This window comes from Delftia sp. WSY_12 (assembly GCF_043104645.1).
GTDB classification, from domain to species: domain Bacteria; phylum Pseudomonadota; class Gammaproteobacteria; order Burkholderiales; family Burkholderiaceae_C; genus Comamonas; species Comamonas tsuruhatensis.
The window spans coordinates 1-225,981 of record NZ_JBICKW010000022.1 but is presented as its reverse complement, the minus strand read 5'-3'; the positions used below and the strand labels follow the sequence as shown (position 1 = coordinate 225,981).

190 protein-coding genes, 2 tRNA genes, 2 pseudogenes and 1 riboswitch (1 of these 195 only partly in view) are annotated in these 225,981 nt (G+C 66.9%); of the genes and pseudogenes, 101 read left to right on the top strand and 93 right to left on the bottom strand.

Annotation, left to right across the window (positions count from 1 at the left end):
* Window positions 1-574: the final stretch of a helix-turn-helix domain-containing protein gene (locus ACF8LI_RS13400; RefSeq protein ID WP_241150364.1), read on the top strand. It extends 593 nt beyond the left edge of the window; only the last 574 of its 1,167 coding nucleotides appear in the window; its start codon lies beyond the left edge, outside the window; it ends in the stop codon at window positions 572-574.
* 10 nt (window positions 575-584) lie between these two features.
* Here the strand turns inward: ACF8LI_RS13400 and ACF8LI_RS13395 are convergent, their stop codons facing one another.
* Window positions 585-1,502: a LysR substrate-binding domain-containing protein gene (locus ACF8LI_RS13395; RefSeq protein WP_392413023.1), complete on the bottom strand. Its 918-nt coding sequence runs from the start codon at window positions 1,500-1,502 to the stop codon at window positions 585-587.
* A gap of 105 nt (window positions 1,503-1,607) precedes the next feature.
* Between ACF8LI_RS13395 and eno the strand changes: the two genes are divergently transcribed.
* Complete coding sequence (gene eno / locus ACF8LI_RS13390) at window positions 1,608-2,933, top strand: phosphopyruvate hydratase (RefSeq protein WP_392413021.1); 1,326 nt, start codon at window positions 1,608-1,610, stop codon at window positions 2,931-2,933.
* Here eno and ACF8LI_RS13385 read toward each other — a convergent pair.
* Window positions 2,888-3,847 (bottom strand): class I SAM-dependent methyltransferase, encoded by a 960-nt coding sequence (locus ACF8LI_RS13385; protein ID WP_047327656.1) that lies wholly within the window; start codon window positions 3,845-3,847, stop codon window positions 2,888-2,890. The two genes, eno and ACF8LI_RS13385, sit on opposite strands and share 46 nt — an antisense overlap.
* 166 nt (window positions 3,848-4,013) lie before the next feature.
* Entirely contained in the window at window positions 4,014-4,328 is a 315-nt protein-coding gene (locus ACF8LI_RS13380; protein ID WP_013802728.1) for a hypothetical protein, read from the bottom strand.
* Window positions 4,329-4,491: 163 nt separating this feature from the next.
* Between ACF8LI_RS13380 and ACF8LI_RS13375 the strand changes: the two genes are divergently transcribed.
* The 5 genes from ACF8LI_RS13375 (at window position 4,492) to ACF8LI_RS13355 (ending at window position 8,910) form a co-directional block, all read left to right on the top strand.
* The gene (locus ACF8LI_RS13375) at window positions 4,492-5,211 is read left to right on the top strand and encodes a methylated-DNA--[protein]-cysteine S-methyltransferase (protein WP_392413018.1); all 720 of its coding nucleotides are present in this window, start codon (window positions 4,492-4,494) and stop codon (window positions 5,209-5,211) included.
* Window positions 5,212-5,348: 137 nt separating this feature from the next.
* On the top strand, window positions 5,349-6,140 hold the full coding sequence (locus tag ACF8LI_RS13370; protein ID WP_160853373.1) for an SDR family oxidoreductase: 792 nt from the start codon (window positions 5,349-5,351) through the stop codon (window positions 6,138-6,140).
* Window positions 6,141-6,258: 118 nt separating this feature from the next.
* Window positions 6,259-6,681, top strand: coding sequence for a PaaI family thioesterase (locus ACF8LI_RS13365; protein WP_016446794.1), 423 nt, complete (start codon window positions 6,259-6,261; stop codon window positions 6,679-6,681).
* Between the two features lie 98 nt (window positions 6,682-6,779).
* The gene (locus ACF8LI_RS13360; protein WP_016452875.1) at window positions 6,780-7,799 is read left to right on the top strand and encodes an NADP-dependent oxidoreductase; all 1,020 of its coding nucleotides are present in this window, start codon (window positions 6,780-6,782) and stop codon (window positions 7,797-7,799) included.
* Window positions 7,800-8,004: 205 nt separating this feature from the next.
* Window positions 8,005-8,910, top strand: coding sequence for an SDR family oxidoreductase (locus ACF8LI_RS13355; protein WP_017407325.1), 906 nt, complete (start codon window positions 8,005-8,007; stop codon window positions 8,908-8,910).
* A gap of 3 nt (window positions 8,911-8,913) precedes the next feature.
* On the opposite strand, the gene ACF8LI_RS13350 is transcribed toward ACF8LI_RS13355, so the two are convergent.
* Window positions 8,914-9,612 (bottom strand): DUF1566 domain-containing protein, encoded by a 699-nt coding sequence (locus ACF8LI_RS13350; RefSeq protein ID WP_160853375.1) that lies wholly within the window; start codon window positions 9,610-9,612, stop codon window positions 8,914-8,916.
* Between the two features lie 183 nt (window positions 9,613-9,795).
* On the opposite strand from ACF8LI_RS13350, the gene ACF8LI_RS13345 reads away from it, so the two are divergent.
* The 6 genes from ACF8LI_RS13345 to ACF8LI_RS13320 all read left to right on the top strand — a co-directional run bounded on the left by ACF8LI_RS13345 (window position 9,796) and on the right by ACF8LI_RS13320 (window position 19,056).
* On the top strand, window positions 9,796-11,037 hold the full coding sequence (locus tag ACF8LI_RS13345) for a multidrug effflux MFS transporter (RefSeq protein ID WP_016446797.1): 1,242 nt from the start codon (window positions 9,796-9,798) through the stop codon (window positions 11,035-11,037).
* Window positions 11,034-12,458, top strand: coding sequence for an MFS transporter (locus ACF8LI_RS13340; RefSeq protein ID WP_074922840.1), 1,425 nt, complete (start codon window positions 11,034-11,036; stop codon window positions 12,456-12,458). Before ACF8LI_RS13345 ends, ACF8LI_RS13340 begins: the two co-directional genes overlap by 4 nt.
* 166 nt (window positions 12,459-12,624) lie before the next feature.
* Window positions 12,625-14,004 (top strand): efflux RND transporter periplasmic adaptor subunit, encoded by a 1,380-nt coding sequence (locus ACF8LI_RS13335; protein ID WP_392413014.1) that lies wholly within the window; start codon window positions 12,625-12,627, stop codon window positions 14,002-14,004.
* An 18-nt stretch (window positions 14,005-14,022) separates the two neighbouring features.
* Window positions 14,023-17,211 (top strand): efflux RND transporter permease subunit, encoded by a 3,189-nt coding sequence (locus ACF8LI_RS13330; RefSeq protein ID WP_017407320.1) that lies wholly within the window; start codon window positions 14,023-14,025, stop codon window positions 17,209-17,211.
* An 8-nt stretch (window positions 17,212-17,219) separates the two neighbouring features.
* Window positions 17,220-18,677 carry an efflux transporter outer membrane subunit gene (locus ACF8LI_RS13325; RefSeq protein WP_392413012.1) on the top strand — a complete coding sequence of 486 codons (1,458 nt, stop codon included), beginning with the start codon at window positions 17,220-17,222 and terminating at the stop codon, window positions 18,675-18,677.
* A gap of 49 nt (window positions 18,678-18,726) precedes the next feature.
* Window positions 18,727-19,056 carry an antibiotic biosynthesis monooxygenase gene (locus ACF8LI_RS13320; protein ID WP_016446802.1) on the top strand — a complete coding sequence of 110 codons (330 nt, stop codon included), beginning with the start codon at window positions 18,727-18,729 and terminating at the stop codon, window positions 19,054-19,056.
* Here the strand turns inward: ACF8LI_RS13320 and ACF8LI_RS13315 are convergent.
* Window positions 19,041-20,123 (bottom strand): DUF72 domain-containing protein, encoded by a 1,083-nt coding sequence (locus ACF8LI_RS13315; RefSeq protein WP_203399479.1) that lies wholly within the window; start codon window positions 20,121-20,123, stop codon window positions 19,041-19,043. The two genes, ACF8LI_RS13320 and ACF8LI_RS13315, sit on opposite strands and share 16 nt — an antisense overlap.
* A 205-nt stretch (window positions 20,124-20,328) precedes the next feature.
* On the opposite strand from ACF8LI_RS13315, the gene ACF8LI_RS13310 reads away from it, so the two are divergent.
* Entirely contained in the window at window positions 20,329-22,680 is a 2,352-nt protein-coding gene (locus tag ACF8LI_RS13310; RefSeq protein WP_016446804.1) for a Tex family protein, read from the top strand.
* A 28-nt stretch (window positions 22,681-22,708) separates the two neighbouring features.
* Window positions 22,709-23,548 (top strand): HDOD domain-containing protein, encoded by an 840-nt coding sequence (locus ACF8LI_RS13305; RefSeq protein ID WP_016446805.1) that lies wholly within the window; start codon window positions 22,709-22,711, stop codon window positions 23,546-23,548.
* A 15-nt stretch (window positions 23,549-23,563) separates the two neighbouring features.
* Here the strand turns inward: ACF8LI_RS13305 and ACF8LI_RS13300 are convergent, their stop codons facing one another.
* The 4 genes from ACF8LI_RS13300 to ACF8LI_RS13285 all read right to left on the bottom strand — a co-directional run bounded on the left by ACF8LI_RS13300 (window position 23,564) and on the right by ACF8LI_RS13285 (window position 27,727).
* A complete protein-coding gene (locus ACF8LI_RS13300) occupies window positions 23,564-24,793 on the bottom strand; it encodes an SEL1-like repeat protein (RefSeq protein WP_043790349.1) in 1,230 nt (409 codons plus the stop codon).
* Window positions 24,794-24,832: 39 nt separating this feature from the next.
* A complete protein-coding gene (locus ACF8LI_RS13295; protein WP_043790348.1) occupies window positions 24,833-26,470 on the bottom strand; it encodes a DUF4384 domain-containing protein in 1,638 nt (545 codons plus the stop codon).
* A gap of 235 nt (window positions 26,471-26,705) precedes the next feature.
* The gene (locus ACF8LI_RS13290; protein WP_227472563.1) at window positions 26,706-27,029 is read right to left on the bottom strand and encodes a hypothetical protein; all 324 of its coding nucleotides are present in this window, start codon (window positions 27,027-27,029) and stop codon (window positions 26,706-26,708) included.
* 197 nt (window positions 27,030-27,226) lie between these two features.
* Window positions 27,227-27,727: a hypothetical protein gene (locus tag ACF8LI_RS13285; protein ID WP_074931915.1), complete on the bottom strand. Its 501-nt coding sequence runs from the start codon at window positions 27,725-27,727 to the stop codon at window positions 27,227-27,229.
* Window positions 27,728-28,401: 674 nt separating this feature from the next.
* On the opposite strand from ACF8LI_RS13285, the gene ACF8LI_RS13280 reads away from it, so the two are divergent.
* The 3 genes from ACF8LI_RS13280 to ACF8LI_RS13270 all read left to right on the top strand — a co-directional run bounded on the left by ACF8LI_RS13280 (window position 28,402) and on the right by ACF8LI_RS13270 (window position 32,843).
* Complete coding sequence (locus tag ACF8LI_RS13280; protein WP_016446810.1) at window positions 28,402-29,181, top strand: response regulator transcription factor; 780 nt, start codon at window positions 28,402-28,404, stop codon at window positions 29,179-29,181.
* 60 nt (window positions 29,182-29,241) lie between these two features.
* Window positions 29,242-30,111, top strand: a complete 870-nt coding sequence (locus ACF8LI_RS13275; protein WP_392413009.1) for a sensor histidine kinase — start codon at window positions 29,242-29,244, stop codon at window positions 30,109-30,111.
* A 158-nt stretch (window positions 30,112-30,269) separates the two neighbouring features.
* Window positions 30,270-32,843 carry an AI-2E family transporter gene (locus tag ACF8LI_RS13270; RefSeq protein ID WP_392413007.1) on the top strand — a complete coding sequence of 858 codons (2,574 nt, stop codon included), beginning with the start codon at window positions 30,270-30,272 and terminating at the stop codon, window positions 32,841-32,843.
* 25 nt (window positions 32,844-32,868) lie between these two features.
* Here the strand turns inward: ACF8LI_RS13270 and ACF8LI_RS13265 are convergent, their stop codons facing one another.
* A complete protein-coding gene (locus tag ACF8LI_RS13265; protein WP_016446813.1) occupies window positions 32,869-34,005 on the bottom strand; it encodes an iron-containing alcohol dehydrogenase in 1,137 nt (378 codons plus the stop codon).
* Window positions 34,006-34,282: 277 nt separating this feature from the next.
* Here ACF8LI_RS13265 and ACF8LI_RS13260 point away from each other — a divergent pair, with 277 nt between their 5' ends.
* Both ACF8LI_RS13260 and ACF8LI_RS13255 read left to right on the top strand, forming a co-directional pair.
* Window positions 34,283-35,287, top strand: a complete 1,005-nt coding sequence (locus ACF8LI_RS13260; protein ID WP_392413005.1) for an alpha/beta hydrolase — start codon at window positions 34,283-34,285, stop codon at window positions 35,285-35,287.
* 46 nt (window positions 35,288-35,333) lie between these two features.
* Window positions 35,334-36,197, top strand: coding sequence for a YbgC/FadM family acyl-CoA thioesterase (locus tag ACF8LI_RS13255; protein WP_013802704.1), 864 nt, complete (start codon window positions 35,334-35,336; stop codon window positions 36,195-36,197).
* Between the two features lie 35 nt (window positions 36,198-36,232).
* Here ACF8LI_RS13255 and ACF8LI_RS13250 read toward each other — a convergent pair whose 3' ends face one another.
* Window positions 36,233-37,180: a folate-binding protein YgfZ gene (locus ACF8LI_RS13250; protein ID WP_047474069.1), complete on the bottom strand. Its 948-nt coding sequence runs from the start codon at window positions 37,178-37,180 to the stop codon at window positions 36,233-36,235.
* A 46-nt stretch (window positions 37,181-37,226) separates the two neighbouring features.
* On the opposite strand from ACF8LI_RS13250, the gene mltG reads away from it, so the two are divergent.
* The 6 genes from mltG (at window position 37,227) to ACF8LI_RS13220 (ending at window position 42,143) form a co-directional block, all read left to right on the top strand.
* Window positions 37,227-38,228, top strand: coding sequence for an endolytic transglycosylase MltG (mltG, locus tag ACF8LI_RS13245; protein ID WP_016446816.1), 1,002 nt, complete (start codon window positions 37,227-37,229; stop codon window positions 38,226-38,228).
* A 69-nt stretch (window positions 38,229-38,297) separates the two neighbouring features.
* Window positions 38,298-38,984: a dTMP kinase gene (gene tmk, locus ACF8LI_RS13240; protein ID WP_016446817.1), complete on the top strand. Its 687-nt coding sequence runs from the start codon at window positions 38,298-38,300 to the stop codon at window positions 38,982-38,984.
* Window positions 38,981-40,030, top strand: a complete 1,050-nt coding sequence (locus ACF8LI_RS13235; protein WP_392413003.1) for a DNA polymerase III subunit delta' — start codon at window positions 38,981-38,983, stop codon at window positions 40,028-40,030. The genes tmk and ACF8LI_RS13235 overlap by 4 nt, the downstream gene beginning before the upstream one ends.
* 128 nt (window positions 40,031-40,158) lie before the next feature.
* Window positions 40,159-40,518: a PilZ domain-containing protein gene (locus ACF8LI_RS13230; RefSeq protein WP_016446819.1), complete on the top strand. Its 360-nt coding sequence runs from the start codon at window positions 40,159-40,161 to the stop codon at window positions 40,516-40,518.
* A 96-nt stretch (window positions 40,519-40,614) separates the two neighbouring features.
* Complete coding sequence (locus tag ACF8LI_RS13225) at window positions 40,615-41,421, top strand: TatD family hydrolase (protein ID WP_016446820.1); 807 nt, start codon at window positions 40,615-40,617, stop codon at window positions 41,419-41,421.
* On the top strand, window positions 41,418-42,143 hold the full coding sequence (locus ACF8LI_RS13220; RefSeq protein ID WP_016446821.1) for an ankyrin repeat domain-containing protein: 726 nt from the start codon (window positions 41,418-41,420) through the stop codon (window positions 42,141-42,143). Before ACF8LI_RS13225 ends, ACF8LI_RS13220 begins: the two co-directional genes overlap by 4 nt.
* Before the next feature lie 55 nt (window positions 42,144-42,198).
* Here the strand turns inward: ACF8LI_RS13220 and msbA are convergent, their stop codons facing one another.
* Window positions 42,199-44,016 carry a lipid A export permease/ATP-binding protein MsbA gene (msbA, locus tag ACF8LI_RS13215; RefSeq protein ID WP_016452860.1) on the bottom strand — a complete coding sequence of 606 codons (1,818 nt, stop codon included), beginning with the start codon at window positions 44,014-44,016 and terminating at the stop codon, window positions 42,199-42,201.
* A 189-nt stretch (window positions 44,017-44,205) separates the two neighbouring features.
* Here msbA and tolB point away from each other — a divergent pair, with 189 nt between their 5' ends.
* The 5 genes from tolB (at window position 44,206) to ACF8LI_RS13190 (ending at window position 47,899) form a co-directional block, all read left to right on the top strand.
* A complete protein-coding gene (tolB, locus tag ACF8LI_RS13210) occupies window positions 44,206-45,525 on the top strand; it encodes a Tol-Pal system beta propeller repeat protein TolB (protein ID WP_016446823.1) in 1,320 nt (439 codons plus the stop codon).
* Between the two features lie 78 nt (window positions 45,526-45,603).
* Complete coding sequence (gene pal, locus ACF8LI_RS13205) at window positions 45,604-46,146, top strand: peptidoglycan-associated lipoprotein Pal (RefSeq protein ID WP_016446824.1); 543 nt, start codon at window positions 45,604-45,606, stop codon at window positions 46,144-46,146.
* Window positions 46,146-46,928 carry a tol-pal system protein YbgF gene (gene ybgF, locus ACF8LI_RS13200; RefSeq protein WP_034363943.1) on the top strand — a complete coding sequence of 261 codons (783 nt, stop codon included), beginning with the start codon at window positions 46,146-46,148 and terminating at the stop codon, window positions 46,926-46,928. The genes pal and ybgF overlap by 1 nt, the downstream gene beginning before the upstream one ends.
* Complete coding sequence (locus ACF8LI_RS13195) at window positions 46,928-47,755, top strand: ThiF family adenylyltransferase (protein ID WP_046987597.1); 828 nt, start codon at window positions 46,928-46,930, stop codon at window positions 47,753-47,755. Before ybgF ends, ACF8LI_RS13195 begins: the two co-directional genes overlap by 1 nt.
* 68 nt (window positions 47,756-47,823) lie before the next feature.
* Window positions 47,824-47,899 (top strand) — tRNA-Lys (locus tag ACF8LI_RS13190).
* Between the two features lie 43 nt (window positions 47,900-47,942).
* Here the strand turns inward: ACF8LI_RS13190 and ACF8LI_RS13185 are convergent.
* The 4 genes from ACF8LI_RS13185 to ACF8LI_RS13170 all read right to left on the bottom strand — a co-directional run bounded on the left by ACF8LI_RS13185 (window position 47,943) and on the right by ACF8LI_RS13170 (window position 50,573).
* Complete coding sequence (locus ACF8LI_RS13185) at window positions 47,943-48,212, bottom strand: hypothetical protein (RefSeq protein WP_227740759.1); 270 nt, start codon at window positions 48,210-48,212, stop codon at window positions 47,943-47,945.
* A 122-nt stretch (window positions 48,213-48,334) separates the two neighbouring features.
* Window positions 48,335-48,754: a hypothetical protein gene (locus ACF8LI_RS13180; RefSeq protein ID WP_026062346.1), complete on the bottom strand. Its 420-nt coding sequence runs from the start codon at window positions 48,752-48,754 to the stop codon at window positions 48,335-48,337.
* 263 nt (window positions 48,755-49,017) lie between these two features.
* Window positions 49,018-50,091 (bottom strand): linear amide C-N hydrolase, encoded by a 1,074-nt coding sequence (locus tag ACF8LI_RS13175; RefSeq protein WP_392413000.1) that lies wholly within the window; start codon window positions 50,089-50,091, stop codon window positions 49,018-49,020.
* A gap of 296 nt (window positions 50,092-50,387) precedes the next feature.
* A complete protein-coding gene (locus ACF8LI_RS13170; RefSeq protein WP_017405224.1) occupies window positions 50,388-50,573 on the bottom strand; it encodes a hypothetical protein in 186 nt (61 codons plus the stop codon).
* A gap of 266 nt (window positions 50,574-50,839) precedes the next feature.
* Here ACF8LI_RS13170 and ACF8LI_RS13165 point away from each other — a divergent pair, with 266 nt between their 5' ends.
* Window positions 50,840-51,319, top strand: a complete 480-nt coding sequence (locus ACF8LI_RS13165) for a GNAT family N-acetyltransferase (protein WP_074923362.1) — start codon at window positions 50,840-50,842, stop codon at window positions 51,317-51,319.
* 137 nt (window positions 51,320-51,456) lie between these two features.
* Window positions 51,457-52,758, top strand: a complete 1,302-nt coding sequence (locus ACF8LI_RS13160; protein ID WP_016454857.1) for a UDP-N-acetylglucosamine 1-carboxyvinyltransferase — start codon at window positions 51,457-51,459, stop codon at window positions 52,756-52,758.
* Window positions 52,759-52,782: 24 nt separating this feature from the next.
* On the opposite strand, the gene ACF8LI_RS13155 is transcribed toward ACF8LI_RS13160, so the two are convergent.
* Window positions 52,783-53,175, bottom strand: a complete 393-nt coding sequence (locus tag ACF8LI_RS13155) for a hypothetical protein (protein WP_061287565.1) — start codon at window positions 53,173-53,175, stop codon at window positions 52,783-52,785.
* A 165-nt stretch (window positions 53,176-53,340) separates the two neighbouring features.
* Between ACF8LI_RS13155 and ACF8LI_RS13150 the strand changes: the two genes are divergently transcribed.
* The gene (locus ACF8LI_RS13150) at window positions 53,341-53,706 is read left to right on the top strand and encodes an Arc family DNA-binding protein (RefSeq protein WP_047218175.1); all 366 of its coding nucleotides are present in this window, start codon (window positions 53,341-53,343) and stop codon (window positions 53,704-53,706) included.
* A gap of 132 nt (window positions 53,707-53,838) precedes the next feature.
* Window positions 53,839-54,018 carry a CsbD family protein gene (locus tag ACF8LI_RS13145; RefSeq protein WP_016446836.1) on the top strand — a complete coding sequence of 60 codons (180 nt, stop codon included), beginning with the start codon at window positions 53,839-53,841 and terminating at the stop codon, window positions 54,016-54,018.
* A 111-nt stretch (window positions 54,019-54,129) separates the two neighbouring features.
* Here ACF8LI_RS13145 and ACF8LI_RS13140 read toward each other — a convergent pair whose 3' ends face one another.
* On the bottom strand, window positions 54,130-55,305 hold the full coding sequence (locus ACF8LI_RS13140; RefSeq protein WP_239009385.1) for a diguanylate cyclase: 1,176 nt from the start codon (window positions 55,303-55,305) through the stop codon (window positions 54,130-54,132).
* Between the two features lie 352 nt (window positions 55,306-55,657).
* Between ACF8LI_RS13140 and ACF8LI_RS13135 the strand changes: the two genes are divergently transcribed.
* Window positions 55,658-57,220 (top strand): methyl-accepting chemotaxis protein, encoded by a 1,563-nt coding sequence (locus ACF8LI_RS13135; RefSeq protein WP_016446838.1) that lies wholly within the window; start codon window positions 55,658-55,660, stop codon window positions 57,218-57,220.
* A gap of 468 nt (window positions 57,221-57,688) precedes the next feature.
* Here the strand turns inward: ACF8LI_RS13135 and ACF8LI_RS13130 are convergent, their stop codons facing one another.
* A complete protein-coding gene (locus ACF8LI_RS13130; RefSeq protein ID WP_016446839.1) occupies window positions 57,689-57,982 on the bottom strand; it encodes an H-NS family nucleoid-associated regulatory protein in 294 nt (97 codons plus the stop codon).
* A 147-nt stretch (window positions 57,983-58,129) separates the two neighbouring features.
* A complete protein-coding gene (locus ACF8LI_RS13125) occupies window positions 58,130-58,258 on the bottom strand; it encodes a hypothetical protein (RefSeq protein ID WP_016446840.1) in 129 nt (42 codons plus the stop codon).
* 518 nt (window positions 58,259-58,776) lie between these two features.
* Here ACF8LI_RS13125 and ACF8LI_RS13120 point away from each other — a divergent pair.
* Complete coding sequence (locus ACF8LI_RS13120) at window positions 58,777-60,597, top strand: methyl-accepting chemotaxis protein (RefSeq protein WP_392412997.1); 1,821 nt, start codon at window positions 58,777-58,779, stop codon at window positions 60,595-60,597.
* A 32-nt stretch (window positions 60,598-60,629) separates the two neighbouring features.
* Here the strand turns inward: ACF8LI_RS13120 and ACF8LI_RS13115 are convergent, their stop codons facing one another.
* Window positions 60,630-62,117, bottom strand: a complete 1,488-nt coding sequence (locus tag ACF8LI_RS13115) for a diguanylate cyclase (protein ID WP_047218173.1) — start codon at window positions 62,115-62,117, stop codon at window positions 60,630-60,632.
* A 703-nt stretch (window positions 62,118-62,820) separates the two neighbouring features.
* Here ACF8LI_RS13115 and ACF8LI_RS13110 point away from each other — a divergent pair.
* Window positions 62,821-63,300, top strand: coding sequence for an Lrp/AsnC family transcriptional regulator (locus ACF8LI_RS13110; protein ID WP_016446843.1), 480 nt, complete (start codon window positions 62,821-62,823; stop codon window positions 63,298-63,300).
* Window positions 63,301-63,476: 176 nt separating this feature from the next.
* Window positions 63,477-65,924 carry a penicillin acylase family protein gene (locus tag ACF8LI_RS13105; RefSeq protein WP_392412995.1) on the top strand — a complete coding sequence of 816 codons (2,448 nt, stop codon included), beginning with the start codon at window positions 63,477-63,479 and terminating at the stop codon, window positions 65,922-65,924.
* A 104-nt stretch (window positions 65,925-66,028) separates the two neighbouring features.
* Here ACF8LI_RS13105 and selD read toward each other — a convergent pair whose 3' ends face one another.
* A complete protein-coding gene (selD, locus tag ACF8LI_RS13100; RefSeq protein ID WP_392412994.1) occupies window positions 66,029-67,087 on the bottom strand; it encodes a selenide, water dikinase SelD in 1,059 nt (352 codons plus the stop codon).
* A gap of 99 nt (window positions 67,088-67,186) precedes the next feature.
* Here selD and ACF8LI_RS13095 point away from each other — a divergent pair, with 99 nt between their 5' ends.
* From ACF8LI_RS13095 to ACF8LI_RS13080, 4 genes are all read left to right on the top strand, one after another.
* Entirely contained in the window at window positions 67,187-67,999 is an 813-nt protein-coding gene (locus ACF8LI_RS13095) for a GNAT family N-acetyltransferase (RefSeq protein WP_392412992.1), read from the top strand.
* Window positions 68,000-68,199: 200 nt separating this feature from the next.
* A complete protein-coding gene (locus tag ACF8LI_RS13090) occupies window positions 68,200-68,769 on the top strand; it encodes a YfiR family protein (RefSeq protein WP_016446847.1) in 570 nt (189 codons plus the stop codon).
* Window positions 68,766-69,995 carry a diguanylate cyclase domain-containing protein gene (locus ACF8LI_RS13085; protein ID WP_392412990.1) on the top strand — a complete coding sequence of 410 codons (1,230 nt, stop codon included), beginning with the start codon at window positions 68,766-68,768 and terminating at the stop codon, window positions 69,993-69,995. Before ACF8LI_RS13090 ends, ACF8LI_RS13085 begins: the two co-directional genes overlap by 4 nt.
* A 1-nt stretch (window position 69,996) precedes the next feature.
* Window positions 69,997-70,503, top strand: coding sequence for an OmpA family protein (locus tag ACF8LI_RS13080; RefSeq protein ID WP_016446849.1), 507 nt, complete (start codon window positions 69,997-69,999; stop codon window positions 70,501-70,503).
* A 32-nt stretch (window positions 70,504-70,535) separates the two neighbouring features.
* Here the strand turns inward: ACF8LI_RS13080 and ACF8LI_RS13075 are convergent.
* The 8 genes from ACF8LI_RS13075 to ACF8LI_RS13040 form a co-directional block, all read right to left on the bottom strand.
* A tRNA-Sec gene (locus ACF8LI_RS13075) sits at window positions 70,536-70,631 on the bottom strand.
* A 194-nt stretch (window positions 70,632-70,825) separates the two neighbouring features.
* Window positions 70,826-72,766, bottom strand: coding sequence for a selenocysteine-specific translation elongation factor (selB, locus tag ACF8LI_RS13070; RefSeq protein WP_392412988.1), 1,941 nt, complete (start codon window positions 72,764-72,766; stop codon window positions 70,826-70,828).
* Window positions 72,767-72,776: 10 nt separating this feature from the next.
* On the bottom strand, window positions 72,777-74,231 hold the full coding sequence (gene selA / locus ACF8LI_RS13065; protein WP_392412987.1) for an L-seryl-tRNA(Sec) selenium transferase: 1,455 nt from the start codon (window positions 74,229-74,231) through the stop codon (window positions 72,777-72,779).
* Window positions 74,232-74,245: 14 nt separating this feature from the next.
* Complete coding sequence (gene fdhE / locus ACF8LI_RS13060) at window positions 74,246-75,220, bottom strand: formate dehydrogenase accessory protein FdhE (RefSeq protein WP_016446852.1); 975 nt, start codon at window positions 75,218-75,220, stop codon at window positions 74,246-74,248.
* A gap of 206 nt (window positions 75,221-75,426) precedes the next feature.
* Window positions 75,427-76,053 (bottom strand): formate dehydrogenase subunit gamma, encoded by a 627-nt coding sequence (locus ACF8LI_RS13055; RefSeq protein WP_012205324.1) that lies wholly within the window; start codon window positions 76,051-76,053, stop codon window positions 75,427-75,429.
* Window positions 76,050-76,979, bottom strand: coding sequence for a formate dehydrogenase subunit beta (gene fdxH, locus ACF8LI_RS13050; protein ID WP_012205325.1), 930 nt, complete (start codon window positions 76,977-76,979; stop codon window positions 76,050-76,052). Before fdxH ends, ACF8LI_RS13055 begins: the two co-directional genes overlap by 4 nt.
* Window positions 76,980-76,989: 10 nt before the next feature.
* Window positions 76,990-80,055 (bottom strand): formate dehydrogenase-N subunit alpha, encoded by a 3,066-nt coding sequence (gene fdnG / locus ACF8LI_RS13045; RefSeq protein WP_392407963.1) that lies wholly within the window; start codon window positions 80,053-80,055, stop codon window positions 76,990-76,992.
* Window positions 80,056-80,410: 355 nt separating this feature from the next.
* Complete coding sequence (locus ACF8LI_RS13040) at window positions 80,411-81,598, bottom strand: AI-2E family transporter (RefSeq protein ID WP_016446855.1); 1,188 nt, start codon at window positions 81,596-81,598, stop codon at window positions 80,411-80,413.
* Between the two features lie 231 nt (window positions 81,599-81,829).
* Here ACF8LI_RS13040 and ACF8LI_RS13035 point away from each other — a divergent pair, with 231 nt between their 5' ends.
* The 5 genes from ACF8LI_RS13035 to ACF8LI_RS13015 all read left to right on the top strand — a co-directional run bounded on the left by ACF8LI_RS13035 (window position 81,830) and on the right by ACF8LI_RS13015 (window position 89,491).
* The gene (locus tag ACF8LI_RS13035) at window positions 81,830-84,709 is read left to right on the top strand and encodes a 2-oxoglutarate dehydrogenase E1 component (protein WP_016446856.1); all 2,880 of its coding nucleotides are present in this window, start codon (window positions 81,830-81,832) and stop codon (window positions 84,707-84,709) included.
* 54 nt (window positions 84,710-84,763) lie between these two features.
* On the top strand, window positions 84,764-86,038 hold the full coding sequence (gene odhB / locus ACF8LI_RS13030) for a 2-oxoglutarate dehydrogenase complex dihydrolipoyllysine-residue succinyltransferase (RefSeq protein WP_392412985.1): 1,275 nt from the start codon (window positions 84,764-84,766) through the stop codon (window positions 86,036-86,038).
* A 90-nt stretch (window positions 86,039-86,128) separates the two neighbouring features.
* A complete protein-coding gene (lpdA, locus tag ACF8LI_RS13025) occupies window positions 86,129-87,556 on the top strand; it encodes a dihydrolipoyl dehydrogenase (protein ID WP_017404783.1) in 1,428 nt (475 codons plus the stop codon).
* 95 nt (window positions 87,557-87,651) lie between these two features.
* The gene (gene zapE / locus ACF8LI_RS13020) at window positions 87,652-88,755 is read left to right on the top strand and encodes a cell division protein ZapE (RefSeq protein ID WP_016446859.1); all 1,104 of its coding nucleotides are present in this window, start codon (window positions 87,652-87,654) and stop codon (window positions 88,753-88,755) included.
* 40 nt (window positions 88,756-88,795) lie between these two features.
* Window positions 88,796-89,491: a hypothetical protein gene (locus tag ACF8LI_RS13015; RefSeq protein WP_392412983.1), complete on the top strand. Its 696-nt coding sequence runs from the start codon at window positions 88,796-88,798 to the stop codon at window positions 89,489-89,491.
* Between the two features lie 78 nt (window positions 89,492-89,569).
* On the opposite strand, the gene ACF8LI_RS13010 is transcribed toward ACF8LI_RS13015, so the two are convergent.
* Window positions 89,570-90,343 (bottom strand): PP2C family serine/threonine-protein phosphatase, encoded by a 774-nt coding sequence (locus ACF8LI_RS13010; protein WP_026062214.1) that lies wholly within the window; start codon window positions 90,341-90,343, stop codon window positions 89,570-89,572.
* Window positions 90,344-90,479: 136 nt separating this feature from the next.
* Here ACF8LI_RS13010 and ACF8LI_RS13005 point away from each other — a divergent pair, with 136 nt between their 5' ends.
* Window positions 90,480-92,609 (top strand): ATP-dependent DNA helicase, encoded by a 2,130-nt coding sequence (locus ACF8LI_RS13005; RefSeq protein ID WP_392412981.1) that lies wholly within the window; start codon window positions 90,480-90,482, stop codon window positions 92,607-92,609.
* On the opposite strand, the gene ACF8LI_RS13000 is transcribed toward ACF8LI_RS13005, so the two are convergent.
* Window positions 92,572-93,363, bottom strand: coding sequence for an outer membrane protein assembly factor BamD (locus ACF8LI_RS13000; RefSeq protein WP_016454842.1), 792 nt, complete (start codon window positions 93,361-93,363; stop codon window positions 92,572-92,574). The two genes, ACF8LI_RS13005 and ACF8LI_RS13000, sit on opposite strands and share 38 nt — an antisense overlap.
* A 212-nt stretch (window positions 93,364-93,575) precedes the next feature.
* On the opposite strand from ACF8LI_RS13000, the gene dnaE reads away from it, so the two are divergent.
* The 5 genes from dnaE to sbcB all read left to right on the top strand — a co-directional run bounded on the left by dnaE (window position 93,576) and on the right by sbcB (window position 103,035).
* The gene (gene dnaE / locus ACF8LI_RS12995; RefSeq protein WP_017404787.1) at window positions 93,576-97,109 is read left to right on the top strand and encodes a DNA polymerase III subunit alpha; all 3,534 of its coding nucleotides are present in this window, start codon (window positions 93,576-93,578) and stop codon (window positions 97,107-97,109) included.
* 133 nt (window positions 97,110-97,242) lie between these two features.
* Window positions 97,243-97,620, top strand: a complete 378-nt coding sequence (gene clpS / locus ACF8LI_RS12990) for an ATP-dependent Clp protease adapter ClpS (protein ID WP_016454840.1) — start codon at window positions 97,243-97,245, stop codon at window positions 97,618-97,620.
* Window positions 97,621-97,683: 63 nt separating this feature from the next.
* Window positions 97,684-100,020, top strand: a complete 2,337-nt coding sequence (clpA, locus tag ACF8LI_RS12985; protein WP_016446866.1) for an ATP-dependent Clp protease ATP-binding subunit ClpA — start codon at window positions 97,684-97,686, stop codon at window positions 100,018-100,020.
* Between the two features lie 83 nt (window positions 100,021-100,103).
* Complete coding sequence (gene cls, locus ACF8LI_RS12980; protein ID WP_312839826.1) at window positions 100,104-101,558, top strand: cardiolipin synthase; 1,455 nt, start codon at window positions 100,104-100,106, stop codon at window positions 101,556-101,558.
* A gap of 37 nt (window positions 101,559-101,595) precedes the next feature.
* Complete coding sequence (gene sbcB, locus ACF8LI_RS12975) at window positions 101,596-103,035, top strand: exodeoxyribonuclease I (protein WP_312839825.1); 1,440 nt, start codon at window positions 101,596-101,598, stop codon at window positions 103,033-103,035.
* A gap of 133 nt (window positions 103,036-103,168) precedes the next feature.
* Here the strand turns inward: sbcB and ACF8LI_RS12970 are convergent, their stop codons facing one another.
* A complete protein-coding gene (locus tag ACF8LI_RS12970; protein WP_017404792.1) occupies window positions 103,169-104,398 on the bottom strand; it encodes a nucleoside recognition domain-containing protein in 1,230 nt (409 codons plus the stop codon).
* A gap of 148 nt (window positions 104,399-104,546) precedes the next feature.
* On the opposite strand from ACF8LI_RS12970, the gene ACF8LI_RS12965 reads away from it, so the two are divergent.
* Window positions 104,547-104,942 carry a VOC family protein gene (locus tag ACF8LI_RS12965; protein ID WP_312839824.1) on the top strand — a complete coding sequence of 132 codons (396 nt, stop codon included), beginning with the start codon at window positions 104,547-104,549 and terminating at the stop codon, window positions 104,940-104,942.
* 19 nt (window positions 104,943-104,961) lie between these two features.
* Here ACF8LI_RS12965 and tam read toward each other — a convergent pair whose 3' ends face one another.
* Window positions 104,962-105,735, bottom strand: a complete 774-nt coding sequence (gene tam, locus ACF8LI_RS12960) for a trans-aconitate 2-methyltransferase (RefSeq protein ID WP_312839823.1) — start codon at window positions 105,733-105,735, stop codon at window positions 104,962-104,964.
* Between the two features lie 107 nt (window positions 105,736-105,842).
* Between tam and ACF8LI_RS12955 the strand changes: the two genes are divergently transcribed.
* Window positions 105,843-106,751 (top strand): LysR family transcriptional regulator, encoded by a 909-nt coding sequence (locus ACF8LI_RS12955; protein ID WP_193616004.1) that lies wholly within the window; start codon window positions 105,843-105,845, stop codon window positions 106,749-106,751.
* 9 nt (window positions 106,752-106,760) lie between these two features.
* On the opposite strand, the gene ACF8LI_RS12950 is transcribed toward ACF8LI_RS12955, so the two are convergent.
* Complete coding sequence (locus ACF8LI_RS12950; RefSeq protein WP_312839822.1) at window positions 106,761-107,678, bottom strand: LysR family transcriptional regulator; 918 nt, start codon at window positions 107,676-107,678, stop codon at window positions 106,761-106,763.
* A 75-nt stretch (window positions 107,679-107,753) separates the two neighbouring features.
* Here ACF8LI_RS12950 and ACF8LI_RS12945 point away from each other — a divergent pair, with 75 nt between their 5' ends.
* From ACF8LI_RS12945 to ACF8LI_RS12925, 5 genes are all read left to right on the top strand, one after another.
* Window positions 107,754-108,623 (top strand): CoA ester lyase, encoded by an 870-nt coding sequence (locus tag ACF8LI_RS12945; RefSeq protein ID WP_016446875.1) that lies wholly within the window; start codon window positions 107,754-107,756, stop codon window positions 108,621-108,623.
* A gap of 81 nt (window positions 108,624-108,704) precedes the next feature.
* Window positions 108,705-109,709, top strand: a complete 1,005-nt coding sequence (locus ACF8LI_RS12940) for a tripartite tricarboxylate transporter substrate binding protein (RefSeq protein ID WP_392412977.1) — start codon at window positions 108,705-108,707, stop codon at window positions 109,707-109,709.
* Between the two features lie 58 nt (window positions 109,710-109,767).
* Window positions 109,768-110,931, top strand: coding sequence for a CoA transferase (locus ACF8LI_RS12935; protein WP_016454833.1), 1,164 nt, complete (start codon window positions 109,768-109,770; stop codon window positions 110,929-110,931).
* Window positions 110,931-111,776 carry an amidohydrolase family protein gene (locus ACF8LI_RS12930; protein WP_392412975.1) on the top strand — a complete coding sequence of 282 codons (846 nt, stop codon included), beginning with the start codon at window positions 110,931-110,933 and terminating at the stop codon, window positions 111,774-111,776. Before ACF8LI_RS12935 ends, ACF8LI_RS12930 begins: the two co-directional genes overlap by 1 nt.
* Before the next feature lie 63 nt (window positions 111,777-111,839).
* Window positions 111,840-112,832 (top strand): tripartite tricarboxylate transporter substrate binding protein, encoded by a 993-nt coding sequence (locus ACF8LI_RS12925; RefSeq protein WP_016453538.1) that lies wholly within the window; start codon window positions 111,840-111,842, stop codon window positions 112,830-112,832.
* Between the two features lie 20 nt (window positions 112,833-112,852).
* Here ACF8LI_RS12925 and ACF8LI_RS12920 read toward each other — a convergent pair whose 3' ends face one another.
* Window positions 112,853-113,995, bottom strand: a complete 1,143-nt coding sequence (locus ACF8LI_RS12920; protein ID WP_046239341.1) for a PQQ-dependent sugar dehydrogenase — start codon at window positions 113,993-113,995, stop codon at window positions 112,853-112,855.
* A 275-nt stretch (window positions 113,996-114,270) separates the two neighbouring features.
* On the opposite strand from ACF8LI_RS12920, the gene ACF8LI_RS12915 reads away from it, so the two are divergent.
* Window positions 114,271-114,972, top strand: coding sequence for a YebC/PmpR family DNA-binding transcriptional regulator (locus tag ACF8LI_RS12915; protein WP_016446881.1), 702 nt, complete (start codon window positions 114,271-114,273; stop codon window positions 114,970-114,972).
* An 81-nt stretch (window positions 114,973-115,053) separates the two neighbouring features.
* On the opposite strand, the gene upp is transcribed toward ACF8LI_RS12915, so the two are convergent.
* From upp to ACF8LI_RS12900, 3 genes are all read right to left on the bottom strand, one after another.
* Window positions 115,054-115,683 carry a uracil phosphoribosyltransferase gene (gene upp, locus ACF8LI_RS12910; protein ID WP_012205354.1) on the bottom strand — a complete coding sequence of 210 codons (630 nt, stop codon included), beginning with the start codon at window positions 115,681-115,683 and terminating at the stop codon, window positions 115,054-115,056.
* A 56-nt stretch (window positions 115,684-115,739) separates the two neighbouring features.
* A complete protein-coding gene (locus ACF8LI_RS12905) occupies window positions 115,740-116,717 on the bottom strand; it encodes a threo-3-hydroxy-L-aspartate ammonia-lyase (protein WP_026062217.1) in 978 nt (325 codons plus the stop codon).
* Between the two features lie 147 nt (window positions 116,718-116,864).
* Complete coding sequence (locus tag ACF8LI_RS12900) at window positions 116,865-118,388, bottom strand: helicase HerA-like domain-containing protein (protein WP_016446883.1); 1,524 nt, start codon at window positions 118,386-118,388, stop codon at window positions 116,865-116,867.
* A 78-nt stretch (window positions 118,389-118,466) separates the two neighbouring features.
* Here ACF8LI_RS12900 and ACF8LI_RS12895 point away from each other — a divergent pair, with 78 nt between their 5' ends.
* The 9 genes from ACF8LI_RS12895 to ACF8LI_RS12855 all read left to right on the top strand — a co-directional run bounded on the left by ACF8LI_RS12895 (window position 118,467) and on the right by ACF8LI_RS12855 (window position 128,668).
* Window positions 118,467-119,186, top strand: coding sequence for a YebC/PmpR family DNA-binding transcriptional regulator (locus ACF8LI_RS12895; protein WP_012205357.1), 720 nt, complete (start codon window positions 118,467-118,469; stop codon window positions 119,184-119,186).
* A complete protein-coding gene (purD, locus tag ACF8LI_RS12890; RefSeq protein WP_012205358.1) occupies window positions 119,183-120,466 on the top strand; it encodes a phosphoribosylamine--glycine ligase in 1,284 nt (427 codons plus the stop codon). Before ACF8LI_RS12895 ends, purD begins: the two co-directional genes overlap by 4 nt.
* 4 nt (window positions 120,467-120,470) lie before the next feature.
* The gene (gene hemF / locus ACF8LI_RS12885) at window positions 120,471-121,445 is read left to right on the top strand and encodes an oxygen-dependent coproporphyrinogen oxidase (RefSeq protein ID WP_052013937.1); all 975 of its coding nucleotides are present in this window, start codon (window positions 120,471-120,473) and stop codon (window positions 121,443-121,445) included.
* Between the two features lie 249 nt (window positions 121,446-121,694).
* A complete protein-coding gene (rsfS, locus tag ACF8LI_RS12880) occupies window positions 121,695-122,462 on the top strand; it encodes a ribosome silencing factor (protein ID WP_016446885.1) in 768 nt (255 codons plus the stop codon).
* A 21-nt stretch (window positions 122,463-122,483) separates the two neighbouring features.
* Window positions 122,484-122,951, top strand: coding sequence for a 23S rRNA (pseudouridine(1915)-N(3))-methyltransferase RlmH (rlmH, locus tag ACF8LI_RS12875; RefSeq protein ID WP_012205361.1), 468 nt, complete (start codon window positions 122,484-122,486; stop codon window positions 122,949-122,951).
* A gap of 127 nt (window positions 122,952-123,078) precedes the next feature.
* Window positions 123,079-123,693 carry a nucleoside triphosphate pyrophosphatase gene (locus ACF8LI_RS12870; protein WP_043820971.1) on the top strand — a complete coding sequence of 205 codons (615 nt, stop codon included), beginning with the start codon at window positions 123,079-123,081 and terminating at the stop codon, window positions 123,691-123,693.
* A gap of 161 nt (window positions 123,694-123,854) precedes the next feature.
* Window positions 123,855-125,342, top strand: a complete 1,488-nt coding sequence (gene rng, locus ACF8LI_RS12865; RefSeq protein WP_013802635.1) for a ribonuclease G — start codon at window positions 123,855-123,857, stop codon at window positions 125,340-125,342.
* Between the two features lie 179 nt (window positions 125,343-125,521).
* Entirely contained in the window at window positions 125,522-127,423 is a 1,902-nt protein-coding gene (locus ACF8LI_RS12860) for a LodA/GoxA family CTQ-dependent oxidase (protein WP_392412971.1), read from the top strand.
* Window positions 127,424-127,438: 15 nt separating this feature from the next.
* On the top strand, window positions 127,439-128,668 hold the full coding sequence (locus ACF8LI_RS12855; protein ID WP_392412969.1) for an NAD(P)/FAD-dependent oxidoreductase: 1,230 nt from the start codon (window positions 127,439-127,441) through the stop codon (window positions 128,666-128,668).
* On the opposite strand, the gene ACF8LI_RS12850 is transcribed toward ACF8LI_RS12855, so the two are convergent.
* From ACF8LI_RS12850 to lptF, 8 genes are all read right to left on the bottom strand, one after another.
* Window positions 128,604-129,596 (bottom strand): Bug family tripartite tricarboxylate transporter substrate binding protein, encoded by a 993-nt coding sequence (locus ACF8LI_RS12850; RefSeq protein ID WP_392412968.1) that lies wholly within the window; start codon window positions 129,594-129,596, stop codon window positions 128,604-128,606. The two genes, ACF8LI_RS12855 and ACF8LI_RS12850, sit on opposite strands and share 65 nt — an antisense overlap.
* Window positions 129,597-130,016: 420 nt before the next feature.
* On the bottom strand, window positions 130,017-132,236 hold the full coding sequence (locus tag ACF8LI_RS12845; protein WP_312839819.1) for a TonB-dependent siderophore receptor: 2,220 nt from the start codon (window positions 132,234-132,236) through the stop codon (window positions 130,017-130,019).
* A 77-nt stretch (window positions 132,237-132,313) separates the two neighbouring features.
* Window positions 132,314-133,276, bottom strand: a complete 963-nt coding sequence (locus ACF8LI_RS12840) for a helix-turn-helix transcriptional regulator (RefSeq protein ID WP_312839818.1) — start codon at window positions 133,274-133,276, stop codon at window positions 132,314-132,316.
* Between the two features lie 83 nt (window positions 133,277-133,359).
* Window positions 133,360-134,526, bottom strand: a complete 1,167-nt coding sequence (locus tag ACF8LI_RS12835; RefSeq protein ID WP_016445879.1) for a pyridoxal phosphate-dependent aminotransferase — start codon at window positions 134,524-134,526, stop codon at window positions 133,360-133,362.
* Between the two features lie 58 nt (window positions 134,527-134,584).
* The gene (locus ACF8LI_RS12830) at window positions 134,585-135,526 is read right to left on the bottom strand and encodes a CysB family HTH-type transcriptional regulator (RefSeq protein ID WP_016445880.1); all 942 of its coding nucleotides are present in this window, start codon (window positions 135,524-135,526) and stop codon (window positions 134,585-134,587) included.
* Window positions 135,527-135,590: 64 nt separating this feature from the next.
* A complete protein-coding gene (locus tag ACF8LI_RS12825; RefSeq protein WP_046237932.1) occupies window positions 135,591-136,004 on the bottom strand; it encodes a sirohydrochlorin chelatase in 414 nt (137 codons plus the stop codon).
* A gap of 10 nt (window positions 136,005-136,014) precedes the next feature.
* Entirely contained in the window at window positions 136,015-137,124 is a 1,110-nt protein-coding gene (lptG, locus tag ACF8LI_RS12820) for an LPS export ABC transporter permease LptG (protein ID WP_277848505.1), read from the bottom strand.
* Window positions 137,124-138,251, bottom strand: a complete 1,128-nt coding sequence (gene lptF / locus ACF8LI_RS12815; protein ID WP_016445883.1) for an LPS export ABC transporter permease LptF — start codon at window positions 138,249-138,251, stop codon at window positions 137,124-137,126. Before lptF ends, lptG begins: the two co-directional genes overlap by 1 nt.
* Window positions 138,252-138,274: 23 nt before the next feature.
* Between lptF and ACF8LI_RS12810 the strand changes: the two genes are divergently transcribed.
* The 3 genes from ACF8LI_RS12810 to ACF8LI_RS12800 are packed head-to-tail and all read left to right on the top strand — an operon-like array spanning window position 138,275 to window position 141,160.
* Complete coding sequence (locus tag ACF8LI_RS12810; RefSeq protein WP_046986618.1) at window positions 138,275-139,864, top strand: leucyl aminopeptidase; 1,590 nt, start codon at window positions 138,275-138,277, stop codon at window positions 139,862-139,864.
* Between the two features lie 45 nt (window positions 139,865-139,909).
* Window positions 139,910-140,341: a DNA polymerase III subunit chi gene (locus ACF8LI_RS12805; RefSeq protein WP_016445885.1), complete on the top strand. Its 432-nt coding sequence runs from the start codon at window positions 139,910-139,912 to the stop codon at window positions 140,339-140,341.
* A gap of 3 nt (window positions 140,342-140,344) precedes the next feature.
* A complete protein-coding gene (locus ACF8LI_RS12800; RefSeq protein ID WP_312839816.1) occupies window positions 140,345-141,160 on the top strand; it encodes a hypothetical protein in 816 nt (271 codons plus the stop codon).
* 53 nt (window positions 141,161-141,213) lie between these two features.
* On the opposite strand, the gene ACF8LI_RS12795 is transcribed toward ACF8LI_RS12800, so the two are convergent.
* Together ACF8LI_RS12795 and ACF8LI_RS12790 are read right to left on the bottom strand one after the other, a co-directional pair.
* Window positions 141,214-142,230, bottom strand: a complete 1,017-nt coding sequence (locus ACF8LI_RS12795) for a D-2-hydroxyacid dehydrogenase family protein (protein ID WP_016445887.1) — start codon at window positions 142,228-142,230, stop codon at window positions 141,214-141,216.
* A gap of 436 nt (window positions 142,231-142,666) precedes the next feature.
* Window positions 142,667-143,311, bottom strand: a complete 645-nt coding sequence (locus ACF8LI_RS12790) for a DUF4124 domain-containing protein (protein ID WP_016453526.1) — start codon at window positions 143,309-143,311, stop codon at window positions 142,667-142,669.
* A gap of 167 nt (window positions 143,312-143,478) precedes the next feature.
* Window positions 143,479-143,542: riboswitch (Fluoride riboswitch) on the top strand.
* A gap of 81 nt (window positions 143,543-143,623) precedes the next feature.
* Here ACF8LI_RS12790 and crcB point away from each other — a divergent pair.
* Window positions 143,624-144,010: a fluoride efflux transporter CrcB gene (gene crcB, locus ACF8LI_RS12785; RefSeq protein ID WP_016445889.1), complete on the top strand. Its 387-nt coding sequence runs from the start codon at window positions 143,624-143,626 to the stop codon at window positions 144,008-144,010.
* 178 nt (window positions 144,011-144,188) lie between these two features.
* Window positions 144,189-144,736, top strand: a pseudogene (locus ACF8LI_RS12780) (AAA family ATPase).
* 57 nt (window positions 144,737-144,793) lie between these two features.
* Here the strand turns inward: ACF8LI_RS12780 and ACF8LI_RS12775 are convergent.
* From ACF8LI_RS12775 to ACF8LI_RS12765, 3 genes are all read right to left on the bottom strand, one after another.
* Window positions 144,794-145,756: a FecR domain-containing protein gene (locus ACF8LI_RS12775; RefSeq protein ID WP_250439032.1), complete on the bottom strand. Its 963-nt coding sequence runs from the start codon at window positions 145,754-145,756 to the stop codon at window positions 144,794-144,796.
* A 19-nt stretch (window positions 145,757-145,775) separates the two neighbouring features.
* Window positions 145,776-146,252, bottom strand: coding sequence for a sigma-70 family RNA polymerase sigma factor (locus tag ACF8LI_RS12770; RefSeq protein WP_017405010.1), 477 nt, complete (start codon window positions 146,250-146,252; stop codon window positions 145,776-145,778).
* A 157-nt stretch (window positions 146,253-146,409) separates the two neighbouring features.
* Window positions 146,410-147,291 carry a helix-turn-helix transcriptional regulator gene (locus ACF8LI_RS12765; RefSeq protein ID WP_047472432.1) on the bottom strand — a complete coding sequence of 294 codons (882 nt, stop codon included), beginning with the start codon at window positions 147,289-147,291 and terminating at the stop codon, window positions 146,410-146,412.
* A gap of 141 nt (window positions 147,292-147,432) precedes the next feature.
* Between ACF8LI_RS12765 and ACF8LI_RS12760 the strand changes: the two genes are divergently transcribed.
* On the top strand, window positions 147,433-148,614 hold the full coding sequence (locus tag ACF8LI_RS12760; RefSeq protein ID WP_392412964.1) for an MFS transporter: 1,182 nt from the start codon (window positions 147,433-147,435) through the stop codon (window positions 148,612-148,614).
* 83 nt (window positions 148,615-148,697) lie between these two features.
* Here ACF8LI_RS12760 and ACF8LI_RS12755 read toward each other — a convergent pair whose 3' ends face one another.
* Together ACF8LI_RS12755 and lexA are read right to left on the bottom strand one after the other, a co-directional pair.
* Complete coding sequence (locus ACF8LI_RS12755; protein ID WP_016445895.1) at window positions 148,698-149,105, bottom strand: hypothetical protein; 408 nt, start codon at window positions 149,103-149,105, stop codon at window positions 148,698-148,700.
* Window positions 149,106-149,267: 162 nt separating this feature from the next.
* On the bottom strand, window positions 149,268-149,942 hold the full coding sequence (gene lexA, locus ACF8LI_RS12750; RefSeq protein ID WP_016445896.1) for a transcriptional repressor LexA: 675 nt from the start codon (window positions 149,940-149,942) through the stop codon (window positions 149,268-149,270).
* Between the two features lie 98 nt (window positions 149,943-150,040).
* Here lexA and ACF8LI_RS12745 point away from each other — a divergent pair, with 98 nt between their 5' ends.
* Entirely contained in the window at window positions 150,041-151,030 is a 990-nt protein-coding gene (locus ACF8LI_RS12745) for an asparaginase (RefSeq protein WP_376753349.1), read from the top strand.
* Between the two features lie 90 nt (window positions 151,031-151,120).
* Here ACF8LI_RS12745 and adk read toward each other — a convergent pair whose 3' ends face one another.
* The 6 genes from adk to ACF8LI_RS12715 form a co-directional block, all read right to left on the bottom strand.
* Complete coding sequence (gene adk / locus ACF8LI_RS12740; RefSeq protein WP_016445898.1) at window positions 151,121-151,777, bottom strand: adenylate kinase; 657 nt, start codon at window positions 151,775-151,777, stop codon at window positions 151,121-151,123.
* Between the two features lie 256 nt (window positions 151,778-152,033).
* Window positions 152,034-152,828: a 3-deoxy-manno-octulosonate cytidylyltransferase gene (kdsB, locus tag ACF8LI_RS12735; protein WP_017405014.1), complete on the bottom strand. Its 795-nt coding sequence runs from the start codon at window positions 152,826-152,828 to the stop codon at window positions 152,034-152,036.
* Between the two features lie 53 nt (window positions 152,829-152,881).
* The gene (locus ACF8LI_RS12730) at window positions 152,882-153,064 is read right to left on the bottom strand and encodes a Trm112 family protein (RefSeq protein ID WP_016445900.1); all 183 of its coding nucleotides are present in this window, start codon (window positions 153,062-153,064) and stop codon (window positions 152,882-152,884) included.
* Between the two features lie 64 nt (window positions 153,065-153,128).
* Window positions 153,129-154,145: a tetraacyldisaccharide 4'-kinase gene (lpxK, locus tag ACF8LI_RS12725; RefSeq protein WP_392412961.1), complete on the bottom strand. Its 1,017-nt coding sequence runs from the start codon at window positions 154,143-154,145 to the stop codon at window positions 153,129-153,131.
* A 13-nt stretch (window positions 154,146-154,158) separates the two neighbouring features.
* Window positions 154,159-154,584: a biopolymer transporter ExbD gene (locus tag ACF8LI_RS12720; RefSeq protein WP_012205405.1), complete on the bottom strand. Its 426-nt coding sequence runs from the start codon at window positions 154,582-154,584 to the stop codon at window positions 154,159-154,161.
* Window positions 154,585-154,606: 22 nt separating this feature from the next.
* The gene (locus ACF8LI_RS12715) at window positions 154,607-155,239 is read right to left on the bottom strand and encodes a MotA/TolQ/ExbB proton channel family protein (RefSeq protein WP_016445902.1); all 633 of its coding nucleotides are present in this window, start codon (window positions 155,237-155,239) and stop codon (window positions 154,607-154,609) included.
* A gap of 395 nt (window positions 155,240-155,634) precedes the next feature.
* On the opposite strand from ACF8LI_RS12715, the gene xseA reads away from it, so the two are divergent.
* On the top strand, window positions 155,635-156,960 hold the full coding sequence (gene xseA / locus ACF8LI_RS12710) for an exodeoxyribonuclease VII large subunit (RefSeq protein ID WP_310039467.1): 1,326 nt from the start codon (window positions 155,635-155,637) through the stop codon (window positions 156,958-156,960).
* Between the two features lie 318 nt (window positions 156,961-157,278).
* Window positions 157,279-157,860, top strand: a complete 582-nt coding sequence (locus ACF8LI_RS12705) for a superoxide dismutase (RefSeq protein WP_016445904.1) — start codon at window positions 157,279-157,281, stop codon at window positions 157,858-157,860.
* A gap of 103 nt (window positions 157,861-157,963) precedes the next feature.
* On the opposite strand, the gene ACF8LI_RS12700 is transcribed toward ACF8LI_RS12705, so the two are convergent.
* Complete coding sequence (locus tag ACF8LI_RS12700; protein ID WP_154834401.1) at window positions 157,964-159,508, bottom strand: MFS transporter; 1,545 nt, start codon at window positions 159,506-159,508, stop codon at window positions 157,964-157,966.
* A gap of 113 nt (window positions 159,509-159,621) precedes the next feature.
* Between ACF8LI_RS12700 and ACF8LI_RS12695 the strand changes: the two genes are divergently transcribed.
* Complete coding sequence (locus tag ACF8LI_RS12695; protein ID WP_016445906.1) at window positions 159,622-160,503, top strand: LysR family transcriptional regulator; 882 nt, start codon at window positions 159,622-159,624, stop codon at window positions 160,501-160,503.
* 34 nt (window positions 160,504-160,537) lie between these two features.
* Here ACF8LI_RS12695 and ACF8LI_RS12690 read toward each other — a convergent pair whose 3' ends face one another.
* A complete protein-coding gene (locus ACF8LI_RS12690; RefSeq protein WP_017405018.1) occupies window positions 160,538-161,758 on the bottom strand; it encodes an MFS transporter in 1,221 nt (406 codons plus the stop codon).
* Between the two features lie 123 nt (window positions 161,759-161,881).
* Between ACF8LI_RS12690 and ACF8LI_RS12685 the strand changes: the two genes are divergently transcribed.
* On the top strand, window positions 161,882-162,478 hold the full coding sequence (locus tag ACF8LI_RS12685) for a TetR/AcrR family transcriptional regulator (protein ID WP_026062285.1): 597 nt from the start codon (window positions 161,882-161,884) through the stop codon (window positions 162,476-162,478).
* A 44-nt stretch (window positions 162,479-162,522) separates the two neighbouring features.
* On the opposite strand, the gene ACF8LI_RS12680 is transcribed toward ACF8LI_RS12685, so the two are convergent.
* The 3 genes from ACF8LI_RS12680 to ACF8LI_RS12670 are packed head-to-tail and all read right to left on the bottom strand — an operon-like array spanning window position 162,523 to window position 165,493.
* On the bottom strand, window positions 162,523-163,383 hold the full coding sequence (locus ACF8LI_RS12680) for an oxaloacetate decarboxylase (protein ID WP_016445909.1): 861 nt from the start codon (window positions 163,381-163,383) through the stop codon (window positions 162,523-162,525).
* Between the two features lie 44 nt (window positions 163,384-163,427).
* Entirely contained in the window at window positions 163,428-164,438 is a 1,011-nt protein-coding gene (locus ACF8LI_RS12675; RefSeq protein ID WP_074922328.1) for a tripartite tricarboxylate transporter substrate binding protein, read from the bottom strand.
* A 44-nt stretch (window positions 164,439-164,482) separates the two neighbouring features.
* Window positions 164,483-165,493, bottom strand: a complete 1,011-nt coding sequence (locus ACF8LI_RS12670; RefSeq protein ID WP_017405022.1) for a tripartite tricarboxylate transporter substrate binding protein — start codon at window positions 165,491-165,493, stop codon at window positions 164,483-164,485.
* A 219-nt stretch (window positions 165,494-165,712) separates the two neighbouring features.
* Here ACF8LI_RS12670 and prpR point away from each other — a divergent pair, with 219 nt between their 5' ends.
* Complete coding sequence (gene prpR, locus ACF8LI_RS12665; protein ID WP_312839809.1) at window positions 165,713-167,713, top strand: propionate catabolism operon regulatory protein PrpR; 2,001 nt, start codon at window positions 165,713-165,715, stop codon at window positions 167,711-167,713.
* Window positions 167,714-167,723: 10 nt separating this feature from the next.
* Here prpR and ACF8LI_RS12660 read toward each other — a convergent pair whose 3' ends face one another.
* Together ACF8LI_RS12660 and ACF8LI_RS12655 are read right to left on the bottom strand one after the other, a co-directional pair.
* Window positions 167,724-168,581 (bottom strand): hypothetical protein, encoded by an 858-nt coding sequence (locus tag ACF8LI_RS12660; protein ID WP_209803249.1) that lies wholly within the window; start codon window positions 168,579-168,581, stop codon window positions 167,724-167,726.
* 166 nt (window positions 168,582-168,747) lie between these two features.
* The gene (locus ACF8LI_RS12655) at window positions 168,748-169,680 is read right to left on the bottom strand and encodes a LysR family transcriptional regulator (RefSeq protein WP_312839808.1); all 933 of its coding nucleotides are present in this window, start codon (window positions 169,678-169,680) and stop codon (window positions 168,748-168,750) included.
* A 67-nt stretch (window positions 169,681-169,747) separates the two neighbouring features.
* Here ACF8LI_RS12655 and ACF8LI_RS12650 point away from each other — a divergent pair, with 67 nt between their 5' ends.
* On the top strand, window positions 169,748-170,680 hold the full coding sequence (locus tag ACF8LI_RS12650; RefSeq protein WP_074922319.1) for a pyridoxal-phosphate dependent enzyme: 933 nt from the start codon (window positions 169,748-169,750) through the stop codon (window positions 170,678-170,680).
* A gap of 34 nt (window positions 170,681-170,714) precedes the next feature.
* On the opposite strand, the gene prpF is transcribed toward ACF8LI_RS12650, so the two are convergent.
* The gene (gene prpF, locus ACF8LI_RS12645; RefSeq protein ID WP_392412958.1) at window positions 170,715-171,926 is read right to left on the bottom strand and encodes a 2-methylaconitate cis-trans isomerase PrpF; all 1,212 of its coding nucleotides are present in this window, start codon (window positions 171,924-171,926) and stop codon (window positions 170,715-170,717) included.
* A 581-nt stretch (window positions 171,927-172,507) separates the two neighbouring features.
* On the opposite strand from prpF, the gene ACF8LI_RS12640 reads away from it, so the two are divergent.
* From ACF8LI_RS12640 to ACF8LI_RS12620, 5 genes are all read left to right on the top strand, one after another.
* The gene (locus ACF8LI_RS12640; RefSeq protein ID WP_312839806.1) at window positions 172,508-175,789 is read left to right on the top strand and encodes an EAL domain-containing protein; all 3,282 of its coding nucleotides are present in this window, start codon (window positions 172,508-172,510) and stop codon (window positions 175,787-175,789) included.
* Window positions 175,790-175,922: 133 nt separating this feature from the next.
* Window positions 175,923-179,450 carry a chromosome segregation protein SMC gene (gene smc / locus ACF8LI_RS12635; RefSeq protein WP_392412956.1) on the top strand — a complete coding sequence of 1,176 codons (3,528 nt, stop codon included), beginning with the start codon at window positions 175,923-175,925 and terminating at the stop codon, window positions 179,448-179,450.
* 57 nt (window positions 179,451-179,507) lie between these two features.
* On the top strand, window positions 179,508-180,848 hold the full coding sequence (locus ACF8LI_RS12630; RefSeq protein WP_016445918.1) for a cell division protein ZipA C-terminal FtsZ-binding domain-containing protein: 1,341 nt from the start codon (window positions 179,508-179,510) through the stop codon (window positions 180,846-180,848).
* 47 nt (window positions 180,849-180,895) lie between these two features.
* Complete coding sequence (gene ligA, locus ACF8LI_RS12625; protein ID WP_046238714.1) at window positions 180,896-183,031, top strand: NAD-dependent DNA ligase LigA; 2,136 nt, start codon at window positions 180,896-180,898, stop codon at window positions 183,029-183,031.
* Entirely contained in the window at window positions 183,031-184,038 is a 1,008-nt protein-coding gene (locus tag ACF8LI_RS12620; RefSeq protein ID WP_016445920.1) for a patatin-like phospholipase family protein, read from the top strand. Before ligA ends, ACF8LI_RS12620 begins: the two co-directional genes overlap by 1 nt.
* Before the next feature lie 19 nt (window positions 184,039-184,057).
* On the opposite strand, the gene ACF8LI_RS12615 is transcribed toward ACF8LI_RS12620, so the two are convergent.
* From ACF8LI_RS12615 to ACF8LI_RS12605, 3 genes are all read right to left on the bottom strand, one after another.
* Window positions 184,058-186,868, bottom strand: a complete 2,811-nt coding sequence (locus tag ACF8LI_RS12615) for a chemotaxis protein CheW (protein ID WP_392412953.1) — start codon at window positions 186,866-186,868, stop codon at window positions 184,058-184,060.
* A gap of 247 nt (window positions 186,869-187,115) precedes the next feature.
* The gene (locus ACF8LI_RS12610; RefSeq protein ID WP_017405029.1) at window positions 187,116-187,679 is read right to left on the bottom strand and encodes an NUDIX hydrolase; all 564 of its coding nucleotides are present in this window, start codon (window positions 187,677-187,679) and stop codon (window positions 187,116-187,118) included.
* A 147-nt stretch (window positions 187,680-187,826) separates the two neighbouring features.
* Entirely contained in the window at window positions 187,827-188,522 is a 696-nt protein-coding gene (locus tag ACF8LI_RS12605; RefSeq protein ID WP_016445923.1) for a fumarylacetoacetate hydrolase family protein, read from the bottom strand.
* 87 nt (window positions 188,523-188,609) lie between these two features.
* On the opposite strand from ACF8LI_RS12605, the gene maiA reads away from it, so the two are divergent.
* Together maiA and ACF8LI_RS12595 are read left to right on the top strand one after the other, a co-directional pair.
* Window positions 188,610-189,275, top strand: coding sequence for a maleylacetoacetate isomerase (gene maiA, locus ACF8LI_RS12600; protein ID WP_016445924.1), 666 nt, complete (start codon window positions 188,610-188,612; stop codon window positions 189,273-189,275).
* Window positions 189,272-190,165, top strand: coding sequence for a polyphenol oxidase family protein (locus ACF8LI_RS12595; protein ID WP_312839802.1), 894 nt, complete (start codon window positions 189,272-189,274; stop codon window positions 190,163-190,165). The genes maiA and ACF8LI_RS12595 overlap by 4 nt, the downstream gene beginning before the upstream one ends.
* Here the strand turns inward: ACF8LI_RS12595 and ACF8LI_RS12590 are convergent.
* Entirely contained in the window at window positions 190,085-190,429 is a 345-nt protein-coding gene (locus ACF8LI_RS12590; protein WP_016445926.1) for a hypothetical protein, read from the bottom strand. The genes ACF8LI_RS12595 and ACF8LI_RS12590 overlap by 81 nt on opposite strands.
* Window positions 190,430-190,573: 144 nt before the next feature.
* On the opposite strand from ACF8LI_RS12590, the gene ACF8LI_RS12585 reads away from it, so the two are divergent.
* From ACF8LI_RS12585 to phbB, 3 genes are all read left to right on the top strand, one after another.
* Complete coding sequence (locus ACF8LI_RS12585; protein WP_312839801.1) at window positions 190,574-192,463, top strand: alpha/beta fold hydrolase; 1,890 nt, start codon at window positions 190,574-190,576, stop codon at window positions 192,461-192,463.
* A 123-nt stretch (window positions 192,464-192,586) separates the two neighbouring features.
* Entirely contained in the window at window positions 192,587-193,768 is a 1,182-nt protein-coding gene (locus ACF8LI_RS12580) for an acetyl-CoA C-acetyltransferase (RefSeq protein WP_016445928.1), read from the top strand.
* Window positions 193,769-193,980: 212 nt separating this feature from the next.
* On the top strand, window positions 193,981-194,718 hold the full coding sequence (phbB, locus tag ACF8LI_RS12575; protein WP_154834388.1) for an acetoacetyl-CoA reductase: 738 nt from the start codon (window positions 193,981-193,983) through the stop codon (window positions 194,716-194,718).
* A 715-nt stretch (window positions 194,719-195,433) separates the two neighbouring features.
* Here phbB and ACF8LI_RS12570 read toward each other — a convergent pair.
* The 15 genes from ACF8LI_RS12570 to dapC form a co-directional block, all read right to left on the bottom strand.
* Window positions 195,434-196,408, bottom strand: a complete 975-nt coding sequence (locus ACF8LI_RS12570) for an isoaspartyl peptidase/L-asparaginase family protein (RefSeq protein ID WP_047327759.1) — start codon at window positions 196,406-196,408, stop codon at window positions 195,434-195,436.
* On the bottom strand, window positions 196,405-197,487 hold the full coding sequence (locus ACF8LI_RS12565; RefSeq protein ID WP_046238316.1) for an amino acid ABC transporter permease: 1,083 nt from the start codon (window positions 197,485-197,487) through the stop codon (window positions 196,405-196,407). Before ACF8LI_RS12565 ends, ACF8LI_RS12570 begins: the two co-directional genes overlap by 4 nt.
* Window positions 197,488-197,504: 17 nt before the next feature.
* A complete protein-coding gene (locus ACF8LI_RS12560) occupies window positions 197,505-198,518 on the bottom strand; it encodes an amino acid ABC transporter permease (protein WP_374005254.1) in 1,014 nt (337 codons plus the stop codon).
* Between the two features lie 56 nt (window positions 198,519-198,574).
* Entirely contained in the window at window positions 198,575-199,612 is a 1,038-nt protein-coding gene (locus ACF8LI_RS12555; protein ID WP_392412948.1) for an amino acid ABC transporter substrate-binding protein, read from the bottom strand.
* Window positions 199,609-200,538 carry a MurR/RpiR family transcriptional regulator gene (locus ACF8LI_RS12550; RefSeq protein WP_392412946.1) on the bottom strand — a complete coding sequence of 310 codons (930 nt, stop codon included), beginning with the start codon at window positions 200,536-200,538 and terminating at the stop codon, window positions 199,609-199,611. The genes ACF8LI_RS12555 and ACF8LI_RS12550 overlap by 4 nt, the downstream gene beginning before the upstream one ends.
* Window positions 200,539-200,820: 282 nt before the next feature.
* The gene (locus tag ACF8LI_RS12545) at window positions 200,821-202,893 is read right to left on the bottom strand and encodes an ABC-F family ATP-binding cassette domain-containing protein (RefSeq protein ID WP_017405039.1); all 2,073 of its coding nucleotides are present in this window, start codon (window positions 202,891-202,893) and stop codon (window positions 200,821-200,823) included.
* Between the two features lie 94 nt (window positions 202,894-202,987).
* A complete protein-coding gene (locus ACF8LI_RS12540) occupies window positions 202,988-203,998 on the bottom strand; it encodes a tripartite tricarboxylate transporter substrate binding protein (RefSeq protein WP_209803235.1) in 1,011 nt (336 codons plus the stop codon).
* A gap of 65 nt (window positions 203,999-204,063) precedes the next feature.
* Window positions 204,064-205,287 (bottom strand): acyl-CoA dehydrogenase family protein, encoded by a 1,224-nt coding sequence (locus ACF8LI_RS12535; protein ID WP_392412944.1) that lies wholly within the window; start codon window positions 205,285-205,287, stop codon window positions 204,064-204,066.
* Between the two features lies 1 nt (window position 205,288).
* A complete protein-coding gene (locus ACF8LI_RS12530) occupies window positions 205,289-206,881 on the bottom strand; it encodes a class I adenylate-forming enzyme family protein (RefSeq protein WP_392412942.1) in 1,593 nt (530 codons plus the stop codon).
* A gap of 162 nt (window positions 206,882-207,043) precedes the next feature.
* Window positions 207,044-208,051 (bottom strand): LysR family transcriptional regulator, encoded by a 1,008-nt coding sequence (locus ACF8LI_RS12525; protein ID WP_244451682.1) that lies wholly within the window; start codon window positions 208,049-208,051, stop codon window positions 207,044-207,046.
* A 1-nt stretch (window position 208,052) separates the two neighbouring features.
* Entirely contained in the window at window positions 208,053-209,030 is a 978-nt protein-coding gene (gene prmB, locus ACF8LI_RS12520; protein WP_034363908.1) for a 50S ribosomal protein L3 N(5)-glutamine methyltransferase, read from the bottom strand.
* Between the two features lie 22 nt (window positions 209,031-209,052).
* Window positions 209,053-210,213 (bottom strand): succinyl-diaminopimelate desuccinylase, encoded by a 1,161-nt coding sequence (dapE, locus tag ACF8LI_RS12515; protein ID WP_016445942.1) that lies wholly within the window; start codon window positions 210,211-210,213, stop codon window positions 209,053-209,055.
* An 85-nt stretch (window positions 210,214-210,298) separates the two neighbouring features.
* Window positions 210,299-211,468, bottom strand: a complete 1,170-nt coding sequence (locus ACF8LI_RS12510) for a PilT/PilU family type 4a pilus ATPase (protein WP_016445943.1) — start codon at window positions 211,466-211,468, stop codon at window positions 210,299-210,301.
* A 180-nt stretch (window positions 211,469-211,648) separates the two neighbouring features.
* The gene (gene dapD / locus ACF8LI_RS12505; RefSeq protein ID WP_012205450.1) at window positions 211,649-212,473 is read right to left on the bottom strand and encodes a 2,3,4,5-tetrahydropyridine-2,6-dicarboxylate N-succinyltransferase; all 825 of its coding nucleotides are present in this window, start codon (window positions 212,471-212,473) and stop codon (window positions 211,649-211,651) included.
* Between the two features lie 51 nt (window positions 212,474-212,524).
* Window positions 212,525-213,730, bottom strand: coding sequence for a succinyldiaminopimelate transaminase (dapC, locus tag ACF8LI_RS12500; protein ID WP_392412941.1), 1,206 nt, complete (start codon window positions 213,728-213,730; stop codon window positions 212,525-212,527).
* 188 nt (window positions 213,731-213,918) lie between these two features.
* Here dapC and ACF8LI_RS12495 point away from each other — a divergent pair, with 188 nt between their 5' ends.
* A complete protein-coding gene (locus ACF8LI_RS12495) occupies window positions 213,919-215,457 on the top strand; it encodes a methyl-accepting chemotaxis protein (RefSeq protein WP_047218111.1) in 1,539 nt (512 codons plus the stop codon).
* A gap of 36 nt (window positions 215,458-215,493) precedes the next feature.
* On the opposite strand, the gene rsxB is transcribed toward ACF8LI_RS12495, so the two are convergent.
* The 3 genes from rsxB to dusA all read right to left on the bottom strand — a co-directional run bounded on the left by rsxB (window position 215,494) and on the right by dusA (window position 218,753).
* Window positions 215,494-216,210, bottom strand: a complete 717-nt coding sequence (gene rsxB / locus ACF8LI_RS12490; protein WP_392412939.1) for an electron transport complex subunit RsxB — start codon at window positions 216,208-216,210, stop codon at window positions 215,494-215,496.
* 23 nt (window positions 216,211-216,233) lie between these two features.
* On the bottom strand, window positions 216,234-217,607 hold the full coding sequence (locus ACF8LI_RS12485; RefSeq protein ID WP_016445947.1) for a polyhydroxyalkanoate depolymerase: 1,374 nt from the start codon (window positions 217,605-217,607) through the stop codon (window positions 216,234-216,236).
* 168 nt (window positions 217,608-217,775) lie between these two features.
* The gene (gene dusA / locus ACF8LI_RS12480) at window positions 217,776-218,753 is read right to left on the bottom strand and encodes a tRNA dihydrouridine(20/20a) synthase DusA (RefSeq protein WP_016445948.1); all 978 of its coding nucleotides are present in this window, start codon (window positions 218,751-218,753) and stop codon (window positions 217,776-217,778) included.
* Between dusA and ACF8LI_RS12475 the strand changes: the two genes are divergently transcribed.
* The 3 genes from ACF8LI_RS12475 (at window position 218,743) to ACF8LI_RS12465 (ending at window position 220,978) form a co-directional block, all read left to right on the top strand.
* Entirely contained in the window at window positions 218,743-218,961 is a 219-nt protein-coding gene (locus ACF8LI_RS12475) for a hypothetical protein (protein ID WP_202396551.1), read from the top strand. The genes dusA and ACF8LI_RS12475 overlap by 11 nt on opposite strands.
* A 126-nt stretch (window positions 218,962-219,087) precedes the next feature.
* Window positions 219,088-219,465 carry a hypothetical protein gene (locus tag ACF8LI_RS12470; protein ID WP_155524721.1) on the top strand — a complete coding sequence of 126 codons (378 nt, stop codon included), beginning with the start codon at window positions 219,088-219,090 and terminating at the stop codon, window positions 219,463-219,465.
* A 97-nt stretch (window positions 219,466-219,562) separates the two neighbouring features.
* Window positions 219,563-220,978, top strand: a complete 1,416-nt coding sequence (locus tag ACF8LI_RS12465; protein WP_392412938.1) for an HD domain-containing phosphohydrolase — start codon at window positions 219,563-219,565, stop codon at window positions 220,976-220,978.
* A gap of 42 nt (window positions 220,979-221,020) precedes the next feature.
* On the opposite strand, the gene ACF8LI_RS12460 is transcribed toward ACF8LI_RS12465, so the two are convergent.
* Entirely contained in the window at window positions 221,021-221,461 is a 441-nt protein-coding gene (locus ACF8LI_RS12460; protein ID WP_151019924.1) for a hypothetical protein, read from the bottom strand.
* Between the two features lie 217 nt (window positions 221,462-221,678).
* Between ACF8LI_RS12460 and ACF8LI_RS12455 the strand changes: the two genes are divergently transcribed.
* Window positions 221,679-221,957, top strand: a complete 279-nt coding sequence (locus ACF8LI_RS12455) for a hypothetical protein (RefSeq protein ID WP_392412936.1) — start codon at window positions 221,679-221,681, stop codon at window positions 221,955-221,957.
* 60 nt (window positions 221,958-222,017) lie between these two features.
* Here ACF8LI_RS12455 and ACF8LI_RS12450 read toward each other — a convergent pair whose 3' ends face one another.
* Window positions 222,018-223,334, bottom strand: a complete 1,317-nt coding sequence (locus ACF8LI_RS12450; protein ID WP_288899200.1) for an IPTL-CTERM sorting domain-containing protein — start codon at window positions 223,332-223,334, stop codon at window positions 222,018-222,020.
* A gap of 207 nt (window positions 223,335-223,541) precedes the next feature.
* Window positions 223,542-223,952, bottom strand: a pseudogene (locus ACF8LI_RS12445) (hypothetical protein); the annotation flags it as partial.
* Window positions 223,953-224,140: 188 nt separating this feature from the next.
* Between ACF8LI_RS12445 and ACF8LI_RS12440 the strand changes: the two are divergent.
* Together ACF8LI_RS12440 and ACF8LI_RS12435 are read left to right on the top strand one after the other, a co-directional pair.
* On the top strand, window positions 224,141-224,485 hold the full coding sequence (locus ACF8LI_RS12440) for a hypothetical protein (protein WP_154834379.1): 345 nt from the start codon (window positions 224,141-224,143) through the stop codon (window positions 224,483-224,485).
* A 199-nt stretch (window positions 224,486-224,684) separates the two neighbouring features.
* A complete protein-coding gene (locus ACF8LI_RS12435; protein WP_392412934.1) occupies window positions 224,685-225,824 on the top strand; it encodes a hypothetical protein in 1,140 nt (379 codons plus the stop codon).
* Window positions 225,825-225,981 lie beyond the last annotated feature (157 nt).

Here is a 225,981-nt window from a genome sequence, read left to right as displayed (position 1 = left end):
CTTTCGCTTCGACGCAGGCGCCATGGCCCACATGTACGCCACCTGCATCGAGAACCGGCTGCTGGTGGGCGCCGCCCGCATGCACCTGTTGCTGCGCTTCCAGTCCAGCCGCAGCATGTTCGGCACGCCGCTGGAAGGGCTGGCCGCCGTGGATGGCGAAGGCATGGTGCGGTGGTTCAACGGCGTGGGCGCCCAGTTGTTCGACTGCCCGCGCCGGCCCGCCGAGGGGCTGGCGGCAGAGGAAGTCTTCGGCCTGGGCCTGAACCAGTTGCTGGAGCTGGCCCACCACGGCCAGGCGCGCCCGCAGATGCTGCCCACGGGGCTGACGCTGTGGATGGAGGCGAGGCTGGATGAGGCATCTTCCCAGGTCGAAGAGGGGCTGCCGGCCATCGAGGCCCTGCCGCCGCCCGCCGAGGCGCCGTCCGAGGCACCGTCCTCCCTGGGCGAGGCCAGCCGCGAGCTGATCGAGCAGGCCCTGGCCCGCTGCCAGGGCAATATCTCGCAGGCCGCCCGCATGCTGGGCGTCTCGCGCGGGCTGCTGTACCGGCGCCTGCGCGAATGGGGCAGGGCTTAGGCCGTCCGGCCTATGCCGGCACGGCGGCCAGCGCGCCGCGCATCCATTCGATGAAGACCCCCGCCTGGGCCGGCAGCGCACGCCCTGCAGCGGGCACGGCGCGCAGGCCACCCTCGAAGGGCACGAAGCCATGGGGCGCCACCAGCAGCCCCTCCTGGAGCTCGCGTGCGATCAGCCGCTGCTCCACGAGGGCAACGCCCAGGCCCGACAGTGCTGCCTCTATGCACAGGTGGGTGTGCGGGAACGCCAGCGTCTCGCCCAGGGCCACGGGCTGGCCCGTGAGGGCTTCCCATTGGTTCCAGGCACTGGCCGTGTACTCATGTGCAATGCGCGCGCGGTTGGCGGGCCGGCGCCGGGCATAGGCCGGCGTGCACACGGCGCCGAAGTGCACGGGCGCCAGTTCGATGGCGCGGTGGCGGTCGGCCTCGCCGTAGGTGGACAGGTCCCAGGCAATGATCAGGTCGGCGCCCTCGTGGCGCATCTCGCGCGCCGAGGTCATGGACAGGCGGATGCGGATATGCGGGTGGCTGCGGTAGAACACCGCCAGCTGCGGCACCAGCCAGCGCATGGCAAAGGTGGCGCTGCAGGCTACATGCAGCCCCGGTGCCTGGGCGTCGCGCGCCAGCTGGGCATAGGCGGCCTCCAGATGGTCGAAGGCCGTGCGCACCGAGGCATGGAAGGCGGCGCCGGCCTCGGTCAGGCGCAGGCCCGTGCCTTCTTTCTCGAACAGCGCCGCGCCCGCGTGCTCCTGCAGCAGGCGCAGGTGGCGGCTGATGGCGCCGTGGCTGCGGCACAGTTCCTCGGCCGCGCGGGTCACCGAGCCGGTGCGGGCAATGGCCTCGAAGGCGCGCAGGGCGGCCAGCGGTGGCAGTTGTCTCATGGCAATCAATTCGTCAGAAAAGCTGACGCATAGGCAGAAAAACTGCATTGTCCCGCATCGCCGTGATTTCTAGCATGGAAGCCTGTGCATTGGAGTTGTGCGGGCTTGCCAGCTCCTTTGCACAGTTCAATTTCTTGACGAAAAGGAGTTTCCATGCAGATCACCGATATCGCGGCCCATGAGGCGCTGGACAGCCGGGGCCACCCCACCGTGGAGGTCGAGGTCGAACTGGAGGACGGCGCGCGCGGCCTGGCCCTGGTGCCGTCGGGCGCCTCCACGGGGCGGCATGAGGCGCTGGAGCGGCGCGACGGCGATGCCTCGCGCCACCTGGGCAAGGGCGTGCTGGGGGCGGTGCAGGCCGTCAACACCGAGCTGCGCGATCTGCTGCGCGGCATGCGGGCCGACGCCCAGGGCCGCATCGACACGGCCATGATGGCGCTGGACGGCACGCCCGGCAAAAGCCGGCTGGGCGCCAACGCGCTGCTGGGCGTGTCGCTGGCCGTGGCGCGCGCGGCGGCGGCCAGCCAGCGCATGCCGCTGTGGCGGCACATGGGCGGCGCCCAGGCGCGCGTGCTGCCCGTGCCCATGATCAATGTCATCAACGGCGGCGCCCATGCCGACAATCCGCTGGACTTCCAGGAGTTCATGCTGCTGCCGGTGGGGGCGGACAGCTTCGGTGAGGCGCTGCGCATGGGCGCCGAGGTCTTTCACACGCTGCGCCATGCGCTCAAGGCCGCAGGCCACAGCGTCAACGTGGGCGACGAGGGCGGCTTTGCGCCCGCCCTGCGCAGCGCGCCCGAGGCGCTGGACCACCTGATGGCCGCCATCGAGCGCGCCGGCCTGCGCCCCGGCAGGGACATCGCTCTGGCCCTGGACCCTGCGGCCAGCGAGTTCCATGGCGAGGACGGCTACCGCTACGCGGGCGAGGGCCTGGTGCGCAGCCGCCAGCAGCAGGTGGACTACCTGGCGCAACTGGTGGAGCACTACCCCATCGTCTCCATCGAGGACGGCATGGCCGAGGACGATATCGAGGGCTGGCAGGCCCTGGGCCGGCGCCTGGGCGGACGCTGCCAGCTGGTGGGCGACGATGTGTTCTGCACGAACCCCGGCCTGTTCGAGAGCGGCATTGCCCGGGGCGTGGGCAACGCCATCCTGGTCAAGATCAACCAGATCGGCACGCTGACCGAAACCTGGGACGTGCTGCGCCTGGCGCATGGCGCGGGCTATGGCGTGGTGATGTCGCACCGCTCGGGCGAGACCGAGGACACCAGCATTGCCGACCTGGCCGTGGCGGCCCAGTGCGCCATGATCAAGACCGGCTCGCTGTCGCGCGCCGACCGCACGGCCAAGTACAACCGGCTGCTGCGCATCGAGCGCGAACTGGGCCCGGCCGCCGTCTATGCGGGGCGCCGTGCGCTCAAGGGCCGGGCGGGTCAGGAAGCCGTGTCGGCCGCTGCGGGTGTTGCGGGCGCCCTGTAGACCAGCACCTTGAGGCTGCGCTCGGCATCGATGTCGGCGAAGGTGGCCGGGTTGGCCAGGCGCTCGACGAACTCCAGCTCGGGCGCCACTTCCTGCATCTGCGATGTCAGGAACTGCGTACCCATCTCCGGCGCGTTCAGGCACAGCAGCACATGGCCGCCTGGGCGCAGCAGGTCGGGCAGGCGGCGCATCAGGCGGGCATAGTCCTTGGTGGCGACGAAGCTGCCCTTCTGGTAGCTGGGCGGGTCCACCACGATCAGGTGGTACGGCCCGCCGCGCGTGATCTTGCCCCAGCTGCTGAAGATGTCGTGGGCCAGGAAGCTGGCGCCCGACAGATCGTTGAGCCGGTGGTTCTGCTGGCCCGTGGCCAGCGCGCCCTGGGCCATGTCCATGTTCATCACATGGCGCGCGCCGGCCTGCAGGGCCACCACCGAAAAGGCGCAGGTGTAGGCGAACAGGTTGAGCACCTTGATGCCATGGCGGTGCTCGGGATGGTTGGCCACATGCGCGTGCACCCAGCGCCGGCCTTCGGCCATGTCCAGGAACAGGCCGTGGTTCTGGCCGCGCAGCACCTGCACGCGGTAGCGCGTGCCGGCCTCGGTGACGATGTGCGGGTCTGGCACTTCGCCGGCCATGAGCCGGGTTTCGGCGGGCGCGGCGGGCTGGCGCAGCTGGTAGACCCAGTTCAGGGGCTGGCCCGGTGCCAGTTCGCTCCAGCGCAGTGACAGCGCCGTGCCGATGGCGGCCAGGGCGTCTTCGTCCAGCGGCTGGAAGCTGGTGAGCACCAGCACGGGCGGAAAGGCATCGAGCACCAGATGCTCGCAGCCCGGGTACAGGCCGCCACGGCCGTGGAAGATGCGTTGGGCGTCGGAGGGCAGGGCCATCCGGGCGATGGCGTCGAGCAGGGCTTGCATGGGAAGGGCTGTGTCTGGCAGGGGTGCCGGGCATGCCCGGTGGAACCGCTTGGAACCAGGCAGGGGCCGACGAAAAGGTCTGCCAGTGTATGCAGTTTGGGGCCCAGCCCAGGCAAACCCGGGCAAACCTGGTTTCAGGCCCCATTCAGCCGTGCTGCGGGCAGGCTCAATGCCGCCAGCCGCGCCGCACCTCGAAGAAACTGCATTCGCCGTCGCCCAGGCCCTGCATGCCGGCCTCGGTGGCGGCGCGCGCAGCCTTCATCCAGCGGGCGAAGGCGAGCTTGGCGTCGTCGCTGATTTCTTCAGGGGGCGTGTCTTCCAGGCCCTCTACCAGGTACAGGGTTTCACTGACCTGCTCGGCGCTGCCGAGCTGGCGTTCGAGCACGCGGGCATAGCGTGCCTCGGCCTTGTTGCGTTCCTGCTCGGGCAGGTTGGGGTAGTCACACAAGGTGACGGTGAAGGCGGCTTCTTGCATGTCCATGGTTCATGAGATGAGGATGATGACTGGCGAAATATACAGTAATAACTGGCTGCACATCCAGTATTTATCCAGTGTTTTTTTACAGTGTCGTGCCGGTGGGGTCGCTGCGGGCAGCGGCGGCAGCCATGCGGCCACAATCGCCTGCAAGGAGAAAACCACCGCCATGACGAACGAATCGACCACGGGCAGCCCGGCCTGGGACCCCGAAGCCACGGGCCATGCGCTGTTTGCCACGCGCTTGGGGCCCTGCGGCGTGGCCTGGGGCGACTGCGGCCTTGCGGCCTTTCAGTTGCCCGAGGTGGACGGCCCGGCTGCCACGCGCACGCGCATGCTGCGCGGCGTGCAATTGCGCAGGCCCGGCAGCTATGCGGCAGCGGTGCGCGCCGAGGACCTGCCGGCCGCCGTGGCGCAGGCCATCGCCGGCGTGCAGGTGCTCATGGCGGGCCATGGCGAATGGACCGTGGAGCCTTCCGCGCCCAGCGCGCAGCAGTTGCGTGACGGCCCGGTGCTGCCCGACCTGCGGGCACGGCGCATGCTGCCCGCAGGCCAGGCATTGCCGGATCTGGCCGAGCTGGCGCTGGACTGGCACGGCGTGTCGGAATTTCACCGCCGCGTCTACGAGCTGACGCGTGCCATCGCTCCCGGCCATACGCGCACCTATGGCGAGATCGCGCGCGAGTTGGGCGAGGTGGGCCTGTCGCGCGCCGTGGGACAGGCGCTGGGCCTCAACCCCTTCGCGCCCGTGATTCCCTGCCACCGCGTGCTGGCCGCCGGCGCCCAGCCGGGCGGCTTTTCGGGCGGCGCAGGTGCGCTGACCAAGCTGCGCATGCTGGAGATCGAGGGTGCGGCCTGGGGCGGCACGCGCTCGCTGTTCGGGGATTGACGGGCCGGACACGCATGTGACATGCGGCACGGCGGGGCGGCTTGCACAATCGCCGCTGCAGGCCGTCCCGGCAAGGGAGGGCCGCCCTCCATTCCACCCATGACCGGCACACAAGACCCGGCGCAGGAGACAGACGAATGACTCGCAATGTGCAGCAACTTTTCGACCTCACCGGCAAGACGGCCCTGGTGACCGGCGGCTCGCGCGGCCTGGGCCTGCAGATGGCCCATGCGTTGGGCGAGGCGGGCGCCAGGATCATGCTGAGTTCGCGCAAGGCCGCCGACCTGGAGGAAGCCGCCGCCGAGCTGCAGGCCGCAGGCATCGACGCCCGCTGGATTGCCGCCGACTGCGCCAACGAGGCCGACATCGAGCGCCTGGCCGCCGAGACCCTGGAGCGCCTGGGCCAGGTGGACATCCTCATCAACAACGCAGGCGCCAGCTGGGGCGCGCCGGCCGAGGAGCACCCAGTGGCCGCCTGGGACAAGGTGATGAACCTCAACGTGCGCGGCTACTTCCTGCTGAGCCAGCAGATCGCGCGGCGCAGCATGATCCCGCGCAAGACCGGGCGCATCATCAACCTGGCCTCCATCGCAGGCCTGGGCGGCAACCCGTTGGGCATGAAGACCATTGCCTACAACACCTCCAAGGGAGCCGTCATCAACTTCACGCGCGCGCTGGCCGGCGAGTGGGGCGTGCATGGCATCACCGTCAACGCCATCTGCCCGGGCTTTTTCAAGACCAAGATGGCCAGCGTGCTGATCGAGACCCTGGGCGAGGATGAAATGAAATCCCACGCCCCGCTGCGCCGCCTGGGCGACGACGAGGACCTCAAGGGCCTGACCCTGCTGTACGCCAGCGACGCGGGCAAGCACATCACGGGCCAGTGGGTGGCCGTGGACGGCGGCGTCAGCGCCCTGGTGGGCGGTTGAGCCGCAGCGGCGCTGCTGCCGAGGTGACAGTTTTTCCCGCAGATCGGGCCGCCGCGCGCCATGGTGCCTTCGGGCGCCCTTATGCTCGCCTGCATTGCGATCTGAACTGGAGAATTTCGTGCTGGATTTTGGCCACCCCATCCCCTTCGTCGACCACCTGGGTTTCACCCTGCACCGCATGGAGGACGGGGAGTCCGAACTGCGCTTCGAGGCGCGTCCCGAGCACCTGAACACCTTTGACGTGACCCACGGCGGCGCCACCATGACCCTGCTGGACGTGACCATGGCCGTGGCCGCACGCAGCCTGCAGCGCGACATGGGCTGCGTGACCATAGAGATGAAGACCAGCTTCATGCAGCCGGCGCGCGGCCCCCTGGTGGCCAAGGGCGTGGTGCTGCACCGCACGCGTTCCATGGCCTATACCGAGGCGCGCGTGTTCGATGCCTCGGGCCGGCTGTGCAGCCATGCGACCGGAACGTTCAAGTACATGCCGCGCGTGGCCAAGCCGGCCGCCGCCGAGACAACCCTCGCCACGGACTGATCCGCACGGCGAATTTGCCAGATACCCAATGCCACACGCCAGCCCCGGCAGCACCGGGAACTGGTTTCATTGTTTGTGATGCCACCGGAGGTTTTCCCATGCCCGTGAACCAGCAGATCCTGCTCGACAACCGCCCCGAGGGCGAAGCCGTGGAAAGCAATTTCCGCCTTGTCAGTACCGAGACCCCGGCGCTGGCCGAAGGCCAGGTGCTGGTGCGCCACCATTACCTGAGCCTGGACCCCTACATGCGCGGCCGCATGAATGACAGCAAGAGCTATGCCCAGCCCCAGCCGCTGGGCGAGGTCATGATCGGCGGCACCGTGGGCGAGGTGGTGGAAAGCCGCCATCCCAAGTTTGCCGTTGGCGACAAGGTCGTGGGCATGGGCGGCTGGCAGGAATACAGCGTGGTCGATGGCGATGCGCCCGGCATGCTGCGCAAGGTGGACACCACCCATGTGCCGCTGTCGCACTACCTGGGCGCCGTGGGCATGCCCGGCGTGACGGCCTGGTACGGCCTGGTCAAGATCATCGCCCCCAAGGCCGGCGAGACCGTGGTGGTCAGCGCCGCCACGGGCGCCGTGGGCAGCGCGTTCGCGGCCCTGGCCAAGGCACGCGGCTGCCGCGTGGTGGGCATTGCGGGCGGCCCCGAGAAGTGCCGCTACGCCACCGAGGAGCTGGGCTTCGATGCCTGCATCGACTACCGCGAGCACCCCGACACCAAGACCATGGCCAAGGCGCTCAAGGACGCCTGCCCGCAGGGCATCGACGGCTACTTCGAGAACGTGGGCGGCTACATCCTCGACGCCGTGCTGCTGCGCACCAACGCCTTTGCGCGGATCGCGCTGTGCGGAATGATCGCGGGCTACGACGGCAAGCCGCTGCCCATGACCAATCCCGCGCTCATCCTCGTCAACCGCATCCGCATCGAAGGCTTCATCGTCAGCGAGCACATGGAAGTCTGGCCCGAGGCGCTGCAGGAACTGGGCCGCCTGGTGGGCACCGGCAAGCTGCGCCCGCGCGAGAGCATTGCCGAAGGCATTGCTTCCGCACCCTCGGCCTTCCTGGGCTTGCTCAAGGGCAAGAACTTCGGAAAGCAGCTTGTGAAGCTCACCCCCTGAGTCGCTTCGCGCCTTCCCCCCGTGGCACGTCGCCTCTCTACTCGCTTCGCGAGGGAGGGGGACGACACCCTCGGTGCGGGGCGGCCCTTCCTCGGTGTCCCTGAGGCGGGCTCCGCCAGTGCCAGGAGGGAGGGCTGTGTACGGGCCAGGGTTAATTGCCAAATCCTTCCACAAGAACATCAGGACAAGACAAGGAGACAAGGGAATGATCAAGAACTTCAAGGGCAAGACGGCCGTGCTGACGGGCGCGGGCTCGGGCTTCGGCCTGGAGTGCGCGCGCATTGGCGCGAAGCTGGGCATGAACCTGGTGCTGGTCGATGTGCAGCAGGAGGCGCTGGACAAGGCTGCCGCCGAGTTCGAAGGGCAGGGCGTGCGTGTGCTGGCACGCCGCGTGGATGTGTCCGACGCAGCCCAGATGCAGGCCCTGGCCGACGAGGTGCGCCAGCAGTTCGGCGCGCCGCACTTCGTGTTCAACAACGCAGGCGTGGGCGCGGGCGGGCTGGTCTGGGAGAACACGCTGGAAGATTGGCAGTGGGTGCTGGGCGTCAACCTCTGGGGCGTGATCCACGGCGTGCGGCTGTTCACGCCCATGATGCTGGAGGCGGCCAAGGCCGATCCGTCCTTCGAGGGCCACATCGTCAACACGGCCAGCATGGCCGGGCTGCTGGCGCCTCCCAACATGGGCATCTACAACGTCAGCAAGCATGCCGTGGTCAGCCTGACCGAGACGCTGTACCAGGACCTGGCCCTGGTCTCCGACCAGATCAGCGCCAGCGTGCTGTGCCCCTTCTTCGTGCCTACGGGCATCAGCCACAGCGAGCGCAACCGGCCCAGCCATCTGGCCGCCCAGCCGCTGACGGCCAGCCAGAAGATCGGCCAGGCCATGAGCGAGAAGGCCGTGGGCTCGGGCAAGGTCACGGCCCCCGATGTGGCGCAGAAGGTTTTCGATGCTATTGCGGCCAACCAGTTCTACATCTACAGCCATCCGCAGGCCCTGGGCTCGGTCCAGACCCGCATGGAGGATGTGGTGCAGGGCCGCAACCCCACCGACCCGTTCGCGCACAAGCCCGAACTGGGCGCCAGCTTGAAGGCCTCGCTGCGCGCGGCCTGAGCGTCAGTCCTCTTCGTCCGGGTCCGGCCTGTGGGGGGCTGGCCTGGCGGGAGCCTCGGCCTTTTCATCGGGCGGCGCGGAGGGCAGGGGCCGCACCAGCCGCACCATGAGCTGGTTGCCGCGCCCCATGTCGGGCCGCGTCTCCAGGCTGTCGAGGTCAATCGCCCAGGCCTGCTGGGCCGACAGCTGCGTACCGGCGCTGCCCGAGATGTTGCTGTAGTTGTAGGGATTGACGGGCCGTGCGTTCACCGCTGCCGTGCCCGTCCAGTGCCAGCCGCGCGGCGCGCCCGGGAACAGCTCGGGCGACAGGCCTTGCGGCCGTATATCGCGCGAGATCAGCCGGCGCATCTCGTTGACGCGCGGCAGGCGCCAGCGCACGCCGTCCTGCTTGGCCCGCTCGGCGGCCAGGGCCTGCGCCTGCTTGTGCGTGAACAGCTCCGGCAGGCCCGCGCAGGTCTTGCCATTCCAGTGCATGCCTTCCACGCAGCGCGGCCACAGCAGGCGGGCGCGGCGGTCGATCACGTCGCGGCCGTCTTCGGACACTTCCAGCATGGCAGTGGCGCCGGCCTTGGCGTCACCGCGGGCCTGCGGCGGCGCCGCATGGGCCGGGCCCTGCATGCACGCGCCCAGCAGCAGGGCGGCAAGCAGGGGCCTTGGCAATGCGTTGAGGGTCGGCAGGAAGAGGGGCGTGGATGAGTGCATGGGGTGTCTATGCTGCTGTGTTGGCAATCTCGTATCCGAGCGTAACAGGGTTGCGGCCCCGCAAACTTGTGCCACGGCAAGCCGGCAGCGCCGCACGCGCCGGCCTGCCTGCCCAGGAAATGTGAGCACCGCCCTGCAGCCCGCAGCGCTTGCCGCCACAATGGCGCGTCTATGTCTGCGTCTATGCCTTCTCCCTCTTCGTCTCCCGCTTCCCCTGATTCCCACACGCTGCGCCTGGTGCTGATCCTGGGCCTGCTCTCGGCCATCGGTCCGTTTGCCATCGACATGTACCTGCCCGCGCTGCCCCAGATCGGCAGCAGCCTGGGTGCCCAGGTGGGCGCGGTGCAGGCCAGCCTGACGGCCTTCTTTCTTTCGCTGGGCGTGGGCCAGCTGCTGTACGGGCCGGTCTCGGACATGGTGGGGCGCAAGCCGCCGCTGTACTTCGGCCTGACCGTGTTCGCGCTGGCCAGCGTGGGCTGCGCCATGGCCACCAGCATCGAGACGCTGGTGGTGCTGCGCTTCATCCAGGGCCTGGGCGCGGCCGCCGGCATGGCCGTGCCGCGCGCCGTGGTGCGCGACCTGCACACCGGCCATGCGGCGGCCCGCATGATGTCGCTGCTGATGCTGGTGTTCAGCGTCTCTCCCATCCTGGCGCCGCTGGCCGGCAGCGGCGTGATCGCCGTGAGCAGCTGGCGCGGCGTGTTCTGGGCCGTGGCCGTGGCGGCCGTGATCGGCCTGGCGGCCGTGTTCATGGGCCTGAAGGAAACGCGCGGGGCCGCCGCGCGGCTGGACAGCAGCGTGGCCGGCGCACTGCGCGCCTACGGCGTGCTGCTGCGCGACTGGCATTACCTGGGCCTGGTCTTCATCGGCGGCTGCGCCATGGCGGGCTTTTTCGTCTACCTGGCTGGCTCTCCCTTTGTGCTGATCAACTACTACGGGCTCAGCTCCACCCAGTACAGCCTGGCCTTCGGGCTCAACGCCATCGCCTTCATCGGCGCGGCGCAGTTCACGGGCTGGCTGGGCCAGCGTTTCGGCCTGGTGCGCGTGGTCAAGGTGGCGGCCACCGGCTCGGGCCTGGTGATGCTGTCGCTGCTGTCGTACTACCTGCTGGGCGGTGAGCGGCTGGCCGTGCTGATCGGCCTGTACTTCGTGGCCAGCGCGCTGATGGGGCTGGTGATTCCGACGACCTCGGTGCTGGCGCTGGAGGAGCACGGCGCCATCGCCGGCACGGCCTCGGCGCTGCTGGGCACGCTGCAGATGCTGTCGGGTGCGGCGGCCATGCAGATCGTGGGCCTGTTCTCCACGGGCAAGCCCCTGCCCATGGTGGTGGGCATGGCCACGGGCGCGCTGATCGGCGTGGCGCTGGCCTGGATCACGCTGGGCGGCGCACGTGCCCACCGCGTGGGTGCAAAGGGCCATTCATGAGCCTGGCACCCGCGGCAGAGGCTGCGCCTGTCCACGATGGACTTCCGTCAGGCCCTCGCGGCCAGGCGATGCTGGTCATCATCCTGGGGCTGACGCTGTCGGTGCTGGACAGCACCCTGGTCAATCTGGCACTGCCTGCCATGGCGCGCGAGCTGCAGGCCAGCTCGGCCCATACGCTGTGGGTGGTCAATTCCTACCAGCTTGCCAGCCTGGTGCTGCTGCTGCCGCTGGCGGCCCTGGGCGAACGCCTGGGCTACCGCCGCGTGTATCTGGTGGGCATGCTGGTGTTCTCCCTGGCCTCGCTGGCAGCCATGCTGGCCACATCGCTGCCCACGCTGGTGGCGGCGCGGGCGCTGCAGGGCCTGGGCGCTGCGGGCGTGATGAGCGTCAACGCCGCCCTGGTGCGGCTGATCTATCCGCGTGCCTTGCTGGGCCGGGGCATGGCCGTCAATTCGCTGGTGGTGGCCACGGCATCCATGGCCGGGCCTTCGGTGGCGGCGGCCATTTTGTCGGTGGCCAGCTGGCCCTGGCTGTTTGCGGCCAACCTGCCGCTGGGCCTGTTCACGCTGTGGCTGGGACGCCGGGCGCTGCCGGCCAATGCGGTGCCGGCACACGCGGGCGCGCGGCTGTCGCCGCTGGATGTGCTGCTCAACATCCTCATGTTCAGCCTGATCTTCCTGGGCGGCGAGCAGTTGGGCATGCGCGCCGGCGGTGCCCAGTCGTCCCTGCCTTCGGGCTGGTGGCTGCTGGGCGCGGGCCTGCTGGTGGGGCTGTGGTATGTGCGCCGCCAGTGGCGCCTGCCTGCGCCGCTGCTGCCGGTGGACCTGCTGCGCATTCCGGTGTTCGCGCTGTCCATGTGCGGATCGGTCAGCGCCTTCTGCGCGCAGATGCTGGCCTACCTGGCCCTGCCTTTCCTGCTGCTGGAGTCGCACGGCATGTCGCCCATCGAGGCCGGGCTGCTGATCACGGCCTGGCCGCTGGCCACGGTGATGACGGCTCCCATTGCGGGCCGGCTCATCGGCCGCTATGCGGACGGGCTGCTGGGCGGCATCGGCATGGCCATGTTCGCCTGCGGCCTGTGGGCGCTGGCGGCCATGCCCGATGCGCCCTCGACCCTGGACATGGTCTGGCGCATGCTGCTGGCGGGCAGCGGCTTTGCGCTGTACCAGTCGCCCAACAACCACACCATCGTGACCTCGGCGCCGCTGGCACGCAGCGGCGCGGCCGGCGGCATGCTGAGCTCGGCGCGGCTCACGGGACAGACGCTGGGGGCCGTGGTGCTGGCCACCATCTTCACCGTCTCGGGCGGGCATGGTGGCCATGCCGAAATCGTGGCCCTGGCCGTGGCGGGCTGCTTTGCGGCCATGGCGGGCGTGTTCAGCATGCTGCGCGTGCGCACGGCGCCCGCCGCCAGGCACTGAACAGACCGGCAAATGGCATTGAACTTGCATGTGTCGGCGCGCTCCGACACCTGCATCATCCTGGATGGTCTTGCCGCGAGACTGCGGTGGCATGCCATCCACTTTACAAACAAGAAATATGGGCACTGCACAATCGTGCGATGCCCCCAACGACTTCGCTGTTCCTATGAATTTTGACGTGCCTCTTTCGCCGAGTACGCGCCTTGCGGCGCCTTTCGATTCCCAGCCCGGCGCAGGGCACGCACAACCTTCTGCCTCGCTTGCACGCAGCAAGCGCCCCGGTGCTGCCGTGCTGTGCGCGCTGGCACTGGCCGCCAGCCTGGCCGCCTGCTCCAGGCAGGATGCAGCGCCCGCCGCCGCAGCCAAGGCTGCGCCCGAGGTGGGCGTGGTCACGCTGCAAAAGCAGAGCCAGCAGTTGGAGGCCACGCTGCCGGGCCGCACACGCGCCTCGCTGACCGCCGAGGTGCGGCCCCAGGTCTCGGGCATCGTGCAAAAGCGCCTGTTCACCGAAGGCGCCCTGGTGCGCCAGGGCCAGCAGCTCTACCAGATCGACGCGGCCTCGCTGCGCGCCACCGAGGCCAGCGCCCAGGCGGCCCTGGCCAAGGCCGAGGCCAGCGCCCGCACGCTGGAGGCCACGGCGCGGCGCAACGCCGAACTGGTCAAGATCGATGCCATCAGCCAGCAGGCCTTCGAGGAAAGCCAGGCCGCTGCCGCCCAGTCGCGCTCTGACGTGGCCGTGGCCAAGGCCAATCTGGAGACCGCGCGCATCAACCTCAAGTACAGCCGCATCGAGGCGCCCATCGGCGGGCGCATCAGCCTGTCCACGGTGACGCCGGGCGCGCTGGTGACGGCCAACCAGACGGAGGCGCTGACCTCCATCGTGCAGCTGGACCCCATGTATGTGGACTTCACCCAGTCCACCAGCGAGCTGCTGCAGCTCAAGCGCGACTGGGATGCCGGGCGCTTCCAGAAGGTGGAGGGCGACAAGGTCGCCGTGCGTATCCGCCTGGACGATGGCACGGAATACGGCCACCAGGGCAAGCTGCAGTTTGCCGGCGTGATCGTCAATGCCACCACGGGCAGCGTCACGCTGCGCGCCGTGGTGCCCAACCCGCAGGGCCTGCTCATGCCCGGCATGTATGTGCAGGCGCTGCTGCCCACGGGCCTGGCGCCCGAGGCGCTGCTGGTGCCCCAGCAGTCGGTGACGCGCGACCTGACCGGCAAGGCCAGCGTGCTGGTGGCCAAGGCCGACGACGTGATCGAGCGCAGGCCCGTGAACATCGACCGCGCCGTGGGCAATATGTGGCTGCTGCAGGACGGCCTGTCGGCCGGCGAGCGCGTGGTGGTCGATGGCTTCCAGCGCATCAAGCCCGGCGACAAGGTGCGCGCCGTGGAGGTGGACCTGCGCGCCAAGACCCAGGCCCGCAAGGGCAAGCCCGCTGATGGCCCGGCAGCGGCGGCCGCGCCTGGCGCTGCCGACAAGGCTTCCGCGGCCGCTGAACCAGCTCCTGCACCCGCAGCGGCTCCGGCCCCTGCGGCCCGGTAAGCCGCAGGAACCCGTCACATGGCTCAGTTCTTCATCAACCGGCCCATCTTCGCGTGGGTCATCGCCATCGTCATCATGCTGGGCGGCGCGCTGTCCATCTTCACGCTGCCGCTGGAGCAATACCCCGACATCGCGCCGCCGCGCGTGACCATCGGCGCGCAGTACACGGGCGCCTCGGCCGAGACGGTCGAGAACTCGGTGACCCAGATCATCGAGCAGCAGCTCAAGGGCATCGACAACATGCTCTACATGAGCTCCACGTCCGACGCCTCGGGCCGCGCGCGCACCACGCTGACCTTTGCGCCGGGCACCAACATCGACGTGGCCCAGGTACAGGTGCAAAACAAGCTGCAGTCCGCCGTGAACCGCCTGCCCGACGCCGTCAAGAGCCGGGGCGTGTTCGTGAACAAGGGCGGCCAGGACTTCCTGGTCACCTACAGCTTCTTCTCCAAGGACCCGGCCATGACCGCGGTCGACATCGGCGACTACCTGACCAGCAACCTGGTCGACGTGATCGGCCGGCTGGACGGCGTGGGCGATGTCAACGTCTTCGGCACCAACTATGCGATGCGCATCTGGATGGACCCGGCCAAGATGGAGAAGTACGCGCTGATGCCGTCGGACCTGGTCAATGCGCTGAACTCGCAGAACGCCCAGGTCTCGGCCGGCCAGCTGGGCGCGCTGCCTGCCGTGGCGGACCAGCAGCTGAACGCCACCATCACGGCGCGCACCAAGCTCAAGACGGTGGAGCAGTTCGAGGACATCGTCCTGAAGTCGTCCGTGGACGGCTCGGTGGTGCTCATGAAGGACGTGGCCCGCGTGGAGCTGGGCGCCGACAACCTGACCATCAAGGCCAAGCTCAACGGCCTGCCGGGCGCGGGCATGGGCATCGTGCTGGCCGATGGCGCCAACGCCATGAACGTGGCCGACACCATCGCCGCCAAGCTGGCCGAGCTCAAGCCCTTCTTTCCCAACGAGATCGACTACTTCGTCAGCTCGGACTCCACGCCCTTCGTGCGCGCCTCCATCAAGGAAGTGGTCAGCGCGCTGGGGGAGGCCATGATCCTCGTGGTCATCGTGATGTTCATCTTCCTGCAGAACTTCCGCGCCACGATGATCCCCGCCATCGCCGTGCCCGTGGTGCTGCTGGGCACCTTCGGCGTGCTGTCGCTGGCCGGGTACTCGATCAATACGCTGACCATGTTCGCCATGGTGCTGGCCATCGGCCTGCTGGTGGACGATGCCATTGTCGTGGTGGAGAACGTCGAGCGCGTGATGCACGAGACGGGCATGTCGCCCAAGCAGGCCACGCGCCAGTCCATGCGCGAGATCACGCCGGCCCTGGTGGGCATCGGCGTGACGCTGTCGGCCGTGTTCGTGCCCATGGCCTTCTTCGGCGGCTCCACGGGCGTGATCTACCGGCAGTTCTCCATCACCATCGTCGCGGCCATGGCGCTGTCGGTGTTCGTGGCGCTGACGCTCACGCCGGCGCTGTGCGCCACGCTGCTCAAGCCGCCCGCAGCGGGCGGGGCAGGGCATGACCGCCCGATCCGCAGCGGCATCCTGGGGGTGAACGACCGGTTCTTCCGCTGGTTCAACCACCATTTCGACGCCACGGCCGCGCGCTACCAGGGCACGGTGGCGTACTCGCTGCGCCGCGCCAAGCGCATGATGCTGATCTTCCTGGCCGTCTGCGGCGTGGTCTGGCTGCTGATGGCGCGCCTGCCCACGTCCTTCCTGCCCGACGAGGACCAGGGCTTTGTCTTCGTCAACATCAACCTGCCCTCGGGCGCGGCCGACACGCGGCTGCAGGGCGTGCTCGACGAGGTGCGCGACTACTTTGCCAGGCAGCCCGACGTGCTGAGCTTCTACCAGGTCTCTGGCCTGAACGGCGACCAGGCCTCGGCACGCGCCTTCGTGCGGCTGAAGACCTGGGAGGAGCGCCCGCTGCCGGGCCAGTCGGCCTCCGAGATCGCGCACCGGGCGACCCGGGAGCTGGCCTCCATCCGCGATGCGCGCGTGCTGGTCATGCTGCCGCCGGCCGTGCGCGGCCTGGGCTCCAGCTCGGGCTTCAACTTCATGATCAAGGACATGAACGGCCTGGGCCACCAAGCGCTGCTGCAGGCCAAGGAAAAATTCCTGACCGAGGCCCGCAAGCGCCCCGAGCTCACCAATCTGCGCATGACCAACCTGGAGGACGCCAGCGAGCTGCGCCTGGACATCGACGACCGCAAGGCCGCTGCGCTCGGCCTGTCGTACACCGACATCAACAGCGTGCTGTCCAGCGCCATGGGCGGCACCTATGTCAACGACTTCCTGAACAACGAGCGCGTCAAGCGCGTCTACATCCAGGGCGATGCGCCGCACCGCATGCTGCCCCAGGACATCGCCAAATGGACGGTGCGCAACGGCAAGGGCGAGATGGTGCCGTTCAGCGCCTTCTCCAGCAGCTACTGGGCCTACGGTTCGCCCCAGCTCATGCGCTACAACGGCAACCCGGCCTACGAAATGGAAGGCCGCGCCGCGCCGGGCGTCAGCTCGGGCACGGCCATGCAGATCGTCGAGGACATCCTGCGCACGCTGCCGGCCGGCATAGGCTACGAGTGGACGGGGGCCTCGCTGCAGGAGCGCCAGTCGGGCGCGCAGGCGCCGTTGCTGTACGCCATCTCCATCCTCTTCGTGTTCCTGTGCCTGGCGGCGCTGTACGAGAGCTGGACCGTGCCGCTGTCCGTGATGCTGGCCGTGCCGCTGGGCGTGGTGGGCGCGCTGGCCGCCACCTATACGCGCGGGCTGACCAATGACGTGTACTTCCAGGTGGGCCTGCTGACCACGGTGGGCCTGGCATCCAAGAACGCCATCCTGATCGTGGAATTTGCCGTGCAGCTGCAGGAGCAGGGCAAGAGCATCTTCGACGCCGTGGTCTCGGCCGTGCGCCTGCGCCTGCGGCCCATTTTGATGACCTCGCTGGCCTTCGGCTTCGGCGTCATTCCGCTGGCCATCGGCACGGGTGCCGGCGCGGGCGGGCGCAATGCCATCGGCACGGCCGTGCTCGGCGGCATGCTGGCCTCCACGGTGCTGGGCATCTTCCTGGTGCCGGTGTTCTTCCTGCTGATCCGCAGCTGGTTCAAGAGCCACTCGCGCACGGATGAAGAAAGCCCGCAGCAGGCAACCGACTCACCCCATACCACCAAGGAGAGCGCAGCATGAGGCGCCGAATGCACCGTTCCACCCTCGCCGCTGCGGCCGCGCTGGCGGCCCTGCTGTCCGGCTGCAATCTTGCGCCGCAGCACCGCACGCCGGACATGCCCGTGCCCGACACGGTGGGCAGCACCGCAGCCAATCCGGCACAGGCCGACGAGGCCAGCCTGCAGGCGGCCGCCGCGCTGGACTGGGTGCAGTCCCGGCAGCTGCGCGAGGTCATTGCGCTGGCCCTGGCCAACAACCGCGACCTGCGCGTGGCGGTGGAGAACATCGAGCGCGCGCGTGCCCAGTACGGCATCACGCGCGCCGACCTGCTGCCCAGCGTCAACGCCCAGGCCCAGGCCAGCCGTGCGCGCACGGCCGCCGGCATGACCAGCGCCACGCAATCGGCATCGGTCAGCACCCAGTACACGGCCCAGCTGGGCTTTGCCAGCTACGAGATCGACCTCTGGGGCCGCGTGCGCAACCTCAGCGAGGCCGCGCTGCAGCAGTTCCTGCAAAGCGAGCAGAACCGGCGCAATGTGCAGATCGGCCTGGTGGCCGACGTGGCCAACGCCTGGCTCACGCTGGCCGCCGACCAGGCCCGCCTGCAGCTGGCACGCGACACCCTGGCCAGCCGCGAGAAGGCCTACGAGCTGACGCGGCGCATGCATGAGATAGGTTCGACCTCGGGCCTGGTGCTGGCCCAGAACCAGACCACGGTGGACACGGCGCGCGGCGACGTGGCCAGCTTCACCTCCCAGGTGGAGCGTGACCGCAACGCCCTGCAGTTGCTGGTGGGCGGTCCGCTGCCCGACAGCCTGCTGCCCGGCGCCGCCACGCTGCGCGCCGGCGCCCAGCCTGCGGCGGCGCTGCAGCCCGTGCCTGCACCGCTGCCCTCCAGCGTGCTGCTGGTGCGCCCCGATATCCAGGCCGCCGAGAACAACCTGCGCGCCATGGAGGCCAACATCGGCGCCGCCCGCGCAGCCATGTTCCCCACCATCAGCCTCACGGCCAGCGTGGGATCGGGCAGCCGCGAGCTCGATGGCCTCTTTGGCGGCAGCAGCAGCACCTGGAGCTTCATCCCCCTGGTGCGCCTGCCCATCTTCGACGGTGGCCGCAACCGTGCGGGCGTGCAGGTGGCCGAGGCCAACCAGCGCATCGCCATCGCCCAGTACGAGAAGGCCGTGCAGACGGCCTTCCGCGAGACCGCCGACGTGCTGGCCGACCGCGCGCAGTGGGACGAGCGCCTGGCCGCCCAGACCAGCATGGTCGCGGCCACGCAGAAGGCCTTCGACCTGTCGGAGGCACGCTTCAAGGCCGGCGTGGACAACTACCTCACCGTGCTGGATGCGCAGCGCAGCCTCTACACGGCCCAGCAGACCCTGATCGGCCTGCGCCTGTCCGAGCAGCTCAACCGCGTCACGCTGTGGAAGGTGCTGGGCGGCGAGCAGGTGCAGGCGCCGTCCGCCTCTGAGCCGGCGAATTCCTGAGCGCGGGCGGTGTATTCTGCGGGCCCGCAGAACTTGCCGCCCGACCACGATGAGCCCCTTTGCCAACACCCCCGAGCCGCCTTACTACGCCGTCATCTTCTCGTCGCGCAGAACGCCGGACGACGATGATGGCTACGGCCTCATGGCCCAGCGCATGGTGGACCTGGCCGCGCAGCAGCAGGGTTTCCTGGGTGCGGAAAGCACGCGCGGCGAGGACGGTTTCGGCATCACCGTGTCCTACTGGTCCACGGCCGAATCCATCGCGCGCTGGAAGCAGGATGCCGAGCACCTGGTCGCCCAGCAACTGGGCAAGGACGCCTGGTACGAGCACTATGAATTGCGCGTGGCCCGCGTGGAGCGCGCCTACGGCAAGCGCTGAACCCGGGCCGCCTCCGCCTGGACCACGGCCTCGGCCAGCAGCGCGATGGAGCGCGGCGCGCAGCCTTCGGCATCGTTGCTCACCGTCACGAAGGCGGGCAGCCCGCGGCTGGTGATGCCATCGATGGTCTTGGCGAGGATGGCGCGCGTGTGCGCATCGGGCGTGCGGATCTCGTCGAAGGGGTCGTGCTTCTTTTGCGCATCGGGATAGCCGTAGGCACCGAACTCGCGGTTCAGGTTCCAGCGGCAGACCAGCGGGGTGGGCCACAGCCCGCGCAGAAAAACCAGTTGCTCCTCGATGGGGGGCATCTTGCCGTGCAGTCCCAGGCAGAAGGTGGCGCCACTGGCGCGCAGGGTGTCGGCCAACTGCGGCGTCAGCAGCTCCGGGTCGCGCACCTCCACCGCCACGATGATCTGCGCGCCCAGCGGATGGGCGGCCAGCGCCGCGCGCACCGCCTCCAGCATGGCCTGCAGCCGCGCCAGCAGTTCGGTGGGGCGGCTGAGCAGGCCCCAGGTCATCGGGCTGAGCTGGAACACCAGCACGCCCAGCCGCTCGCCCAGCCCTTCGAGCGTGGGCTCGACGAAGCTGGTGACGGCCAGATCGGGTTGAAGGAACACCGGGTTCAGCGACATGCCCTTGCCGTCCTCGTCACGCACCTGCGCGTCGGTAACCACGGATGGGCACTTGACCACGAAGCGGAAATCGGCCGGCACCTGGCCCGCGAAGGCCAGGTACTGGCTGGCCGTCAACGGCCTCCAGAAGCTGCGGTCCACGCAGACCGTTCGCATCAACGGATGCCGGCCATAGGCCTCCAGTCCCTTCTTGGCCAGCACGCTTTTGTCATAGGCGCCATCCCAGATCAAGCCTTCCCAGCCCGGGTAGGACCAGGTGGAGACCCCGATGCGCAGGCCCTGCGCAAGCTGGTCCGCCAGCGCCTGCCATTGCAGGGCCTGGGGCGCCAGCTGCACGGCGCCGGCGGCCTTGCGCGGTGCCGGTGTGCGGCCGGCAGGCGCAGGCGGCGGGGCAGGGGCCGATGGTGGGGGAGAACCGAACAGATCGTCTTGCATTCGAAGCTGGTGATTGTGGCAGAGGGTGCCTGCCTGCCGCAGGGCCCCGGCAAAAGCAGGCAGTGGATTGATTTTGCAAGCCCTTGAATTCATTGGCCTGCAAGAAATGCTTGCATTTGCGGGTCGGCCGTGAGCGGCCCGGCCCGAATCGCGTGTGGCACACTTGGCCGCTTTTCCGGATTCCACGCCACGGGGCGCCTCTCGAATGCAAAAAATCATTGCCCAAATCGCCGCAGAACTGAATGTCAAGCCGCAGCAGGTGGGTGCCGCGGTCGAATTGCTTGATGGCGGAGCCACGGTTCCGTTCGTCGCGCGCTACCGCAAGGAAGTCACGGGCGGACTGGACGACGCTCAGCTGCGCCAGCTCGACGAACGCCTGGGCTACCTGCGCGAGCTGGAGGACCGCCGGGGCGCGGTGCTCAAGGCCATCGACGAGCAGGGCAAGCTGACCGACGCGCTGCGCCTGGCCATTGCCAATGCGCCCACCAAGCAGGAGCTGGAGGACATCTACCTGCCCTTCAAGCAAAAGCGCCGCACCAAGGGACAGATCGCCAAGGAATTCGGCATCGAGCCGCTGGCCGACAAGCTGTTTGCCGACCCCACGCTGGACCCGCACAAGGAGGCCGAGGCCTTCTGCAAGCCGGCCACCACCCTGGACGACGGCAAGCCGGGCCCTGATTTCTCGACCACGTTGGCCGTGCTCGATGGTGTGCGCGACATCCTGTCCGAGCGCTGGGCCGAAGACCCGGCCCTGGTGCAGAAGCTGCGCGAATGGCTGTGGGAAGACGGCCTGCTGCGCTCCAAGAAGGTCGAATCCAAGAACGAGAACGACCCCGAGGTCGCCAAGTTCCGCGACTATTTCGAATACGACGAGCCCATTGGCCGCGTGCCTTCGCACCGCGCGCTGGCGGTGTTCCGCGGCCGCGCGCTGGAAATCCTCGAGGCCAAGCTGGTCCAGCCCGTGGAGCCCGAGCCCGGCCAGCCCAGCCTGGCCGAAGGCAAGATTGCCCTGCACCTGGGCTGGAGCCACGCCAAGCGCGCCAGCGACGACCTGATCCGCAAGTGCGTGGCCTGGACCTGGCGCGTCAAGCTCAGCCTGTCCACCGAGCGCGACCTGTTCTCGCGCCTGCGCGAAGACGCCGAGAAGGTGGCCATCAAGGTCTTTGGCGACAACCTGCGCGACCTGCTGCTGGCCGCCCCTGCGGGGCAGCGCGCCGTCATCGGCCTGGACCCGGGCATCCGCACGGGCGTCAAGGTGGCCGTGGTGGACAGCACGGGCAAGCTGGTGGACACCACCACCATCTACCCGCACGAGCCGCGCCGCGACTGGGACGGCTCGCTGGCCGTGCTGGCCCGCCTGGTCGAAAAGCACCAGATCAACCTGATCGCCATCGGCAACGGCACGGCCAGCCGCGAGACCGACAAGCTGGCCGCTGACCTGATCAAGATCGCCAGCAAGGCCGACCGCCAGATCGAGAAGGTCGTGGTCAGCGAGGCTGGCGCTTCTGTGTATTCCGCCAGCGAGTTCGCCTCGCAGGAAATGCCCGACGTGGACGTGAGCCTGCGCGGCGCCGCCAGCATTGCGCGCCGCCTGCAGGACCCGCTGGCCGAGCTGGTCAAGATCGACCCCAAGAGCATTGGCGTGGGCCAGTACCAGCACGACGTGAACCAGAGCGAGCTGGCGCGCCAGCTCGACGCCGTGGTCGAGGACTGCGTGAACTCCGTGGGCGTGGACCTGAACACGGCCTCGGCGCCGCTGCTGTCGCGCGTCTCGGGCCTGTCGGGCAGCGTGGCCAAGTCGGTGGTGCGCTGGCGCGATGCCAACGGCTCCTTCAGGAGCCGCAAGCAGCTGATGGACGTGGCCGGCCTGGGCGCCAAGACCTTCGAGCAGGCGGCGGGCTTTCTGCGCATCCGCGGCGGCGACAATCCGCTGGACATGACGGGCGTGCACCCGGAAACCTACCCGGTGGTCGAACGCATCATTGCCACCACGGGCAAGAGCGTGGACCAGCTCATGGGCCGCTCCGAAGTGCTCAAGGGCCTGAAGGCCGAGCAGTTCGTGAGCGAGCAGTTCGGTGCCATCACCGTCAAGGACATCCTGGGCGAGCTGGAAAAGCCCGGCCGCGATCCGCGTCCGGACTTCGTCGTGGCCCGTTTCAATGACGGCGTGGAGGACATCAAGGACCTCAAGGAAGGCATGACGCTGGAGGGCACGGTCAGCAACGTGGCCCAGTTCGGCGCCTTCGTGGACCTGGGCGTGCACCAGGACGGCCTGGTCCACGTCAGCCAGATGAGCCACAAGTTCGTCGAGGACGCGCGCGAGGTGGTCAAGACCGGCCAGATCGTCAAGGTCAAGGTGCTGGAGGTCGATGTGGCGCGCAAGCGCATCAGCCTGACCATGAAGCTCGATGCGGCACCGGCGCGGCGCGACGGCCCCCGTGACAACCGCTTCGAGAGCGCAGGCCGCGGCAGCCAGGGCGGGCAGCGCCGTGCGCCCGAGCCGGTGCAGCAATCGGCCATGGCCTCGGCCTTCGCCAAGCTGCAGACCCGCAAGTAGTCCCGCGCACGGCAAGGCAGGAAACGCGATGGCTGCGCATGCACTGGACCTGCAGACGCTGTTGGCACAGGCCCTGGCCCTGCCGGCGCAGCCGCGCATCGTGGCCTTGCTGCTGCGCGAGCTGGTGCCCGAGCAGCCCAGCCTGCGCCGGCTGAGCCAGCTCTTCGCAGCCGACCCTGCGCTGGCCGCCGGGCTGCTGGCACAGGCCAACGGCCCGGTGTTCGGCATGGCGGGACGTGTCACCGGCATTCCCGAGGCGCTGGCCCTGCTGGCGCCCGCGCAGCTGCGCCAGATCGTGCGGGGCATACCGCTGGGCGTGGGCGCCCATGCCGTGCCGGGCATGGCCATGCCGGCCTTCTGGCGCTACAGCGTGGAAGCCGCCCGCGTGGCGCGCGCGCTGGCCGGCACCGTGCAGGCCAGCCCCACGGCGGCCTATGCCGCAGGGCTGATGCACGGCCTGGGGGAGCTGGCCATGCACATGATCGACCCCGGCCGCGCCGCCACCATCACCGAACTGGTCGGCCCGCTGGACCCGCGTCGCGCCGAGCTGGAAATGCGGCTGTGCGGCTACACATACAGCCATGTCAGTGCGGGCCTGGCCCGCCGCTGGAACCTTCCGCCGCTGCTGGCCGATGCGCTGCAGCACCTGTACGCGCCGCTGGCCCAGCCGGGCTTCGATCCGCTGGCCTGCGTGCTGCACATCGCTGCCTGGCGCGCCCGCTCGCGCGAGGCGCAGTGGGACGAGCGTGCCCTGGCCGTGAGCTTTCCCGGCGAAGTGGGCGTGGCCCTGGGCCTGGACATCGACATGGTCCTGCGCCAGGACCCGGTGGACTGGATGGCCGACACCGGCCTGGACGTGGTGCTGTAGCGCCTCGCTCCTGCCTCAGTGCCTGTGCCAGGGCGCCGGCACCATGTCGAACAGCGGCGTGGGATCGCGCCGGTAGGGCGCGGGGCTGACGGGCGCCATGGGCTGCATGGTCATGGGGTCTATGCGCGCCAGCTGCTGCATCCATCCGATGTCCACGCCGCCGCCCGGTGCGGGGCGCGAGTAGATCAGCTCCAGCATGCGACGCGATGCCACATGGCCGTGGGATGCGGCCTGCTGGTACAGGCGCAGCGCCTCGGTGTAGTTGGCCGGCACGCCGTCGCCGCGATGGTAGCGCTGCGCCTGCTCCCATTGCTGCTGGGCCGTGACGGGCTGGCGCACCTGGATGTCCTGCTCGCTGGGCGCTCCACTCAGCTGCGGCGTGCGCTGCATGGCCTGCGGCCCCTGCGCTGCAGGCGTGGAGCTGCCCTGCGCCGACACCAGCTGGCCTGCGGGCCGCAGGCGCTCGCCCAGCATCTGTGCATTGGTCGCCGCGCTGGATGAGCGCGCCGCTGCCGCGCGGAACTGGCGCAGCGCTGCCTCGGGCTCGTCCTGCGCGAGCAGGGCCAGGCCCCATTCCAATTGGGCGCCAGGGCTGCCCGAACGTGCTGCGCGCTGCAGCAGTTCCTGGTCGGGCGTGCCAGCCACGGCCAAGGCCTCGCCCACGGGTTCGGCCGTGGACAGCGGCGCCAGGCGCCGGGCCAGCAGCCATTCCAGGTACTGGGCGCGGGCCGGGTCGGTCTTGGCCAGCTGGGCGATCCAGGGTCTTGCGGCCGGTGGGTCGGGCGGCTGGCCGCAGCCGTCCATGGCGCACCAGGCCAGGCCCGCACTGGCCAGCGGATGGCCGGCGCGCTGCGCGCGCTCGAACCATTGCCTGGCCTGCGGCCCGTCCTGCGCCATGGCAATGCCATGCAGTGCCAGCAGGCCCATCACCCATTGCGCCTCGCGCTGCGTGGCCAGGCTCACGCCCTTGCCTTCGGCGCGGCTGCGTAGCTGGGACAGGGCCCGTTGCTGGGCGGTGTCGGAGGTCGAGGTGATGTTGCTGGTGCCCGGCTGGGAACCGTACACGCTGGCCGTCGCCACCCGAATGGGCATGACCGGCGTGAAGCGGGCCGCCGCCTGCACATGCGGCAGTACGGCGGGAGCCAGACCTGGCAGCACCACCAGCAGTCCGGGCAGCACAAGCCTTGCGGTCAGGCGCAGCCCGATGCGCCGCCGTGGCGGGGATTCATGAGCGCTGGAGGGCATGGCAATTGCCTCTGTTTGGCTTGTGACGTGCACCGCTCATCAGCGCTTGGCCTGGGCCGGAACCACCTGCCAGAAGCGGGCCGAGCCGGTGTACTGGTCGGCGCCCAGAGAGTTGGCCATGTACTGGTTGACATCCTCCAGGGAGCGCATGCCCGGGATGGCGATGAAGGCCTTGCCCTGGAGCAGCGTGGGTAGCTTGTCGGTCATGTTCTGCTCGGTGGCGAAGCAGGCCACGCCTTCCTTGCCGGGAGGCCCGGCGTTGATGACGTAGCCGGGGTTGGGACTCATCCAGTCTGGCAGGCGAACGGATTGGGCGGCGGTGATCCAGCCCGAGCGGTTCACATCGTTGGGCACCAGCCGGGTGACCTCTCCATCGGCACCGGCCATGAAGCACGACAGGTAGGAGGCGCGCGACACGGTGGTGGACAGGAACAGCTGCTCACCCGTCTCGAAAGAGGTGCGCGTGGGCGTGATGTTCTCCACCCACAGGTCCAGCTTGCGGTCGGGCGCGGGGGCGCCGTAGCGGTAGTCACCCGTGGCCACGGCCACGTTCTCGGAGGCGGTGGTGACCGGTGCCGCACTCTTGGTGTTCCAGCCGATGCGCGTCATGTGTCCATCGGCGCTGACGGCCACGAAGTCTCGCAGTGCGCGCTCGTAGGTGCTGAAGTCCACCACGCCATTGACCACCATGCCGCTGTCGGCCTGGAAGCGCCCTATGGCCTCGCGCCACTGCGGGTTGCCTGCGGTGAAGGCCGGTGCGTCGGGCGGCAGATAGCCCTTGCTGATCAGCGACTGGCGCACCAGCTCCTGGTGGATGCCGGCTTCGCCTTCCTCATACCAGTCGCGCAGCTGACGCTGGAAGTCGGGATGGGTCTGGTCCAGCGTCAGGCACTGCCAGTAGGGCAGGCGTGACCATTTGCCCAGCAGCTCGATCATGCCCAGCTCGACCAGGGTGCGCACGGCCGGGCCCGAGCCCTGGGCATAGTCGCGGCCCACGCTGAACTGCACGCCGTAGTTGCCGATACGGCCCGACAGGTCAAGGCCCTGGCTGCCGTTGCCGATGACGACTTCGTTGGCCGAATCCAGGCCCGGAATGATGGTGCGCGTGCGGAAGTCGCCCAGGTGCAGCTCCATGCCCAGCACGGCGCCGCTGCGGTTGGCGCTGTAGCCGGTTTCCAGGCGCGAGGCGCTGGTGCCTATGTCCACGTTGTTGCGCAGCACGTTCTGGTCCATGAAGGACACGGCGCCCGACACATACAGGGCCGGGCGCTGCAGCTGGATCTGGTTGTTGTTGAGCAAGATGGTGGTGAGGTTCTGCACCGTGTCCTGGCGGGCGATGTCCACCTCATAGTCCACGTAGCGGAAGGCGCTGCTGACGCGCGACATCTGGGACAGGGCGGTGACCACCATCTCCTTGGCGGCCACGGCCACGCGGCCCGAATAGTCGGGCAACTGCTTGCTGGTGATCAGCACCGTGGGCATGTGGCTGTTGCGGAACATCCTGTCCATGCACATCAGCGAATCGGAGAAGCTCGATATGGAGCGCACCGGCCGCACCACCGGGCGGTCGGCCGCATAGACTTTTTCCAGGTATTTGGAATCCTTGCGCGCATCCAGCGGCGCGCAACCCGACAGCAGCACGATGGATGCCGATACCGCGCAGGCCACCACCCGCATACAGCCCTGTCTGCCAGCCCATCGCTGGCGGAAAGTCCCTCGGTTGTCCGCATGTCCGCCGAATGCCGGCTGCAGCGCGGCATCGGGGCGGGGAAGTCCTGGCGTTGGAAGGCGGTTGCGCATGATGGACCTCTGCTGGAAAACGGCGAGCCAGGGCACTGGCGCCCAGGGGCACCGGCACCGGAAATGGGTTTTGGAAATGAAAGGCGGCCGGGTCGCGGGCCGCCTGGCCGCACTAGCGGCAGACGTTGATCAGGTCGCCCTTGAGGACCACGATCTGGTCCTTGGTCTGTGGCCCGTAGCGGTTGAACGCGCTGGCGTTGGTGTTGCTGGCCAGGTCCTGGGTGCAGGTGCGCTGCATGCCCGTGCTGCTCGTTGTGGTCGTGGTCACCACGTTCGCCTCGGTGGAGATGCCGGGAGCATTGGTCATGGACATGGCTTCGTAGCGCGCGATCTTGGCCTTGACGTTGATGGGGATGTCAGTGACGGTGTCCAGCCCCGACGATGTCTGCTGCTTGGCCGTGGGCAGTCTCAAATAGTCGACAGGCTTGCTGAGCACCACTGGATCTTCGCCGGGGGCTGCTGCATGAAGGGGGGGCGCTCCGAGTGCGAGCCAGGCCAGTAGGGCAGCCGAACAGAGATGGGCGGCGGTGTGCATGGTGGGCTCTCCTGGTGCGGTGAGCTGGCTATTCGCCGGGAAGGTGCTGCCGGAAGGCCTGGGGCCGTCCGGCAGTGTCCTTCGTCCGGCAGTCAGGCTCAGTGGTTGTTGTAGCAGGTCACGCAGCCGTTGTTGCTGGAGATGTTCTGTACTGCCATGGAACCGTTACCGGCATAGTTGACGATGCCCGAGTTCTTGGCAGCCACCACCTGGATCGAAGTGTTCTTGACTTCCACTTCGCCATAGTTGGAGGCCAGGTTGTTGACGGCCACTGCTGCGTAGCCATCGGCCTTGTTCAAGATGCCGCTGCCGGTGGCAGCGACGACCTGCAGAGAGCTGCCACTGCGGTCGATGGTGACGTTGCCTGCATTGCTGGCCAGGTTCTGGGAGGCCTTGCCACCGCCCGTTGCTACGTTGAGCACGCCGCTCCTGTTCAGCAGGGTGACCTGAACGCTGGGGCCGTTGATTTCGATCTGGGAACTGCTGCTGCCGCCGCCGCCGCCGCCGCCACCACCGCCACCGCCACCGCCACCGCCCATGGGGCCAGCCATGGCTGCTGTTGCGATCAGGCTCAGGGAAAGAATTGCAAGCGATTTCATGATGGCTCCTTGATAAGGAATCGGACTACCAGGAAAAGGTGTGTAAGCACCCGTTTTTCAGACACTTTGCGGAGGTTTCCGGCCTTGTCTCCCTGGACCCCAGCTCGTTGTCTGGACTCCAATGTGCTTGGGGTGCCCCTGCCGTTCCATCTCTTGTACGGGGTAGCCGTGAGCGCTGATCCACGTGGCGGGTACTTACCCGGCCAAACCTTTGGCTGGCGGGCTGCATCGCGTTAAAGCAGCGGCATTGGGAGGTGAATGGAGTTGGGTAGTTTCAAGGTGTAACGACAGAAAATTTGCAGTTGCAGCTTCGCTTCAGGCCGTTGATCCGGCGGGCATGGGGCCATCCAGACAACCTGGTGTATCGAATTGCATACGCTCGGTGCAGGCGCCGGAGGAAGGCGTTGGACCGGCGGCTGTCATGGGGCCGGATCAAGGGGAGGATGGCAGGCATCGGGAAGGGCATGGCCTGCCAGGCCCGACAGGCCTGCCGGTCAGGTGATCAAGAAAGTACGGACCCGGCTTCTCACACAAATGTGTTAATTTGCAAGCTACGCAATCTTTCACAAACTTCGTCAAAGATTGTGGATATCGGTGGCGATTTCTCTTAATGTGAAAGGCGCGTATGTGATCGGTTGCGTCATATACATGACGTGACATTTGAGGAGAACAGCATGAATCCATCCGACGTTCCCGCCGATGCCCGTCCCCTGATCGCCGATTCCTCGCGCGCCCAGGCCATGCTGGGCACGGGCCTGAGTTCCGCCATGTGGCCAGACTATCTGGCCGGCCAGCCCGACAAGCCCGTGCGCGTGCTGCTGGTCGATGACGATGCCCACATCCGCATGGTCATTGCCCAGGAAATCATGAACGACCCGCGCACCCTGGTCGTGGCCCAGGCCGGAAGTGTCCGAGAGGGTCGCAAGGCCATTCGCCAGCACGAGTTCGACGTAATGCTGGTCGACCTGAACCTGGGCGACGGCGAGGGCTTCGAGCTGCTGGACATGATGAAGACCGTGCGGCCCACGGCCGAGGCCGTCATCATCTCCGTGATGGAAAACGACGAGCAGGTGCTGCGCGCCTTCGAGCTGGGTGCCACGGGCTACCTCGTCAAGAACTCCTGGTTCGGCAACTACCCCCAGGCCGTGCTGCAGGTGGCCAATGGCGGCGCATCCGTCACTCCCAGCCTGGCGCGCAGGTTGCTGCAGCGCTTCGACAAGACCCAGGGCGCCGAGCCCAAGCGCCGCTCGCCCGACGAGGCGGACCGCCTGTCCACCCGCGAGCGCGAGGTGCTGCGCATGGTCGCCAGCGGCTACACCAGCGCCGAGATCGGCTCGCGCCTGATGATCAGCGCCATGACGGTCAACACGCACATCAAGAACATCTACCGCAAGCTGCAGGTGCGCACACGCGCCCAGGCGGTGCGCTTTGCATCGCTGCGCGGCCTGTTCTGATTGGCTGGCGCCGCAGGGGCCCGTGCGGCCCGCCCCGCCGCCGCTTCCCACCGCATGGCCATGAAGGACTCCCTTCGCGCATTGGCAGTCTGCCTGGCACTGGGCCTGCTGCAGATGCTGGCGCTTTGCGCCTGGCTTTGGCAGCAGGGCGACCAGGCTCCGCTGTGGCTTCGCCTGTGCAGCCTGGCCCTGCTGGTCTTGACGGCCTTGCTGTGTGCGATGGGTGCCTCGCGCCTGCGCAGGCTGCTGCTGTGGCGGCGCAGGCGCAGCCCCCGGCCTTCGCGCGAGGTGCAGGCCGAGCGCCGGCGCATTGCCGCCGATCTGCACGACGGCGTGGGCGGCCTTCTGGTGAATGCCATGGCCTTGCTGGAGCCGAGCGAAACCCGGCAGCGCCAGGCGCAGGAGTTGCTGGAGCAGGCCTTGCTGGACCTGCGCCTGCTGGTGGACGCCATGGACGCCGTGGAGGACGCCTTGCCCGTGCGCCTGGCGCGTCTGCGCCACCGGCTGCAGCCCGTGCTGGACCGCCGTGGCATGCAGATCCGCTGGAGCGTGGCCGATCCGCGGTCCGAGCCGGGCTTGCCCGATCTGCCCGATCTTCCTCGAGGCCAGTCGTCCCAGCACCTGCTTGCCATCACCCAGGAGGCCGTGAGCAATGTGCTGCAGCACGCACAGGCCAGCACGCTGTGGCTGGTGCTGCAGCCCCTGGAGCCGGGTATTGCGCGGGCGAACGGCGCCCATCCCGGCGCGCGCCGCGAGCTGCGCTGGGAGTTGCGCGTGGAAGACGACGGCCGCGGCCTGCCGCCCCGTACACCCGATGAGGCGCAGGGCATGGGCCTGGCAGGCATGCACCGCCGTGCCCACGCCATAGGGGCTACGCTGGACCTGGCGCCGCGTGCTGGCGGCGGCACGGTGGTGCGTGTGCGCTGGTGAGCTGGTGAGCTGGCGCGCTGTGGCAGCGGCGGCGGCGGAGTTCCAGCGATTGCGGTGCCCGCTGACAGGGCCGGCCCGCAGCGCACTGTGCAATCCCACGATGGGCGCAAGTGCGGCAGCATCCACGCACGTATCCAAGCCCTGATGCCTGTCCCCCCATGAATCCACATCCCGACCTCACACCAGCGCCTTCCAGAAAACCAGGCGCTGAGAACGCCGCAGCCGATGCGGCCGGCAACGCCGCCGCTGCCGACGCGGCTTTCGCACGCAGCGTGCGTTCGGCCCTGCCGGGCCTGGCACAGCTGGCCGACATGGTGCCTGCGCTGCGCCTGCTCACCGGCCTGCTGGTGGCCAGCATCATCATCGCGGGCCTGTATTTCGGGCAGGGACTGCTGATTCCGCTGGCCCTGGCGCTGCTGTTCGGCTTTTTGCTCGATCCTGCGGTCTCCCGGCTCAGGCGCTGGGGCCTGCCGCGCATGGCGGCGACGCTGCTGGTGGTGGTCATGGCGCTGGCAACGCTGGCCGGAATGGGTACCTATCTGGGCAGCCAGGTGCAGCAGCTCAGCGCCGACCTGCCCACTTACCAGAGCACCATCCGCGACAAGCTGCGCAGCCTGCGCAGGAATGCCAACATGCCCAGCGCCTGGGACGGCGCCCTGCGCACCTATGACACGGTGGAGCGTGAGATCTCCCGCGGCGCCACCACGCCCCGCGTGCAGAAGGTGGAGATCCAGTCGCCCGAGCAAAAGCCCACGGCGCGCATGCTGCAGTGGCTGGGCCGAGTGGCCGAGCCCGTGACCACGGCCGGCATCGTGCTGCTGTTCGTGATCCTCATCCTGCTGGACCGCGATGACCTGCGCGACCGGCTGCTGCGCCTGATGGGCGGCAACCTGCATGTGGCCACCGACGCGCTGGACGAGGCCTCGCAGCGCATAGGCAAGTACCTGCGCATGCAGTTCGTGGTCAACATCACCTATGGACTGCCCATGGCGGCGGGGCTGTGGTTCATCGGCGTGCCGGGCGCCATTCTCTGGGGGGTGCTGGCGGCCATCATGCGGTTCGTTCCCTATGTGGGCGCCATGATCTCTGCCGCCTTCCCGCTGGCGCTGGCCTTTGCGGTGGATCCGGGCTGGCAGATGCTGCTGATGACGCTGGGGCTGATCATGGCGCTGGAGCTGATCAGCAACAACCTCATCGAGCCCTGGCTGTATGGCAGCAGCACGGGCCTGTCCACGCTGTCCATCATTGCGGCCGCGACCTTCTGGACGGCGCTGTGGGGGCCGATAGGGCTGATCCTGTCCACGCCGCTCACGGTCTGCCTGCTGGTGCTGGGCCGCTACATACCGGCGCTGCAGTTCATGGAGGTGCTGCTGGGCAGCTCCCCCGTGCTGGGTCCGGCCCAGCGGCTGTACCAGCGCCTGCTGGCCGACGATGTGGAAGATGCTGTCACGCTGGCGCATGAACTGGTGGACGCAAGGCTGCCGGCGCGGGCCTCGGCGGACGAACGCTCGGCCGCAGTGGCCGGCTTCTATGACGAGGTGGCGATCCCCGCGCTGCGCCTGGCCACCCAGCAGCACCTGGAGTCGGCCACGGCCGAGCACCGGCTGCGCCTGTCCAGCGGCATGGATGCCTTGGTCGAGGAGCTGCGGGAAAGCCATCCCGCGCCCGCAGACCTGTCCTCGCGGGCCCTGCGCATCCATTGCGTGGGCGCGCGCTGGGAGGTCGATGCCCTGGCAGCGGCCATGGTGGCGCACAGCGAGGCGCTGCGCGGCCACGTGGTCAGCTGCTCGGACTGGGCGCTGGCGGCCGATCCGCAATGGCGCCAGCTGGGGCAGGGCGAGGGCGGCGGCCTGCCGCAGGGCCATGCAGGCGCACAGGCCCTTGGCGAGGCGCAATTGCTGGTGCTCTCGGTCTTCAGCGCCCAGCCCCAGACCGTGGCGCGCCAGATCATGCGGCGGGTGCGCCGCCACTGGCCGCATCTGCGCGTGGTGCTGGCGCTGTGGAATGCGCCGGCCGTGGTGTCCGACCCCGAGTTCGCGCGCCGCTGCGGCGCCGCCGCCTGCGTGTCCAGCCTGCGCGAGCTGCAGTTGTGGGTGGACGCCTTGCGCCTGCCCGACGCGGCAGGCCAGGGCCTGGCCGCGCCCATTCCCGATGACGATGAGCAGCGCGTGCGCCAGCTGCGCGACAGCGGCGTGCTCGGGCCCGGCCTGCCGCCGCTGTACCACGAGGCAGCCCAGCAGGCCGCCAATGCCTTCGACGTGAAATGGGCCCAGGTCTCATGGGTCGATGCCGACCGCGTGCACACGCCCGGCAGCCTGCTGGTGGCGGACCAGGGCGACCCCGCATCGGCCGGGATGCCGCGCGGGCAGTCCATCTGCTCGTATGTGGTGCACGGCGGCGAGCCCCTGGTGGTGCACGACGCAGCGCGCGACCCCCGGTTTGCCGGCAACCCCGCACTGCAGGCCATGCGGCTGCGCTTTTACGCAGGCGTGCCGCTCAGGAACCGCCACGGCGCGGTGCTGGGCAGCTTCTGCATCATGGACGACGCACCGCGCGAGGTCTCGCCGGCAGATCTGGAGCTGCTGGCCGTCATGGCCGAGCAGCTGATGCAGACCGTGGAAGTGCGCCGCATGATGGAAAGCGGCGCAGTGCCGGCTCCCGCTCCCGCTCCCGCGTCTATACCGGCGCCGCCACCGGCCCAGTCACCGGAGCAGTCACCGCCCGGCCACTGAGCCCGCTCACAGCGGCTACGGCGGCTCACAGCGAGGTGGCCAGCATCTGCTCGTAGTCGTCGGCGCTGGCCAGGCGCGGGTTGGTGCCGTGGCAATGGTCCTTGAGCGCCCCGCCGATCACGGCCGCGAACTGGGCGCGCTCCACGCCCATGGCGGCCAGGCCCGTGGGCAGGCCCAGGCGGGCGTTCATGTCGCGTATGGCTTCGGGAATGTCGCTGCCCGAGGCCAGACCCATGGCGTGGGCCATTCGCTGCAGGCGCTGTTCGGCGCGCACGCTCTCGGCCTCGGCATTGAAGCGCACCACGGCGGGCAGGAACATGGCGTTGAGCGTGCCGTGGTGCAGGCGCGGGTTCACACCGCCCAGGCTGTGGCTGAGGCTGTGCACGCAGCCCAGGCCCTTCTGGAAGGCCATGGCGCCCTGCATGCTGGCGCTCATCAGCTGGCGGCGTGCCTCGGCGTCCTGGCCATTGCGGGTGGCGCGTTCTATGTGCGCCCAGCCGCGCGTGAGGCCGTCCAGCGCAATGCCGTCGGCAGGCGGATTGAAGGCGGCTGCCATGAAGGTTTCCATGCAGTGGGCGATGGCGTCCATGCCCGTGGCGGCCGTCAGCATGGCGGGCAGGCCGTAGGTCAGTTCCGGATCGCAGATGGCGGCGCGCGGCACCAGGTGCCAGCTGTGAAAGCCCAGCTTGCGGTGGTCGTCCACGATGATGATGGCGCCGCGCGCCACCTCGCTGCCCGTGCCGCTGGTGGTGGGCACGGCAATCAGCGGTGCCACGCGCTCGGTGATGCGCGGCGAGCCGCCCTCGATGGTGGCGTAGTGCGACAGCGGCCCTTCGTGCGTGGCCGCAATCGCCACGCCCTTGGCGCAGTCGATGGCGCTGCCGCCGCCCACGGCGATCAGGCCGTCGCAGCGCTGCTCCTGGTAGATTGCAGCGGCCGCACGCACGGCGGCCTCGGTGGGGTTGGAGGGCGTCTGGTCGAACACTGCGTGCGGCATGTCGCCCAGCCCATCCAGCGCCTTTTGCAGCACGCCGGCCGCCTTGACGCCCTGGTCGGTGACGATCAGCGGCCGCGTGATGCCCACGCGCTCGCACTCCTGGCGCAACAGGCGCACGGCGCCGAAGTCAAACTGGATCTGGGTGACGTAGTTGATGAAAGCCATGGTCGGTGACTCGTTGCGGGCCGCTGCGGCCCGTGGTGGGGATCAGGGGGAGTGCGCCGAATCTAGACCGCGCGTGCTGCACTGCAAACAAAGCAAACCCTGAGAGGGCGCCTGCGCGGTCACGGGGGCGACAGCACGGGCGTGCACTGCCATCGCATGGCTGCCAGGGCCTTGTGCTCGCGGCACAATGCCTGCTGCGCGGCGCCTGCCGTGCCGTGCCTTGCCGGCCGCGCCGCATTGCCTTGCCAGATGGCTCCGATCGAACCTGTCCCTGAACTTGCTCCTGAACGTGCCCCAGCCCGAATCCCGCCCCCACGCCACGCCGCTACCGGCGTCCCTGACCCACCAGATGCGCGATGTGCTGCGCCGTATGGAGCGCGCCGCACGCACGCCCATGCACCAGCTGGGCGCCGAGGGTGCGCGCGCCGCCTATGAGGCGGGCGCCGGCGTGCTCGAAATTCCCAAGCCCGTCCTGCCGCGTGTCGAGGACCTGCAGATTCCCGCGCGCGATGGCGCCTTGCTGCCCGCTCGGCTCTATGCGCCTGAGGAGCGTGCCCAGGCACCGGCCTCTGGCCTGCCCGTGCTGCTGTACCTGCATGGCGGCGGCTTCACCGTGGGCAGCGTGGCCACGCACGACGTGCTGTGCCGCCAGTTGGCCCACCTCTCGGGCGCCATGGTGGTCTCGCTGGAATACCGGCGCGCGCCCGAGCACAAATTCCCCACGGCCCACAACGACGCCTGGGATGCGCTGCAATGGCTGGCTTCGCAGGGCGCCTTGCTGGGCGCCGACCCTGCACGCCTGGCCGTGGGCGGCGACAGCGCGGGCGGCACGTTGGCCGCAGCCTGCGCCATCCATGCGCGCGATGCAGGCCTGAAGCTGGCCCTGCAACTGCTGATCTACCCGGGCACGACGGCCCACCAGGACACTGACTCGCACCGCCGTTTCGCCCACGGGCTGGTCATTGACGAGCCGGCCATCACCTGGTTCTTTGCCCAGTACCTCAACAGCCCTGCCGACCGCGAGGACTGGCGCTTCGCCCCGCTGCTGGCGCCTGACGTGGACGGCGTGGCCCCGGCCTGGATAGGCCTGGCCGAATGCGACCCGCTGGTGGACGAGGGCGTGGAATACGCCGACAAGCTGCGCATGTCGGGCGTGCCCGTGGATCTGGAGATCTACCGGGGCGTGACCCATGAATTCGTCAAGATGGGCCGCGCCATTGCCGAAGCGCGCCGTGCACATGCCGACATGGCGCGCGCCTTGGCCGACGCCTTCGCGGCCTGAGAGCCAGGGCACCCAAGACACCCAAGACAACAGGAGAGAAAAACCCATGCAACGCCAAGATTTCCGCACGCTGCAACGCATCGAAGTGCGCTGGTCCGAAGTGGACGCCCAGAAGATCGTCTTCAACGCCCACTACCTGATGTACGCCGACGTGGCCGTCACCGACTACTGGCGCCAGCTGGGCATGCCCTATGAGTCATCCTTCGCGGCCCTGGGCGGCGAGCTGTTCGTCAAGAAGGCCACCACCACCTACCACGCATCGGCCACGCTGGGCGACGTGCTGCATGTGGGCATACGCTGTGCCAGGCAGGGCAATACCTCGCTGTTGTTCGAGGCCGGCATCTTCCGGGGCATGGAACTGCTCAACACCGTGGAACTGGTCTATGTGTTCGCCGATGCCACCACGCGCCAGCCGCTGCCCGTGCCGCAGCAGCTGCGCGACGTGCTCACCGCCTATGAGGCAGGCCAGAGCGTGGTGCGCGTGGCATCGGGCAGCTGGAACGACCTGGGCCGCGACGCCGAGCGCCTGCGCCTGGCCGTGTTCGTGCACGAGCAGGGCGTGCCGCGCGAGATCGAGATCGACGAGTTCGACCCCGTGGCCCGCCACGCCGTGGTCTACAACGGCCTGGGCCAGCCCATTGCCACCGGCCGCCTGGTCAGCGACAGCCCCGGCGCGGGCAGGATCGGCCGCATGGCCGTGGACCGCAGCGTGCGCGGCGGCCGCTGGGGCCGCATCGTGCTGGACAGCCTGGTGGAGGCCTCCCGCCAGCGCGGCGACCGCGAAGTCGTGCTGCACGCGCAGCGCCATGCCGAGTCGTTCTACCTGCGCGCGGGCTTCACGCCCGAGGGCGAGCCCTATGAAGAGGCCGGCATTCCCCACATCACCATGAGGAAAGTGCTCACCGCCTGAGCTGCAGGCAGCTCAGGCGGTGCAAGGCCCAAATCTCAAATGTCCTCGCGCAGCGCGTAGGGCAGGGGCTTGAGCTGCAGCGCCACGGCCTGCGCGGCATCGGCGCGCTGGCCCTCGCCCAGGGCGGCGTGGGCCAGCAGGCGCTGCTCAGCCGAGCTGATCTGCATGGAGACAATGGCGTCCCAGCCCCCGCCGGGCGCCGGGGCGGCCTGGACCACGGTGCCGGTGGCCTGCTCCAGATCCTCGGGCGTGAAGACTTCCATGCCGGCTGCCAGCGGCTGCTGGGCATGGGCGATGTAGGCGCGGCGCTTGAGCGTGCCCCGGAACTGGCTGCGGGCCACCACCTCCTGGCCCGGGTAGCAGCCCTTCTTGAAATTCACGCCTTCCACCGATTCGTAGTTGAGCATCTGCGGCACGAAGGCATCGACCACGGGTGCCGACAGCGTGGCGATGCCGCTGGCGACTTCGCTCCAGAGCCAATCGGCCTCACTGAGTGCGGGGCCTTCGGGCAGGGGCGCACCGACAGGGGCCACGCGCAGGGCGCGCGGCTGGCCGGCGGCCGGGTGCAGGGCGATCAGGCTGGCTGCCCCGTCGTCCGTCTTGGTCCAGGGTGCGGCGGCCGCGCCCAGGGCCTGCACGGCGGCATCGCCAGCCAGGCCAAGCAGGGTGAAGTCGGCCGTGGCATCGCTGAGCTTGCACTTGGCGCGCAGCACGAACATGGACAGGCGCTTGAGCGTGGGTGCCAGCAGGCTGCGGTCGCACAGCAGCAGGATCTCGTCCTTGCTGCGCTTGAAGCCGATGAAGCTGGCCAGCATGCGGCCCTTGGCCGTGCAGAACGCCGCCAGACGCGCATGCTGCAGATCGAGCAGCGCGAAGTCGTTGGTCAGCTGGCCATGCAGGAATGGGGCGGCGTCTTCGCCGAGGGCGCGTATCACGCCGAGATGGGAAACGGGGGCGATGCCGTTCAGTAAAGGCTGGGTCATGGCTGAATTATGATCAGCCGCTCTATTGCTTGCTTGGACCGAGGTTGTGCGCTTTATCTTTCGCGCTTTGATGATGCTGCTGGTGCTGGCAGCCGTGCTGGCCGGTGCCGGCTGGTGGTGGCTGAACCAGCCCCTGCCGCTGTCCCAGCCCACGCTGGAGCTGGAGGTCGAACCCGGCACCACGCCGCGCGGCGTCGCCCGCGAAGTGGTCAAGGCCGGGGTGCAGACCGATGCGCGGCTGCTGTACGCCTGGTTCCGCGTCTCGGGCCAGGACCGGCAGATCAAGGCCGGCAACTATGAACTGACCACGGGCCTGACCCCCTATGTGCTGCTGCAAAAGCTCGCGCGTGGCGAGGAATCGCTCAAGGCGCTGACCCTGGTCGAGGGCTGGAACTGGCGCCAGGTGCGCGCAGCCCTGGCCCGCGAGGAATTCCTGCGCCAGGAAAGCGCGGGCATGGACGATGCGGCCCTGATGCAGGCCCTGGGCCGTCCCGGGGTGGCGCCGGAGGGCCGCTTCTTCCCCGATACCTATACCTACGCCAAGGGCAGCTCCGACCTGGCCGTGCTGCGCCGGGCCCTGCATGCCATGGACCGGCGCCTGGCCGATGTCTGGGCGCTGCGCTCGGCCGACACGCCACTCAAGAGCCCCGACGAGGCCCTGACCCTGGCCAGCATCGTCGAGAAGGAAACCGGCCGCGCGGCCGACCGTGCCCAGATCGCAGGCGTGTTCACCAACCGCCTGCGCATCGGCATGCTGCTGCAGACCGATCCCACCGTGATCTACGGCCTGGGCGAGAAATTCGACGGCAACCTGCGCCGCCGCGACCTGCAGACCGACACGCCCTGGAACACCTACACCCGCGCGGGCCTGCCGCCCACGCCCATCGCCATGCCCGGCAAGGCCGCCCTCATGGCCGCCGTGCAGCCCAGCCAGACCAAGGCGCTGTATTTCGTGGCGCGCGGAGACGGCACCAGCCATTTCAGTGCCTCGCTGGACGAGCACAACCGCGCCGTCAACCGCTACCAGCGCGGCCAGCAAAAGCCCTGAGCAAAAGCCCTGAGATATTCCCCAGGGCTGCTGCGGTTCCCGCGGCGCTTGCGTATCCTCTCTTTCCATATGACCAATGCAACCCCCGCCGGCCTGTTCATCAGCTTCGAAGGCATCGATGGCGCCGGCAAGTCCTCGCACATCGCGTCGCTGGCCCAGGCTTTCCGTGACCAGGGCCGCACGGTGACGCTCACGCGCGAGCCCGGCGGCACGCCGCTGGCCGAAAAGCTGCGCGCGCTGATGCTGCACGACGCCATGGACCCGCTGACCGAGGCGCTGATCGCCTTTGCCGCGCGACGCGACCACCTGGTGCAGGTGATCGAGCCCGCGTTGGCGCGCGGCGAGGTCGTGCTCTGCGACCGCTTCACTGATGCCACCTTTGCCTACCAGGGCGCAGGCCGTGGCTTCGACCTGCAGCCGCTGGCCACGCTGGAGCGCATGGTGCAGACGGGCACCGCCCCCCAGCCCGATCTGCTGCGCGAGCCCCACCTGACGCTCTGGTTCGACCTGCCCGCCGAGGTGGCCGCCGAGCGCCTGGCCTCGGCCCGCGTGCCGGACCGCTTCGAGTCCGAACCCGGCAGCTTCTTCGCCCGCGTGGCCCAGGGCTATGCGTCGCGCGCTGCAGCAGCGCCCCAGCGTTTTGCCCGCATCGACTCCAACGCCAGCCGGCATGCGGTCTGGCAGCAGATCACGCAGGTCATGGTGCGCCGGGGCTGGCTGGCCATCATGGTCGGCGGCCAGGGAGGTGCGGCATGAACGAAGCCCTGCCACGGCCGGCCGAGACCGACACCTCCTGGATTGCCGAACAGCGCACACGCCTGCTCGCACAGCGCGGCCATGCCTGGCTGCTGCAGGGGCCTTCGGGCCTGGGGCAGTACGCGCTGTCGCTGTCACTGGTGCGTGCCTGGCTGTGCGAGTCGCCGTCGCCCCAGGGGGCCTGCGGCCACTGCGGCAGCTGCCATGCCATCGACGTGCGCGCCCATGCCGACCTGTGCGTGCTCATGCCCGAGGTGCAGATGATGGCGCTGGGCTGGCCCCTGCCCGAGAAGGCCCAGGCCGACATCGACGACAAGAAGCGCAAGCCCAGCAAGGAAATCCGTGTCGAGGCCATGCGCGACGCCGTGGAGTTCTGCCAGCGCACCAGTGCGCGCGGGCGCGGCAAGGCCGTGCTGGTCTATCCGGCCGAGCAGATGAATGCCATCACGGCCAATGCGCTGCTCAAGACGCTGGAGGAGCCGCCCGGCGATGCGCGTTTCGTGCTCGCCAGCGAGGCATCGCACCAGCTGCTGCCCACCATTCGCAGCCGCTGCCTGATCCACACCATGGCCTGGCCGGATCAGCAAGAGGCCCTTTCCTGGCTGGACACGCAGGGCGTGCCCCCTGAAGCGGCCGCCGTGGCGCTGCGCGCAGCAGGCGGGCGGCCCGGCGATGCACTGGCATTGGCGCAAAGCGGTGGCGGCAGCGACATGGCGTCGTGGTCACAGCTGCCGCGTGCGCTGGCCAAGGGCGATGTGGCGGCCCTGGCCGCCTACGCGCCGCCCCATGCCGTGGAGGCCTTGCAAAAGATCTGCCACGACCTGATGGCGCTGGCCGCAGGCGCCGCGCCGCGCTACTTCACGCCGGCCGACCTGCCTTCGCGGCCGCTGGACATGGGCCTGCTTTCCGAATGGTCGCGAACCCTGGCCCAGGCCGCGCGCACGGCCGACCATCCCTTCAACGCAGGCCTCATGGCAGAAGCCCTGGCCGCAGAGGCGCGGCGCGTGCTCATGTCCGGCCAGCCTGCCCGCCAGCGCCGGGCATGAAGGGCGGGGCACGGGAGGACATGGCCAGGCGCTTTTCGCCACATGAAAGCCCGGCCTGTTAACCTACGGCCCTGGGCCCGGTGCCGATTGCGCCGGCCGCTCACCGAACCAATGTCTGCAAACCATCCATGAGCACCGCACCCTCCACACCCCGTCCCAGCGTGATGCAACTGGCGATCAAGGAAAAGGCCGCGCTGTACGCCGCCTACATTCCCATGTTCGCCGAAGGGGGCGTTTTCGTGCCCACGCAGCGTGAGTACCGTCTTGGCGATGATGTCTACGTGCTGCTGACCCTGCCCGACGAGCCCCAGCGCTATCCCGTGGCCGGTCGCGTGGCGTGGATCACGCCCGCACGCGCCTCGGGCAACCGCACGCAGGGCATAGGCATACAGTTTCCCAAGGACGAGAAATCCGCCGAGCTCAAGGCCAAGATCGAGAACATCCTGGGCGCGGCGCTGAGCTCGGACAAGGCCACGCAGACGGTCTGATGGCTGCACCTGTTTCAGGTGCACCTGCCTGCCATGCATGCCGACAGGGAGGATAGCTCCCGGGTCGGCATGGCTGTTTCTGAACCACGAGATTCCATGTTTACCGATTCCCACTGCCATCTGAACTTCCCCGAGCTGCAAAGCCGCCTGCCCGAGATCCGCGAGGCCATGGCGGCCGCGCGTGTCACGCGTGCGCTGTGCATCTGCACCACGATGGAGGAGTTCGGCGATGTGCACCAGCTGGCGCTGGACCACGACAACTTCTGGGCCACCGTGGGCGTGCACCCCGACACCGAACACATGACCGAGCCCAGCGTGGGCGACCTGGTGGAGCGCGCCGCGCTGGCGCGCGTGGTCGCCATCGGCGAGACGGGCCTGGACTACTACGGCATGGAAGACCGCAAGGGCGGCCGCACCATTGCCGACCTGGAGTGGCAGCGCGAGCGCTTTCGCGTGCACATCCGCGCGGCGCGCCAGACGCAAAAGCCCCTGGTCATCCACACCCGCAGTGCCTCGGACGACACGCTGGCCATCCTGCGCGAAGAAGGCGAGGACGGCTCGGCAGGCCAGGCCGGCGGTGTCTTCCACTGCTTCACCGAGACCATGGAGGTCGCGCGCGCGGCGCTGGACCTGGGCTACTACATCTCGATGTCGGGCATCGTCACCTTCAAGAACGCCCAGCACCTGCGCGACGTGGCCGCCTTCGTGCCGGCCGACCGCCTGCTGATCGAGACCGACAGCCCTTATCTGGCGCCCGTTCCCTATCGCGGCAAGACCAACAATCCGTCGTATGTGCCGTACGTGGCCCAGCAGATTGCACAGGTGCGCGGCATTCCGGTCGAGGAGGTGGCGGCCCTGACCAGTGCCAACTTCGATCAGCTTTTCAAGGGGGTTGTCGCATGAGACTGAATGCTGCGGCCGTCGGCCGCGTGGACCGTCGCCGCTGGCTGGCCCGGGCCGGCCGCGCCTTGACGGCCGTGGCTGCAGCCGGTGCCGGGCTGGCGCACGCCAGCCAGTACGACGACTACGTGCGTGCCATCGTCAGTGACAACGAGCGCGCCATGGTCAACCTGATCTTTCGCGGCTTCGATCCCAACACGCGCGACACCCGCGGCCGCCCGGGTCTGGTTGCGGCCCTGCACCAGGGCTCCCTGGGCGTCTTCGACGTGCTGCTCAAGTCCCCCGGCATCAAGGTCAACGAAGCCTCGCAGCAGGGCGAAACGCCGCTGATGATGGCCTGCATCAAGGGCCACCTGGACCTGGCCAAGGAACTCATACGCCGGGGCGCCGATGTCAACCGCCCCGGCTGGACACCGCTGCACTACGCCACCTCGGCCGACCTGCCCCAAACGCTGGACATCATCAAGCTGCTGCTGGACAAAAGCGCCTACATCGACGCCGAATCGCCCAACGGCACCACGCCGCTGATGCTGGCTGCCCAGTACAGCAGCGAAGCCGTGGTGGACCTGCTCATCGCCGAAGGCGCCGACGTCATCCTGCGCAACCAGCGCGGCTTCACCGCCGCCGACTTCGCCAGGCAGGTGGACCGCCAATACATGGTCGACAAACTCACCAAGGCCATCAAGGCCGAACGCAAGACCCAGCCCTCGCGCGGGAGCTGGTAGCCGCCAGCTGCAAGCCGCAAGCGAAAGCGGCATGGCCGCCCCCAATCCTGTCCGCTCAGGTGGCGTGGTTCCTGCTCAACCTGGCATACAGCCCGTCGCGCGCCAGCAGTTCGGCATGCGTGCCTTGCTCGGCGATGCGGCCGCGCTCCATCACCACCACACGGTCGGCATGTTCGATGGTGGACAGCCGGTGGGCGATGACCAGGGTCGTGCGGCCCTGCATCAGCCGTGTCAGCGCCTCCTGCACCAGGCGCTCGGATTCGTTGTCCAGTGCCGAGGTGGCCTCGTCCAGAATCAGGACCGGCGCATCCTTGTACAGCGCCCGCGCAATCGCCAGCCGCTGGCGCTGGCCGCCGGACAGCTGGCTGGCGTTGTGGCCCACCACCGTCTGCAGGCCCTGGGGCAGGCCGCGCACGTGCGAGCCCAGGTTGGCGGCGTCCAGCGCCGCCCAAAGCAGTGCCTCGTCTTCCACGCCACCCAGCGCCACATTGGCGGCAATGGTGTCGTTGAACATCACCACATCCTGGCTGACCATGGCGAACTGCTGGCGCAGGGCGGCCAGATCCCATTCGGGCAGGGGGGTGCCGTCCAGCAGCAACTGCCCATCCGTGGGCTGCAGAAAGCGCGGCAGCAGGTTCACCAGCGTGGTCTTGCCCGCGCCGGAGGGGCCGACCAGGGCCACTACCTCGCCCGGGCGCACGCGCAGGTCCACATGGCTCAGGGCGGGCGCCTTGTCCTCGCCAAACTGAACGGACACGTCGCGCAGCTCGATCTCGCCACGCGCCTTGCCGGGCACCTGGGTGCCGCCGGTCTCGTCGCCCGAGCCCTCCAGCAGATGCAGGCCCCGCTCCAGCGCCGCCACGCCGCGCGTGATGGGGTTGGCCACATCGGCCAGGCGGCGAATGGGGGCAATCAGCATCAGCATGGCCGTGATGAAGGCCGCGAAACTGCCCACCGTCACATCCTGCACATTGGCCGCGGCGGCTCCCGTGCCCCGGCTTTGCCACAGCGCGATGCAGATCACGGCTGACAGGGCAGCAGCGGCCAGCAGTTGGGTCAGCGGCGTCATCGCGGCAGAGGCGATGGTGGCCTTGATGGCCAGCTTGCGCAGTTGCCCGCTCAGGCCGCCAAAGCGCTTTTGCTGGCCCTGCTGCGCGCCATGCAGGCGCACCATGCGGTGGGCCAGCACGTTCTCCTCCACCACATAGGCCAGGGAGTCCGTGGCTTCCTGGCTGATCTTGGTGATGCGGTACAGGCGGCGCGACAGCGTCTTCATGATCCAGGCCACGCCCGGCACCACGGCGGCCACCACCAGCGTCAGCTGCCAGTTCAGATACAGCAGGTAGCCCAGCAGCGCCACCAGGGTGAAGCCATCGCGCGAGATGCCCAGCATGGCCTGCACCAGCAGAGTGGAGCCGGTCTGCACCTCATAGACCACGGTGTTGGACAGCGATGAGGCCGACTGGCGCGAGAACAAGGCCATGTCGGCCGCCAGCAGCCGCTCGAACAGGCGCCTGCGCAGCGCCAGCATGCCCTCGTTGGCAATGCGCGCCAGCGCGTACTGGCCCACGAACTGCGACAGGCCCCGCACCAGGAACACGCCGATGATGGCCAGCGGCACCGACCACAGGGGCAGCGTGCCGTCGGTGAAGCCGCTGTCCAGCAGCGGCTGCAGCAATGCCGGTATCAACGGCTCGGTGACCGCACCCACCAGCGTGGCGGCCACGGCCATCGTCCAGGCCAGGCGCTGACCACCAAAATAGGGGGACAGGCGCTTCAGGCGCTGCGACAGGGTCAGGGTGCTGGCGAGATCATGGGCCGCCGGTGCGGCGGACGGCGCAGGGGCCGGCGGCGGTGAGGATGGTGCGTGCATGAAGCGCGGATTTTACGGCGGGCTTGCCTGGGGCTGCCCCATGGGGAACCGATGCGGCTGGCGGGGATCGACAAAGCCTGGGCCGACAGACCCTACAGTGCACGTTCTTACATCGTGACGCATCCAGTGTGTGTAACATTCGCACCTGTGCAAGTACCGGGGTCTTCCCGTAGATATTGATGAATGCCAATGACTATTGACCGACTCCTTTCTCCTTCCTCCCTGGCGGCCGTGCCGCGCCCTTCGCGCCGAACCCTGCTGGCCGCTCTTGCCTCCACTCCCGCAATTCCCGCGCTGGCCCAGTTCCGCGTCGAAGTGACGGGCGTGGGCCTGACCCAGTTGCCCATCGCCATTGCAGCATTCAAGGGAGAAGGGCAGGCGCCCCAGAAGATCTCGGCCATCATCCAGGCCGACCTGGAGCGCAGCGGTCAGTTCCGCGCCGTGGACACGGCCGGCGTGCAACTCGATGAAACCTCGCGCCCCGATGTCGCCATGTGGCGCCAGAAAAGCGCAGATTCCCTGGCCGTGGGCAGCATCACGCGCCTGGCCGATGGCCGCTACGACGTGCGCTTTCGCCTCTGGGACGTGGTCAAGGGCCAGGACCTGGGCGGCCAGGGCTTTGCCGTCACCACCGGCGACCTGCGCCTGGTGGCCCACCGCATCTCCGACTACATCTACGAGAAACTCACGGGCGAGAAAGGCGTGTTCTCCACACGCATCGCCTACGTGACCAAGGCAGGAAGCAACTACCGCCTGTGGGTGGCCGATGCCGATGGCGAGAACGCGCAGTCCGCCCTGTCCAGCCCGGAACCCATCATCTCGCCCGCCTGGTCGCCCACCGGCACCCAGCTGGCCTATGTGTCCTTCGAGTCGCGCAAGCCCGTGGTCTATGTGCACGATGTGGCCAGCGGCCGCCGTCGTCTGGTCGCCAACTTCCGGGGCTCCAACAGCGCGCCGGCCTGGGCTCCCGATGGCAACTCGCTGGCCGTCACGCTCAGCCGTGATGGTGGTTCGCAGCTGTACCTGATCAGCGCCCAGGGCGGCGAGCCCCGCCGCCTGATGCAAAGCAGCGGCATCGACACCGAGCCGAACTTCTCCAGCGATGGCCGCTCCATCTACTTTGTCAGCGACCGTGGCGGCGCCCCGCAGATCTACAAGGTGCCGGCTTCCGGCGGCAGCGCGGAGCGCGTCACCTTCACCGGCAACTACAACATCTCGCCCAGTGTCAGCCCCGATGGAAAGTGGCTTGCCTACATCTCGCGCGTGGGCGGCGGCTTCAAGCTCCACGTCATGGACCTGGGCACCGGCACCGTGAATGCCATCACCGACACCACGGCGGACGAAAGCCCCAGCTTCGCTCCCAACAGCCGCCTGATCGTCTACGCCACGCTGCAGCAGGGCCGCGAGTCCCTGATGACCACCACGCTGGACGGCAAGATCAAGGCGCGGCTGGCAGGGCAGGGCGGAGACATCCGCGAGCCCGACTGGGGTCCGTTCCAGCGCCAGTGATAGCCCGGCTTCCTCGATTTCTTTTCAGTCAACAAGTCAACTCAGCACGAAGTCCATCCGGACATACGGAGATTTTTCATGATCACCATCAAACGACTTTCCCTGGCACTTGCAGTCACCGCACTCATGGCAGGTTGCAGCTCGGGCGTCAAGCTCGACGAAACCCCGGTCACCGACGCGGGCGCCTCCAGCACGGGCCAGGGCAGCGGTGCCGGCACCGGCAGCACCTCGCAAAGCGGCATCTCGGGCGTGGACCTGACCGGCTCGGCTGCCGACAAGGCAGGTCCCCAGGGCGTCAGCCGCATCGTCTACTTCGACTTCGACAGCTACGTCGTCAAGGCCGACGCCCAGCCCCAGATCGAAGCCCATGCACGCTTCCTGAAGGCGTCTTCTGCACGCAAGGTCCAGATCGAAGGCCATACCGACGAGCGCGGCGGCCGCGAATACAACCTGGCTCTGGGCCAAAAGCGCGCCGAAGCCGTGCGCCGCTCGCTGGGCCTGCTGGGCGTGAGCGACGCGCAGATGGAAGCCGTGAGCTACGGCAAGGAAAAGCCTGCCTCCGAAGGCCATTCCGAAGACGCCTACGCGCAAAACCGCCGCGCTGAACTGTCCTACCGTTGATGAACATGCAGCGCTCCCCGATCCTGCATCGCACCGCGCTGCGCACGCTGCTGGCTGCCGGCCTGATGGCCGGCTACGCCGCCAGCGGCCATGCCGCGCTGTTCGGCGATGACGAGGCGCGCCGCGCCATCCTCGAAATGCGCCAGCGTGTCGACAGCATGCAGCAGTCGCAGCAGCGCATGACCGAGGAAAGCGCGCAAACGCGCCGTGGCCTGCTCGAACTGCAGTCGCAGATCGAGCAGCTCAAGTCCGAGCAAGCCAAGCTGCGCGGCCAGAACGAGCAGCTGCTGCGCGATGTGGCCGAGCTGCAGCGCGGCCAGCGCGACATCGCCAAGGGCGTGGACGAGCGCCTGCGCCAGTTCGAGCCGGTCACGGTGACGGTGGACGGCCAGGAATTCGCGGCCGACCCGGCTGAGAAGCGCGACTTCGAAGCCGCGCTGGCGCAGTTCCGCGCAGGCAGCTTTGCCGAAGCCGGCACGGCATTCTCGTCCTTCCTGAACCAGTGGCCCAAGAGCGGCTACGTGCCCTCGGCACGCTTTTGGCTGGGCAATGCGCAGTACGCCAATCGCAACTACAAGGACGCGATCTCCAACTTCCGCGCGCTGCTGGCGGCAGCCCCCATGCATGGCCGGGCGCCGGAGGCGGCGCTGTCCATCGCCAACTGCCAGATCGAGATGAAGGACACCAAGGGCGCGCGCAAGACGCTGGAAGACCTGATCAAGGCCTATCCCAACGCCGAAGCCACAGCCGCGGCCAAGAACCGTCTTGCCAGCCTCAAGTGATGAGCGATACGGTCTCTTCATCCCCTGCGGGAGAAGACAAGACAGCGCCTGAAGCAGGCGCTGTTTTTTCTGATGCCGACCTGCAGCGCCGCTTCGGCGGCCTGGAGCGCTTGTATGGCGTGCCGGGCGCCGCGCGCATCCGCGCCGCGCACGTCGTCGTGGTTGGCATCGGCGGCGTGGGCTCCTGGACCGCCGAGGCGCTGGCGCGCAGCGGTGTGGGCGAGCTCACACTCATCGACATGGACCATGTCGCCGAGTCCAACATCAACCGCCAGATTCACGCGCTCTCCACCACCGTGGGCCAGGCCAAGATCGAAGCCATGCGCGAGCGCATTGCCCAGATCAACCCGGCCTGCCGCGTGCACTGCATCGACGACTTCGTGGATCCGGACAACTGGCTGCGCCTGCTGCCCCAGAACGCGGACGCCGTCATCGACGCCTGTGACCAGGTCAAGGCCAAGACTGCCATGGCCGCCCATGCGCGCGCCACGCGCCAGTGCTTCATTTCGGTCGGAGCGGCCGGCGGCAAGCGCCTGGCGCACAAGGTGGACATCGAAGACCTCAGCGCCACCACGCACGACCCCCTGCTGGCCCAACTGCGCTACCGCCTGCGCCGCGAGCATGGCGCACCCAAGGAAGGCAAGCGCATCGGCATCGCCTGCGTCTTCAGCCGCGAGGCCGTCGCCCCGCCCGATGCCTCTTGCGCCATCGAAGGCGACGGCACGCTCAACTGCCACGGCTACGGCTCGGTGGTAGCCGTCACCGCCACCTTCGGCCAGTGCGCCGCAGGCTGGGTCATCGATCAACTGAGCCGCATCAAGAATTGAGGCGTAAAATTTGGTGCTAGAATCTATGTCTTCGCTGAGCAGCATCTGATGCATGCAAAGCGTGGTTCGGGTCTTTAGCTCAGTCGGTAGAGCAGCGGACTTTTAATCCGTTGGTCGCGAGTTCGAATCTCGCAGGACCCACCAAAGAACACAAGGCCTCGTAGCAATACGAGGCCTTTTTTCTTTGCTATCGAAGAAGTAGCAAGATGGGGCCGAAATTTCCAGGCCGCGTTCCGCAACTCTGGGCGTGTTCCGCAATTCGCCGAACGGGCTTCACCTTCTTGCCCACCTTGTGGCGGATGTACTGGGCGGTCATGCGCTCCGTCGTGTGCTCCAGCCGTATCCCGCCGTCGTCATCCAACGTGGTGGCGGCCGTGGCGCGCAGGCCCCGAGGCTGGAACTGCGCCTTGGGAATGCCGGCGGCATCCCGAGCGGCGTCGAAGCGGTCGCGGAGCATGTTCTTGGTCAGAGGCTGGCCGGCTTCGTTGAGCTGGCCGTGCAGGATTCGAACAAGCCGAGCATGTGTTGCGCGTGTCTGCGGGACGAGCAGGTTGTGGACCGTCTGGACACCGCGCTACGTCAATCCACTACGGAAATCTTGAGCGCGTACGCCGATGACTTGCCCTGGCGGGCGGCTGCGCGGTTGAGGAAGACACGCACACGGTAGTCACCGCTGGCGGGCAATGCACCAGTCCATGTGGGGCCGTCTGCCACCTCGCCCCGGTACAGCGCTTCCTCGCTGCCGGGCGGCAGCACGTTGAAGTAGGTGGAGGTGGATTTCGTCTCCATGTGCACGGTCATCTTCTGCCCGGCAACCGCACGCACTATGTAGTCATGCGCCTGCTCCTTGTTGCCTTGGAGCTTGCCTTGGACAGTCGCGCCCGACGTGCCTTTCTTGAAGGTCACCGCAGTGGACGGAACGTCCGCCTGGGCGATCGCCGGCATTTGTACAAGCGTGATGGCAGCGAAAAATGCAGCTGCGCAAATTCTGGAAAGCATGCTGATCCTTTCTAAGAGGCACTGATCGCCTCGCTTGCATGCAGGCTAACAGATGATTTTCCGCTTGGGCGCACCCGACGGGCGCGGTTTGCAGGAAGAACTCCGATCAGTGCCGAGGCCTGCCCTGACTGGCCCTCCCGTCGCGCCGCCCCCGCCGATGACGGTAACGGTCATGGTTGTGATGCCTGCAGGCACCGTGCAAAGTTGGGGGCCGCCAGCGGCCGTTGTTGATTTGGTGTTTCTGCTCGCATTTTTCCTCTTCCCTAGATGCCTAGAAATTGAAACGGTAATGTTTCCTGAAACTGCCGCGTGGCATCGCCCGAGAAGGTGTGGTTCTGGTCTGGGCCCAGATCCAGCTTGAGAACCTTGCCGGTTTTCTGGCTGAAGTCGAGTGCCTTGAGGTCTATCCAGAAGGTATTTGGCGTCAACGCTGATTCGAAGAAGTAGAGCTTGCGCTGGTGGTCGAAAACGGTTCTCCAGCGGGTTGACGAGATATTGGGCTCCTCGGGCGTATTCAGGCCGTAGGGCACCGAGGCGTTGCGGATCACGCTGAAGACGCTGGCCAGCGCCTTGTTGGGGTCCTGACTTTTGGGGATGGCGTTGACGTAGAAGGATGCGCGGGCAAATCGATCGGCGGCGCGATTGGTGCCGGGCAGCATGGTGGTGCCGCCCACTTGCTGCCAATAGGTGTTGAGAGCCAATTGCTGATCAAACGTCGGTGAATTGGTCATGACCTGGTATTGCCGGCCGTGATGTATCACCTGCCGGCCATTGATGTACTCGACGATGGCGCTGTCGCCGCTGGCGTCGGACATCGAGAGATGCAGCGTCGTCAGCCGGTTCTCTCCGGGAACGTTGTCGGAGACGATGGTGAAAGGTTCTTTTTCCAGCGCCGCAACGGCTTCCTGGACGGTGGCGAAGTTGTCTAGCACGTATTGCGCCCAGGCTGCAATGGTCAGGCCAGGCTTGCTGCCCGCACCGAAGGCCGGGTATTGGGACTCCACCAGCCAGAGCAGGTTGGCGTTGAGGCCGGCTTCATTGACTCCATCGGTGGTGGAGACGTCATAGCCCGAGGTGATGACGCTTCCGTATTTGGACGTCCAGCGCAACGAGTTGGGGCCTGCCTTGCCTGAGCGCTCCATTCCACGCGGGAGCACCCAGAGATTGCTGACGATGTCGCTTTTCCAATCCATGGAGCGCGCGGTGACGACCTGGCCATTCGCACCAAGAAAGACAAGGCGGGTGCAGGCCCAGGTGCCGGGCAGGGCCGTAAGGCCGGCAATTCCCATCAGCAATGCGCCCACTACGGGGTGAATCTGCAGTCTGCGTTTCTTCATGGCAACTCCTTTGCAGGCAAATGGACTGGCGCAGTGTAGTGCGTCATTCGTACCCAGGTCAGAAATGGCCGCCTTGTGAAAAGGCGGGCCGGCAAACTGGCGGTCATTGGAGATGCCGCGCATGGGCCTGCGCGCATGCGGGTGCAGAGGGCACCGCTGTCAGATGGCGTGGCTGAACATGGGGCTGGCCAGCATCGCCACCGCAAAGGAGATGGCGCAGATTGCAGACCACAGGAAGACGAGGAAGAGGTGGCGCATCGTGCAGCTCTCGGGAGTGCTTGGTGGTTCTTGCCAGTTCAATTGCGGATGCGGTTCAGAATGCGCAGCCCGAGCATTGAAAGGCGTTCCAGCAGAGGCCTTGGCTCCATGCGCAGCAGCAACAGCTGCTGGCCGCCGCGCACGGGAAAGGCTTCCAGCAGGCTGCGGTGGTAGCGGGCATCCGGGTCCGGGTTGAAGCTTTCTGTGGGAACGACTCGATGCATCTTGTATCTCCGTCATGTGATTTCGGAAGCCTTTGGGGAGCACGGCCTCTGACGGGATCTATTTCAATTGGTTTCGCGGCGTTTCCGTGCGGGTCAAGTTTGTGGCCGCATGTAGGCCGGGTCTGTACGCTGCGTATGTGTTTTGCGCACGCGCTGTGCGGCCTGTCCGCAGGTCTTCACAGGTGTGAGCAGCGCATCGGCAACGGCTTTGCGGCGGCTGGCAGTCCCTAGAATTCGGGATCCCCATCTCATTTGCCAGGAGTTCCATGTCCTCCGTTCCCACGCTTCAGATCCGGCCCGTTGCACAGGCGGACCATCAGCAATGGCTTCCTCTTTGGCAGGGCTACAACGCCTTTTACGGGCGCGCTGGCGAGACGGCGCTGCCCGAGGACATCACGCAGGCGACCTGGGAGCGCTTTCTCAATCCGCTGGAGCCGGTGTTTGCGCTGGTGGCAGAGAGCGAGGGTGAGCTGGTGGGCCTGGCGCACTACCTGTTCCACCGCAGCACCACGCGGCTGGAGCCCGTGTGCTATTTGCAGGATCTGTTTGCCGATGCAGGCCGGCGCAAGCAGGGCATAGGCAAGTCGCTCATCCGCGCGGTCTACGAGCAGGCATCCCTGGCGGGAGCGCGCCGTGTCTACTGGCAGACGCAGTCTTCCAACGAAGCGGGCCGTGCGCTGTATGACCAGGTGGCCGAGCATCGTGGCTTCATCGTCTACGGGCACGAACTCCAGGGCAGAGCCTGACGCTTTGTTGTCGGGTTGGCGATCCAGAGAAGAAACCTGTTGAAACAGCGGGTGCGCGCAGCCGATGCAGGTCCGCCGGGGGGGCTTGGCAACCCTAGAATCACGCGTTGTCCTTTCGCTGCTTGCGCTGCACCCCCATGTCCAATCTCATCGTCCACGGCGGCACGCCCTTGCGCGGCCGCGTCGTTCCTTCCGCCAACAAGAATGCCGTGTTGCCGATCCTGTGCGCCACGCTATTGACCGATCAGCCGCTGCGGCTGCATGGCGTGCCGGACATCACCGATGTGCGCAAGATCCTGGACATCTTCCGCACGCTGGGCAGCGAGGTGCAGCTGGACGAAACCACACGCACGCTGCAGTTGCATCATCGCGATACGCGCTTTGATGCATCGTCGCATCGCCTGCCGGAGGAGATGCGCTCTTCCATCATGCTGGTGCCGCCGCTGCTGGCGCGCTTTGGCGTGGCGCGGCTGGAGGACAACGTCAAGGGCTGCACGCTGGGCGTGCGTGAGATCGATCCGCACGTGGACATCTTCCGCTCCTTCGGAGGTGAGGTGGAGCGCGCCAGCGGCTCGCTGCTGATCCACAGCGCACAGCCGCTCAAGGCCGTGCGCCACTGGCTGGACTACGCCTCCGTCACGGCGACAGAGAATTTCGTGCTGTGCGCCGTGGCCGCGCAGGGCGAGTCCATGCTGACCAATGCGGCCTGCGAGCCGCATGTGCAGGAGTTTTGCCGCTTCATGGTGATGATGGGTGCCGACATCGACGGCATCGGCACCTCGCGGCTGACGGTGCGTGGCGGCGCGCCGCTGAGCGGCGGCGAGTTCACCTTCGAGGAAGACTTCCACGAGATCACCACCTTTCTCGCGCTGGGCGCGATCACGGGCGGCGATGTGGAGGTGCGCAACAGCACGCCGGACAACTTTCCGCTGATCGACCGCACCTTCGCCAAGTTTGGCGTGCAGGTGGAGCACAAGAACGGCTGGTCACGCGCGCTGCGCTCGGGGCCGCTGAAGGTGCAGACGCCGTTCACCAGCAATGTGCTCACCAAGGTCGAGGCTGCGCCGTGGCCGTACTTTCCGGTGGATCTGCTGCCCATCTTCATTGCGCTGGGCGTGCATGCGCAGGGCAATGCGCTGTTCTGGAACAAGATCTACGACGGCGCGCTGGGCTGGACGGGAGAGCTGTCCAAGTTCGGCGCCCATGTGTTTTCTTCGGACCCGCATCGTGTGGTCACCTTCGGCGGCAACCCGCTGACGCCGGCCGTGGTGGAGAGCCCCTACATCATCCGCGTGGCGATTGCGCTGTTCATGGTTGCCAGCAGCATCGAGGGCCGCTCGGAGATCCGCAACGCCACGCCGATCCGCCGGGCGCATCCGCACTTCGTGGAGAACCTGCGCAGTCTGGGCGCTCGGGTGGAGTGGACCAACGAGGAGTGATGGAAAGCGGCGATGCGCAGGCTGCTAGGCCTGCGCCGCCGCATCCGAGAATCTCTTGGCCGCCCTGAGCAGGTAGCTCACGGCATAGAGGATGGGGTCGTCCGTCTCGTCGTCGTTCACGCGGTCAATGATTTCCAGCAGGCCCTGAAGGTCGGCGGACATTTGTGGCAGCACGCTGCTGGCCAGGGCCTCCACCGGCTGCTCGGCAGCGGCGCGGTCCGCCTTGAGGTGATAGCCGCGCAGCAGGTCGCGGACACCGATCACCATGGCGCGGCTGGATCTTTCCACATGCATTTCCAGCACGCTCAGCGCTGCGCTGATGTGGCATAGCGCGTCTGTTGCCAGGGTCTCCGGGTCGGGCGGGCTGGCGACGGCCTGCGCAGGATGCACGGAGGCTGGCATGTCTGTGTCCGGCATGGTTCTGTCCTTGCGCAATGTGTCCTGGATTCAGGGCTGGTGGTTCGAGGGCGTGGATGTGGGCTTGCACAGCCCCCGGGCGGGTCGTTTCGAGTTTTATGCCAACTTGGAATCATGTCAACTAGGCATGAATCTGAATTTGCATCCGGCAGGTACCATCGCGCAATGCAACGCAAACCCTTTCCCAGCGAAACCCAGGAGCGCTTCATCGTCCGTTTTCCGGATGGCATGCGTGATCGCATCTCGGAAGCGGCAAAGGCCGGCCACCGTTCCATGAATGCAGAAATCGTTGCGCGCATACGGCGCAGCTTCGAATTGGACGAAGCCGGCGATGCCGACCAGGCCGAGATCGAGCAGGGTGCGGCGGGATTGAGAGAGGAAATTTCGCGCCTGTGCCAGTTGCTGCAAGAGCACAAGGACGCTGCGGCAGGCCTGTTCGAGGCGCACAAGGAAGCGGTGGTGGACGAGGCACTGAAACGCCTGCGCTCCGAAACAGGCATGGCGGCAGGCCGCGCTCCGGGGAAGAGATGAGGCTGTAGGCCTGAGACCACGCTCATCGTTGCCGAGCGCTGGCGCTTGTCCTTGCGGGGCGCGCTTATCGTTGCGTCGGGTCTGCAAGGATCCATCCCTTTTTTAGAAGCTCTTGCAGCAAAGGACGCAGCTATGAACACGGATCAGATCAAGGGCACGCTCAAGGATGCCGCAGGCAAGGTGCAGCAAAAGGCTGGCGAGTTGATCGACAGCCCCGAACAGCAGGCCAAGGGCATTGCCAAGCAGGTCGAAGGCACGGCTCAGAAAAAGCTGGGCGATGTGAAGGAAGCCCTGAAGGATGCGAAAAAGTAAGGCGCCCACGCTGCCTTGATGACGAACAAGCCCGCCACTCCCTGGCGGGCTTTTCTTTTCAGCGAGTTTTGACGGGCGCAAGCCCGAGCAAGGCGTTCCTTGCTTCCTTTATCAGGCGGTCTGGGGCAGCTTGCGGCCGGGGTCCGCGGCCACGTGCACACGGTCACGGCCTGCCTGCTTGGCGGAGTAGAGCAGGGCGTCGGCGCGCGTCAGCGCATCGGTCAGGGCGGTGTTGGCGGCCACGGGGGCGATGCCGAAGCTGATGGTGATCCGCTGGCCGGCTGCCAGCACATAGCCGTCCGCGCTGAGCTGAGCGCGTATGCGCTCGGCCACGCGCTCGGCCTCCTCGGGCGTGGTGCGCATCAGCAGCAGCACGAATTCCTCGCCGCCAAAGCGTGAGACCAGATCGTCGCTGCGCACATGCTGCTGCAAGGTCCTGGCCACGGCCTGCAGAACGCGGTCGCCACAGTCATGGCCCCAGCTGTCGTTGATGCGCTTGAAGTGGTCTATGTCGCCGATCAGCACGGAAACCGGCGCCATGTGCGAATCGGCCAGGCGCAGCTCGGCGGCCTCCTGGAAGGCGCGACGGTTGAGCAGGTTGGTCAGCGAGTCGTGGTTGCGCTCCTGGCGCAGCGCGGTGAAGACATCGCGCACCGTGCAGGCCAGCAGCATCAGGGTGAACAGCAGAGCAAACGACAGCGTGCTGACCAGAGTCACCAGCCAGTAGGTGGAGCGAGCAATCTCATTGAGGTCGGTGCTGCCCAGGGCCAGCACCAGCAGCGGCCGGGCGGCGGTGTAGCCGGCAAACACCACGTAGGACCAGTAGAGCATTCTCTCCAGCCAATCCTGCGGTGGCCGGCGCCGCAGCATGGCGGGCGCCGGCAGCAACTGCAGCAGGCCCAGGCCTGTGTTGAGCCAATGCACGCGTACCCACAGATCGACCTGGATCCGGCTGTAGTAGTACAGCGCGGCCAGAACCACCGCACCTATGAGCAAACCCAGCACGGGATGGGCCGAGACCCCGTAACGCCCCGCCATGCAGCGCGCAAAGCACCAGGTGCCAAACAGGTACATGGCGCCTGTGTACACGGCCCAATGGTGGAGTTGTTCGCGGGGGGCAATGCTCTGCCATGCAAGCGCCAGGGAAACCAGGGCATAGCCGCCGGCAATCCACAGCAGATAGCGCTGGCGACGCTGCACCAGCCAGCACACGGCCAGCGTGCAGCTGAGCAGCAAAATGCTCAGTGGCGCAATCAGTACATAGAGGCGATCGGTATCGAGTGACACATCCACAGCGTGTTATGCACTTGCAGGTGCGAAAGACGGCGGCTGGCAGCTTCCAAGCCCAGGCATTCAATGGCGCGGCAGCCGCAAGCGTCATTGCATTTTGCATCCGATGTCACCGGCGCTTGCCACTGCATATGCACTGTTCCGCGTTGTGCACAGCGGGTGATATCGGGTCTGCCCGCGCGCAGCCTCAAGTTCCCGGTATTTCTGACGAAAAAGCAAGTCATCTTTTCCGGATTGATGGGCCATGTCGATATGGCGGGGCTTTTCACCGGAAGACGGCCGGCGCTAGTGCGCGTGGCCTGTTGTTTCACCTTTCCTCTGTTCAGTTTTTCCGACGAGAGTTCTACGAATGAAATTTGATCAATGGAGCGTGTCCGCCAAGCTTTGGGGCACGCTGGGCGGCTTGTTGGCGATGATGCTTGCGGTATCGCTGTGGGCACAGTTTGCGGCGGCCCGCGCCATGGACCAGGGCATGCAGACGCTATCCGAATATGAGAACCGCATCGGTCTGGCCATTCAATGGAAGGGCGCAACGGAAACCACGGGCGAGCGGGTGCTGGCCAGCAATGCCTCCACCGATGAGGAATTGACGCGCCTGCTCGACGGCCGGGTCAAGGAGGGCTCTGGCCTGATCACCAAGCTGCAGGCCGAGATCGTCAAGGGTGCCAGCGAGGCCGACAAGGCTGCGCTGGAGCGCATCGCCAGCATCCGTGCCGAGGTGCTGGCGCTGAACAAGCGGGCCCGCGAGATCAAGTTGACGGGCGATGCCGCGGCGTTCCGCGAGTTCGTCCAGCAACAGTACCTGGGTGCCATCGGCCGCTATGTGGACTCGCTGGAAGTCTTCGTGCAGCTGCAGCGCAGCCAGCGCGATGCGGCCATGGAGCAGGCCCAGGCCGCGCGCCAACAGGCCAGTGTGCTGGCCTGGATTGTCCAGGGCGTGGTGCTCCTGGCCGGACTGGCGCTGGCCTTCGTGCTGACGCGTGCCATCACGCGTCCGCTGGAGCGAGCCGTGCAACTGACCGATGCCATTGCGCAGGGCGACCTTACCGTGTCTGCCGAGGACAGCCGCAAGGACGAATTCGGTCATCTGCTGCGCTCGGTCTCGGGCATGGCGGCACGGCTGCGTGGGCTGGTGACGGAGGTGCGTGACAGCGTGCACTCGATCTCCACTGCATCCACCGAGATTGCCGCCGGGAATCACAACCTATCTTCGCGCACCGAGCAGACGGCGTCGAACCTGGAGGAAACAGCCGCCAGCATGGAGCAACTGACCGCGACCGTGGGCCAGGCCGCCGACACCGCGCGCCAGGCCAATCACCTGGCCGGCAGCGCCGCCCAGGCGGCCGAGCGCGGGGGCGCCGTGGTGGGCCATGTGGTGGCCAGCATGGACCGCATCAGCGACAGCGCACGCCGCATCTCAGACATCATCGGCGTGATCGACTCCATTGCTTTCCAGACCAACATCCTCGCGCTCAATGCCGCCGTGGAAGCGGCCCGCGCGGGTGAGCAGGGCCGTGGCTTCGCTGTCGTGGCTGGCGAAGTGCGGGCCCTGGCCCATCGCAGCGCAGAGGCCGCCAAGGAGATCAAGGGGCTGATCAGCACCTCGGTCGATGCCGCGCAGGAAGGCTCTGCCCAGGTCGCCCAGGCCGGCCAGGTGATGGATGACATCGTGGGCAGCGTGCGCAAGGTCTCGGACATGATTGGCGAGATCACGGCGTCTTCCACCGAGCAGCGCGACGGCATTGGCCAGGTCAACCAGGCCGTCAGCCATCTGGACCAGATGACGCAGCAAAACGCTGCCCTGGTGGAGGAGTCCGCAGCGGCAGCGGCCGCACTGAGCGACCAGGCGCAGCGCCTGTCGGGCATGGTGGCCGTGTTCAAGGTTGGCAACGCTGTGCCAGCCCTGCGATAGCGCGTGCAGAAAAAAAGGACCGCCGGGGGCGGTCCTGTTGCAGAGAAAAGCCGTGGCCCTTGCGGGCCTGCCAGGGTAAGTCAGTGAGAGGGGAGGGAGGAGATAGTCTCCCTGGCTCGGCTGGAAAATGGTTCGTGGTGGTGGCGGATTGCTCCAGTGGCCGTTGGTGCCTTGCCGTTGCGTGACGGGATGCCCATGGCTTGCGGGTGCTGCAATGAAGTGGGCATCATGATTTTGGAGAGTGCAGGTGTAGGACAGTTCCCTGTGCGATACCTGCTGTTTCCCTTGTTGTGATTGCTTGGGTACCGAAACATGCAGGCACCTTTCGGCTCACACATCAGCACTACATTGAAGAATTTGTAACTTCTGGGCAATAGGGTTAACCCCTTGCTTCTGGCAACAAAAAGCCCGCACTTGGCGGGCTCTGTCGCAACTTCGTGGCTGCCGGAGGGCGTGGCAGGCCGCATCTCATATGGCGAAGGGAGTGCGGTCCTTGCCTTCAATCCAGCGGGGCTGCTTGCCGCGGCCGGTCCAGGTCGCACCGGTGGCGGGATCGCGGTACTTGGGAACGCCGACCACGCGGAAACCAGCGCCAGTCTTGGCTTTGGACGAGGGAAAGACATCGGCCTCGGTCAATCCGTATTGGTCGATGATGGTGCGCACCTGGGCAATGGCTCCGGACTTTTCGGTCTTGAGCACTTCGGCGATCTGGGCTTCGAGCTGGGCTTTCTGCTGCAGCAGTGTCTTGTAGTCTGTGGTCATGTATATCAATGAATGTTGATCTGCCAATATAAAGGAATCCGGGAGAGCTTTTGGCAAAGTGAGCCTACACTGCCGCGCAACACCCGGATGACGACAGGCGTATTGTCAGAGAGCCTGTTTGAGAACAGGTTCCCATGTTGCCTGAGTCTAGGCGAGTCTGACGCTGATTTTTGTGGCGTATGGAAACCGGGTCATCGCATCTGCCACCGCTGCGCAGGTGCTGGGAAACAGGGCCGTGTAGCAGGCGCCGGCCACTTTGATGATGCATCGCTTCATGTTTCTCTCCCCTTGAATGACAGGTCTGCCTGCTTATCGGCATCTTTGCATCAAGATGAAACATTTTGTATCCTGCTCCCTGCCGATCCTGGTCAGGGGCCTTCATGGATCCATGGCAGTCCAGGAAGGGCAAGAAAAGGCCGCATGGTGCACCCCAAAAATATGAGGGAGGGAAAAACACAGGGTGCGCGGCGCAAACGGCAGGACCCTGGTGCAAGGCCCTGGCGTTTGCGACAAAAAGATCCCGCCTGCAGGGCGGGAAATGTCTGTGTTACAAATTGACACTATAGCATGCATCCGTCCAGGATGTGACGATAACTTGCAAAAACCTGACGACTCAGGCCCCGGTGGCGTTGCGAGCAAAGCGCTGCTTGCTCGAAGGGGGCAGCGGATCACCTGCAGCCAGGAAGCGTGCAATTGCAAGGGCAAGTACGCACTCTTTGAGCTCTGGCGGCCGGTGTGTCTCGGATAGGCTCGGTGGGCATCCACAGCCCTCGTTTTTGCCTTTACTACGCATCATGTTTCAAACACTTCGTGCCCGCCTGATCCTCATCTGCGTGGCAATCACAGTGGCCGCGCTGTTCGCGCTGTCCATGGCCACCTTCTGGACGGCGCGCGGCAGCACGCTGTCCGGCATCGACGAAAACATCGGCCAGCTCACGCAGGCCCATGCAGCCGCATTGACCGACTGGGTCCAGGACAAGCAGCGCATCACCGGCTCGCTGAAAACGGCGGTGCAACAGCCTGACCCGATTCCTTTCCTGCTGGCAGGCCAGCAGGCCGGCGGCTTCGATGACGCCTACTTCGTGCATGCGGACAAGCGTGCCGTGTTCACCCATCCCATGCCGGAGAACTACGACGGCACCCAGCGCGACTGGTTCAAGCAGGCCGTGCGGGAAGGCCGTCCGGGCGTCACGCCGGCCTACGTGGACGCCAGCACGGGTGAGCTGACGATCAGCTTTGTCGATCCGGTCGGGGCCTCGGGCGCGATCACGGCCGTCGTCGGCACCGATGTGCGGCTGGCGGCCATGTCCAGGAAAGTGGCGGCCATACGCCCCCAGGAAAAGAGCTTCGCCTTTCTGATGGACGGCGAAGGCCGTCTGCTGGCCTACGCCAGGCCCGAGCTGGCGCTCAAGCCCGCTTCGGCGATTGCACCGGAGCTCGATGCGGCCATGATCAAGCGCCTGGCCGAGCAGGGCGGACGTGCCGACCTGGTGCTCGATGGAGAGCCGCAGATGGTCTATGCCGCCAAGGTGGAGGGCACGCCCTGGACGCTGGCCGTGGTGATCGACCGCGCACAGGCCACGCATTCCGTAAGCGCGCTGCTGCAGGTGGCCGCCTTCATCACCGCGCTTTCCGTGCTGGGTACGGCCGTGCTGTTGACCGTGGTGCTGCGCCGGATGCTCATGCGCCTGGCCGTGGCGCGCGATGCCTTACAGGACATTGCTTCCGGCGAGGGCGATCTGACCCGCCGCCTCACGGCGGCAGGCCGGGACGAACTGGCGCAGATCGGCCAGTCCTTCAATCAGTTCGTGGACAAGATCGCCACGGTGCTGCTGCGCATTCGCGAATCGTCGGAATCGGTGCGCATGGCGTCGGCCGAGATCGCGGGCGGCAACCAGGACCTGTCGTCACGCACCGAGCAGCAGGCCAGCTCGCTGGAGCAGACGGCAGCCGCCATGGAGCAGATCACGGCAACCGTGCAGCAAAACGCGGCCAATGCCCGTCAGGCCAGCGAGCTGGCCACCAGCGCCTCGCAGATCGCCACGCAAGGCGGTGAGGCCGTGGGCCAGGTGGTGCAGACCATGGGTGGCATCGAGGCGTCGGCACGCAAGATCGAAAGCATCATCGGCGTGATCGACTCCATCGCCTTCCAGACCAACATCCTCGCGCTCAATGCTGCCGTCGAAGCGGCCCGCGCCGGCGAGCAGGGCCGTGGCTTTGCTGTGGTCGCCAGCGAGGTGCGCACGCTGGCCCAGCGCAGCGCCACGGCGGCGCGGGAGATCAAGGCGCTGATCGACGATTCCGTGGGCCAGATCGACACGGGCAGCCGGCTGGTGCGCAATGCGGGCACCACCATCGACCAGGCCGTGGACGGCGTGCGCAAGCTCAGCACGCTGGTGGCTGAGATCAGCAACGCCAGCCAGGAGCAAAGCCGTGGCATTGCCGAGGTGGGTAGCGCCATTGGACAGATGGACCAGGTCACGCAGCAGAACGCCGCCCTGGTGGAAGAGGTCACGGCGGCTGCGCAATCGCTGCAGCAACAGGCCGTGCAGCTGGCCCAGGCCGTGGCGGGCTTCAAGCTCGACGAAGGAAACGGCGCCCGCCGCCTGCGCTGAGCGCGGGCAAAACGCCGAGGCGGCGCCTGGTGTCAGGCCGCCTTGGCGCTCCCGGAATGCTCGCAGGCAAAGGCCGGTGTACCGGCCTCGTCCGGCCGCTCGCCCGCCACGAAATACCGGTCCCGGCCGCTGGCCTTGGCCTGGTACAGCGCCGTGTCGGCCGTGCGCAGCAAGGCGCTCAAACCCAGCGGAGGCTGGGCCATGTTCGTGCAGGCGATGCCAATGCTCAGCGTGGGGCAGATGGTTGCGCCATCGCTTGTCTCGATGCGGATTTCGCGCGTGGCTTCGCACAGCCGCTGGGCCACGGCGCTGGCCGTGGCGCAGTCGGCGCCAGGCAGCAGCACGGCGAATTCCTCGCCGCCCAGGCGGCCTATGAGTTCATGCGGGCGCAGCGCCTGCGACAGGCGGGCCGAGACTTCCTGCAGCACCCGGTCGCCAGCGGCATGGCCGTGGCGGTCGTTGGTGTGCTTGAAGTGGTCCAGGTCCAGCATCAGCATGGCGCCCGACTGGTGCTCGCGCTGCAGGCGCTCCAGCGTGCGCTGAGCGCGCTCCAGAAAGCTGGTGCGTGCCAGCAGGCCGGTCAGCGCATCGTGGTTCACTGCATGGCGCAGTTTGCTGAGCATGTCCTTGAAGGCCATGAGCGTGCAGGCCACGGCCAGCGGGCCTATGGACAGCATGGCCAGGCCCAGGCGGAACGAGAACGTGGTCTCCAGTTCGGAACTGGGCGAGGTGAGCAGTACATCTGAAAATGTGGCCAGCTTGATGGCACAGCTGGCGAGGTTGAGCAGGGCGACCACGAACAGCCGGTAGCGCATGGCACACAGCAGCATGGCCGGCATGCTCAGGGACAGCGCGCCCGGCCCGCCCAGGTAGATGGCAATGGCCTCGGAGATCACCAGGGCCAACAGCGGCAGCAGGGCCTGCACGATCTGCCTGAACGGCTGGCCACGCCAGGACAGCGGCTCCAGGCTTGCTGGAAAGCTCAACAGAACGGGCAGCAACAGGGTCATGTGCATCAGCTCGCTGCTGAACCACATGGCCATCATGGGCTGCCAGGGCCAATGCATCAGCTGGTGCATGCCCACCGAGCCCAGCACGGCGCCGACCACGCTCACAAGCAGGCTGCACATCACCAGGTGCAGCACCGATGAGGGGGAGCGCATCTGCCGCACCCGCAGCGGCAGGCGCCGCATCATCACCCAGCCGCAGGCCACGGCTGCCAGATCGGCGAAAGTCAGCCACAGGGTCTGGTCAAGCGGGCTGCCCGACAACCATTCGGCCAACGCCATGGCCACGGCGGCCGCCGTCCAGCAGTGTCTATGGCTGTAGGCGGGGCTGCGCAGCATCCAGCCCAGGAGCAGGGCGTTGGACAGCCACAGAGATGACAGATGCCCCGGAGAGCGCAGGCCCAGCGCCACGGCCGAGCACAGAAACAGCACCCCGCCCAGCACAAAGCTGTCCCGCCAGGGCGTTGCAGCTTGTGAAATCCACGGATCTCCAGATACGGCGCGATATGACATATGTCTCCCCTGTGGAGACTGAATGGAGGCACCGGACACTGCGCGCGTTCGTCGGGCATGCCGGGCATGCCCTTGTCATGGGGAACGAGCGGTCCGGCGGGCAGCGGGAAATCGGAAAACCCTCCTTTGGCGTGCTGCGGCAAGCCGCGTAACTGCGGGCAGGCCCTGCGTCGGAAGCCGACGGATGCGGGGTAACTTGAGTTCACAAAATTTACGCCTGCGGGGCCAATCTAGCGGAAATGCATGTATTTGCAAGTACTGATCCATCATGCGTGCTGCGCCTTCCCAAGCGATTTGCCGTGTTCCGTCGAGCCCGGCCAATACGGCCGCGGGCGGCAGCCCTGCCCGCGGAGCAGCGTCGCCAAAGGAAGGATGGGATGCATGCTAAGTATTTATGCGATGTCCCAGCCGGGTGACATGCAGCGGCGGAGCATCGGGGTGTGTCGGGGGATTTGTAATTAGTTACTTTTGTTTCTGATAGCCATTACTCTTGCCTGGTGGTGCCCATGTGCCGTCGCTGCTGGGCGATGCGGGATGGGGATGCACTCCAGATGCGGCGGTTTCGGATGAAACGAGGATCTTGTTGATGAAAGCGACGATTTGCAGCGCATAGAATTGCCGGATTGGTGGATATATCTGCCGAAATGTTGAACACGTCCGAGCCGCCGCCATAGGCTCTTGCCGTTGACGTCCAGGGAGCTGCATGGAATACCGTCTTGATGAAACCGACCGCCAACTGCTGCGCCTGCTGCAGACCAATGCGCGGGCTTCCACCGCGCATCTGGCCCGGCAGATGAATCTGGCGCGCACGACGGTGGTGGCCCGCATTGCCCGGCTGGAGCAGGAAGGCGTGATCGCCGGATACGGCGTTCGCCTGGGTGCGCGCGTGGAGCAGTCTGCGGTGCGCGCGTACTGCGGCATTCGCGTGCAGCCCAAGACGGCCACTTCGGTGATGCAGGCGCTCAACCGTTTCACCGAAGTCGAGGAGGTCTCCGCCGTCAGCGGCCAGTACGACTACATGGTGTTCGTGCGCTGCGAGAGCAACGAAAAGCTCGACGCGCTGCTGGACCGCATAGGCCTGATCGACGGCATACAGCAGACCTATACCTCGGTGGTGCTCAGCCGCAAGATCGACCGGCGCATGACGGCGGCGCTGAGCCAGCTGGCTGAATCTGCCGCCTGAGTCTTCTGCCCGTGCCGGCCGATGGAGAGCCGGGTGGCTGTCCGCATCGACTGTCGGGCATCAGACATTTCCTAGTGAAACTGCCGGGTAGGCAGTGCCTTGCCTCGCTCCTATGCTGATGCGGGCCCCGTGGCAGACCGGGGCCTTTGTGTACGCATAACACCAGGAGACAAAGCATGCACCCAGCGCTTCGCAGTGGATGGAAACCCTTGTCATTGATAGCCCTGGCCGCCTTGGCGGCCTGCGGCGGTTCGGGAGACGGCTCCGGCAGCAAGTACAGCGCGGAGATCCGCCGCACGGAGATGGGCATTCCGCACATCAAGGCCAAGGACTGGACGGGCCTGGGCTATGGTGCGGGCTATGCCCAGGCGCAGGACAACCTGTGCACCATGGCCGACTCCTTCCTGACCTACCGCGGGGAGCGTTCGCGCCACTTCGGCGGCGATGCCCAGGCCGTCTATGACAGCACCATCGACCGGCCGCGCAACATCGATTCGGACTTCTTCTTCCGCCATGTCGTCTCCGATGACGCCGTGGCCGCCATGATCCAGGCCCAGCCCGACAAGCTCAAGCAACTGGTCGATGGCTTCGTGGCCGGCTACAACCGCGTGGTGCGCGAGACCCCGGCCGGGGCCAAGACCAATGCGGCCTGCGCGGGCCAGCCTTGGGTGCAGGCCATCACGGCCCAGGACATCTGGCGGCGCATGTATACGGCCAATCTTGCCGGCGGCTACAGCAATTTCGTGGCCCAGATCGCCAATGCCGTGCCGCCTGCAGCAGCTGCGGCGGCAACGGCCTCGGCCAAGCCGGCGAAGGGCCGGTCGGCCGCGACGCAGCTGGCCGCGCTCAAGCCGGGCCAGGTGGTGGCGCCATCATTGCAGGTGGGCGGCACCACGGGCATAGGCAGCAACATGTACGGCTTCGGCCAGCAGGCCACGGGCGGCAGCAGCGTGCTGTTCGGCAATCCGCACTGGTACTGGAAGGGGCCGGACCGCTTCTACCAATCGCAGCTCACGATTCCGGGCGAGATCGACGTCAGTGGCGCCAGCTTCCTGGGTATCCCGATGGTGCTGATCGGCTTCAACAACGACGTGGCCTGGAGCCACACCGTGTCCACGGCGCGGCGCTTCGGCCTGTTCATGTACCAGCTGGCGCCCAATGATCCGACCCGCTATGTGCGCGACGGCAAGACCGAGGCCATGCAGGCCAGCAGGATCACGGTGAGCGTGCGCAATGCCTCCGGCGGGCAGGACCAGGTCACGCGCACGCTGTACAAGACCGTTCACGGCCCCGTGGTCAACCTCGGCGCCATGGACCCGGCGCTGGGCTGGACCACGCAGAGCGTGTTCGCCATCCGCGACATCAACGCCTACAACTACCGCACCTTCCGCAACTGGCTGCGCTGGAACCAGGCCAAGTCGCTGGACGAGTTCATCCGCATCCAGAAGGAGGAGTCGGCCATTCCCTGGGTCAACACCGTCGCTGCGGGACGCGGCAACGCCCAGGTCTGGTATGCCGACATAGGCGCCGTGCCCAACGTGCCGCCCGCGCAGCTGCAGGCCTGCGCCACGCCGGCCTCGGCAGCCATCAACGCGGCGCTGCCCCAGGTGCCGGTGCTGGCCGGCGGCAGCAGCCAGTGCGACTGGGGCTCGGATGCGGATTCGGTGCAGGCCGGCGCCATCGGCCCGGCACGCATGCCCAGCCTGCTGCGTGGCGACTACGTGGGCAACATGAACGACAGCTACTGGCTGTCCAATGCCTCGGCACCGCTGACCGGCTATCCGGCCATCTTCGGCTCCACCTCTTCTGCCCAGAGCCTGCGCACGCGCCTGGGCCACACCATGGCGCTGCAGCGGCTGGCGGGCACGGACGGCTATCCGGGCAAGCTGGCCACCAGCGACATCGTTCGCCAGATGGTGCTGGACAGCCGTGTGTACAGCGCGCGTTTCAAGGACGAGGCATTGGCCCAGGTCTGTCCAGGCCCCGTGTCCTCGGCGGGTGAAACGGTGGACGTATCGGCTGCCTGCACGGCGCTGCAGGCCTGGGACGGCACGGGCACGGCGGCATCCAGGGGCTCCCATGTCTGGGACGAGTTCTGGAAGCGCGTGGCCAGCCAGGTCAAATCGGCCGACCTGTATGCCGTGCCCTTCGATGCGGCCGACCCCGTCAACACGCCGCGCGGCATCAAGCCCACGGCCAAGGCGGCGCTGCAAAAGGCGTTCGCCGAAGCAGTGAAGGCCGTGCAGGCCAGCGGCTTTGCCATGGATGCGGCGCGTGGCACCGTGCTGTTCTCGCAGCGTGGCGGAGAGAAGACGGCGCTGTATGGCGGATGCGGCGAGGTGGGCTACTTCACCATCACCTGCTCGGAAAACAAGATAGAGCAGGGCGGCTACAGCATGGACGGGCAGCCGCACGGCAACAGCTACATGCAGGTGGTGAGCTTCCCGGCGGCCGGAGTGGAGGCCCATACCTTCCTGACCTTCTCGCTGTCCGACGATCCTGCCTCGGCCCACTATGCGGACTACACCAAGGCCTACGGTGCGCGCCAGTGGCTCAAGCTGCCGTTCACCGACAGCGCCATCCAGGCCAGCCCGGCCTACAAGACGCAGACCGTGAGCGAGTGACATCCGCTGTCCGGCGTGATGCAGTGCCCGCCTGAAGGGGTTGCATCCGGCATGCAATGCAAACGGGGGCCCAGGCCCCCGTTTCGCTTGACTGGTTGCCTGGCTCAATCCACCACGACGCGGGCCTGGCCCGCTTCCATGCGGCCGACGATGGTTGCATCGCCAAAGCCCTGTTCGGCAAACAGCGCAAGCACCTGGTCCGCCACATCGGGCGTGCACGATACGAGCAGGCCGCCCGAGGTCTGCGGATCGGTCAGCAGCGCGCGCTGGGCATCGGTGATGCCGGCGCCCAGCACCACCTGCGTGCCATATGAGGCCCAGTTGCGGCCCGAGGCGCCCGTAATGACGCCCTGCTCGGCAAAGCCCTGCACCGTGGGCAGCACGGGCAGGCTGCGGCTGTCGATGCGCGCCGTCAGGCCCGCGCCGCGTGCCAGTTCCAGGCCGTGGCCCAGCAGGCCGAAGCCCGTCACATCGGTCAGCGCGTGCACGCCGTCCATCTTGCCCAGCGCCGTGCCGGGGCGGTTGAGCAAGGTGGTTGCCTCCACCATGGCGCGGTAGCCGGCTTCGTCCAGCAGGTTCTTCTTGAGCGCGGCCGACAGAATGCCCACGCCCAGCGGCTTGCCCAGGATCAGCACATCGCCGGCCTTGGCGTCGGCGTTGCGTTTCATCTGGCGCGGGTTGACGATGCCGATGCCCACCAGGCCGTAGATGGGCTCGACCGAGTCGATGGAGTGGCCGCCGGCCAGTGGAATGCCGGCATCGCGGCAGACCGACTCGCCGCCTTCCAGGATCTTGGCAATGGTGTCGTGCGGCAGCACATTGATGGGCATGCCCACGATGGCCAGGGCCATCAGCGGCTGGCCGCCCATGGCGTAGATGTCGGACAGCGCATTCGTCGCGGCGATGCGGCCGAAGTCATACGGATCGTCCACGATGGGCATGAAGAAATCCGTGGTCGCCACGATGGCCTGCTCGTCGTTGATGCGGTAGACGGCGGCGTCGTCAGCGGTCTCCGTGCCCACCAGCAGGTCCGGGAAGAACTGCTTGGGCAGCGCGCTCTTGCCGATCAGCTCCGCCAGCAGGCCCGGCGCGATCTTGCAGCCGCAGCCGCCGCCATGGGACAGCGAGGTGAGTCGGGGAGCTTGGGAGGTGTCTGTGGTCATGGAGCAATCCGGCGAACGGGGGCGATCGCAGTAGTGGAAAAGAGTGCCTGCCGCCAGCGCGGCGGCGCGCCATATTATGGGCGGGCACGGCGGGCGGCCATGGTACAAGCGGGCATGTCCAAGTCTTTCGCTCATGACCGTGCATCCGTGGACTGCGATCCCGAGACGGTGGTCGGCGTGGAGCAGCGCGGCTTCAACGCCTGGCCGGCCCAGCGCACCGTGCTCTGCGGCGACTGGCTGCTGCGCGCCGCGCAGGGCCATACCAAGCGGGCCAACTCGGCCAATGCCCATCAGCCCGGCGCCCGCCTTGGCGCCTTGCTGGCGCAGATCGAAGCCTTCTACCAACGCCAGGGCCTGCCGCCCGTCTTCCGCCTCTCGCCCCTGGCCAGCCCCGAGGCCGATGCCCAGCTGGCGCAGGCCGGCTACCTGCTGGCCGATCCTTCGCTCGTGATGCGCGCAGCCTTGGCGGACATGGCGCAGCCGGCGGACGGAAAAGGCTGGACCCTCGCCATGGATGCCCGGCCCGGTGCGGCCTGGCTGCAAGGCTTTGCCGAGGCCGGCGCCGTGCCGCCCCGGCACAGGCAGGCGCATCACCACATGCTGCAGTCCATTGCCTGGCCCGCCGCCTTTGCCACGCTGCGCGTCGGGGGCGAGGTGGCCGGGTTCGGCCTGGCCGTGCTGGAGCGCGGGTGCGTGGGCCTGTATGACATCGTCATCGCACCTGCAATGCGCGGGCGGGGGCTGGGCCGTGCGCTGGCGTGCGGCCTGCTGCACTGGGGACGGACGCAGGGAGCGCAATGGGCCGAGCTGCAGGTGCGGGCTCCCAACCGGGTGGCGCGCGGGCTGTATGAAAGCCTGGGCTTTCATCCGCTCTACGCCTATCACTACCGCCTGCCTGCCGCGGCACCTTGATGTGCCGCAGCGACTAAGAAAGGATGATGACCCAGCGCGACACTCCGGGTGCTCCGAGGCGGGCGATATGTGAAAAAATGCTTCGATGCGCCGTCGTGGTGCAATGCATGGATTTCCCGTTCAAGGAGCCTTGGTTGGCTGTTCGCATAAATCGCTCACAGCGCTCGCAGCGCTCACTTCTCCCATCCCGCAGGTGGTGCATGGGTGGCAGGATCAAGGGCCTGCCGCCCGCCTGGGCCTGGGTGGCCGTGTGCCTGCTGGCGCTGCAAACGGGTTGGGTGGGGCTGGTGGGGCAGGCGCATGCCGAACCATCGGCCGACGAGCATGAGCTGGGCGTGACACGCACAGTCTTAGGCATCCTGGGCTACACGCGCTGGCCCACGGAAAGCGCGGTGCTGCGGCTGTGCGTGGTGGGCTCCACCGAATATGCCGATGACCTGCTCAATGGTGCCCCGCAGACCGTGGGCAGCCAGCGGCTGGAAGTCCGGCGCGTCGTGCTTTCCGATGCGCGCATCCTGGCCGAATGCGAAGGCATCTATGCCGGCCAGCTCGATGAAGCGGCCTGGCGCAAGCTCATGGAGCAACTGGCCGGACGGCCGCTGCTGACCATCAGCGAGCGGGGCGAGCTGTGCCGCATCGGCGCCATGTTCTGCCTGCGCCGCCGTGGCGAGGGCGCGGGCTTCGAGGTCAGCCTCGACTCCGTGGCACGCAGCGGCCTGCGCGTCAATCCCAAGGTGCTGCAGCTTGCGCGCCACAGGACGTTGCCATGAAGTTGTTCCTGTCCGGCAGCGCCTCCCTGCGCAACGTGATCCGCCGCGCGCACATGCGCATGGCGGCGGTGGCCATTGCGCTGGCGGGCGCGCTGCTGCTCATCGTCGGCGTGGCCACCCTGCGTCTTTACCTGTCCAACAACCTGCATCTGGTGGCACGTTCGCTGGCCTATACGGTCGAGGCATCGCTGGTTTTCGGTGACCGTGACGAGGCTGCCCGCGTGCTGGACCAATTGCTGCGCGGCGAAGGCGTGGCCCATGCCGAGGTTTTCGATGCCGAGCAGCGCCCGTTCGTGCAGTGGTCGGGCCATGGCGGCTCGGCGCTGTCCAGCGTGGGTGAACTGCTGGCCATAGGCATAGGCCTGCCGCGCGCCGAGGCCGATGTGCGCCAGGATGGCCGCCTGGTCGGGAGCGTGCAGCTGTCCAGCGATGGCGTGGGCCTGGTCCGCTTTCTGGGCGCAGGCTTCATCGTGCTGGTGCTGTGCGTCGGCGTGAGCGGCTATGTGGGGCTGCGCCAATCGCGCCGCATGCTGCGCGACATTGCCGAACCGCTGCAGCAGTTGGCGCGCGTGGCGCACGCTGTGCGCCATGACCGGTCCATGGACCAGCGCGTGCCGCTGGCGCGCATTGCCGAATTGCGCGAGTTGGGGGACAACTTCAATGCCCTGCTGGCCGAGCTGCAGACACGCCACGAGCGGCTGCAGCAGCAAAACTCGGCCCTGGAGCGCCAGGCTTCGCGAGACAGCCTCACGGGGCTGGCCAACCGCCTGCATTTCGAGCAGCGCCTGCAGCAGGCGCTGGACAACGCGGCCGAAACCGGGCAGAAGCTGGCCGTGCTGTTTCTGGACAACGACCGCTTCAAGCAGGTCAACGACGCGTACGGCCATGCTGTGGGCGATGTGCTGCTCAAGGCCGTAGGCGCAAGACTGCGCTCGCAGGTGCGCGAGAGCGATCTGGTCGCGCGGCTGGGCGGCGATGAGTTCGCCATCCTGCTCTATCCCGTGGGCGGGGGCGGCGATGCGCAGGTGGTGCGGGACAAGATAGAGGCCGCCATGCATGAGCCTTTGGTGGTCAACGAAGGCGTGGTGCTGCAGCCTTCGGTCAGTGCGGGCGTGGCCCTTTTTCCCAAGCATGGCCAGAGCATGGAGACGCTGATGCGCCAAGCCGACCAGGCCATGTACCAGGCCAAGGCCATGCGCCAGGCCGAACGAGTCACAGGAGGATGACATGTTGAAACGACGGAGCTGGACCCGGATGTGCGGCGCAGGTGCGGCCGCTGTGCTGGCCCTTGCGCTGGCGGGCTGCAAGGCGGCGCCCGAGGCGCCGCCTACGCCGCAGGGCCTGACCGAGCAGCAGCAGCAAGTGCTGCGCAGCCAGGGCTTTGCACAGGCGGAGCAGGGCTGGGAGCTGCAGATGTCGGGCAAGCTGCTGTTCGGCTTTGACTCGGCCGAAGTCGGCGCCCAGGCGCGCACCAAGGTGCTGGAACTGGGGCGGGCGCTCAAGGGCGTGGGCATAGAGCGGCTGCGCGTGGAAGGCCATACGGACGATCGCGGCAGCGATGCCTACAACATGCGCCTGTCGCTGCGCCGCGCAGAGGCCGTGGCCGATGTGCTGGCCGAAGCTGGCCTGGCGCGCCAGGATATCGAGGTCAAGGGCCTGGGCCGCGCCATGCCCGTGGTGCCCAGCGATGCGGCGGAGAACCGCCGCGTGGCCATCGTCGTGCCCTTGCAATAGCCGTAACCTGGCTGGAATCAGAGTCGGGGGATTGGCGGAAAGCAGCAGGAGTCGAACCTACCCAGGAGCGGCTGACGCCCCTGACCGGGTTTGAAGCCCGGGCGCACCACCGGGTGCGTATGCTTTCCTTCTGGATTGAAGCTCCCCCTGAGCGGCTTACGCCGCTTCCCCCCGTTGCACGGCGCCTCTCTACCCGCTTCGCGGGGGAGGGGGACGACACCCTTGCTGCGGGGCGGCCCTTGCTCGGTGTCTCTCGCCCTGGGCCGCGCCGGTTGCTGGCGCCGTGGCGAAGCAAAGCTGGCCATTGTAGCGGCCCCTTGCCTCAAATTCTTGCTGTGGCGCCAGTGGTCCACTGCACATCGGGGCGCAGCAGGTGGGCGTCGCGCAGGCGGCGGGTGTAGCCGATGCGGTCGAAGAATTCGAGGATCTGGATGGCGCGCTTGCGGCCCAGGCCTGTGGCATCGCGAAAGGCGTGGGCCTGGATTTCGCCGTTGGGGGTGGCGGCGGCCAGTTCGCGCACCAGGGCGGCGAGTTCGTCCGTGCGGGCGGCGGAGTAGAACAGGTCCTTGGTCACCTGAAACAGCAGTCCCTGGCGCGCGAGCTTGCGCAGCAGCTGGCGCACGGTTTCCTCGCCGATGGCGTTGTCGCGTGCCAGGTCGCGCACCCAGGGCGGGTCGTAGCGGCCGGCTTCGATGGCCGGCAGCAGTTTCTGGGCGATCTGTGTTTCGCTGTCCGACAGCTGCACGCTGTGGCCGGGCAGGTGCAGCCAGGCGCCGCTGGAGGCCAGGCTGCCATCCTGCAGCAGCGTTTGCAGCAGGCCTTTCCACAGCGCGTCATGTCCTGCATGGACCAGGCCGGACAGTGCCATGCGGCGCAGGCGTGCCGCGTTCACACCGGGCTCGTCGGGGTTTTTTTCGTGAAAGCGCGCCATGCTGTCCAGCACCTGGCCGCGCAGCTGCGTCCAGCGTGCGTCACCCAGCAACAGCGTGTCGCCCTCGGCCAGTGGAAGTCGGTGCAGCCGGTGCCCGCCGTTGTCCGTGGCCACGGATGCGCGGCCTGTCAGGCGCATGAGCTGCGACGTGGCAATGCCGTGCGCCGCGCCTTGCACCAGCGCGCTGGCGTCCCCGGTGGCAATCAGCGATTCCAGCGCCTGCAGATAGGCCGTGCGCTCGGGGCTGCGGCGCTTGCGTGCGGGAGCAAAGGGGTCGATGACGCTGCCGCCCGCAATCGTACGGTTGGCCTGGGCATTGCGCACGATGAGCCGGTCGCCGGGTTGGGCATGTACGGGCATGTCCAGCACCAGTTGGACGATGGCCTGCTCGCCGGGACCCAGCGGCTGGTCCTGCAGCAGGGCCACGTGGGCCGTGCAGCGCGCGGTGCCCAGGTGCACGTGGACAGGCGTCCACTGCCTGAGCTCCGGCGCATCGGCCAGCAGTTGCAGGCGCACGTCGATCCGGTCGCTGGCCTGCAGCAGCCGTGCGTCGGCGATCCAGTCGCCGCGCGTGATGGCTTCCTTGGCAATGCCCGACAGGTTGAGCGCGCAGCGCTGTCCGGCCAGGCCCTGTTCGCTGGCCTGGTTCTGGGCATGCAGGCTGCGCACGCGCACCTCGGTGCCCGAGGCCGAGTGCACCAGCGTGTCGCCGACTTTCACCTGCCCGCCGAACACGGTGCCTGTGACCACGGTGCCCTGGCCCGGCAGCGTGAAGCTGCGGTCCACGGCCAGGCGGAACAGTCCGTCGCTGGCCCGCGCGGGAATGGACTGGGCACGCGCCATGAGGTGCTCGCGCAGCTGCGCCACGCCCGCGTCACCGGGCTGGGCGGCGGCGGTGGGAAAGACCGGGGCGCCGGCCAGCGCCGTGGGCGCCAGCAGGGACTCGATCTCGGCACGCACCTGCTGCAGGCGCTCGGGCGTGGCGCGGTCGGCCTTGGTCAGGGCCACGGTGCCTTCGCGCACGCCCAGCAGCTGCAGGATGTCCAGGTGCTCGCGCGTCTGCGGCATGACGCCGTCGTCGGCCGCCACCACCAGCAGGGCGTGGTCTATGCCCACGGCGCCTGCGGCCATGGTGTGCACGAATTTTTCGTGGCCGGGCACGTCGATGATGCCCAGTACCTCGCCATTGGGCAGCGGCGTGTAGGCATAGCCCAGCTCGATGGAGATGCCGCGCGCCTTCTCTTCCTTGAGGCGGTCGGTGTCCACGCCCGTGAGCGCGCGCACCAGGGTGGTCTTGCCGTGGTCGATGTGGCCGGCGGTGCCAATGATCATGCGTTCGTCCTCAGGCGATGTGCAGCAGCGGCAGCTGTTCGGTGAAGGCCGGCTCGTCGGCTGCCTCCAGGCAGCGCAGGTCCAGCCACAGCGCGTCGTCATGCAGCCGGCCGATGACGGGGCGGGGCAGGCCGCGCAGGCCCGCTTCAAGCCGGGTGAGCTGGCGGCCGGCCTGGCGACCGTCGGCCGGATGCAGTCGCAGGCCCCAGCTGGGCAGGTTCTCCACGGGCAGGGCGCCGCTGCCGATCTGGCTGTTCATCTCGGCGGTTTCCACCACATAGCGGCTGCCCAGCGCCTGCTGCACCAGCGGCTGCAGCGCCTGCGCGCGGGCCTGCATGTCGGCCTGGGGGCGCGTGAACAGGCGCAGCGTGGTCAGGCGCTCGGCCAGCTTTTCTGGGTGCAGGTACAGGCGCAGCGTGGGCTCCAGCGCGGCCAGGGTGAGCTTGCTCACGCGCAGTGCGCGCTTGAGCGGATGTTTCTTGATGCGGGCGATCAGGTCCTTGCGGCCCACGATCAGGCCGGCCTGCGGACCGCCCAGCAGCTTGTCGCCACTGAAGGTGACGATGTCGGCGCCCGACTCGATGGTCTCGCGCACCGTGACCTCGTAGGGCAGGCCCCATTCGCGCAGATCGACCAGGGTGCCGCTGCCCAGGTCCACCACCATCTGCAGGCCGTGCGCGTGGGCAATGGATGCCACCTCGGCGTCGCTCACGGCCTTGGTGAAGCCGGTGATGGCGTAGTTGCTGCAATGCACCTTCATGAGCAGGCCGGTGTGTTCGCCGACAGCGCCTTCGTAGTCGCGCGCATGGGTGCGGTTGGTGGTGCCCACCTCGACCAGGGTGGCGCCCGCGCGCGTCATCACGTCGGGGATGCGGAAGGCCCCGCCGATCTCCACCAGCTCGCCGCGCGAGACGATGACCTCGCGCCCGGCCGCCAGCGTGGCCAGGGTCAGCAGCACGGCGGCGGCGTTGTTGTTGACCACGGTGCAGGCCTCGGCGCCCGTGAGTTCGCAGACCAGGGATTCGATCAGGTCGTCGCGGTCGCCACGGCCGCCGTCCTCCAGGTCGTACTCCAGGTTGGCCGGCGCCGTCATGGCGGCCACCACGGCGTCCACGGCCTCCTGCGGCAGCAGGGCGCGGCCCAGGTTGGTGTGCAGCACCGTGCCCGTGAGGTTGAAGACCGTGCGCAGACGGGGTGCAAAGCGCCGCGCCAGGCGAAGGCCGGCCGCCTGGATTACCTCAGTGATGCCGGGCGCGCCTGCATCGGGCTCGCCGGACCGCAGCCGCTCCTGCGCATCGGCCCGCATCTGTGCCAGTGTCTCGCGCACGGCCTGGGTGCAGGCATCGAGGCCGTGGCGCTCGCGCAGCGCGAGTATGTCGGCGCTCAGCAGCACCTTGTCCACGGCAGGCAGGCGCAGCGCGGACGGGGTGGAGGAAGCGGCAGAGGTGGCGGCGGTATCGGTCATGGTGTGCGAAAGGGTCAGGCAGCAGGCGTGGCGGGGTCGATCAGCGCGTCGCCGGCCTCGTCCTGCTCCTCGGCAAAGGCCACGTAGAGCAGGGGATTGGCGCTGGCGCGCTGAAAGCGCGTCTCCTCGCCCATCAGCAGGTCCAGCATCAGTGAGGCCAGGTCGTCGGCCAGGGGCTCGGCCATCGGGTCCTTTTCCTGGTTGACCACCTTGCGGTAGCTGCCGCATTCCTCGCAGGTCTCGGCCAGCACGGTATCGCCTGCGCCATCGATGCCCTGGTACTCGACGCCCTTGGTCGACTCGCAGTGGGAGCACTTGACGCGCACCATGTGCCACTCCGTGCAGCAGGTGCCGCAGTGCAGGTAGCGATGGCCTGCGGCCTTGCCGCCAATGCGCAACACGCTGGCCACGGGCTCGCTGGCGCAGACGGGACAGATCGAGGCGGGATCGGTATAGGGCACGTCGCGTGCGTTCAGGCCGCTGGCGCGCGTGGCAAACACCACCTGCAGCGCAGCCATCACAAAGGGCGCCATGCCCACGTGGCGGGCCGCCACTTCCTTTTGCAGCAGCCGCTGCGCGATCTCGTCACGCCCGGCCGTGTCCAGCGCGCGCAGCTCCTGCAGCAGCGGCTGCAGCGGCGCTGGCAGGCCGTCGGCGCCCGACAGGGCATCGAGCATGCGGTCCAGCACGCCATGCCAGGCGGCATCGATATGGTCGGCGGCAGGCAGCAGCGGCATGGAATGCTCCTGCGCGCGCGCGATCAGCGCCGCATCGGGCTCGGCCAGCGTCAGCTGCCCGGCCGCCTTGGCCTGCGCGTCCACGATCTGCGCCACAAACCGCAGGTAGTCGGCAATCGGATTGCCCTCGGCCAGCTGCCGCAGCCGCGCCGCCCGCTCGACGAACAGCCCCGGCAACTGCGGCAGCAGCACGCGCGGAAAACTGGTGTGGTCCAGCGACTCGATATCGCCGGGTTGAAGAATGCGTTGCATTGGAATGAATCCCAAAAAAACAGCCGCCCGGATCGCTGGGCGGCTGGGTGCTCAGGCTGATGCCTAGTATGACGCCATGTCTGTGAAAACTGGCGCGGCCCAAGGCGAGGGGCACCGAGGAAGGGCCGTCCCGCACCGAGGGTGCCGTCCCCCTCCCTCGCGCAGCGAGTAGAGAGGGGGAAGCGGCGTAAGCCGCTCAGGGGGTGTCAGTCATTATCTCCGGTCATCTTGCGATACCACCCCCGGTGGTGCTGCTTGGCCCAGGCCCGTGTCACCGTGCCGTACAGCATGGCGCGGATGGTGCCCCGGGTCCAGATGGCCGCGTACACGTGCATGATGATCAGGCCGATCATCCACACGCCCGCGATGGCGTGCACCACCGAGGCGGCGCGCACCACGTTGACGGGCAGCGTCCACCAGGCGCGCCACATGAGCGCGCCGGTCACGGTGATCGCCAGCATGCCGATGACCAGGCCCCAGAACAGCAGCTTCTGGCCGCCGTTGTACTTGCCCTGCTCGGGCATGTCGTGGTCGTCGCCGTCGATCATCTTGTTGACGTTCTTGAGCCACTCGATGTCGCGCGGCTCGACCACGTTCAGGCGCCAGAAGCGCAGCGCCATGATGATGAAGAACAGCGCCATCACCACCCCGATGTAGGGGTGCAGGATGCGTGTCCACGGCCCGCCGCCGAACAGCTGCGTGAGCGGGAAGAAGGCCGGGTGGAAGAACGCCAGGCCCGACAGCGCCAGCAGGATGAAGCAGATGCCGACCACCCAGTGGTTGGCACGCTCCGATGCGTTGTAGCGCACCAGGTCACGTGGGTTGCGTTTCATCGGCGGGCCTCCTTTTCAGCGGCTTCCTGGTCCTTGCGGTCCATTTCGTCTTCCAGTTCCTTGGACACGTCGTTCGGGCCCTTGGTGATGTAGTGGAACAGGCTGCCGACGGCAGCTGCGCCCAGCGCGGCCATGGCCAGCGGCTTGGCCACGCCCTTCCACAGGGACACCATGGGGCTGATCTTCGGGTCGTCGGGCAGGCCCTTGTACAGCGAAGGCTTGTCCGCGTGATGCAGCACGTACATCACATGGGTGCCGCCCACGCCCTGCGGGTCATACAGGCCCGCCTCGGCATAGCCGCGCCGCTTGAGGTCGCCGATGCGGTGCTCGGCCTGGTCCTTCATCGCCTCCTTGGTGCCGAACATGATGGCGCCGGTGGGGCAGGTCTTGACACAGGCAGGCTCCCGGCCGACGGCCACGCGGTCCGAGCACAGCGTGCACTTGTAGGCCTTGTGGTCCTTCTTGGAGATGCGCGGGATGTTGAACGGGCAGCCCGTGACGCAGTAGCCGCAGCCCACGCACTGGTCCTGCTGGAAGTCCACGATGCCGTTGCTGTACTGCACGATGGCGCCCGGCGAGGGGCAGGCCTTCAGGCAGCCCGGGTCCTCGCAGTGCATGCAGCCGTCCTTGCGGATCAGCCACTCCAGGTTGCCGGTCGCTTCGTTCTCGTACTCGGTAAAGCGCATGACGGTCCACGACTGATCCGTCAGATCGGTCGGGTTGTCATAGACGCCGGCCGCGCAGGTGCCGATTTCGTCGCGCAGGTCGTTCCACTCCATGCAGGCGGTCTGGCAGGCCTTGCACCCGATGCACTTGGAGACATCGATGAGCTTGGCTACCTCGCCGCTGTGCGTTTCGCGCGCACTGGGAGCAGGCGTCGTCGTGGCCGAGCGACGCTTGATATCGAGAGACATGGTTGATGACATCAGCTGCTCCTTAAACCTTTTCCACCTTCACGAGGAAGGTCTTGGATTCCGGGGTAAGGCTGTTGCCATCGCCCACCGATGCCGTTAGGTTGTTGGCCATGTAGCCCTTGCGGCCCGTCGACGAGAAGCCCCAGTGAATGGGCACGCCCACGTGGTGGATGGTCTTGCCATCGATCTTCATGGGCTTGATGCGCTTGGTCACCACGGCGGCCGCCTTGACGAAGCCGCGCTTGGAGCTGACCTTCACATGCTGGCCCGTCTCGATGCCCAGTTCCTTGGCCAGCGCCTCGCCGATTTCCACGAACTGCTCGGGCTGAACGATGTTGTTCAACTGAACGTGCTTGGTCCAATAGTGGAAGTGCTCGGTCAGGCGGTACGTCGTGCCCACATGCGGGAACTCGCTGGGCGAGCCTGCCGAATCCTTGGCGGAGTCGAAGATGCGGGCGGCCGGGTTGATGACAGCCAGCTTGTTGTCGGGATACATGGGGTTGTATCCCAGCGGGTTGTCGAAGGCCTCGTAGTGGGTGGGGAACGGTCCCTCGTTCATGCCCTTGCGGGCGAAGAAGCGCGCCACGCCCTCGGGGTTCATGATGAACGGATCGGTGGTCTCCGGCGGCATGGTCGGACCCATGTCGGGCACGTCGGCGCCGCCCCAGGTCTTGCCGTTCCAGCGGATCAGCGTGCGCTGAGGGTTGAACGGCTGGCCGTTGCGGTCGCACGAGGCACGGTTGTAGAGCACGCGGCGGTTGGCCGGCCAGGCCCAGGCCCAGTTCAGCGTATTGCCTATGCCCGTAGGGTCGCTGTTGTCGCGTCGGGCCATCTGGTTGCCGGACGAGGTCCAGCAGCCAGCCCAGATCCAGCAGCCGCCCATCGTCGTGCCGTCGTCGCGCATCTCGCCGAAGCCGGCGAGCTGCTCGCCGGCCTTGCGGATGAGCTTGGTCGGGTCCTTGGGGTCGAACAGGTCCACCAGCGCGCGGCCGTTGTACTCCTTGGCGATCTCTTCCGAAGTCGGATGATCGGCATGGGCATACGGCCACCACAGCTTGGTGATCGGCTCGGGGAACTTGCCGCCGTCCTTCTCGTAGGCCTGCTTCAGGCGCAGGTGCAGGGCCGACATGATGGCGATGTCGGTCTTGGCTTCGCCCGGGGGCTCGGCCGCCTTCCAGTGCCACTGCAGCACGCGCGAGGAACTGACGACGGCGCCGTCCTCCTCGGCAAAGCAGGTCGTGGGCAGGCGGAACACCTCGGTCTGGATGGATGCCGAATCCACGTCGTTGAACTCGCCGTGGTTCTTCCAGAACTCCGACGTTTCGGTGACCAGCGGGTCCATGATCACCAGGAACTTCAGCTTCTTGAGGCCTTCGCGCACATTGTTGCTGTTCGCAAGAGCCGCCAGCGGGTTGAAGCCCTGGGCGATGTAGCCGTTGATCTTGCCCTGCGCCATCATGTCGAACACCTGCAGCATGTCGTACTGCTTGTCCAGCTTGGGCAGGTAGTTGAAGGCCCAGTTGTTCTCGGCCGTGGCCGCCGGTCCCCACCAGGCCTTCATCAGGCTCACGTGGAACTTGGGCGTGTTCGACCAGTAGTTCATCTGGCCCGGGCGCATGGCCTTGGGCGTGCGCGCGTCGATGTACTTCTGGTAGTCCTGCTCGCCTTCGTTGGGCAGCGTCAGATAGCCTGGCAGCGAAGCCGACAGAATCCCCAGGTCCGTCAGGCCCTGGATGTTGGAGTGCCCGCGCAGCGCATTCATGCCGCCGCCGGCCACGCCGATGTTGCCCAGCAGCAGTTGCACCATGGCGCCCGTGCGCAGGATCTGCGCACCCGTGGTGTGCTGTGTCCAGCCCAGTGCGTACAGGATGGTTGCGGCGCGGCCCGGCACTGCCGTCGAGGCCAGCTTCTCGCACACATGCAGGAATTTTTCCTTGGGCGTGCCGCAGGCGCTCTCCACCTTCTCGGGCGTATAGCTGGCGTAGTGGCGCTTGAGCCATTGGTACACGCAGCGCGGATGCTGCAGGCTGGCGTCCACCTTCACGTAGCCGTCGGCGTCGAGTTCATAGTCCCAGCTGGACTTGTCGTACTTGCGGGTCTGCGGGTCGTAGCCCGAGAAGATGCCCTCGTCGAACGCAAACTCCTCCTTCACGATGTACGAGAAGTCGGTGTAGTTCCTCACGTACTCATGATGGATCTTGTCGTTCGTCAGCAGATAGTTGATCACGCCACCCAGGAACACGATGTCCGAGCCCGACCGGATGGGGGCGTAGAAATCGGCCACGGAGGCGGAGCGGTTGAAGCGCGGATCGACCACCATGAAGTGCGCACCGTTGTGCTCCTTCGCTTCGGTCACCCACTTGAAACCGCAGGGATGTGCTTCAGCGGCATTGCCGCCCATGATCAGGATAACGTCCGCGTTCTTGATGTCGACCCAATGGTTCGTCATCGCTCCACGGCCAAACGTCGGGGCAAGACCTGCCACCGTCGGGCCGTGTCAGACACGTGCTTGGTTATCGAGTGCGAGCAGGCCCCAGGAGCGGGCCACCTTGTGTGTGACGTAGCCGGCTTCGTTGCTGGAGGCCGAGGCGGCCAGCATGCCGGTGGTCAGCCAGCGGTTCACCGTCTGGCCCTTGTCGTTTTGCTCGACGAAGTTCGCGTCGCGGTCGTCCTTGAGCAGCTTGGTGATGCGGGTCAGCGCCTCATCCCAGGACATGCGCTTCCACTCGGTGGAGCCGGGCGCGCGGTACTCGGGATACTTCAGGCGGTGCGGGCTGTGGACGAAGTCCAGCAGCGATGCGCCCTTGGGGCACAGCGTTCCGCGGTTGACGGGGTGGTCGGGATCTCCCTCGACGTGGATCACCGACAGCTTGGCGTTCTTGACGCCATCGCTCAGCGAATACATCAGGATACCGCAGCCTACCGAACAGTAGGTGCAGGTCTGGCGGGTGACCGTGGTGGCGGCCAGCTTGAACTGGCGCACTTCAGCCAGGGCGGCCGTGGGCGAGAAGCCCATCAACGCCAGGCTGGATCCGGCCAGAGTCGAACCAGTCACTTTCATGAACTGGCGTCTGGAGAATTGGACCATGTGGGGTACCTTCTAATAGAAATTGACGCTTGTAAGCAAATTCTACGAGTGCACCCCGAAAACAATCCGGGAAATAACCCTTAATCCCGAGTCGGCCTGTGCGGCATTCATGCGCGGCCTCCCCGCTGCGCCTTGCTGCGCGGGACTTGCCGGCCCGGTGTCCGGCTGATTCATCAGTTGAATTGATTATCTGGTTTGAGGGCTTCGGATATTTTGTTTTATATCAATCCGGTATTCATTGGTTGGCTGAATGGCATCGATCAATCCAGTCTATTGAGTGAATGCGAACCATTTGCGTCGATTGAATTGCCGAATGGGGTTATTGGCCTCCCCCGGGAGCGGAGGCCGGGGTGGATCATCGTGCCGGCGGGCCCGGATCGCGCGGGGCATGCTTGAGGCCCAGATCATCCGACGTCTGATATTCAGCATGCGCCAAACCCGTCTTGTTCACCGATGGGTTCACCGTTTGGGCCATTTGGCGGCGCCTTTCCTCATCCTGCAGCTGCATGCGCGTGAACATGTCCCAGATTGCCATGAACAGCGCCGCGATCACGGGGCCTATCACAAAACCCGTCAGTCCGAAGAGAGCCATGCCGCCCAGTGTCGAGATCAGCACGATGTAGTCGGGCATCTTGGTGTCCTTGCCCACCAGCAGCGGGCGCAGCACGTTGTCCACCAGTCCGATCACCAGCACGCCGTAGGCGATCAGGATCAGGCCCTTGCCCATGTCACCGGTGGCCAGGAAGTAGATGGCCACCGGTGCCCAGATCAGGCCGGCGCCCACAGCGGGCAGCAGCGACAGGAACGCCATCACCACGCCCCACAGCACGGGCCCCTGGATGCCCAGAATCCAGAAGATCAGCCCGCCCAGCGCGCCCTGGGCGGCCGCCACGGCCAGGTTGCCCTTGACGGTGGCGCGGATCACGGTGGTGAACTTGCTCGACAGCTCGGCCTTGTGATCGGACTGCAGCGGGATGGCCATGCGGATGCGCTGTGTCAGGTCGCGGCCGTCACGCAGCAGGAAGAACAGCAGGTACAGCATCACGCAGAAGCCGACCAGAAACCCGAAGGTGTTCTGGCCTATGCCCAGCGCCTTGGTGGCGGCCAGCTTGGAGGCCTGCATGGCGATGCTGGACAGCTTGTCCTGCAGCTCGGCCAGCGAACCCAGGTGCAACCGCTCCAGCCAGGGTGTGACCCAGGAGGGCAGGGCGTCCATGATCTGTTGCACATAGGTGCCTGCATCCAGGTTGCCGCTGTTGACGCGCTCATAGATCAACGAGGCCTCGCGCACCAGCGAGGCGCCGATCAGCGCCAGCGGCAGGATGGCCACCACCAGGCACAGCAGCAGGGTGGACAGGGCGGCGAGATTGGTGCGCCGTGGCATGCGCGCCAGCAGGCGCCGGTGCAGCGGCGAAAACAGGATGGCCAGGGCGACGCCCCAGAAGATGGCCCCCATGAACTCCCAGAGCACGGCACCGAAGCCTATGGTTGCCGCAATCAGCAGCAGCATGAAAGTGCGTTTGTGTAGGGGCAGCAGGTTCATCTGGCGGTCCGTTCGGAAGATGCGCCAATGTACGCGACTGCGGGAACTCCCGGAGAGTTCAGGTAATCACTTGGTAACTGCCCTGCTGCGATGTTTGAACGGTGGCACAATGGCGGTCGCAACCAGGCCCTTCCCCAGCCACAGTCGCATCCGCCAATCGGTACAGCCGTGTCGCGGAAGGTTCCACAAACCAGCTAATGCCTCCCTCAGGGAGGCTGAGGTCAGCGCAATATGAGCGATCAGACGTCGGTCTACCAAGCCTACCAAGGCAATACCTACCTCTTCGGCGGCAATGCCCCCTACGTCGAAGAAATGTACGAAAACTACCTGGCCAATCCCGGTAGCGTGCCGGATTCCTGGCGCGAGTACTTTGATGCACTGCAACATGTGCCCGCAGTCGATGGCACCGACGCCAAGGACGTTCCGCACCAGCCCGTCATCAACGCTTTCGCCGAGCGCGCCAAGCAAGGCGGCACCAAGGTGGTCGTGGCCTCCGGCGCCGACTCCGAGCTGGGCCGCAAGCGCACCGCCGTCCAGCAACTGATCGCCGCCTACCGCAATGTCGGCGCACGCTGGGCCGATCTGGACCCCCTCAAGCGCACCGAGCGCCCCGAAATTCCCGAGCTGGAGCCGTCGTTCTACGGCTTCACCGATGCCGACCAGGAAACGGTGTTCAACACGAGCAACACCTTCTTCGGCAAGGAAAGCATGTCCCTGCGCGAGCTGATGAACGCTCTGCGCGAAACCTACTGCGGCACCATCGGCTCCGAGTACATGTATGCCACGGACCAGACGCAAAAGCGCTGGTGGCAGCAAAAGCTGGAAACCAGCCGTACCAAGCCTAGCTTTGATGCCAGCCGGAAAAAGCGCATCCTCGACCGCCTGACGGCTGCCGAAGGCCTGGAACGCTACCTGCACACCAAGTACGTCGGCCAAAAGCGCTTCTCGCTGGAAGGTGGCGAGAGCTTTATCGTCGCCATGGACGAGCTGATCAACGCTGCCGGCCAGAAGGGCGTGCAGGAAGTCGTGATCGGCATGGCCCACCGCGGCCGCCTGAACGTGCTGGTCAACACCCTGGGCAAGATGCCCAAGGACCTGTTCGCCGAGTTCGACCACACTGCCCCCGAGGACCTGCCCGCCGGTGACGTGAAGTACCACCAGGGCTTCAGCTCCGACGTGTCCACCGCAGGCGGCCCCGTCCACCTGTCGCTGGCCTTCAACCCCTCGCACCTGGAAATCGTCAACCCCGTGGTCGAAGGCTCGGTGCGCTCGCGCATGGACCGCCGCGACGACCCGCACGGCAAGCAGGTGCTGCCCGTGCTGGTGCACGGCGATGCAGCCTTCGCCGGCCAGGGCGTGAACCAGGAAACCCTGGCGCTGGCCCAGACCCGTGGCTACACCACGGGCGGCACGGTGCACATCATCATCAACAACCAGATCGGCTTCACCACCTCCGATCCGCGCGACACCCGCTCCACGCTGTACTGCACCGACATCGTCAAGATGATCGAGTCGCCCGTGCTGCACGTCAACGGCGATGATCCGGAAGCCGTGGCGCTGGCCGTGCAGCTGGCCCTGGAGTTCCGCATGGAATTCTCCAAGGACGTGGTCGTGGACATCGTCTGCTTCCGCAAGCTGGGCCACAACGAGCAGGACACCCCCGCGCTGACCCAGCCGCTGATGTACAAGAAGATCGGCGCCCACCCTGGCACGCGCAAGCTGTACGCCGACAAGCTGGCCGCACAGGGCCTGGGCGAATCGCTGGGCGACGACATGGCCAAGGCCTACCGCGCCGCCATGGACGAAGGCCGCCACACCGTGGACCCGGTGCTGACCAACTTCAAGAGCAAGTACGCCGTGGACTGGAGCCCGTTCCTGGGCAAGACCTGGACGGACGCCGGCGACACCGCCATCCCGCTGACGGAATGGAAGCGCCTGGCCGAACGCATCACCACCATCCCCGAGACCGTGACGCCGCACGCGCTGGTCAAGAAGGTCTATGACGACCGCGCAGCCATGGGCCGCGGCGAAGTCAACGTGGACTGGGGCATGGGCGAGCACATGGCCTTTGCATCGCTGGTCGCATCGGGCTACCCCGTGCGCCTGTCGGGCGAGGACTGCGGCCGCGGCACCTTCACGCACCGCCACTCGGTCATCCATGACCAAAAGCGCGAGAAGTGGAGCGAAGGCACCTACATCCCGCTGCAGAACGTGGCCGACAGCCAGGCTCCGTTCACCGTCATCGACTCCATCCTGTCCGAAGAAGCCGTGCTGGGCTTCGAGTACGGCTATGCGTCGAACGACCCCAACACCCTGGTGATCTGGGAAGCCCAGTTCGGCGACTTCGCCAACGGCGCCCAGGTCGTGATCGACCAGTTCATCGCCTCCGGTGAAGTCAAGTGGGGCCGCATCAACGGCCTGACGCTGATGCTGCCGCACGGCTACGAAGGCCAGGGCCCCGAGCACAGCTCGGCCCGCCTGGAGCGCTTCATGCAGCTGGCCGCCGACGCCAACATGCAGATCGTGCAGCCGACCACGGCCAGCCAGATCTTCCACGTGCTGCGCCGCCAGATGGTGCGCCCGCTGCGCAAGCCGCTGGTCATCATGACCCCCAAGTCGCTGCTGCGCAACAAGGACGCCACCTCGCCGCTGTCCGAGTTCACCAGCGGCGGTTTCCAGACCGTGATCCCTGAGCAGGACGAAGCCGTCGTGAAGAACGCGGCCAAGGTCAAGCGCGTGATCGCATGCTCCGGCAAGGTCTACTACGACCTGGTCAAGAAGCGCACCGAGAAGGAAAGCAAGGACGTCGCCATCATCCGCGTCGAGCAGCTGTACCCCTTCCCGCACAAGGCTTTCGCCGCTGAACTGAAGAAGTTCGGCAACGCCACCGACATCGTCTGGTGCCAGGACGAGCCGCAGAACCAGGGCGCCTGGTTCTTCGTGCAGCACTACATCCACGAGAACATGCTCGATGGCCAGAAGCTGGGCTACTCCGGCCGCGCTGCCTCGGCATCGCCCGCCGTGGGATACGCCCACCTGCACCAGGAGCAGCAAAAGGCCCTGGTGGAAGGCGCGTTCTCCAAGCTCAAGGGTTTTGTCCTGAACAAGTAAGGCAGCCCCCTCCCGCTACGTATCAGTACAGAACACTTTTGGAAAGAATCACAAATGGCTATCGTTGAAGTCAAAGTTCCCCAGCTGTCCGAGTCCATCGCTGAGGCCACCATGCTGACCTGGAAGAAGAAGGCCGGCGAAGCGGTTGCAGTCGATGAGATCCTCATCGAGATCGAAACCGACAAGGTCGTGCTCGAAGTGCCCGCGCCCGCCGCTGGCGTGCTGGCCGAGATCGTGCAAGGTGACGGCGCCACCGTGGTGGCCGAGCAGCTGATCGCCAAGATCGACACCGAAGGCGTGGCCGGCGTGGCCGCTGCCGCTCCTGCCGCTCCTGCCGCAGCCGCCGCTCCCGCTGCCGCAGCGCCTGCTGCTGCTCCCGCCGCTGCTGCTGCCACTGGCGGCAGCAAGGGCGATGTCGCCATGCCCGCCGCTGCCAAGCTGCTGGCCGAGAACAACCTGTCGGCCGCCAACGTGGCTGGCTCCGGCAAGGATGGCCGCGTGACCAAGGGTGACGCGCTGGCCGCCATCAAGGGCGGCGTGCAGTCCACCGCTGCCGTCATTCCCACCGGCGTGCCCACCAAGGCGCTGCCCCAGGTGTCGGCTCCGTCCGCCAAGGAAGACCTCAGCGGCCGTCCCGAGCAGCGCGTGCCCATGAGCCGCCTGCGTGCCCGCGTGGCCGAGCGTCTGCTGCAGTCGCAGTCCACCAACGCCATCCTGACCACGTTCAATGAAGTGAACATGGCCCCGGTGATGGATCTGCGCAAGAAGTTCCAGGACGCCTTCACCAAGGAACACGGCACTAAGCTGGGCTTCATGTCCTTCTTCGTCAAGGCGGCCGTGCACGCCCTGAAGAAGTACCCGGTGCTCAACGCATCCGTGGACGGCAACGACATCGTCTACCACGGCTACTTCGACATCGGTATCGCCGTGGGTTCGCCCCGTGGCCTGGTGGTGCCCATCCTGCGCAATGCAGACCAGATGAGCTTCGCCGACATCGAAAAGAAGATTGCCGAATTCGGCAAGAAGGCTGCCGAAGGCAAGCTGGGCATTGAAGAAATGACCGGCGGCACCTTCTCCATCTCCAATGGCGGCACCTTCGGCTCGATGATGTCCACCCCCATCATCAACCCGCCCCAGTCGGCCATCCTGGGCGTGCACGCCACCAAGGACCGTGCCATGGTCGAGAACGGCCAGGTCGTGGTGCGCCCGATGAACTATCTGGCCATGTCCTATGACCACCGCATCATCGACGGCCGCGAAGCCGTGCTGGGCCTGGTGGCCATGAAGGACGCGCTGGAAGATCCTTCGCGCCTGCTGTTCGACCTGTAATTCCACAGGGTTCGACACGACGAAAACCCACCCTTGGCCGCGCGCCCTGCGGTGGGTTTTTTCATGCATCACAGACAAGAGATTCCTGAAATGAGCAAGCAATTCGACGTCATCGTCATCGGCGCGGGCCCTGGCGGCTACATCGCCGCCATCCGTGCCGCGCAACTGGGCTTCAACGTGGCCTGTATCGACGAGTGGAAGAACGCCGCCGGCGGCGCCGCTCCGGGCGGCACCTGCACCAACGTGGGCTGCATTCCCTCCAAGGCCCTGCTGCAGTCGTCCGAGCACTTCGAGCACGCCAACCTGCACTTTGCCGACCATGGCATCTCCACCGGCAAGGTCGAGATGGACGTGGCCAAGATGATCGCCCGCAAGGATGCGGTCGTGAAGCAGAACAACGACGGCATCCTGTACCTGTTCAAGAAGAACAAGGTCACGTTCTTCCACGGCCGTGGCTCCTTCGTCAAGGCCGTCGAAGGCGGCTACGAGATCAAGGTCGCCGGCAAGGAAGAGGAAGTGCTGACGGGCAAGCAGATCGTGGTGGCCACCGGCTCCAACGCCCGCGCTCTGCCCGGCGTGCCCTTCGATGAAGAGAACATCCTGTCCAACGACGGCGCCCTGCGCCTGGGCAAGGCCCCCAAGAAGCTGGCCCTGATTGGCGCCGGCGTGATCGGCCTGGAAATGGGCTCGGTCTGGCGCCGTCTTGGCACCGAAGTCATCGTGCTCGAAGGCATGGACAAGTTCCTGCCCGCCGTGGACGAGCAGATCGCCAAGGAAGCCAAGAAGGCCTTCGACAAGCAGGGCCTGAAGATCGAGCTGGGCGTGAAGATCGGCGAAGTCAAGTCCGGCAAGAAGGGCGTGTCCATCGCCTACACCAACGCCAAGGGTGAAGCCCAGGCGCTGGAGGCTGACAAGCTCATCATCTCCATTGGCCGCACGGCCAACACCGCCGGCCTCAATGCCGAGGCGGTGGGCCTGGCCCTGGACGAGCGCGGCTGCATCGTGGTCGATGACGACTGCAAGACCAGCCTGCCCGGCGTCTGGGCCGTGGGCGACGTGGTGCGCGGCCCGATGCTGGCGCACAAGGCCGAGGAAGAGGCCGTGGCCGTGGCCGAGCGCATCGCCGGCCAGCATGGCCATGTGAACTTCGGCACTATCCCCTGGGTGATCTACACCAGCCCCGAAATCGCCTGGGTGGGCCGCACCGAGCAGCAACTGAAGGAGCAGGGCGTCAAGTACAAGGCCGGCAGCTTCCCCTTCCTGGCCAACGGCCGTGCGCGCGCCCTGGGCGACACCACCGGCATGGTCAAGTTCCTGGCCGATGCCGAAACCGACGAGATCCTGGGCGTGCACATGGTCGGCCCCATGGTCTCGGAGCTGATCTCCGAAGCCGTGGTTGCCATGGAGTTCAAGGCATCGAGCGAAGACATCGCCCGTATCTGCCATGCCCACCCCTCGCTGTCCGAAGCCACCAAGGAGGCTGCCCTGGCAGTCGACAAGCGTACTCTGAACTTCTGAGTGCCAGGCTAGCCATCTAGCCAATCCGAGACCTGAAAGCGCTTGCTCTGCAAGCGCTTTCAGCTTCTGAATACATAGCAAATGGTTGATGCTGCATGAGCGTTTCAGTGCGAGAGGCCTACGAGGCCGAACTGGTAGCCAAGGGCTTTCACAGTGATCCTGCGCAACTGCGCGCCGTCGAGGCGCTGCAGCGCTGTGCCGACGACTGGACGGTCTACCGCCAGCGCCGCTCCAACGCCTTCAAGAAGCTCATCAACCATCCCGAGATCCCCCGTGGCGTCTACATGTACGGCGGGGTGGGGCGCGGCAAGAGCTTTCTCATGGATTGCTTTTTCAACGCCGTGCCGCTCAGGCGCAAGGTGCGCCTGCATTTCCATGAATTCATGCGGGAGGTCCACCGTGAACTCGCCGTGCTGCAGGGCACCCAGAACCCGCTGGACGTGCTGGGTGCGCGCATCTCCAAGAAGTACAAGCTGATCTGCTTCGATGAATTCCACGTGGCCGACATCACGGACGCGATGATCCTGCACCGGCTGCTGGTGTCGCTGTTCGCCAACGGCGTGGGCTTTGTCACCACCTCCAACTTCAAGCCCGACGAGCTGTACCCGGGCGGCCTGCACCGCGACCGCATCCTGCCGGCCATCGATCTGCTCAACGAGCGCATGGAAGTCGTCAACGTGGACAACGGCACGGACTACCGCCGCCGCACGCTGGAAAACGCCAGGCTCTACCACACGCCGCTGGGTGCCGAGGCCGATGCGGCCATGACCGAGACCTTCGACAAGCTGGCCGAGGTCAAGGACGAGGACCCGGTGCTGCACATCGAGGCGCGCGAGATCCGTGCGCGCCGCCGCGCCGGTGGCGTGGTCTGGTTCGACTTCCGCGAGCTGTGCGGCGGCCCGCGCTCGCAGAACGACTACCTGGAGATCGCAAGCCAGTTCCACACCGTGCTGCTGTCCGACGTGCCCTATATGCCGGTCAACATGGCGTCGCCCGCGCGGCGCTTCACCTGGTTGGTGGACGTGCTGTACGACCGCAGGGTCAAGCTGGTCATCTCGGCCGCCGTGCCGCCCGAGCAGCTTTACACTGAGGGCCCGCTGGCCCATGAGTTCCCCCGCACCGTCTCGCGCCTGAACGAGATGCAGTCCAAGGAGTTCTTGGCGCTGGAGCGCCGCGTGGTGGATACCAGCCTGACCTGAGGCAGGTGGCCGCGCCTGGCGTCGTTTGCCGGACCTGTACATGCTGAAACTGCCCACCTCTGCTTTTGTCCTTGTGAAGAAACTGCCCGTTCCTTTGGGCGCCGCGCTGGCCTGCCTGGCCTTGGCGGGCCCGGCCGTGGCGGCCGATGCCGCGCGGGAGCCTGGCCAGGCGGCCAGGCAGGCCCAGGCCGAACGCAAGGCCGCGCGTGCCGACATCGCAGCCCAGCGCGCCGTCATCGAGCGCCGGCGCACGGCCCTGGAGTCCGAGTGCTACCAGCGCTTTGCCGTGGAAGACTGCCTCAAGCAGGCGCGCGAAGAGGCCCGTGAGCAGGATCGTCCGCTGCGCGAACGCGAGCTTCAGATCAACGACGAGGAGCGCAAGGAGCGCGCCGTCCAGCGCCTGGAAGACATCGAGGCCAAGAAGGCGCAGAAGGCAGCCTCCACCATGGAGGCCAAGGAACGGCCGCCGGCCGTGCAGCGCGATACCCAGGCCCTGCGCGCGCAGCGCGCCCAGGAGGCGCAGCAGCGCGCCGCCCAGCAGGCCAGCCACCAGCGCGAACGGCAGGCCCAGATGGAGCAGCGCCAGTCCGCCCAGGAGCAGGAGCGGCGCGCGGCATCGCGTGCGCAGTTCGAAGCCAAGCAGAAGGAAGCGGCCGAGCGCAAGGCCCGTGCCGCCGAAGCGGCCCGCAAGCGCGGTCCCCAGGCTGCGCCGCTGCCGGCGCCGCCTGCTCCCTGATCCTTTTTTTCTCTGCCACGCGCCAACAGGCCAACCGGGTGGGGGCTGGCGTGAGGGCCTGGATGCTCCAACCCCGGTTCAAGCCGTCTGGGCCGACTCCAGCGCCTCGAGCTTGAGCACCACCAAGGACAGGTTGTCGCCCCCGCCCTGGGCGCGCACGCGGGCCTTGTCGATGAGGAACTCCGTGGCCTCGCGCGGGGTGAGCGCGTTGAGCACGGTGCCCAGTTCCTCGGCCGTGTAGTAGTGCCAGACGCCATCGCTGCAGGCCATGAGGGTGGTGCCCGGATACACGCGCTCGATCACATGGTGGCTCATGGGCGGTTCGGCCTCGGTGCCCAGGCAGCCCAGCAGGATGTTGGACTTGGGGTGCACGTGGGCCTCGAATTCGGTGAGCTCTCCCCGGTCCACCAGCGACTGCACATAGGAATGGTCCTTGGTGCGGTGGACCATGGTCGCGTCCTGGTAGTGGTAGATGCGCGAGTCGCCCGAATGCACCCAGTGGCAGCGGCCCTGGGGCAGCAGGACGAAGGCGGCGATGGTGCTGTGCGGCTCCTGCTCGGCCGAAATGGCGGTCAGACGGATCACCGTGTGCGACTCGCGCACGATGCTCTCCAGCAGCGCTGTGCAGTCCTCCTTGCCCGGCTCGAAGCGCTCGAACAGCTGGCGCGCCGTGAGCATGACCTGGTCGGAGGCCTTGCGCCCGCCGCTGCGCCCGCCCATGCCGTCGGCCAGAACGCCCAGCAGGCAGCCGTGGACATACGGGTGGGCCATGAGCATCACCTGGTCTTGCTGGTATTGCCTGTCACCGCGATGGATGCCTGTGGCGGCTTGGAGTCGGTACGCTGGCTGCATGGTCTCTGGTTTGGTGGGCTCTTGGGGCGGCGGATGGGCACACCAGTGGCATGGCGCATATTATCGGAGCGCTGCCCCCGGTGCCGGCTCGCCCGGCTCCCGTGGCGCTGTCTTTTTCAACAACCGGACCTGTCCTGTGCATTCCCTGACCGCCGCCGTGCAGGCGGCCTTCGCCCCGCAAGGCCTGCTGTCGCGCGCCGAGGCGCAGTTCCTGCCGCGTGAAGGCCAGACCCGCATGGCCCTTGCCGTGGCCCAGGCCATCGAAGAGCGCCAGACCCTGGTCGTGGAGGCCGGCACGGGCGTGGGCAAGACCTATGCCTATCTGGTGCCGGCCCTGCTCAGCGGCCAGCGCGTGCTGGTGTCCACGGCCACGCGTGCGCTGCAGGACCAATTGTTCGCACGGGATCTGCCGCGTCTGGTGGCCGCCCTGGGCATGCCGCTGCGCATGGCGCGCCTCAAGGGTCGCAGCGCCTACCTGTGCCTGGAGCGGCTGGAGCGCGTGCGCCAGGGCCGCACGGCGCCGCAGGACCCGCAGGTGCTGCGCAGCGTGGCCCAGGTCGAGCGCTGGGCGCGCACCACGCGCACAGGTGACCTGGGCGAGCTGCCCGCGCTGGACGAGCGCTCGCCCGCGCTGCCCCTGGTCACTTCCACTCGCGACAACTGCCTGGGCTCGGACTGCCCGCATTGGCAGGACTGCCATGTCAACGTGGCCCGCCGCACCGCGCTGGACGCCGACGTGGTGGTCATCAACCACCATCTGATGTTTGCCGACCTCGACGTGCGCGATTCGGGTGTGGCCCAACTGCTGCCCAGCGCGGGCGTGGTGGTGGTGGACGAGGCCCACCAGCTCAACGACACCGGCGTGCAGTTCGCTGGCCTGAGCCTGTCGGGCCAGCAATTGACGGGCTATGCCCGCGATGTGCTGCGCGCCGGCCAGGAACTGGCACGCGGCATGGCCGACTGGATGATGCTCTCGGCGCGTGTGGAGCAGGCACTGCGCGAGCTGCGCCTGGCCGCAGGCAAGCCCCCTGCGGGCGGACGTCTGTCCTGGCAGGGCGTGACGCCGCAGGGACTGGACGCCCAGAGCTGGCGCACGGCCCTGGTCACGCTGGGGCGCAGCCTGCGGGCGCTGGTGGAGCCGCTGGTGCAATTGCAGGTCAGCGATCCCGAACTGCGCAGGCTGCTCGAGCGCGGCAGCGAACTGCTGCGGCGCCTGGCCACCTTCGCGGCGGCGGCCGTGCAAGACACGGTGCGCTGGCTGGAGCTGGGCAGCCAGCAGATGCGCATGCTGGAGTCTCCGCTGACCATTGCACACATCATGCGCACGCGGCTGCTGGGTCCGACGCAAGTGCAAGAGCAAGAGCATCAGGAAGGAAGCGGGCAAGACGCCGAGCCGCAGGAAAACGCACCCACCGCCCCGTACGAGCCGCCAGCGGGCACCGCCTGGATCTTCACCTCTGCCACGCTGGGCGACGACGAGCGGCTGAGCTGGTTCACCGAGCCCTGCGGACTGCGAGAGGCCCAGGTGCTGCGCGTGGACAGCCCCTTCGACTATGCGCGGCAGGCGGCGCTTTATGTGCCGCGGCCTTTTGCCGAGGCAGGAAGCACGGCCCACAGCGCCGAGGTGGCACGCCTGGCGCTGGATGCGGCCCAGCGCCTGGGCGGCCGCACCCTGGTGCTGACCACCACGCTGCGTGCCCTGCACGCCATAGGCGACACGCTGCAGCAGTCGCTGGGGCTGTTCGGTGAACTTGATGTGCTGGTCCAGGGGCAGGCGCCCAAGCTGACCTTGATCGAGCGCTTTGTTGCGGCAGGCGAAGGCAAGGGCGCCAGCGCGGGGCGCGGCTGCATTCTCGTGGCATCGGCCACTTTCTGGGAAGGGGTGGATTTGCCTGGCGATGCGCTGCAGCTGGTGGTCATCGACAAGCTGCCGTTTCCGCCGCCCGACGATCCGCTGGTCGAGGCGCGTTCGCGCAGTCTGGAATCCGTGGGCCGGCAGGCCTTTGCCGACTACATGCTGCCCGAGGCCGCGATGGCGCTCAAGCAGGGCGCCGGGCGCCTGATCCGGCGCGAGACGGATCGCGGCGTGCTTGTGGTCTGCGATCCCAGATTGACCGCCAAGGGTTATGGGCGGCGGCTGCGCGCTGCGCTGCCGCCCATGCGGACTCTGGAGGACGAGGCGGCCTTTGTTCAGGCCCTGCAGGCGCTGGCGCAGCCTGCGCCGCAGGTCACCACAGTTTCCACCACGACTTCTGCTTTGCCGTGACGTCCTTGTCGGAGTCCTGGCCGTACGAGGCGGTCAGCACGCGCTGCGCATCGTCACGCAGCTGGGTCATGCCCAGTGCATCGTATGAGTTCACCAGGATCTGCATGGCTTCGCGCACGGCGGGCACGCCCTGGTAGTCCTTGACGGCGGTCTGCGCACGTGCGATGGCGGCCACGTAGGCGCCGCGTCCGTAGTAGTAGCGGGCCACGTGGACTTCGTACTGCGCCAGCGAGTTGACGATGTACTGCATGCGCAGCCGCGAGTCTTCGGCGTAGCGCGACTCGGGGAAGCGCGTCACCAGCTCGCGGAATGACTCGAAGGAGTCCTTGGCGGCCTTCTGGTCGCGCTCGGACAGATCCTGGCGCGACAGCCAGGAGAACATGCCCAGGTTGTCATTGAAGTTGACCAGGCCCTTGAGGTACAGGGCGTAGTCGGTGGCGGGGCTGGCCGGGTGCAGCTTCAGGAAGCGGTCCAGCGTGGCCGTTGCCTGGACCTTGTCGCCGCTCTTGTACTGGGCATAGGCCTTGTCGAGCTGGGCCTGTTGGGCCAGGGGCGTGCCGGCGGCACGGCCTTCGAGCTTCTCGAACAGCGGAACGGCCTTGTCGAACGCACCGGACGCGGCTTCGTCGCGCGCCTCGGTATAGATGCGGTCCGGGGTCCACTTGGCAGTAGGGTCTTGTTGCGTACTGGAGCAGGCTGTCAGGACGCCTGCGACCAGCACGGCGGGAACGATGGACAGGGGAATACGCTGCATGGTGGACGTTTCTCGGGCAATCGAAGGGCGGTGAGAGGGTTGGCGGGCAGGGACGCGGGCCGCGCTGAGGGGCCGCATGAAGCCTGATTTTCCCGCAACCGGGCCGAGGCATTGTAACGGCCTGCGATGCCCGCCCCGCAGGCGGGGGCGGCGGCAAAGGCATGGCCGCGAACGGGTCCCGGCCTTGCGGAGCTTTCTACAATGGCGCCCATATGTTTGTCCATTTGCGCCTGCACACCGAATTTTCCGTCGTGGACGGAACCAACCGCATCAACGCCATCGTCAAGGCCGCCGCCGAGGATGGGCAGGTCGCACTGGCCGTCACAGACTTCAACAACCTGTTTGGCGGCGTCAAGTTCTATCGCGAAGGCCGGGCCAAGGGCGTCAAGCCCGTGCTGGGTGCGGAAATCCAGATCGAGGGCGAAAACGGCGCCGCGATCTCGCGCATCATCGTGCTGGTGCAAAGCCCGCTGGGCTACCACAACCTGTCCGAGCTGCTGGCCCGGGGCTGGACCCGCAATGTGGTCAAGGGCCAGGCCGTGCACACATGGGCCTGGCTGCAGGAGCTGGGCGAAGGCCTGATCGTGCTGGCCGGCGCCCAGGCCGGCCCGGTGGGCCAGGCACTGATGCGCGGTGACGAGGCCGGCGCAGCAGCCGTCGCCCAGCGGCTGGCGAGCATGTTCCCGCACCGCTTCTTCATCGAGCTGCAGCGCGCAGGCCGGCCTGACGACGAAGCCCATGTGCTGGCCGCCGTGCAACTGGCCGATCGCCTGAACCTGCCCGTGGTCGCCACGCACCCCATACAGTTCTTCGGCCCCGACGACTACGAAGCGCACGAGGCGCGCGTGTGCATCGCCGAGGGCGAGATCCTGGCCAACCCCAAGCGTGTGCGCCGCTTCACGCGCGACCAGCATTTCAAGACCGTCGCGCAGATGCAGGCGCTGTTTGCCGACATTCCCAGCGCCATCGCCAACACCGTGGAAATCGCGCGTCGCTGCAGCCTGACGCTGGTGCTGGGCAAGCCGCAGCTGCCCAACTTCCCCGTGCCCGAAGGCATGACCATGGACGAGTTCTTCCGCCAGGAGTCCTTTGCGGGACTGGAGGAACGCCTGGTCCATCTCTATCCCGACCCCGCCAAGCGCGAGGCCCAGCGCGAGCGCTATGTCGAGCGACTGGAGTTCGAGATCGGCACCATCCTCAAGATGGGCTTTCCGGGCTACTTCCTCATCGTGGGTGACTTCATCAAGTGGGCCAAGCTCAACGGCTGTCCCGTGGGTCCGGGCCGCGGATCGGGCGCGGGCTCGCTGGTGGCCTACGTGCTCAAGATCACGGACCTGGACCCGCTGGAATACAACCTGCTGTTCGAGCGTTTCCTCAATCCCGAGCGTGTGTCCATGCCCGACTTCGACGTGGACTTCTGCCAGGCCAACCGCGACCGCGTCATCGACTATGTGAAGCAGCTGTACGGCCGCGACGCCGTCAGCCAGATCGCCACCTTCGGCACTATGGCTGCGCGCGCGGCCATCCGCGACGTGGGCCGCGTGCTGGACATGAGCTACACCTTCTGCGATGGCATCTCCAAGCTCATTCCCAACAAGCCTGGCCTGCACGTCACGCTCAAGTACCCGCCCAATCCCAAGAAGGAGGGCGACAAGTACACCTACGCTATCGAGGCCGAGCCCATGCTGGCCGAGCGCATCGACAAAGAAGAAGACGTCAAGACACTGATTGAAATGGCTCAGAAGCTCGAAGGCATGACACGCAACATCGGCATGCACGCGGGCGGCGTGGTGATTGCCCCGGGCAAGCTGGCCGATTTCTGCCCGCTGTACCAGCAGCCGGGCAGCGACTCGGCCGTGGCCATGTACGACAAGGACGATGTGGAGGCCGTGGGCCTGGTGAAGTTCGACTTTCTGGGCCTGGCCACGCTGACCATCCTGGAGATCGCGCGCGAGTTCATCATCAAGCGCCACAAGGGCCAGGAGAACTTCGCATTCGAGAACATCCCCCTGGACGATGCGCGCACCTACCAGCTGTTTTCCGAGGGCAAGACCGAGGCCGTGTTCCAGTTTGAATCGCGCGGCATGCAGGGCATGCTGCGCGACGCCAAGCCCAGCCGGCTGGAAGACCTGATCGCCCTGAACGCCCTGTACCGCCCGGGACCCATGGACCTGATTCCCAGCTTCGTGGCGCGCAAGCACGGCAAGGAAGTGGTGGAGTATCCGCATCCGCTGGTCGAAAAGGTGCTGGCCGAAACCTACGGGATCATGGTCTACCAGGAGCAGGTGATGCAGACCGCCCAGGTGCTGGGCGGCTACTCGCTGGGCGGCGCCGACCTCTTGCGCCGTGCCATGGGCAAGAAGAAGGTCGAGGAAATGGTCATGCACCGCGGGATCTTCCGCGAGGGCGCGGCCAAGCAGGGCATCAGCGAGGAAAAGGCCGACGAGGTCTTCGACCTGATGGAGAAGTTCGCGGGCTACGGCTTCAACAAGTCGCACGCCGCCGCCTACTCGCTGCTGGCCTATCACACGGCCTGGCTGAAGGTGCACTACACGGCCGAGTTCTACTGCGGGAACATGACCGTGGAAATGGACAACACCGACAAGCTCAAGGTGCTGTACGAAGACGCGCTCAAGATGGGCATCAGCTTCGAGCCGCCGGATGTCAACCGCGGCATGTACCGCTTCGAGCCCGTCACCGACAAGGTCATACGCTATGGCCTGGGTGCCATCAAGGGCACGGGCCAGCAGGCCATCGAGGCCATCATCGCGGCCCGTGAAGGCCGCGGCGTGGGCCCGCGCGGCGCCGACAAGGGGCCGTTCAAGAGCCTGGCCGACTTCTGCGTGCGCGTGGACCGCACGCGCCTGAACAAGCGCACGCTGGAAGCCCTGATCAAGGGCGGTGCCTTCGATGCCATCGAACTGAACCGCGCGGCCCTGGTGGCCTCCATCGACCATGCCTTCGAGTTCGCCAACAAGACGCTGGCCAATGCCAACCAGGGCGGGCTGTTCGACATGATGGGCGAGGACGCCGTGGGCTCCAGCACCCAGGAGCCGCCCCTGGCCGATGCCTTGCCCTGGGGCGTGAAGGAGAGGCTGACCCAGGAAAAGACCGCCGTGGGCTTTTACCTGTCGGGCCATCTGTTCGACGAGGTCGAAAAGGAGGTGCGCCGCTTCGTGCGCACGCCGCTGGCCGAGCTGCGCGACAGCCGCGAGCCCCAGACCCTGGCCGGCATCATCAGCGACTTCCGCGCCATCAACGGCCAGCGCGGGCGGCTGGGCCTGTTCAAGATCGATGACGGCTCGGGCGTGATCGAGGCCTCGGTGGACGAGAACACGCTCAATACCTATCGCGATCTGCTCAAGGACGACGAATTCGTCGTCATCACCGGGCGCCTGCAACTGGACCACTTCAGCGGTGGCCTGCGCATGAAGGCACAGCAGCTGTTCAACCTGGCCGATGCGCGCTGCCGCTTCGCGCGCTACCTGCAGGTCAGCGTGGGCGAGAAGATGCCCGACGTGGTCGGCCTGCTGCGCCAGTTCCCCGCCGTGGTGGAGCAGGGCGAGCATGGCGAGCTGCAGCGCGGCATGAAAGTGCGCCTGGGACTGGTCTGCGAGGACGAGCGCGGCTCGGCCAGCTGCGAGCTGGCCCTGGGCGACGGCAGCCGCTTCTATCCCAGCGACGCGGCCCTGGCCGCCTGGTATGCCCAGGCGGGCAGCGCCCAGGTCAAGGTGGTCTACGAATGACGCGCAAGGTGGCGCAGCGTCCGGTGGCGGCAAGCAGGCACTGCTTTGGTGCGTGCTGGCCAGCCCGGGCAGGCGCCGCGCTTGAATTCTTCAGGCACGCCTCGCATATCCCTTCCGGAAAACAGTGGCTCCGATGGCTAGAATGATTTTCATGGCAACCCAACCCCCTTCGACCCCTCCTGCCATTCCCACAGTGCGGCCCGTGTCCGATGACGACGGCGCCGTGGTGCTGGAGCGGCGGCGCCAGCGCGTGCAGCCGCCGCAGATGTACCAGGTCGTGATGCTCAACGATGACTTCACGCCCATGGAATTCGTCATCATCGTCCTGCAGGAACTCTTCGGCAAGGACCGCGAAACGGCCACCCAGATCATGCTCAAGATCCATCTCGACGGCCGCGGCGTCTGCGGCGTGTACTCGCGCGATGTGGCGGCCACCAAGGTCGAGCAGGTGCTGCAGGCCGCCCAGAAAGCGGGCCATCCGTTGCAGGCCATGTTCGAGCCTGTTGAATAAACCCGGGCCGCCCTGATTTATGGTTGCAGTCAATAATCCCCAGCAAGCGAAAAGGAGTCATCAATGATCGCCCAGGAACTGGAAGTCAGCTTGCACATGGCCTTTGTCGAAGCACGCCAGCAGCGCCACGAGTTCATCACCGTGGAACACCTGCTGCTGGCCCTGCTGGACAACCCCAGTGCAGCGGAAGTGCTGCGCGCCTGCTCAGCCAACATCGATGACCTGCGCTCGGCCCTGTCCAACTTCATCAAGGACAACACGCCCCAGGTCGCGGGCACCGACGAAGTGGACACGCAGCCCACGCTGGGTTTCCAGCGTGTGATTCAGCGCGCCATCATGCATGTGCAATCGACCGGCAACGGCAAGAAGGAAGTCACGGGCGCCAACGTGCTCGTGGCCATCTTCGGCGAGAAGGACTCGCATGCCGTCTACTACCTGCACCAGCAGGGCGTGACGCGCCTGGACGTGGTCAATTTCATCGCCCACGGCATCAAGAAGGGCGAGCCGCCCGAGCCTGCGAAGGCGGAGAACCCTGCGGAATCCGAAGAGGGTGCCGGTGGCGAACGCAACGAAAAGGCCTCGCCCCTGGAGCAGTTCACGCTGAACCTCAACCAGGCGGCCAAGGATGGCAAGATCGATCCGCTGATCGGGCGCGACTACGAGGTCGAGCGCACCATCCAGATCCTGTGCCGCCGCCGCAAGAACAACCCGCTGCTGGTCGGCGAGGCCGGCGTGGGCAAGACCGCGATCGCCGAGGGCCTGGCCTGGCGCATCACCGAAGGCAAGGTGCCCGAGGTGCTGACCGAGGCCGTGGTCTATTCGCTGGACATGGGCGCGCTGCTGGCAGGCACCAAGTACCGTGGCGATTTCGAGCAGCGCCTCAAGGGCGTGCTCAAGTCGCTGAAGGACAAGCCCAACGCCATCCTGTTCATCGACGAGATCCACACGCTGATCGGCGCGGGCGCCGCTTCGGGCGGCACGCTGGACGCGTCCAACCTGCTCAAGCCGGCGCTGTCCAGCGGCCAGCTCAAGTGCATCGGCGCCACCACGTTCACCGAGTACCGCGGCATCTTCGAGAAGGACGCGGCCCTGTCGCGGCGCTTCCAGAAGGTGGATGTGGTCGAGCCCACGGTGGCCGAGACCGTTGACATCCTCAAGGGCCTGAAGTCGCGCTTCGAGGAGCACCACAGCGTGCAGTACGCCGCCGCCGCCCTGCAGGCTGCGGCCGAGCTGTCGGCCAAGTACATCAATGACCGCCACCTGCCCGACAAGGCCATCGACGTGATCGACGAGGCCGGCGCCGCGCAGCGCATCATTCCGGTGGAGCAGCGCAAGCAGACCATCGACAAGGCCGAGATCGAGGCCATCGTGGCCAAGATCGCGCGCATTCCGCCTGCCAACGTGTCCAACGACGACCGCAGCAAGCTGCAGACGCTGGAGCGCGACCTCAAGAGCGTGGTCTTCGGCCAGGACAAGGCGCTTGAGGCGCTGGCCTCCTCGGTCAAGATGGCGCGCTCGGGCCTGGGCAAGCCGGACAAGCCGATCGGCTCCTTCCTGTTCTCGGGCCCCACCGGCGTGGGCAAGACGGAAGCGGCCAAGCAGCTGGCCTACATCCTCGGAGTGGACCTGATCCGCTTCGACATGTCGGAGTACATGGAGCGCCATGCCGTCAGCCGCCTGATCGGCGCGCCTCCGGGCTATGTGGGCTTTGACCAGGGCGGCCTGCTGACCGAGGCCGTGACCAAGAAGCCGCATTCGGTGCTGCTGCTCGACGAAATCGAGAAGGCACATCCGGACATCTTCAACGTGCTGCTGCAGGTCATGGACCACGGCACGCTGACGGACAACAACGGGCGCAAGGCCGACTTCCGCAACGTGATCCTCATCATGACCACGAACGCGGGTGCAGAGACCATCAACAAGGCCTCGATCGGCTTCACCAACCCGCGCCAGGCCGGCGACGAAATGGGCGACATCAAGCGCCTGTTCACGCCGGAGTTCCGCAACCGTCTGGACGCCATCGTCAGCTTCAAGCCGCTGGACGAGCAGGTCATCCTGCGCGTGGTCGACAAGTTCCTGCTGCAGCTGGAGCAGCAGCTTGCCGAAAAGCGCGTGGAGGTCACCTTCACCGACGCGCTGCGCAAGCACCTGGCCAGGAAGGGCTTCGATCCGCTCATGGGCGCCCGTCCCATGCAGCGCCTGATCCAGGACACCATCCGGCGCTCGCTGGCCGACGAGCTGCTGTTCGGGCAGCTGGTCGACGGTGGCCGCCTGGAAGTGGACTGGGTGGTCGATGCCGACGACGCCGAAAAGGGCGAAGTCAGGCTCGACATCACGCCCCAGCCCAGGCAGGATCCGGCTTCCGAGCCGGCCGAGCCCAAAGAGGCCACCGCCGACTGATGTGCATCGCCTGATGCCCATCGCGCAAGCCGACAGCCCCCCGGGCTGCCGGCTTTTTCTTTGATCCGCCCGAAGGAGTCTTTGTGGAGTGGCTTCGTCAGTACCTGACCCATGAGAATGCGCTGCTGCTGCTGTCGGTGACCTGGTCGGTCTATGTGGTGATCGTCGCGGTGTGGATCCTTTTGCAGCGCAGCGCGCCCGTGGCCACGCTGAGCTGGCTGCTGTCCATGGCGGCGATTCCCGTGGGCGGGCTGGCCATCTACTATTTCTTCGGCCCGCAGCGGCTCAAGCGCCAGCGCATCAAGCGGCTGCGTGCGCGAAAGACATCGCGTGTGCGAACAGGCGTGCAGCGGCTGCGCGAGCGCATGCCCGGCAGTCCCGAGCGCCTGCACCAGGTCGCGCGACTGGTGGCCGCCACCAGCGACTTTCCGGTGAGCACGGCCACCGACCTGCGGCTGCTGGTCGGTGGCGCGGCCACCTTCGACGCCATCATCGACGCGGTGAATGCCGCGCGCCACCACATCCACCTCGAGTACTACATCTTCGAGCCCGACCAGACCGGCACGGCCCTGCGCGACCTGCTGATACAGCGGGCCCGCGCAGGCATACAGGTGCGCCTGCTGGTGGATGCCCTGGGCTCCAAGAAGCTGGGGCGGCGCTTTCTGCAGCCGCTGGAGGATGCGGGCGCCGAGGTCGCGCTGTTCCATGGCACCAAGATCGGCCGGCGGCTGCGCCCGGTCATCAACTTCCGCACCCACCGCAAGATCCTGGTGTGCGACGGCAAGGTGGGCTTCACGGGCGGCGTCAACGTGACCGACGAAGAGAACGCGCGTGTCATGCCCGATGCCTACCACGACGTGCACCTGCGCCTGGAGGGCGCCATCGTCAACTGGCTGCAGACCGTGTTCCTCGAGGACTGGGCCTACGCCCTCGAAAAGGACCCCAAGAGCGAGCCCGCCGACATCGACCTGCTGCTGCCGGACGCGCCCGAGGGCCCGCTGCCCGTGCAGATCATCACCTCCGGCCCCGACAACGGCCTGCAGGCCATCTACCGCGCCCATCTTGCGGCCATCAACGCGGCCGAGGAGCGTGTCTGGCTGACCACGCCGTACTTCGTTCCCACGGAGGCCGCGCTGGCCGCGCTCACCAATGCCTCGCTGCGCGGCGTGGATGTGCAGCTGCTGGTGCCGCGCCGCTCCGATTCGGCCCTGGTCACGGCGGCCGCGCGCTCCTACTACGACGAACTGATCCGCTGCGGCGTGCGCGTCTACGAATACAAGGCGCGCATGCTGCACTCCAAGACGCTGGTGGTGGACGGCAGCATCTCCATCATCGGCACGGCCAACTTCGACTACCGCAGCTTCTTCCTGAACTACGAAGTCTGCGCCATCGCCTACGGGCCCCAGCTCAATGGCGACCTGGCGCGCCAGTTCGAGCTGGACCTGGAGCAGGCGCAGCGCGTGCATTTCAAGCGCGACCTGGGCTTCGCACTGCGCCTGTTCGACTCTGGCGCGCGCCTTTGCTCACCCTTGCTGTGATGTCCGGACGCACTTTTTTCGCAGGCATACTCGCCCGATGGCCCATACCTTCTTCTGGCACGACTACGAGACCTTCGGCGCCCAGCCGCGCTATGACCGGCCCGCGCAATTCGCGGGCATCCGCACCGATGCGGAACTCAATGAAATCGGCGAGCCCGTCATGTGGTACTGCCAGCCGGCAGGCGACTACCTGCCCGATCCGCAGTCCTGCCTGATCACCGGCATCACGCCCCAGCAATGCCTGGAGCAGGGCATGCCCGAGGCCCAGTTCGCCGCCCGCATCGAGGCGGAACTGGCCCAGGCCGGCACCGTGGGCGTGGGCTACAACACCATCCGTTTTGACGACGAGATCACGCGCTTCATGTTCTGGCGCAACCTCATCGACCCCTATGCGCGCGAATGGCAAAACGGCTGCGGGCGCTGGGACCTGCTGGACGTGGTGCGCATGGTCTATGCGCTGCGCCCAGAAGGCATTGTCTGGCCGAAAACGGAGGATGGATCTCCAAGCTTCAAGCTCGAGGACCTGGCCCGCGCCAACGGCCTGCTGCACGAGAAGGCGCACGATGCCCTGTCCGACGTGCGTGCCACCATCGGGCTGGCCCGGCTGATCCGCAAGGTCCAGCCCAGATTGTTCGACTTCGCCTTCTCGCTGCACAAGAAGGACCGGGTGCTGCAGGAAATGGGCCTGCCGGCCGAGCCGGCGCATGCCAGGCCCTTCCTGCACGTCAGCGGCATGATCCGGCCCGAGCGCGGTTGCATCGCCGTCATGTGGCCGCTGGCCACGCACCCCACCAACAAGAACGAGATCATCTGCTGGGATCTGGCGCAGGACCCGTCCGAGCTGGCCTCCATCGACGTGGACACGCTGCGCCTGCGCCTGTTCTCGCGCGCGGCCGACCTGCCCGAAGGCATGCAGCGCCTGCCCATCAAGAGCATCCACGTCAACAAGTCGCCCATGGTGGTCGGCAGCCTCAAGACGCTGAGCCCGGCCATGGCCGCGCAATGGGGCATCGATGTGGAGCAGTGCATGGGCCATGCGGCCATTGCACGTGACCTGCCCGACATGAGCGCGCTGTGGCGTGCCGTTCACCAGCGCCCTGCGCAGGAAGGGCTGGATGCCGACCAGGACCTGTACGGCGGTTTCGTGGGCAATGAGGACCGGCGCCGCCTGAACCACCTGCGCAGCCTGTCCGCGCAGGAGCTGGCGCTGGACCGCACGGGCTTCGACGATGCCCGCCTGACCGAGCTGCTGTTCCGCTACCGCGCCCGCAATTTCCCCGCCAGCCTGAACCCGGCCGAGCGCCAGCGCTGGCTGCAGCACTGCGCGGCCTGCCTGATCGAAGGAAAGGGCGGCGCACGCACGGCCGAGCAGATGTTTGCCATGGTCGATCAGCTATCGGAAACTGCCGACGAGCGCGGCGAGGAAATCCTGGGGGCGCTGTATGACTATGCCGAGGCGATCATGCCGGAACTTTAGTTCCCCCTGAGCCGCTGCGCGGCTTCTCCCGAGAGGTGCGACACCCTCGCGGCGGGGTGGCCGGCGTAGGCACTTGCTCGGTCTTCCTCGCCTTGGACCGCGTCGGCTTCAGGCGCAGCGCCCATTTGTGCCTTCAGCCAAAGAACTTGTAGCAGACCACGATGGCCGCCACCACGCCGGCCAGTTCGGCGATGAGGGCGCAGGGCACGGCGTGGCGGGCACGCTGTATGCCCACGGCGCCGAAGTAGACGGCCAGGACGTAGAAGGTGGTTTCGGTGCTGCCCTGGATGGTGGCGGCCACCAGGGCGGCGAAGCTGTCCACGCCCTGGGTCTGCATGGTCTCGATCAGCATGGCGCGCGCCGCGCTGCCCGAGAAGGGTTTGACCAGGGCCGTGGGCAGGGCGTCCACGAAGCGGGCGTCCATGCCCATGGCATCGACCACCCAGCGTATGCCCGACAGCGCATACTCCAGCGCGCCCGATGCGCGGAACACGCCCACGGCGCAGAGCATGGCCACCAGGTAGGGCAGCAGGCCCTTGGCCACGTCAAAGCCTTCCTTGGCGCCCTCGATGAAGCTGTCGTAGACCGCGACCTTGCGCCAGGCGCCCAGGGTGACGAACAGCACGATCAGGGCAAACAGCGTCAGGTTGCCCAGCAGCGATGACAGCTGGGCCAGTGCGGCCGCCGACAGCGTGGCCAGAAAGGCCATGAAGCCCGCCAGCGCCAGGCCCAGCGGCAGCAGATAGCCCAGCACCACGGGGCTCCACAGCGGCAGCCTCTGCACGGCGGCCACTGCCAGCAGGCCGACCAGGGTCGAGGCCGAGGTGGCCAGCAAGATCGGCAGAAAGACCAGGGTGGGATCGGGCGCACCCTGCTGCATGCGGTACATGAAGATGGTCACGGGCAGCAAGGTCAGCGACGACGCATTGAGCACCAGGAACAGGATCTGCGCATTGGTGGCGGTGTCGGGCCGGGGGTTGAGCTCCTGCAGCGAGCGCATGGCCTTCAGGCCCATGGGCGTGGCCGCGTTGTCCAGTCCCAGCCCGTTGGCCGCGAAGTTCAGCGTGATCAGGCCCAGGGCCGGGTGGCCGCGCGGCACCTCGGGCATGAGCCTGGCGAACAACGGGCCCAGCACGCGCGCCAGCCACTCCACCACGCCGGCCTTCTCTGCGATGCGCAGAAAGCCCAGCCACAGCGTCAGCGTGCCGAACAGCAGCACCATGACCTCGACCGACAGCCTGGCCATGGCAAACAGCGCCTGCACCATGGCCGAGAAAATCCCGGCCTGGCCGCCGACCAGCCATTGGGCCAGCGCAGCCACGGCCGCCACCAGAAAAAAGCCCAGCCACAAGGCATTCAGCATGGATTCCCGTCCCTCACGAGGCAATTGCAAGCCGCCATTGTGGGGCCAGCCGCAGGACTTACGGGCCAGGGCGGCAGGGCATTGACAGGGCTCCGTTATCCTCGCGGCCCCGTGGTCCGAGGACCGCACCATTGCTGCAAAGGATTCCATGCCCCAGGTGATAGGACAGGTGAGCGTCGCCGTGCGCGACTATGACGAGGCGCTGCGCTTTTATGTGGGCGCGCTGGGCTTCGTGCTGATCGAGGACACCGCCCTGTCCGAGGGCAAGCGCTGGGTCACCGTGGCTCCCGGTGGCGGCGGTGTGCGCCTGCTGCTGGCCCGCGCCACGAATGAGGAACAGGCCGCGCGCGTGGGCAACCAGACGGGCGGGCGCGTGTTCCTGTTCCTGCAGACCGACGACTGCCTGCGCGACTTCGAAGCCTACCGCTCGCGCGGCGTGCGCTTTGTGCAGGAGCCCCAGCGCAAGCCCCACGGCACCGTGGCCGTGTTCGAAGATCTCTACGGCAATCTGTGGGATCTCATCGAGCCGCATCCGGCGCGTTGAGGGCCGAAGGCGCGCTGCTTCAGCGGCTGGCCACGATGAACAGCCTGGGGAAGGGCAGCAGCACCGTGCCATCGTCCAGCGTGGGGTAGGCCTGGGAGATGGCCTGCAGATACGCTGCGTAGAAGCCGGCCTTTTGCTCCTCATCCAGCGGCGCGACGAAGGGTCGCAGCGCCGAACCCTTGAACCACTCAACCACCGCGGCATGGCCGCCCGCCAGCGGGTGGAAGTAGGTGGTGCGCCAGACATCGACGTTGCTGCAGTGCGGGCGAAGCAGGGCGTAGTAGAAGTCCGCGCTGTGACGTGCGGGGTGGCGCACATCGCCAATCGTGGCAGCCCATGGGCCGCTGGCGGCCACTTCGCGCGCCAGCCGGTGGGCCGGTTCTTCCAGGTTGTCCGGCGTCTGCACGGCCAGGCTGCCACCGGGGGCCAGGTGGCTGACGAGGCGCGGGTAAAGCTGCTGGTGGTCGGGCAGCCACTGCAGCGAGGCATTGGCCAGGATCACGTCCTGCGGCTGGTCGGGCTGCCAGGTGGCGATGTCGGCCAGGCGGAAGGCCGTGCCCGGCAGCCGCTTGCGTGCGGCATCCAGCATGTCCTCGGAGTTGTCCAGTCCCGTCACGGTGGCCCCGGGGAAGCGCTGGGCCAGGACCTCGGTGGAGTTGCCCGGGCCGCAGCCCAGGTCCACGGCCAGCCGCACGGCGCGGCCAGGCAGATCGGGAATGGCGGCCACCAGGTCGCGCACGGGGCGGGTGCGTTCCTGCTCGAACGTTGTGTACTGCTTTGCGGACCAGGTCATCGTGTTGCCTTTCAGGTAGGTGTGTTTGTGGGGCGCGAGCGTAAATCCGTCCATCCATGATTGCAAATGCCACAATCGAAGCCTTCCCATACCTTGAAAGTATTGATGTGCCCGAGCTTCGCCAACTGCGCGCCTTTGTCGCCATCGCCGAGGAAGGCCACATCACGCGCGCGGCCGAGCGCCTGGGCATGCAGCAGCCGCCGCTGACGCGATTGCTGCAGGGCCTGGAACACGAATTGGGCGTGGAACTGGTGCAGCGCCTGCCGCGCGGCGTGCGGCCCACGGCGGCGGGGCTGGCGCTGCTGGAAGAGGCCAGGGCGCTGCTGGCCCGCTCCGATGGGCTGGCCGAAGTGGTGGGCCGTGCCGCCCGCGGCGATACGGGCCGGCTGGCCGTGGGTTTCACCAGCTCTGCCGCACTGCATCCCTTCGTGCCCGGCGTGCTGCGCATGTTCCGCCAGCAGGTGCCCGGCGTGGCCGTGGCGCTGGAGGAGGCGGGCACGGGCGAGCTCATGGATGCATTGCTGCAAGAGCGGCTGGACGCGGCCTTTGTGCGCTCGCCCCTGCACGGCAGCCAGGGGCTGCAGGCCGTGCCGATTCTGGAGGAGCCCATGCTGCTGGCCCTGCCGGCAGGGCATGCGCTGGCACGCCCATTGCGCCGGCCCGTGCCTTTGCCGCAGCTCGCCTCGGAGGATTTCGTGCTGTACCGGCGCAGGGTGGGGCAGGGCCTGTACGACGCCATTCTCAAGGCCTGCCTGGAGGCCGGTTTCAGCCCGCGCGTGGTGCAGGAGGCGCCGCGCATGACGGCGACGCTGAGCCTGGTCTCGGCAGGGCTGGGGCTGTCCATCGTGCCGGCCTCCATGCAGCGCCTGCGCAGCGACGGCATTGCCTACCGCACGCTGTCGCAATGCCCGGGGCTGGCCGCTCCGCTGCATCTGGCCACGCGCGTGGGCGATGCGTCTGCGGTGCTGCGAAGGTTCCAGGACCTGGTTGCCACGGCGGCCGTGGCGGAGTCCTGAAGGTGCGGACTATGGTGACCGGGTTGCTGCGCGTGCGGCAGCGCGAGGACCGCCGCGCTGCCTGACCACGGTGCGTGCGCAGTCCACCAGCCTGTGGATCAGCGGCAACCGTGCCGACGAGCGCAGCCACATCACGCCAAAGCGCCGCGACTGCGATTCCTCGGGCAGGGCCAGTCGCACCACGCCCTGGCCATCGGGCAGGTTCAGGGCCGTGTCGGGCACCAGGGAGACGCCCAGGCCCCTGTCCACCATCATGGCAATCGCCACCAGCGAGCTCAGTTCAAAGCGCTCCTGTGGAGCGATCTGCGCGGCGCGCAGGTAGCGCTCCACCATCTGGCCGCCGCCCAGGCTGCGGTCATAGCGGATCAGCGGCTGGGTGCGCAGCAGCGTGTGCGGGTCCAGGTGCGCCAGCTGGCGCGGCACCAGCAGCACCAGCGGCTCCTCGCGCAGCAGTGTCCAGTCGAAGGTCTTGGCCAGGGCGAACGAGGGGTGCAGGCAGACCGCCGCATCCAGCTCGCCCTGCCGCACGGCCTCGTACAGCTCGCGCGTGGTGGCCGACCGCAGGAACACCTTGGCGTCGGGGCACTTCTTCACGAAGCCGGCCAGGATGTCGGGCAGCAGGCTGTGCAGCGCCGTGTTGATGGTGCCTATGACCAGTTCCCCGGCCGTGCCTTCCTGGCTGACATGGGTCTTGGCATTGGCCAGTTCGCGCAGCAACTGCGGCGCGGATTGGGCCAGGCGGTGGCCGGCCGGGGTGGGCAGCACGGTGCGGCCTGCGCGGGCCAGCAGGGGGGCGTCGAACTCGCGCTCGAGGATGCGGATCTGCTGGGCCACGGCGGCGGCCGTGATGTCCAGGCGCCGCGCGGCCTCGGCCATGGAGCCGGTCTCCACCACGAGCAGGAAGCTGTGCAGGTAGCTGGTTTCCATAAACAAAGAATTTGTGTGGTTTGAACAAATATTACCTGTGTTTCTCTTGGCTTTCTGCCGCCCACAATGCGGGCCATGAGAAGCAAACTGTTTGTTCCCGCATCGCGTCCCGAGCTGTTCGCCAAGGCACTGGCCGGCGAGGCCGACGCGCTGTCCTTCGACCTGGAGGACGCGGTGGCCGAAGCGCGCAAGGACGAGGCGCGCAGCCTGCTGCGCAGCTTCCTGCTCAGCCCTGAAAGCCGGGGCCATGGCAAGACGCTGATCGTGCGCGTCAACGCCATGGATACGCCGCATTTCGGCGCCGACATCGCCGAGATGGTGCGCGACGGCGTGCACCTCATCAACCTGCCCAAGCCCGAGACCGTGCAGCAGGTGCGCGAGGCCGCACAGCGCATTGCCGATGCGGCAGATGCCAACGGCGTGCCCCAGGCGCCTGGCCTGCTGCTCAACATCGAAACACCCCGCGCCCTGCGCTGCGCTGCCGAACTGGCCGGCGCCCACGCCAGCGTGGCCGGCCTGCAGATGGGGCTGGGCGACCTGTTCGAGCCCTTTGGCGTGAACCGGCGCGAGCCCGCCGCCATTGCCCAGGTGCTGCTTGCCGTGCGCATGGCCGCTGCCGAGGCAGGCATCTATGCCTATGACGGCGCCTTTGCCGACATCCGCGACAGCGACGGCTTCAGCGCCGAGGCGCGGCTGTCGCGCGGCCTGGGCTTTCTGGGCAAGACCTGCATACACCCCAGCCAGGTCGCGCTGGCCAATGCGGTCTACCAGCCGACCGAGCAGGAGATTTCCCACTCGCTGAAGGTGGTCCAGGCGGCCCGCGAGGCTGACGCCAATGCGCTGGGCGCCTATGTGGTGGACGGAAAGATGGTGGACAAGCCCTTTGTGCTGCGTGCCCAGGCCATCGTGGCTGCGGCGCATGCACAGGGGCTGCTGGTGGCCTGAATAGGGTTCTGGCATTCCGGTGTACCGGCGTCCTGCATGCCGTGCACCACAACGACAAGAAACAGGACAGGAGACAAAGACATGAGCATTTCGCATTGCCGCACGCGGCGCAGGCTGGTGGCGCTGGCGGCCACGGCAACGGTGGCCACGCTGACCGGGCTGGCTTCGCCGGGATTGATGGCGCAGGGCGCCTTCCCGTCCAAGGCCATCACCATGGTGGTTCCCTATCCGCCGGGAGGCTCCAATGATGTGTTCGCACGCCAGGTGGCCAAGGAAATGGGCGATCTGCTCAAGCAGACCGTGATCGTGGACAACCGGCCCGGTGCCAGCGGCAACACCGGCACGGCCTCGGTGGCCAAGGCGACGGCGGACGGCTACACGCTGGTGGCGGTGTCGTCGAGCATGACCACGAATGCCGCGGTGCAGGCCAAGATGCCCTTCGACCCCGTCAAGGACCTGGCGCCCGTGGCCATGTTTGCCAAGGGCCCGCTGGTGGTGGCCGTGAACAACGAATTCCCGGCCAGGACGCCGCAGGATCTGGTGCGCGCCATCAAGGCCAGCCCGGGCCAGTTCAACTACGCCACCTCGGGCACCGGCAGCATCAACCACTTCGCGACCGAGATGATGCGCTCCATGGTGCCGGGCATGGACATCATGCATGTGCCCTACAAGGGCCAGGGTCCGGCCGTGACCGACGTGATCGGCAACCAGGTGCAGATGCTGGTCTCCAGCGGCCCGTCCATCCTGCCCATGGTGCGCAACGGCAAGCTGCGCGCCATCGGCATCACCAGTCTCAAGCCCAGCCCCATTGCGCCGGACCTGACGCCCATGGCAACAGCCATCCCGGGCTACGAATTCGATCTGTGGTGGGGGCTGCTGGCGCCTGCGGGCACGCCAGCCGACATCGTGGACCGCCTCAACCAGGCCGTGAACCAGGTGCTGGCCAAGCCGACCATCCAGGCCAGCTTCCTGCGCGAAGGCGCCATTGCCAACCCCGTGACGCCGCAGCAGTTCGCACAGGTGATCCGCAGCGACGTGGCGCGCTGGAAGCAGCTCGCCAAGGACCGCAATATCCAGGCCGATTGAACCCGGCCTTTGGCGGGAGGCGCCCCAGGCCTTCCCGCTTCCCTATCAGGAGAAACGAATGAGTTTTGTGCCCGGTGAACGCCAGGGACCGAAAGGCCCGCTCAGCGGTGTGCGCGTGCTGGATCTGAGCGCCTATATCGCGGGGCCTTATGGCTGCTCGCTGCTGGCGGACCAGGGCGCCGAGGTGATCAAGGTCGAGCCGCCCGTGGGCGACAACCTGCGCAAGTACCCCTCCACGCTGGAAGCTGAAAGCCGCGCCTTCCTGGGCGTGAACCGCAGCAAGTGGGGCATGGTGCTGGACCTGAAGAACGAGGCCGACCACGCCGTGCTGCTGCGCCTGGTGCGCGAGGCCGATGTGCTGGTCCACAACTTCCGGCCCGGCGTGCCCGAGCGGCTGGGCATCGGTTTTGCGCAACTGGCCGCCATCAACCCACGCCTCATCTATTGCAGCGTCACCGGCTATGGCAGCCGCGGGCCGCTCAAGGCCAAGGCGGGCTACGACCAGGTGCTGCAGACCATGACCGGCATGTGCGCCATGCAGGGCAAGGCAGGCGGGCCGCCCGAGATTCTCTACGGCTCCGTGGTGGACTACTACGCCTCGGCCCTGGTGGCGGGCGGCGTGTCGTCGGCGCTGTACGAGCGCGAGAAAAGCGGGCTGGGCCAGCATGTGGGCGTGTCGCTGCTGCGCGCGGCACTGACCATGCAGTCCGCACGCATGGTCTGGGCCGAGGGCGAGCCGCGCGAGGTGGGGCGCGACATGCGCTCCGGCGGCATCACGGGCATCCACCCGACGCGTGAAGGACATCTCTACATCTCGGCCAATACCGCGCATTTCTGGGAGGCGCTGTGCCGCAAGCTGGGGCTGCCCGAGCTGGCCGGTGACGAGCGCTACGACTCCGTGCGCAAGCGCGCCCAGCACCGCGACGTGCTGGTGCCCCTGCTGCGCCAGGCGTTGGCGGGGCGCAGCGCGCTGGAATGGGAGGCCTTGTTCGGTGAGGAAGTGCCCTGCGCGGCGGCCCGCACGGTGGAAGACATGTTCGACGACCCGCAGGTGCAGGCCGAAGGCATGGTCACCCGCTTCGAGCACCCGACCCTGGGCAGCTACCGGGGCTTTGCCGGCGCCGTGGAGTTCGACCGCACGCCCGGCCCGCCGGCCTTTGCCGCGCCCACGCTGGGCCAGCATACCGAGGCCCTGAAGGCCGCCGCGCAAGAGAGCCGCTGATGCAGGCACTGCCCGCAGGCGCCTGCGACGCCCATCTGCACGTCTTCGATCCGCGTTTTGATACGCGTTTTTGGGCCGAGGCTCCGCAGGCCATGCGCGCCCATGCCACGGCTGCCGACTATGCGCAGCTGCGCGGCGCCATGGGGCTGGAGCGCGCCGTCATCGTCCAGCCGCGTGCGCATGGCACGGACAACCGGGCCACGCTGCACGCCATCCAGTCCCTGGGCGCAGCAAGCACGCGCGGCATTGCCGTGGTGCACCCCGATATCACCGACGCACAGCTGCAGGCGCTGCATGACGGCGGCATTCGCGGCATCCGCTTTTCGCTGCATACCGAGCACGATGCAGCCGTGCGGCTGGACATGCTGGAGCCGTTGGCCGAGCGCATTGCCGCGCTGGGCTGGCATGTGCAGCTGCACTGGCTGGCCAGCCAGATCGAGGCCCATGCGGCGCTGCTGCAGCGGCTGCCATGCACCCTGGTGTTCGACCACATGGCGCGGCTGGCTGACAGCACTGACGGCGCAGGCGTGCACCAGCCTGCCTTCGGTGTGGTCCGTGGGCTGGTGCAGCAGGGCAGGGCCTGGGTCAAGCTCTCGGGCCCGTATCTGAACAGCCGGGCGGGCCTGGCCGCAGGCTATGCCGATTGCGACGCGCTGGCGCAGGCCTGGGTGGCCGAGGCCCCGCAGCGCCTGGTCTGGGGCAGCGACTGGCCCCATGTCACCGAAGCTGCCCATCCGCCGCAGACCCCGATGCTGCTGGCCTTGTTGTCACGCTGGATTTCCGATGCGGCGCTGCGCGCCCGCGTGCTGGTGGACAACGCCGCCGAGCTGTACGGATTCGATTGAGGGCGCGGGGCACGCAAGCCTCGCAGCCCAGGTTTTCACCATGGAGCAACAGGAGACAGAAACGTGAAGAAGATCAAGACATTGCGGCCCGCCATGACGGTGCTGGCCTTGGGGCTGGGCCTGGGACTGGGACTTTTCCAGGGCACGCTGCATGCGGCCGACTATCCGGCCGCGCAGGCCATCACGGTCGTCGTGCCGTTCTCGGCCGGCGGCGGTGCGGACAATGCGGCGCGCATCATCGCCAAGGCGCTGGGCGAGGTCTCGGGTCAGACCGTGGTGGTGGACAACAAGGCCGGCGCCAGCGGCGCCATTGGTGCAGCCCTCGTGGCGCGTGCCAAGGCCGATGGCTATACGGTGCTGTATGACGCATCGTCCTTCGCCATCAACCCCGCGTTGCGCAAGCTGCCCTATGACCCGGCCAAGGACTTCATTGCCGTGTCCCAGGCCATCAGCGTGCCCAACATCCTCGTGGCGGCGCCGTCCTCGCCCTACAACAGCCTGGCCGACTTCATGAATGCCGCGCGGCAAAAGCCCGGCAGGCTCACCTATGCCTCCTACGGCCCGGGCAGCCTGGCCCAGATGGCGACGGAATTGCTCAAGGCAGACGCCAAGTTCGATGCCGTCCACGTTCCCTACAAGGGCGGGGCGCCCGCCATCGTCGATGTCATGGGCGGCCAGGTCGATGTGTACTTTGCCAACGCCGCCTCCAGCATCAACTATGTCAAGGGCGGCAAGCTCAAGGCGCTGGCCGTGTCCTCGGCCAAGCGCATGCCGGACCTGCCCGACGTGCCCACGGTGGCGGAAAGCGGCATCAAGGGCTTCGAGGTGACGGAGTGGAACGGCTTCTTCCTGCCCGCAGGCGCCGCGCCCGAGACCGTGCAGAAGCTGCAGGACCTGGTGCAAAAGGCCCTGGCCCTGCCGGCCACGCGCGCCAGCCTGGAGAAACTGGGCCTGACGCCCGTGGGCAGTTCCTCCGCCGCCTTCACGGGCTTCGTGGCCGCCGAGCGCAAGCGCTGGGATGCCGTGGTCAAGGCCAACGGCATCACCGTGCAGTGAGCCGCCGCGCGTGACGGGACTCAGGGCGTGGCGGTGACGCGCAGCAACTGCCCGCCCTGGGCGTCCGTCAGCAGGTAAAGCCAGCCGTCCGGTCCCTGGCGCACATCGCGCACGCGCTGGCCCAGGCGCGGCAGCACCTGCTCGCTGGCCGTCACCTTGCCGGACCTGATCGTCAGGCGCTCCAGCCGCTGGAACTTGAGCGAGCCCACGACCAGCGATCCCTTCCATTGCGCCCCATACCGGTCACTGGTCACAAAGGCCATGCCTGAGGGGGCGATCGACGGCACCCAGTAGTGCAGCGGCTGCTCCATGCCCTCCTTGCGCGTGATGCCGGCGCCGATCTTGCCGCCGCCATAGTTCTCGCCGTAGGTGATCACGGGCCAGCCGTAGTTCTTGCCGGGCTCGGGCCGGTTGACCTCGTCGCCGCCCTGCGGGCCGTGCTCATGCATCCACAGGCTGCCATCGGGCGCCAGCGCCGCGCCCTGGGCGTTGCGGTGGCCGTAGCTCCAGATCTCGGGCCAGGCATCCGCGCGGCCGACAAAGGGGTTGTCCCTGGGTACGCTGCCGTCCTTGGCAATGCGCACGATCTTGCCCAGGTGGCTTTGCAGGTTCTGGGCCTCTTCCTTGTAGCGCGAGCGCTCGCCCAGCGCCAGGAACAGCGTGCCATCGCTCTTGCCGTCCACCCTGCGCTCCACGATGCGGCAGCCGAAATGCAATGCGCTCGCGTACCTGGGGCGCTGCGAGAACAGCACTTTCACCTGCTCCAGCCGGCTGGCATCGTCGGACAGCCGGGCGCTGGCCAGCGCCGTGCTGTTCTTGCCGCTGTCGGCGCCGCTGCCGGGCTCGGAGTAGCAGAAGTACAGCTGGCGGTTGCGCGCGAAGTCGCTGTCCAGCACCACGTCCAGCAGGCCGCCCTGGCCTGCGGCCTCCACGGCCGGAAGGCCCGCCAGGGGAGCGCCCAGCCTTCCGTCGCCCTGCACGATGCGCATGCGGCCCGGCCGCTCGGTCACCAGGTAGCGCCCATCCGGCAGGAAAGCCATGGCCCAGGGGTGCTCCAGGCCTTCGGCGACGATTTCTGTGGAGAGGTTGGGGCTGGCGGCCCACAGTGCGCCCGACAGGCCCAGGGTGCTGATGGCGAGGGCGGCGGATAGGGATGGCGGCATGCCGATGCTCCTGTGATGAGGGGACAAGACGGGAAGCCGGATGCACCGCAGTTGACGTCGGCGGCGGTGCAGCGCAGGCAGGGGGCTTCGCACAAGCCAGCATCATGCACGACGCCACCAGAGCCTGCGGCGACCTGTCAACCACTGCGCAAAAAGCCCGCGCAGCCACTTGCGCGGGTGTATAAACAGCGCTCTTTCGGCGCCGGGCCGGGTCCCTGCGGGGGCGGGCGGCGGCGCCTCCTACCCACCAGAGAATCCGCAAGGGAAAAGCAGCCATGGGCGCGCAATGGAAAGCAAAGGGCAAGGCGCTGGTCGCCGACGCCAAGGGAAAGCTGTTTGGCAAGCTTGTCAAGGAAATCATCGTCGCGGCGCGCGCCGGCGCCGATCCGGCAGGCAACTCGCGCCTGCGCATGGCGGTGGAAGCCGCACGCAAGGCCTCCATGCCCAAGGACACGCTCGAGCGTGCCATCAAGAAGGGCTCGGGCGTGGGTGCCGATGCCGTCAACTACGAGCGCGTGGTCTATGAAGGCTACGGCCCCAACCGCGTGCCGGTGATGATCGAGTGCCTGACCGACAACGTGAACCGCACGGCGCCCAACATGCGCGTGTGTTTCCGCAAGGGCCAGATGACGGCCGTGGCCTGGGACTTCGACCATGTGGGCATGATCGAAGGCGAGCCCGAAGGCGGCGCCGATGCCGAACTGGCCGCCATCGAGGCCGGTGCACAGGATTTCGAGCCCGGCGAGGAAGAGGGCACGACGCTGTTCATCACCGACCCCACCGACCTCGATACCGTGAGCAAGGCGCTGCCGGCCCAGGGCTTCAAGGTGCTGTCGGCCAAGCTGGGCTACAAGGCCAAGACGCCGGTCAGCATGGCCAGCCTGTCGGCTGAGCAGCAGGAGGAAGTGCAGGACTTCCTGGCCGGCATCGAGAACGACGATGACGTGCAGAACGTCTACGCGGGCCTGGTGGATTGATGACGCTGTCCCCGCTGCCAAGCAAAAAAGCCGCACATCGTGCGGCTTTTTTGTGGGTGCAGGCGCCCAGCGCCCGGCGGCTCACTTGGTGCCGAAGATTCGGTCGCCCGCGTCGCCCAGGCCCGGCAGGATGTAGCCGTGGGCGTCCAGCTGGCGGTCCACGGCGGCCGTGTAGATGTCCACGTCGGGATGGGCCTTCTGCATGGTGGCCACGCCTTCGGGCGCTGCCAGCAGGCACATGAACTTGATGGACTTCGGGTTCAGCTGCTTCAGGCGCGCCACGGCGGCGGCGGCCGAATTGCCCGTGGCCAGCATGGGATCGACGACCAGCACGTCGCGCTCTTCCATCTCGGAGGGCATCTTGAAGTAGTACTCGACGGGCTGCAGCGTCTCGGGGTCGCGGTACAGGCCGATGTGGCCAATGCGCGCGCCGGGCACGACGTTGAGCATGCCGTCGAGGAAACCGTTGCCGGCGCGCAGGATGGACACCAGCACCAGCTTCTTGCCGTCGATGACCTTGCCGGTCATGGTCTCCAGCGGGGTCTCGATCTCGATGTCCTGCAGCGGCATGTCGCGCGTGATCTCGTAGGCCATCAGCGTGGACAGCTCGCCCAGCATGCGGCGAAAGCTGTTGGTGCTGGCTTCCTTGCGGCGCATCAGCGTGAGCTTGTGTTGGACCAGCGGGTGGTCGATCAGGTGCAGAGTACTCATGGTTTTCTTCTGGAAAAAAGGGCGCCGGTATTTTGGGGCCGGCGCCAGGGGTCGGTTCAGTCGTGCAGAAAGCGCGCGTAGCGCGCCAGGTCCACATTGCCGCCGCTGATGAGAATGCCCACGCGTGCGCCCGACAGCGCAACCCCGCCATGCAGGGCGCCCGCCAGCGAGAGCGCACCCGTGGGTTCGACCACGATTTTCTTGCGTTCCGCGTAAAAGCGCATGGCCTGCACCAGATGCTCGTCCGCCACGGCCAGGATATCTTCGACATGCTCGCGGATGATGGCGAATGTGATATCGCCGATGGACTGGGTCTGTGCGCCGTCGGCAATGGTGTGGGGCGTGGGGATCTGCACGATCCGGCCTGCGCGCAGCGACTGGCGGGCATCGTCGCCGGCCTGGGGCTCGACGCCGTAGACCTTGCAGCGCGGGGAGAGCTGTCCGGCTGCCAGCAGGCTGCCCGACAGCAGGCCGCCGCCGCCCAGGCAGACGAACAGGTAGTCCAGATCGGGCACCTCCTCGAACAATTCCTTGGCCGCCGTGCCCTGGCCGGCAATCACGTCGCGGTGGTTGAATGGCGGGATCAGCGTCATGCCGCGCTCGTCGGCCAGGCGCCGGGAGATGGCTTCGCGGTCCTCGGTGAAGCGGTCATAGGTCACGACCTGGGCGCCGTAGGAGCGGGTGGCCGCCATCTTGGAGGCAGGCGCATCCTCGGGCATGACGATGAGCGCGGGCATGTCCAGCATCTGCGCGGCCAGTGCCACGGCCTGGGCATGGTTGCCCGAAGAGAAGGCCAGGGCGCCGCGCTTGCGCTGCTCGGGCGTGAACTGCGACAGCGCGTTGTAGGCGCCGCGTATCTTGAAGGCGCCCGTGCGCTGCAGGTTCTCGCACTTGAAGAACAGCTGGGCGCCCAGCAGCTCGTCGGCGGTGCGGCTGCGCAGTATGGGGGTGCGGTGGGCCACGCCCTCCAGCCGGCCGGCTGCGGCGGCAACGTCGTCATAGGTGGGCAGCGAGGGAGGGCTGTTCGTCGTCATGGCGTGCGGTTCCGCAAAGTGGATGGAGGCGGTTTCGATCATAGCCGCATGCGCAGGCTTTCAGCGCCCTGAAATGCGCCAGCCGTTGCATGGCAACGGCTGGGTGCTATGGTGTTTGATGCGGCGCAGTGCCGGTGCGCCAGCGCTTCAGCGCTTCTTGTTGCCCAGGATGCCGCCGAGCACGCCGCGCAGGATTTCCTTGCCCAGCGAATTGCCCATGGTGCGCATGGTGGACTTGGCCATGGTCTGCACCAGGCCGTCGTGCTTGCCTCCGCGCGGGCCTGTGGTGCCGAACAGAAGGTCCTTGAGCCCGTCCATCATGGCGCCGCCGCCTTCGCTGGCGGCGGGTGCGGCTCCGGCAGGGCCTGCCGGCGAGGCCCCGTCGCCGGATGCTGCCGTGCGTCCGCGCAGCACTTCGTAGGCCGATTCGCGGTCCACCGCCTTTTCATAGACACCTGCCACCAGCGATTGCGCCAGCAAGACCTTGCGCTGCTCCTCGCTGATCGGACCGATCTGGCTGCCCGGTGGAATGACATAGGCGCGTTCGGTGATGCCGGGGCGGCCCTTTTCATCGAGGAAGCTCACCAGGGCCTCGCCCACGGCCAGCTCCGTGATGGCGGCCTCGATGTCCAGCCCCGGCTTGGGCCGCATCGTGGTGGCCGTGGCCTTGACGGCCTTCTGGTCGCGCGGCGTGAAGGCGCGCAGCGCGTGCTGCACGCGATTGCCCAGCTGGGCCAGCACGGTGTCGGGCACGTCCATCGGGTTTTGCGTGACGAAATACACGCCCACGCCCTTGGAGCGCACCAGGCGCACCACCAGCTCGATGCGTTCGAGCAGCACCTTGGGCGCATCGTTGAACAGCAGGTGGGCCTCGTCGAAGAAGAAGACCAGCTTGGGCTTGTCGGGGTCGCCGATCTCGGGCAGGCGCTCGAACAGCTCGGACAGCATCCACAGCAGGAAGGTGGAGTACAGGCGCGGCGAATTCATCAGCTTCTCGGCCGCCAGGATGTTGACCACGCCCTTGCCGCCCGCATCGGTCTGCATCAGGTCGTTGATGTCGAGCATGGGCTCGCCAAAGAATTTGTCGCCGCCCTGCGACTCGATGGCCACCAGCCCGCGCTGTATGGCCCCCACGCTGGCGGCACTGATGTTGCCGTACTCGGTGGTGAACTGCTTGGCGTTGTCGCCCACGTGCTGGAGCATGGACCGCAGGTCCTTGAGGTCCAGCAGCAGCAGTCCGTTGTCGTCGGCAATCTTGAAGACCAGGTTGAGCACGCCCATCTGCGTGTCGTTCAGGGCCAGCATGCGCCCGATCAGCAGCGGCCCCATGTCCGAAACCGTGGCGCGCACCGGATGGCCCAGCTCGCCGAACACGTCCCACAGCGTGGTGGGGCAGGCCAGGGGCTGGGGAATCTCGATGCCGCGCTCCTGCAGCGAAGCCGCCATCTTGGCGCCCGTGCTGCCGCTTTGGCTGATGCCCGACAGGTCGCCCTTGATGTCGGCCATGAACACCGGCACGCCGATTTCGGAGAAGCCTTCCGCCATTTTCTGCAGCGTCACGGTCTTTCCGGTGCCCGTGGCGCCGGTGATCAGGCCATGTCGATTGGCCAGTGCGGGCAGCAGCAGGCATTCTGTGGCAGAGTGGCGGGCGATCAGAAGTGGAGCGGCCATTTCGGGTTTCCTCGGGGGAGCATGCGGTCAAAAGTAAAATCCCAGCCGCAAGGTTAAATCAATATCAAAGGACAGCCTGTGGCAGGACACAGTAAATGGGCCAATATCCAGCACCGCAAAGGCCGCCAGGACGAAAAGCGCGGCAAGGTCTGGACTCGCATCATCCGTGAAATCATGGTGGCGGCACGCACGGGAGGGGGCGATCTCAGCGCCAACCCGCGCCTGCGCCTGGCGGTGGAAAAGGCCAAGGCGGCCAACATGCCGGCCGACAACATCAAGCGCAACATCGACAAGGCCACGGGCAATCTCGAAGGCGTGACCTACGAGGAAATCCGCTACGAAGGCTACGGCATTGGCGGCGCGGCGATCATCGTGGACACCATGACCGACAATCGCGTGCGCACTGTGGCGGATGTGCGTCATGCCTTCAGCAAGTACGGTGGCAACATGGGCACGGAGGGTTCCGTGTCCTTCCAGTTCAAGCATGTCGGACAACTGATCTTTGCTCCCGGAAGCGACGAGGACCAGATCATGGAAGTGGCGCTGGAGGCCGGTGCCGAGGACGTGATCACCGATGATGAGGGGGCCATCGAGGTGCTGACCGCACCCGCCGAGTTCGAAACCGTGCGCGACGCGCTGCAGGCCAAGGGCCTGACGCCGGAGGTGGCTGAAGTCACCATGCGCCCGGAAAACACCATCGCCCTGCAAGGCGATGATGCAGCCCGCATGCAAAAGCTGCTGGACATGATCGAAGACCTGGATGACGTACAGGACGTCTACCACAACGCTGAACTATGAAAATTCTTGTGATTGGTGGCGGAGGCCGCGAGCACGCCCTGGCGTGGAAACTGGCTGAATCGCCGAAATCGACCAAGGTCTATGTGGCCCCCGGCAACGGTGGCACGGGCCTGGCCGGCGGCAAGGTGGAGAACCTCAACATCACCGACCCGCAGGCGCTGCGCGAGTGGGCGCAGGCCGAGAAGGTCGCGCTGACCGTGGTCGGCCCCGAGGCGCCTTTGGCTGCCGGCGTGGTCGATGAGTTCCGCGCCCACGGCCTGCGCATCTTCGGCCCCTCCAAGGCGGCCGCCCAGCTGGAAAGCTCCAAGGCGTTTTCCAAGGACTTCATGGCGCGCCACGGCATCCCCACGGCGCTCTACGAGACTTTCACCGACCCGGTTGCTGCCCACGCCTATGTGGATCGCCTGGGTGCGCCCATCGTGGTCAAGGCCGACGGCCTGGCCGCAGGCAAGGGCGTGGTCGTTGCGACCACGCTGCAGGAAGCCCACGACGCCGTGGACTTCATGCTCGTGGACAACAAGTACGGCGTGGCCCACAACGACGGCGGTGCCCGCGTGGTGATCGAGGAATTCCTCGCCGGCGAGGAAGCCAGCTTCATCGTGCTATGCGACGGCAAGAACGTCCTGGCCCTGGCGACCAGCCAGGACCACAAGCGCCTGAAGGACGGCGACCAGGGTCCGAACACGGGCGGCATGGGCGCCTACTCGCCCGCGCCCGTGGTCACGGCCGACGTGCATGCCCGCGCCATGCGCGAGATCATCCTGCCGACCATCCGTGGCATGGAAAAGGACGGCATTCCCTACACCGGCTTCCTGTATGCGGGCCTGATGATCGATGCATCCGGCCATCCCAAGACGCTGGAGTTCAACTGCCGCATGGGCGACCCCGAGACCCAGCCCATCATGATGCGTCTCAAGAGCGATCTGGTGGACGTCATGCTGGCGGCCACCGATGCCAAGCTCGACCAGGTCGAGCTGCAATGGGACCGCCGCACGGCGCTGGGCGTGGTCATGGCCGCAGCAGGCTACCCCGAGGACCCGCGCAAGGGCGATGCCATCAGCGGGCTGCCGCAGGACGCCGCCGATGCCATGGTCTTCCATGCCGGCACCCAGCTCAAGGACGGTGTGCCCGTCACCAGCGGTGGCCGCGTACTGTGCGTCACCGTGCTGGCCGACAGCGTCAAGCAGGCCCAGCAAAAGGTCTATGACGTGGCGCGTGGCATCCATTTCGATGGTGCCCAGTACCGCCGCGACATCGGCTTCCGTGCCGTGAAGAACTGAGTCCATGGCAGAGCAATCGACCGGGCAGGCGCTGCCCGTGGCCCGGGTGCGCGAGTACCTGACGGGCCTGCAGGCCCGCATCACGCAGGCGCTGGAACAGGTGGAAGGCGAGGGCGGTGCACGCTTTCTGTCCGACGCCTGGAGCAAGGGCCCCGGCGAGCGCCTGCAGGGCGATGGCATCACCCGCATCATGGAAGGTGGCCGCGTGTTCGAGCGCGCGGGCTGTGGCTTCTCGCATGTGCGCGGGCCGCAGCTGCCGCCCTCGGCCACGCAGCACCGGCCTGAGCTGGCCGGTGCGCCGTTCGAGGCCATGGGCGTGTCCCTGGTCTTCCATCCGCGCAATCCTTTTGTGCCTACGGTGCACATGAATGTGCGAATGATTGCGGCCGGCTCAGGTGCAGCCGGCTCAGGTGCGGCAGGGCAGCCGGGCAACGAACCCACCTGCTGGTTCGGCGGCGGCATGGACCTGACGCCGGTCTACGGCTTCGAGGAAGATGCACAGCACTTTCACCGCGTCTGCCGCGATGCGCTGGCGCCTTTTGGCGACACGCTTTACCCGCGCTTCAAGACCTGGTGCGACGAGTACTTCCGCCTGAAGCACCGCAACGAGCAGCGCGGCATCGGCGGCATCTTCTTCGACGACTTCTCGGAGCTGGGCCAGGCGCGCAGTTTCGACATGCTGCGCTCGGTGGGCGATGCCTTTCTGGAGTCCTACCTTCCCATCGTCGAGCGCCGCCAGGCCATGGACTACGGGCAGCAGCAGGTCGATTTCCAGCGCTACCGCCGCGGCCGCTATGTGGAGTTCAACCTGGTCTGGGACCGGGGCACGCACTTCGGCCTGCAGTCCGGCGGGCGTACGGAGTCCATCTTGCTGTCCATGCCACCGCATGCGAGCTGGAGCTACCAGCGCGAGGACGCGCCCGGCACCCCCGAGCGCGCTTTGCTGGAGCAATTCCTGGTGCCCCGCGACTGGCTTTGAGCCCGAGAGCCGCCCTCCCGAGCGGCGTGGCGAAATCCGCGCGTGCAAGGGAATAGGCGGCAAAACTATAATTTCAATAGCTTGAGGCGCAGCGTTGGCTGCGTTCTCCACTTTCTTCGGCGCGAAATCTTCCGGCGATCTGTGGGCGAACTCCATGCATTTTGGAGCGCCGCTACAGCCCAGCCCTCTACGGGCCGCACGGCGCTCGCGCTATATTGATCCCATTCCTATTCCATTGATCACCGCCTGATGACCACTTCCACCAAATCGGATTCCGCAGCCAAGCGCGACGTGACCAAGCTGCAACGCGCCATTGTTGACGGCCTCGAAAACGTCAAGGCCCAAGACATCCAGGTCTTCAATACCGAAAAGCTCTCGCCGCTGTTCGAGCGCGTGATCGTGGCTGCGGGCACCTCCAACCGCCAGACCAAGGCGCTGGCCTCCAGCGTGCGCGACGCCGTCAAGCAGGCCGGTTTCCCCGTGCCGCGCCAGGAAGGCGAAGAAAACGGCGAGTGGATCATCGTGGACTGCGGCCAGGCCGTGGTCCATGTCATGCAGCCGGCCATCCGCCAGTACTACCGCCTGGAAGAGATCTGGGGCGAGACGCCTGTACGCCTGAAGCTGGGCGCTCCCAAGCCCACGCGCTCGGCTGCCACCGACAAGGCGGAAGAAAAGGCCAAGAAGGCTGCAACCAAGAAGGCGGCGGCAACCGCTGCCAAGCCTGCAGCCAAGAAGGCCGCTTCTGGCGCAGCCTCCGCCGCCGCCAAGAAGCCCGCTGCCAAGAAGGCGGCCCCTGCCAAGGCCGCTGCACCCCGTTCCGCAGCGGCAAAGCCGGCCGCCGCAAAGTCGGCTGCTGTGAAGTCGGCCGCAGCCAAGTCGCCGGCCGGCAAGACGGCGGCGCCCAAGGCCATCAAGACCGTGGTGGTCAACCGCGCCCCCGCCAAGGCCAAGGCTGGCGCCGCTGCCAAGCCTGTCGCCAAGCCGGCAGCCAAGCGCGCTCCCCGCGCCAAGGCCTGAGCGGTTCAGGGCTGACGCTGCATGAAGCTGTTGATCGTGGCCGTGGGCCAGCATGTGCCCGACTGGGCGCAGACAGCCTACGACGACTACGCCAAGCGTTTTCCTCCGGAACTCAAGGTGGAGCTCAAGGCCGTCAAGACGGAGCCACGCGGCTCCAAGACGGTCGAGACCCTGTACGCGGCCGAGCGCAAGCGCATCGAGGCCGCCATTCCGCGCGGCACGCGCATCGTCGTGCTCGATGAGCGCGGCACCAATCTGACGACCAAGGCCCTGGCCCAGCGCCTGCAGGGCTGGCAGCTGGAGGGCGATGACGTGGCCCTCATCATCGGAGGCCCGGACGGTCTGGACCCCGCCTTCAGGCAGGCCGCACACGAGCGCATACGCCTGTCGGACCTGACCCTGCCGCATGCCATGGTGCGGGTGCTGCTCATCGAGCAGCTGTACCGTGCCTGGTCGGTCAACGCCGGCCATCCCTACCACCGGGAATAGGGCCTGTCCCGGCTCCCGGCCTCTGCCAGCGGCCCTGTCACGCGGATCCGAGGATCTCGTGATACTATGATTTTGATAGCCTTCAGCGCTTTGCAACAAAGGGCTGAAGGCATTTCTCATTCTTATCATGCCGCCATTCATCTACCTTGCCTCCCAGAGCCCCCGCCGCCGCCAGCTGCTGGAGCAGCTGGGTGTGGCCCATGAGCTTTTGCTGCCCAACGCCGAGGGCGACATTGCCGAAGATGCCGAGGCCATAGAGGCCGAACTGGCCGATGAGGCAGCGCGCGACTATGTGCAGCGCGTCACCGCGCTCAAGCTCGATGCCGCCATGGCCCGCCATGCGCGCCGCGCCCTGGCGGTGGCGCCCGTGCTGTGCTCGGACACCACGGTGGCGCTGGATGGCCGCATTCTTGGCAAGCCTGCCGATGCCGACGATGCCCGCCGCATGCTGACCGCGCTTGCGGGCCGCGAGCACGAGGTGCTGACCGCCGTCGCCATACAGCACGGCACGCGGCGCCTGGCTGCTCTGTCGGTGTCCCAGGTCTGCTTCTCGGCCATGAGCGCGCAGCAGATCGACGCGTATGTGGCCTCGGGCGAGCCCATGGGCAAGGCCGGCGCCTATGGCATACAGGGCCGCGCGGCGGCCCATGTGCAGTGGCTGCACGGCAGCTACTCGGGCATCATGGGCCTGCCGCTGTTCGAGACGGCGGCGCTGCTGCGCGAGCTGGGCTGGGCACTGTAGGCCGGCTCCCCGACCTGGGCCCGCAGGGGCGTACAGGCATGCGCAGACCGCCAATGGCAGCGGATGGCGCGGCAAGATAGTGGCAAGCGGCCACCGGCGCAATGATTGCCGGGCCGCCATGGCCGAGAAATACAAACGACAAAGCACACCACAGGCACAGCATGCAGCAAGACATTCTGATCAACTGGTCGCCACAGGAAACGCGCGTGGCCATCATCGAGAACGGCGCCGTCCAGGAGCTGCACATGGAGCGCCCGCTGGAGCGCGGCCTGGTCGGCAACGTCTATCTGGGCAAGGTCTCGCGCGTGCTGCCGGGCATGCAGTCGGCCTTCATCGACATCGGCCTGGAGCGGGCAGCCTTCCTGCATGTGGCCGATGTCTGGCAGCGGCAGGAAGGGGGCGAGGCCCCCATGTTCGCGCGCAAGGACATGCCTGTCGTGCCCATCGAAAAGCAGGTTTTCGAAGGCCAGACCATCATGGTGCAGGTCATCAAGGACCCGATCGGCACCAAGGGTGCGCGCCTGTCCACGCAGATCAGCATTGCGGGGCGATTGCTGGTGCTGCTGCCCCAGGATGACCATATCGGCATCTCGCAGAAAATCCCGCAGGGCGAGCGCGACGCGCTGCGCGCCCGCCTGCAGGGCCTGGTGGGCACCAAGGAAACCGGCGGGGGCGGCGGCTTCATCCTGCGCACCAATGGCGAGGACTCCAGCGACGCCGAGCTGGCCGACGACATCCGCTACCTGCGCAAGACCTGGAGCCGCATCAAGGACGCCTCGGTGCGCCTGCCGCCCATGTCGCTGCTGCACCAGGACCTCAACCTGCTGCAGCGCGTGCTGCGCGATCTGGTGGGCGAGGGCACGCAGAGCATCCGCATCGACTCGAAGGAGCAGTTCGCCCTGCTCATGACCTTCGGGCAGGAATACATGCCGGCGGCCGTTCCCAAGCTGCAGCATTACCGCGGCGAGCGGCCCATCTTCGACCTCTTCGCCATCGACGAGGAAATCGCCCGCGCGCTGGGCCGCCGCGTGGATCTCAAGTCCGGCGGCTACCTGATCGTGGACCAGACCGAGGCGCTGACCACGGTGGACGTCAACACCGGCGGCTACGTGGGGGCGCGCAACTTCGACGACACCATCTTCAAGACCAACCTGGAAGCGGCCCAGCAGATCGCGCGCCAGCTGCGCCTGCGCAACCTGGGCGGCATCATCATCGTGGATTTCATCGACATGGTGCGCGACGACCACCAGGCCGAGGTGCTGTCCGAATTCAAGCGCCAGCTCGGGCGCGACCGCGTCAAGACCATGGCGGGCGGTTTCTCGCAGCTGGGCCTGGTGGAGATGACGCGCAAGCGCACGCGCGAATCGCTGGCCCACATGCTGTGCGAATCCTGCCCTGTCTGCCAGGGCAAGGGCCATGTGAAGACCGTGCGCAGCGTCTGCTACGAGGTGCTGCGCGAAATCCTGCGCGAGGCGCGCCAGTTCAACCCGCGCGAGTTCCGCATCGTGGCCTCGCCCAAGGTGGTCGAGATGTTCCTGGACGAGGAAAGCCAGCACCTGGCCGGCCTGTCCGACTTCATCAAGAAACCCATCTCGCTGCAGGCCGAGACCGCCATGGCACAGGAGCAGTACGACATCGTGCTGCTGTGAACCGGTATTTATCTTGCCAATTCATTATCAATAGCGATTCGGCATCTTTTGCGCAAATGGGTTCATATGAATCGATTTGCGCGTTGCTATGGATTGTCGATTCCCGATAATTAACTTTGTCTCGGCATTTTTGATACCGTTTGTTGCAATCAGTGCCTCAGCAACTGAAAGGGCGACAAATGGGAATCGACTCCACCATTGTGCGTGCTGCCATACACCCGGGAATTGGTGTGGCGCGTATTGGCAATAGTCCGGATGGGTACTATGTCGGCCCCGAGCTGATGCATGTGCCGCCCATGGCGCCGGGCAGCCTGCGTGATGCGCAGGGCGCGCTCAAGCGCCAGGCTGCGCGCTTTCGCATCTACGGCTACAACGCCGCGGGCGAGGTGGTGCGTGAACTCACGGCCGACCAGGACGAAATCGAATGGGAAGTCGAACTGGCCAATACCAAAGCCGCCTGGTATCAATTCCAATTGGCGCTGGACGTGCCTGAAGCCGCAGCGGCCGATCCCACGATTTTGCGCAATGCCAAGGTGAAGGACCGGAAAAGCCTGGCCATTCGGCCGGGAGCCCGCCGCATTGCCAAAGGCTCGGCCCCGGTGGCATTCGACAGCGGCAGTTTCTGCGGCAAGCCGGTTTATCTGGGCGAATTGCGCATTGAAAAGACGGGCCAGCTTCTCGTGCTGGGAGGCCGTGGCGTCTCTGCCTCCGTGGATGGCTCCAAGGCCACCACGTTTGCGAACAACGAGGGCTGGCATGACGATGTGGCCGACGGCCCCGTGCGTGCCAAGGTCGTCGTGGCCGGCGTTTCCGTGCCGGTGGATGCGGCATGGGTCACGGTTGCGCCGCCCAACTACGGCCCGCAGATGAAGTCGGTGCGCACCATGAAGGACCTGATGGAGGATGTGTACATCCACTCGGGCATGGCCGCCTTCCCGCTGCACGTCTCCTTCAGCCGGCACATCCTGCCCATACTCCAGCGCCAGAGCAGCCTGCAGTGGGCGAACAAGGGCTTTGCATCCCAGTTCGGCTGGGGCGGGGCGGCCAGTGCGGATGACGAGGCGTGGATCGCCAGGCTCAACAGCCCGGGCACGACCTGGGCCGAGCTGCGCCAGCAGGTGGCCAATGCCTTCCGCCGCTTTGACCGTGATGGCGCCTCTCCCCAGCCCTGGCCCTGGCTGTATGGCGACGCCATGGCCGTGCCGCCGGCCGACACACCGCGCCAGCATGCGGCGCTGACGGCCACGCAGCTGAGGATGCTGGACCTGTGGGCCGCAGGCCACTTTCTCTCCGACTGGACGCCCGGCCAGAAATACCCGGCCCAGCTGTCCGATGTGCCGCTGCAGGAGCAGCCCACCATGCTCGACCATGCCGCCATGGACGACTGCCTGGCCGATGCCTTTCACCCGGGTTGCGAGATCACCTGGCCCATGCGCCACGCCAGCATGTACCGGGCGCCATTTCGCATCCGCGAGGCGGCCGAGAACCCGCCCGAGCTGCAGCTCTACGGCTCGCGGCTCACCCCCGCCGTGGCGCTGTCCGAGAGCGGGCCGCTGTATGCACAGGTGGCCGGTGACCTCACGCGCTGGATGGCCGTTCCCTGGCAGACCGACACCGCCAGCTGCCGCAGCGGCTACTACGCCGGCTACGGCCCGCGCTACGACCCCTACCTGCCCACGTTCTGGCCGGCCCGCGTGCCCAACCAGGTGCTGACGCAGGAGGCCTATGAAAAGGTCATCGATACCGAACTGCCGCGCGAGCAGCGTGTCGCCGCCTTCAACCGGCGCGAGTCGTGGTTCCGCACCCTGGGCGAGGGAGGCTATGAGAGCGAAATCAACCGCATGATCAGCCACTTCGGTGACATGGGCGTCATCGAGAATCGGCCGGGCCCGCGTGGCGACAAGGACTTCCCGCCGTTGATGCAGGTGGAAAACCGCATCGCCCCGGCGCCGTCGCACATGCTCAAGACTGCCGTGCAACCGGCCGGGCAGGAAGCGCCTCCCCGCATCGAGCCCTTCGACGCAGACAACGAAGAGCAGCTGCGCGCCCTGACGCAGCGCGGCCCGGTGCTGCCGCGCTGAATGGCGGCCACGTCTATGTCTGCGCATGCCATGGCCACCGCGCCGCTGCCGGATGAACTGGATGTGCTCGTCGTGGGCGCGGGACCGGCGGGCGCGGCCGTTGCCGCGCAGCTGGCAGGGCATTGCCGCGTGGCGCTGGTAGGACGCGCCGTGCAGGCAGGGCGGGCCATTGGCGAAGCCCTGCCCGCTGCGGCTCGGGTGATTCTGTCCGACCTGGGCGTGTGGGATGCGTTCGCGGCACAGGGCCACCGTCCTGCCTGGTCGCGGCGGTCACTGTGGGGAAGCTCCGAGGTCATCTTTCAGGACGCACTGTTCGACCCGCATGGCGCGGGCTGGCACCTGGACCGCAAGCGTTTCGACGCCATGCTGCTGGAGGCTGCGCGCAGCCGTGGCGTGCCCTGCCTGGTGCCCGCCACGCTGCGCAGCCTGCAGCGCCAGCCACCGGGCGCACCCATGCGCTGGCGCTGCCTGATCGATAGGGCACAGGGCGACCCGGCGCACGGCCCGTTGGAGCTGTCCTGCCGCATCGTGGTCGATGCCACGGGCCGCGCGGCCCGGGTGGCCCGGCAGGCGGGTGCCGAGGTCCGCCGCGACGGCCGCCTGGTCTGTTTTCACGCCTGGGTGGAGCCGCCATCGCATGAGCATGCAGGCACCACCATGATCGAGTCGGATGCTGAAGGCTGGTGGTACAGCGCCGATCTGCCTGATGGCAGTTGCGTGATTGCCTGGCAGACCGATATCGACCTGCCCGAAGCCCGGCGCCTGCGCAGCACGGCGGATCTGCTGGACATGGCCGATCGCACGGCCCTGGTGGGCGCGCGCAGCGTGGGCAGCCAGGTGCTGGAGCCGTTGCGGGTGGCCGCCGCCCACGAGCAATGGCTGGATGCAGCCAGCGGGCCGGATTGGCTGGCTGTGGGCGATGCCTGCCTGTCCTTCGATCCGCTGGCATCGCAGGGCCTGCTCAATAGCCTGGTCACCGGCAGCGAGGCCGCCCTGGCCGTGCGCCGCAGCCTGGCGGGCGACGCCGGTGCGTTGCCTGCCTGGGATGCGTGGATCCGGTCGATACGCGCCGCGTACCGCAGCCATCACGAGCACTACTATGCGCTGGAGCCGCGCTGGGCGAACGAGACGTTCTGGGCCCGCCGCCAGCGGGCGCCGGAGGCGGGGAACGGAGCCGGCGTTATTGCCGCTCCAGCTTCGCCGTCTGAACGATGGCATTCCAGCGCTGGTACTCGGCCCGCGTGAATTCGCGGAAGGCCTTGGAGTCCAGCAGGCGCACTTCGCCGCCCAGCGCCGTCACCTTGGACTTGAAGTCGGCATGGCCCGCCACCTTGAGCGTGGCATCCCCCAGCCGCTTGACGATGGCTGCCGGCGTGCCCTTGGGCGCCAGCACGCCGTTCCAGGTGCCGGTCACGAAGGCGGGGTAGCCGCTTTCCTTCATGGTCGGCACATCGGGCAGGGCGGGCAGGCGCTGCTCCGAGGTCACGGCCAGGGCCTTGAGCTTGCCCGACTGCACGAAGGGCAGGGCGGGCGTGACGTTCTCGAAGATGAAATCGATCTGGCCGCCCAGCAGGTCGGTCAGGGCCGGCGCGCTGCCCTTGTAGGGCACATGCACCATGTCCAGCTGGGTGGCGCTCTTGAACAGCTCGCCCGACAGGTGGACCGTGGAGCCGCTGCCCGGCGAGCCATAGCTCATGCCGGTCTTTTGCGCGGCGGCGCGTGCCACCAGGTCCTTCACCGTCCTGGCGGGCGTGCGCGCCTCGTTGACCACCAGCACGTTGGGGATGGTGGTGACCAGGGCCACGTATTCGAAATCGCCCAGGTTCTTCTCGCTCAGGTTCTTGTACAGGCTCTGGTTGATGGCCTGGGTGCCGGCCGTGCCGAACAGCAGCGTATAGCCATCATTGGCCGCCGAAGCCACGCGGCTGGCTCCGATGGATCCGTTGGCGCCGGAGATGTTTTCCACGATCACGGGCTGGCCCAGCGATTCGGACAGGCCCTGCGCCACCATGCGCGCCAGCACATCGGTATTGCCGCCAGGAGCGAAGGGCACGACCAGCTTGACCGGCCGGGTGGGATAGGCATCCGCCCAGGCTTGGGGCAGGGGCAGCAGCGTGGCGCCAAGCAGCGCGGCCGCGCGCAGGAATTGCTTGCGTGAAAGGGTACGGGGCATGGGGGATGTCTCCTTGTCGATGTTCTGGTGGCGCAGCGGCTGGGGCCAGCGGCGGATTTTCAGGCGGGCCAATGCTGGGTGGTGGCTGTCTTGACGTCAATCAATGTTTTGGCAGGACGTCATGCGGCGGGGGAATGACCTGTCCGGCCTTGCTCGGCAAATGAGAAGGATTGCGTTGACATGCGCCCGTCATTGCGCCTGCCATCACGGCGCAAGGCTCCTGGACTCGCCTGTGGCAAGGACCGCACCGCTGCTGAATCCGCCTCCGGCGCTGCCGTGCAACTGCCCGCTAACATGCGGCTTTGCGGCGCCTGCGTGGACGTGCACGATGCGCCCCATGGCATGGGCCGGCGCCCGTTACGGCGCCGGGGTTGGGGCGGGCATTGCCGATGTCCATGCCGACGCCAATGCCGATGCAGCTCAGAAATCCGCCCTCAGGCTCACCGTCATGTTGCGCGGCTCGCCCCACCAGCCCTGGTTGTAGAAGCCGATCTGGCTGTAGTACTGGCGGTCCAGCACGTTGTTGAGCTGCACGCTGGCCGACCAGGTGGGGTCGATGCGGTAGTGGGCCGAGAGGTTGACCACCAGGTAGCTGCCCTGGCCGACCTGCACGCTCTGGCGCAGCGGGTTGGTCACGTTCTGCCAGATGCGGCTTTGCCAGCGCAGGTTGCCGCCCAGGCTCAGGCCCTGCAGCGCACCCTCGAAGCTGCGCATGGCCGTGAGCTTGACCAGGCTGCGCGGGTGCGTGGTGTTGAAGACGGCGCCGCTGGCGCTGCGTGCCGTGTAGTGCGTGTAGCTGGCGCCCAGGCGCCAGCCCCGGGCCGGCTCGCCGCTGAGTTCCAGGTCGATGCCGCGCACCTGGGCGCCCTTGACTCCCCGGTAGGCCTTCTGGTCCGTGGTGCCGTCGATGAATTCGCCCGTGTCCTGCGCCAGGTTGTCCTGGCGGGTCTGGAACAGCGCGGCAGAACCCTGCAGCCGGTCCTGCAGCCAGGAGCCCTTGAGGCCCAGCTCGAAGGCCTGGCCGGTGACGGGGTCCAGGATGCTGCCTTGCTTGTCGCGGTAGTTCTGGGGTGTGAAGATTTCCGTGTAGCTCAGGTAGGCCGTGTGCCGGGCATCGATGTCCCACAGCAGGCCGGCGTAGGGCGTGATTTCGTTGCTGTAGCGGTAGTCGCGCAGGCTGCCGAAGTAGTTCTGGCGCGTGGACCAGCGGCTCAGGCGGGCGCCGGCCACGGCCGTCCAGCCATCGGCCAGCGAGAAACGCCCCACGGCATAGCCGCCGCTTTGGCGCATGCGGCTGTCGTCGCCGCCGTTGGAGACGTCGGACCAGCCCGGCTCGGCCAGGCTGCCGTTGCGCCAGTCGAGGAAGTTGTCCGTGGCGGGCGGCGTGCCCAGCGGTGCGTAGCGGCGGATGTCGATGTCGTCGCGCACATGGTTCCAGCCCACGGCAATCTCGTGCTGGCGCCCGAACAGCGCGACCGGGCCGCTGGCCGTGAGGTGCAGGCTGTCGCGCGAGCGGTCGCCCCGGTACTTGATGAAGGAGTTGGCCATGCCCAGGCCGGTGCTGGCGTCCGGCGCGCCGCCCCGGTAGACGTAGCGCATGTCGTAGTTGCCGTCGTTGCGGCTGTAGGCGGCGCGCAGCAGCCAGCGGTTGTCCAGGCGGTGGGTCAGGTCAAACGTGGCCGTGGTGTTCTCGGTGCCGAAATGCGACCAGCGCGTGTTGTTGGACACCGAGCGGTCGAAGTCCGTGCGGCTGCCGTCCGCATAGAACAACGGAAAGCCGGCGCCCATGCCGGGGCTGGTGTTCTTCTGGTATTCGAGGCTGGTCACGAGCCGGGTGGCGGGCGTCAGGGCCGCGCTGACCACGGCGTACAGGCCCTGCCTGCGCTGGCCGAAGTGGCTGACGTAGCTGTCGCTGTCCGATTGCACGGCCACGACGCGGCCATGCACGCGGCCTTCGCGGTCCAGCGGCAGGGACAGATCGGCCTCGGCGCGGCGCAGGTTCCAGCGGCCCAGCGTCAGCGATGCATGGCCCCCCGCCGTCTCGCGCGGCTGCTTGCGCACGAAGTTCACCGTGGCCGACGGATCGCCCGAGCCATTGAGCAGGCCCGTGGCGCCGCGCACGATTTCCACGCGGTCGTAGAAGGCGGTGTCCATGTCGGTGGCGCCGAAGTTCCACAGGCTGTTGATGGGCGAGGCCAGCCCGTCGAACTGGAAGTTGCTGATGCCGAAGCCGCGCGAGGAAAACTGGTAGCGGTTGCTGTCGCTGCGGCTGACCGACAGGCCGGGCGCGGAGGCCTCCAGCGTCTGCGAGACCGTGAGCTGGCCGGCATCGTCCATGAGCTGGCGCGTGATCACGCTGACCGACTGCGGTGTCTCGCGCGCCGACAGTTGTAGGCCCGTGGCCGTGCCTGTGGAGCCGCTGGTATAGCGGGCCGTGCCTTCGGTGGTGCCGGCATCGGCGGCGGCGCGCACGGTGACGGTGCCCAGTTCGGTGTCGCCATTCCTGGCAGGGGGCCTGTCCTCGTCGGCGGCCCAGACTGCTGGCGCAGGGGCGGCACAAAGGGCACAGATCAGCAGGGACAGTGGGGTCCGCGCGCCTTGGGGGTGTCGCGGGGCGGGGTTTTGGATGCGAATGCTCATCATTTCCATGGTCCTGGGCGTGAGCCCGGATTGTGGGAAATGTGCGCCGCCGCCGCCTGTTCCCGGCGACGCCAGTCCTATGGCTTGCGACGCAGGCTGCCTTGGCTGGGTGCGTGGCCGAAGCGCTGGCGAAAGGCCGTGGCGAAATTGCTGGCGTGCTGAAAGCCCACGCAGTCGGCCGCTTCCTGCACGCTCCAGCCCTGTGCCAGCCGCTCGCGCGCCAGCTGCATGCGGCGCTCGCGCAGCCAGCCGAACACGGTCTGGCCGTAGGCGGCCTGGAATTTCTCGCGCAGCGTGGTCGGGCTCATGCAGGCCAGGCGCGCCAGGTCGTCCAGGCTGTGCGCCTGGCCCGGCGCTGCATCCATGCACTCGCGCACGCGCTCCAGGCCGCGCCTGTCCCGGGGATGGATGCGCGGCAAGGGCGCAGGCCGCGGCTGCGCATGTGCCTGCAGCGCGCAGGCCAGCACCTGCAGCGCAATGCCTTCGCGGTGCAGCCGGGCCAGGCTGCCGCTCCAGACGCCATCGAGCAGCTGGCGCAGCGAGACGGCCAGGTGCTCGGGCAGCGACCAGGCATGCAGTGGCGGGCCGGGTTGCCGCATGGCCTGGTGCAGCAGCTCGGCCAGTTCGGCATCGGCGCAGGCCTCGGGCGCCTCGATGGACAGGTTGAAGCCGCGCACCGTCTGGCCTGCCGCATGGGTGGCCTTGAGAATCTCGGTGTCGCCGCACGAGAATGCCGCCGCCGCATGGCGCGTCACGCTCAGTGCACGGCGGGCGCCCGGCAACTGCAGCTCGGCCTGGCCGTCCAGCAGGACCACGGCGGTGAAGCGCCGCGGGTGCTCGGATGTGGATTCATAGCCGTGGTCGATGCGGATGTCGGAGCTGACCAGTTGCAGGCCCGAGGGCAGCTGGTGCTCCTGCACCTGCCCCTCGAAGATGCAATCGCTTTCGGAGACGGCAGAGAGAAAGCGCACGCTGAAACCGTGGCGCTGGCGCATGGCGTCGAACTGCGCCGTGGTGTAGCGCTGGGAGGAGGTGGGCATGGGTGAGCGGAATAGAAGGCCCGCAGTCGGATTCGAGAATGCTTCTCATTATCCGGGGCTGCAGGCCCGCTCGCCCACAAACCTCAGAGTTTGCGCAGCCGATCCAGTGCCGCGCGCAGCGTGCTGTCCTGCTTGGCAAAGCAAAAGCGCACCACGCGCTGGTCGAAGCCGTCGCCATAGAAGGCCGACAGCGGGATGGCCGCCACGCCATGCTCCCGGACCAGCCACTGGCAGAACGCGGCTTCGTCCAGGTCCGACACGGCCGAGATGTCGGCGCAGACGAAATAGGTCCCCGCCGTGGGCAGAAGGCGCAGGCGCGAGCCTTCCAGGCCCTGGCGGAAAAGATCGCGCTTGGCCTGGTAGAAGGCGGGCAGCTGAAGATAGGGCGCGGGGTCGGCCATGTAGCTGGCCAGGCCCGCCTGCATGGGCGTGTTGACGGTGAAGACGTTGAACTGGTGGACCTTGCGGAACTCGGCCGTGAGTGCGGCCGGCGCGGCGACGGTGCCCACCTTCCAGCCCGTGACATGGTAGGTCTTGCCGAAGCTGGAGACGATGAAGGCGCGCGCCGCCAGGCCGGCAAAGCGCGCGGCGCTCTGGTGCTGGCGGCCGTCGTAGACCATGTGCTCGTAGACCTCGTCGCTGATCAGCAGCACGTCGGTGGGCGCCAGCAGCTCCTGCAGCTGCAGCATCTCGGCATCGCTCCAGATGGTGGCGCTGGGGTTGTGCGGGCTGTTGATGATCAAAAGCCGGGTGCGCGGCGTGATGGCGGCGGCAATTTTGGCGAAGTCGGGCTTGAAGCTGCCCGGCGTCAACGGTACGCGCACGGGCACGCCGCCGGCCAGCTCGATGTTGGGCACGTAGCTGTCGTAGCAGGGGTCGAGCACGATGACCTCGTCGCCAGCATGCACGGTGGCCAGGATGGCGGTGAGGATGGCCTGCGTGGCGCCGGCCGTGACCGTGATCTCGGTGCCCGCATCGTAGCTGCGGCCGTACAGCGCCTGCATCTTGTCGGCCATGGCCTGGCGCAGCTGGGGCAGGCCGGGCATGGGCGGGTACTGGTTGTGGCCGGCCTGCATGGCGGCCGTGACGGCATCGACCAGCCTGGGGTCGCAGCCGAAATCGGGAAAGCCCTGGCCCAGGTTCACCGCCTGGTGCTCGGCGGCCAGGGCCGACATGGTGGTGAAGATGGTCGTGCCCACATGGGGCAGGCGGCTGGGGAAGGCGGGCGTGCGGGGCGTGGCAGAAGTCATGGCGGAAACAGCGGACAGCGGGAGCGGACCCGCACTGCAGGTCCGGTGGGGCGGAGGATCAGAGTTCGTAGTCGTGCACGTGGCCGTTCATGGCGCGCATGATGAGATCGCGCGTCAGGCGGTCGCTGAGCAGTTCGGCGAATCGGTAGACGAAATTGCGCAGGTAGGCGCCGCGCTTGATGGCCACGCGTGCCACGCTCTGGCCGAACAGGTGGCCCATGGGGCGCACGACCAGGTCATTGACCGGGTCGTCGCGCATGGCCATTTCGGCCACGATGCCGATGCCCAGGCCCAGGCGCACATAGGTCTTGATCACGTCGGAGTCAATGGCCTCCAGCACGATGCGCGGACGCAGGCGGCGCGTGGCAAAGGCCTGGTCGATCTTGCCGCGGCCCGTGAACGAAGGGTGGTAGGTGATCAGCGATTCGTGGGCGATGTCGTCCAGCGTGATGCGCTCTTTCTGCGCCAGCGGGTGGCCTGTGGGCATGACCAGCACGTGCTGCCATTCGTAGCAGGGCAGGGTGACGAGATCGGGGTAGTCGGCCAGGGATTCGGTGGCCATGCCGATGTCGGCCACCTCGTCGATGACCATGCGCGCCACCTCTGCCGGAGTGGCCTGGTGCAGGCTGATCGTGACCTTGGGATACAGGTCGCGCAGCCGTGCCACGGCAGGCGGAAGCACGTAACGGGCCTGTGTGTGGGTGGTGGCAATCGACAGCGTGCCGCTGTCCTGGGCGCTGTACTGCTCGCCGATGCGCTTGAGATTTCCGATCTCGCGCATGATGAGCTCGATGCTCTTGAGCACCTCCAGGCCGGGTTCGGTGATGCGCTTGAGGCGCTTGCCGTGGCGCGCAAAGATGTCGATACCCAGCTCTTCCTCCAGCTCGATGATGGCCTTGGAGACGCCGGGCTGCGAGGTGTGCAGGGCCTTGGCCGCCTCGGTGAGGTTGAGGTTGCGGCGCGCCGCTTCTTGGACGAATCGGAATTGGTGCAGGTTCATGGCGGTGACAGCAGGGTGCTGCGCGCCATTATGCTGCATTTATATAAAGAAGCGATTCGTTATTTCAGCTTCCCGGTGCGCCACGGGGCTCCGTGGCCACCAGTGCCAGTTCTGCCAGCAGGGCTGTGACACGCGGATGCTCGCCCACGGCCGGCTGCAGGTCCACGGCCACCTGCGGATGGGTATCGCCTATCTCCTGCACCAGCTTCGGGATGTCCTCGCGCGCATGCTTGCCCGTGCCAAGGAACAGGGGCAGCACGGTGATGTGCGTGGCACCGGCCTCGACCAGCCCGCGCGCGGCAGTGGGCAGATCGGGCGCGCAGGCCTCCAGGTAGGCGCAGGCGGCCAGGGATTGGGGATGCGTCTGCTGAACGGCCTTCAGCACGGCCTCGATGGGTTGGCGCCACAAGGCGTCGCGCGAGCCGTGTGCCAGCAGGATCAGTCCGGTCCTGCCGGCAGATGTTGTCTCGTTTTGCATGGCAACGGTCCTAGCGGCGCAGCACCAGCCAGGTGAAGGCCGTCAATGAAAGAAGGCTGTAGAGCAGGCCCGGCGCCGCAGCGGTCAGCCAGGGCGACCAGGTCTGCAGCGTGCCGATGTAGCCGAACACGTTGTTCAGCAGGAAGAAGCTGATGCCGGCCATGACGCCGCCGAACACATAGGCCGCGATGCCGCCCGAGCGGAAATGCAGGTAGGCGAAAGGCAGGGCCAGCACCACCATCACCAGGCAGCTCATCGGGTAGAAGACCTTGCGCCAGAACTCGATCTCGTACTTCTGCGCAGCCTGGCCGTTGGCTTCCAGGTGGCGCACATACTGGAACAGCGAGATGGTGGACATGCGATCGGGCTTGAGCAAAGCGGCCGAGACCATCTCGGCGCTGATGCCCGTCCTCCAGTTCATGCTGTCTTCTTTCTCGCGCTGCAGCACCATGCCGCCGTCGGGCTTGGCCGTCAGGCGGCTGGCCTGCACGCCCTGGAGCATCCAGGATTCTCCGTCTTCGCTCACCTGCGCCGATTCCGCATGGATCTGGGCAGAGATGCGGCCCTGGCCGTCAAAGTCGAAGATGCGCACATTCGAGAAATCGCCCGGCCCGCGAATGGCACGCACGTTGATGGCAATGGAATGATCGCCCTGGCGCTCCTTGAGCCAGGCACCCGTGGCCCCGCGTGACAGCTGGGCCAGGTGGATGGCGCGTATGTTCTGGCCCGCGTTCTCGGCCGCAGGTGCCAGGTAGTCGCCCGTGCCGAAGGTGACCAGCACAAAGCCCAGGCCCAGCACCATCAGCGTGCGCAGCGCCAGCCAGGGGCCCATGCCGCTGGTGCGCATGATGGTGAATTCCGAACTCTGGGCAAAGCGCGCCATCACGTAGATGGTGCCGATCAGTACGGTGATGGGCATCAGCTCGTACAGGTGGCTGGGAATGCGCAGCACCACGAAAAGCAGCGCGTGCGTGATCTTGTAGCCGTTGTCGCCGCCGCGCCCGACCCATCGCAGCTCATCGACCAGATCGAAGAAGAAGAACAGCGCCAGGAAGGCCAGCGTCACATAGCCGACGGCCGCGATGATGTCGCGGTACAGCAGGTTTCTCAGAACTCTCATCATGGCACCGCCTTCGCGTCGTCCAGGGCAGTCGGCTTGCAGGGCCTGCGCCACAGATCGCGCGGCGACCAGCGCCTGTGCCGCACCAGCAGCACCAGCAGCGCCAGCAGCAACGTGCCGCCGTGCAGCAGGGCCGTCATGGCGGGCATGCTCAGCTTGCCCGAGGCCACCCAGTTCTCGCCCAGCGTCATGAGGTTGTAGTACACGATGAAGGCGAACAGCGCGAGCATGAGGCTGCCGCTGCCACCGGCACGCGGGTTCACGCTGGCCACGGCCAGGCCCAGGATCACGAAGTTCAGCGCCGCCAGAGGCAGGCCTATGCGCCAGCCCAGTTCGGCGCGGTAGATGGGTTCGGTGCGCGGCAGCAGCTCATGCGTGTACGTGCTGCGCGCGGCCATTTCCTCGGCGGCGGCCAGATTGTTGCCGCTGCCGAGCTGCGTGCCGTATTCCTTGAACTCGCTGATCTTCACCGAGCCGTCGCTGGTCTGCGTCTCCATGCGCTGGCCGTCGGTCAGCACGGCCATGCGTTCGCCCTTGACCACTTCCAGCCGCGCCCCGCGCGCCGAGGTCACGGACTCGCGCCCGCGCTCATTGGCCACGATGAACACATTGTTGGCAGCGGTGGCGCTGGGCACGTCCTTGTCGATGAAGAACACGCGCGAGCCGCCGGCAGACTCCTGGAACTCACCGGGAGCGATGCGGTCGATGTCGCTGCGCTGCTCGAACTGGGTCTTGATCTGCTCGATCTGCTGATTGGCCCAGGGCAGGATGCCCAGGCCCAGCACGGCGATCACGGCCAGCACCGGCCAGGCAAAGCGCAGCAGCGGGCGCAGCAGGCTGGCCAGCCCCTGGCCTGCGGCGAACCAGATCACCATCTCGCTGTCGCGGTACATGCGCGACAGTGAACCGACCACGGCCACGAAAAGTCCCAGGCCCAGGATGGTGGGCAACTGGCCAAGCACCGTATACCCCATGACCAGCAGAACGTCGGAAGGGCTGACATTGCCCTTGTAAGCCTGACCCAGCGTGCGGATCAGCATCATGGTCATGACGACCGTGATCAGCACCACGACCGTGGCACCGAAGCTGCGGGCCAGCTCTTTGCGTATGGATGAATCGAATAACATTGGCTGAAAGGAAAACGCCGATTATGAACTTTGAACTGAAGCCGTTGACGACTGCCGCTGCAGTACGTGAAAAGTGTGACCTGTTGTTGGTGCTGGTGACCGAAGCCACGGCCACGGGCAGCGACGCGCTGTCCACCCTGGTCGCTCACGCGGTCAAGGCCGGAGATTTCGAAACGGCAGCCGGCAAGCAGTTGGCACTGTACGGCCTGCCGGCCGTGGCCGCCCGCCGCGTCGTGCTGCTGGGCGCGGGCAGCGGCTCGGCCCGCGACGTGCGCCAGGCCGTGGCAGGCGCAGGCTCGGCCCTCAAGGCAAGCGGCGTTGGCAAGGCCGTGCTGTGCTTCGGCTTCGAGGCCACGGGTGGCGCTGTTGCAGCAGCGGTGGTGGCAGCGGCCGATGCCTGCTACAGCTATACCCACACCAAGCCCCAGGCCAAGCCTGTGGCGCTCAAGAAGCTGGTGATCGCGGCGACGGGCGCCAGTGCCGCGTCCGGCAAGTCCGGCGACAAGGGCGGGGACAAGGGCGGCATCGCCGCCGCTTTCAAGATCGCCGTGGCCCAGGCCGAAGGCATGGCCCTGGCGCGCGAATGGGCCAATCGCCCGGCCAACCACGCCACTCCCATGCTGCTGGCCGACGCAGCCCGTGCCCTGGCCAAGCTGCCCGGCATCAGCTGCAAGATCCACGGCCCCGCCGAAGTCGCCAAGCTCGGCATGGGCGCCTTCATGGCCGTGGCCCAGGGGTCGGAGCAGCCGCTGCGCTTCATCGAGCTGCACTACAACGGCGGCGCCAAGGGCGCCGCGCCCGTGGTGCTGGTGGGCAAGGGCATTACCTTCGATACCGGCGGCATCTCGCTCAAGCCTGCCGCCGAAATGGACGAGATGAAGTTCGACATGGGCGGTGCCGCCAGCGTGCTGGGCGTGTTCCAGGCGCTGGCCCAGCTGCAGCCGGCCATCAACGTGGTCGGGCTCATTCCGGCCTCCGAGAACATGCCCGGAGGCGCAGCCGTCAAGCCGGGCGACGTGGTCACCAGCATGAGTGGCCAGACCATAGAAATCCTCAACACCGATGCCGAAGGCCGCCTCGTGCTCTGCGATGCGCTGACCTACGCCGCCCGCTTCAAGCCCCGCGCCATGGTGGACATCGCCACGCTGACCGGTGCCTGCGTCATCGCCCTGGGCGGGCTGCGCAGCGGCATGTTCTCGCCCAGCGACGAGCTGGCCCGTGCGCTGGAGCAGGCGGGCGATGCCGCGCTCGACCCGTGCTGGCGCATGCCGCTGGACGAGGAGTATGGCGAAGGCCTCAAGAGCAATTTCGCCGACATGGGCAATGTGGCAGGCCGCGCAGGTGGTGCGGTCACGGCGGCCAAGTTCCTGCAGCGCTTCGTGGGAGACATTCCCTGGGCTCATCTGGACATCGCCGGCACGGCCTGGAAGAGCGGCGCCGCCAAGGGCGGCACGGGCCGCCCCGTGGGCCTGCTGCTGCACTACCTGCTGGCCAGCGTCGATGCCGGCAAGGCGCCATCCAGGGCCGGCGCGCCCAAGTCGGTTGCGGCGCCCAAGGCCGGCTCTGCCAGCCGCCGCAAGGCAGCCGCAGCAGTCCAGCCGGAGCAGGCCTGATGGCATCGTCCCCATCCGCACGGGCCTGCGCGAAAGGAGCGTCGCTTGACTGAAGTGGCGTTCCATTTCAACGCGCCTGACAAGCTGGCCTATGTGTGCCGTCTTGCGCGCAAGGCGCTGCGGCATCGCACGCAATTGGTGGTGCTGGGATCTTCCGCGTCGCTCAAGGCCTTGTCGCCCAGGCTCTGGAGTGTCTCGCCCACCGATTTCCTTGCCCACGCCGTCGAAGGCGATGGGGCCGGCATTGTGGCCTTCTCGCCCATCGTGCTGCTGGAGCGGCTGGACAGCGCGCCGCACCACGACATGCTGGTCAATCTGGGCGGCGATGTGCCAGAAGGATTCGAGCGCTTTGCGCGTGTCGTTGAAGTGGTGTCTGCCACCGATGAGGAAGACCGGCATCTGGCCCGGCAGCGCTGGAAGCATTACGTGGCGCAGGGGATTTCCATCAAGCGCCATGACCTGGTCCTCAAGGAGTAAGCCATGAGCGCTCCCTCCAAAACCCCGCCACGCTTTGTTCCCACGCTCACCGATGTCGTGCCGGTCGATGCGGCGCAGTCGCCGGTGGCAGAACCGCCCGCTGTCGCTGCTTCCGAACTGCCGCACAGTGGCGAGACCGATTCCTGGGCGAGCGAAGGCATGCTTGCGCCACGCCGCGGCCTGGTTTCCATGCCCGCGTCCCTGCCGCCGCTGCCCCTGGATCTGCAACCCCAGCGGTCCATGGTCGCCGAGCCTGCGCCGCCTGGACAGGGCCCGCGGCCTGCAGTGCAGCCCGTGCATTCCGACTATCTGCCGCCCAGTGCGCCGTCCGTGGAAATGCAGCTGGCCCAGGAGAGCCGTCTGCTCGAAGTGGCCGGAGTTGCCGAACCGGCCGATGTGCCAGAGGTGGCCCCGGCCGCACCGATCGAGGACGACATTCCTGCCGCGCCGGTGGTGCAGGCCGACGCTGCCACGCAAGGGGTCGAGCCGGATCCGGCATCTGCGGCACCTGGAGCACCTGGGGCATCACCCGCCTGTGCATTGCCCACCATGGAGTCCATCTGGGACAGCCACGCGCAGCAGGTCACCGAGGAGTATCTGGTCCATCGCCTCATGCAGCGCGTGGACCTGGTGCTGGACCAGCGCCTGCGCGATGCCATCGCCACGGTGGTGCAGCAGCAGACGCGATCCATCGTCGTGCGCCTGCGCGAAGAGGTGGAGTCGGTGGTGCGCCAAGCCGTCTACGAGGCCGTGGCCGACGAACTGGCCCACCGGGCGAGTGCCGCACGCGGCGATGCTGTACAGGGCGGGGGGCGTTGATCCGTGATCGGGTAGGCGGGTGAAGGGTGAGAGGTGCCCGCCTGACCCGGCCTTCAGCCTGCGCGTGCCGGGCCTGAGAACACCTCGGGATTGAGGATGTTGCTGGGCTGGCCTGCAGCGAAGTTCACCACATTGTCGAAGGCGGCGCGGAAATACAGCTCATAGCTGTCTTGCTCCACATAGCCGATGTGCGGCGTGCAGATGCAGTTCTCCAGCCGCAGCAGTGCGTGGCCCTGGAGAATGGGCTCGCTCTCGAAGACATCCACGGCCGCCAGGCCAGGGCGGCCACGGTTGAGCGCGCCCAGCAGCGCATCGGCCTCCACCAGTTCGGCGCGCGAGGTGTTCACGAACAGGGCTGTGGGTCTCATGCGCGCCAGATCCTGCGCGGTGACGATGCCGCGTGTGGCTTCATGCAGGCGAAGATGCATGGACAGCACATCGGATTCGGCAAAGAAATCCTCGCGCGAAGCGGCGGCCGAAAAGCCGTCGGCCTGGGCCTTCTGGCGCGAGGACTCGCTGCCCCAGACCAGAACCTTCATGCCGAAGGCATGGCCATAGTGGGCCACCAGCCTGCCAATGCGGCCATACCCCCAGATGCCCAGCGTGCGCCCGTGCAGCACGCTGCCCAGCCCGAAATTGGCGGGCATGGACGCCGCCTTGAACCCCGATTGCTGCCATGCGCCGTGCTTGAGGTTGGCGATGTACTGCGGCAGCCGCCGCGTGGCCGCCATGATCAGCGACCAGGTCAGCTCGGCCGGTGCGATGGGCGAGCCCACGCCCTCGGCAATCGCAACGCCCTGGTCGGTGCAGGCCTGCACATCGATATGGGCGCCGGCCTTGCCGGTCTGCGCGATCAGCTTCAGGCGCGGGAGTTTTTCCAGCAACTGCCGGCTGATCTGCGTGCGTTCGCGGATCAGCACGATGATGTCCGCATCGCGCAACCGCACCGACAGCTGGCCCACACCCTTGACGGTATTGGTGAAGACCTTGGCGTTGAACGGCTCCAGCAGCCGCGCACAGTCCAGCTTGCGTACGGCGTCCTGGTAGTCGTCAAGAATGATGATGTTCATTGCCTGTGAATCTCTCATAAGCCTTTGATTTATCTCCGGGTTGCCGCGCAAGAGGTTGTCGGCAAATGTTCTGATCCGCTTTTGCGCTTTGCCCTGGGCATCATCAACGCCTACCTGAACCGGCCTGCCTGACTATTGTGTGACGCTTGCGCAGCCAGGGCCCCGAGGCCCGACGGTCACATTGTCGTTCAACCAGCCCCGGGCTTGAGGCTGAAGGCTTCGGCCCGCGCCAGATCGCGCAGCCGTGGTTACACAAGCCGCGCAGATGCCGGCAAGCCCTGGCAGGTGAAACCGGTCACTGGCACGCTCTGTCGCCCGCGCAGCTGTATCAGCGAATTACACCCTGCAACGCCTTGCGGACCCCTGGTCGGACGGGACTTGGGGGTTGCCACCTGCCGGCGAAGCCGGTGAAGGCCGAGAGTGTGATGGACCGCGCTCAGTCGCACTCAATCATGGTTCCACCCAGTATTCGGCAGCTCCGCCCTTGACTGTCACTGATGAATTGGCCGTTGCGGTTGTAGATTCCGCCATTGCTGTCGTAGCAAAGTGCACCATTGCAACTGGATAGAGGAACAGGCTGGGCCGCCCGCGGTGTGAAAACCGGCTTCGGTGGTTCCTGCATCAGCGGCGTATTGGAGCCGCATGCAGCATTGACGCTGGTGATTGCTGCATTGGTGCGTATCCGTTTTTCATCCAGGGAAAGGGTGCGAATGCTGGATACGAATTCCAGCTCCTTGCGCGCCTCCTTGCACTGGGAGGATGCGCCGAGCTGCTCCGGTGCAGGAGCATTAGCCTTGCGGGCCTGCTGTTCGATGACGCGCTGCTGGCTCTCGATCTGGCGCTGCTGCATTTCGTTCATCTGGCGCTGCTGCTTTCGCTCATTGGCCTCCGCGGCCTCGGCCCGTTCGCGGTAGATTTCATCGTCCGATTTTTTGCGCTGTATCAGTGCGCCGGATTGGTCGCTGCTGCAGGGGCTGTCTGAAAAAATCAGTTTTCCAGAAACATCCTTGCATTGATAGACCTGGGCGGCGGCAGGTAAAGCCAGAAATGTCGCAACGATTGTCAGAGTCAATAGGCGCATATGCATCTCGGTGAATGAATGGGAGTGATGGTATCCCGGTACGGTGAATCGGTTGAGATTAAGTTATTCCAATAGGCCGCTGCAAGGGATGCAGGGTCGGTATTGCCGCCAGGGGATGGCTGCCTGTGCTCGCTTGCCCGGAGTAAACTCGACCACCGCAGCACTGGCTGCACGATGGGAATGGAGCTTCCCGAAACCGCCCTGCAAGGGGCTGATGGCTCCTGCCTTGGTGGGGCGTGTCCTGCCGGTGGCAGGGCCGTGTCTTGATCCTGCCCGGCGCGCCCGTCCCGGTTGTTTGATGAAAGGACGGTCATGGGTATCTACGGTTTCATTTTGGTGTTCGTGGGCGGCGGCCTCGGCTCCGCGCTCCGGCATGGTTCGAACCTGCTTGCACTGCGGCTGGTGGGCAGTGCCTATCCGCTGGGCACCTTGGCGATCAATGTGCTGGGCGCTTTCGTGATGGGGGTGGTGGTGGAGTGGTTTGCGCTCAAGACTTCGCTGCCGCAGAGTGCGAGGCTGTTCATCACCACGGGCATTCTGGGCGGCTTCACCACGTTTTCGACCTACGCACTGGAGATCGGCATGCTGTACGAGCGCGGCGACTGGCTCGCTTCCGTGCTGTATGCGCTGGGTTCGCTGGTGTTGGGCGTTGCCGCGCTGTTTGCGGGGCTGGGGCTGGTTCGGATGGTGGCCCATTGAGGCGCCCTGATTGCGCTATGCTGTGCGCCATGGCCCGCCTGAACGCATCGCAGATTATTCGCACCATCCATTGGATGGTGGGTTAGCCAGCGGCCTTCAGCGCCATGCAACCCGCCCAGAAGAGGCGGGTTTTTTCATTCCGCCTCCAGGGTTTTTACAAGCCTTTCAGGAGATGGATATGCAGGTTTTCGAACCGTCCCGCCATGCGGACGACGCCCAGGCCGATTCCCGCGCTGCGCGGCCGGCCACGCTGCACATGGTCTGCGGCAAGATCGGCTCGGGCAAGTCGACGCTGGCACGGCAACTGGCGGCGCAGCCCGGCACGGTGCTGGTCAGCGAGGATTCCTGGCTGGCCGGTTTGTATCCTGGCGAGATGCAGTCGGTGGCCGACTATGTGCGCTGCAGCGCGCGGCTCAAGGGATTGATGGGGGCACATGTGCAGGCGCTGCTGGATGCCGGCGTTTCAGTGGTGCTGGACTTTCCTGCCAACACGCTGGAAGGCAGAGGTTGGGCGCGCAGCGTGTTCGAGAGGGTGGGTGCCTCCCACCGCCTGCATTTCCTGGATGTGCCCGATGAGGTCTGCAGCGCCTGCGTGCGCGCAATGCGGCGGGGGATCATCCCTTTCAGGCCAGCGATGAGCAGTTCGACCTGATCACCAGCTACTTTGTCGCGCCTTGCGCACAGGAGGGCTTCGACGTGGTGCATCACCCGTATGTACGGGCCTGACCGCAAAGGCCGTGCGGCCGCCGGCTCGCCCACTGGAACGCCTCCTCGATCGCCTACTCAATCCCCGCCAGACCGTGCCTGCACTTGCACCCAATAGCGTGTACGGGTGCTCAACTGCAAGGGGAAGCGGCTGACGAGCGCGGCCAGGGCGCGATCGGTGTCGTCCACGGGAAAGGCGCCCGAGACACGCAGGCCTGCCACCTCGGGCGTGCAGCCCAGGTAGCCGGGCCGGTAGCGGGCGAGGGCGTCGATCAGCTGGCCCAGCGGCATGTCCAGCGCGATCAGTCCGCCTTCGTGCCAGCTGGCGGCAAAGGGATCGGCAGACGCGGGTGGCTGGGCGGCGCTGGCCGAGAAGGCGGCGTGTTGCCCGGCCTGCAGCTCGGTGGGGGTGGCTTCGCTGTCCAGGGGCTGCAGGCGCACGGTCTTTTCCTGCACGTTGACATGGCACAGGCCGTCGTCCGCGACATGGACCGTGAAGCGCGTTCCCAGGGCCAGTACATGGCCTTGCGGGGTTTGCACACTGAAGGGGCGGCCCAGTGCGTCTGGCCCGGTGGCGACGAGGATGCGGCCGCGGTAAAGGCGCAGCAGGCGCTGGCGGTCGTCGAAAGCCACGTCCACGGAGGTGGCTGTATCCAGGGCCACCAGGGAGCCGTCGGGCAGCGTCAGGTCGCGGCGCTCGCCAGTGGCGGTGCGATGAGCGGCCTGCCAGTGCTCGAGCGGCGCGCCTTTCCAGGCGAGCCAGGCCGTGGCACCGCTGCCCAGGCCAAGGGCCACAGCACGCACCGCAGAACGGCGATTGGGGTCGGAGCGGCGGCCCAGCGCCTGGCGCGCCAAGGGTGCGGGCAGATGCGACAGCTGTGCGGTGACGGATTGCACGCGCAGCCAGGCGCGCTGGTGGGCGGGGTCGGCCTCGTGCCAGTCCGTCCAGGCCTGCTGCAGGCTTGGCGTCACCGCGGTGCCGCGCAGTTTCACATGCCAGGCAGCGGCCTCATGCAAGGCCCGTCGGTCGTTGCTTTCCAAAGATCCCTCGCCCATGTGGCTATGCCAGGACCAGGCAGCAATGCTCCATCGCCCGGGTCAGGTAGTTGCTGACGGTGCGCAGCGACACGCCCAGGCGCTCGGCGATCTCGGGGTAGCTCAGTTCCTCGAAATGGGACAGGACGAAGGCTTCGCGCACCTTGGGTGCAAGGCCCTGGAGCATGCGGTCCACGTCGAGCAGGGTCTGCTGGACGATGGCCTGCTCCTCGGGCGAAGGCGCCAGCGACTGCGGCAGCTGGGCAAGATAGTCCAGATAGGACTGCTCCAGCGTGCGGCGGCGAAACAGGTCGGTGACCAGGCCGCGGGCGATGGTGGCCAGGTAGCGCCTGGGCTCGCGGATGTCCTGCTGCGGCACTGGCGAGCGCAGCAGGCGCACGAAGGTGTCCTGGGCCAGGTCGGCCGCATCGTCACGGTTGCCCAGGCGCTTGCGCAGCAGGCTTTCCAGCCAGGGATGGTGATTCTGGTAGAGGCTGTGCACGGAGAGGGCTTGTGCGAAAGAAGCGGGGAGGCCGGGCGTAGAAGCCGAGATGGGCAACGTGGCGGTGTCGGTTGCAAAAGATAATAAGAATGCTTATCAATTATCTTTCACACAGGCTTTACTCCTGAGGACTGGGTATCTTTCTGTTGCATGTGCGCTACAGGGAGATGCTGGCGGAACTTCCACGCCGGCCCTGCGCCGGGCGATTGCGCTGGTAGGCGCTGGGCGGAGCGCCAAAGCTGCGCCGGAAGACGGCGGTGAAGGCGCTGGGACTGTCGTATCCATGGGAGAGCGCCACTTCCAGGACCGAGGCGCCAGCGGCCAGCCGGGGCAGGCTGAGCAGAAGACGGGCCTGGCGGCACCATGCGCCGAAGTTCATGCCGGTCTCGCGCAGGAACAGGCGTGCCAGCGTGCGGGGATGCATGTGCAGCCGCTGTGCCCAACTGGCCAGGCCGGCGTCCTGCGATGGGTCGTCCACAAAGCTGCGGCAGCAGGCGGCCAGGGCGCCATGCCGGGGCATGGGCACGTGCAAGGACAGGGCGCGGGCGCGCTCCATTTCGTCGAGGATCAACTGCATGACACGCTCCTCCCTGCCGCCCAGCGGGTAGTCCATGGGCAGCTCGATGGCCTCCAGCACGAGTTCGCGCAGCAGGGGCGTGACCTGCATCACTCGGCAGTCTTGCCACAGGCCGGGCCGCAGCCCCGGCTCCACGAACACGGTGCGCATGGCCACGGGGCCGGCGGCCATGTGGATGGCGTGCAGGGCCTGTGGTGGAACCCAGACGGCGCATCCCGGGGGGACGACCCAACTGCCCGAATCCGCGCGGATCAGCATCACTCCCTCGGTGGCATGCAGCAGCTGGCCGCGGCGGTGGGCATGCGGTGCGATGGCCGCGCCGGCCGCCATGTCTGTGGCAAAGGCCACGACCGGGCGGGCCGTGTGCTCGCCGTGCGGGGGCAATGGAGCGGCCGCAGGCACGTCATCCAGGCAGGCGCGGGTGCGGGCATGGGAAAGTGGACCACTTTGCCGGGTTGTCATTTTCTCGACGATTGTTGTTGCTTCGTAGCAGGAATGCAGATCATGCACTTTCTACGATGACCCACTTTCAATCCGCAGGAAAGTGGCAGGTATGGAGATGATTTCCCTTTCGAGAATGACGGACGTGACAGGAGGCAGGGCATGAACCGCGCACGTCTGGGGCTGCTTACGGGCACGCATGCCATCAACGACCTCTACCAGGGACTGGTTCCTGCGCTGTTGCCCTTCATGGTGCTGGAGCGCGGCTACAGCTATACGGAAGCCAGCGGCCTGATGCTGGCGGCCACGGGCCTGTCGAGCATGGTCCAGCCGCTGTTCGGCCTGTATGCCGACCGGTCGCCGCGGCCCTGGATGGTGCCGGCCGGCTTTGTGGTGGCCGCCCTGGGCCTGGCCCTGGTGGGCATGAGCCCGGACTACTGGGTCAGCTGGTTGGCTGCCGTGCTGTGCGGCCTGGGGATCGCGGCCTACCATCCGTCCGCAACGGTGGCGGCCCGCATGGCGGGCGGCAGCTCGCAGAAGGCGATGAGTGTGTTTTCGGTGGGCGGAACGGCGGGGGCATCGTTCGCTCCCATGCTGGCTGCGGCCGTGGTGGGCGCAGGCGCCTTGCACCGCAGCTGGATGCTGGCCCTGCCTGCAGCGGCCATGCTGGTGCTCTGGTATGCCTGTACCTGGCGGGATGGAGCCAAGGACCATTGCGCCACCCGGCGCCCGGCCGTGGCGCAGGGCGAATTGCCCGCCAACCACTGGCGCGCCTTCTTCCTGCTGTGCGGGGTCATCGTCTGCTGGTCGATTCCCTATGTGACGGTGCTGTCCACCCTGCCCATGTTCGTGACGCACGAGCTGGGCGGCTCGGACTTCATGGGAGCGGCCACGCTGACCTCATTCACAGCCGCTGCGGCGGTGGGCACTTTGCTGGGGGGCACGCTTGCAGATCGCCGGGGGCGCATGCAGGCCATCCGCGCCGGCTACCTGCTGGCATTGCCTGCTCTGGCGGCCCTGGCCCTGGCCTCCACGCCATGGATGGCGCTGGCCTGCACCATGGCCCTGGGCGTGTGCATGTTTCTTCCGTTTGCCGCCCAGGTCACGCTGGCCCAGGACTATCTGCCGCGCAACCAGGCCACGGCCAGCGGGCTGACCCTGGGGCTGGCCATGTCGATAGGCGGCATGGTGGCGCCGTTGTTCGGCATGCTGTCCGATGCGCGCGGACTGCGTTTTTCGTTGAGCGTCGTGCTGTGCATTCTGTGCGTTGCCGCGGCGCAGGCGTGGTGCATGCGCAATCGGCGCAGCGAGGGAAGTGCTGCACCGGCGGCTGTCAGGGCCTGATGCGCAGCCCCTGCCGCTGGGCAAGGCAAGAGACAGGCCCGGGCTCTCGCAGACCGGGTGGACGGGTTGGTCTCAGGGCGACCTCAGGCCGGTGTCTGCGCGCCGTGCGCTTCCATGCGTTCCAGGGCGGCACAGACATCGGCCATGCGGCCCGAGATGAACAGGCATTCGGGCTGCTCCTGCGGCGAGCGCTGGATGATGCGCAGACCCGAAGGCAGGGCCTGATCTGCCGGAAGGGAGGGCAGTTCGGGTTGCAGGGGCAGCAGCAGCTGCGCATCCCTGTGTTCTGGCAGCCGTGCTGACTTGCTGCGCCGCTGCTGGCTGCGGCGGCGTGCCTTGCTGAAGGACAGGATGGTCGCCTGCTCGGATTGCACAGGCGATTCGGGCTGGATGGTGCGCATGGCGGGCTCCATGGCGGCGGCGGGCAGGCGAATGCCCTGTGCCAGGCGCAGGAAGGACAGAGAAGACAGTGTTGGCAGAGCGAATCCCATGTGACGACTCCTGTTGGCGTATTTCAAAGAGGCATGGACACAGGCAGGATTGCGGTTTGCGGGCAAAGCTCCGCCCAGGGCGAAGCTGCAAGGCTTCGCGCCTACCACCTGGGCGGTGCATGAAATAGGGGGTGGCAACCCGTGCAGGGCTGCCCGTCCGGCTTACATGGACATGCTGTTGCGGATCAGCCCCACGGCCAGGCCTTCAATGGCAAAGGCCTCTTCGGGAGCGACGCGGATCACCGGGTAATCGGGGTTTTCCGGCAGGAGCTCCACGCCCTGCGTGGTGCGGCGCAGGCGCTTGACGGTGACTTCATCTCCCAGGCGTGCCACGACGATCTGCCCGTTGCGGGCTTCATGCGCGGACTGCACGGCCAGCAGATCGCCGTCCATGATGCCCGCGTCGCGCATGGACATGCCGCGCACGCGCAGCAGATAGTCCGGGCGGACCTGGAACAGGCTGGGTTCGACGGAATAGGTCTGGTCGATATGTTCCTGGGCGAGAATGGGCGAGCCCGCCGCAACGCGGCCCACCAGCGGCAGCATCAGCGGCGCCAGGGCCGACAGCGGCAGCCCGAAGCTGGTGCCGCGTGCGGCATTGATGTTGCGCACGGTGTCGGTACGCAGGCGAATGCCGCGGGAGGTGCCGCTGACCAGTTCGATCACGCCTTTGCGGGCCAGGGCCTGCAGGTGTTCCTCTGCTGCGTTGGCGGACTTGAAGCCCAGCGTGTTGGCGATTTCCGCGCGGGTGGGGGGAGCGCCCGTGCGGGAGATGGCGGCCTGGATCAGGTCCAGGATCTGTTGCTGGCGGGCGGTGAGCTTGGGATGGTCGAGCATGGCGTGCGTCCGGTCCTTGAATTCAGATGACAGGCAGAGAAGTCATCTGATGATTTATACAGTATCTGTATTTTTAACCAGTTTTCCAAGAGGTGCAAGTGGGGCAGTCAAAGTTGGTGATTCTTGGCACGGGCGGCACCATCGCCGGCCGGGCGGATTCGCAGTCGCAGGCAGTGGGATACAAGGCCGGACAGATCACGGTGCAGTCGCTGCTCGATGCCGTGCCGGATCTGGAGCAGCAGGCGCTGGGGCCTGTGCAGACGCAGCAGATCGCGCAGGTGGACAGCAAGGATATGGACTGGCCCGTGTGGCGCGCGTTGCTGTGTGCCTGCACGCAGGCGCTGGAGGATGCGGACACACGCGCCGTGGTGATCACGCATGGAACGGACACGCTGGAAGAGACGGCCTGGCTGCTGCACAGCCTGCTGCCTGCCACCAAGCCCATCGTGCTCACTTGCGCCATGCGCCCGGCCACGGCCCTGCTGGCCGACGGACCGCAGAATCTGCGCGATGCCGTGACCGTGGCCGCCAGCGGCGGGCGCAGCGGTGTGTGGGTGGTGGCCGGCGGCGAGGTGCATGCGGCGGCCCAGGTGCAAAAGGTCCACCCTTACCGACTGCAGGCCATGCGCTCCATGGAAGGTGGCCCGCAGGCCGTGGTGGAGGAAGGACGCGTGCGCTGGCTGGTGCCTGATGCGCCGGTCACGCCGGTCGCCCCCGTTGCGCGGATGGTGATTTCCGCTCCCGCTCTGTCTGACCTGCTGGCGCTGGATGAGCTGCCCTGGGTCGAGGTGGTGTTCAGCAGTGCCCTGGCGCGTGCCTGCGGCGTGGATGCGCTGGTGGCCGCAGGCGTGCGCGGCATCGTGGTGGCCGGCACGGGCAATGCGACCGTTCACGAAAGCATGGAAGCGGCCTTGCTGCGTGCGCGCGACAAAGGCGTCTGGATCTGGCGGGGCACGCGCTGTGCCGAAGGCCTGCCCGTTGCCTCGGGGCTTGGCACGGACCCCGCAGAGGCCGATCTGGTCCAACTGCCCGTGGCCAAGGCGCGGATTGCCATGATGCTGGCGCTGGCCGCGCAGCCGCGCGACTGATCCTCCGGGCGTCGCCGGCGCTTCAGATGCAGGCGGGCAACAAAAAAGCACCCGGCGGGTGCTTTTCTGGGGTCTGGCGCATGGCCTGCGTCATTCAGCCAGTGCTGCCAGGGCGCGCTGGGTGATGTCTTCCACCGAGCCCAGGCCGCTGATGGCGCGGTACTTGGGGGCTGCTGCGGCTTCCTTCTCGGCCCAGGCGCGGTAGTAGTCCACCAGCGGGCGGGTCTGGCTGCTGTAGACGTCCAGGCGCTTCTTGACCGTTTCTTCCTTGTCGTCCTCGCGCTGCACCAGCGGCTCGCCGGTCACGTCGTCCAGGCCTTCTACCTTGGGCGGGTTGAACGTGACGTGGTAGGTGCGGCCCGAAGCGGGGTGGGAGCGGCGGCCGCTCATGCGCTCGATGATGGCATCGAAGGGCACATCGATCTCGAGCACGTAGTCCAGCTTCACGCCGGCGGCCTTCATGGCGTCGGCCTGGGGAATGGTGCGGGGAAATCCGTCGAACAGGAAGCCGTTGGCGCAATCGGGCTGGGCAATGCGCTCCTTGACCAGATTGATGATCAGGTCGTCGCTGACCAGTTGGCCGGCGTCCATCACGGCCTTGGCCTGCTGGCCCAGGGGCGTGCCGGCCTTGACGGCGGCACGCAGCATGTCACCGGTGGAGATCTGGGGAATGCCGTACTTCTGGCAGATGAAAGCGGCTTGCGTGCCTTTGCCGGCGCCGGGTGCGCCCAACAAAATCAGTTTCATGGAAGTCCTTGAGGAGAGTAGAAATTCTTGTCTGCCGGATCGGCCCACCGGGGCGGACAGTCCATGCGTCATATTTTTGTCGCGGGCAAGGATAGCACGCACAGGGCCAACACTGGCTTACACGCACGGGGCAAAACTGTCGCCTGTGCAATCGCCAAAACCTGCGTTTTGCTGTCCGACAAAACCGCATGGGCGGTGTTGCTGCAAATGGCGATGCCCGGCATCGCCATTTGTGCGTTTTCAGCGGCCGGCCGATTCAGGCCGGCGGGTTGGACAGCTGGGCGCGCACCCGCTCCAGATCCTCGCGCGTGTCCACGCCAGGGCCGGGTGCATGGGGTGTGACATGGACGGCGATGCGGTGGCCGTGCCACAGCGCACGCAACTGCTCCAGGGCCTCCAGTGCCTCGGTGGGTGCCTGGGAAAGCTGGGGGAAGCTGCGCAGGAAGCCGGCGCGATAGCTGTAGATGCCGATGTGGCGCAGCGGTGCGAAGCCGGGGTGGCCCAAGGCGGCCGATTCCGTCTCCCACCATGCCTGGTCCGCATGCTCGCGCGCGAAGGGAATGGGCGCACGGCTGAAATAGTGGGCCATGCCCTGGGCATCGCAGACGACCTTGACCACGTTCGGGTTGACGAAGTCGGCAAGGCTGTCAATGGCATGCGCCGCCGTTCCCATGCTGGCCGAAGGTTGCCGGGGCAGCAGGGCGGCCACGGCGTCGATGAGTTCGGGGGCGATCAGCGGCTCGTCGCCCTGGACATTGACCACGATGTCATCGCCATCGAGACCCAGCAGCGCGCAGGCCTCGGCCAGTCGGTCGCTGCCGCTGGCATGGTCGTTGCGCGTGAGCACGGCCGCCACGCCATGCGCGGCGCAGGCGGCGAGGATGCTTTCGTCATCGGCTGCGACCACGCACCGTGCGGCGCCGCTGCGGCTGGCGCGCTGTGCCACGCGCACGACCATGGGAAGCCCTGCAATGTCGGCCAGAGGCTTGCCCGGCAGGCGGCTGGAAGACAGGCGGGCGGGAATCAGAACCGTGAAGGGCGCGGAGGACATGGTGCGTGCAGGAGTGAGGCGAAGGCGTGGGGCGGCGCAGGTGATGGGAAAAATCAGTCCTCGATCTCGTCGTCGTCCAGCGTGCGGGCCTCGGTTTCCAGCAGCACGGGAATGCCGTCGCGCACCGGGTAGGCCAGGCGCGCGCTGCGCGAGACCAGTTCCTGGTGCTCGCGGTCAAAGCGCAGCGGGCCTTTGGTGACGGGGCAGACCAGCAGTTCGAGAAGTTTGGCGTCCATGGCGGATCCTGTGTTTTGAAGGGAAAGGGCGGGCCGTGGCAGCCAGCCGAGACGGAGATGATAGTCAGGCGGGGCAGGGGCGCAGTGCCTGCAGCCGCTCATCCAGCAGCGCCCAGAAATCCGCCGGCAGCTGCAATTGCAGCGCAACCGCCCAGGCCTGGGGATGGGTGCGCCACAGCTTGACGGCATCTTTTTCGGTGCAGACCAGCGGGTCTTCGTTGCGCCCCAGGCGCTGGAAGCTCTCAAAATTATAGTGATCCGGCAGCGCCTGGACATGCTCCAGCGTCAGGCCTTGCTCGCGGGTCAGCATGGAGAAAAAGCCTTCGGGCCGGGCCACTGCCGCCACGGCCTCCACGGGCTGCGCACGCAGGGCGGACAGTGCGATGCGCTCGCCTTGGGCATTGACGGCTTCGCTGGACAGCTGGCGCCGCATGGCAAACGCGGGGGCGTCGGTGTCGGGGGCTGCGCCTGCATGCAGCACGGCGGTGACGGGGCGCGGCCAGGGCTCGCGCAGCGGGCCGGCCGGCAGCAGCCAGCCGTTGCCGATGCCGTCGTCATTGAAGACGCACAGCTCGATGTCGCGGGCCAGGGCCAGGTGCTGCAGGCCGTCGTCGCTGATGACCACATCCACCTGCGGATGGCGGGCGCGCAGGGCCTGGACGGCCTCGATGCGCTTGCGGGCCACGAAGACCGGCACGCCGCTGGCACGCGCCAGCAGCGCGGGCTCGTCACCCACGTCGGCGGGGGCGCTGTCAGGACGGGCCTCGCGGCAGTCGTCCGTGCTGCGGCCATAGCCGCGCGAGACGATGCCGGGACTCCAGCCGCCATCGCGCAGATGGCGGGCCAGGGCGAGCGTGACGGGGGTCTTTCCGGCGCCGCCCGCAATCACGTTGCCGACGACGATGACCGGAATGCCGGCCTGGCCCCCACGCCTGAAGCCCAGTTCATATGGCAGCCGATGCAGGCCCAGCAGGGCGCGGTACAGCAGGGACAGGGGAAGGAGCGCGCAGGCCAGCGGACCGCGGCGGCGCCAGGCCGCGCGAAGCCCCCGGGCTGCGGGGGCAGGACCAGTCCGGGGCATGGCGGCCTTGCCTTCAGCGCCCGGCGCTGGCCGAGGTCTGCGTGGCGAAGGTGATCTGGGACAGTCCGGCGCGGCGCGAGGCTTCCATCACCGATACCACGGACTGGTGCGGCGCAGTGGCATCGGCGCTGATGATGACCACGCTGTCCTTGCCGGCGACGGCCGCTGCGGCCAGCGCCTGGGTCAGGCCGGTGACGCTGCGGTCTTCCACGGCGGTCTTGTTGATGGCATAGCGGCCATCGGCTGCGATGGCGACGATGATTTCGCGGGGCCGGTCGCGCTGCTGCTCGACGTCGGCCACCGGAAGGGTCAGCTGCAGCTCGGTGAACTTGCTGTAGGTGGTGGACAGCATCAGAAAGATCAGCACCACCAGCAGCACGTCGATGAACGGGATCAGGTTGATCTCGGGCTCGTCACGGCGGCGGGGACGGAAGTTCATGTCAGGTCTCTCGCGTGCTGGTTCACTTGCCGCCGACGCGGGTGAGGTGGCGCACGAACTGTTCGGAAGCCAGCTCCATGCCCAGCAGGTAGCCGTCGACGCGGGCGCGGAAGTAGCGCCAGAAGATCAGGGCCGGAATGGCGACGATCAGGCCGAAGGCCGTGTTGTACAGGGCGATGGAGATGCCGGCCGCCAGCTGGGCGGGGTTGCTGCCGCCGGTGGCCGATGCGCCGCCTTGCGAGCCGAAGATCTCGATCATGCCGATCACCGTGCCCAGCAGGCCCAGCAAAGGGGCGGCAGAGGCGATGGTGGCCAGCGCGCTCAGGTGCTTTTCCAGCGTGTGGGCGGCGGCGCGGCCGGCGCCTTCCATGGACGCGCGCAGCTCTTCCTCGCTGCTGTCCGGATGGGCCTGCAGTGCGCGCAGCCCGCTGGCCAGGACCTCGCCCAGCGTGGAGTTCTGTGCCAGTTGCTGCACGACTTCCTGACTGGGCAGGCCGCGTGAGGACACGGAAATCGCCTCGCCCAACAGGGCAGGCGGCGCAACACGGGCTGTTTTCAGCGCCACGAAGCGTTCAAAGACCAGGGCCAGAGCCAGGATGGAGCAGGCAATCAGTGGCCAGATCGGCCAGCCTGCGGCTTGTATGATCGACAGCAAGTTGTTTTCCCCCCGCGTTTAACTGCAGCCGACGATTATGGCCCAGCCATGTGGCCGGTCCAGGCGTCCCGGCTGCGCGATCGGCCTAAAACTGTGACCGGGCGCAGCATCCAGGCAACGGGCGGTGTCCCGGTTTCTGGCCTCGGGCTTGCTCATATAGCACAATTTTCTGTGGATAACTTTGTTATCAAGCTGCCTGCGCAGATGCGGCGGCGACGGCGAATGACCACTGTGACAAATGTGAATTCTTTGTTTCAGTAAAAAATCTATTATTAATCAAATGCTTGCGAGGTGTTCTTGAGATTGCTTGTGCAAATCATCGCCAAAGTGCCTCTTCAAGGCTGCATCTGCCGGCCTGTGGAGAATGTTGCACTGCATGCTGACCGGGAGCCCGCATGAGCGGTGCATTTGGCGCAATGAATCCAGCAGCGGCGCCGCTGGTCTGGGAAGTCGGCGCGCTGTGCCGCGCCGTGAGCGATGCCTTGCAGGCGCGCTTCAATCCGGTGGCGGTGCGCGGCGAGATCAGCGGCTTCTCGCGCGCGGCCAGCGGCCATTGCTACTTCAGCATCAAGGACGCCGGCGGGCAGATCCGCTGCGCCATGTTCCGGCGCGCGGCCCAGCTCATGGACTTTTCGCCGCGCGATGGCGAGCTGGTCGAGTTGCGGGGCCGGCTGGGTGTCTACGAGCAGCGCGGTGATCTGCAACTGGTCGTCGAAAGCATGCAGCGTGCAGGCCAGGGCGCACTGTTCGAGCAGTTCCTGCGGCTGAAGGCGCAGCTGGAGGCCGAAGGCCTCTTCGATGCGGCGCGCAAGCGCAGCCTGCCGCCGCTGCCGCGCGGCATTGGCGTGGTGACTTCGCCGGGGGCTGCCGCGCTGCACGACGTGATCACCGCGCTGCGCCGCCGCGTGCCCCACATCCCCGTGGTGCTGGTGCCGGCCCTGGTGCAGGGCGCGCAGGCACCGGCCTCGCTGATCGACGCGCTGCAAAGGCTTTATGGGCTGGCGCAGGAAGGCGCGGGATCGGTGGCCGGCGCGCCGCACATCGACACCATCTTGCTGGTGCGCGGCGGCGGCTCCATCGAAGACCTCTGGGCCTTCAATGACGAGCGCCTGGCCCGCACCATCGTGCAAAGCCCGGTGCCGCTGATCAGCGGCGTGGGGCACGAGACCGACTTCACCATTGCCGACTTCTGCGCCGACCTGCGCGCGCCCACGCCCACGGCGGCGGCAGAGTTGGTGAGCCAGCCGCGCGACGTCTGGTTGGGTGCGCTGCAGCTCATGCAGGGCCGGCTGGAGGACGGGGTGCAACGACTTCTGGACCGCCAGCAGCAGCGCCTTGACCTGGCGTCGCAGCGCCTGGGCCGGCCCAGCGAACAGCTGGCGCGCAGCCGGCTGCAGCTCAGCCGCCAGGCGCAGCGCCTGCGCCATGCCATGCAGTTGAGGCTGCAGCGCATGGACCATGCGGGGCAGGGCCTGCAGGCGCAGCTGCCTGCGGGCATGCGCCGCGGCCTGGACAGGCGTGCGGATCACCTGGCGCGCATGGAGCTTCGCCTGCAACTGCTGGACCCGCGCCTGGTGCTGCAGCGAGGTTATGCCCTGCTCACCGATGCCGAGGGCCATCCCGTGACCGAGGCGCGCCGTGCGCCACCGGGCACGGCGCTGCAGGCGCAACTGGCGGACGGCAGCCTGGACCTGGTGGTGACGCAGCCGCGCCTGCTCTGAACTGCGGCCCGCTGTGTGCAGCGTTCGGCGTGCAGGGAGTGGCGGGCGGCAGGCGGTATCCGTGTAGGCCGATTGGCCGGATTGCGGTCAATTCACATCCACCCTCGCGGCAGCGGGCCAAGATGGCCGATTTGGAGCGCGCTTTCGCCGCAGGGTCACGAACTTGTTCCTACAATGCCCGTTCGGGTGCGTGAGGGCCAGGGCTCGCAGCAATGCGCGCAATGCAGGCCCCGCGCGACGGTCACGGCAGGCGCTGCATGCGCTCTGCGCAACAGGTGCTGGCCCGTCCTAAAAGATTTCAACCACGAAGGAAACACCATGGAACATACCTTGCCCCCTCTGCCCTATGCGATTGACGCGCTGGCACCCCACTACAGCCAGGAAACGCTGGAGTACCACCATGGCAAGCACCACAACGCCTATGTGGTGAACCTGAACAATCTGCAAAAGGGCACCGAATTCGAAAGCATGACCCTGGAAGAGATCGTCAAGAAGTCTTCCGGCGGCATCTACAACAACGCAGCCCAGATCTGGAACCACACCTTCTTCTGGAACTGCATGGCCCCCAACGGTGGCGGCGAGCCCACCGGCGCCCTGGCTGACGCCATCAACAAGAAGTGGGGCAGCTATGCCGCCTTCAAGGAAGCCTTCGTGAAGTCGGCCGTGGGCAACTTCGGCTCCGGCTGGACCTGGCTGGTGAAGAAGGCCGACGGTTCGGTGGACATCGTCAACACCGGCGCCGCCGGCACGCCCCTGACCACGCAAGACAAGGCCCTGCTGACCGTGGACGTCTGGGAGCACGCCTACTACATCGACTACCGCAACCTGCGTCCCAAGTTCGTCGAGACCTTCCTCGACAAGCTGGTGAACTGGAAGTTTGCCGAGCAGAATTTCGCCTGATCGAAGCAGCTGCCAGCAATGTGCACGCGCAACGTGCACGCAGCGCCCAAAAAGCCCCGAAAGGGGCTTTTTGGCTTTCTGGCTGAGGCCGGGGTGCCGCCGTTCAGCGGCGCTGACCGCGCAGCCGCCACCCCGTCCACAGCGCCGTGCACACCAGTAGCAGCGTGGCGCCGGCGATCACGGCGCTGAAACCCTGGCCGAAGGCCGTGCGTGCCAGTTCGGTCAACTGGTGCGCGGCCTGAGGCCTCAGCTGTTCGGCGGCCAGCAGGGCTTCGTCCAGGCTGTCGCGCACGGAATCGGGCAGGGCCAGGCCCAGCCCCTCAGGCAGGCGCAAAGAGCCTGCGTACACGGCCGACAGCAGGCTGCCCATCAGCGTCACGCCCAGGGCGCCGCCCAGCTCGTATGACACCTCCTCGACCGAAGCCGCCATGCCTGCACGGTCTGCGGGAGCGCTTTGCATGATGGTGCTCGACGCCGTGGTCATGGCCGCGCCTATGCCCAGGCCCAGCAGGGCCAGCGCTGCCGCCTGCGGCCACCAGCCCATGTCATGGACCAGCAGGTAGCCGCCCATGCCCAGGCCCGACAGCAACAGGGAGGCCGGCAGCATGCGGGCCCCACCCACTCGCGGCAGCCAGTGGCCTGCGACGGGGCCGGCAACAAAGGCGGCCAGCGGCAGCGGCAGCACGGCCAGGCCCGCCTGCAGCGGAGACAGGCCCTGCACCAGTTGCAGGCGCTGGCTGAAGACCAGTTCCATGCCGATCAGCGCTGCCGCTGCCACCAGGGCCGAGGCCACGGCCGTGGCAAAGGCCGGGTTGCGGAACAGGGCGAAGTCCAGCAGCGGGTCGCTGCTGCGCCGCTGGCGCCGCACGAACAGGGCAAGAAAGCCCAGGCCCAGCACCAGGACCACGGCGGCCAGGGCCCAGTCGGGCGATTGCTTGCCAGCCTCCTTGATCGCGTAGGTGCTTGCCACCAGGCCTGCCATGACCTGCAGCGAGCCCACAAAGTCCCAGGGCCGCTGCGAGGTGGCGCCGCCTGCGGGAATCAGCCACCAGGCCAGGGGCAGGGCCAGCAGCACGATGGGCACGTTGATCAGGAACACCGAGCCCCACCAGAAATACTCCAGCAGCAGCCCGCCTACCACGGGGCCGAAGGCCGCACCGCCCGATGCCACCGAGGCCCAGATGCCGATGGCCAGCGCGCGCTCGCGCTCATCGGCAAAGCTCAGGCGGATCAGGGACAGCGTGGCCGGCATCATCATGGCCGCGCCCACGCCCAGCAGCGCGCGCGCCGCAATCAGCAGGGCGGGCGAGGGCGCAAAGGCCGCGCACAGCGATGCCAGGCCGAACACGCACAGCCCGGCCATGAACAGCCGCTTGTGGCCGAGCCTGTCGCCCAGCGTGCCCATGCCCAGCAGCAGGCCGGAAACCACCAGGGCATAGATATTGACGATCCACAGCTTGGCGGAGGCCGTGGCCGCCAGGTCATGCGTGAGGCGCGGCAGTGCCGTGTAGAGCACCGTCATGTCGATGACGATGAGCAGCAGCGCCACCGAGACGATGGCCAGCACCAGCCAGCGGCGCGGGTCGGCCGCCAGAGATTTGGAGGGATGCCCCGCAGCGGGGACCCGGGTTTGCGTCGTGAACGCCATAAAGCACCTGTTTGCCCCTGGCCTTGTGGGCCGGAGCTTCCTTTGGATGAAAGCCGCAGTTTCCATCAATAAAATGCTTTATCAAAGTTTGATTCAATCCATAAAATTGATGGATGGAATGGACACTGGACAGACTGAGGCATTTCGTGGCGGTGGCCGAGGCCGGCACCATGACCGAGGCTGCGCGCCGCCTGGGCCGTGCGCAATCGGCCGTGAGCACGGCCATCGGCCTGCTGGAGGCCGATCTGGGGCTGGAGCTGTTCGACCGTGTGGGACGCCATGTGCGGCTCACGGCCGCAGGCGAGGTCATGCTGCTGGAGGCCCGGTCCCTGCTGCACCAGGCCCAGGCCATGGACCACCGCGCACGCGCCCTGGCCGCAGGCGGGCAGGCGCGCCTGGCCGTTGCGCTGGACGAGGCATTGCCCTATGTGCCGCTGGCCCAGCTGTTCAAGGAGCTGGCGGCACGCTTTCCGGCCATGGAGCTGACCGTGCTGAACGGCACGGCCTCCGAAGTGGCCGAGCATGTGGCGGCGCAGCGTGCCCAGGTCGCCTTCCAGTTCGACCGAGCGCCTGCGCCGGCCACCTGTGCCCAGCGCCATATCGGCAGCGTGCCGCAGACCATTTGCGTGGCCAAGGGCCATGTGCTCGATGGCGCAGAGCCCTTGACGCGCAGGCAGCTGGCCGCGCACCGCCAGTTGCTGATGCACATCGAAGGCGTGGAGGACACCGTGCTCAGTCCCGCCGTCTGGCGCTCCAACAGCTTCTATGTGATTGCCGACATGGTGGCCGACGGCCTGGGCTGGGCCATCCTGCCGGTCAATATTGCCGAGTTCGGCGATCTGCGCCCGCATCTGCGGCAACGCGCCTGCGAGGGGCTGGCGCTGCCGCCGCTGACCGTGCGCATGCTCTGGCTGGAAGGGCTGGCGCCCGGGGTCGAAGCGCTGTGGATGCGCCAGCGCCTGGCCGAGCTGCTGGCCTTGATGGCCACGGCCTGAGCGGTCTGGGCTGGCGCGGGCGTTGGGGCCGTGTTCAGGTGCAGGCAGCGGCTGCGTCTTCGGCAGGCGGGCTCTCTTTCGTTCGTGCCTGGCGTGCGGCCAGCACGCCCAGGGCCCACATGACAGCACCGGCCAGCAGCGCCACCACGAAGGAGATGCGCGCGCCCCACAGGTCGGTGGCCCAGCCGGCGGCGGCCGCGCCCAGGGCCACGCCCATGGCAATGCCGGTCAGCAGCCAGGTCATGCCCTCCGTCAGGCGCTGGGGCGGCACCTGCTGCTCCACCAGGCCCATGGCCACGGTGATGGTCGGGCCGAAGGTAATGCCGGCCAGCAGCACGGCCAGGGTCAGCGTGAACACATTGGTGGCCAGCAGCAGGGGCACGGCCGTGATGCAGACCGAGGCGCCCACCCAGGCGATCTGGCGGTGCAGCGGCGCCTTCAGGCGCAGCGTGCCGAACACCAGTCCCATCACGCAGGAGCCCAGCGCATAGAACGACAGCACGATGCTGGCCGCCGCCGGCTGGCCCTGCTGCGTGGCAAAGGCCACGCTGGCCACGTCGATGGTGCCCACGATGATGCCCTGGGCCAGCATGAACAGCGCCAGCGTGCGTACCACGGGATGGCGGGCCAGCGACTGCTGGCGCGTGCGCCGCTGCGATGTGTCCACGGGTGGCTCTGTACGGCGCTGGGCCACGAACAGCGCCACGCCCACCAGCAGCAGCAAGGAGGCGGCCAGCGGCCCGGCCTCGGGGAACAGCACCATGCTCAGGCCGACCGACAGGGGCGGGCCGACGATGAAGCAGACATCGTCCAGCACGGCCTCCAGCGCATAGGCCGTCTGCAGTTGTGGCGTGCCGCGCAGCAGCACGGTCCAGCGCGCACGCACCATGGCCGGCATGCTGGGCAGGGCACCCACCAGCGCTGCCAGCACCAGCAGCAGCCACTCCGGTCCCTGCCAATGCGCGCACGCCAGCAGCGCAAACATGGCGGCAGCACTCACGGCCGCCGCCCAGGGCAGGACCTTGCGCTGGCCATGGCGGTCCACCAGGGCCGAGATGCGGGGCGCCAGCACCGCGATGGACAGCGCAAAGCAGGCAGCGACCGCGCCGGCCAGCGTGTAGGCGCCGCGCTGCTGGGACAGCATGGTGATCAGGCCGATACCCGTCATGGAAAGGGGCAGGCGGGCCAGGAGACCGGCCAGCACAAAGGCGGCCGTGCCGGGCCGGGAGAACAGCTGGCGGTAGGCGTGGAACATGGAAACCTCGGAAAAACGGACAGGCCGCTGCAATCACATACGCGGCGTATGTCAGCGATTCTACGGGTTGCCCATGACGCGCCGTATCATTGGCATACGTTTTGTATGTGAATGGAGTGCGCCATGCGCAAAAGCCGGGCCAGCATGATCGAGGAGACACGCGCCAAGCTCATCGAGGCTGCGCGCGAGGCCTTTGGCAGCCAGGGCTATGCCCAGGCCTCCATGGACGAACTGACGGCCAAGGCCGGCCTGACGCGCGGCGCGCTGTACCACCATTTCGGCGGCAAGCCGGGCCTGCTGGCCGCCGTGGTGGCGCAGATGGATGCCGAAATGGACGCGCGCCTGGAGCAGGTGCTGGCCGACCATGCAGATCCCTGGGAGGGGTTCCTGGCCTACTGCCGTGCCTACCTGGCCATGGCGCAGGAGGGCGAGATACGCCGCATCGTGCTGCAGGATGCGCGCGCCGTGCTGACGGGCACGGACCAGGGCGAGCAGCACCGTGCCTGCATCGCCTTCGTGGCCGGCTACCTGGAGCAGCTCATGGAGCGCGGCGTGATCGTGCGTGCCAATCCGCTGGCCATGTCGCGCCTGCTCAATGGCTGCCTTGTGGAGTCGGCATTCTGGATTGCCGAGGAAGGAGCGCCCCCCGAACGCCTGCAGCAGGCGCTGCAGGCGCTGGAGTTGACGCTCAAGGGGTGGAAGGCGCCTGCGAGGGGCTGAGCGGCGCTGCGCCAGCCCGCCCTCGCTCGAACTTCACTCGTGCTTCACTCGTACTTCTTTTCCAGCGCATCCCAGAACGGCTTGTTGACCAGGCGCTGGCGCTCGGCAAAGGGGGCGACCACGGCGGGGTTCTCGTCCACCCTGCGCTCGTTGCGCAGTTGGCCCAGCGCCTTTTGCATGCCGGCCACGGCGCCTTGCAGCGCGGCATTGGCATACAGCACCAGGCCATAGCCCAGGTCTGCCAGCTCGCCCGCGTCGGTGATGGGCGTCTTGCCTCCGATCACCATGTTCATCAGCTGCGGCGTGGACAGGCGCTGGGGCAGGGCGCGGATTTCTTCGGCCTGGGTCACGGCCTCCACGAAGAGGATGTCGGCTCCCGCCTCGGCAAAGCGCTGGGCGCGCTCGACGGCAGCCTCGAAGCCCTGCGTGGCGCAGGCATCGGTGCGCGCCATGATCAGCGTGCCCTGGTCGCGGCGCGCGTCCACGGCGGCCTTGATCTTGCCCAGCATTTCCTCGGTGGAAATCACTTCCTTGCCATTGAAATGGCCGCAGCGCTTGGGGCTTATCTGGTCCTCGATCTGGATGCAGTCGGCGCCCGCGCGCTCCAGCGTGCGCACGGCGTGGTAGGTGTTGAGCGCGTTGCCGAAGCCGGTGTCGGCATCGACGATCAGCGGCAGATCCACCGCGTCGCGGATGCGGGCCGTGTGGTCGGCGATGTCGGTCAGGCCCATGAAGGCCTGGTCGGGCAGGCCGAACCACATATTGGTCACGCCGGCGCCGGTCACATAGATGGCCTCGAAGCCGAGATCGGCCACGACGCGCGCGGACAGTGCGTTGAATGCGCCGGGCACGAGCACGCCGCGGCGCGCTTCGGCCAGGGCCTTGAGTTGTTGCTTGGTGTTCATGGAGGGTTCTGTCGGATGAGGAAAAGTGCTGCGCGGGTGGGCGCTCAGTCCAGCGTGATGTTGGCGTTCTTGATCACCGGGCCCCACTTGGCGCGTTCGGCCTCGATGAACTTGCCGTAGGCCTGGGGTGTGCCGCCCATGACCATGCCGCCCGTGTTCTCGATCATGGCGCGCACCTCCGCGTCCTTGAGGGCCTCGTTCACGGCCTTGTTCAGGCGCTCGATCACGGCCGGCGGCGTGCTGGCCGGCGCGATCATGCCCAGCCAGTTGTATGACTCGAAGCCCTTGATGCCCACCTCATCCAGCGTGGGCACGCCGGGCAGCACCTTCAGTCGCTGCTTGCTGGACACGGCCAGCGCCTTGACCTTGTCGCCCTGGATGGCGGGCAGGGCCGCATAGCCCATCTCGAACATGAAGGCCAGGTGGCCGCCCATCAGGTCGGTGGCCGCCAGCGCGCCGCCCTTGTAGGGCACATGGACCATTTCCGTGCGCGTCTGGAAGGCCAGCAGCTCGCCCGACAGGTGGTGGGCACCGCCCACGCCCGACGATCCATAGGTCAGCGTGCCGGGCTTGGCCTTGGCTGCCGCGACCAGTTCGGCCACGGTCTTGAACGGCTGGTTGGGCGCCGTGGTCAGGATCAGCGGCGCCTCTTCGATCAGGATGATGGGCTGCAGGTCGCGTGCGGCGTTGTAGGGCAGCTTTTTCATCAGCATGGGATTGGTCACCAGCGGACCCGGCGAGCCGAAACCGAAGGTATGGCCGTCCGTGGCCTTGGCGATGGCATCCGTGCCCGTCACGCCGCCCGCGCCGCCGCGGTTGTCGATCACGATGGGCTGGCCCAGGCTCTGGCCTATCTTGTCGGCGATCTTGCGGGCCCGTGTATCGGCAAAGCCGCCGGCCGCATAGGGCACGATGAACTTGATGGGGCGCGAGGGCCAGGCATCTGCGCCCTGGGCCACGGCGGTGGCGGGGGCAGCGAGCAGGGCGGCAGCGGCGGCGATGGCGCTGAGGGCCAGGCCCATGCCCAGGCGGAGGGTGTTGCGGCGGGTATTCATGGTGTCTTGTCTCGGTTGGGATCGGTGGTGATGGCGCAAGCGGTTCACTTTTCCTGCATGTTCGCGGCCTTGACGATCTCGCCCAGGCGCTTGCGTTCAGCGTCTGTGAACTTCACGAACTCGGCGCGCGTGCCTCCGATGGGTTCGATGCCCAGGCCCTTGAGCTTTTCCACGGTGGCGGGCTCCTTCATGGCCTTGTCCACGGCGGCGGCCAGCTTGTCCAGGATGGCGGGCGGCGTCCCCTTGGGCGCATGGATGCCGGCCCAGTGCGCGATCTGCAGCTCGGCAAAGCCCTGCTCCACGGCGGTGGACAGCTGCGGATAGGCCGAGATGCGCTGCGTCCAGGTGGTGGCCAGGGCCTTGAACTTGCCTTCGTTGAGGATGTGGGGCAGGGCGATGATGCTGGCCTCCGACGTGCCCTCCACCTGCCCGCCCAGCACGGCCGTCGTGCTCTCCGACCCGCTCTTGTAGGGCACGGGCTGCAGCTGGGCGCCGTACTTCACGTTCAGCATCTCGGCCACGAAATGCGGCGTGCTGCCCGTGCCGGCCGTGGCGAAATTGAAGCCCTGGCCCTTCTTCGATGCCTCGACGAAATCGCGCAGGTTCTGGTAGGGCGCGTTCTTGGGAACCACGATCACGGACGGCGCCAGGCCGATCATGGCCACCGGAACCAGCGCATCGTCCTTGAACGGCATGGTCTTCTTGATCATGCTGTTGGAGATCACGCCAGCCGCGCTCACCAGCAGGGTGTAGCCGTCGGGCTGGGCCTTGGCCACGATGTCGGCGCCCACCGTGCCTCCCGCACCCGCGCGGTTGTCGACCACCACGGGCTGGCCCAGGATCCTGGACGCGCCTTCGGCAGCCGATCGTGCCATCAGGTCATTGGCGCCGCCTGCCGAGAACGGCACCACCAGGCGAATGGGGCGGGTGGGCCAGGCATCGGCGGCGCCGGCAGCCCGTGCAGCGACGGAGCAGGTCACGCCGGCCAGCGGCAGCGCGGCGGCAAGCAGGGTGGCCAGGGCGGTGCGGCGGGGCAGGCGGGATGGCTGGTTCATGGGGTCTCCTGGAAATGCTTGAAATGATTGAAACGCCTGCCCTGTTTGCAAGTGGCATGCCACCGGATCAAAGGGTAAACCCTTGATATCGCAAGTTGTTGATGTGAATGGGTTTTGTGATTCTTGAAAAGTCTGCTCTGCAGGCATTCACCGATTCGCCCGGTGCGGTGTTGCATGAATGAAATAATCGGTTGCATGAATGAATCAGTTGTGCCTTCCATGCATGCAACCCCTGCCGGCCCCCGCGCAGCCTGGCCGCGCGTCGTCACCGTGGGCCGCCATCGCATCGGCCGCGTGCTGGAGCGCATGTCGCTGGCCGTGGGCGACCAGGTGCGCGTGGAGCATGTCAGCGCGGCCTTTGACGATGCCGTGCAGGCCGTGCGTGCGCTGCAGGCGGTCGAGCCCATAGACGCCCTGGTGGCCGCAGGGGCCAGCGGCGCCTGGGTGCGCGAGCGGGTCGATATCCCCGTCGTCATGATCGAGGTGCGCGGTTTCGATCTGCTGCAGGCGCTGGCCAGCGCACGTGCACTGGCCCAGTCCGGCGGCACGCCGCGCATCGGGCTGGTGTCGTTCGACCATCCCTCGCCGCATCTGGCCCAGTTCGACGCGCTGTTCGGCGCCGGCATTGCGCAGTTCAGCTACCACGGACCCGAAGATGCCCAGGCCTGCGTACGTGCGCTGCAGGCCGCCGGCGTGGGCGCCGTCGTCGCGCCCGGCCTGGTGGCCGACCTGGCCGAGCAGGCCGGCATTCCCAGCGTGCTGCTGTACTCCGATGGCGCCGTGCTGCAGGCCCTGCGTGATGCCGTGCTGCTGGCCCGCCACCGCCATGCCGAGCGCGCCCGCCACCAGCGGCTGGAAACCGTGCTCGGCCAGTTGCAGGACGGCGTGGTCGCCGTGGACACGCAAGGCCGCATCCAGGCCCTGAACCCCACCATGGCCGCGCTGCTGGGCGCGCCCGCCAATGCGCTGCATGGCCGGCTGCTGGACGAGGTGGCACCCGCGCTGGCACTGGCACAGGCGCTGCAGTCGCAGTCCCTGGAGCCCGAAGGCAGTGAAGACGTGGTCCAGCTGGCCATGCGCACCCTGGTCGTGCGGCGTGCGCCCATCGTGGAAAACGGCCAGCTCACGGGCGCCTTGCTGGTGTGCCGCGACCCGGCCACCATCCAGCGTGCCGACCGCCACCTGCGCGCCAACCGCAGCCTGCGCGGCGCGGGCGTGCGCTGGCGCATCGAAGATTACGCGGGCGACAGCGAACCCGCCCAGCGCGTGCGCCGCCTGGCGCGCCAGTTCGCGGCCAGCGATGCCACCGTGCTCATCCAGGGCGACAGCGGCACGGGCAAGGAGTTGCTGGCCCAGGGCATGCACCGCGCCAGCCGGCGCGCGGCCCAGCCCTTCCTGGCGGTGAACTGCGCGGCCCTGGGGGAAAGCCTGCTGGAGAGCGAACTCTTCGGCTACGACGAAGGCGCTTTCACCGGCGCGCGGCGCGGCGGCAAGACCGGGCTGATCGAGGCGGCCCATACGGGCACCTTGTTCCTGGACGAGATCGGCGATATGCCGCTGGCCCTGCAGTCCCGCCTGCTGCGCGTGCTGCAGGAGCGCGAAGTGCTGCGCGTGGGCTCCACCACGCCCGTGCCGGTGGACCTGCGCGTCATCGCCGCCACGCACGCCGATCTGGCGGCCCTGGTCGAGCGCGGTGAATTCCGGCGTGACCTGTTCTACCGCCTGGCCGTGCTGCGCCTGTCCATGCCCGGACTGCACGAACGCGGCCCGGCCGATGTCCAGGCCCTGGCCCGCGCCATGATGGCGCGGCGCCTGCGCACGCAGTCGCTGCAGGCGGAAGGGCCATCGCTGGAGCCCTTGCTGGCGGCCTTGCTGGAGCTGGCATCCGGCCACCGCTGGCCCGGCAATGCGCGAGAGCTGGACAACTGGGTGGAACGCCTGCTGGCCTGCCGCCACGACCTGCGAGACAGCGCGGGCCGCGTGGACATGGGCCGCTTGCGGGAGCTGTTTCCTGAATGCGACGGGGCTGGGCAGGGTACCGTTCAGGCCCTGCCAGCGCAGCAGCGGCAACTGCAACTGCGCGAGGCCCGGCGCGATGCCGAGCGCCAGCGCATGCGCGAAGTGCTGGAGCAGGTACAGGGCGACCAGCGCCGCGCCTGCGAGATCCTGGGCATCAGCCGGGCCACGTTGTGGCGGCGGCTGCGCAGTCAGGGGGGCTGACGCGCCGTCATCATTCTTTCCAAAGACCTGGGTCCAGCTTTAGATCGGATGGCTGGCACCGGAACACGTCGACGTTGGCGATACTGCCTTTGCATATCCCGACGACCGATCGCAGGAAAGGGGCGAGCTCTGGAGAAATACTGTCTCTGAAATAAAAGCGAGCGCTGAGCGCTCCGAATTCATCGACCTTCAGGTCTTCCATGTTGTAGAGATAGGTTCTCGGGGTGGCACCCCAAAAGCACTGCGCAGTTCCTTCTGAGCGGAAGGCATTGCCCGAAGGCTTCAAATTTCCTTGGTACTCACAGGCAGTGTTTCCCGTGCTTGACTTCTCAACGGCAATCAGCGTGTTTTCATCCACCTTGAAAGTGATTTCGCCAGGGGATGAAAGGCGCGCGTAGCCCTGTGCGCTCGAGTGCGAGAACGTGAAATTGAGCCGGTTCCTCAGATCCTCGAACTGGAAGCGCTGAAGGCGCTGCGGAGCCTCGCCGGGCAGGGTGATCGTCGCCGTGGTGGAGGAATCGAAGACGATCCTGACCGGGCCAGCCTCCTGTGCAAGCTCTCCATCGCGGGCCTGGCCACCCAGTGCGCGGCCATTGCGGTATTCCGTGAGCACGCCGTCAAACTGCTTGCCGTCCTTCAGCGTGCCTGCGGCCTGCAGGAACAGGGACGATCCGTCCGCGCGATAACCGAAATAGGTCAGGATCAGCGTGGAGCCACCCTGCCTGTCGATCTGAATGCCGCGCCCGGGCTTGCCATTGAGCTCCTCTCCAATGCTCCACATTCCCGAATCCGGAAGAATGGCCAGCGCGGGCGTGGAAATGAAGGCGGCAAGGGCCGCGGCCATGAGGCCATTCAGTCGCTTTGACATGCTTGCTCCGTTGGTTTTGAAGATGTTGAATCGAATGGATGCCGGACTTTAACCGCGATCCACCTCGGAATGCTGAATCACCCAGGATGACGGAGTCATTTGGGTTTATGTCCGAATCAAATGGCCGTCGTGATTGCCGTTGGCTATTGAAAATCACATGGAAGAATCACGAAACACGCATCCCACCAGTGCCACCCAGCCGCTCGGCCAGGAAATCCATCAGCACGCGCAGCTTCAGTGGCAGATGTCTGGTGGGCGGGTGAAGAATCCACAGCTGGCCGCTGTAGTTGGGCAGGAAGCTCCAGTCCGGCAGCACCTGCACGATGCGCCCGTCCGCCAGGGCCTCGCGTGCTGTGAAGCGGGGCAGGCTGGCGATGCCGATGTGCTGCAGCACGGCGTCCAGCCGCACACCGGTGTGGTTGGCGGCATAGCGCCCGCGCACGGCCACGGTGACGGTCTTGCCATGGCCGCGCAGCTTCCAGTGCGCGTCGCCGGGCTCCTCCCCCAGGTAGATGCAGCTGTGGGCCTTGAGCTCCAGCGGATGCACGGGCGTGCCGTGCCGGGCCAGGTACTGGGGCGAGGCGCACAGCAGATGGTCGATGTCCATCAGGTGGCGGCCCATGAGGCCCGGCGGCGGGTGGTTGGTGATGCGTATGGCCAGGTCCACCGGGTCGTCGATCAGGTCCATGTAGCGGTCTTCCAGCCGCATCTGCACGTCGACCTCGGGATACAGGGCCAGGAAGTCGGGCATGTGGGGATGGACCACGGTACGGCCCACGGCCTTGGGCACGCTGATGCGCACCAGGCCGCGCGGCTGCGCGTCCTGAAGCAGGGATGCAGCCATGACGGCCTGGGCGGCGCCCACCATGTCCAGGCAGCGCGCATGCACCTCGCGGCCGGCCTCGCTCAGGCGCAGCTTGCGCGTGGTGCGTTCCAGCAGGCGCAGGCCCAGAGCCCTTTCCAGCCGCGCCACGCCCCGGCTGGTGGCCGATGGCGTGCTGCCCAGCTGACGCGCGGCCTCGGAGAAGCTGCCCGTGTCCACCACCTTGACGAAGATGGCCATTTCCCCGAACAGGGGCAGGGCTTGATTTGTGCTCATGGCGCAAAGAATATTTGAAAAGCCAAGGGATTATCGCGGCTGAACGCCAGTCCTACACTGCCACCCCATGCCTTTGCACACCTTCACTCCCCTTATCCCGTCCCATGCCCTGAGCCACGCCGGTGGTCCTGAAATCTGGCTCAAGCTGGATGCGCTGCAACCCTGCGGATCATTCAAGCTGCGCGGCATAGGCCATGCCTGCGAGACCCTGGCGCGCCAGGGCAAGAAGCGCTTTGTGGCCTCATCGGGCGGCAATGCGGGCATTGCCGTGGCCTATGCCGGGCGGCAGCTGTCCATACCCGTCACCGTGGTCGTACCGCAAACCACGACCGAACATGCGCGGGCACTGATCCGTGCCCAGGGCGCCGAGCTGATCGTGCATGGCGCCGTCTGGGACGAGGCCAATGCCCTGGCCCAGTCCCTGCTGGACGCCGAGGATGCCTTTGTCCATCCGTTTGACGACCCGCTGCTGTGGACGGGGCATTCCACCCTGGTCGATGAGCTGGCCGCTGCCGACTTCAAGCCCGACGCCGTGGTGCTGGCCGTGGGCGGCGGCGGCCTGCTGGCCGGCGTGGTGCAGGGCCTGGAGCGCCATGGCTGGACCGATGTGCCCGTGATCGCGGCGGAGACGGCCGGCGCCGATTCTCTGGCGCAGTCCCTGGCCCAGGGCCGCCGCGTACTGCTGGACCGCATCACCAGCGTGGCTACTTCGCTGGGCGCGCGCCAGGTCTGCCAGAGAGCCTTCGATCTGGCGCAGGTGCACCCCGTGCGAAGCGCCGTGGTGACGGATGCGCAGGCGCTGCAGGCCTGCCTGCGCTTCATTGACGACCATCGCCTGCATGTGGAGCCGGCCTGTGGCGCCGCGCTGGCCCTGGCCTACGGGCGCGCTCCTGCGTTGCAAGGCTTCCAGCGCGTGCTGGTGGTGGCCTGTGGCGGCACGACGAACACGCTGGAGCAGCTCCAGGCGTGGCGTGGGGCGGCGCTGGCAGCCGAGGCGTGAGCACGGCTGCGGCCTGAAGACCCGGCCCGCGCATTCATGCGGCGTTCAACACCTCGCCGGGGACCCTGATCCAGCCTTCCATCAGGATGCGTGCGCTGCGGCTCATCAGGGCCTTGGTCACCTGCCACTGGCCGTTCACCAAACGGGCCTCGGCGCCCACGCGCAGCGTTCCGGAGGGGTGGCCAAAGCGCACGGCGCTGCGCTCGCCGCCGCCTGCCGCCAGATTCACCAGCGTGCCCGGCACAGCCGCTGCGGTGCCGATGGCCACGGCAGCCGTGCCCATCATGGCGTGGTGCAGCTTGCCCATGGACAGGGCGCGCACCAGCAGGTCCACGTCACCCGATTCAATGCGCTTGCCGCTGGATGCCGTGTAGGCGGCCGGTGGCGCCACAAAGGCGATCTTTGGCGTGTGCTGCCGTCTGGCGGCCTCGGCCAGGTCCTTGATCAGCCCCATCTGCAGCGCGCCGTGGGCGCGTATGGCCTCGAAGCGGGCCAGGGCCTCGTCGTCCGTGTTGATGGCGTCCTGCAGCTCGCAGCCCGTGTAGCCCAGGTCCTGGGCGTTCAGGAAGATGGTCGGAATACCCGCATTGATCAGCGTGGCCGCCAGGCTGCCCACGCCGGGCACGTCCAGCCGGTCCACGAGGTGGCCTGTAGGGAACATGGCTCCGCCATCGTCTCCTTCATCGGCGGGATCCAGGAACTCCAGCGCCACTTCGGCGGCCGGGAAGGTCGCGCCATCGAGCTCGAAGGAGCCGGTCTCCTGGACCTGGCCTTGCGTGATGGGCACATGGGCCACGATGGTCTTGGCGATGTTGGCCTGCCAGATGCGAATGGTGACCGTGCCGTTGCGAGGAATGCGCGCGGGATCTATCAGTCCCATGTGGATGGCGCAGGGCCCCACGGCGGCCGAGAGGTTGCCGCAGTTGCCGCTCCAGTCCACAAACGGCTGGTCGATGGCGACCTGGCCAAACAGATAGTCCACGTCATGGCCTTCCCGCGTACTGGGAGCCAGGATCACGGCCTTGCTGGTGCTGGACGATGCATTGCCCATGCCGTCGATCTGCTTGCCGTACGGGTCGGGGCTGCCCAGGGCGCGCAACAGGATGGCGTCGCGCACGGGTCCGGGGCGCTGGGCCGCCTCGGGCAGATCCTGCAGGCGAAAGAACACGCCCTTGCTGGTGCCGCCGCGCAGGTAGGTGGCAGGGATGCGCAACTGGGGAAGAAAGGTTTCGGGGATCGCGCCCATCTCAGGCCTCCTGTGCTGTTGTTCGTATCTGTGTCTGTTCTTGCGGTCTGCCGATCGCCGGAGCGCGCAGCCTCTGGCGGCGGTTGATGCCCATGGACGGTGTCCCCTGCGGTGTCAGGCGATGGCAGTAGGCCAGGTTTGTTGCAAGCGCCATGCCATCCGCATCAAGGGAAAACCCGTGCAAGCCTTGCAGCGCGCCAGCACAGGGCGTGTGCACTGCGGTGCTGGCTGCCGCCGCAACATTCGTTTCACTGTCGTTTCAAAATTGCTGCTTTTGATTTCATGGATGAGGGAGCGTGCAACGGTTCGGTCCCCCAGTCCCACGCCGGCCTGCGGAGCTCTCTAGGGTTTGCCCGGGCCAGCCTTCAGCAAGTGTGCTTGCAGACGATAGAGGAAGGGTGTTTGTAGGATTTGTCTTATCCATGGTTCGCCTGCCGCGTGCCGAAATCCATTTATCCTCGCGCTCTGCTCCATATGGCCTGTACTGCCCTTTCCGGTGAACCTGCCATGGGGCTGGCAACGAGCGGTTCCGTGCTCCTGGACCGATTTCCCGTGACCGCCTATTCCGCCTTAGCCGCTCCATGTCAGTTTTTGCCCAGCGCACGCTTGTAGCCATCCGGGCCGCCTGGCCAGCCGCAACCGTCATGGCGGTGGGCATGTGCCTGAGCGCTGTGCTTGCCTTGCAGCAGCAGCGGGCGCTGGAGCGTATCGACCTGCAGCGCCATACCCAGCAGGCCCAGTCGGCCCGCCAGGCGCTGGAGATGCGCCTGGATGCCTACGCGGTCATGGTCCAGCATGTGGCCAACCAGCTGGCCGCCTCTCCCGAGATGGGGCAATCGGCCTTCGCGCGCATGGCGCAGGCGCTGCGCATACAGGCGCAGCCGGGCATGCAGGCGCTGTCCTTTACACGGGCCGCAACGCAGCGCGGTCTGCCCGGCCAGGATCAGGCCTTCACCGCCCGGCCCGGGCCCCACTATTTCTTCATCGACTATCTCTGGCCGCTGGAGGGCAACGAGTCCATTGCCGGCCTGGACATGCACGACCGCCCCAGCCTCATGGCCAGCATGGTGCGCAGCCGCGACAGCGCGGCCGCCGTGGTCTCGGCACCGTTTGCGCTGAAGCAGCCCGGCGAGCATGCCACCGCCGTGCTGGTGCGCGCGCCTGTCTTTGCGCTTGTGGACCACCAGTCCCCGGACGGGGAGGCCGCGCAGCCGCTGTTTCTGGGGACTGCAGACGTCAGCGTGCGCGTGCACGACCTGGTGCAGGACCTGCATGAACGCGGCTTTCTGCGCCGGCTTGCGCTGGCCATGCATGACGCAGGCCCGACCTCGCCCCTGCCGCCGGCCGGCATATCGCCGCTGCCGCTGTACCTGGGCGCGGCCTGGCCGGAGCGCGGGCAGGAGGCGGCCGGCATGGGCGACACCGGCCAGGTGGTGCTGGAGCAGACGCTGCAGGCCCAGGACCGGCTGTGGCGGTTGAACTTCATTCCCATGGGGACGGCCCTGTCCTGGACCGAGCGTGTCCAGCCCCTGGTTCTTTTCGCGCTGGGCATGCTCGTGTCGGCCCTGCTGGCGTCGCTGGCGGCGGCCTGGTGGCGGCGCCATCCTTCCAGCTGGGCGCAGCTGCGCGCCTCCTCCCGCAGCATGCGCGAGAGCGATGCCCGCTTTCAGGCCCTGTTCGAGCAGGCTGCCGTGGGCGTGGTGCAGGTCGATGCGGCCAGCGGCAACGTCCTGCATGTGAACCGCAGGTACTGCGACATTACCGGCCATGAGGCGCAGCAGCTGTGCCAGCGGCCCCTGCTGGCCCTGTTGGCGGCCGAAACCCTGGAGGGCGACCGGGTGCTGCTGCAGGAACTGACGGCGGGCCAGCGCGGGGCCCTGCAGATCGAGCGGCAGCTGCGGCGCCGCGACGGCACCCTGGTCTGGGTGGAGCTGCATATCTCCGCGCTGGGCCATGGCCCGTCCCGGCGGCTGATGGCGCTGGTGCAGGACATCAGCGCGCGGCGCCACCTGCAGCAGATGCAGCGCGATGGATCGCGCCATCTGCGCATGGTCATCCAGCGCCTGCCTCTGGGCCTGGCCATGCTTCAGGACGACGGCCGCTTCGCCTACTGGAACGAGGAATTCATGCGCCTGGCGGGCCACGGTGCCACGGCCGGCATGGATGGTGATGGCTGGTGGTGCAACATGTGTCCCGATGAAGCCCGCCGCCTGCGCATGCAGCGCCGCTTCGAGGCCGCGCAGGCGAGGGCGCGCGTGGCACAGAGCCTGCACAGCGGCGAGTCCGACAGCTGCGGCACCCTCAACTGCGAGGAATACCAGCTCATGGGCAGCGATGGCCGCACGCGTTCCGTATCGATAGGCGGCATGCTGCTGGACGAAGGCTGCCTGCTGATCCTGCAGGACCAGAGCCAGCGCAAGACCGCCGAAGAGGAAATCCGCCGCCTGGCCTTCCACGACGCGCTCACCGGCCTGCCCAACCGCCGCCTGCTGGTGGACCGGTTGCAGCAGGCGCTGGCCTCCAGCCGCCGGCGCGGGCGCTGCGGCGCCGTCATGCTGCTGGACGTGGACAACTTCAAGGCCTTCAACGACAGCCTGGGGCTGGAGCTTGGCGATGTGCTGCTGCGCATGATTGCCGAGCGCCTGGCGCAGTCCCTGGGGCCCGAGGCCACGCTGGCCCGCCACAGCGGCGATGACTTCGTCGTGCTGCTGGAGGACCTGGGCAAGGACTCCATGCATGCGGCCTCGCAACTGGAAGGCGAGGTCCAGCGCATGCGTTCGCTGCTGCAGCAGCCGCTGCAGTTGGCAGGCCAGTCCTGCCACATCACGATGAGCATTGGCGCCAGCCTGTTCGGCGAGCAGGAACTGAGCGCCGACGAGGTGCTGCGCCGCGCCGAAATGGCCATGTACCAGGCCAAGGGCATGGGGCGCAACACGCTGCAATTCTTCGATCCGCAGTTGCAGGCCGTGCTGCGCTCGCGCACGGCCATGGAGCAGGAAATGCGCGAGGGCCTGGTGCGCAGCCAGTTCGTCCTGTACTACCAGCCGCAGATGGCGCACGGACGCATCGTGGGCGCCGAAGGCCTGCTGCGCTGGAACCACCCGCGCGAAGGGCTGGTGCCGCCCTCGCTCTTCGTCTCGCTGGCCGAGGAGACCGGCCTGATCCAGCAACTGGGCGAATGGGTGCTGGGCGAGGCCTGCAGGCAGCTGGCGCAATGGGCGGCGGACCCCGAAATGGCCTGCATGGTGCTGGCCGTCAACGTCAGCCCGCGCCAGTTCCACCAGGCGCGCTTCGTGGAGCAGGTGCTGCAGGCGCTCAAGGAGCACGGCGCCAACCCGCGCCTGCTCAAGCTGGAGCTGACCGAAAGCCTGCTGCTGGCCGACGTGGACGACACGGCCGCCAAGATGGCCACGCTCAAGGCCCACGGTGTCGGCTTCTCGCTGGATGACTTCGGCACAGGCTATTCCTCGCTGGCCTATCTCAAGCGCCTGCCGCTGGACCAGCTCAAGATCGACCGCAGCTTCGTGCGCGACGTGCTCAGCGACCCCAACGACGCGGCCATTGCGCGCACCATCGTCGCCCTGGGCACCAGCCTGGGACTGCAGGTCATCGCCGAAGGCGTGGAAACCGAGGCGCAGCGCCAATTCCTCGAAGACCAGAGCTGCCACGTCTGGCAGGGCTACCTGCTCAGCCCGCCCGTGCCCGTGCGCAGCTTCGAGGCCCTGGTGCGCGAGGCCGCCCCCTTGCCGCGCCCCCCGGCCTTGAGCCCCGCATGCCTGACCCAGCCGGCGCAACACCGGCCCGAAGTGGTGGAATGCACGGACGCCAGCACGGGGCCAGAGGTCCCTTCAAACCATTCTTGACATTCGCAGCGGCCCCGCCCGGGCCGCTTTCCATTCTTGAGAGGGGGTGGCGCGCGGTATCATCCCGAGCTGCCTTGTTCTTTCCCCACCTCCTTGTTTGTCCGTTCGCCGCGGACCGCTTTGTGCCTGCATCGTGCGCCTGAATTCCATCAAGCTGTCCGGCTTCAAGTCCTTCGCCGAGCCCACCAACTTCATGCTGCCGGGTCAACTGGTGGGCGTGGTGGGCCCCAACGGCTGCGGCAAGTCCAACATCATGGATGCGGTGCGCTGGGTGCTGGGCGAGAGCAAGGCCAGCGAGCTGCGCGGCGAGTCCATGCAGGACGTGATCTTCAACGGCACCACGCACCGCAAGCCGGCCAGCCGCTCCAGCGTGGAGCTGGTGTTCGACAACAGCGACCACCGTGCGGGCGGCCAGTGGGGCCAGTTCGGTGAGATCGCCGTCAAGCGCGTGCTCACGCGCGAGGGCAACAGCAGCTACTTCATCAACAACCAGGCCGTGCGCCGCCGTGACGTGCAGGACGTGTTCCTGGGCACGGGCCTGGGCCCGCGCGCCTACGCCATCATCGGCCAGGGCACGATCAGCCGCATCATCGAGTCGCGCCCCGAAGAGCTGCGCCTGTTCCTGGAAGAGGCCGCAGGCGTGTCCAAGTACAAGGAGCGCCGGCGCGAGACCGAGAACCGACTCTCGGCCACCACCGAGAACCTCACGCGCGTGGAGGACATCCTGCGCGAGCTCAACAACAACCTCGACCGGCTGGAGAAGCAGGCCGAGGTGGCGGCGCAGTACAACGCGCTGCAGTCCCAGGTCACGCTCAAGCAGCAGCAGCTGTGGTTTCTCAAGCGCGCCGAGGCCGAGGCCGAGCAGGACCGCGTGCGCGTGGAGGGCCTGAAGGCCGTCAACGAGCTGGAAGAGCGCATGGCCGACATCCGCAACAACGAAAGCGGACTCGAAACCCTGCGCCAGGCCCACTACGACGCCAGCGACCAGGTCAACCAGGCCCAGGCCAAGCTCTACGAATCCACGGCCGAGGTCGGCAAGCTGGAGGCCGAGATCCGCTACGTGCTCGAAGGCCGCCAGCGCGTGCAGCAGCGGCTGCAGCAGCTGTCCGAGCAGGTGCTGCTGTGGAACAGCCGCCGCGAGGAGGCCGAAGCCGAAATCGAAAATCTCGACGGCGCCGGCATGGATGCCGAGGAACAGGCCGAGATGCTGGCCGCCCAGGTCGAGGAGCAGAGCATGCGCCTGCCCGACCTGGAAGAGGCGCTGCGCAATGCCCAGAAGGCCGATGCCGACCAGCGCGCCAGCGTGGTGCAGGTGCAGCAGCAGATCCAGGTGCTGGCCGCCGAGCAGCGCAGCCTGGACGAGCAGCGCCGCCAGTTCGAGACCCGCTTCGAGCGACTGCGCGCCGACCGCAATGCGCTGGAGACACCCGACGAGGCCCGCCTCCACAATCTGCAGTCCCAGCTGGACGAGGCCCGCGAACTGGCTGAAATGGCCGATGCCGTGCTCAACGAGCTGCAGGACTCCGTGCCCCAGCTCGATGAGGACCGTCGCACGCGCCAGCAGGCCGTCAATGCCGAGGCCGCGCGCCATGCCGACCTGTCGGCGCGGCTGGAAGCCCTCAAGGCCCTGCAGGAAAAGGTCAAGACCGACGGCAAGCTCCAGCCCTGGCTGGCCAAGCACGGCCTGGACGGCATGCAGGGCCTGTGGAGCCGCATTGCCATCGAGCCCGGCTGGGAAAACGCGCTGGAGGCCGCGCTGCGCGAACGCCTGGGCGCGCTGGAAGTGGGCCGGCTCGACATGGTGCGCGGCTTCCTGGGCGTAGGCGGGCACGATGCGCCCCCCGCGCGCCTGGCCTTCTTCAGCCCGCCGCAGGGCGCCCCCGCGCCCGCGCCGGGGCGCTGGCAGCACCTGTCCGATCTGCTGCGCGTGAACGATGCCGGCCTGCGCGCCGTGCTCGGCGACTGGCTGCAGGACTGCTACACGGCGCCCACGCTGGAAGAGGCGCTGTCGCGCCGCGGCGAGCTGCGGCCCGGCGAGACGGTCTATGTGCCCACGGGCCATGCCGTCAGCAGCCACAGCGTGAGCTTTTATGCGCAGGATTCGGAGCAATCCGGCCTGCTGGCACGCGCCCAGGAAATCGAGCACCTCGAAAAGGAAGTGCGCGCCCAGGCGCTGATCTCCGACGAGTCGCGCACGGCCCTGGTGCGTGCCGAAAGCGCCTATGCCGAGGCCTCGCAGCGCCTGGTCACCGCCCGGCGCGAGGCCAGCGAATCGCAAGGCCGCGCCCATGAGCTGCAGGTCGAGACGCTGCGCCTGTCGCAGCTGGCCGAGCAGGCCCGCGCGCGCAATGCCCAGATCAGTGCCGACCTGGCCGAGGTCGAGGCCCAACTGTCCGACATCGAGGAGCGCCGCGTGGCGGCCGAAGCCCGCTTCGAGGAACTGGACATGCAGCTGGCCGACAGCCAGGAGCGCCATGCCCAGCTGGGCGACAAGGTGCTGGAGTCCGAGCGGCGCCTGAACGAATCGCGCGAGCAGCTGCGCACGCTGGAGCGCCAGGCCCAGGAGGCCACTTTCTCGCGGCGCAGCCTGGAAGCGCGCCGGGGCGAACTCAGCCGCACCATAGAGACGGCCAGCCAGCAGGCCCGCTCGCTGGCCGACGAGCAGCAGCGCGCGCAGGACGAACTCACGCGCCTGACCGACGCCGCCGCCCAGGGCGGCCTGCAGGACGCGCTGGATCTGAAGATGCAGCGCGAGCAGGCCGTGGCCGCGCGCCGCAGCGAATATGACGACCTGACCAACAAGCTGCGCGCCAGCGACGAACGCCGCCAGCAGCTGGAGAAGGCACTGGACCCGCTGCGCCAGCGCATCACCGAATTCCAGCTCAAGGAGCAGGCCGCGCGCCTGGGCCTGGAGCAGTACTCCACCTTGCTGGAGGAGGCCGGTGCCGACCTGGCGGCCGTCTCCCAGTCCATTGCCGAGGCCAATGTGCGCATGCACGGCCTGCAGGGCGAAATCGACCGGCTGCACCGCGAGATCGCCGCCCTGGGCGCGGTCAACCTGGCGGCGCTGGACGAGCTGAAGCTGGCGCGCGAGCGCAAGACCTTCCTCGACGCGCAGACCGAGGACCTGACCCAGGCCATGAACACGCTGGAAGATGCCATCCGCAAGATCGACGCCGAGACGCGCGAGCTGCTGTCGGGCACCTTCGAGACCGTGAACGGGCACTTCGGGCGCATGTTCCCCGAGCTGTTCGGCGGTGGCCAGGCCAAGCTGGTGATCACCGGCGATGAAATCCTCGACTCGGGCGTGCAGGTGATCGCGCAGCCGCCCGGCAAGAAGAACCAGACCATCCACCTGCTGTCCGGTGGCGAAAAGGCGCTGACGGCGATTGCCCTGGTCTTCGCCATCTTCCAGCTCAACCCGGCGCCGTTCTGTCTGCTGGACGAGGTGGACGCGCCGCTGGACGACGCCAACACCGAGCGCTATGCCAAGCTGGTGGCCAGCATGAGCAAGGGCACGCAGTTCCTGTTCATCAGCCACAACAAGATCGCCATGGAAATGGCGCAGCAGCTCATCGGCGTGACCATGCAGGAGCAGGGCGTGTCCCGCATCGTGGCCGTGGACATGGAGTCCGCGCTGTCCATGGCTGAGCTATCCTGAGCATGTCCGCAACCTTCCGAACCCATTTGCTGGAACGACGTTTCATTCCTTCATTCCATGAGTAACCTGCAAATCAGTCTGGCCGTCCTGGGCTTTGTGGTGCTGGCCCTGATCATTGCCTACAACAGCTGGTCCGCACGCCGCAACGCACCCAAGCGCGCCGACCCCGTCGAAGAGGCGCAGCGCGATCCCTCGCGCCATGAACCCGGCATGGACACCGTGGGCCACGGCCCGGACCTGACGCACAGCCTGCGCGAGCCCGTGCTGGGCGACTTCGGCACCGCAGCCCCGGGCCAGAGCCCTGCCGCCGTGGACCGCTTTGCCGAAACCGATGCCGAACTGGCCCATCTGGTCCAGCTCGAAGAGCAGCAGCGCCAGGCCGAGGCCCAGGCCGCTTTGGCGGCCAAGGCAGCCCAGGCGGTGCAGACCGCGCAGGCTGCCCATGCCCTGCAGGCGGCTGAAGACGCCAGCGCATCGGCACCCGCATCTGCGTCAGTGCCTGCGCCATCCCCGTTGGCACCGCAGTCCATCGAGCCTTCCCTCAACGACGCGGCCCTGACCAGCGCTGCGGCCAGCCGGCCGGGCCTGGATGCGCTGATCGATGCCATTGCCCCCGTGCAGGTCGGCCAGGCCGTGCCTGGCGAGCTGGCGCTGCAGGCCCAGCCCGCCACGCGGCGCGCGGGCAATAAGCCCTTTGCGATCGAAGGCATGAACCAGTCCACCCACCAGTGGGAACCGCTGCAGCCCGGCCAGCGCTACCTGGGTTTCCAGGCCGGCGTGCAGCTGGCCAACCGCACGGGTGCGCTCAACGAGATCGAGTTCTCCGAGTTCGTTGCCAAGGTGCAGCGCTTTGCCGACGCGCTGGGCGCCACGCCCGACGTGCCCGACATGCTGCAGGAAGTGGCGCGTGCGCGCGAGCTCGACCAGTTCGCCAGCGAGCACGATGCCCAGCTCACCTTCATGCTGCGCGCACGCCAGGCCTCCTGGAGCGCGGGCTATGTGCAGCAGAACGCATCGCGCCAGGGCTTTCTGCCGGGCTCCATGCCCGGGCGCATGGCCCTGCCTTCGCCCACGCCCGGCATGCCGCCGGTGCTGGTGCTCAACTACGACCCGCAGGCGGCCATGGCCGACGACCTGGACACCTCGGTGGTGCGCGAGTTCCTGCTGAGCCTGGACGTGCCCCAGGTGCCGCGCGGCGAGCAGGCCTTCGTGCAGCTGCGCCAGGTGGCCGAGCGCCTGTGCCAGACCATGGATGGAGTGCTCTGCGACCAGAACGGCTACCTGCTGCCGGCCATGGCGCTGGACCCCATCCAGCACGACCTGGAACAACTCTATGACAAGCTCGACAGCCGCGAGCTGTCGGCGGGCTCCATGCTGGCGCGGCGACTGTTCAGCTGACGCGGCGCGGTGCCCCTGGTGCACAACAGGCTCCTGGCCTCAACCCCATGAACGACAATCTGGATCTCTTCTCCGGCGCAGCCCCCGCGGCGCCGGAGTCCGGGGCCGCCCCCGACAAGGTGCTGGCCAAGGTGCAGGCGCTGCGCGCCCAGCTCAACCAATGGGCACATGAGTACTATGTGCTGGACACGCCCACCGTGCCCGACGGCGAGTACGACCGCGTCTTCCAGCAATTGCAGGCCTTGGAAGGTGCCTACCCCGAACTGGTCACCCCGGACTCGCCCACGCAGCGCGTGATCGGCGCCGTGCTCGACGGCCTGATGCCTGTGCGCCATGCCGTGCCCATGCTCAGCATCCGCACCGAGACCGACAACGAGGCCACGGGTGCCGAGGCCTTCGACGCACGCATCCGCAAGGAGCTGGAACTGGCCGAAGGCGCACCGCCCGTGGAATACGTGGCCGAGCCCAAGTTCGATGGCCTGGCCATGAACCTGCGCTACGAGAACGGCCGCCTGGTGCAGGCCACCACGCGCGGCGACGGCGAGGTGGGCGAGGACGTCACACACAACATCCGCACCATCCGCAAAATTCCGCTGTCCCTGCCCGAAGGCAAGGGCGTGCCGCCCGTGGTCGAGGTGCGCGGCGAGGTCTACATGGGCCGCGCCGACTTCGTCCGGCTCAACGAACGCCAGCAGGCCGCCGGCGGCAAGAGCTTTGCCAATCCGCGCAATGCGGCGGCGGGCTCGGTGCGCCAGCTGGACTCGGGCATTGCGGCCCAGCGCCCGCTGTCCTTCTTCGCCTATGGCCTGGGAGAGATTACGCCGGCCGCGCAGGGCGGCCCCGACTTCGGCACCCACTACGCCATGCTGCAGACGCTGCGCGACTGGGGCTTCCCGGTGGCGCCCCAGGTCTGCATTGCCAAGGGCGCGGCCGAGCTGGTGGCCTTCCACCAGCGCATGGGCGCCGAGCGCGCCACGCTGCCCTACGAGATCGACGGCGTGGTCTACAAGGTCAACAGCCTGGCCCAGCAGCGCCAGCTGGGCTTTGTCTCGCGCGAGCCGCGCTGGGCCGTGGCCCACAAGTACCCGGCCGAGGAAATGCCCACGCGCATGGAAGGCATCGACATACAGGTCGGCCGCACGGGCAAGCTCACCCCCGTGGCGCGCCTGGCGCCCGTGGCCGTGGGCGGCGTCATCGTCACCAATGCCACGCTGCACAACCTGTTCGAGATCCGCAAGAAGCGCGTGCGCACCGGCGACACCGTGGTCGTGCGCCGCGCCGGCGATGTGATTCCCGAAGTCGTGGGCCGCGTGCCCGGCGACCGGCCGGCCTATGTGCCCAACTTCCGCATGCCCGCTGCATGCCCCATCTGCGGCAGCGCGGTGTCGCGCCCCAAGGGCGAGGCCAACCACCGCTGCACGGGCGGCCTGTTCTGCCCGGCGCAGCGCAAGGAGGCCATCCTGCACTTCGCCGCGCGGCGCGCCATGGACATCGAGGGCCTGGGCGACAAGCTGGTGGACCAGTTGGTGGACGGCCATGTGGTGCGCACGCTGCCCGACCTCTACCGCCTGGGCCTGGTGGCCCTGGCATCGCTGGACCGCATGGCCGAGAAGTCGGCCCAGAACGTGCTGGATGCGCTGGAGAAATCCAAGAAGACCACGCTGTCGCGATTCCTCTTCGGCCTGGGCATCCGCCAGGTCGGCGAGTCCACGGCCAAGGACCTGGCCCGCCATTTCGGCCAGCTGGACGCCATCATGGACGCCAGCGTCGAGCAACTGCTGCAGGTGCGCGACGTCGGGCCCATCGTGGCCGAGAGCATCCACACCTTCTTCGCCCAGCCCCACAACCGCGAGGTGGTCGAGCAGTTGCGTGCTTGCGGCGTGCACTGGGAAGAGGGCGCGGCGCGCGAGCAGACCGCCCAGCCCCTGGCCGGCATGACCGTGGTGCTCACCGGCACGCTGCCCACGCTGGGCCGCGACCAGGCCAAGGAGATGCTGGAGGCCGCTGGCGCCAAGGTCTCCGGATCGGTCAGCAAAAAGACCAGCTACGTGGTCGCGGGCGCCGAGGCCGGCAGCAAGCTGTCCAAGGCCGAGGAACTGGGTGTGCCCGTGCTGGACGAGGCCGGCATGCTGGCCCTGCTGGCGGGTGACCCCCCTGCTGCAGCCGCAGCGGAGCAGGGCTGATGGCGCTGAGTCCGCGCAAACCCGTGGTCGGCCTGGCGCTGGGCAGCGGGTCGGCGCGCGGCTGGGCGCATTTCGGCGTGCTGCGCGCGCTCGAGGATGCGGGCCTGCGGCCCGACATCATCTGCGGCTCGTCCATCGGCGCCCTGGTGGGCGCCTCCTATGCGGCCGGTGAAATGCAGCGCTTCGAGGAATGGGTGCTGGGCCTGGGCATGCGCAAGGTCTTCGGCTTCATGGACTTCAACATCGCGGGCGGCATGCTCAAGGGCGAGAAGCTGATCTCGTTCTGGCGCGAGCATTTCGTGGACTCGGCCATCGAGGATCTGAAGATTCCCTTCGGCGCCGTGGCCACCGACCTGCATTCGGGTGCCGAGGTCTGGCTGCGCAAGGGCTCCATCGCCGATGCCGTGCGCGCCTCCATCGCGCTGCCCGGCCTGTTCACGCCCGTGCAGCGCGAAGGGCGGCTGCTGGTCGATGGCGGCATCGTCAACCCCGTGCCCGCCTCGCTGGCGCGCGCCATGGGCGCGGACATCGTGATCGCGGTCGATCTCAATGCCGACATCATGCGGCGCCACATGCGGCCGCTGGCGCCCGCTGCCGCCATGGCCGCTGCGCCGCCGCTGGAGGAGGCCCCGCCCGCCGTGGAGCAGGGCGTGGCGCCCGAGGACCTGTCGGGCCAGGCCAGCGCCGTGGCCGGCTCGGCCTGGATGCGCCGGCTGCAACGCGGCGTGATGGGGTGGATGCCCGGCCACCACCGCGATGAGGCAGGCCGCGAGACCGAGCCCCCGCCCCGGCCGCCCTCGCTGCTGGACGTGGTGATGACCAGCGTCAACATCATGCAGATGCGCATCACGCGCAGCCGCATGGCGGGCGACCCGCCCGAGCTGGTGATCGCCCCGCGCCTGTCCCACCTGGGCCTGCTGGACTTCCACCGCGCCCGCGAGGCCATCGACGAAGGCTACGAGGCGGCGCAGGCCGCGCTGCCCGGCCTGCGCCACTGGGGTCTGTGAGGCCCCGGGGGAACGCGCCCTATGCCGCCTGGGCATCCCAGGCCGCCTCGCGCTCCACTGCTGCCGCGCTGCGGTCTGCGTTGGCCGCCGCGCCGCGCGAAGGCTGCAGCCGTTGCATCAATGCGGCCGGATCCAGGCACTGGATCAGCGGCAGGCCCGCGCCGGCATGCACCAGCTCCCGCACCAGGGCCGGCGTCGTGGAGGCCACGCTGAGCATGGGCGATTCCACCAGCGCGCTGGCCGGCAGCCGGTGCACGCCTTGCAGCGCGCTGACCAGCAGCCCCACGCGCAGGCCGCCGTGCTGGACCACGATGACCTGCGACTGCTCGGTGACCACGCCGGGCCGGCCCTGCAGCAGCGCGGCCAGGTCGAACACCCAGACATAGCCGCTGACGCTGCCCTGGCTGCGCCGCGCCAGCGCACCCACGCAAAACGGCAGCCGTCCTGCCGCCACGGGCGAGATGGCGCTGGCGGGCAGGGCCTCGCAGACATCGCCCGCGCGCAGGGCCAGCAGGCTGGCGCCCACGTAGAAGCTGGCCAGTTCCACCGGCGCATCGCCGCCGCCGTGCGCGGCGAGCGCACGCGCGACAGGACGCGAGCCATCCAGCCGCGTGGCCGGCGCCAGGCGCAGGGCGCGGTTGCGCGCATCGGCATGCACAGGCCCCAGCCGCTGCAGGCTCAGGCTGACGAGGCCGGCCAGTGTGTCCTCCGTTGCGCTTTCCTTTGCATCGCGTGCCGCGCCCTGGTCCAGCCGGAACTCGCGGTAGCCTCGCCCGGCGGCCATGCCGACGATGCAGTAGTGGCCTTCGATTTCCTCGATGCTGCTGCGTACCTCTCCATCGGTCAGCGTTGCCAGCCCGGCCACGCCTTCTATGCAACTGCCCAGCGGCCGACCGCCGTGGCTGGCGGCGATGATGCGGCCGTCGCGTGCCACGTAGAAAGCCTCCATCGGCAAACGGGGCAGGCCGTGGTCTTCGGGGCCGGCGTCTTCGGACTGCTCCGGTGCAGCGGCCTGCAGCATGGCCTGCAGTTCTCGGCGCGTGTGGAACAGCAGGGCAATGCCGCCGATGGCGGGGCCCTGATCTGCGCCCTGCCCATGCCCATGTCCATTGGTGGTTGAGGGGGCGCGCAATGCGGCGTGGTAGACGTGGACGGGCAGGCCCCCATCGTCCAGCTCCTGCACGTGATAGGCCTGGGCATCGCGCAGCGCCATGGTGGCCTGCAGTGCCGAGGCCTGCACGCGCACGCCGGGTGACAGCGGCAGACCGGGTTCGTCCTCATGGCTGCAGGCCAGCACCAGGCCCTGGGCGTCATACAGCGCAATGCGCGCATAGACGGTGTACAGCGCATTGAGCTGCTCCAGCAGACGCTGCGCGGCGTCGTGTGCCTGTACCGACAGGGCCAGGCAGCCGCTGTTGTCTTGCAGCACTTTCTGCAGGCCTGGCGTCAGGGCCCACCAGCGGCAATCGTTGGCGCGTTCGTAGAGATTGCGCTCCAGCAGGTCCATCAGCAGCCGGTTCAGCGTGGTGTGCTCCTGCAGCCGCGTGGACAGCGCCGTCTCGTGCAGGCCGTGGATGGCGCGCGTGAACACGGCATGGGTCAGGTCGCCGGTCTCGCTCATCTGCTCCAGCACGGCCTGCAGCGGGTCCGGGGGGGCCGTGCCCTGCACGGGGGACTCCGGCGCCTGGCTGGCAGCCAGCACCTGGCCGTTCCAGACCACGCGGCGTATGTCGTCGGCCGCGCGTGCCATGGCGTGCAGGGGCGGGCAAAAGCCCCGGGACTGGGCCATCAGTCCTTCGGCGATGGCAGGCTCCAGTGCCTGCAGGACCTGCGGCCTTTGCTGGGTGGCGAAGGCCAGGTCCAGCGGCGCCATGACCTGGGTCTGCCAGCCCTCGGGGCCCGCATAGCCCTGGTAGGGCAAGGCGCGGGCCGTACGCACCAGATAGGTGCGGCCGGCGTGGATCAGCGGCTGCACGGCATCGCCGTGGTGCATGGGCACGCGGCTGCCGGGGGCGATCCAGTGGTCATCGCTGCTGGCAATGACCAGTCCAGCCGCATCCAGCAGCAGTCCCACCTGGGCGCGCGGCCCGCCCGAGGCAAAGATGGCCTGCATCTCGGCCGCGAAGTCGAAGCTCAGGCACAGCACGCCGAGCACCGCCATGGTGCGTGGATGCAGCAGGCGCTGCGCGTAGATCAGGCGGTCTGCGCCGGGCAGCACGCAGCTGGCGCCGAAATGGCTGACATGGCCGGCCTGCTGCAGGCACTGCTGGAACCAACCCTCGGCGCAGGGCGGCAGCGGCTTGTCGCCTGCCTGGGCGCGTGCGCAGACCTGGCCCTGGGTGTCCAGCAGCAGGATGTCGTCGTAGACCGTGTACTTGGCACGGTAGGCCTGCAGGTGCAGCTGCAGCGGAGCCTGCCAGGCGTGCAGGCCGCCCGCGGCCATGTCCAGCAGGATGTCGCCATCGCCGAGCTGGGCCATGGCCTCGCACAGCACGGAATCGGCGGCCAGGAAGCCGACATCGGCCGTGCGCTCGTAGAGGCTGCGCACCAGCAGGTCGATGGCATGGCTGGACTGCATGCCCAGCTGGGCCATGGCTTCCTGCGCGGACTGGGCCAGCTGCGACTGCAGCAGGCCTTGCTCCAGCTGCTCCAACCCCTGGCGCGTGTCGGTCAGCATGGACACCAGGGCCTGTCCCTGCTGCGAGGCCTGCATGCGGGCCGAAGCCTCGATGAGACGCCACATGAGCCGGATCTCGCGCAGGTCGGCGGCGTTGCGGTTGAGTTCCCGCAGGTGGGGAAGAATCAGGTCGGTGGGCAGGGATGTGGCCATGGGGCGCTCCGCAGTCAGGTTCAGGTTCGGTAAACCAACTTTTCCGCTCAGGGAAAAGCCCTATGCAAAGAGCAAGAAGGAGGCCAGTTTGTGACTAAATGTGTCTGCAAGGTGACATAGGGGTGACGGACCGCCGCCTGCACCCCGCACGCAGCCCGTCCGGTGCCACACCGGGGCATGGCCCGGCATCACCGCAGTGCGTACGCCGGCGCCGTGCAGCATGGTGGTGCTTGGTGGCCGTGCAGGCCTACAGGCTCAGGTCGATGGTGTGCACCCGGTGCGCGTCCAGCAGGCCGGCAGCCCGGTCGGCGAAGTAGCGCTCCAGCGTCACGCGCACGGTGCGGAAGGCCAGTTCTTCCCAGGGAACATCGGCCTGCGCAAACAGGCGGGCCTCCATGGTCTCGGGGCCGGGGTAGAACTGCTCGCTGCGCAGACGGGCGCGGTAGAACAGATGGACCTGGCTGACCTTGGGCACGTCCACGATGGAAAACAGCGGCCCCATCTCGATGTCGGCGCCGGCTTCCTCGTCGGTCTCGCGCTGGGCACCGCGTGCCGTGGTCTCGGCCAGTTCCATGAAGCCTGCGGGCAGGGTCCACAGGCCCCGGCGCGGCTCGATGTTGCGCTTGCACAGCAGCACGCGGCCGTCGTCGGTCACGGGGATGGTGCCCACCACGTTCAGCGGGTTCTCGTAGTGGATGGTGTGGCAGTGCGGGCACACGGCGCGCTCGCGCGTGTCGCCATCGTCAGGAAGGCGGTAGACCACCGCCGTGCCGCAGGCTCGGCAGAACTTGATGGGGCTGCGAAAAATCATGCCGACACCATGAAAGTGAAAGCGCCGCCAGACGGAAGGCAGTAAGGCATTCCGTGCGGCGGACCGTAGGTTCAAACACAAAGGCCGGCAGGCCGGGGAGCGTGCTCCCTGCTGCCTTGCCGGCCTGTCGCCAGGCTCAGAGAAAACTCAGGCGATCTTGACGCTCAAGGGGCTCAGCCCGTCGATGCGGCCTTCCAGCAGGTCACCGCGCACCACGGCGGCCACGCCTTCGGGCGTGCCCGTCATGATCAGGTCGCCGGGCTGCAGTTCCCAGGCCGCCGACAGGTGCTCGATGGTCTCGGCAATGTTCCAGATCAGCTTGCCGATGTCGCTGCGCTGGCGGTCGGCGCCATTGACCTGCAGCGAGATCGCGGCCTTGGCGATGTCGCCGGCCTCGGCTGCCGGGGTGATGGGGCCGATGGGTGCGGCATGCTCGAAGGCCTTGCCGATGCACCAGGGTCGGCCCTGCTTCTTCATGTCGTTTTGCAGGTCGCGGCGCGTCATGTCCAGGCCCACGGCGTAGCCCCAGATGTAGTCCAGCGCATCGGCTGCCAGGATGTTCTTGCCCGCCTTGCCGATGGCCACGACGAGCTCGATCTCGTGGTGCAGGTTGGAGGTCAGCGTGGGGTAGGGCATGGTGCCCGTGGTGCCGGCCTCGACGGGCACTATGGCGTCGGCAGGCTTGAGGAAGAAGAAGGGCGGCTCGCGGCCGGTGAAGCCCATCTCCTTGGCGTGTTCTTCGTAGTTGCGGCCCACGCAGTAGATGCGGTGCACGGGGAAGCGCTCGGGGCGGCCCAGGACGGGTACGCTGGCCACGGCGGGCGGGTTGAAAACGTAGCTCATGTCGGTGTTCCTCTGGCGCCTTGTCTCTTGGGCGCCGCCGCAAGTGTGCCATGCATCGGCGCGGCTGCACGGTATGCTTTGCAGTCTATGAAGCTCCACACCTACTTCCGCTCGTCGGCCTCCTACCGCGTGCGCATTGCGCTGCAGATCAAGGGCCTGGACTATGAATCCGTACCCGTGCACCTGCTGCGCGGCGACCACAAGGCGCCGGCCTATGCCCAGCATGTCGGCGATGCGCTGGTGCCGGCGCTGGAGACCGAGGACGGCCACTGGCTGACCCAGTCCATGGCCATCATCGAATATCTCGATGAGACCCATGCCGAAATACCGCTGCTGCCGCGTGACGCCCTGGGCCGTGCCCATGTGCGCGCACTGGCCCAGATGGTGGCCTGCGAGATCCATCCGCTCAACAACCTGCGCGTGCTCAAGTACCTGGTGCGCAACCTGGGTGTCTCCGACGAGGCCAAGAGCGGCTGGTACGTGCATTGGGTGCGATCGGGCCTGGAGGCCTTCGAGCGCCAGCTGGACCTGCTGGCCGCCGAGCGCGAGGCGGCCGGCCTGCCGCCTTCGCTGTTTTGCTGGGGCGACACGCCCACGCTGGCCGATTGCTGCCTGGTGCCGCAGATCTTCAACGGCCGCCGCTTCAACGTGAGCCTGGACGGCCTGCCGCGCCTGGCGGCCATCGTCGATCGCTGCGAGGCGCTGCCGGCCTTCCAGAAGGCCCATCCCTCGGCCTGCCCCGACGCGGAATGAGCGCGGCCCGGCCTGACTCCATCCCCGGCAACCTCCCCGGCACCGTCCCCGTATCCTGGCTGGTGCCCGACTGGCCCGCGCCGCCCGGCGTGCACGCGCTGTGCACCTCGCGCGAAGGCGGCGTCAGCACGGCGCCCTGGGGCAGCCTGAACCTGGGCGACCATGTGGGCGACGACCCCCAGGCCGTGCGCGCCAACCGCCAGCGCCTGCAGGAGATCGTGCGTGCGGATACGCCGGATGCCTGCGCGGTGTTCCTGCAGCAGGTGCATGGCGTGGATGTCATCGCACTGGATGCAGGCAGCGCGCAGGGCCAGGCCTTCGATGCCTGCGTGACCAGCGCCTCGGGCGTGGTCTGCACCATCATGGTGGCCGATTGCCTGCCCGTGCTGCTGGCCCATCGCAGCGGCGCCGTGGTGGGCGCGGCCCATGCGGGCTGGCGCGGTCTGGCCGGAATGCCGCCTGGCCATGCGGGTCAGCCGTTGGCAGGCGGTGTGCTGGAGTCTCTGTTCAAGCGCTTTGCCGATCAGCTCCGGACCGCACCCGAGCAGGTGGCGCCGCAGACCCTGGCATGGCTGGGCCCTTGCATCGGTCCGCGTTCCTTTGAGGTCGGTGCCGAGGTGCGCGCTGCCTTCATCGCGCATGACGCCGCCGCCGCCGCGCATTTCACCGCCATACCTCAGGCGGGCGAGGGCACCCCCAAGTACCTGGCCAGCCTGGCCGGGCTTGCGCGACAGCGCCTGGCGGCGCTGGGCATCACGGCCATCCATGGCAATGACGGCAGCGACGCATGGTGCACGGTGCTCAACGACTCACGGTTCTTTTCGCACCGGCGCGACGCTGCCCGCCTGGGCAGCAGCGGCCGATTCGCCGCCTGCATCTGGAAGGACTGAGGGCGCGGGCGCGTCCGGTGCGTCCGCCGTGCCCTGCGAGGCCTGCTGCTGCGCCAGCCAGGCCTGGCGCTCGGCCAGTTCGCGCGCATGGCGCTTTCGGTTGCGCGCGGGCGTACCCATGATGTAGATCACGATGGACAGCGGCAGCAGTCCATACAGTGCGAAAGTGACCAGGGCGCCGAGTATGCTGCCCGTGGGGCTGGCGGCTTCGGCCACGGCCATCATCAGCGTGACATACAACCAGGCGATAACAACGAGATACATGGTCGATTCGAAAAAGGCGCACCGGGCACGGGTTTTTGTGGAGGGCTGTGCCGGGCAACGGGGGGCTCGCCTGGGTCACAATCAAAACGGATGCCCCGCAAGCCCCAGGCTATTGCGAACGGCATCCGCGAACAAGGATGCAGCATGAATTTTGACCCACTCGCAGGCCTGCCAGGCCAACCCATCCAGCAATTCTGGAACGAGCAATGGAGCCGGACGCTGCAGATACTGCAGCAGATGGGATCACCGGGAATGCCGGGAGCACAGGGCGCGGGCATGCCGGACATGGCCCAGGCCTGGAAGGCTGCAGTCCCCGAACCCGGCGCCTTGCCCGAGAACGCGCTGTCGCTGGACCCCGAAAAGCTGCTGGAGCTGCAACGCCAGTACCTGGACGGCGCCAAGGCCATGTGCGAGCAGGGCGGCGCCCAGGCGCTGCTGGCCAAGGACAAGCGCTTCAACACCCAATCCTGGGCCGACAACCCGCTGACGGCGGCCACCGCAGCCACCTATCTGCTCAACAGCCGCATGCTCATGGGCCTGGCCGAGGCCGTGCAGGCCGACGAGAAGACCCGCAACCGCGTGCGCTTCGCTGTGGAACAGTGGCTGGCGGCCATGTCGCCCAGCAACTTCCTGGCACTCAATGCAGAGGCGCAGAAGAAGGCCATCGAAACCCAGGGCGAGAGCCTGGCCCTGGGCGTGGCCAACCTGCTGGCCGACATGCGCCAGGGCCATGTCTCCATGACCGACGAGAGCCTGTTCACCGTGGGCAAGAACGTTGCCACCACCGAAGGCGCCGTGGTGTTCGAGAACGAGCTGTTCCAGCTCATCGAGTACAAGCCGCTGACGGACAAGGTGCACGAGCGTCCCTTCCTCATGGTGCCGCCGTGCATCAACAAGTTCTACATCCTGGACCTGCAGCCCGACAACTCGCTGATCCGCTATGCCGTCAGCCAGGGCCACCGCACCTTCGTGATGAGCTGGCGCAATCCCGACGACAGCCTTGCGCACAAGACCTGGGACAACTACATCGAAGACGGCGTGCTCACCGGCATCCGCGTGGCACGCGAGATCGCAGGAGCCGAGCAGATCAACGTGCTGGGCTTTTGCGTGGGCGGCACCATGCTGTCCACCGCGCTGGCCGTGCTGCAGGCACGCCACGACCGCGAGCATGGCGCAGCTGTTGCTCCGGCGGCCAAGGCGGCTCCAGCCAAGCGCGCGGCTGGCAGCCGCAGCGCCGCCCGCACATCCACAGCCCGCGCCAAGGCGCCGGCCGGCGTGCCGTTTCCCGTGGCCAGCGTCACGCTGCTGACCACTTTCATCGACTTCAGCGACACCGGCATCCTCGATGTCTTCATCGACGAGTCCGTGGTGCGCTTCCGCGAAATGCAGATGGGCGAGGGCGGCCTCATGAAGGGCCAGGACCTGGCATCGACCTTCAGCTTTCTGCGTCCCAACGATCTGGTCTGGAACTACGTGGTGGGCAACTACCTCAAGGGCGAAACACCGCCGCCGTTCGACCTGCTGTACTGGAACAGCGACTGCACCAACCTGCCCGGCCCGTACTACGCCTGGTACCTGCGCAACCTCTACCTGGAAAACAAGCTGGTCCAGCCCGGTGCGCTGACCGTCTGCGGCGAGCGCATCGACATGCACCAGCTGCGCCTGCCGGCCTATATCTACGGCTCGCGCGAGGACCACATCGTGCCCGTGGGCGGCTCCTATGCATCGACCCAGGTGCTGGGTGGCGACAAGCGTTTCGTCATGGGCGCATCCGGCCACATCGCGGGCGTGATCAATCCGCCGGCCAAGAAAAAGCGCAGCTACTGGCTGCGCGAGGACGGCCAGCTGCCGCCCACGCTCAAGGAGTGGCAGGCCGGCGCCGACGAGTACCCGGGCAGCTGGTGGGCCGACTGGAGCCCCTGGCTGGCCGAGCACGGCGGCAAGCTGGTCGCGGCGCCAAAGCAGTACGGCAAGGGCAGGGAATACACGGCCATCGAGCCGGCCCCGGGCCGCTACGTGCTGGTCAAGGCCTGAGGCACAATCGTTTCGATGCTGCAGCGCAATAACGCTGCGGCTTGAATGCAGGGTGCCGCTGCCGCAGCTTCGGCAGTGCGCGCCCGGGCATCCCTTCAAGAGTCCAAAGAAAGGTCCGTCATCATGGAAGACATCGTCATCGTTTCCGCTGTCCGCACTGCCGTTGGCAAGTTCGGCGGCACCCTTGCCAAGATCCCCGCCACCGAACTGGGCTCCATCGTGATCCGCGAGGCTCTGAGCCGCGCCAAGGTCGGCACCGACCAGGTCGGTGAAGTCATCATGGGCCAGGTGCTGGCCGCTGGCGCAGGCCAGAACCCTGCACGCCAGGCCATGATGAAGGCCGGCATTGCCAAGGAAACCCCGGCCCTGACAATCAATGCGGTCTGCGGCTCGGGCCTGAAGGCCGTGATGCTGGCGGCCCAGGCCGTGGCCACGGGCGACAGCGAGATCGTCGTGGCCGGCGGCCAGGAGAACATGAGCCTGTCCCCCCACGTGCTGCCGGGCTCGCGCGACGGCCAGCGCATGGGCGAGTGGAAGATGGCCGACACCATGATCGTGGACGGCCTGTGGGACGTCTACAACCAGTACCACATGGGCATCACGGCCGAGAACGTGGCCAAGGAAAAGAGCGTCAGCCGCGAACAGCAGGACGCCCTGGCCCTGGCCAGCCAGCAAAAGGCCACGGCCGCGCAGGACGCCGGCAAGTTCGTGGATGAGATCGTTCCCGTCAGCATTCCCCAGCGCAAGGGCGATCCCGTGGTCTTTGCGGCCGACGAGTACATCAACCGCAAGACCAACGCCGAGGCGCTGGCAGGCCTGCGTCCGGCTTTCGACAAGGCTGGCTCGGTGACGGCCGGCAATGCTTCGGGCCTGAACGACGGCGCCGCCGCCGTGGTGGTGATGAGCGCCTCCAAGGCCAAGGCCCTGGGCCTGACGCCGCTGGCGCGCATCGTCTCCTATGCCACCAGCGGTCTGGACCCCGCCACCATGGGCCTGGGCCCGGTGTTCGCCTCGCGCAAGGCGCTGCAGCGCGCCGGCTGGTCTGCGCAGGACGTGGACCTGTTCGAGCTGAACGAAGCCTTCGCGGCACAGGCCTGTGCGGTGAACCAGGAGCTGGGCATCGATCCGGCCAAGGTCAACGTCAACGGCGGCGCCATTGCCATCGGCCACCCCATCGGCGCATCGGGCGCCCGCATCCTGGTGACCCTGCTGCACGAGATGCAGCGCAGCGGCGCCAGGAAGGGTCTGGCCGGCCTGTGCATCGGCGGCGGCATGGGCGTGGCCATGACCGTGGAGCGCGTCTGAAAGGCTCCGGGAAAACGTTAGCAAGCTTTCAGGGTAGATCCTAGGCTTGACTAGGGCCTGCCCGAAGAGGGGCGCAGCGCACGCGCTGCATACTAGCCATGCGAGGGGGCCGGGCCCAGAGGCTCAGGCACCCTTGGCGATAACCGGCGTCAATGTTCCGGTTGTCATGGATAGATTGATCTGAAGCAACCATTGATTGACAGGAGAGAAGAATGGCTCAAAAAGTAGCGTATGTCACAGGGGGAATGGGAGGCATCGGAACGGCCATCTGCCAGCGTCTGCACAAGGAAGGCTTCAAGGTCATCGCAGGTTGTGGTCCGTCGCGCGACTTCCAGAAGTGGCTTGACGAGCAAAAGGCGCTGGGTTTCACCTTCCATGCATCGGTGGGCAATGTGGGCGACTGGGCTTCCACCGTCGAAGCCTTCAGCAAGACCAAGGCCGAGCACGGCAACATCGATGTGCTGGTCAACAATGCCGGTATCACGCGTGACCGCATGTTCATCAAGATGACGCCCGAAGACTGGCAGGCCGTGATCGAGACCAACCTCAACTCCATGTTCAACGTGACCAAGCAGGTCGTGGGCGACATGGTGGAAAAGGGCTGGGGCCGCATCATCAACATCAGCTCGGTCAATGGCGCCAAGGGCCAGGCCGGGCAGACCAATTACTCGGCCGCCAAGGCGGGCATGCACGGCTTCACCATGGCGCTGGCGCAGGAGATGGCCACCAAGGGCGTGACCGTGAACACCGTGAGCCCCGGCTACATCGGCACCGACATGGTCAAGGCCATCCGTCCCGACGTGCTGGAGAAGATCGTGGGCACCATCCCCGTCAAGCGCCTGGGCGAGCCCAGCGAGATCGCATCGATCATCGCCTGGCTGGCTTCGGAGGAAGGCGGCTATTCCACCGGCGCCGATTTTTCGGTCAACGGTGGCCTGCACATGCATTGAACCTGCAAGGGTTCGCGCTGCAAAGGAGCCTCCGGGCTCCTTTTTTGTTGGGCAGCCCCGCGGCAAATGTCCCAGAAATGACAAAACCCGCTGAAGCGGGTTCTGTGGAAGAGGGGGTCTGCACGGAAGGCCGTCAGACCGGTGGTGTCAGAGACTGGGGCACCGTGTGCGCCAGCCAGCGCCTCAGCGCTTGCGATCGCGTTCGTCTTCGGGCCAGATGGACATGATGGCGTTCGTTTGCATGGAAACTTCTCCTGTATTGCTCTCTTAACGCGGGCTGGATTCAGCTGGTTGACAGGTTTTTAAAAAATTTTCGAAGGAAGTCGAAACTTTTTCGTGACCCGGTTTTCAAGCGCTGCGGGGGCCGCGCTTGCGGTCACGGTCATCCCATGGCCAGACAGCTTGGGCCAGCGCAGCGGCTGCAAAGCGGGTCTGCAGGGCGGTGTGGGAAAAGATGTCGGTCATGTGCAATCACTCCTTTGTTGCGTGTTCAACGCGGGCAAGTGGAGGCAGGTTGACTCAGGGATTGCCCCAGGACGCAAGCAATTGCAAGCCCGGAGGTGGTGATCTGTCAGTTTGAAGACAGATTTCTGGCGCGGTGAGAAAAATCCGTTTCCTGACAGAGGCTTACGGGCGTGGCGGGCCGATGTCGATGCTGTTACGCCTCGTTGCCCGCAATGCGTGGGCACAGGTCAACCCGGGGTGAAAACGTCCATCAGGCAAAAATCAGGGTCACGGCAGGCGCGTCGTCCACGATGTAGCCGCGGTACATGCCGGCGCTGTTGAAGGGGCAGTGCACGCGTCCGTCGCTGTCCACGGCCACCACGCCGCCCTGGCCACCGATGTGTGTCAGCGTGCCCCGCACTGCGGCGTCTGCTGCGAGTTCCAGGCTTTGCCCCAGGTAGCGCATGCGCGCATGGATGTCGTGCGCGAGGGCTGCGCGCAGGAAATGCTCTCCGGTTCCGGTGGCCGCCACGGCGCAGGTGGTGCTGTCGGCGTAGAAACCTGCGCCCACCACGGGCGTGTCGCCCACGCGCCCGGGGCGCTTGTTGGTCAGCCCGCCGGTGGATGCCGCAGCGGCCAGGTTGCCATGCACATCGCGCGCCACGGCGCCGACCGTGCCCATCTTGCCGTTCTCGTTCAGCGGAGCAGGGTGCGCCGCCAGTCCGCTGGCGTCGTGGTCCAGCAGCGCGGTCTGGCCGGATTGCGCCTGCACCCGGCGCAGCTGTGCCAGGCGCTCGGCAGAGTCGAAGTAACCTGCATCCATCCGCGCCAGCCCGCGCTCATCGGCAAACCGCTGCGCCCCTTCGCCGACCAGGAGCACGCACTGGCCATCGTCAAGAACATGCCGCGCCAGCGCAATCGGATTGCGCACCTGGCTGACGGAAGCGACTGCGCCGGCCCGCAGGTTGCTGCCGTCCATCAGGCCGGCGTCCATCTCGTGGCGCGCGTCGCGCGTGTAGACGGAGCCGCGCCCGGCATTGAACAGCGGGCAGTCTTCCAGGGACTGGCACGCGGCCTGGACGGCGTCCAGCGCGCTGGCGCCGCGCCGCAGCAGGGCGGCGCCCGCCTCCAGCGCCTGGGCCAGCGCGGCGTGGTAGGGGGCCTCGTCGGCCTGGCCCTGGATGACGGTGCCTGCGCCGCCGTGCACGGCAATGGAAAATTTTCGGGAGTTCTGGGGCATGTTCATTGGAGTGCGTAGCGCGATTCCAGGAAGCGGCCATAGCGGGCGATGCCCAGGCCGATGAGCAGGTAGACGGCACAGACCACCATGTACATCTCCACGAAGTACGCAATCCAGTGGGGGTCGCTCATGGCCATCTTCAGGGAGCCAGTGATGTCGTAGATGTTCACGATCGCCACCAGGGAGGTGTCCTTCACCGCGCCGATGAAGTTGCTCACCGTGGGCGCTATGGTCACGCGCAGCGCCTGCGGCAGGACCACGTGGCGCAGCACCTGCACCCTGGTGAAGCCCATGGCCTGGGCCGCCATGACCTGGCCTTGGGGCACGGCCTGCAGCCCGCCGCGAAACACCTCGGCAAGATAGGCCGCGCTGAAGGCCGCCAGGCAGACGGCGATGCGGACCATGGGGTCTACCCTCCATTGCGCGGGCACCAGCATGGGCAGCACGAAGGCCCCGAAGAACAGCAGTGTGATCAGGGGCACGCCGCGCACGGCCTCGATGAAGCCCGTGCACAGGATGCGGATCAAGGGCAGGCTGGAGCGCCGGCCCAGCGCCAGCAGGATGCCCAGCGGAACGCCGGCCAGGCAGGCGATCACGGCAAGGAACAGGGTCAGCGGCAGGCCGCCCCACAGATCGCTGGGCACGGGTGCCAGGCCGGCCACACCGCCGGCCATCAGCACGCCAAAGCCGGTCAACCCGGCCAGCAGCATTGCCATGCCGGCGCGGCCGAAGAAGCGCGGTAGCGCCGCCACGCCCACGCTGCCCAGCAGCCAAAGGCTGGCGGCGACGGGGCGCCACTGTTCGGCCACGGGATAGCGGCCCAGGAATACCAGGCGGTATTTCTCGCGCACCACGCCCCAGCAGGCGCCGGCCGCAGCGCGGCATGTGTCGGGGTTGGCTGCGGTTTCGGCGTCGAGCAGGCCCCAGGCCAGCAGTTTCCAGCCCGCCCACAGCGCGGCCAGCAGCAGCGTGGCGGTGATGAGCCCGGAGAGCGCATCCGGAAACAGGCTGGCGCGCAGGCGCTGCGCCAGCGGAACCCGGGGCGGGGCCACCGGCAGGGCCGGTGCGCGGAGTACGGCACTCATGGGCAGGTCTTTCCCGGCTAGCGTGTGATAAAGGCACTGCGCTGGTTGAAGGCATTCAGTGCCAGCGAGGTCAGCAGGTTGATGGCCAGGTAGACCACCGCGATGATGGTCACGCATTCGATGGCCTGGCCGGTCTGGCTCATGGCGGTGTTGGCGACCATCACCACGTCGGGGTAGCCGATGGCCACGGCCAGCGAGGAGTTCTTGATGGTGCTGAGCGCCAGGTTGGTATAGGGGGGAATGATCACCCGCAGGGCCTGCGGCAGCACGACCAGGCGCAGCTGCTGGCCGCGGCGCATGCCCAGGGCCGAGGCAGCGTTCCATTGCCCGCGCGGCACGGCCTGCAGACCGGCGCGCACGATCTCCGCGCAATAGGCGGCGGCATACAGGCCCAGGGCGCCCACCAGAGCCAGGAATTCAGGCGTCAGCGCCAGTCCTCCGTCGATGCCGAACATGCCCGGTTGCGGAGAACTCCAGTGCCAGCCAGCCGCGCTGTCGTACACCGGGCCGGGCAGGGCCAGCCCCGCCTTGCTCAGAAAGCCCAGGGGGCCGATGGCCAGAGGGTGGTCCACATCGGGCAGCAGCGAAGTCAGCGCGAAATACCACAGCAGCACCTGCACCAGCAACGGGATGTTGCGCGCCACATCGACATAGAGGCGCACGGCGCCGCGCAGCAGCGGATGCCTTGCCACTGCGGCCACGCCCAGCAGCAGGCCCAGCACGGTGGCCAGCACGAGCGCGGGCACGGCGGCGCGAACCGTGTTGGCCACGCCGGCCGCGACCGCACGCAGGTAGCTGTCGCCGGGCTCGTAGGGCAGCAGCCCTTCGGAGATGGAAAAGCCGGCCGTCTGCTCCAGAAAGCCGAAGCCCCCGGCAATGCCGCGCGCGGCCATGTTGCGGCTGGCGTTGTGCGCCAGCCAGCCCAGCAGCAATATCAGCAGCCAGCCGATGGCGAGCTGCAAGGCCAGCCGGCCCCAGCGTGGCCGGGTGGGGGCCGGTGGCTGCCGTGCCCCGGTGTCGATGGCATTCACGGCTTTCACAGCATCTACAGCGTTCGCGGCATTCATGGCAGGGTGCCCTCGGCGCGTCAGTTCATCGGCGGCGACATCATCAGGCCGCCCTTGGTGAACAGCGCGTTCTTGCCGCGCGGCACGTTCAGGCCCGACCTGGCGCCCAGGTTGCGCTCATAGCTCTCGCCATAGTTGCCCACGGCCTTGACGATGCGCAGCGCCCATTCCCTGTCCAGCCCCAGCTGCTTGCCCAGGTCGTCGCTCTGGCCCAGGAAACGCTTGACCTGAATGCTGTCGGAGCGGGTCTTGAGCTCGTCGGCATTGGCCTGGGTGATGCCCAGTTCCTCGGCCTCGATCATGGCGTTGAGTGTCCAGCGCACGACGGCGAACCATTCGTCGTCACCGCGGCGCACGGCGGGGCCGGCCGGCTCCTTGGAGATGACTTCGGGCAGGATCACGTAGTCGTCGGGGTTGGCCAGTTCCTTGCCGCGCAGCACGGCCAGGGCGCCGAGGTCGCCGGTATACGCCTGGCAGCGCCCGCTGCTGAAGGCCTGCAGGGCGGCTTCGGGGTTGTCGAACACCACCGCCTTGTAGTTGAGCTTGTGGGCGCGAAAGTACTCCGACAGGGTCTTTTCCGTGGTGGATCCGCTGATCACGCAGATGGTGGCGCCAGAGAGCTGCTTGACGCTGTTCAGGCCGGGTTTCTTCCTGGCCATGAAGCCCTGGCCGTCGTGGAAATTGATGCCCGCCCACATCAGGCCCAGGCCGTTGTCGCGCGTGAAGGTCCAGGTGGTGTTGCGTGCCAGCAGATCGATCTCGCCGGACTGCAGCGCCGTGATGCGTGTCTGGCCGCTGGTGGGAATGAACTTGACCTTGCCGGCGTCGCCCAGGGTGGCGGCCGCCACGGCGCGGCAGAAATCCACGTCCAGCCCGGACCAGTTGCCGCTGCCGTCGGCCAGCGCAAAGCCTGCGCGCCCCGTGTGCACACCGCAGGCCACGGCGCCGCGCTGCTTGATGCCATCCAGCGTCTTGCCTGCGTAGGCCGGCGCGGCAGCGAGCGTGGCCGCGGCGGCCATCGAGGCGAAAAGAAAGCGGAAACGGGCAGGGGCATTCATGCGGAGTCCTTTGCGGCGGGATGGGGGGCCTGGGGTTGCGGCTTGCTCGCCGCAGGTAAAGCGGGGCCGCTGTCCGGTGTCAGGTAGGGAAGCACCGACTCGGACAGTTCGACCAGGCTGCGCACGGCCTGGGGCGTGGAGCGGATGACCTGGGTGGCCAGCGCTTCGACCATGGCCATGGCCGCCAGCACCGACGATGGGAGCAGAGGGTGGGCGGCAGGGGCCAGCAGCACGTAGTCGGCCTGGCCGGCCAGCGGGCTGGTGGCCTCGTCGGTGATGGCGATGGTCAGGGCGCCCCGCTGGCGCGCATGCGCCGTCAGCTCCACCGCTTCGCGTGAGTAGCGCGGCAGCGAGATCGCGATCAGCACATCCTGCTCCGTCAGCCCTGTCATGCGCCGGACGGCTTGCTCCGTGCCGCCTGCGCAGGCCACTTCCAGCACCTGTGGCAGATAGGGCTGCAGCGCGTCGGCGCCAAAGGCTGCCACATGGTGGGAGCTGCCAAAGCCCATGAACAGGACGCGGCGCGCGCGGCAGATGCGCTGGGCCAGTTGATCGAGCAGGCCGGGGTCGCAGGCCTGTGCGGCCGCCTGCAGATTGCGCTGCGTGTGCTCGAAGGCCTGCGCTCCCACGGCGCTTGCGGCAGGCTCGTGCGCCGCGCGCAGCTTGTTCACGGGCTCCAGGGCCTGTTGCAGCTGGCGGCCCAGGTGCAGGCGCAGATCGGCAAAGCCTTCGTAGCCGGCATGCTTGGCAAAGCGGTTGACGGCAGCCAGGGAACCGCCACAGGCATTGGCCACTTCCTCGGCGCTCAGCGTGACGGCCAGCACCGGATGCGCGGCCATCCAGCGGCCGACCCGGGCGACGGCGGGCGAGCCATCGACGCTGGCGCGCAGCAGTTCCTGTACGGCGGGGTGGGGGTGGAGTTCCATGAATGAATGAAATTGAATGGTCTCTTTCATTCATTATTTTTTAGGAATGAAATCTTTCATTCAGGGGAAACCCTGAACCGAACGATCCATGCGTTCCGCTGGCTACGGGGGAGTGCGAGGGCGTGAGGGGAGTGGGGGAGGGCGGGGCCTCAGGGGGCGCACTTGGGCGGAGCCGAAGTGGAGCGCCGTCTTCACGCGGGACGACGCTGGTGGCAGACGGTCATGGGTGCGAGCAAGCGCCTCGCACCCATGGGGCCGCCTGATTTTCGAGAACGACTGGAATCAGTCGGACATCGCGGCCGACAGCTGCTCGATCTGCTCGCTCAGTTCCAGCCAGCGTTCCTCCAGGCTGTCGATCTCGTCGTTGCAGGCCTTGAGGCTGCGGCCTGCTTCGGCCATCTCGGCGGGCGAGATGGGCTGGCTCAGCAGGCCCTCCAGCCGCGTGCGTTCGGCCTGCAGCTGGGGCAGGCGCTTGTCCAGCTGTTCCAGTTCCTTCTTGAACGGGCGGGTCTTCTCGGCCATTTGCTGGCGGGCCAGGGCGGCCAGGCGCCGTTGCTCGCGCTGGTCTCCGGCGCTGGCGGCCGGTGGCGTGGGCGGGGCAGCGGGGGCCGGGGCCAGCGCAGCAGCCACGGGGGCCTGCACTGCAGGTGCTGCAGCTGCTGCACCTGCTGCGGGCTCCACCTGCGCTGCCGCCTTGCTGGTGGCCGCAGCCGCCTGTTCGGCCTTGCGGGCTTCCTCGCGCAGGCGGCGGGATTCTTCCAGCAGGTAGCGCTGGTAGTCGTCCAGGTCGCCGTCGAAGGGGCCGACCACGCCACGGCCGACCAGCCAGAAGTCCTCGCAGACCGAGCGCAGCAGGGCGCGGTCGTGGCTGACCAGCATGACGGTGCCGTCGAAGTCGTTGATGGCCATGGCCAGGGCCTCGCGCGTGGCCAGGTCCAGGTGGTTGGTGGGCTCGTCCAGCAGCAGCAGGTTGGGGCGCTGCCAGACGATCATGGCCAGCACCAGGCGCGCCTTCTCGCCGCCGCTCATGCTGCCCACGGCCTGCTTGACCATGTCGCCGCTGAAGTTGAACGTACCCAGGTAGCTGCGCAGGTCCTGCTCGCGCGCCTGCGGGCCGGTGGCGCCGGTGTCCCGTGCCAGGCGGATCATGTGCTCCATCGGGTTTTCGCCGGGGCGCAGCACGTCCAGTTCCTGCTGGGCGAAGTAGCCGATGTTCAGGCCCTTGCCTTCGGTCACGGTGCCGGCCAGGGCCTTCATCTCGCGCGCGATGGTCTTGACCAGGGTGGACTTGCCCTGGCCGTTGGCACCCAGGATGCCGATGCGCTGGCCCGCCAGCACCGAGCGGTTGACGCCGCGCAGGATGGTGGTCGCCTGGCCTTCGTCGTCCAGGTAGCCGAATGCGGCGTCCGTGATCGCCAGCATGGGGTTGGGCAGGTTGGCGGGCGGCTTGAACTCGAAGGTGAAATCGGCGCTGGCCAGCATGGGCGCGACCTTTTCCATGCGCTCGATCTGCTTGACGCGGCTTTGCGCCTGCTTGGCCTTGGAGGCCTTGGCCTTGAAGCGGTCGATGAATTTTTGCAGGTGGGCGATCTTTTCCTGCTGGCGCTCAAACGAAGCCTGCTGCAGCAGCATCTGCTGGGCGCGCAGTTCCTCGAACTTGCTGTAGTTGCCGCCATAGCGCGTGACCTGCGCGTTTTCGATGTGCAGCGTGGTGTTGGTGATGGCGTCCAGGAATTCGCGGTCATGGCTGATCACGACCAGGGTGCCGGGGTAGCGCTTGAGCCAGGCTTCCAGCCAGACCAGGGCGTCCAGGTCCAAGTGGTTGGTGGGCTCGTCCAGCAGCAGCAGGTCGGAGGGGCACATCAGCGCGCGCGCCAGCTGCAGGCGCATGCGCCAGCCGCCCGAGAAGCTGTTGACGGGGTGCTCCAGCTCGGAGACCTTGAAGCCCAGGCCCAGGATCAGGGCCTGTGCGCGCGGCACGGCGTCGTGCGCGCCGGCATCGGCCAGGTCCACGTGGGCGTGGGCAATGGCCATGCCGTCCTCGCTGGCCTCGGCGGCCGCGAGCTGGGCGTTGAGCTCGCTCAAGCGGGTGTCGCCGTCCAGCACGAATTGGGTGGCCGTCTCCGAGGTCTCGGGCATGTTCTGCGCGACCTGGCCCAGGCGCCATTGCGAGGGGATGGAGAACTCTCCGCCGTCCTCGGCCAGGCTGCCGTTGAGCAGGGCGAACAGGCTGGACTTGCCGGCGCCATTGCGTCCGACAAGGCCGACTTTTTCACCGGGGTTGATGGAGACGGAGGTGCTGTCCAGCAGCACGCGGGTGCCGCGGCGCAGGGTAATGTTGCGAAGGCTGATCATGAATGGGCAGGATTATCCCAGCGATTGCGCCAGGGCAGGATTGCCGCCCGCCATGCCCGTGCCCGGCCACGGTGCAAAGCCCTGGTACCAGGCCCTAGATCGGCTGTATGCCCACGCGCTGCATCATGGACTGGGTGAACTGGATCTCGCGCTCGAAGCCCTTGGCATAGGCTTCGGCACTGGTGATGGCGACCTTGCCGCCTTCCTGCTCCAGCAAGGCGATGACCTTGGGCTGCCTGAGTACCTCCTCCAGCGCCGTGCGCAGCCGCTGGACGATGGCCTCGGGCGTGGCGGCCGGCACGGACACACCGCCCCAGGACGTGAGGTTGACGTCGGGCACGCCCAGCTCGGCCAGGGTCTGCACCTGGGGCAGCTTGGCGTTGCGCTGGGGGCCGGCAATGGCCAGCGGCACCAGCCTGCCCGCCAGCACCTGGGGATAGGCCACGGAAAACAGCGGGGCGCCGAAGGCCACCTGCTGGCCCAGCACGGCATTGACCAGCTCGGACGCGCCCTTGTAGGGCACATGGTTGACCTGCAGGCCCATGCTGGAGGCCAGCATCTCCACGCCCAGGTGCGATGGCGTGCCCACGCCGCCCGAGGCATAGTCCAGCGCGCCCGGCCTGGCCTTGGCGCGGGCGGCCAGGTCATCCAGCGTGCGCATGCCGGAGTCGGCATGCACGACGACCAGGATGTCCGAGCGCGACATGCCCAGCACATGGCGGAAGTCCTTGAACACGTCGTAGCCCGGGCTTTTGTACATGCGCATAGCGGCGGCCATGGGCGAGCCCGAGTACAGCAGCGTGTAGCCGTCCGCCGGTGCCTTGGCCACCTGGCGGGCGCCGATGTTGCCGCCCGCGCCGGCGCGGTTGTCTATCACCACGGGCTGGCCCAGCTGGGCCGACAGCGCCTCGGCCACGATGCGCGCGGCCGTGTCGGGGCTGGTGCCGGCCAGGTAGGGCACCACCCATTTGATGGGGCGCGTGGGCCAGACGCTGTCGTGCGCGGAAGCTGTGGCGGCCCAGGGCAGGCCTGCCGCAAGCGATGCGGCGCCTGCAGCCCGCAGGAATTGGCGGCGGTCCTGGCCGCTGCTGGTGATGTGTGGCATGGCTTTGTCTCCTGGTCTTTTGTCTTTTCTGTTTGCTGGGGGAGTGCTGGGGCTGCCGGCCAGCCTCAGGCGCCGGCCCGCTCCAGCAGTTCCTTGGCGATGGTGTTGCGCTGTATCTCGCTGGTGCCCGTGAGCACGCGGTACATGCGCAGCATGCGGAACAGGAATTCCACGCGCCGGCCCTGGACGATGCCTTCGCCGCCATGGATCTGCACGGCGCGGTCGGCGATGCGAAACGCCGTCTCCGAGCAGAACAGCTTGCTCATCGAGGCCTGGGCGCGCGCGTCGATGCCGGCGTCGATGGCGCGGGCCGTCTGCACCATCAGCGCGCGCGCGGCCATCCATTCGGTGGCCATGTCGGCCAGCATGTGCTGTATGGACTGGAACTGGGCAATGCTGCGGCCGAATTGCTGGCGCCCCAGCGCATAGTCGCGCGCATCGCGCAGCGCCACCTGCGCCAGCCCCATCATGGCCGGGCAGTGCAGCAGGCGGTTGACGGTGATGCGGCCCAGCGCCAGGGCCAGGCCCCGGCCCGGCTCGCCGATCAACTGGGCAGCGGGCACGCGGCAGCCGTCGAGCACGATGTCTCCCGTGCTCGATTGACCGGCCATGGTCTTGTAGCCGCTGACCACCTGCACACCCGGTGCATGCAGGTCCACGAAGAAGGCGCTGATCTCGCGCTGCGGGCTGCCCTCGGGCGCGGTCGAGGCCATGAGCACGGCGAAGTCGGCAAACGGCGAGCCCGAGATGAAGCGCTTGCGGCCGTACAGCACGTAGTGGTCGCCTTCGAGCACGGCGCGCGTCTCCAGCGCGCCCGCGTCCGAGCCGGCCGCGGCCTCGGTCAGCGCAAAGCAGATGGACTTTTCGGCGCGTGCCACGGGCAGGATGAACTGCTCCATCTGCAGCGGCGTGGCCTTGCGGATCAGCGCGCCTATGCGCGGCGGGCCGCTGAGTTCGCCCAGCACATGGGGCGCGAAGGGCGAGCCCGTGGCGTAGATGGCCTCCTTGACCAGCACCTGATCGAGCACGGACAGGCCGGCGCCGCCCATGGCCTTGGGCAGGGTCATGCCGTAGAAGCCGCGCGCATGCGACAGCTTCCAGACCTGGCGCAGCAAATCGGTGGAGGCGCTGTTTTCATGGTCCACGCCATGCGCGCGGGCGAGGTCGGCCAGTTCGCCGTGGATGAAAGCGTTGAGCGCGTCGATCAGGCCGGCTGCGCGCTCGGAGCCTTCAAAGGGCATTTCCAGCAGGGCAGCGTTGGCGGTGGGGAGTGTGTCTTTGGCGTTCATCTCAGTTCACCTTGCGGGCGTGGTTGGCCCAGTAGGGCGCCTGCACGGCGCGGCGCATGACCTTGCCGTTGGGGTTCTTGGGCAGCTGCTGCACGAATTCGATGTGGCGCGGGCGCTTGAAGCCGCCCAGGCGCTCGGCGCAAAAGCTGTCCAGCGCGGCACTGTCGCCGGCCAGGCCGGGCTTGAGCACGATGTGGGCGGCCACGGCCTCGCCCCATTTGTCGTCGGGGATGGCGAACACGCAGGCATCGGCCACCGAGGCATGTTCGTAGAGCACGGACTCCACCTCGGACGGATAGACGTTGAAGCCGCCGCTGATGACCATGTCCTTCTTGCGGTCCACGATGTAGACAAAGCCCTGCTCGTCCATGCGGGCCAGATCGCCCGTGTGGTAGCGGCCGTTTTTGAGCACCTCGGCCGTCAGCTCGGGCGCGCGCCAGTAGCCTGCGAAGACATCGGCGCCGCTGACCACGATCTCGCCGATCTCGCCCTCGGGCACGCGGCGGCCTTCGTCGTCCACCACCTCCACCAGGGATTCCAGAAAGGGCCGGCCGCAGGATGCCAGCCGCTCGGGCCGCGACGCGCGCGCCTGCAGGTGGTCCTGTACCGTCAGGCCGCAGACGCCGGAGGTGGTCTCGCCCGCGCCGTAGCCCTGGGACAGGATGGGGCCGAACACGTCCATGGCCTGCAGGATGCGCGCGGGTGCCATGGGCGCTGCGCCGTAGCCCAGGCGTTGCAGGTCGGGCAGCGGGCGGTAGCGGCCGCCGATCTCGGCCAGCAGCATGTTGATCATGGTGGGCACCATGAAGGTATGGGTGACGCGCCGCGCCTGCATCTCGGCCATGAAGGCGCCAGGCTCGAAGCCCGAGAACAGGTGGATGGTGGCGCCCGTGCACAGCGCCGGCACCATCTGCATGCCCGAGGCGTGGGTGACCGGCCCCACCAGTCCCAGCACATGGCCGGCCTGCATGCCCTCGCCGCGCATCAGGAATTTGCGCAGCTGGGCCAGGCGGTTGCCGAAGGTCTGCATGGCGGCCTTGAGCACGCCCGACGAGCCCGAGGTGTAGTGCAGCACGGCCACCTCGTGCTCGTGCACGTCCACGGGCTGGAGGCGGTCGCTGGCGCGGGCGAGCAGCGCTTCGTAGTTGCTGTCGGCAGGGCCGTCCAGCAGCAGCAGGCGCACGTCGGCAGACTGCAGGTGCGGCTTGAAGGCCTCGGCGCGCGCGGCCGTGGTCACGATGATGGAAGCATCGCTGTTGGCCGCGATATCGCCTACTTCGCGTGGAGACAGGCGTGCGTTGAAGGGCGCCTTGATGAGCCCGGCCTTGTAGCAGGCGATCTCGATCTCCACGATTTCCACGCAATTGGGCAGGTAGATGCCCACGCGGTCGCCGCGGGCCAGCCCCTGGGCAAGCAGGGCGTTCGCCAGGCGGTTGGAGCGCTGCTCAAGCTCTGCGTAGCTGATGCTGCGCGTGGCGCTGGTCACCGCAGGTTGCTCGGCATGGGCCCTGCAGCTGCGTGCGACGAGTTCGCCGACATTGGGTATGGGGAGGGAATGGGGGTGGCCTGCGGTGGGCCGGGATGTCTCGTGCATGGCATTCCTTGGCTGAAGCCGCGCGTTTTGCGCGGCGTGCCATGCACTGTTGCAGAAGAGGACCGGGCCGGGGAAATACCGATTAGTGATTCAGTTGCATCAGAAAAATTGATGTCCAGACCAACCCTTGCCGTTTTTGCTGATGACCATCGGACTGCTGCATCACATCTGCTGCGGATGCTGCCAGCGCGCCTGCCAGAGGCCCGCCGTGATCAGTTGCCGGGCCTGGTCCAGCAGTGCCTGCCGGACCACCTGCAGTGCCGGGTCACCGCCGCGGTTGGCCTGCACGGCCAGGAAGTAGCGGCGCAGCAGCGCGGGCGCCGCGACCTGGGCCACGATCCAGCCGGGCTGGAGGCCCGTGGGCGCCGCCTTGGCGCCCTCGCGCAGCCAGGCGGGCGCATCGCTCAGCGAGCAGGCGGGCGTGAAGGTGAAGCCCGCGCCGCAGTGGTAGAGCGAGCGGATGACGCGCGCGGAATCGTGTTCGTGGACGATGTTCAGCCGCAGCTCCCGCGCATCGGCGGCGGCCTCCACGGTCTGGCGGATGGAAAAGCGGCGCGACTGCAGCACCAGCGGCAGCTGGCAGGCATGGGCAAAGTCCATGTGCGGCAGGCCGCCGTCCGGCGCCGGGCGCAGCAGCGGGGCCACGCTGCCATCGACATCCTGGCCGCAGACGTAGATGGATTCCTCTGCCATGGGCTGCACCTGCAGGTCATGCAGGCTGGCCGTGTCTACAAGAATGGCCAGGTCGGCGCGCCGGTCCAGCATGGCCTTTTGCACCATCAGGCTCAGGTCGTCGAGCACGAAGATGCGTATGCGCGGGTGGGTGTGGCGCAGGCTGGCAATCAGGGGGCCTGCCAGCAGGCTGGTCAGCAAAAAGGGCAGGGCGATGGTGACCGAGCCTTCGGGGCCTTGGGGCAGGCGCTGTATGCGCTCGCGCATGGCATCGGCGTCGGACAGCAGGCGGCGGGCATCCTCGTACAGCTGCGCGCCGGCCGGGGTGGGGGTCACGCCGGCGTGGCTGCGCTCCAGCAGTTGCGCACCCAGCTCGCCTTCCAGCTTCTTGATCTGCGCCGTGAGCGCAGGCTGGGCCACGTACAGCGAGTGCGCGGCGCGCGAGAGGCTGCCAGCCTCCAGCACGGCGATGAAGTAGCGCAGCGCCCGCAGGTCCATCTCAGCCCAGGGGGCGGTATTGCGGGCGCAGGGCCTCGATATCGCCTTCGGTCCAGGCGCGCAGTGCCTCCTGGGTGATCAGCAGCACCTGCTCGTCGCCCGAGCTGGTGTCCAGCCAGAACACGGGCAGGTCGGGGAAGGCGGCTTCGAAGAAGTCCTTTTCATTGCCGATCTCCAGCACGACCACGCCTTCCTTGGCCAGGCGCGAGGGCAGGTCCTGCAGCAGGCGGCGGATGAAGTCCATGCCGTCGGCGCCGCCGGCCAGCGCCAGCTCGGGCTCGGCCTGGTACTCGGCGGGCAGGCGCGACATGCTGTCGGCGTTCACATAGGGCGGGTTGCAAAGCACCAGGTCCCAGGGGCCGGGCAGGGCGGCCAGGCCGTCGCTCTCCAGCAGTTGCACGCGCTCGGCGAGTTCATGGCGGTCCACGTTGATGCGCGCCACGGCCAGCGCGTCGGCCGAGATGTCGGCGCCCGTGACCTCGACCTCGGGCCAGGCCATGGCCGCCAGGCAGGCCAGGCTGCCGTTGCCGGTGCACAGGTCCAGCACGCGGCGCGTGCGGTCGGACAGCCAGCCGTCGATGCTGCCGTCGGCCAGCAGTTCGGCAATGAAGCTGCGCGGCACGATGGCGCGCTCGTCCACGTAGAAGGGCACGCCCTGCAGCCAGGCCTCGCGCGTGAGGTAGGCGGCGGGCTTGCGTGTGCGGATGCGCTCGGCGAACAGCGCAGCCACTTCGGCCTGCTGCTCGGCGCTCACCGGCTGGCTGGCCAGGGACTCGGGTGCGCCCGGCGCCAGTTCGCTGTCCAGTGGCAGGCCCAGCTTCCAGAGCGTGAGCCAGGCCGATTCGTCTTCGGCCGTGGCCGTGCCGTGGCCAAAGGCCACGCCGGCCGCCGTGAGCGCCGCGGCGCCCGAGGCCACGAGGTCGGCGATGGTGCTGCCCGAGATGGCGGGAATATTGGCAGGGGTGGGGGCGGATGTCATCGTCGGCTCCTTGGGCGCGCGTTCAGGCGGCCTGCTGGCGCTGCAGCTCCTGGAGCGTGCGGCGGTAAATGTTCTTGAGGGGCTCGATGTCGGCCACCACGATGTGCTCGTCGATCTTGTGGATGCTGGCGTTGGGCGGGCCCACTTCCACGACCTGGCTGCAGATCTGGGCGATGAAGCGGCCGTCGCTGGTGCCGCCCGTGGTGGACAGCTCGGTCTCCAGGCCGGTCTCGGCGCGGATGGCCGCCTGCACGGCATTCACCAGCGTGCCCGGCGTGGTCAGGAAGGGCTGGCCGCCGATGGTCCAGGCCAGCTCGTACTCCAGTCCATGGCGGTCCAGCACGGCGTGCACGCGCTGCTGCAGCGATTCGGCCGTGGACTCGGTGCAGAAACGGAAGTTGAAGTCGATGGTCACATGGCCGGGGATGACGTTGGATGCGCCCGTGCCGCCATGCATGTTGCTGATCTGCCAGCTGGTGGGCGGGAAGAAGGCGTTGCCCTCGTCCCATCGCGTGGCGGCCAGTTCGGCCAGGGCCGGCAGGGCCTGGTGGATGGGGTTGCGCGCCAGCTGCGGGTAGGCGATGTGGCCCTGGATGCCCTTGACGGTGAGGCGTCCGCTCATGGTGCCCCGGCGGCCGTTCTTGATCATGTCGCCCGTGCGGTCCACGGAGGTGGGCTCGCCCACGATGCACCAGTCCAGGCGCTCGCCGCGCTCGCGCAGCAACTCGACCACGACCTTGGTGCCGTCCACCGAAGGGCCTTCCTCGTCGCTGGTCAGCAGCAGGGCAATGTCGAAGGAGGGAGTTGGCGTCTCGGCCAGGAACTCCTCCAGTGCCACGACAAAGGCGGCGATGGAGGTCTTCATGTCGCTGGCGCCGCGGCCGTACAGCTTGCCGTCGCGGTGCGTGGGCACGAAGGGCGGGCTGCTCCACTGCTCCAGGGGGCCGGTGGGCACCACGTCGGTATGGCCGGCAAAGACCAGCACGGGCCGGTCGGTGCCTGCGCCGGAGCGCCTGGCCCAGAGATTGCGCACGCGAAAGCTGTCTGGGCCGCTATCGATGCGCTCGCAGGCAAAGCCCATGGGCAGCAGGGCATCGGCCAGGAGTTCAAGGCAGCCGGCGTCTTCCGGGGTCACGGATGGCAGGCTGATCAGCTGCTCGGTCAGTTGCAAGGTGCGGGACATGGTGGGAAGGTCAAAAAACAAAAAAGTCGGAGGGCTGGCTGGCGCCAGCGTGCTCCGACATTGTGAACGCTGCAGGCCCGGCCGTTCAGTTCGGCTTGACTTCCAGCATGATTTCGGTGAACGAGGGCATGTCGTCCTCGCCGGGCGTGGCCAGTTCGGCGAACTGGCTGGACGGCGCGGCATGGCCGGCCTTGACCACGTCGTTTTCCAGGCGCCACATCAGGTTGGTGGGCGAGTCGGCAAAGGCCAGTCCCTCGGCGCGGTCGATGCGGCCCGAGCGGATCAGCTGGGCCAGCGCCTCTTCAAAGGTCTGCGAGCCTTCGGCCATGGATTTTTCCATGGCCTCCTTGACGCCCGAGAAGTTGCCGCGCTCGATGAGGTCGGCGATCAGCTTGGTGTTGAGCATCACCTCGACGGCCGGCATGCGGCCGCCATCCACGGTGCGCACCAGGCGCTGGGAGATCACGCCCTTGAGCGCTGCCGACAGCTCGCCCAGCATGGTCGGCCGGATTTCCTCGGGGAAGAAGGACAGGATGCGGTTGAGCGCGTGGTAGCTGTTGTTGGCGTGCAGCGTGGCCAGGCACAAATGGCCCGACTGCGCAAAGCCCATGGCCGAGGACATGGTCTCGCGGTCGCGGATCTCGCCGATCAGGATCACGTCGGGCGCCTGGCGCAGCGCATTCTTGAGCGCAACCTGCAGCGATGCCGTGTCGGATCCCACTTCGCGCTGGTTGACGATGGAGCGCTTGTTGCGGAACTGGTATTCGATGGGGTCCTCGATGGTGAGGATGTGGCCCGTGAGCTTTTCATTGCGCGCGTCGATCATCGAGGCCAGCGTCGTGCTCTTGCCCGAGCCCGTGGAGCCCACGACCAGCAGCAGGCCGCGCTTTTGCATGATCAGCTCGCCCAGCACGGGCGGCAGGTTCAGCGTGTCCATGGGCGGGATGTGCTGGGCGATGAAGCGGATCACCACGGCGCAGCTGCCGCGCTGGTGCATGGCGCTGACGCGGAAACGCCCCACGCCGCGCAGCGGCACGCCCATGTTGAGCTCGCCCGTCTCGTCCAGCTCCTGCAGGCGCTCGGCCGGCACGATCTCGGCCAGCAGGCTGCGCGGCGCATCGGGCGGCAGCAGCTGGTTGTTGATGGGGACGCATTCGCCGTTGATCTTGATCAGCGCCGGCGCGTTGACCGCCAGGTAGACGTCGGACGCCTGCTTCTCGCCCATCAGGCGCAAAATCCTCTCCATCGTGCCCATGTGTTCCCCCAAATTCGTGTGCTGTCGCTGTTCTTGGATCGTTGTCACGCGCTTTTGACGTGAAACGGGCGTCCGCTGCCTAGTGGCCGGGGACGCCCTCGAGAGTATGCCTTGGTCCATCCCCTGAACAGGGGATGTTTTGGCGCCGCAACCACGCCTTTGGCGCGGTCCGGATGCAGGTCAATCGCGCAGCAGGTCGTTCAGGCTCGTGGTGGAGCGTGTCTTGGCATCGACCTTCTTGACGATGATGGCGGCGTACATGCTGTAGCGGCCGTTGTCCTTGGGCAGGTTGCCCGACACCACCACCGAGCCGGCGGGCACGCGGCCGTAGCTGGTCTCGCCGGTCGCACGGTCATAGATGGGAGTGGACTGGCCAATGTACACGCCCATGGAGATCACCGAGTTCTCTTCCACGATCACGCCTTCGACGATTTCGGAACGCGCGCCGATGAAGCAGTTGTCCTCGATGATGGTCGGGTTGGCCTGCAGCGGCTCCAGCACGCCGCCCAGGCCCACGCCGCCGGACAGGTGCACGTTCTTGCCGACCTGGGCGCAGGAGCCCACGGTGGCCCAGGTGTCGACCATGGTGCCTTCGTCCACGTAGGCGCCGATGTTCACGTAGGAGGGCATCAGGATGGCGCCCTTGGCCACGAAGCTGCCACGGCGGGCCACGGCCGGAGGCACGACGCGCACGCCGGTGGCGGCGATCTCGGCTTCGGTCATGCCGGCGAACTTGGTGGGCACCTTGTCGAAGAAGTTCAGGTCGCCGGACTGCATCAGCACGTTGTCCTTGAGGCGGAAGGACAGCAGCACGGCCTTCTTGATCCACTGGTGCACGGTCCACTGGCCCACGCCTTCGCGCGTGGCCACGCGCAGCTGGCCGTTGTTCAGGGCTTCGATCACGTGGTCCACGGCCTCGGTCACTTCCTTGGGCGCGGCAGCGGGGGAGAGGCTGGCACGGTTGTCCCAGGCGGTGTCGATGATGGATTGCAGCTGTTGCGTCATATGGCTTTGGTGATCAAAGGGTTTGTGAGGAAAGGGGTGGCCAGGCGTGGCTCAGCGCTGGCGTGATTCTATGAATTGTGCAATGCGCTGGGCCGCCTCCAGGCATTCGGCGGTCTCGGCCACCAGGGCCATGCGCACGCGCCCGGCGCCCGGATTGCGGCCATTGGCCTCGCGCGCCAGGTAGCTGCCGGGCAGCACGGTCACGCCGGTGGCGGCATACAGCTCGCGGGCAAAGTCGGCGTCGTCCAGGCCCAGCGATTCGGGAATGCCGGCCCACAGGTAGAAGCTCGCATCGGGCAGGCGCACATCCATCACGCGCGCCAGCACGGGGGTGACCTGGTTGAATTTTTCGCGGTACAGGCGGCGGTTTTCCTCGACATGGGCCTCGTCGGCCCAGGCCGCCATGCTGGCCGTCTGCACCACGGGGCTCATGGCGCCGCCGTGGTAGGTGCGGTACAGCAAAAAGGCCTTGATCAGGGCCGCATCACCCGCCACGAAACCGCTGCGCAGGCCAGGCACGTTGCTGCGCTTGGACAGGCTGGTGAACATCAGCAGGTTCTTGTAGTCCGTGCGGCCCAGGCGCTGCGCGGCTTCCAGTCCGCCCAGGGGAGGCGTGCCGTCGAAGTAGATCTCGCTATAGCACTCGTCGCTGGCAATCACGAAGCCATGGCGGTCGGACAGCGCAAACAGCTTTTCCCATTCGGCCAGCGGCATCACCGCGCCCGTGGGGTTGCCGGGAGAGCACACGAAGATCAGCTGGGTCTTTTCCCACACGTCGGCGGGAACGCTGTCCCAGTCCACCGCGAAATTGCGCGCAGCATCGCTGGGGGCGTAGTACGGCTGGGCGCCGGCCAGCAGGGTGGCGCCTTCGTAGATTTGATAGAACGGGTTGGGGCAGATCACGCGCGGGCCGTCCTGGCTGGCATCCACCACGACCTGGGTGAAGGAGAACAGGGCCTCGCGCGAGCCGTTGACCGGCAGCACCTGGGCGGCGGCGTCCAGCGCAATGCCGTAGCGCTGGCGCGCCCACTGGGCGCAGGCTTCGCGCAGCGCGGGCTCGCCGGCGGTGGCCGGGTACTTGGCAAGGCCGCCCAGGTCGGCGCTCAGCGCCTGTTCGATGAAGGGCGGCGTGGCATGGCGGGGCTCTCCGATGCCAAGGCTGATGGGGCGCACGCCCGCCGGTGGCTGGACCCCGGCGAACAGTTTGCGAAGACGCTCAAACGGGTAGGGCTGGAGTCGGGAGAGCAGGGGATTCATGGGCTCGCATTATGGATTGATGCGCTTTCGGCATGCCGTTGTCACAGGGGACTGCGGGTCTGCACGCTGGCTTTTTTGCATTCTGTTACCTATTCTGGCATGGTCTCGACTGGGGCCATGCCAACTCGTGTGGCGGGGCCTCGCAAACGGTGAATTCCAGATACCAATGACAAGAGAGGCAGACAGCTATGCAGGCAGGCGCTGGCATGGAAAAAGATGGAAGCAGGCATCGTAAGCATACATCCGGCCCAGGTGCCGGCTTCCTCGTATGCACGGTGTGGGCATTGGCGGGACCGGCGCTGGCGTTGGTGGCCGATTCGCTGGGCCTGGGGCCCTGGGTTTGGGCAGCCTTGCTGCTGTGGGCCGGGTTGCTGCTGGGCGGCATGCACAGGCTCTGGTCGCGGGTGATCGGCGAGCGCGAATTGCTGCAGCAGGCCATGCAGGGCATCGCCCAGGGAGACCTGAGCCAGCGCGTGGCCGTGGAGGCTGCGGCCTCCCAGGAGGGCGCAGGCGACGTCCAGACGCCCAAGGCCTTGCTGGGCGGCATGGTGACCTCGCTGTCGGGCATGGTGGCCGATGTGCGCAGCAATGCGGCCCTGGTGGCGCAGGCCGGGCAACAACTGGTGAACGAGCACCAGGCACTGTCCGATCGCACCGAACTGCAGGCCACCAACCTGGCCCAGACCGTGGTCAGCGTGGAGCAGCTCAGCAGCGCCGTGCAGCACAACGCCGACGTGGTGGGCGTGGTCCACCACCAGGCCAGCGCGGTGCGCGGCGCGGCCGATGAAGGCGTGGTGGCCATGGGCCGCGCCGTGGAGTCGGTGGAGACCATTGAAAGCAGCGCCGGCCGCATGCGCGAGATCATCGGCGTGATCGACGGCATTGCGTTTCAGACCAACATCCTGGCCCTCAACGCTGCCGTGGAGGCGGCACGTGCGGGCGAGCAGGGCCGCGGCTTTGCCGTGGTGGCCAGCGAGGTGCGCTCCCTGGCCGGCCGCTCGGCCGAGGCGGCGCGCGAGATCCGCCACCTGATCGGCGATGCGCTGGCCCAGGTGGAGCACAGCACCGAGTTGATCCGCACGGCCGGGCGTGGCATGGAGCGCGTGACCGAAGGCATCCGCCAGGTGGCCGAGCACATGGGCGAGCTCTCGCAATCGACCGGCAGCCAGAGCACGGGCCTGGCCGAGATCAGCCGCGCCGTGCACCAGATCGACGAGATCACCCAGCACAACGCGCAGATGGTGGGCCACGCGCTGGACCAGGCACGCGCGCTGCAGCAGCGCGCGCAGATGCTGTCAGGGGCGGTGTCGCGCTTTCGGTTGCAGCAGGGCACGGCGGAGGAAGCCGTGGCCCTGGTCGAGTCGGCCCTGGGCCTGGCGCGGCGCGGCGTGGCCACCGAGGCACTGCTGGCCGCCGTGAACGACCCCGGCCAGCCCTTCCATGACCGCGATATGTACGTGTTCGCCCTGGCCGCCGACGGCAGCTACCGCGCCTTCGGCGGCAACCCTGCGCGTGTGGGCGTGCGCGTGCAGGAGCTGCCAGGCGTGCGGGGTGAGCAACTGCTGGCCGACATCATTGCCCAGGCCGAGCGCGGCCCAGGCTGGGTGGAGTACGACTTCAGAAACCCTGCCACGCAACAGGTACAGACCAAGATGTCCTTCGTCTGCAAGCATGGCGGGCTGTACTGGGGATGCGGCGTCTACAAGAGTCTGGCGCTGGCGGCCTAGCCTTGGCCTGGAAGGCAGACTGCCGCCTGGCGGGCTTCACTGGCACGCGTTCGGCGATGAACCGCCGCCCGCGCGCTGGGCACGTGCGCGGGCCAGGATGGCGGCGATGGTGGCCTGCTTGCTCTCGGCCATGGGAGGTGCGGGGCAGGGGGCGTGAGGGCTGGCGTCGTCGGCTGCTGCCTGCTCTGCCTGCGCAAGAGGCGTCGCTGCCCGGCTTGCACTCAAACGCTCGCGCTCCACTTCACGCTCGCGGTGCAGCACATAGCGCTGGCGCGCATGCTCGGCCTGATGGGGGCTCCAGGCAGACCAGCCTGTGGCCGGGCCGCTGGCATTGTGCAGTTCGATGCAATCGACCGGACACACGGGAATGCACAGTTCGCATCCCGTGCAGTGGGCTGCGATCACCGTGTGCATGAACTTGTTGGCCCCCAGGATGGCATCCGTGGGGCAGGCCTTGATGCACAGGGTGCAACCGATGCACCAGGCCTCGTCGATCACGGCCACGGTGCGCGGGGCTTCCATGCCGTGCTCGGCGCTCAGCGCAACAACGGGCCGGCCCGTCAATGCGGCCAGCCGCTCCACGCCCGCAGCGCCGCCCGGTGGGCACTGGTTGATGCCAGCCTCGCCCGAGGCCACGGCCTGGGCGTAGCTGGCGCAGTCAGGGTAGCCGCAACGCGTGCACTGCGTCTGCGGCAGCGCGGCGTCTATGCGCGCTGCCAGATCGTCGCGGGCGAGCATGGCGGTGGAGGACATGACGTGGCGGGCTTGCTCGGGAATCAGCCTGCCTGCACCTTGGCGCCACGCTTGCGTGGCTGCTCGGCGGCCGTTGGCGCGTCATCGCTCAGGCTGCTGGCATGGCCTGCAGCGCTGGCGGCGGTGGCGCTCTCGGGCTGGTGGGTGCTGATGAATTCGCGCACCTGCGGATAGACGATCTCTCGCCAGCGGCGGCCGCTGAAAATCCCGTAGTGTCCCGCGCCCGGCACTTCAAGGTGCCTGCGCTGATCCGCGGCAATGCCCGTGCACAGATCGTGCGCAGCCCGCGTCTGGCCGGAGCCGGAGATGTCGTCCAGCTCGCCTTCGATGGTCAGCAGGGCGCTGCCCTTGATGTCCTGCGGGCGCACCAGTTCAACCTTGTCCTCGGGCGAACGCACTTCCCAGGTGCCATGGACCAGCTTGTAGTCCTGGAACACCGTGGCGATGGTCTCGAGGTAGTAGTCGGCATCCATGTCGAGCACGGCGTTGTACTCGTCATAGAACTTGCGGTGGTGCTCGGCGCTGGCGTCGTCACCCTTGATCAGGTCCTTGAAGTAGTCGTAGTGGCTCTTGGCGTGGCGATCCGGGTTCATGGCCACGAAGCCCGAGTACTGCAGGAAGCCGGGGTAGACGCGGCGACCTACGCCCGGATAGCCTTCGGGCACGCGGTAGATCACATTGTTCTCGAACCACTCGAAGCTGCGGTTCTGCGCCAGGTTGTTCACCGAGGTCGGCGAGCGGCGCGCATCGATGGGGCCGCCCATCATGGTCATGGACAGCGGAGGCGTCTCGCCACGGCTGGCCATCAGCGACACGGCAGCCAGCACCGGCACCGTGGGCTGGCAGACGCTGACCACATGGCACTGGCCGTACTTGCCCTGCAGGTAGCGGATGAACTCCTGCACATAGTTCACGTAGTCGTCGAGGTGGAACTCGCCATCGGCCAGCGGCACCAGGCGGGCGTTCTTCCAGTCGGTGATGTAGACCTTGTGGTCGCCCAGCATGCTTTGCACCGTATCGCGCAGCAGCGTGGCGTAGTGGCCCGACAGCGGCGCGACGATCAGCACCACGGGCTGGCTCAGCATGGTCTGCAGTGTCTCGGTGTCGTCGGAGAAGCGCTTGAAGCGGCGCAGCTCGCAAAACGGCTTGTCCACTTCGACCCGCTCGCGGATCGTCACGTCCACGCCGCCGACATCGACGCTGCGCAGGTTGAACTCGGGCTTTTCGTAATCCTTGCCCAGGCGGTAGAACAGGTCGAACCCGGCGGCCATGCGCTGGGACATCGGACCCTGGCTCAGCAGCGAGTGGGGGTTGCTGTAGAGCTTGGCTGCAGCCTGCGCGAAATCGGCAAAGGGCTCGACCATGGCGCGCTGGATTTCGTAGAGCTGATAGAGCATGGATACAAGGGGGTTGTTTGGATTTGTTGCAGTGCAATATATCAGCAGCACGCTAAGAAAATTGGTAGTAAAACCCCTCTAATGCTGTCGCTTAAGTGATAGCTTGACTGATGGTTGTAAGCTGGCGGCCGCCCAGCCCCCGGCATTCCTGCAATGCAGTGCGGCGCGCTAGGCGGCAAGCGCCGCTTCGGCCGGTTTGGTGCGCGCAAGCCGCATCACCTCTGAAGGCGGCAATTGCTTGAACTGGTGGTTGCTCCACACCTGGCGCCAGCGCCGCGCACCTGCCAGCCCGTTGCGCAACCCCAACATATGGCGGGCTATCGAATACCAGTGCGTGCCGTGCGTGCGCGCCTCTCGCTCCATGTAGGCCACCATCTGCTCCTCGATGGACTCGCGCGTGTGCTCCACGCCAGCATCGCCGTAGTACAGCGCATCCCACGAGGCCAGCCACCAGGGGTTGTGATAGGCCTCACGCCCCACCATCACGCCATCGACCTGCTGCAGCAGCTCCTGCACGGTGGCGTCGGCCTTGATGCCGCCATTGATGGCAATGGTCAGCTGCGGAAAATCCTGCTTGAGCCGGGCCACGATCTCGTAGCGCAGCGGCGGGATCTCGCGGTTTTCCTTGGGAGACAAGCCTTTGAGCCAGGCATTGCGTGCGTGAACGATGAACACGCGGCATCCCGCATCGGCCACCGTGCCCACGAAGTCGCGCACGAATTCGTAGCTCTCGTCCTTGTCGATGCCGATGCGGTGCTTCACCGTGACAGGCACGTCCACCACATCCACCATGGCCTTCACGCAATCGGCCACCAGCGGCGCCTCATTCATCAGGCAGGCGCCAAATGCACCGCGCTGCACCCGCTCGCTGGGGCAGCCGCAGTTCAGATTGATCTCGTCATATCCCCACTGCGCTCCCAACCGCGCAGCCTGCGCCAGATCCGACGGCTCGCTGCCGCCGAGCTGCAACGCCACCGGATGCTCCTCGGCCTCGAACCGCAGATGCCGTGGCACATCACCGTGCAGCAGTGCGCCCGTGGTCACCATCTCGGTATACAGCAGGGTATGGCGGCTCAGCAGTCGGTGCAGGTAGCGGCAGTGCTTGTCAGTCCAGTCCATCATGGGCGCAACGGACATGCGCCACATGCTGGCAGGTGCTTGGTTTTCTACGTTTGTCATTGATCTGATTGGGTTTTTTGCTCTGGCGTCGTTGCCTGATTCTTCGCCATCCAACCCCGTTTTTGCTGATTTTCTCGCTGGCTTTGCCACATCCTTCACCTGTCGCAAAACAGATGGGGCCATCACTTCACGCAAGCGCACGGATGGCTTGCCTGCACCGCACAGATCCGGCTGATGGAGAACGGCACGTTTGTCCACCGCGAAAGCCAGGCCTATCGTCGGAAAGTGCTGGCCAATGAGTGGCTGCGCAGGCGCGAGCACGAGATGGACCAGGAGCACGCTTTTGGCCAGGCGCCAGGCCGTGCACAAGAAAATTTCAGTGGGGGAGCCACTGCGGGATTATGTCAGTGCGGTCAAAAACGTGACTGAGTGGGGCCGTTGCAAAAAGGCCGGCATCGCGCGACTGCAGGCCTCTGGTCGGGCCGACCTCCAGGCCGCCAAGCTCACGGTGCAGGATCTGATGGGCTACACCAAGAAGCAGCGCACGGAAGACGAGGCCGGCCCGCCGCCGTGCTCAATGACATGGTGTGGCTGCGCCAGGTCTTCCTGCATGCTTCGGCCGCGCGCGGCATTGATGCGCCGCTGCAGGTGCTGGACCGCGCCAGGCTCAAGCGTGCTGCGCACGCAGGTGCCCGCCTACGCGGCCGGGCTTCAAGCGTGGCCGACAAGACTGCCTTGAATCCAAGTGAGAGCTCTCCCTGGAGCAAATTTCATCCATTGCGCGAAACTGGGGTAATGGTAGCTAGATGTAAGTGAGTGGCGAGAAGCGGATAAATTTGATCTTCATTCATTTGGTGTTGGTAAAGAATTTCTATCTGCACATTGCCTTTCGATGGCATATTGGCGAGGCCATGCATCGAATAAGACAAATGGAGGCACGCCAAATGAATGTTAGAGAGAGGCAAGAATCATTCGCGCCGCAATCGCGGTTGCAAGCATTGATGGTTGATTGCGAGGTGGAAGATTTTTCAGGGTTGGGCCTGTTGCTCGGTCAGGCTGGATATGATACGCGAATGGCGGCAAGTGCGCCGGAAGCGTTGGCTGAGTTTGCTGGTGGACGAATTGACTTGTTGATATGCAATACGCGTGTAATTGACAAGGATGGTGGGCAGTGGCTGGAAAATCTCGTTGGGCAGTCCCCTGATCTGTTCGTGATTTTTCTTTCGGAATGCAGTCCCGTGGCAATTACGAAAGGCCTTGGTCGGTTGCTGGGCTTGCACCGTCACATAGTCAAACCTTGGAATAGTGAGCAATTTTTGGCTGTCATTGAGCAACTGAATGATCAAAAAATTACACGCTATGAGAATATTCGGCTAGAGCAAAAAAATAGAGCGCTGACGAAGGAGTTGGCAGAACTAAATGCAACTGTTGAGCTGACTGCCCATGAGCATGACGACGAATTGTTGGAGGCACATAGGAAACTTAAAAAAAGCTTCGTCGCATCGATCCGAATGTTTTCAAATCTGCTTGAGTGGCGAGGGGGGATACTTGCCGGACATTCAAGACGCGTTGCGGATCTAACCCGCCGAACCGCCAGTATTATGCAGCTAAGTGAAGCAGAGCAGCAGAATGCTTTTGTCGCTGCGCTCATTCATGATATCGCTCATATTACTCTTCCCGATGGGATGTTAAGCAAGCCCGTCCCAAGTTTAAGTCATGAGGAACTGGATAAGTATAGAAACCATAGCAGTTTGGGAGAGCAACTGCTTCTGTCGATAGATGATGCGCATCTTGTCGCTACTCTCGTCAGGTCTCACCATGAGCGATTCGATGGAGCAGGTTACCCTGATGGCCTAAAGGGGAAGGATATTCCAATAGGTGCTCGCATAATTGCGGTTGCTGATTTTTACGATGACCTGATGGTGGGGCATTTGAGCAGTAAGCCGCTAACTTGCGCAGAGGCAAGAACGCTCATTTCGCATAGTAGAGGCGCACAATTTGATCCAGAGGTGGTGGATGCTTTCTTGCAAATTGTGATTCAGGCGACCCCTGCTCCCGACCCGGCTCCAATTAATGTTCCCTGTTCAGAACTGAGGCCAGGGATGATTTTGGCTCAAGACTTCGTATCGAGGGAAGGCTTGGTCTTGCTTACAGCAGGTCGAGTTTTGACGCCAGAGTTGATACGCAGAATGCAATTGCGTGTTGATCTTGGTCGAAAGTTTCCAATTCGTGCTGTAGCGACGGCTGTTTGATTGGATTGAGTAATTATTTTGGTCTGGACTTGGTCCAGTTTTTTATAGCCTTCGCTCTCTGGTTGTTTTTGAGAATTTGAGTAGAATTTCTCCATTGGTTGTAATTGCTTGTTTTTCTGATATGTCAGCTATAAGTGAAGGCGGTACTTCTGTTGAATACAGCTTGTTTTTGCTTATTCTATATAAAATCCTCGTTTTTCCGACTATGAATTCATCTCCTTCGATTATTCCTATATACCGGCCATTTTTTGTATAGGCTTTCCACCATCCGCCTTCGATCATTTTATGCCTCGCTGTGCTGTGATTTATTATTGGCGCCACCATGCCAATTCTTGAGCATGAAATGTTATTATGAAAGCCGCTCGATATTTCAATTGATGCAAAATTTGACAAAGTAATTGATTTTGATAATTTATTATCAAAATCACGCTTGGCAAGAGTAATATCTGGATATACGTGGAAACACGGATGGTCACTTGGCATAAATCTCGACGTCGTGCCTACCAAGGCTGCCACCTTCGGCAGGATGAGCAAGGAACACATGCAGGCGCCGCAGTGGGAGCGCATCAAGCGGGATTGCTGGAGCCGGTCCTCGCTGCGCGTCCGTAGGACTCTCGCCACCGGAATCTTGCCCAGGGACCGACAGCCTGCAGCCTGTTGCTGGCACACCATGACAGCTCTGAAGCAACAGGAGCAATGAATGGCGATTTCAGAAAAGATCCAGGACCTGCGCAAGTGGGATGACTCTCGCAAGGGATTCACGGGAGAGCATTGGCTTGTGCTCGGTGCCGGCCTCTTGGCGCTGCGCCATGCCCGGCGCGCGGAAAGTGGCATGGGCCGCCTTGTGAGTGGTGCGCTGGGCACGGCACTGATAGTGCGCGCAGCCACGGGCCGCGACGGTGTATTGGGAACGGCAGGACGATTGGCTGCAAAGCCCACGCTGGCCGAGCGCCTGCTGATCGCCGCGCGCCGCCTGTAGACGCCCGGACAAAGGAAAGGCCCGCAGTTGCGGGCCTTGCTTTTTCAGGTCAGGCCTGCATCAGCGCTGGCGGCGCATGCGGCGCAGGCCGAATATTGCCAGCAGGGCAGACATCAGGATGGCGCCCCATTCGCTGAGCGTGGGAACGGCTGCTGCGCCGCCTGTTGGGGCTGCTGCCAGCACGGGCACGAGCGGATCGGCGATCACGCCCGCCGCAGGGTTGGTGTCACCAGGGCCGTTGTCCGTGATGGTGTAGGTCACCGTGGTGCGCGCGCTGTCCACGATCACGTTCAGCGCGGTCGCAGGGTCAAACCAGCCGCCGACACCATCGGGCTTGCGGAACTGCACGCCTTCGGGGAGAGCGCTGGGATAGGTGAGAGTCATCGTCACAGATCCGGTGCAGTTTTCGGCGCTGAAAGCGAACTGTCCGCTGGGCGCTTGCAGGTTCGGTGGGGTGGAGGTCACAGGTCCGAAGCCGCCGCCAGGTTGCAGCGTGCAAGTGGTGCCGCCGCCGGACATCGTGGCAGACGGTATGCCGGTCATGCCAGGCACGCTGCCGGGCGCGCTCACCAGTTGCAGTTTGCGTGGCGTGGCTTGTGTGCTTGCAGAGGCTGCACCGGTTGTCCCGTTGGAGGCTGCGACCGTGAAGTTATAGGTGAAGCCATTGCTCAGGCCAGCCACGACAATGGGGGATGTCGTTCCTTGCTGAGTGATCACACCAGGCGCACCGGGCACGGCCACGGGGGTCGCGATCACGGTATAGCCTGTGATGGGCGCGCCGCCATTGGAAGCAGGTGCAGTGAAGGTTACCGTAGCCTGCCCGTCGTCTGCAGCGATGTTGCCGATGGTGGGGGCTCCGGGTGCCGCTGCATTCACCATGAAGGTTTGAGACACCTGTGATGCAGGCAGGTAGCTTGCGTTACCACTTTGGTTCGCATCAACGGTGCAAGAGCCTGTGTTCACAAAAGTCAGCGTGCCGCCCGTGGTGACCGTGCATACCGCAGTTGTGTTTGCGCTGAAGGCCACCGGCAGGCTGGAGCTGGCCGTCGCGGTCAGTGTTGGCGTTGTGCCGAAAGTTTGGTCGCCGGGGTTTGGGAACGTGATGTTCTGGTTTTGCTGTCCATTCACCAGTACGCCGGTCGTGGCGCCTACGTTCGCCAAATTCAGCACAACGTTGGTGCCTCCGCTCGTCATCGTGCTCCCGTTGAGATCGATAGCGGTTCCTAACGACACTCCATTTGCGTCAACATCACCTGGCTGCACGGTATATATGAAGGTCAGGGCGGAGCTGTTGCTGCCACCGACGAAGTTCGCTTGCCGCAGAGTTGAACCAATCGTCAAAGGAATTGAGGGCGTGCCGCCAGCTGTGACGGTCACGGGAGCGCTGTAGGTCACAGTGAACTGCAGGTTCTGTCCAGCACTATAGGTTCCGTCGGGGGGGACGCTTACTGATTGCACTGAGGCGGCAGGAGCTACAAGCGTGTAGCTCAGCGTGGTTTCGCAGGCTTTGGAGTCTGTGATGGTCACCGAATATTGACCGGGAGCCAGTCCTGTCGCGGTTGCCGCTGCGCCACCGGAGGGGGTCCATGAGTAAGCGTAGCCAGGAGTCCCCCCTGTCGCGACAACTGTTGCGCTACCGTTGTTGCCTCCAACGGGATTGATCTGCGACTGTGTGCCTGACGATGTTTCAGGCTGTCCAACGGTCGTAGAAGCTGTTCCTTGCAGGCCGTTATTGTCAGTAACCGTAACTGTATAGGTGCCTGCTGTGAGCCCTGTTGCGGTAGCGTTTGTGCCTCCAGAGGGGCTCCATGAGTAGCTGAAGGGCGCAACACCGTTCTGGGTGATTTGGGCAGTGGCCGTGCCGTTGTTTGCCCCGTTACAAGAGGCATCGGTGTGGGACACGGACAAGGTCAGCTGTGCGCTTGCAGAGCCGGTGTAGGTGACAAGAGCAAAGATGCCGCCTAGCACCCATGTGCGGAAAACCCCAGAAGACATGTTGTTCCCTTACTTTGGAGATCGGCGCAATCTCTCTAGCTCTGTTTGCTGAACTTTTGTTTGATGACCAAACGCGCTGCAAATTGTATGAATTTGTGTATATTGTGTCTATCACTGAAACTTGGTAGTTACTCCGGCTAGGCGGCCTGGCCCTGCGGTGGTCGTCCCAAGCCTGCCAGCTTCGAGGGATGAGCACGGAATACAGGCAGTTTCCGCAGTGGGAACGCATCAAGCTGGACTACAGGGCCGGCATCAAGGGCCTGAGGCAGATCGCAGCAGAGCAGAACATCAGCCAGGGGGGCGATCCGCAAGGCGCTGAGCGTGATGACTGGAGCTGGGTGCTGTCGGAGCGCATCCAGGACAAGGCCGAGCAGTCGGTACGCAAGGAGGCAGTACGCAGCGAGGTCTGCGCGGAACGCAGGGCGTCCGAGCGGCCCACGGCCCTTGTGCGCTCACCGCGACGGCCAAGAAATACGGCAGGACTGAGAGCCATTATTCGAACTCTTCGGCGCCCGAGGAATGATCGTTTCTGAATGGCAGGCTTCGCTTGAGAATAGATCCGCAGGTGGTGATGACTGGACAAAGCGTCAACTTCCGGAGGGTGCTCTGAGGCTATATTCCGTCTGCGGGAAGCTGCGTTCGTAACTTGAACGCATGCGCCTGGGAGGGCGTTTCATGCGTGCGCCTGAAGCTGTGTCAAGGCTTGCGATAAATATTCAGAGGAAATTGGCAATGGGTATCGCTTTTCGTCAGACTGAAATCAACATCAAGATTGCCAAGAAGCAAGGCAAGGAGATTTCCAAGCTTCTGCAGGACAAGGGATGGATTGCAGAGGATATGCCGTTGGATGCCGCAATGGCAGCTATTGGCTGGCATGGAAAATATCAAAAAACTCTGCTGATAATTGATGAGATTGATGTTGATAAAATAACCAAACAGGTATCCGAACAGTTCGAGGCTCTGGCTTCTTTTGTGCGAGATGGAAGCTTCGTCCGCTTTGAATCAGAGGAGAGCAGTAAAGACTACGCTCTATGTGTTTTCGAAGGGGGCAAGGCTCATGGCTATGGATGGTTGGGAACCCATGAAAAGACCGCAGTGGTTGCCGCCATCGGAACTGTGCCCAGCGGTCCATGGAATGAGTATATTCATGACGAATCGCCTTCCCGAGAGAAGCTGACAGATCACCGCTATTGGGCGGTGATGGCCTGGAAAATGGCTGAGTACATTCAGTTCATTGCTCAGAGTTCCAAGAGCTTCAGCGCCAAAGATAAGGAACAAGCTTATTGGATCATCCGCGCTGGTGAGGCCGCCAGAACCACTTTACTGGGGACGCGTCCTTTGCTCGTTCAGGATATTCAGATGTATGAGAAGGATGTGAGTCAGATTCCGCGGCTCATTGCAAGCGACTTGCATGAGGTGAAACTGCGCTGGTTAAAAGGGCCGCGTAAGAAGTTAGCAGCGTTGGATTTTGACATCAATGCTGGTGAATTGCAGGCGCTCCTCCGCTACCGTGATACATTTGCGCCGACGAAAGAGTTCTTGGTTGATGGACAGGAGGGTGTATATCAACCGGAAGTGCTTGAATTCTTAGAATGCCTGCGTGATGCGTCTTGGTTTCAGCAGCTTTGCAAGCTGGCGAAGGATGGCGATAAGCGTACGGAGGTCATTCTGGAGTTTCACGGGTGGATGTCCGATGTAATGGAAACTGCCGATCTGAAGGAGCTTTTGTTTAAACTGCATTGGATTGCCTCCGCTGACAAGGGAAGCGCTGCCATCGTTCCTGGTGTGAGCAGTGAAGAGATTTCTTCGTATATGGCTGGCGAAATCTACAACGCAATGCAGAGAATCAGCCAACTGGCCGCGACAAAGTAAGGTTGCTGAGAGGCTTCTCTTGTAGGCGAAAGCACTCTGCTATCAACCGACCATGTGAAGCCTCAGTTAGCGGGCATCAGCACGTCGTGCCGAGCCCGACAGCCTCGGCGTCGGGGGCACTTTTCTTGACACGCTGCATGCGTTCAAAAGAAAGAGG

What these genes read in the sequence shown, in the direction of transcription:
- selD (WP_392412994.1), bottom strand. Translation starts at nt 67,087, where the DNA reads ATGACCACAGACACCTCCCAAGCTCCCCGACTCACCTCGCTGTCCCAT.
- ACF8LI_RS12670 (WP_017405022.1), bottom strand. Translation starts at nt 165,493, where the DNA reads ATGAACCAGCCATCCCGCCTGCCCCGCCGCACCGCCCTGGCCACCCTG.
- ACF8LI_RS13150 (WP_047218175.1), top strand. Translation starts at nt 53,341, where the DNA reads ATGCAACGCAAACCCTTTCCCAGCGAAACCCAGGAGCGCTTCATCGTC.
- ACF8LI_RS12495 (WP_047218111.1), top strand. Translation starts at nt 213,919, where the DNA reads ATGCAGGCAGGCGCTGGCATGGAAAAAGATGGAAGCAGGCATCGTAAG.
- ACF8LI_RS12685 (WP_026062285.1), top strand. Translation starts at nt 161,882, where the DNA reads ATGCGCAAAAGCCGGGCCAGCATGATCGAGGAGACACGCGCCAAGCTC.
- ACF8LI_RS12610 (WP_017405029.1), bottom strand. Translation starts at nt 187,679, where the DNA reads ATGATTTTTCGCAGCCCCATCAAGTTCTGCCGAGCCTGCGGCACGGCG.
- ACF8LI_RS12640 (WP_312839806.1), top strand. Translation starts at nt 172,508, where the DNA reads ATGTCAGTTTTTGCCCAGCGCACGCTTGTAGCCATCCGGGCCGCCTGG.
- ACF8LI_RS12460 (WP_151019924.1), bottom strand. Translation starts at nt 221,461, where the DNA reads ATGCCAAGTGACCATCCGTGTTTCCACGTATATCCAGATATTACTCTT.
- ACF8LI_RS13015 (WP_392412983.1), top strand. Translation starts at nt 88,796, where the DNA reads ATGCTGAAACTGCCCACCTCTGCTTTTGTCCTTGTGAAGAAACTGCCC.
- ACF8LI_RS12720 (WP_012205405.1), bottom strand. Translation starts at nt 154,584, where the DNA reads ATGAACTTCCGTCCCCGCCGCCGTGACGAGCCCGAGATCAACCTGATC.
- ACF8LI_RS13325 (WP_392413012.1), top strand. Translation starts at nt 17,220, where the DNA reads ATGCACCGTTCCACCCTCGCCGCTGCGGCCGCGCTGGCGGCCCTGCTG.
- ACF8LI_RS13275 (WP_392413009.1), top strand. Translation starts at nt 29,242, where the DNA reads ATGAAGGACTCCCTTCGCGCATTGGCAGTCTGCCTGGCACTGGGCCTG.
- ACF8LI_RS12845 (WP_312839819.1), bottom strand. Translation starts at nt 132,236, where the DNA reads ATGAGCATTCGCATCCAAAACCCCGCCCCGCGACACCCCCAAGGCGCG.
- ACF8LI_RS12835 (WP_016445879.1), bottom strand. Translation starts at nt 134,526, where the DNA reads ATGACTTCTGCCACGCCCCGCACGCCCGCCTTCCCCAGCCGCCTGCCC.
- ACF8LI_RS12630 (WP_016445918.1), top strand. Translation starts at nt 179,508, where the DNA reads ATGAGTAACCTGCAAATCAGTCTGGCCGTCCTGGGCTTTGTGGTGCTG.
- ACF8LI_RS13120 (WP_392412997.1), top strand. Translation starts at nt 58,777, where the DNA reads ATGTTTCAAACACTTCGTGCCCGCCTGATCCTCATCTGCGTGGCAATC.
- ACF8LI_RS13230 (WP_016446819.1), top strand. Translation starts at nt 40,159, where the DNA reads ATGAGCACCGCACCCTCCACACCCCGTCCCAGCGTGATGCAACTGGCG.
- msbA (WP_016452860.1), bottom strand. Translation starts at nt 44,016, where the DNA reads ATGCACGCACCATCCTCACCGCCGCCGGCCCCTGCGCCGTCCGCCGCA.
- ACF8LI_RS13310 (WP_016446804.1), top strand. Translation starts at nt 20,329, where the DNA reads ATGCAAAAAATCATTGCCCAAATCGCCGCAGAACTGAATGTCAAGCCG.
- ACF8LI_RS12755 (WP_016445895.1), bottom strand. Translation starts at nt 149,105, where the DNA reads ATGGGATTCGCTCTGCCAACACTGTCTTCTCTGTCCTTCCTGCGCCTG.
- ACF8LI_RS12970 (WP_017404792.1), bottom strand. Translation starts at nt 104,398, where the DNA reads ATGCTGAATGCCTTGTGGCTGGGCTTTTTTCTGGTGGCGGCCGTGGCT.
- ACF8LI_RS13285 (WP_074931915.1), bottom strand. Translation starts at nt 27,727, where the DNA reads ATGAAATCGCTTGCAATTCTTTCCCTGAGCCTGATCGCAACAGCAGCC.
- sbcB (WP_312839825.1), top strand. Translation starts at nt 101,596, where the DNA reads ATGGCCCATACCTTCTTCTGGCACGACTACGAGACCTTCGGCGCCCAG.
- dusA (WP_016445948.1), bottom strand. Translation starts at nt 218,753, where the DNA reads ATGTGGCGCATGTCCGTTGCGCCCATGATGGACTGGACTGACAAGCAC.
- ACF8LI_RS12860 (WP_392412971.1), top strand. Translation starts at nt 125,522, where the DNA reads ATGGGAATCGACTCCACCATTGTGCGTGCTGCCATACACCCGGGAATT.
- rsfS (WP_016446885.1), top strand. Translation starts at nt 121,695, where the DNA reads ATGACCACTTCCACCAAATCGGATTCCGCAGCCAAGCGCGACGTGACC.
- selA (WP_392412987.1), bottom strand. Translation starts at nt 74,231, where the DNA reads ATGACCGATACCGCCGCCACCTCTGCCGCTTCCTCCACCCCGTCCGCG.
- ACF8LI_RS12675 (WP_074922328.1), bottom strand. Translation starts at nt 164,438, where the DNA reads ATGAATACCCGCCGCAACACCCTCCGCCTGGGCATGGGCCTGGCCCTC.
- ligA (WP_046238714.1), top strand. Translation starts at nt 180,896, where the DNA reads ATGAACGACAATCTGGATCTCTTCTCCGGCGCAGCCCCCGCGGCGCCG.
- ACF8LI_RS13360 (WP_016452875.1), top strand. Translation starts at nt 6,780, where the DNA reads ATGCCCGTGAACCAGCAGATCCTGCTCGACAACCGCCCCGAGGGCGAA.
- ACF8LI_RS12555 (WP_392412948.1), bottom strand. Translation starts at nt 199,612, where the DNA reads ATGAATGCCCCTGCCCGTTTCCGCTTTCTTTTCGCCTCGATGGCCGCC.
- ACF8LI_RS12965 (WP_312839824.1), top strand. Translation starts at nt 104,547, where the DNA reads ATGCCCCAGGTGATAGGACAGGTGAGCGTCGCCGTGCGCGACTATGAC.
- rsxB (WP_392412939.1), bottom strand. Translation starts at nt 216,210, where the DNA reads ATGTCCTCCACCGCCATGCTCGCCCGCGACGATCTGGCAGCGCGCATA.
- ACF8LI_RS12695 (WP_016445906.1), top strand. Translation starts at nt 159,622, where the DNA reads ATGGAATGGACACTGGACAGACTGAGGCATTTCGTGGCGGTGGCCGAG.
- phbB (WP_154834388.1), top strand. Translation starts at nt 193,981, where the DNA reads ATGGCTCAAAAAGTAGCGTATGTCACAGGGGGAATGGGAGGCATCGGA.
- ACF8LI_RS12790 (WP_016453526.1), bottom strand. Translation starts at nt 143,311, where the DNA reads ATGCGCCTATTGACTCTGACAATCGTTGCGACATTTCTGGCTTTACCT.
- ACF8LI_RS13355 (WP_017407325.1), top strand. Translation starts at nt 8,005, where the DNA reads ATGATCAAGAACTTCAAGGGCAAGACGGCCGTGCTGACGGGCGCGGGC.
- ACF8LI_RS13130 (WP_016446839.1), bottom strand. Translation starts at nt 57,982, where the DNA reads ATGACCACAGACTACAAGACACTGCTGCAGCAGAAAGCCCAGCTCGAA.
- ACF8LI_RS12660 (WP_209803249.1), bottom strand. Translation starts at nt 168,581, where the DNA reads ATGTCAAAGCGACTGAATGGCCTCATGGCCGCGGCCCTTGCCGCCTTC.
- ACF8LI_RS12900 (WP_016446883.1), bottom strand. Translation starts at nt 118,388, where the DNA reads ATGGCCGCTCCACTTCTGATCGCCCGCCACTCTGCCACAGAATGCCTG.
- ACF8LI_RS12655 (WP_312839808.1), bottom strand. Translation starts at nt 169,680, where the DNA reads ATGAGCACAAATCAAGCCCTGCCCCTGTTCGGGGAAATGGCCATCTTC.
- selB (WP_392412988.1), bottom strand. Translation starts at nt 72,766, where the DNA reads ATGATCATTGGCACCGCCGGCCACATCGACCACGGCAAGACCACCCTG.
- fdhE (WP_016446852.1), bottom strand. Translation starts at nt 75,220, where the DNA reads ATGCAACGCATTCTTCAACCCGGCGATATCGAGTCGCTGGACCACACC.
- ACF8LI_RS12920 (WP_046239341.1), bottom strand. Translation starts at nt 113,995, where the DNA reads ATGCCGCCATCCCTATCCGCCGCCCTCGCCATCAGCACCCTGGGCCTG.
- eno (WP_392413021.1), top strand. Translation starts at nt 1,608, where the DNA reads ATGCAGATCACCGATATCGCGGCCCATGAGGCGCTGGACAGCCGGGGC.
- lpdA (WP_017404783.1), top strand. Translation starts at nt 86,129, where the DNA reads ATGAGCAAGCAATTCGACGTCATCGTCATCGGCGCGGGCCCTGGCGGC.
- ACF8LI_RS12475 (WP_202396551.1), top strand. Translation starts at nt 218,743, where the DNA reads ATGCGCCACATGCTGGCAGGTGCTTGGTTTTCTACGTTTGTCATTGAT.
- ACF8LI_RS12485 (WP_016445947.1), bottom strand. Translation starts at nt 217,607, where the DNA reads ATGCTCTATCAGCTCTACGAAATCCAGCGCGCCATGGTCGAGCCCTTT.
- ACF8LI_RS13320 (WP_016446802.1), top strand. Translation starts at nt 18,727, where the DNA reads ATGAGCCCCTTTGCCAACACCCCCGAGCCGCCTTACTACGCCGTCATC.
- adk (WP_016445898.1), bottom strand. Translation starts at nt 151,777, where the DNA reads ATGAAACTGATTTTGTTGGGCGCACCCGGCGCCGGCAAAGGCACGCAA.
- ACF8LI_RS12570 (WP_047327759.1), bottom strand. Translation starts at nt 196,408, where the DNA reads ATGAACATGCCCCAGAACTCCCGAAAATTTTCCATTGCCGTGCACGGC.
- ACF8LI_RS13160 (WP_016454857.1), top strand. Translation starts at nt 51,457, where the DNA reads ATGTCCAATCTCATCGTCCACGGCGGCACGCCCTTGCGCGGCCGCGTC.
- ACF8LI_RS13110 (WP_016446843.1), top strand. Translation starts at nt 62,821, where the DNA reads ATGGAATACCGTCTTGATGAAACCGACCGCCAACTGCTGCGCCTGCTG.
- lptG (WP_277848505.1), bottom strand. Translation starts at nt 137,124, where the DNA reads ATGAGAGTTCTGAGAAACCTGCTGTACCGCGACATCATCGCGGCCGTC.
- ACF8LI_RS12870 (WP_043820971.1), top strand. Translation starts at nt 123,079, where the DNA reads ATGCCGCCATTCATCTACCTTGCCTCCCAGAGCCCCCGCCGCCGCCAG.
- ACF8LI_RS12525 (WP_244451682.1), bottom strand. Translation starts at nt 208,051, where the DNA reads ATGGACCTGCGGGCGCTGCGCTACTTCATCGCCGTGCTGGAGGCTGGC.
- ACF8LI_RS12830 (WP_016445880.1), bottom strand. Translation starts at nt 135,526, where the DNA reads ATGAACCTGCACCAATTCCGATTCGTCCAAGAAGCGGCGCGCCGCAAC.
- ACF8LI_RS13375 (WP_392413018.1), top strand. Translation starts at nt 4,492, where the DNA reads ATGACGAACGAATCGACCACGGGCAGCCCGGCCTGGGACCCCGAAGCC.
- ACF8LI_RS12795 (WP_016445887.1), bottom strand. Translation starts at nt 142,230, where the DNA reads ATGAACATCATCATTCTTGACGACTACCAGGACGCCGTACGCAAGCTG.
- ACF8LI_RS12705 (WP_016445904.1), top strand. Translation starts at nt 157,279, where the DNA reads ATGGAACATACCTTGCCCCCTCTGCCCTATGCGATTGACGCGCTGGCA.
- ACF8LI_RS13115 (WP_047218173.1), bottom strand. Translation starts at nt 62,117, where the DNA reads ATGTCATATCGCGCCGTATCTGGAGATCCGTGGATTTCACAAGCTGCA.
- ACF8LI_RS12540 (WP_209803235.1), bottom strand. Translation starts at nt 203,998, where the DNA reads ATGCCACACATCACCAGCAGCGGCCAGGACCGCCGCCAATTCCTGCGG.
- purD (WP_012205358.1), top strand. Translation starts at nt 119,183, where the DNA reads ATGAAAATTCTTGTGATTGGTGGCGGAGGCCGCGAGCACGCCCTGGCG.
- ACF8LI_RS13350 (WP_160853375.1), bottom strand. Translation starts at nt 9,612, where the DNA reads ATGCACTCATCCACGCCCCTCTTCCTGCCGACCCTCAACGCATTGCCA.
- dnaE (WP_017404787.1), top strand. Translation starts at nt 93,576, where the DNA reads ATGTTTGTCCATTTGCGCCTGCACACCGAATTTTCCGTCGTGGACGGA.
- lexA (WP_016445896.1), bottom strand. Translation starts at nt 149,942, where the DNA reads ATGCTCGACCATCCCAAGCTCACCGCCCGCCAGCAACAGATCCTGGAC.
- ACF8LI_RS12850 (WP_392412968.1), bottom strand. Translation starts at nt 129,596, where the DNA reads ATGCCCCGTACCCTTTCACGCAAGCAATTCCTGCGCGCGGCCGCGCTG.
- ACF8LI_RS13010 (WP_026062214.1), bottom strand. Translation starts at nt 90,343, where the DNA reads ATGCAGCCAGCGTACCGACTCCAAGCCGCCACAGGCATCCATCGCGGT.
- ACF8LI_RS13165 (WP_074923362.1), top strand. Translation starts at nt 50,840, where the DNA reads ATGTCCTCCGTTCCCACGCTTCAGATCCGGCCCGTTGCACAGGCGGAC.
- ACF8LI_RS13195 (WP_046987597.1), top strand. Translation starts at nt 46,928, where the DNA reads ATGAGCGATACGGTCTCTTCATCCCCTGCGGGAGAAGACAAGACAGCG.
- rlmH (WP_012205361.1), top strand. Translation starts at nt 122,484, where the DNA reads ATGAAGCTGTTGATCGTGGCCGTGGGCCAGCATGTGCCCGACTGGGCG.
- ACF8LI_RS12590 (WP_016445926.1), bottom strand. Translation starts at nt 190,429, where the DNA reads ATGTATCTCGTTGTTATCGCCTGGTTGTATGTCACGCTGATGATGGCC.
- ACF8LI_RS13335 (WP_392413014.1), top strand. Translation starts at nt 12,625, where the DNA reads ATGAATTTTGACGTGCCTCTTTCGCCGAGTACGCGCCTTGCGGCGCCT.
- ACF8LI_RS13180 (WP_026062346.1), bottom strand. Translation starts at nt 48,754, where the DNA reads ATGCTTTCCAGAATTTGCGCAGCTGCATTTTTCGCTGCCATCACGCTT.
- pal (WP_016446824.1), top strand. Translation starts at nt 45,604, where the DNA reads ATGATCACCATCAAACGACTTTCCCTGGCACTTGCAGTCACCGCACTC.
- ACF8LI_RS12565 (WP_046238316.1), bottom strand. Translation starts at nt 197,487, where the DNA reads ATGAGTGCCGTACTCCGCGCACCGGCCCTGCCGGTGGCCCCGCCCCGG.
- ACF8LI_RS13265 (WP_016446813.1), bottom strand. Translation starts at nt 34,005, where the DNA reads ATGGCTTTCATCAACTACGTCACCCAGATCCAGTTTGACTTCGGCGCC.
- ACF8LI_RS12545 (WP_017405039.1), bottom strand. Translation starts at nt 202,893, where the DNA reads ATGATCAGCCTTCGCAACATTACCCTGCGCCGCGGCACCCGCGTGCTG.
- crcB (WP_016445889.1), top strand. Translation starts at nt 143,624, where the DNA reads ATGGGTATCTACGGTTTCATTTTGGTGTTCGTGGGCGGCGGCCTCGGC.
- ACF8LI_RS13185 (WP_227740759.1), bottom strand. Translation starts at nt 48,212, where the DNA reads ATGCTCCGCGACCGCTTCGACGCCGCTCGGGATGCCGCCGGCATTCCC.
- ACF8LI_RS12760 (WP_392412964.1), top strand. Translation starts at nt 147,433, where the DNA reads ATGAACCGCGCACGTCTGGGGCTGCTTACGGGCACGCATGCCATCAAC.
- ACF8LI_RS12810 (WP_046986618.1), top strand. Translation starts at nt 138,275, where the DNA reads ATGAACTTTGAACTGAAGCCGTTGACGACTGCCGCTGCAGTACGTGAA.
- prpF (WP_392412958.1), bottom strand. Translation starts at nt 171,926, where the DNA reads ATGGGCGCGATCCCCGAAACCTTTCTTCCCCAGTTGCGCATCCCTGCC.
- xseA (WP_310039467.1), top strand. Translation starts at nt 155,635, where the DNA reads ATGAGCGGTGCATTTGGCGCAATGAATCCAGCAGCGGCGCCGCTGGTC.
- ACF8LI_RS12940 (WP_392412977.1), top strand. Translation starts at nt 108,705, where the DNA reads ATGAGCATTTCGCATTGCCGCACGCGGCGCAGGCTGGTGGCGCTGGCG.
- maiA (WP_016445924.1), top strand. Translation starts at nt 188,610, where the DNA reads ATGAAGCTCCACACCTACTTCCGCTCGTCGGCCTCCTACCGCGTGCGC.
- ACF8LI_RS12615 (WP_392412953.1), bottom strand. Translation starts at nt 186,868, where the DNA reads ATGGCCACATCCCTGCCCACCGACCTGATTCTTCCCCACCTGCGGGAA.
- ACF8LI_RS12595 (WP_312839802.1), top strand. Translation starts at nt 189,272, where the DNA reads ATGAGCGCGGCCCGGCCTGACTCCATCCCCGGCAACCTCCCCGGCACC.
- fdxH (WP_012205325.1), bottom strand. Translation starts at nt 76,979, where the DNA reads ATGTCATCAACCATGTCTCTCGATATCAAGCGTCGCTCGGCCACGACG.
- ACF8LI_RS13370 (WP_160853373.1), top strand. Translation starts at nt 5,349, where the DNA reads ATGACTCGCAATGTGCAGCAACTTTTCGACCTCACCGGCAAGACGGCC.
- ACF8LI_RS12765 (WP_047472432.1), bottom strand. Translation starts at nt 147,291, where the DNA reads ATGACAACCCGGCAAAGTGGTCCACTTTCCCATGCCCGCACCCGCGCC.
- ACF8LI_RS12800 (WP_312839816.1), top strand. Translation starts at nt 140,345, where the DNA reads ATGAGCGCTCCCTCCAAAACCCCGCCACGCTTTGTTCCCACGCTCACC.
- lpxK (WP_392412961.1), bottom strand. Translation starts at nt 154,145, where the DNA reads ATGCCCCGGACTGGTCCTGCCCCCGCAGCCCGGGGGCTTCGCGCGGCC.
- ACF8LI_RS12650 (WP_074922319.1), top strand. Translation starts at nt 169,748, where the DNA reads ATGCCTTTGCACACCTTCACTCCCCTTATCCCGTCCCATGCCCTGAGC.
- ACF8LI_RS12440 (WP_154834379.1), top strand. Translation starts at nt 224,141, where the DNA reads ATGAGCACGGAATACAGGCAGTTTCCGCAGTGGGAACGCATCAAGCTG.
- prpR (WP_312839809.1), top strand. Translation starts at nt 165,713, where the DNA reads ATGCATGCAACCCCTGCCGGCCCCCGCGCAGCCTGGCCGCGCGTCGTC.
- tmk (WP_016446817.1), top strand. Translation starts at nt 38,298, where the DNA reads ATGACCAATGCAACCCCCGCCGGCCTGTTCATCAGCTTCGAAGGCATC.
- ACF8LI_RS13330 (WP_017407320.1), top strand. Translation starts at nt 14,023, where the DNA reads ATGGCTCAGTTCTTCATCAACCGGCCCATCTTCGCGTGGGTCATCGCC.
- ACF8LI_RS12825 (WP_046237932.1), bottom strand. Translation starts at nt 136,004, where the DNA reads ATGCAAAACGAGACAACATCTGCCGGCAGGACCGGACTGATCCTGCTG.
- ACF8LI_RS12530 (WP_392412942.1), bottom strand. Translation starts at nt 206,881, where the DNA reads ATGCACGAGACATCCCGGCCCACCGCAGGCCACCCCCATTCCCTCCCC.
- tam (WP_312839823.1), bottom strand. Translation starts at nt 105,735, where the DNA reads ATGACCTGGTCCGCAAAGCAGTACACAACGTTCGAGCAGGAACGCACC.
- ACF8LI_RS13040 (WP_016446855.1), bottom strand. Translation starts at nt 81,598, where the DNA reads ATGAACCTGCTGCCCCTACACAAACGCACTTTCATGCTGCTGCTGATT.
- ACF8LI_RS12585 (WP_312839801.1), top strand. Translation starts at nt 190,574, where the DNA reads ATGAATTTTGACCCACTCGCAGGCCTGCCAGGCCAACCCATCCAGCAA.
- ACF8LI_RS13080 (WP_016446849.1), top strand. Translation starts at nt 69,997, where the DNA reads ATGTTGAAACGACGGAGCTGGACCCGGATGTGCGGCGCAGGTGCGGCC.
- ACF8LI_RS13225 (WP_016446820.1), top strand. Translation starts at nt 40,615, where the DNA reads ATGTTTACCGATTCCCACTGCCATCTGAACTTCCCCGAGCTGCAAAGC.
- ACF8LI_RS13270 (WP_392413007.1), top strand. Translation starts at nt 30,270, where the DNA reads ATGAATCCACATCCCGACCTCACACCAGCGCCTTCCAGAAAACCAGGC.
- ACF8LI_RS13095 (WP_392412992.1), top strand. Translation starts at nt 67,187, where the DNA reads ATGGTACAAGCGGGCATGTCCAAGTCTTTCGCTCATGACCGTGCATCC.
- ACF8LI_RS12950 (WP_312839822.1), bottom strand. Translation starts at nt 107,678, where the DNA reads ATGGAAACCAGCTACCTGCACAGCTTCCTGCTCGTGGTGGAGACCGGC.
- ACF8LI_RS13295 (WP_043790348.1), bottom strand. Translation starts at nt 26,470, where the DNA reads ATGCGGGTGGTGGCCTGCGCGGTATCGGCATCCATCGTGCTGCTGTCG.
- ACF8LI_RS12930 (WP_392412975.1), top strand. Translation starts at nt 110,931, where the DNA reads ATGCAGGCACTGCCCGCAGGCGCCTGCGACGCCCATCTGCACGTCTTC.
- ACF8LI_RS12580 (WP_016445928.1), top strand. Translation starts at nt 192,587, where the DNA reads ATGGAAGACATCGTCATCGTTTCCGCTGTCCGCACTGCCGTTGGCAAG.
- ACF8LI_RS13220 (WP_016446821.1), top strand. Translation starts at nt 41,418, where the DNA reads ATGAGACTGAATGCTGCGGCCGTCGGCCGCGTGGACCGTCGCCGCTGG.
- ACF8LI_RS13300 (WP_043790349.1), bottom strand. Translation starts at nt 24,793, where the DNA reads ATGCCCTCCAGCGCTCATGAATCCCCGCCACGGCGGCGCATCGGGCTG.
- ACF8LI_RS13135 (WP_016446838.1), top strand. Translation starts at nt 55,658, where the DNA reads ATGAAATTTGATCAATGGAGCGTGTCCGCCAAGCTTTGGGGCACGCTG.
- clpA (WP_016446866.1), top strand. Translation starts at nt 97,684, where the DNA reads ATGATCGCCCAGGAACTGGAAGTCAGCTTGCACATGGCCTTTGTCGAA.
- ACF8LI_RS13125 (WP_016446840.1), bottom strand. Translation starts at nt 58,258, where the DNA reads ATGAAGCGATGCATCATCAAAGTGGCCGGCGCCTGCTACACGGCCCTG.
- ACF8LI_RS13000 (WP_016454842.1), bottom strand. Translation starts at nt 93,363, where the DNA reads ATGCAGCGTATTCCCCTGTCCATCGTTCCCGCCGTGCTGGTCGCAGGC.
- dapE (WP_016445942.1), bottom strand. Translation starts at nt 210,213, where the DNA reads ATGTCCCGCACCTTGCAACTGACCGAGCAGCTGATCAGCCTGCCATCC.
- ACF8LI_RS12510 (WP_016445943.1), bottom strand. Translation starts at nt 211,468, where the DNA reads ATGGGCACGATGGAGAGGATTTTGCGCCTGATGGGCGAGAAGCAGGCG.
- dapC (WP_392412941.1), bottom strand. Translation starts at nt 213,730, where the DNA reads ATGAATCCCCTGCTCTCCCGACTCCAGCCCTACCCGTTTGAGCGTCTT.
- ACF8LI_RS13250 (WP_047474069.1), bottom strand. Translation starts at nt 37,180, where the DNA reads ATGACCCAGCCTTTACTGAACGGCATCGCCCCCGTTTCCCATCTCGGC.
- ACF8LI_RS13105 (WP_392412995.1), top strand. Translation starts at nt 63,477, where the DNA reads ATGCACCCAGCGCTTCGCAGTGGATGGAAACCCTTGTCATTGATAGCC.
- odhB (WP_392412985.1), top strand. Translation starts at nt 84,764, where the DNA reads ATGGCTATCGTTGAAGTCAAAGTTCCCCAGCTGTCCGAGTCCATCGCT.
- ybgF (WP_034363943.1), top strand. Translation starts at nt 46,146, where the DNA reads ATGAACATGCAGCGCTCCCCGATCCTGCATCGCACCGCGCTGCGCACG.
- ACF8LI_RS13315 (WP_203399479.1), bottom strand. Translation starts at nt 20,123, where the DNA reads ATGCAAGACGATCTGTTCGGTTCTCCCCCACCATCGGCCCCTGCCCCG.
- ACF8LI_RS12945 (WP_016446875.1), top strand. Translation starts at nt 107,754, where the DNA reads ATGAGAAGCAAACTGTTTGTTCCCGCATCGCGTCCCGAGCTGTTCGCC.
- clpS (WP_016454840.1), top strand. Translation starts at nt 97,243, where the DNA reads ATGGCTAGAATGATTTTCATGGCAACCCAACCCCCTTCGACCCCTCCT.
- ACF8LI_RS13280 (WP_016446810.1), top strand. Translation starts at nt 28,402, where the DNA reads ATGAATCCATCCGACGTTCCCGCCGATGCCCGTCCCCTGATCGCCGAT.
- prmB (WP_034363908.1), bottom strand. Translation starts at nt 209,030, where the DNA reads ATGACATCCGCCCCCACCCCTGCCAATATTCCCGCCATCTCGGGCAGC.
- ACF8LI_RS13055 (WP_012205324.1), bottom strand. Translation starts at nt 76,053, where the DNA reads ATGAAACGCAACCCACGTGACCTGGTGCGCTACAACGCATCGGAGCGT.
- ACF8LI_RS12680 (WP_016445909.1), bottom strand. Translation starts at nt 163,383, where the DNA reads ATGAACACCAAGCAACAACTCAAGGCCCTGGCCGAAGCGCGCCGCGGC.
- ACF8LI_RS12915 (WP_016446881.1), top strand. Translation starts at nt 114,271, where the DNA reads ATGGGCGCGCAATGGAAAGCAAAGGGCAAGGCGCTGGTCGCCGACGCC.
- ACF8LI_RS13170 (WP_017405224.1), bottom strand. Translation starts at nt 50,573, where the DNA reads ATGCATCGAGTCGTTCCCACAGAAAGCTTCAACCCGGACCCGGATGCC.
- ACF8LI_RS13235 (WP_392413003.1), top strand. Translation starts at nt 38,981, where the DNA reads ATGAACGAAGCCCTGCCACGGCCGGCCGAGACCGACACCTCCTGGATT.
- lptF (WP_016445883.1), bottom strand. Translation starts at nt 138,251, where the DNA reads ATGTTATTCGATTCATCCATACGCAAAGAGCTGGCCCGCAGCTTCGGT.
- ACF8LI_RS12855 (WP_392412969.1), top strand. Translation starts at nt 127,439, where the DNA reads ATGTCTGCGCATGCCATGGCCACCGCGCCGCTGCCGGATGAACTGGAT.
- ACF8LI_RS13305 (WP_016446805.1), top strand. Translation starts at nt 22,709, where the DNA reads ATGGCTGCGCATGCACTGGACCTGCAGACGCTGTTGGCACAGGCCCTG.
- ACF8LI_RS13085 (WP_392412990.1), top strand. Translation starts at nt 68,766, where the DNA reads ATGAAGTTGTTCCTGTCCGGCAGCGCCTCCCTGCGCAACGTGATCCGC.
- ACF8LI_RS13380 (WP_013802728.1), bottom strand. Translation starts at nt 4,328, where the DNA reads ATGGACATGCAAGAAGCCGCCTTCACCGTCACCTTGTGTGACTACCCC.
- ACF8LI_RS13175 (WP_392413000.1), bottom strand. Translation starts at nt 50,091, where the DNA reads ATGAAGAAACGCAGACTGCAGATTCACCCCGTAGTGGGCGCATTGCTG.
- ACF8LI_RS12455 (WP_392412936.1), top strand. Translation starts at nt 221,679, where the DNA reads ATGGCGATTTCAGAAAAGATCCAGGACCTGCGCAAGTGGGATGACTCT.
- ACF8LI_RS12535 (WP_392412944.1), bottom strand. Translation starts at nt 205,287, where the DNA reads ATGAACGCCAAAGACACACTCCCCACCGCCAACGCTGCCCTGCTGGAA.
- ACF8LI_RS13255 (WP_013802704.1), top strand. Translation starts at nt 35,334, where the DNA reads ATGCAACGCCAAGATTTCCGCACGCTGCAACGCATCGAAGTGCGCTGG.
- ACF8LI_RS13145 (WP_016446836.1), top strand. Translation starts at nt 53,839, where the DNA reads ATGAACACGGATCAGATCAAGGGCACGCTCAAGGATGCCGCAGGCAAG.
- tolB (WP_016446823.1), top strand. Translation starts at nt 44,206, where the DNA reads ATGACTATTGACCGACTCCTTTCTCCTTCCTCCCTGGCGGCCGTGCCG.
- ACF8LI_RS13090 (WP_016446847.1), top strand. Translation starts at nt 68,200, where the DNA reads ATGGGTGGCAGGATCAAGGGCCTGCCGCCCGCCTGGGCCTGGGTGGCC.
- zapE (WP_016446859.1), top strand. Translation starts at nt 87,652, where the DNA reads ATGAGCGTTTCAGTGCGAGAGGCCTACGAGGCCGAACTGGTAGCCAAG.
- ACF8LI_RS12905 (WP_026062217.1), bottom strand. Translation starts at nt 116,717, where the DNA reads ATGACGACGAACAGCCCTCCCTCGCTGCCCACCTATGACGACGTTGCC.
- ACF8LI_RS12550 (WP_392412946.1), bottom strand. Translation starts at nt 200,538, where the DNA reads ATGGAACTCCACCCCCACCCCGCCGTACAGGAACTGCTGCGCGCCAGC.
- ACF8LI_RS12935 (WP_016454833.1), top strand. Translation starts at nt 109,768, where the DNA reads ATGAGTTTTGTGCCCGGTGAACGCCAGGGACCGAAAGGCCCGCTCAGC.
- ACF8LI_RS13155 (WP_061287565.1), bottom strand. Translation starts at nt 53,175, where the DNA reads ATGCCGGACACAGACATGCCAGCCTCCGTGCATCCTGCGCAGGCCGTC.
- ACF8LI_RS13395 (WP_392413023.1), bottom strand. Translation starts at nt 1,502, where the DNA reads ATGCAGTTTTTCTGCCTATGCGTCAGCTTTTCTGACGAATTGATTGCC.
- ACF8LI_RS12435 (WP_392412934.1), top strand. Translation starts at nt 224,685, where the DNA reads ATGGGTATCGCTTTTCGTCAGACTGAAATCAACATCAAGATTGCCAAG.
- dapD (WP_012205450.1), bottom strand. Translation starts at nt 212,473, where the DNA reads ATGACGCAACAGCTGCAATCCATCATCGACACCGCCTGGGACAACCGT.
- rng (WP_013802635.1), top strand. Translation starts at nt 123,855, where the DNA reads ATGCAGCAAGACATTCTGATCAACTGGTCGCCACAGGAAACGCGCGTG.
- ACF8LI_RS12840 (WP_312839818.1), bottom strand. Translation starts at nt 133,276, where the DNA reads ATGCCCACCTCCTCCCAGCGCTACACCACGGCGCAGTTCGACGCCATG.
- upp (WP_012205354.1), bottom strand. Translation starts at nt 115,683, where the DNA reads ATGAGTACTCTGCACCTGATCGACCACCCGCTGGTCCAACACAAGCTC.
- ACF8LI_RS13035 (WP_016446856.1), top strand. Translation starts at nt 81,830, where the DNA reads ATGAGCGATCAGACGTCGGTCTACCAAGCCTACCAAGGCAATACCTAC.
- kdsB (WP_017405014.1), bottom strand. Translation starts at nt 152,828, where the DNA reads ATGTCCTCCGCGCCCTTCACGGTTCTGATTCCCGCCCGCCTGTCTTCC.
- ACF8LI_RS12690 (WP_017405018.1), bottom strand. Translation starts at nt 161,758, where the DNA reads ATGTTCCACGCCTACCGCCAGCTGTTCTCCCGGCCCGGCACGGCCGCC.
- ACF8LI_RS13385 (WP_047327656.1), bottom strand. Translation starts at nt 3,847, where the DNA reads ATGCAAGCCCTGCTCGACGCCATCGCCCGGATGGCCCTGCCCTCCGAC.
- ACF8LI_RS12700 (WP_154834401.1), bottom strand. Translation starts at nt 159,508, where the DNA reads ATGGCGTTCACGACGCAAACCCGGGTCCCCGCTGCGGGGCATCCCTCC.
- ACF8LI_RS13340 (WP_074922840.1), top strand. Translation starts at nt 11,034, where the DNA reads ATGAGCCTGGCACCCGCGGCAGAGGCTGCGCCTGTCCACGATGGACTT.
- hemF (WP_052013937.1), top strand. Translation starts at nt 120,471, where the DNA reads ATGGCAGAGCAATCGACCGGGCAGGCGCTGCCCGTGGCCCGGGTGCGC.
- ACF8LI_RS12730 (WP_016445900.1), bottom strand. Translation starts at nt 153,064, where the DNA reads ATGGACGCCAAACTTCTCGAACTGCTGGTCTGCCCCGTCACCAAAGGC.
- ACF8LI_RS12620 (WP_016445920.1), top strand. Translation starts at nt 183,031, where the DNA reads ATGGCGCTGAGTCCGCGCAAACCCGTGGTCGGCCTGGCGCTGGGCAGC.
- ACF8LI_RS12605 (WP_016445923.1), bottom strand. Translation starts at nt 188,522, where the DNA reads ATGAGCTACGTTTTCAACCCGCCCGCCGTGGCCAGCGTACCCGTCCTG.
- ACF8LI_RS13345 (WP_016446797.1), top strand. Translation starts at nt 9,796, where the DNA reads ATGCCTTCTCCCTCTTCGTCTCCCGCTTCCCCTGATTCCCACACGCTG.